Here is a 230,686-nt window from a genome sequence, read left to right as displayed (position 1 = left end):
ATTTTTGAATCTTCAATGCGTTTGTTAACCACCTTTAGCGCGTTAATTAACCCCGCTGCTGTCACAATGGCGGTTCCATGCTGGTCATCATGAAAAACAGGAATATTCATTTCCTTTTTAAGACGTTCTTCAATGATGAAACAGTTTGGTGCTGAAATATCTTCTAAATTAATTCCACCAAATGTTGGTTCCAATGATTTCACAATTTGAACGATCTGCTCGACATCATTTGTGTTTAAACAGATGGGGAAACCATCAATCCCTGCAAATGCCTTAAACAACGCTGCTTTCCCTTCCATAACCGGCATTGACGCCCCTGCGCCGATATTGCCTAAACCCAAAACAGCCGAACCATCAGAAACTACAGCTACCAGGTTTCCTTTAATGGTATACTCATAGATTTTCTGGGGATCCTGGTAAATTTCTTTACACGGCTCTGCTACACCCGGAGAATAGGCTAAACTCAAATCATCCGCATCTTCTATCGAAACCTTGACTTCCACACTTAGTTTTCCTTTAGACCGTTTGTGAAGTTCCAGCGACTCTTCTCTTAAGTTTTGCATATCCTCAACTCCTAAAAATTTGTTAAACAGTAATCTCACTGCGTATGCAATGAGATTACTGTTTCAAATGTGCTCATTTCCGTTTCATGGGTTCCAAGTGGATCGGAGTAATTAGATGCTACTGTTTTACGGAAAATTTTGTCTTTGCCTCTAAACGCCGGTGGTGCAAGATAGGCTCCGTGTAACCATTTGGCTGTTCATGGCCTTTAAAAACAAGATCACAGGCTGCCTGGAATGCTACTGAATTTTCATAGTCCCTTGACATAAAACGGTAAGACGGGTCGTTAGCGTTTTGTTCATCTACTACTTTGGCCATACGCTGTAAAGTCTCCAACACTTGTTCTTTCGTACATATTCCGTGGTGCAGCCAGTTTGCCATATGCTGGCTGGAAATTCTAAGGGTTGCTCTGTCTTCCATCAGGCCTACGTTGTGGTAATCGGGCACTTTGGAACAGCCGACGCCCTGTTCTACCCAGCGGACTACGTAGCCCAATATTCCTTGCGCGTTGTTGTCCAATTCCTGCTGAATTTCATCAGAGCTCCAGTTGTGGTTTTTCACTGCAGGAAATTCTAAAATGTCATCTCGCAAATCGTTGGAATCCTTTACGAGCTCATTTTGTACCTTTGAAACATCAATTTGATGATAATGCAGAGCATGCAATGTAGCTGCCGTAGGTGAAGGAACCCAGGCAGTATTCGCCCCTGCTTTCAAGTGGCCAATCTTCTGCTTCAGCATATCAGCCATCAAATCCGGCATCGCCCACATACCTTTTCCGATCTGGGCACGGCCCTGGAAACCAGCAGTCAACCCTACGAGTACGTTAGATTTTTCATATCCTTGCAGCCATTTTGATGATTTCATGTCATTCTTAGGAATCATAGGGCCGGCTTCCATTGATGTATGGATCTCGTCACCTGTCCGATCGAGAAAGCCTGTATTAATAAAAGCAACTCTATCCTTAACTTCACGAATGCAAGCTTTCAAGTTTAGTGAAGTTCGGCGTTCTTCGTCCATTACACCGATTTTTATCGTATTCCGTTCTAGTCCGAGCATGTTTTCTACGCGGTCAAGGAGCTCATTAGCAAAACCCACCTCTTCTGATCCATGCATTTTCGGCTTAACAATGTATATCGATCCCTTGGAAGAGTTTTGATAAGGGCCATTTTCTAATAGAGAATGCTTAGCGAGAAGGCTCGTGATGACACCGTCAAGAATCCCTTCTTGAATCTCCTGCCCATCCTCAAGCAGGATCGCGTTATTCGTCATCAAGTGGCCAACATTGCGGACAAACATCAGAGATCTTCCTGACAATGTGAATTCCTCTCCAGTCGGAGAAACGTAAATGCGATCCGGATTGAGACTCCGTGTCATTGATTTGCTTCCCTTTTGAAAGGTAGCAGCTAAATCACCCTTCATCAGACCAAGCCAGTTGCGGTAGACTAGCACTTTATCCTCAGCATCTACGGCGGTTACGGAGTCTTCACAATCCATGATCGTTGTGATTGCTGCTTCGATCAGAATGTCTTTAATGCCTGCATCATCTGTTTTACCAATGGGGTGATTGCGGTCAATCTGGATTTCAAAATGAAGCCTGTTGTTTTTGAGCAGAACGGCGGTTGGGTTTTCCAGATCTCCCTGAACGCCCACAAGCTTTGAAGGGACTTTAAGCCTGGTGGTCTTCCCGTTATTAAGCGTAACGGATAATCCCCCATCAACAATCTGATACTGAACCGCGTCTTCATGCGAGGCATCATTTAAAGGTACTGACTGGTCGAGAAATTCTCTGCCAAAGGCGATAACCTTCTCACCTCGCACCGCATTATAACGATCCCCTCGCTTGGCCTCATTTTCTTCACTGATGACATCAGTTCCGTAAAGAGCATCGTAGAGGCTCCCCCAGCGGGCATTAGCCGCGTTAATGGCATAACGGGCATTGTTCACCGGAACGACGAGTTGTGGCCCTGCTTGGACAGCAATTTCATCGTCTACCCCTTGTGTTGTAATTACAAAATCTTCTACTTGTGGTTCGAGATAGCCAATTTCTTGGAGAAAGGATTTATACGCATCAAAATTGAACCGTTCCCTATTTTCCACATGCCATTTATTTACTTGGTCTTGGATCTCATCACGGCGAGCTAATAATTCTTTGTTTTTTGGTGTTAACTCTTTGACCAATACTCCAAAATCAAACCAAAACTTTTCACGATCCACGCCGCTTCCTGGTAGCGCTTCTAAGTTAATAAATTCATAAAGCTTTGGAGCCACTTGAAGATTACCCACTTTTACATAGTTTGTCATTGTCATGTCCTCCTTTGATTAAGATAGGCTAAGTCATTAAACAAAACAAATTAAAATAGTTTTATTATTTTAAATTTTATAATAAAATTAGATATACTCAAAATACATATTTAGAATGTGGTTTATGCATTTTGGTTATAACGTTTTTTGGAAATTAAATAGGAGTGATTATTTTGGAGATTCGGCATTTAGAATATTTCTCAGAAGTTGCTAAACAATTAAGTTTTACCAAAGCTGCTTCTGTTTTGCATGTTTCCCAACCTTCAATTAGTAAAGCAATTAAAAATTTAGAAGAGGAACTAGGGGTGCATCTGTTTGATCGAACCAAGAATTTAGAATTAACCGATGCTGGTAAAGCTGTGTTGTACAATGCCCAAAAGGTGCTTGAAACTTTTTATAACTTAACTTCAGAGCTTAATGATGTCATGGATTTAAAAAAAGGGGAAATTAAAATTGGTATTCCCCCGATTATAGGAGCTGCTTTTTTTTCAAAACTTGTCAGTCAGTATATAGAATTCTATCCCTTAATAAAAATAACTCTTAATGAAGTGGGATCAAAAAAAATAAAAAACGAAGTAGAAGACGGTTCATTAGACATCGGATTAATTTGTAATTTACCAATTAACAAAGGAAATTTAGAAATAATTAAGGTTATTACAGATCCATTAATGTTGATTGTTAACAGGGAAAATCCACTGGCAAAACAAAAAATTATAGACTTATCAAATTTAGAAAATGAGCCATTTATTTTATATAGACAGGACTTTACTCTTTATGATCGTATTCTTGAGGAATGTACAAAAAAAGGCTTCTCTCCAAACGTTGTATGCCAGAGTTCTCAGATGGATTTCATGATTGAAATGGTTGATTCAAAACTGGGTGTAGCGTTATTACCTAGTAAAATTGCAAAGGCAATAAATAATCCGAACATTACGGCACTAAAAGTGTCCAATTCTAATATAAACTTAGAATTAGGAATGGTATGGAAAAAAAACAAATACCTATCTACAGCACTGCGTGAATTTATTTCACTATCAAAACAGTTTGCAGACAACCTAACCAATGATTAACAATGTTATACATACCAATAGGAAAAAGGTATACAGCCTTCTTAACGTAATCCTTTGTGAACATCAGCATGCAAAGTAAACCTGTTCAGTAAGATAATTAAACCCCGCCTTCTTAAGAAAGTGGGGTTTATTCTTTCCACACAGTCAAAGAATTTTTCAAGGCGCTGCCGCTAAAATCTGACACATGGTTGCGATATTTTTCTTCCTACCTATGACTAGAGGTGCTGTCTCTTTGCCAAAAGCGGATAAAGAGGAAATTCATCTCTTTTTGTTCAAGGAGTTTTAGGTAGTTGTGGTAGGGATTCGAACACCACTCAGCCATTTGAATTAACAACCATTGCAAACTTCATGATTTAATAAGTGCCGTGGAATCTCACCCCTTAAAGGACTTTTTTCTAAGAAAAAGTTTAAGCGGTTTCGGCCCTGAAGATTCTCTTCCATATTGGCTTAGCTATGAAGCCTATTCAGAATACTTCCGTTGTTTCAACAACCCAGCTGCTATATCTGCAATGTGCGAAGACTATCGAGCAAGCGCAGGGATTGATCTGATTTTGGACAGGGCTGACCGGGAAACAGGGAAGAAAATAGAATGCGAGGTATTGGTGCTCTGGGGAGAAAAAGGAGTGGTCGAAAAATATTATGATCCTATAATGGAATGGCGGAATGCTGCTAATAGAGTACAAGGAAATAAGCTGCCTTGTGGGCATTTTATTCCTGAAGAAGTCCCGGAATTGCTTCTTCAGGAACTGTTAACCTTTCTAAGATCTTAATCTTATAGGGGGAATCCCATTTAATAAAGGATATATGAAATTTTGATTTTGCTTGATAAATGTTTGGCTTATACATTATTAAACTTAGAAAAAAACTCAAACTACCTGTTTCCAGTAAGAGGAACGGAGACAAGTAGTGAGTTTTGAGAATACTATATGCTCAATCCTTTAAGTTGCATTTTTGTGAATTAGACCGGTTTCAGCAAGCTGGAGGTGCTACTGTCCAAAAGTTTATCCCATTTATCCAATAATACCTTCTGATAACTAGCAGTATCTTAGAAGATAGACTGTGCACATTTGCCTGAAAATGAGTATAATGTCGTCAAATAGTTTAGACAAATTTATGCGTGGTTACAGCATCCTTTGAGGTTCCTAACGGAATATTGTATTTAGATAGCTCCTGTTGGACTTCTTTAACATCAACATCACGTGGCAAAACTCCATTTTTTACTGCCAATGAAGCTGCAACAGCTACCGCCTCTCCTGTTAACGCACATGCAGGTACGTTTCTAGTAGAGCCAAAAGCTATTTCATCTACCGAAATGCACCTTCCAGCAACAAGGAGCCCCTCAACATCTTTTGGAATTAAGCATCTAAAAATATACCTGCTGTTGCGCAGGACTTTGAGGAACATAAAGAAGACATGTGGGAACTAGTTGTACCGGAAAAAAAGGAAGCGACTGTACGCTAAAAAAGATGGTTTTAATTAGATTATACCTAAAAACCATATAACACCTACATTTAAAAGTCTAAAATATGACGTAATGGGTTGTGTAAGTCCATCCTTTTCCCTTCCAAGCATGAATTCTGCCCCGGCCAAACGTATTAACGCCTTGTCGGGCTGCACGTATAGACGCTACAACACCCGTTATTCCCGCACCTACAACAGTTAAATTCATGATAATCCTAGATGGCATTACTTACCACAAGTTACTAGCTAAAAAAACCCATTATCAATTTCATTGTCCCCCAAAAAGCAAGGATAGTAGTTACGACTAAGATTAAGTTTTCAAACCAATTGTTACGATATTTTCCCAGCTCCTTTTTGTTGGAAAGAATTAAAATTCCTATGGAAATAACCGGTATACCTATAACTGATAGAGCACTTACATATAAGGTAACGGTAACAAACCCAGGCATACCTGGAATGGCCCATAATATGGGTGTAATTAGAATAAATAAACTAAACCATTTGAACAGGGGATCATTATCAAGCTTTTCGCCGAATTTCTCTTTTCGTTCATGCTTAATGATCTGAAGAGAATCAATAGCCAGTTTTGGAAGACCATTCGCATTTCCAATATAGCTGCTATATAAGGCACCAAATACGCCAAGATAAAATAGGAAAGACCCGAAATAACCAAAGTGTATAGATAATATATTTGATAAATCATTTAACCCTATAACTTGAATTCCGTTGGGTTTTAATATTTCGGCCCCTACGATCCATATCGACAGAGTTATGAGGATGGTCATTATGATGCCAAACAACAAATCATTTCGTTGAAGTCTTTTGTCTAGGGGGTTTGACCAACCTTTATCTTTGATGAAATACATATAAGAAAAATTATTAATGGATCCAGCAACTGTACCAATAAGTGAGAGAACAAGAAGCAACGCGCCATATGCACCAACATTAGCCGGGATGTCAAATCCAATTGTACCTTTTACAAGATTGCCTACACTTGGAGTTGACCAAATTGCTAAACCGACAATTGAAATAGTCATAACAGCTAGCAATACCTTCATCACGTTTTCAATGGTATTGAAGATGTTCTTTCTAATAATGAATAAGGAGACAATCCCAGTGAAAACCGACCACATAAAAGGAGGGCCAAAGTTGAAAATCCAAGCAAGAACCTCTCCGGTCCCAATGATTACAGAGGCATTGTACAAATGACCCATAATAAGGGCATATAAGCCTAAAAAGTAAGGTAAAGACTTATGCAGCCGACTAAAACCTTGTAGAATTGAAATTCCCTCTGAGTTGCAAAGCTGGTAGCGCGCCATAATATTGACAATAGCAAACCGAATTAGCAAAGACAGAGCAAGGGCCCACATCAGACCATAACCATACGAGGCACCAGCAACGGAAGCACTTACTAAATCTCCCGCACCAAGCCAAGTTAATGCAACAACAATTCCCGGTCCATAATTTCGCATAATTCCTCTTTTAACAGGAGATTCCTTTTCTATATGACTTGTCTTCAGCTCTACGGTCATTCATCCATCCTCCCAAAAAAGTTAGTATCGATCATACCCATTTTGTAACCGAACTTGAGTCGCAGGAAAAACGCAGAGAGAAAAACTAGTTGTTTTTACATGGTGGAGGCCTGCACTGCAATTCTACTTGTATAAAATCCATCCCATTAGTTAACCTCCTTCCTATTGGGAACGCTTTCAAAATAATCTATGTTTACTTAATACTTGTTACTAAAAGGAAAAAGCTAGCATCATCGTGGTGTGGGTTTGTTTGAGGCGTACAGTTCGGGATAGCAGTATTGTTGTAATTTGGCTCATACAAACAGTAGTGGTATTTCTTATTCGCTTTCATTAAATGACTGCTAACGTTTTCACGTCAATCTGATTAAGCTAAACTGTTTTTTTATACATGGTTTTCTTGTCTTTAAGGGGAATATATTATTTATGATTACGCCTTTTTGCAGCACGGAATTGTTTAGCATATTTTGCAGCCAGCTTAATGGCCTCCTCCATACTAACTGAACCCGCAAGTCCATTTCCAGCAATATCGAAGGCTGTTCCTTGATCGACAGACGTGCGAAGGAATGGCAAACCATTGGTAATCGTCCGTGCAATATGCCCTTGATCATGGTAAATAGATAGAACAGCGTCATATTTTCCGTGCCTAATGGAATACGGAATCATCCGGTGAAATCGGCAAAACAACTGCAAGAAGATGGAAAGATAGAAGTACTTGAGTATGGAACCCAAGAAGGATATGATGGCCTGTATTTAAAGACCAATACACTTAATAGATCGTGGCTACCTTGACCTGATTAATGCACCCTGACTAAAAGAGAGTTCGCTGATTATTTTTGACAAAAACGATTCCCTCAGTTGGCATAATTTCAGGAAAAAGCGGCCACATAGCGTTTTGAATGTACACTCGATATTTAAGATGTTTTATTCCTTTGGACTGTTTTCAAAAATTACCGAATGTAATTTACCCTATATTATATTAATTTTCTATCAATCGTTGTAAACTAATAGTATAAAATACTGATTTGGGTTATTTTAGTAATCGAGGGAGAACTGGCATAGTTCTCCCTCGTTTTCCTCTATGTTCTTGGACAAAAAAACCGTCAGGTTTGGGTCAAAAAGAACCGTCAATATTAGGACAAAATCTTATGTCATTAACAATTAAAGATTACGCATTTGTTGTTAGCAGGAAGTTAGCTTACTCATCAGTTCTCTCTTCAGCAACAATGACTTTTTTCATCCAGCTATTGGGTCTTGGCCAGTTGAAAGGATCCTTTTTCATTCCGATAATAGGCATCAAACCCTTACTTTTTAACGCTATATAAGTCAACTTTTAATGGTTTGATACCGGCGTACACGTAAAAGCGCTTGTTCCCTATGACCCATAAAATTTTCTAATTCACACAAACGAGCAGCATATTCTCCAATAAAAACACTTGCTTCTGGTGTACACTTTTGATAGGTACAAGTTTTTATAAATTTACCTACCCATAGTCCTCCTGTATAGCGAGCTGCCCCCTTTGTGGGAAGAGTGTGATTTGTTCCGATCACCTTATCCCCATAGGCAACATTTGTTTCCTTGCCAAGGAATAAGGCACCATAATTTGTCATGTTGTTCAAATAATAATCCGGATTCTCAGTAAGTACCTCTACATGCTCATATGATAACTTATCAGCTTCGAACACTGCTTCTTCTTCATTTTCAACCAAAATTATGATTCCGTTCTCTTCCCACGCAACTCGTGCAACATCTGCCGTTGGGAGAGTTGTTAATTGGCGTTGAATTTCCTCAAGGGTTTCCTCAGCTAATTTTTCAGAAGTGGTGATAAGAGCCCCAGGAGAAGTCGGTCCGTGTTCAGCTTGACCCAATATATCACAAGCAACCATTTCCGCATCTGCTGTATCGTCCCCAATAACTAAGACCTCAGTTGGTCCTGCAAGCAGGTCAATTCCAACTCGACCGAAAAGCTGTCTTTTAGCTTCGGCCACGTATGCATTCCCGGGACCTACAAGCATATCGACAGGAGCTATGGTGTCTGTTCCTAGGGCCATAGCCGCCAGTGCCTGAACTCCTCCAAGAATATATATCTCATCTGCACCCGCTAAATGCATGGCAGTAACAGTAGCAGCAGGAATTTCGCCGTTAATCGGGGGCGTACAGGCAATGATACGTTTAACTCCAGCCACTTTAGCTGTAACTATACTCATATGGGCGGATGCGACCATAGGATACCGTCCCCCTGGGATATAACAACCCACACTGTTGACTGGAATATTCTTATGACCTAATGTAACCCCCGGGAGGGTCTCCACTTCAACATCCTTTATGGAAGACCTTTGTTCCTCGGCAAATCTACGTATTTGAGCTTGAGCAAATTTGATGTCATCTATCGTTTTCTCTGAGACTGTTTTAATTATTTCCTCAATTTCTAATCGGGACAGTCGAAAACTCTCAGGAGACCATTGATCGAACTTATTAGACAGTTCTCGTATAGCCTTATCACCGTTACTTGTTACATTATTAATGATTCCACGTACAGTTTCATATACTTGTGCTTCTGCCCTTTGCTGTTCTTCCATATTCTTGCCCGTTTTTAAGAATCTCGCCAAGGTTAATTCCTCCTCTTATTTATTTGGAATTATTCTGTTATATCTTTAGAACTCCCTTACTCTGTTTAATCCGGTTGTCTTACGTATAATTAGTTCTGGTTGAAGCACAATCTGTCGGGGTTGACTGACTGTTTCTCTTTGTTCAATCATATCAAACAGATTATCAGCAGCAATTTCGCCCATCTTAAATTTAGAGTTTCCAACAGTAGTCAACTGAATCGCATGATGAGAAGCCATGCCTACGTTATCCATCCCTGCCAGACTAATGTCCTCTGGAATTCGAAGCCCCATGGATAGTATTGCATCCATACAGGAAAATGCTATCGCTGTTGAACCGCAAATAATAGCAGTCGGCCGTTCACTCATGTGCATTAACTTTAAGGTTACCTTTTCTATATCGTCTGGTTTTGTATCAACAATATGGAACAATCCCGGATGAATAGGAATTTCCTCCCTGTTCATTACGCTTTCAAAACCAAGTTTTCGTTCGTAATGAGTCGAAACATGGATACCCCCTGAAATGTAGGCAATTCTTTTGTGTCCTAATTCCAAGATATGTTGGGTAATGATTTCTCCAGCTAAAATATTGTCCAAAACAACATAATTACCCCCGCTTTTCGGTCGCCTGTTAAACAGCATATATGGAATGCCTGAGTTCTCAATCTCATGAAAAATAGGGTCTTCCAATTTAATTGATGACATCAGAACGCCCTCTAACTTGTTCCCTCTGATCGTATCAATTACATCACGGAATGGCATCGCCTCTTCGAAGTAAACCATCGTTTTAAAACCACGGCTTGTTGCTAAATTAACAATTGAAGTTGTAGTTTCTACATAAAACCCGTTATAAAGCGTGCCAGTGATTAGAGCTAACGTCCTTGTGCTATTGGTAACAAGGCTGCGAGCTATTAGGTTAGGCTGATAACTAAGATCCTTCATAGCATGTAAAACTACATTGCGTGTTGCTGGTTTGACACTTTCAGGGTTATTTAGTACCCGAGAAACAGTAGATTGAGAAACACCCGCTATCTTTGCAACATCTTTTGATGATACCATAATCCAATACCTACTCCTTGCCAATCATATATGAATACGTAACCAAATTTACTTATTAAGTATAAAATAACAATTCATTGTGTTCAACAAAACCGCCCAAAAAATGAGCGGTTTCCATACAAGAAGTCAATCTTAAATAGGATTATAAGTAGTTTCTGGAGTTCCTAAAGGAATGTTATGTTCGATCAGTCCTCTCTGAACTTCTTTAATTGGAACCTCTCGCGGCAATAAGCTATTTTGAACCGCAATTGCGGCGGTTACAGCAGCAGCTTCACCTGTTAAAGCACATGCAGGAACGTTTCGAGTTGAACCAAAAGCTATTTCGTCTACCGAAATGCACCTTCCGGCAACCAGAAGTCCGTCCACTTCTTTCGGAATTAAACATCTTAAAGGAATGCCATACCCTTTTCCGACGTTATCCATAATTGCTTTTTCTCCGCCAGGTTCATGCACGTCAACAGGGCAATTACTGAGTCCGATTGCATCTTCAAATCGGGCTTCACTTCTCACATCATTTTCGGTCAATATATATTCTCCCACTATTCTACGAGTTTCTCTAATGCCAAGTTTCGGCGCAACTTCAAGAAATATGGAGGTTTCAAAGCCCCGTACGTATTTTTTTAGAAAATCAAATGCACTATAAGCTTGTTTGCGAATTTCGATTTCCGCACGGCTCAATGTGCGCTCGTCTAACCCGTTTCCATGGAACCTTGTGACATTGATATTTAATTCACCCGGAATAAGTCCCGCTTTAAACGTTATATGGTTTTTGGGGATAATCCAGTCGAAACCGTCTTTCTTCGCTTCCTCAATACGCTTCGACAAACCTGTGGCAAAAAAGACGATTGCATAATCTTCGTTTGTTGCTCCCTCTTTATCAGGAACTACAAGCTCCCACATATCTTCTTTATTTTCTTTAAAATCCTGAGCTACGGCAGGTATGTCTACGTTTAATACTCTAAAATAGGAAGTAATAGGTTGCGTTAGTCCGTCCTGTGGCCGGCCGAGCATGAATTCGGCACCCGCTAAGCTGGCTACATCACCATCCCCGGATGAGTCGATTACAACTTTAGCCAATAAAAGCTTGGTTCCTGACTTCGTACGAATCTGAATCCCCTTCAATTGTTTACCTTCACGGACTACATCCGTGACGTGGGCATGCAGCAGTACTTCCACGCCTGCTTCCTCCACCACATCGATAATCACACGTTGCATGACTTCAGCGTCGAAAACTCCAGTATAACTTCCCCAATATGAACGTCTAGTTTGGTTGTCTGCCCCTTTATACTCCGCTGCGCGATTAATCAATTCCTTAAATACTCCACCGTTAACCAAACCGGTTGGCTTTGTCAATCGGCCTCCGGTAACAAGGCCTCCTAAAACTCCACTTCCCTCAACCAGCAAGGTTTTCATGCCTTCACGCGCTGCCCGGATAGAAGCTACAACACCAGTTACCCCTGCACCTACAACAACCACATCATATTCACCGAATAGATCCATTTCTATCACTCCTTATCAAATTTAAACAAATGACTTCAAAGAGGTTTCGCTTTACCTTATGAAAATTGTTTACTTGTAAACCTGTTTGAATGCGTATTCATAAATTCCTGAAATAACTCTAAACGATTTTATATTTCCACATCATGGGCAAGAATTGACCTTTTTTTCTTTATTTCGCTAAATAGACTAATAACGACTATGAGTAATGTGACCGTAATAAGAATGGCGGAAATTGGTCTATCAAAAAAGATCAGAAAGCCGTCTTCTGAGATAGTTAAAGACCTCAATAAAGAAGATTCAATTTGTTTTCCCAGAACGAATGTTAATACAGTAGGTGCAAGTGGAAAGTCCATTTTTTTCATAAAATAACCAAGAACCCCAAATATGATCATAGCACCAACATCCCAAAGGCTGTTTTTCACACTATAAGCTCCTACCATAGAAATAATTAAAATAAGTGGAAACAATAGTTTATAAGGTATCAAAGCGATTTTTGCCCAGACTCCGGCTAATGGAAGATTCATGATAAGGAGAAGTACATTACCAATCAGCATGCTGGCAATCACCGCCCATACAAAATGTGAATTGTTCTGGAATAGGGCTGGGCCCGGTGTTAAACCATGCATAATAAATGCTCCTAATAGCACAGCCACAGTAGGCGAACTGGGTAAACCCAACGTTAACAACGGGATTAGAGCAGCTCCACTGTATGCGTTGTTTGCCGTTTCAGGACCTGCCACACCTTCTATTGCTCCTTTCCCAAAACGGGACGGTTCTTTTGAAAATTTTTTCTCAGCTGAATAAGATACAAGTGACGCGATCACGGCATTAGCTCCAGGTATCAGTCCCAAGAAAAATCCAATGGCAGTCCCTCTGGTAATTGACATCATTGAAATTTTCCATTCATCTTTTTTAGGAAACAATCCCTTAATTTTTGGTACTTTCTCCGATTTTGCTATATTCTCAGCACCAATTAATATTTCAGAAACACCGAACAATCCCATAGCCACTATGACAAAATCAAAACCATTCATTAACTCCATTTGACCAAAGGAAAACCGCGCAACACCTGAAACTGAGTCAGTTCCAACCAAGGATAGAATTAGTCCAATAACGGCAGCTATTAACCCTCGTAGCAATGATTTCCCCATCAGTCCCAACAACATCATTAAACCTAGGGTCATTAGGGCAAAAAACTCAGGAGGACCAAAACTCAAAGCGAATTTGGCAAGAGGCGGTCCTATAAACGTAAGCCCTATAATCGCAATCGTTCCTCCAATAAATGAACCGATTGCCGCAATTCCAAGAGCTGCTCCTGCCCTGCCTTGTTTAGCCATTTGATGTCCATCTATACAAGTGATAACAGACGCAGCCTCCCCTGGTGTATTGATTAAGACAGATGTTATTGTCCCACCATACATTGCACCATAAAATATCCCCGACAACATTATTATTGCAGACACAGGTTCCATTCCAAACGTAATCGGTAGCAATATCGCTGTTCCTGCAGTTGGCCCAAGTCCAGGCATCACACCTACTAGCATTCCAACTATAACTCCGAGTAAGCAATAGAGCAGGTTCCACCAGGTGAGCGCTGTTTCAAATCCTTGTAATAATTGAAGAAGCGAATCCATTCTCCTCCCCCCTTTTATTTTTTAGAAACCAAAATTGTTAACCGGCAGAGGAACACTTAGAAGTCCATGAAACACCCAAAATAACAAAATGGTTACTCCAATAGATATTAATAAATTTATATACCATCTGTATTCACCTGACAGGAGAATAAATAGAAATATAATCCCTGCCATAATAAAACCAATAAACGGTACAATCAGAATAAATCCCACTAACGCTGTAAGTACTTTCAAAAGTTGTTTTGAGTCTTTCCCTTTAGGTAATATCTCTGCAAATGTGATTCTTTCTTTTCTGATTGATCTGATGATATACAAAAAAGAAAAGACAATTAGAATACCACTTAACCACAACGGAAACATTCCTGGACCAGGTCCCAACTTGCTTGAATATTGATAAGAAAGAGACTGAACAAACATTAATCCTCCAAAAATCAAAATAATTAAACCAGCCCATACTCCTGCATTTTGGCTTCTCATTTTCCCCCCTCTTTCATAAGGAAATTTTTTTTAAAAGAAAAAATAATTTACTGCTCTACTGTTTCTCGGATAACCCTGATTTTTTCATTATCTCGGCACTTGTTTTTGTAGATGCTTTTATAATCTTCTTGAATTCTTCGGGGCCAGCGTAAGTCGGTTCTGTACCAATTTTTTTAAATTGAGCCAATACTTCTGGCTGTTGTAATGCTTTTTCGAATGCCTTGTCTAAGGCCTGAACAATATCCTTAGGCGTGTTTTTTGGTGCCAGTATACCAGTCCATGTATCAAACCCTGGATAACCTTTCTCTTTCAAGAACGGTGCATCTTTATAAACATCTGTTTTTGATGAACCCAAGTTAGCTAATACTCTCATTTTGCCTGCATCTGTATGGGGTTTCGCTTCCTGTACCCCTACTATCGCTCCCATGATATGTCCTCCTAGTAGAGCGGTTATAGACTCCGCGGAACCATCAAAACCAACATGCTTGGTTTTAACTTCGTAAGTAACATTTAACGTCTCCATGGCCACATGCTTTGTATCCCCTGTACCTGCAGTTCCATAGGTGAATTTAGACGGATTTTTCTTTACGTAGTCCAACCACTCATCAAATGTCTTCCATGGAGCATCACTTTTTACCACTAACAGATTTGGAGCGGAGTTTAACAGTGATATCGGTGCAAAATCGTTAGACTTATATGGTGTATTTCCCATATTTGGTTGGATAATAAGATTACCCGTTGTCACTGATCCTAGCTTGTACCCGTCCGGCTTTTGTTGAAAGACTTCCGCTAATTGAATGGATCCACTTGCCCCAGTTTTGTTCGATACAACAATGGACTCCTTGTTTGGGAGATATTTACTGGCAGCTTCTGCCACAATGCGCGTAACAATATCCGCTTGCCCTCCCGCCGCAAATCCGACGGTCATTTCAATGGGCTTTTTCGGATAACCGGTATTATTGGTTTCAGAAGCATTTGACGTTTTAGATTGCGAACATCCCACTGACATAGAGCTAATCAATATTAACGCAATGATAACAGTTAATATTTTTTTACTTGCTTTCATCCTGTAAACCCCCTCATCAAATTGGTAGCGCTCTCATAAAAAGAAACTTCAATCTTCCGAATAATAACAAACTTCAATTTAAAATGATCAAGCTTGGTCCTAAAAACTTAAAGATCACCTCTTATTGGTAAAATTTTGTAAAAATTATGCTGACTGGAGTTTTGAATACGTATTCATAAAACAAGTATATATTTCCTGTTTGTAATTTGTCTAGTGTATTCTGAAAATTTTGTAAAATATAAAAACACATTTTTCAGGAAGTACAAAATATGAGGAAGAACTGCCCCCTTAACACTCTGAACAATGAATATGGATAAACCTACCTGTAGTAATACCCTTAATTTGTTTAAATTAGTGTGATAAGGTGAATATAGATGGTTTTTCCAACGAATCCCCATCAACCGTTGTGTCCCTCGTTTAGTCGGATTTCACTAAAAGAGGGATCTTTTTTTATTTTTGATTTCAACCGATGTTAAATATTTGAGTCATTCATAGTGGCCTACTTTTATGTACTTTCATCAGTTCATTGCAAAAATAAACGGCCGTGAAATCGCGTGGTTTATGAGGTTTTTGACAAATAAAAAATGGGGACCAATTGTCAAATCACCCATAGGATAGAAATACGGAGAGAACCGACGAAAATGAAAAGAGGAGGCCCTGACCGAAATCAAGGATAGCTTTAGTACACGATAGATTTCTTTCAATGCTTTTTTCCTTTCCATTGCGTTCTTGATATTATGTAAAGCCAAACTAGACACAACCACATCAAAGTAATGATCAGAAAATGGTAGGTCTCGCGCATCTGCATGGTGTATTTCGATACGTTCAGCGACTTCTTCAGCCTTATCATTGTTATAGGTTGCTTCAGGACTATTTCCAGATTGATCTTGCTGATTCCAAATATTGATACCAATAGCTTTGCCTGTTGTTACCCGTGAAGAAGGATTAGAACGCTAATCACTCAAGAAGTGGGAAGATGACTCATCGTGTAACGTCTGATGAAATTTCAAGAGCCAGGGAGATCCATTTGATCGACTATCTAGTAGCAAAAGGTGAACCTATAAAATCAGAAGGCGTTCGTCAGAGGTTTTATCGCCACCAGGAACATGACCCCAACTGTGGGTTTGCCCTTTATTTCAAATAAAAACGGTTCCGCTTCCATTCAATCCAAATGAGCCTAAAAAGGTCAAGCCCCTGATCATCCAGAGAAATGTTTGTGAAGACAGAAGAACCTTTTGCCTGAAGAGAGTTGTACAAAGCGAGATTCAGTTGTCTTGAATAGTCATAGCGGTAATTTCCTGCATAATTAGCATATTTGCTTCCTTCTGTTGTTCGAGGATTAGGAACAAATTGCGCGGAATGGACATCGTTAAATCTTCATCAGTGCCTTCAATTTTGTAAAATCCCTAGTGGTGCAGATCTAGGAACACATCCACACGACCAAATATTGAATTCGGTAGTTGCCCGCTTTTTTGTACGGTATTTTAGGATTAGACCAAGATCGTCAAAACTAGTACTTTTACGACAAATTAACCCAGTACCTATAAATAAATTATTATGAAATAATAAAATCATCCCAAGTACAGACTGCATTTAAGATCTCCTTAAGGAAAATGTGAAAATGATTTGTTCGTGCTTGAGGTACTGGCTAGCTTTGCAAAACTTGTCAGAGCAGATTTATATTTAAGAACGGGTTTGTGTAAACATACCCAACTTTATAAAATGGTCTCGTTCTTCTTAACAATTCGAGGGTATTTTTGTACTAATTGTGATTTGAAGAACACCATTGATCCCCTTCTTTCTTTTTTGATTCCAAGTTTCTTTTCACTTTCATAACTAACAAGTCCGTCCACTTTGTTGAACTTTAGGAGGATCATCCTGTTAACCATTAAATGGGGGATTAGATAGTATGTATTTTTTATATTCTGTTTTATCGATCATGGGGAATTGATGATGTGAATGTCTATAAAAAGATTAAAGTCATTTAGTTATAACAAAAGCCAATTCATCGTCCCTACATATAACCTACGCTAATACACTATATAAAGTTAAGGATGAATTTTCTGGCCAATTCTACTCTTGGGGGGAAAACAAATGAATCTTAAAATTAAACATGAACATTTAAACGATTCACATTATTTAGTATTGTATGGAGAAATTGATGTCTATACTGCACCAAAGTTAAAAGAAGTACTTATACCACTATCAGAAGAAAAAAAGAAAGACATTATTATCGATCTTCAACAAATTGACTTCATGGACAACACGGGGTTGGGTATTTTCATTAAAGTTCTTAAGTCCTTGAAAAAGAACGACAGTACGCTAAAGCTAAGAGGGTTGACGGATCGTGTCCACCGATTATTTGACGTATCCGGTCTTACAGAAGTGATGGACATAGGGAAGAAAACGGAATTCTTCCCCCAAAAGGTATAATTTATTATCCCCTTCTACCTTATAAACGTCCTTCTTTATATTACATATAGAATATACGACAGCAAAACGCGTAGGGTATACTAAGACGATTCGGTCTTTTCGGAAAGAGGATATACTCTCTTGATTCAAACATAAAATTATGGAGGGATACGTTTGATCCGTTCGCATCCTCTTTAATTTTTTCCTTTTGTGGAATCACAAAGACTATAAGTTCCTTTCTGGCTCTGTTGAGGAATTCACTTGGAAATGGTCTGTTTTATCTTTGGTCAACTTTCACTGGATTTATCGGGAGTGACGCTATATAAACATAATCCGGATCGTGACCTTCCTGAGGTACAGCTAATTCTATTACTTTATGAAAGGTATGCCTTAGTCGTCCGACGAATTCCGGCGATGGAGAAGCACTCCAAAAAGTAATAACACCATTTGAAGCCAATAAGTCTGACAACGCAACAAGACTGTCCTTCTGATATAACCTAGCATTGGCTTCGGTCACTGTCCAATCAGGCCCATTGTCAATATCTAAACAAATAACTTCAAATTGACCCTCTCTCCGGTGAATCCATTCGAGGAGATCAGCGTGAACTACTTCTGTTCGATAATCCTCTAAGCTGTTATTTGAAAAGGGCGCAAGATAGGATTGATTCCATTCGATAACTTTATCAACTATCTCGATAACCTTTACTTGACTTACACGTCGATCATTTAATGCCTCTGCCAACGAAAATCCAACACCTAATCCTCCAATAAGAACACGTTCCGGAGTTAATGCTACATCCAGCGCCGCCTTTACTAGTAATCTTTCGGACTCATCATTGTATGTTGCCATTAAAAACGTTCCATTACTTATAATCTCGTAGTGATTTCCGCGGCGCTGAAGTTGAATTTCACCGCGGGGGGTATTGCAGCGCTCTATTACGTCTGGAGGGATATACAAGAGAACACTACCTTTCTATATAATTTCTAAAGATAATCTTGTTGAATAACTTTATATTTAAATTTCAACATAAATTGTAAGGAACCTTGTTAAAATATTGAAATTGGTCAAGAAAAGTCTATACGAAAACAGCCAAATAAAAGAATACGTTCCAAAAACGATCGTTATTGGTGTTTTAATAACGGACCCAGAACCATGTGATCCCGCAATGGGTGCTCATACACTTGATTTACAATATCCATATTAATGTTGCCTAAAATGAGAAATTATTTTCATGGTTCATACCTCTTTATGTTTATTCTCTTACTTGGCGATTGATTTAATAGATTCCTTATATATGGGTACATTCATTCGAACGACGGTCCCTTCGCTTTCCCTATAAAATAAGTTAATAGGTGGTCATAAAGAATAAAGAGCTTAGCAACAGCAAACTCTTTTGATATCTTGATACATACATATCCTCTTCGTATTGTGCAACCACAATATTCGCTAATATTTGCCAAACTCTCTTATAACTATCAAGCTTTTAATATGTTATGCTTGATAAAAATAAATGGGACCTTTGAGACTTCTCTTAGTCAACCTCCCTTACAGAAGGGAGACTATGACGACATGTCCAAAGACCTCATAGAAACAATCTTAAAATCTCTAAAAAAGTACAGTTTTTCTGTAATAACACTAACTTTCAAAAACAAGCATCAGGTTCCCTTATTGTTAGTATGCTACCTAAACAAGTGTTTTCAACTAACCTATTTGAATAATCAAACTATCGAAACTTATGATGATATTGAACCGACAGTTTTAGCTATTGAAAAAGTTGTGCAATCTGAATTACAAATAGCCTTTAAAAGTTGTGCAATCTAAAATACAAGTTAGCCTCTAAAGTGGTACATGAAAAACCGCATCGACTTTATTTGGATACGATTTTCCTTTTTTATTCTTGGGCTTAAACGCCCTATAAGTATGTAATGTGTTATCTTCAAATAAATCAAGCCCCCAACATGGGTATATTGTTGGAGGCTTAATTACTTAAGGGAAAAGAGAAGTGAATTATTTACCTTTGAATCCAGTAGCTGGCCATTTTACCGAACAAATTGGCCTACCGTACGTCTAAATAATATTGCAGAACCCTTGGGCGGTTCTTGGGATGATACAAGAAGTTCTAGCGATCTAGGGTTTTCTTCAACTAAACTTATTGTACAAACTTTACAAAAAAACAGGAATTCTTAAAAGTCCCGCCTTTGTTTAATTCCTATATTTCACGGTGCAGCAAACTTCAGGTTTTAGATATACAACATCCTTCATTTCGTTCGAAACGAAATCTTCCGCTATTTGATAAAGTTCCCTTCGAGCCCTGTGGAGGTACGAATTCGGTCACACCAAGTGGTCTTGTTACATCGTCCTCCCCTTTACCAAGTATCCAGCCAAATTCTTTCTTAAGATAACCAATAACGAATACATCTTCATATTGATAGTTAATCACTTTCTGCCAAGAATGAGAACGACGGTCTTTTTCATAAATTGAATTTTAACACAATCAGTTACTACACAATCCTGCTACGTTTGTTCAATAAGTTCCATAAAAAAGAGCATTTCTCCTTCTTAAAGAAATGCACCCGATCGTTGAAGAACAATATTAACAATCGTTCTAGAAATTCCGTCATTTTTTTTTCGTTGACCATATATTTAGATGTTACCAACTGGAGTATCTCCATTATGAAAAGAAGATAAACAATTACTATTCACAGACACAGTGGATGTAAGAAATTCTTAATGATAGAGATGAGATTGATTGTTTTTTCTTCTAGAAATAATCACTTAGATATACCTAAAACAATGAAAGCCCTACCTCTCTTCCATCCTTACGGTTCCTTGTCCGTGCCAGTGTGAATCAGTATTACAAATATCAAATGATTATTATATCGAGTTTTTTGATAAAACTTCAATTGTTTGTGAGGAAGTTTAAATAATAAAAATGGATTAGATTGTAGAAATAACAAAAGAGGTTAATGTTCTAAAAGGAAGTGAAGAAGTTGAATGTCTTTGAAATGATAATCATAATATCCGCGAAAAATTTCAGATATTTTTTAGAATGCAATACTTTATCTATAATTAACCTTAACAGAAACTTTTTATTTGATTTTCAGTGATTCCTTTAATTACTTCCAGTTCACTAATCAAAAATTCATATGCATTATCCAACATTTTTTTTTCGCTTCCATTAAGTGCTTTATCTTTTTTCATACGCATTAAATCACGTACAACTTCAGCACCTTCCTGTATTTCACCCGTTTTTAGTTTATCCGTGTTTACTTTATACCTTTGTTTCCACGGTAGTAATCTATCTGATTCTCCATGCTGAAAAATGTGTATAATTTGTTTTAATGCAAGTAGATCAGTAACTGGTCGTATACTTGAACTCAATATTTTACACGTTGGAATCATAACTTGCATATTACTGATTGACATTTTTATAACATAATACTGTTGTTTTTCCTCTGGGAATTCTATTTCTTCTATGGCTTCAATTATACCTACTCCGTGCATTGGATAAACAATGTTATCGCCAATTTGGAACAAATAATCCACCTCCATATATGGTAACCTTCTAAATGATACCATATATGCGTTTTTTTATCAAATATTTAATAATAACATGAGGTTATTTTCAGTGTCAATAACTTTTTTCAATAAATCAGATCAAGCAAAAACAACAACAAAACAATAGGGAACGTGTCGGATTCCCAATATAGAGGGAAGGTCAATTGTTCGGTGAATATCCTGAAACCTCGACTAATTAACATAGATCAGTTTTTTCTTGAAGGTCAAAATTGTGGGTAAACTGTTTAGTTTCATTGAACTCCTTCTTCAATAAAACTGCCCTTTAATTCAATAAGAAAGTGCATTTCTCCTTCTTGAAGAAATGCACCCGTTTATGGAATAAAACAGTTTAGCTCATATTTACCTCCCTAAAAAGATGCATTCTTCAACAATCCTGCCCTTTAGCATTCCTGTAGAGAGTTAATTTTAAGCTTTGATAAAGAAAGATTTACGACGGTTTCTAGATGGACGATATCTGAACTTTACTCATGACTTATTCGGTAGGAAATGACTTAAGCATCAAAGTCACTTAGTTGATAGCTATCTACTAAACATGTTGGATCAGTGTTAACAGAAATACTCACATTAGAGAAAGTTTCATCTTTCTCTACGATTCCTAGACCCTCTTCCTTTATTTTCAAACATGATTATTTGGTCGGTTAAATAGGGTGACATCGAAAGCAGATTGTTTTAGTTTCCCTCCAAATAGACAGCTCATAGTACCTACACCGACTACCAGAACTTTCATATTTTCACCCCTTGTCATTCTTGCCAACACTATTATAGGCTTATAATCTTCCTGAAACCGCTTTCATTAATTGCTTTGACTTATTCTTCATCAGCCCAGTTAGGAATAAACAAGTAAGAGAAATGACACCAATACAAACGATATAAAGTGCAACCGGAACCCAAGAATTGTTATAGGCAGCGAGTAAGGCAGTTGCGATAGGCTTTATGAATTTCGTGGGTTTGTCCTGGTTGTAGCTGCAACATCAGATCTTCCATGTCTAATTGAATATACTCCGACTGTTTTTTCATTCTTCCGTCCTTAAAATATTCTGGATTAGGATTCTTCTGCTAAATTCGGGTGTTTAATTTTAAGCGAGAGATATAACAGGCTCCTTTCTCATTCATTTGATGGAGATCTTCCAGGTCAAAATATCCTAAGTCACGTATACATAAGTCACCTGTTTGCACTGTTTTCAAGCACGTGGAACCATAGGTTCGATCATTTTGTTACCTGGGCCGAGTGCACATGCAGGAATTGGCCGCTGAGAAGATCGTATTCCAATTGGATTTTCACGCCAGCTGTATGACTACTTCCTCCTGATCCTTGGTAAGTTGAAGCAAAAACATCTGGAAGTTGAAACGTCGTAGAATCCAAGATTCGTATACGCTGAAACTGAGATGCATAACGATGAGAAAGAGCCTGATAAGTTTGTATCTTCTGAGTAAAATACGTTTCGTAGGAGCCTGACTGCTGAAGGATTGAATCGTTGATTGAGTCCTTCGGGACTCATTAATACACCAGTTGAAGATTCTAGACAGCAACATAGCTGAGTTAAGGAAGTATTCGCTACCTTTTGGCTTAACCATATGCACAAAGCAACTAAATCTTTCGCTTGATACTTACTGGATCTCTGAACAAAACCTACCTTTTTGGCCAGCTGTTGAAGAGCTTGAGGAGATAAAGAACTTTGTAATTCCTGTGAAAAGAGAGTAAGTTCATCTGATACCTCACGACACATAATAAACACCGTCCTTTCTGTTCGTTTATCATAAAGATTCTACTCTTACAAACACAATTAACACAGTTCGAATAAATCGAACTGTGTTAATTGTGTTTAATATTCTTTTAACCTAGTCCCATTTTGAACAATCAATTACAGCATTTTATATATTTCAATTAAGTTATCATCAGGGTCACGAAAATGTGCAACACGCGCTCGCCATTCCTTACGATCATGAGGTTCATTAACAAATTCAATTTCTTTTTCTCTGAAACGGTTATACGTCTTATCGACATCTTCAACTTGAAATTGAAGTAAGAATCTTGATTGAGACTCAGCTTCTAAAGGCTTATTTTCTTCTCTGACCAATTCGGCCATAACTTTTCGAGATACAAGCTCAATTTTTGTTTCCCCATTATTGAAAAGCGCATATTCCATGTCTTCATCGTACCAACTTACTGGAAATTCCAATAAATCTCTGTAAAACATGGCACTTTTCTTAAAATCTTTGACCAAAAGTCTTATTTGCAACAACTTCAAGTCAATCACCTCCTGAAAAATATTATTGAAGAGCCGACACCATCACCACTCATTGAACATTTCGTTACTGATTCCAATATTCCTTCATGTTTAATGTAACTATCCTGCTCTGTTATCTGCATAAGAAATGAAACAACATTATTATCAGTCAATACTTTCTATCATAATACAGAAAGAATAGTGTTTTTTTCATTTTTGGGGTAATAATTTGCCTTAGCGCATGTGGCGGTACCCCTAAAAGAGAGTTCGGTTCGCTGATTATTTTTGACAAAAACGATTCCCTCAGTTGGCATAATTTCAGGAAAAAGCGGCCACATAGCGTTTTGAATGTACACTCTATATTTAAGATGTTTTATTCCTTTGGACTGTTTTCAAAAATTACCGAATGTAATTTACCCTATATTATATTAATTTTCTATCAATCGTTGTAAACTAATAGTATAAAATACTGATTTGGGTTATTTTTGACTTTACTTAGTCATTTCCCATTTAGATGGGAGGCGCAATGCGCAATGCTACCTATGGATCCGTTGTCTTCCGAACAGATAATCAATATGTTAGTAAAATTTAAGCTTTACGATGAACTAAGTGAAATCACACATACCTTTTCAATTCAACAGGAGAGAAAATTCTCGATATCGTATAGTCATAAAAATAAAGTATATAATCTAATACATTTTGATAAAGATTTTTCAGAGAATTTCAGCACAAACCTTGAAGCCGTTTTCGCTGTAAAAAAACTCCTTGATCTTGAAAATCCGGTGACTTAATCTACTGAATTAGTTTTTTTACAATTGAGGGTTTAAAGTAGTTAGCCCCCATTTTGCACCAATAACAATCTTACTGTCTCTTGATATGATAAACACAAATATAAAAAAGGAGGCAAGCCATTGAGCTTTCCTCCTTTTTATTTACATTGCTTTTATCTCCATAAAGGCTTGATGTAAATTACCCTGTACTTTAATTCTATCAAGGTCTAACCCCAATACAACCATTGTTTGTGCTACCTCTGGACGAATGCCAGTTAAAATTGTTGTAACACCTAACAAGGATAAAGCATCTATTACTTTAAACAACTGGTCAGCTACCATCGTATCGACAATCATGACACCTGATAAGTCGATAATTAAATGCTCCAATTTTAATTTCACAGCTTGTTTCGTCGTTTCGTCCATTAATAACTGAGCTCTTTCCGTATCCATGTTACCAATTAACGGCAGTACACCTGTCCCTTTGATTAGAGGAACGATGGGAACAGACAATTCTAAGAAAGCTGACTTTGCTTGTTCAAGCACTTTTTGATAAGACTGAACATAGTTCAGACTAAAATAATAAACAGCATGATCCAAGAGTGGATCTATGATTTCAATAACATCAAATATGGAAGCGGCCGATAACCCATGAGTAGTTGCCTCTTCTTTAATGGCTTTCCAAATGAAATCCCGATAATAGCTTGTATCTTTTAATGCTTCATCAAGGGGAGCTCCCAACTGAAACAAGTATTGTCCCGTCTCTTTTCCCCACCGCTGTACATTTTCAATGGATTTATGAAAATCAACGTGATCAGTTAACGCTTCCCCAAAAAGGCGGATAAACTCAGCTCTTATTTCCATAAATTTTGGCTCTATTTTCTGGAAGTTCTGCTTTTCCGCTTGCAACATCGCCACCCCTGACATTCGATTGGTATGAACAGATTCAGCGATTTCATGCCTCCGGTTGATAATCATTTCCCCAAGCAACTGCATTTCGTTCTTCATTACTTACCTCCCAGAACTTTATAACCCTATATAAAATCATTATACTTTATAAAAATCAGAACTAATATTTTTAAACTCATGGTAAAAATTACTTTTCAACAATCAGATCTTCAATTAAGCACCCGATAGTTGAAGAATGAAATTAAAGCCTTTCACTAGGTAATTAGTACTGAAATTCAAATTAGGCTGCTGTGCATCCGGTTTCATTGCTCATCTATCATCCTGTCAATAAGTCTCGATCACCATCAAGATTTCAGTTATACCAGATGACAATTCGAGGAATTTCCCATGTTAGTCAATTGATACATTTAGAAAAAACTCATCCAAGATTATTAATTTGTGAGGAAATGACAAATTACTCCCTTAAAAGGATTTGGAAAGAATTTTTTATGAATATGATGGATGATCTCAATTACAAAGCAACGATGTTCATTTTCCCACAATCCGACTCCTTATTTATTTCATATTCATCGTATTAAAATACGGTACGTGAAATTATATTTTAAAGCTATCCGTACGATGTTCGTTCTGTTCCAACAATCTTTACTCCTTTGCTTAAGGTACATTTCTTTCGGGACTGGACCGTCTGAATGAATATGAAGATTAGCAGCATTTTTATACCGTTCGGTGGAGCGTAATCACCACTGAATGTTTAAGGAAATTCAGGAGCGATCCGCTTCTAAATACAATTACTTTTGTATTTGTGTCCATATTCGCTTCCGTAAACGATTGTGTTTGTATGAAAGTAATATCTCGTTCCTATATAATTCATCTCTTTAAAGGGCACATTTTCATTTTAAAAAGGGGAAAAATGGACAAAATTGAAAAAACGCTCCGATTATAAGGGGCACTGAAAACTCTCTGAGCCATTAAGCGCTAGGATCCCCACCTTAGAATAAACCTCCTGCTCTCCCAAAAGAGAAATTTCCTCAAATAAGGGATGCATAACAAAACGGTTTTCGCTTAACGGTAAAGGTTAGCTCTTGAGCATTTGCGATTGTCTTAAATTTTTCGAACTGTTTTAATCGCTCATCTCTCAGTAACGATCCCTTAAAATCAGATAAAACCCCAAAACGTAAAAAACACTATCCTCCCCTGGTTATTAATTCCATCTTCTGTCACTATGACCAAAAGTTGTATACTTACATAACTATTTACACATGTTAGAGAATAAAAAAGGAGGGGATTTGTTGATGTGGATTCTTTGGCTATACATAATAAATACGATCTTTATGTTAATCATAGCGATTCGTGAGGTTCGCCGGCCAGCCAAGGCCTTGAATTGGCTAGCTTTCTGCCTCATTTTGCCTATCATCGGTTTTGCACTTTATCTCAGTACAACGAATCCTGTTCGTATTCGTCGAAAAAGATTGACTTCTCCGCATCATGAATCACGCCAGTTGCCTGATTCATTTAGCCCCTCTGCCTCGGTCATCGCACATGCTTTAGGGAAATTGAGCGTGCAGGGACTTAGGGCCGGCAAAGTCCAAATACTTATAAACGGTATTAAAACCTATGGAAAGCTTCTTGAATCGCTGAAGAGCGCCCAAAAAAAAATTGATCTGGAATATTACATCTACCGAGATGATCAGATTGGCAGACAGATCACGGACCTGCTGCTCGAACAGGCTGCAGCTGGCGTGAAGATCCGCTTTGTGAGAGACGGTTTTGGAAGCCGTCAATTTCCACAGCATAAGATCACTGAGATGATGAATGCAGGGATTGAATGCCGGACCATATTTCCATTGCGTTTCCCTTGGATGTTCTCCAACTGGAATTATCGAGATCATTGTAAGATTGTTCTAATCGACGGAAAGGAAGCATTTACAGGTGGGATCAACATAGGGTATGAGTATACAGGTTTAAAGCCAGAAGTGGGATTCTGGCGTGACACTCATTTGCGAATCACAGGTGAAGCGCCTGTCGATTTGCAGACTATTTTCGACACCCACTGGAACATCGCAGCGCCGGAAAGGATCAAGTCGTATACACAACAAGATCAAGAAAAGCACCAAAACATTCCAAAATCGCAGATACCGGGCAAGACAGGTGTTTCCGCAGGGTCGGCACAATGGCGTACTGAAATGGACACGTTAGAGGGTATAGACAATTTCTCAAGGATGGAACCATTGCAGAAAGCGTACATTCAAACGTTAGAAGGCAATCCTGGCATTCCAACGCCGGTCGTCCGGGAGGCCTACTTTATTCTGGTGACACAAGCTACCAAAACCATTGATATCACTACACCTTATTTTGTGCCCGATGAAGATATTATCCTTGCTATAAAGACAGCTGTGGCCCGTGGTGTCCGAGTAAGACTACTGGTTCCTCGCCACGTAGATCAAAAAATCGTGGGTCTTGCAAGCCCCACCTTTTACGGAGAGCTGTTGGAATCCGGGGTTCAAATCTACCTGTACGACAAAGGGTTGTTACATGCGAAGGTCATGATTGTCGATGAGGAGATTGCTGAAGTTGGCGCTGCAAATTACGATATGAGAAGCTTTCGGCTTAATTACGAGGTGTGTGAAGTCGTTTACAGTATCGATGTAGCACGGGATCTCACAGAGCAATTCGAGCTTGATCTTAGTGATTCGTTGCAGTTGACCATGGAAGATTTACAGCAGCGCTCTCTTTCACATCGGATAATTCAGCAGGGAGCTCGCCTGCTTTCTCCATTGTTATAAGTAAAATGTAAAAGAAAAAGCATGGGACCCATTTAATTTTACTTTATCCGGTATGTAAGAAAACATGATGCTGTCTTCACATACGGTCCCATAGATATTTGAGGATGATCAATAATCTGTCTGTCTATGTTGACCCCTTTTCCCACGGGTTTTATTAAATCCACCCATACCACGGACATCCACAATTAACGGGGTAGCAACCATAGTTTGCAGGATAACCATAGTAATATCCTTTATAATGTCCAGGTGGATGGTGACCAGGGTTAGACCCTGTACTATGATGAGACTGCGTCCCGGAATCAACAAGTTGCTGAATCAGTTGTAATTGCTGTGTTGTAAGTATGTATCCTGTTGGTGGCGCCGTACCCCAATACGGAAATTCCCGTGGAAGAATCATCCCCAGCCCCTGTTGTGGGTTATCAACGTAGTTTGTTATCAAATTATGATTATTCATTGTGTCCTCCTTCAAGGTTTCGCTAATCCTCTTCAGTGTATGTGATTTTTGACAAATTGCATTAGGTAAAGCACCAATTTTGTTAAAGCACTTCCATAGAAACAGGGAGTGTTTTTTTGTTTATTTGACGAATTCTATATAGTGTTAAATAGATTTTTTCGCAATTAAAACTGAACGGGGACTGTATCTCATAAAAAGCCACTATTGATTAAGAAGACTTAACTTTATCCGTAGGTCTCATTGTGCAGCCTTAATTATTTTCCAATATTCTAACCATCGATTTTTCAATGCTAAATTTAATAAACAAAAAGATCTGAAAAATTCACACTGGGTTGTATTTAATATCAGTGCTCACATTCCTTACTCAGGTCTAAAAGGTTGCAATATCTAAATCTTCGTAGGGTGCATCTCCATAATAGAAATACGCTCCCCAAGTCGAGTTACCATTTCGAATGGTCAAAAGAAATTCAACACTTACACCAAGGCTCCTTTTTATAAAATTGAAGAACAATAAATAGAGCCCAATCCTAGCTGATTCCTTTACTTGTAAAAGATAAAAACAAATTATATAATTAGATTAGAGAAGGCATAATATAAAAAGAACCCTGATGCGGGAACATCAGAGTTCTACAGCTACCCGCAAGAAGTGCGGCGGCTCGAATCGAACATGAGAAGAAAAAGTAACCACCCTGTCTGGCCAGACAGGGTGGTTACTTTTTTGTGTTTGAGATGATTATTACGGTTAAGGTTGCGAATGCTATCATGAGTGTTAAAGCTTCGTAAGTAGTCATCATCGGTTACACCCCCCTTCTTTCGGGGATGCCACCGCCACCCTGCTTATGTAACTGCATTTTAATTTTACATACCATATCAGCCTTAAAATCAACTTGAAGACCCCATTTTGGCAGGGTTTTAATTTGATACTTTTACATAACCAGCATTACTGACTTTATTATAGTCTCTATTATTAATAATAAAGAATAATACATGATCCTCTGTAACTATAGTTTCATTTTTCCCTAAATCACTCTTCGCAGTTACTAGCGAGTCATATAAGAACCCTCTAACCTTTTCTCCTTCAATACTTAACATCATAAACACTCCAATTAACGATTTACTATTATTTGAATGATATGCACAAAAAGCGAACATACGCTCTAAGTATACACTATTCTTGTAGGTAAAAGTACAGCTATATATAGCTTTAGCACACACTTTTCTTATTCGAAGAAAATCTCTCCATAATACGATAAACTTCTTCTAGTCTTATGAAACTAATTTAAGCAACGGTCAATAAAAATGATCCGGTCCTCTAGTTTTTGCTGCTACAGGACAAACCTGTAGGAAAAAATATCTCTTCAACTAAACCAAATCTAATGTTCCAATTACTTATAAATACAATTCCTTGTTACGCCACCCAATGGCAGCTAACGGAACGGATCTTTGCCCTTTTGTTGAACACATCCAGTACTCGGTACATATTTAAAATCCTACGAATTCCTCAATATTCAATGATGGAGCATAACTGGGAAGAACAAAGGAGGAAAAAGGCAGCCAATCTCCTTTTTACTAACTTTTATTGGTTTATTCGACAAAATACAAATGTACACATAATCGTATATGCAAGCATAAACGATTGTAAAATATTTGATCATACAACATGGTTATTTGAGTTGTATTAGTTCTCACACATTCAAAAAAACGCCATTTTCCTAGATGAATTTGGTGATATGATATACCATCTCCAGGCTAAGCTGTTGAGGGTTCTGCAGCAAAAAGAGTTAGTCTGAGTCGGCAGAACTGAAGTAATACTTTTGATGTACGTTTGATTGCGGCAACAAATCGAGATTTAGAGACTATAATATAATAATAAAAATGTTCTTTTTGTTGATTTTTACATATGATTTAGGCATTATCATCAGAACAGTTTTTCTATACGTTTATAAACTGATAGAGAAGTCCTTCTAATTCAAATTGAATGAAGGGAGGTTTTTGATTGGTTAATCGACACCAGCAGCCTGGCTCATGGATTCCAGGAGGAGTGATGGTGCAACAACAACATAGTCATCATAGCAGCCAGCATAGTCAGCATCACATGCCACACACCCAGCACGCTCAATGGCCGTATGGACATCATCCCCATCATGTTCATCATCCCCATTATATCCATTGGTCACATGGACACCATGTACCTCATCCTCACACCCATCCGGCACATTGGACACCTGTACAACATGGTTTGCACACTCATCCAGTACATTGGACACCTGGGCACCAGGGACAGCATCAGTCCCATCCTATACATTTTGTGCCTGGACAGCAGGGGCAGCCCCAGTCACAGCCAATTCACTTTATGCCCGGTCAGTACCGGGCATCGGCCACTAACTGATACTCCTAAGCACAGCTATTCTGCAAGAAGTGCAGTGCCTAAGTAAATAAGGCAACAAAAAAGTAACCTATACCTACATTGGCCGTGCAGGGTGGGTTACTTTTTGTGTTGATAACCGCTATTACTACAACGTTCAGTGATGCGAAAGAAATCATGAGCATTAGTTTATCAGTAACAGTAACCATCAGCGACACCCCTTCTAATTAAGGGATTGCCACTTCCCACCCTGCAAATGAAGCTGTACCAGTAAATTAAAAAGTATTTTACCCATAATAAAAACACAACTGTTTACGTATGGGTACAAATAAACAATTTAATTTATGCGGGTTGGAATCGCCAAGTACCAACTTTATTACTTTACTTACCTGTTTTTTGAACTTTTTTACGAGATACCTCGAAAAGGGATTGTATCTCATTATATTTAATGATAGTATACTATTTAAATAAAATAGTATAACACATATACATTTTAATAAGATAAATAGTATAACATAATTTAATCAAAGGATGAAAAAGTGGATCTGTATTTCATTTAGCAATATCACTGGTAGGTAGTTATTACAAGTTTAATGTTTTACCTTCCTTATCTATTGGGACGAGAGCATTGACTGTTTCAAACACAATAGTGAAGCTTATTTCTATAGCAAAAATTCTAATTAATTGTTAAATAGATTCACTATTTGGTGTAAGTGAATGGAGTACATGTAAGATGATCTTCTTATCGATTACCAAACGACGATTACATAAGAATTGCTGAAGTGATGACATTAAAATGCAAGAATAGGAGATTCGGATGTGAATAAAAAAAAGTTTGTCTATGTCGTTTCTGACTCGGTTGGAGAAACAGCTGAGTTGATGGTAAAAGCAGTTGCGTCTCAATTTAATGGGGAAGATATTGAAATCCAAAATTTTTCCTATGTAGAGGATAACAAAGATCTTAATAATGTCATTGCTGTATCGAAGTATAGTAATTGCATCATTGCCTACACGATTGTCATTCCATCTTTAAAGGAATATCTCGATCGAAAGGCGCGTGAAGAAGGGATTGTCGCAGTTGATTTAATGAATCCGCTTATGACAGCATTTAGTCAAAAATTTAATAAAGAACCTAAAGGCGAACCTAGATTAATGAGGAAATTGGATGATAACTATTTCCGAAGAGTTGAAGCGATTGAGTTCGCCGTAAAATATGATGATGGACAAGAGGTACAAGGGATTACAAGGGCAGATATTGTATTAATTGGGGTTTCTAGAACATCAAAGACCCCCCTTTCTATGTATTTAGCTAATAAGAAGTATAAGGTGGCCAATGTACCTTTAGTCCCTGAAATAACACCTCCTGACGAGCTTTTTGATATTCCAAGAAACAAATGCGTGGGTTTAGTCATTACACCAGATAAACTGAATGAAATCAGAAAGGAACGATTAAAGAATTTAGGGTTAGCAACTCAAGCAAATTATGCAAATTTAGATCGGATTCTTGAGGAATTAGATTATGCTGAGAAAATCATGAAACGCATCGGCTGTCCAGTTATTAATGTCTCAAATAAAGCGGTTGAAGAGACCGCTGATTCAATATTAGCCATATTAAAAAAAGAGAGGTATTTGCTGATATGATGACTAAATTTGTATATATGTTTGACGAGGGGAACAGCAAAAAAAAGGACCTATTAGGAGGTAAGGGAGCAAACCTGGCAGAAATGACGAAAATCGGGTTACCTGTCCCTTATGGTTTTACCCTTTCCACTGAGGCCTGTAATTTATATTATGAGGACGGAAAATCGATTTCTACAGAGGTCAAATTTCAGGTATTAGAAGCTCTTGGTAAACTTGAAGAAAAAACAGGTAAAAAACTTGGAGACCCATCGAACCCCCTTCTTGTTTCTGTACGTTCTGGTGCTGTACACTCCATGCCCGGAATGATGGATACCGTATTAAACCTTGGTATGAATGATGACACTGTGGAAGGATTGGCCAAGCTTACAGAAAATCCGCGTTTTGCCTATGACTCCTACCGTAGGTTCATTCAAATGTTTAGTGATGTTGTCCTCGATGTGGACAGTTATTATTTTGAGCAACTTTTAGAGGAAACGAGAGAAAATAAGGGATATACTTCAGATCCCGAAATGACTGAAGAAGATTGGCGAGAAGTGATTAAAGGATATAAAGAAATTGTTATGAAGCATGCGAGAAGAACTTTTCCAGAGGATCCAAAGGAACAATTATTCCTTTCCATCAGTGCCGTTTTTGATTCCTGGAATAATCAACGTGCGATTGTATACCGCCGTCTTCAAAAAATTCCTGGTCACCTTGGTACAGCAGTAAATATTCAAAGTATGGTTTTTGGAAATATGAGTAACGATTCTGGTACTGGCGTTGCCTTTACACGTAACCCGTCTACAGGAGAAGCTAAGCTTTATGGTGAATATTTGATCAATGCACAGGGAGAGGATGTTGTTGCTGGAATTCGTACACCTCAACCCATTGCGACGCTTCAATATGAAATGCCCGAAGTTTATCAGCAGTTTGTTGATACTTGTCAACTGCTTGAAAAGCACTATCAAGACATGCAGGACATTGAGTTCACGGTAGAGCGAGGTGAGCTATTTATTCTTCAGACGCGGACAGGTAAAAGAACAGCTCAAGCGGCCATTCGAATAGCCGTTGAATTAGTAGAAGAACAAATTATTAATAAGAAAGAAGCCATTTTACGTGTAGATCCCGACCAGCTTAATCAGCTACTCCATCGTCGAATTGATGATTCCTATGAAAGAAAACAGATTGCTAAAGGGCTACCTGCCTCTCCTGGGGCAGCAACAGGAGAAGTCGTATTTGATGCGGATGAAGCAGAGAGATTAGCGAAAGATGGCAAAAAAATCATTCTTGTTCGCTCAGAAACTACACCTGATGATATTCATGGAATTGTTGCTGCTCAAGCCGTTATCACAAGCCGTGGAGGAATGACTAGCCATGCAGCCGTTGTTGCAAGGGGTATGGGAAAAGCTTGTATATGTGGCTGTGATTCATTAAAAATTGATTTAAAATCAAAGCTTTTTAAAGTAGGAACTACGACGGTTAACCAAGGCGATATGATTACGATTGATGGTTCAACAGGTGAAATCATGTTAGGTGAGATCCCAATGATCGATCCACAGCTTTCGGACCAGTTCCAAGTGTTGCTTACTTGGGCCGATGAGGAACGAAAACTTGGTGTAAGAGCAAATGCTGACAATCCCGAGGATGCCAAAAAAGCGGCTGAATTTGGAGCAGGTGGAATTGGATTGTGCCGTACAGAACATATGTTTATGGACATCAATCGAATCCCTATTGTTCAGGATATGATTCTGGCTGAAACATACGAGGAGCGTGAAGAGGCTCTTCATAAGCTATTACCAATGCAACAAAATGATTTTGAAGGAATTTTTGAAGCGATGGGAGGGTCCCCTGTAACGATTCGTTTATTAGATCCCCCTCTTCACGAGTTCTTGCCGGATAAGGAAGAACTGCTTGTTGAAGTGACAAAGCTTCAGATGACAGACATAAATTCTAAAGATTTAAAGGAGAAGGAACATCTTCTGAGAAAAGTACGTCAATTAGATGAATTTAATCCTATGTTAGGGCACCGTGGCTGCAGAATGGGCATGATTTACCCCGAAATTTATGTAATGCAGGCAAAAGCAATCTTTTATGCAATCACTGCAGTCATGAAAAAAGGAATCGACGTAAAACCAGAAATAATGATTCCTTTGGTTGGTCATGTTAATGAGTTAAAAGAAATGCGTCGATTGGTCATTAATGCGGGGCTGCAAGTTCAGGAAGAAACAGGACAGGAATACGATTACCTCATAGGTACGATGGTTGAAGTTCCACGAGCGGCCTTAACAGCTGACCAAATTGCTCAGGAGGCAGACTTTTTTTCCTTTGGAACAAATGATTTAACTCAAACTACTTTTGGATATAGTCGCGATGACGCAGAGGGTAAGTTCCTTCAGGCCTATATTGACAACAAAATTCTACCGAAAAACCCATTCGCCTCTCTTGACCAAGAAGGCGTAGGGAAACTTGTAGAAATTGGCGTAAAACTCGGTAGAGAAACAAAGCCAGGGTTAAAAACAGGAATTTGCGGAGAACATGGAGGAGAAAAAAGCTCGATCCAATTCTTCCATGATGCAGGATTAGATTACGTAAGCTGCTCACCATATCGAGTGCCTCTTGCTCGCCTAGCAGCAGCTCAAGCTAATATTAAAAATGAACAAAAACAGCGTGTGAATGAACGTCAAACCATCCTAAATCTTTAAGCAGCCAAACGGCTGCTTTTCTTGCTTTTATCATAATCGGAAGTTATTTATACTTTAATTACCCGTTCACGTTCACACTAGCCCAATGGGAAAACGAGTTTCAGCTTGCCTCAATGGACATACACAAATGCTGATAAAACAGCATGGCCTCATTATACTGAAAAAACAAGAGGCATGTCTTAACATTTCCATGCCTTTGTTAACTCAACAGTACAAGCAACTAGTCTCGTTCACATCATAAAAGGACATCTCCTTCTCTTTGGAAAAATGAACCTTGAAGGAAGGAACGGCGTGGGGAATACGACTTTATTACGGACATTGTCGGCATTCTTGATCCGGATGACGGGGAAGTTACTTTTGATGGGATCTCTATACATACAAAACCGGAAATAAAGCAAAACATTGTATATGTCTCTGACTCGGTAAATCTGCTAAAGCAGTTATTCTTAAAGAGATTATCTTCCGAGCACGCTACGAATATGGAAGATATTTTTTATTGGAGTCGGTCACATATACATCCAATCGAACTTTCCTCTAGTATCGTCCGTGGAGATCGTTCGAAATTTGTAATGGAGAGGTACTATATGAACAAGTAAGATGCACTTTTCACAAAAAAGAAGCTCATTACTACTGAGCTTCTTTTTTTTCATTTTCATTAAATAATGGAGTGTACTCTCTTTTTGTTCCAATGTAGAACTTTTTTAAAATGGAGGTAAGGGTTACTCTCTAGAAGCAACTTCTTTAAGTGAATACCACTTTGAACCTTAGCAAGCTCAGGTTCTACTGCTTCAACCGCACTCGGTGCTATAACCGATAGCTTTTCCACAAGAGAACAAGCAACGCTGTTATTATCAGATCACATTAGTTACTTTCTGGCCAGATTTTCGCCCCTGGTTCAAGAAGCCATTTATGTTCTTCCTCCATAATGCGATCCGTCCAAGGATTTTGCTCTAAGTGACGGATCATCCAGCAAAAATACATGGCATACCCGGGTGCCGTAGCTTGCGGATGGTCAAGCTCCCCGGGAATGGTGATATAGCTGTTATGCTCCACACGGTAAGCTTCGGGACCGACCATGGCACAGCCGAACCCTTGAGGTTTGTTAAACCGGTAATAATAAACTTCCGGCTGATCATGATGATGGGGAGGATAGCTCGACCAGCGGCCGGGATAGGAGATGACTTCCCCGATGACCAGATTGGAGTATGGAGCGTTCGTATAGTCGAAAATGGTACGTATCACGCGCTCAGCGGTTCCGTTCCAGACTCCTTCCCCTGCTACTGTGCTTTGGCAATCCTCCGGTGTATACAGCTTTGGCTCGAATTCTTTCTCATTATCTGTTTTTTGCAGGAGCACTTCACTGGCGGATTGTGCTGTAATCTTCACTTCCATGCCTTTTGGTACATGCAGGCACCATGGGTCTTCTTCAAAAAGGGATTCACGCTGAATCAACCGGGAGTTGCCATTCCATTCCAGCACGATTTTCCCTCCTAGAAGAAGAAGGGCTGCCTCTTTTTCTTCGTCCAAAAGAATCTGTTCACTTCCTTCAGATAAAGTGTAGATCCCAATATCCTGAAGCATATCCGTATGCTTTGTTTTCATGTCGGTGATTGTAGTATAGCCTTCCTTTAATTCTCCAAGTCTCTCATACATGCTGTTACCCTCCTATAGTCGTCCGTCACTTTTGAACATGCGCATATGGCGTTTTACATTTTCTTTAGCAGCAGCTGTTACCTGTTCATGGTAAGAAAAGTAATCCGAAAAAGGCACATTTTCATTCACTATTCTGAGCACTTGGTTAAACGTGGCAGTGGCCACATTTATTTTGCGTATGCCAAGCCCGATGCTTCTTCTGAAACCATCCTCGGAAATTCCGGATCCCCCGTGAAGCACGAGCGGAACATCTACCTCATTATGAATTTCTTCAAGACGGTCAAAACGCAGCTGAGGTTCTCCTTTGTACATTCCGTGTGCATTGCCAATCGCTACAGCTAAAGCATCAATCTCTGTTGCAGCCGTGAATTCTTGAGCCTCTTTTACACCGGTCAGCAGGACTTCAAGATCCACTGAACCATCTTCACTTCCTCCGACCTGTCCCAGTTCCGCCTCAACCGTTGCCCCGTATTCCCTCGCAAGTGCAGCCATTTTTTTGGTTTGAGCAATGTTTTCGTCCAGGGAATGATGAGAACCATCGTACATCACAGAGGAAAAACCGGTTTTAAGCGCCTCATGAATTTTTTCTTCCGATAAGCCATGATCAAAATGAACGGCTACCGGAACCTCTGCTTTTTTTGCCGCCGCCACCATGGACGGCCCGATTAAGTGCAGCGGAGAGTGCTTCAGCCTCACTTCTGCAATCTGCAAAATCAGCGGAGACCGGAGTTCTTCAGCGGCAGAGACCGCACCCATAATCATTTCCATGCTGGCCACACTAAAAGCCCCTACACCGTATCGATGTTCCTCCGCATGAGCCAATATTTCTTTCATTTTTACTAAAGGCATGGTACCCCTCCTTGGCTAACCAGTCTTGTCCGGCTTCTTTTCAGGCAGTCCTCTCACAGACCACTTTGTTCTTTGATATACCGCCGTGCTTTCACTGCATATTCAAAAGGATTGGCCATGGAAGGGTCTTGTTCTGCCTCTACGACAAACCAGCCTTGATAGCCTGCTCCATCCAGCTCTTCAAACACTGGCTTGAAGTCAATTACACCATCTCCAGGTACGGTAAACACACCATTCTTTACAGCCTGAAGAAAGCTCAGCTTTTGTTCCCGGACAGCATTTGCAGTTTCCATGCGCACATCCTTTAAGTGAACATGATGAATCCGGTCCATGTGCTTCTTCAAAACATGGATAGGATCCTCGCCCGAAAACACCAGATGCCCTGTATCGTATAAAAGCGACACTTTTCCAGGATCCGTTTCGGCCATCAGGCGATCGATTTCGTCTGTCGTTTGAACGCCTGTACCCATGTGGTGATGGTAAACAATTTTCATGCCTTTTTCTGCCGCAATATCCCCAAGCCTGTGCAGTCCGGCCACCATTAACTCCCATTCGCTTTCTGTAAAGACCGGCTTTTGTTCAAACAACGGTGTTTCCATCTGCCCTTGTATGCTGTTCCCCTGTTCTGAAACAACGATGACTTTTGCACCCATTTCATGCAGAAAGTCTCGATGTCCCTTGAAGGCGGCGATGTTTTCTTCCAGCGGTCTGGATGTCAGGAACGCGCTGAACCAGGCGCTCGCAATTTCCAGCCCACGCAGGTGGAGCGCTTTTTTCAATACCTCAGGATCTCGCGGATACTTATTGCCCACTTCGCTTCCCGTAAATCCCGAAAGGGCCATTTCACTGATGCATTGCTCAAAGGTAATTTCTCCGCCAAGCTCCGGCAAATCATCATTGGTCCAGCCGATGGGTGCAATCGCCAGCTTTACTCGATTGTTCTCAAACATGATTCCTGCTCCCTTATTTATGTTTTGTTATTTAATACGAGCGTGCTCTGGACAAATTTTCTTCTTTGTTATGAAAGGCAGATTTTATGCTTTCCTTATCCGATACCTCAGCTACCCCTACATGCCACCAAGAATCATAGCCGTGTGTCATCGTTTTCGGAAGCACCTTAATGTCAATCAGCGTACTTATGTTTTGCTCTTTCGAATCAAGGATGGCGGCTTCCAGCTCTTGTGCCGTTCGTACTGTATAGGTTTTAAGGCCATAGCCCTCTGCCACTTTTGCATAATCCACTCCCATTACAGGGCCATCGAGTTTACCTGTTTCTGGATTACGCCGGCGGAATTCCGTTCCAAAGCTCCCCATCCCATTTTCCATCTGCAGATTATTGATGCAGCCGAACCCTGAATTATCAAACAACAGAAGATTTATTTTTTTACCTTCCTGCAGGCTGGTCACAAGTTCACTATGAAGCATTAAAAAGCTGCCATCACCAACCATCGCATAAACTTCTTTTTCCGGCTCCGCCAACTTTACGCCTAAAGCTCCTGCGATCTCGTAACCCATGCAGGAATAGCCGTATTCCATGTTGTAGGTGTTCCGGCTTTTCGCTTTCCACATCCGCTGCAGATCTCCGGGGAGGCTTCCCGCTGCGCCGACAATAATCGCTTGAGAATCAATGAGCTCATTCACTTTTCCAATCACACTCGTTTGAGTTAAAGCCGAATCAAACAGCTCCCTGTATTCCGAAAGCTGATCATCGAGCTGTCCAGCAACCTCTGGTGTAAAACCTTCAGTCCAGGTTATTTCATGAAGGCGGTTCAGCTCTTTTTCCCAGCCTTCTTTTGCTTGAGCAATTTCGTTCTTATAGCCTGAGCTGTAATCCCCAAGTGCTTCATCAATAGCGGTCAGCCCTGCCTGGGCATCGCTGACGACTTGAACCGCGTCCAGTTTTGAAGCATGAAATTCGGAAATATTGATGGTAAGTATTTCTCCTTCTGAGAAAAGCTGCTTGGATGCTGTTGTAAAATCCGTAAACCGGGTTCCCACGCCAATGATCAGATCGGCTTCTTTAGCCAGCGTGTTTGCCGCCGAATTTCCGGTTACACCGACTCCCCCCATGTTTAATGGGTGATCGCTATCGATCCCGCTTTTGCCAGCCTGGGTTTCACCAAATGGGATGTTAAACTTCTCTGCAAACTGGCGGAAGGTTTCTGCCGCTTCTGAATAACGGACTCCTCCTCCAAAAATTAAAAACGGCTTCTTTTTGGATTGAATGAGCGCCGCAGCTTCATGAACACTTTCAACCGACGGCTGGCGGCGGCTGATGCGGTGAATGCGCTTGGCAAAAAAGCTTTCGGGAAAATCCCATGCTTCACTCTGTACATCCTGGGGAAGCGCAATGGTGACCGCCCCTGTATCTGCCGCATTCGTAAGCACCCTCATGGCATTCAGCATGGCGGACATCAGCTGCTCCGGACGGCTGACCCTGTCCCAATATTTGCTTACTGCACGGAAAGCATCATTGGTGGAAATAGACAAATCATGGGTTTGTTCAATCTGCTGCAGCACCGGATCCGGCTGGCGTGTCGCAAACACATCACCAGGCAGCAAAAGAACAGGGATATTATTTGCTGTGGCAGTGGCTGCAGCGGTTACCATGTTGGCTGCCCCCGGTCCGACAGATGAAGTGGCCGCCATGATCTGTTTGCGGTGCTTCTGCTTGGCATACGCCATTGCCGCATGGGCCATTCCTTGTTCATTGCGCCCCTGATATACTTCCAATTCACCCGGATTCTCTTCCAGCGCCTGTCCAAGACCGAGTACATTTCCATGTCCAAAAATCGTAAAAATCCCTTTTACAAACCGCTGCTGCACGCCATCGAATTCAATGTATTGCTGATTTAAAAATTTTATGAGGGCCTGTGCTGTAGTTAAACGGATGGTGTTCACTGAAAAGTCCCCTTTCCATTATGGTTTAAGGTATATGTACAAAAGGGAAGCGGCATGGACCGCTCCGTCCCTCCACTTCCCAATTGGTCATATGCATTACTTCAAGTATCGAGCGGTGACCATTTTCTTCCTTGTATAAAATTCAACACCATCTGTGCCATTGGCGTGCAGGTCTCCATAGAAAGAGTCTTTGTAGCCGGAGAACGGGAAGAAAGCCATCGGAGCCGGAACACCAATGTTGATTCCAAGCATGCCAGCATCAATGGTTTCACGGAACTGCCTCACCGCTGATGCACTGTCAGTGAATAAGCATGCACCGTTGGCAAAAGGAGAAGCGTTGGTAAATTCAACGGCATCCGCTAAGTCTTTCACACGCACAATGGAAAGGACGGGAGCGAAAATTTCGTCCTGCCAGATCTGCATATCCTGTGTTACACCTTCAAAGATAGTTGGCCCGACAAAATATCCTTCTCCGTTTACTGCTTCGTCGTTGCGGCCATCCCGTACTAAAACAGCTCCTTCTTCAACTCCCTTTTCGATGTATCCGATTGTACGCTGTTTATGGTTTTCCCTGATAACCGGGCCAAGGAAGACACCCTCGTCAAGGCCATTACCGATTCTGAGAACATCAGCCTCTTCTTTAAGCTTTACAATTAATTCGTCGGCAACAGCATCTTCCACAACGACTACTGAAGCAGCCATGCACCGCTCACCGGCAGAACCAAAGGCAGCTCCCGTAATTTGTTGTGCTGCATTATTCATATTGGCATCAGCAAGAACAATCGCGTGGTTTTTCGCGCCGGAAAGGGCCTGGACCCGCTTTAAGTTGGCGGATGCTGTTTTGTATACGTATTCTGCAACCGGCTGTGAACCCACGAAGGAAATCGCTTTGACCAGCTTGTGCTCCAAGAGGCCGTTAACGACGTCATGAGCTCCGTTCACGATATTTAACACACCATTTGGAAGGCCTGCTTCCACAAACAGTTCAACTAATCGCTGTGCAAGAAGAGGTGTCCGTTCGGATGGCTTCAGCACAAATGTATTTCCGCACGCGATGGCCAGAGGGAACATCCAGCATGGTACCATCATTGGGAAGTTAAATGGTGTAATACCGCCTACAACACCAATCGGATAGCGGTACATTCCGGACTCCAGGCCAGCCGCAATATCCGGCAGCTGTTTCCCCATCATTAAAGTCGGAATGCCTGCTGCAAACTCCACACATTCAATTCCACGGAGAACTTCGCCGTGTGCTTCAACAAAGCTTTTACCATTTTCAATGGTTACGAGTCTTGCAAGCTCGTCCCAGTGTTCCACCAGTAGCTGCTGGTACTTGAAAAGGATGCGCGCTCTTTTCGGGACAGCAACCTGGGACCAGCTTTCAAATGCTTCCTGTGCCGCCCTGACCGCTTTGTCCACTTCTTCCTTTGTAGAGATCGGAACAATAGCAAGTTCCTCCCCTGTTGCAGGATTGTATACTGCCTCCGTTTTGTCTGAAGCGGATTCTACCCATTCCCCGCCAATAAAGTTTTTCAATGTTTTTACAGTAGTGGTTGCCATTTTAGAAAACTCCTTTACTTTTATAATTTTTTATAAATTACTGAACTGTCTCATATCGTGCCGTTTCAATATAATTCATCAGCTCTTCAGTCGTCGGCATGGCATCGGAACAGCTATGCCTGGAAATCACAATGGAGGCAGAAGCGCTGCCCATTTTCATAGCTTCAGAGACATCTTTTCCATTCATTAATCCATAGATAAAGGCGGATGCATAAGAGTCGCCTGCACCAAACGTTTTAAGCACGGTGGTCGGGAATATACCGCTTCGGTGAGATTCTCCATCCTTGGTATAGGCGATGGATCCTGCGCCCCCATGTTTGATGACAACCAGTTTGGCACGGCGGGAGAACCATCTGGCGGCTGTATCCTCATCATTGGATTCCGCCGTGTTCAGCAGCTTTTCCATCATGTCAAACTCTTCACGCGTCCCCATAATCACATCGCATTTTTCAGCGGCAAGGTTGTAATAAACGGCGGTTTCCGCTTCATCTGTCCATGTGTAGGGACGGTAATCCAGATCAAAAAATACGGTTACATCATTCTTTACGGCATATTCCAATGCGAGGAACGCCGCTTCCCGTGACGGGCTCTTTGCAAGAGCCGTTCCGGAGACCAACAAGGCTTTTGACTGTTTGATATAATCCTCATCTACATCATATGGATGGAGATTCAAATCAGCTGCGTTATCACGGTACATGAGAATACTGCAATCATCAGGACTTTTAATTTCCGTAAATGCAAGTCCTGTAACCGCACCCTTTTGGTCAACCGATACACCGCTCGTATCAATTTTGTTCTTCTTTAAATATTCGGTAATGAACCGTCCCATCTGATCATTGGAAACTTTCCCGATAAAACCTGCCTTCTGGCCCAGCCGTGCCGATCCAATGGCAATATTCGCAGGAGAGCCGCCGACATACTTGGTGAAGGTGAGAGTTTCTTCCATCGGACGGTTAATCTCATTTGCATTTAAATCAATGCATAGCCGGCCAATCGCTATAACATCAAGCGGCCGATCTTGTTTAAAGCTAAGAGGATTCATATGGCTTGACTCCTTCCTGATTTTTATTAAATAGCGGCTTGTCGGCTCACTTGGTCCAGCAATACCGGCACTCCGGTTTCCAGGGATTTCTTAGCTGCTTTGGCAATCCGCTGTGCTTGAAGGCCGTCAAATCCGCTGCAAACGACCGGCTTATCATAAAGAATGGCTTCAGCAAACTCGCTTACTTCATCAATGTAGGCTTGTGTATAGCGTTCCAGGAAAAAATGCAGTGGTTTGTCTTTTGAAACGGATTCAGCGGTGGATACCTCCACGTTTGTCGGCCGGTTGTTCTCGGCTTGGGCGGCCCCATTGCTTCCAAACACCTCCAGGCGCTGATCATATCCATATACCGCTTGGCGGCTGTTGTCGATCACTCCCAGTGCCCCATTTGCAAACTTTAGCGATACAATGGCGGTATCGATGTCACCGGCTTCGCCTATGGACGGATCCACCAAAACAGCTCCATAGGCCGAAACTTCTACAACTTCGCTGCCCATGATATACCGGGCCATATCAAAATCGTGGATCATCATATCCATAAACAGTCCGCCTGATGTTTTTATGTAGTCCACTCCCGGCGGCTGGGGATCACGCGATGTAATACGCAAAACATGAGGCGCACCCACGGCTCCGTCCTGGACAAGCGAGCGTATTTTCCTGAAATTCGGATCAAACCGGCGGTTGAATCCGACTTGAAGTTTTACCTCTGCCTTCTCCGCTGCACTAAGGGCGGCTTCCGTTTCTTTAAGGGAAAAGCTTACTGGTTTTTCACAGAAAATATGTTTTCCTGCGGCAGCCGCTTCCATGATCATTCCGGCATGTGTATTGGTCGGAGAACAAATAAAGACTGCATCGATCTCGGGATCATTCAAAATTTGGCGGTAATCTGAGGTTAATACTTTAATTTGTTTGTCCTTCGCCCATAATTCAAGGTGATCCACTACTATATCTGACACACTCTTCACCAAAATATCAGGTACCAGCCTTAAGTTATCCACATGCAATTTGCCAATTCTTCCAGCACCAATTACTCCTACATTCAAACTCATGTTTCTCCTCCTCCTTAAGCTGTTTCCATTTTTGAGTTAAGCGCTTTCCTTAAACTTTAATCCCGCCTGGTAATTTATACCACGATAAGAAAGTCATTATTTTAGTTAAGCGCTTAACTTAAAGGCCAAATAAAAGTGCCGATTAATGTACCGGCCTTTTTATACATCCCTTACGTCAATAACCGATTCACGCTCAATTAATCTCGGTGTCAATAAAATTCGATGTCCTTGCAAATCCGGCTGTTCTATAGATTTCAGCAGCTGCTGAATGGAATAACGGGCCAGATCCGAAATGGGCTGGGCGATCGTAGTCAACCCAGGGTCTGCAATTTCGGCATGAATGGTATTATCAAAACCGATCACAGAAATATCATATGGAATGGAAACATTCGCTTTGCGCGCTTCATTCATGAATACGGCTGCGATTAGATCGGTTGAAGCAAAAACGGCAGTGGGCTTTTCCTCCATCTGAAGAATTTTGCTGGCCGCTTGTTTTGCATTCTCAATTTTTGATACCGCATCAATAACGGACGAGCCTTCCAATTCAATCCCCTGATCATGAAGTGCCTGTTTAAATCCTTTTAGCCGAAGCAGGCCGCTTGCTCTATTCAGCTCTGTAATGACTGCCATTCTGCGATGCCCTTTAGCCAGCAAGTAGCTTCCTGCAAGGTATCCGCCTCTCATGTCATCCGTGCTTACCACCTGGGCAGACAAAGCCATATGGTCAATCGAAAACATGACATGAGGGACCTTACGGTTCTGCAGCCTTTGAAATGCACTTAAGTCTTTAGGCTCGGTGGCAATAATAATGCCGTCCACCTGTTTTTTTAACAGCAGTTCGAGATATTCTTGTTCCCGTTCCATTTGGTAATCTGTACTGCATAAAATAATTGAATAGCCAATTTCGCGTGCATTATTTTCAAGCGCTCGGGCTACCTCAGCAAAAAATGGATTGGCAATATCAGGGACAAGCACACCAATCGTATATGTTCTTTTTCCGGTAAGCGCAGCAGCCAGGCTGCTAGGCTGATATTCAAGCTGCCGCATGATATCAACCACTTTTTTCTTCGTCTTGTCACTGATATGCCCGGTATTATTTACTACTTTGGAAACCGTAGCTATTGAGACACCCGCCTTTTCGGCTACATCATAAATGGTAGGCTTCATGTTGGTTTAAACTCCTCAAAACTTTCCTTTTCACTATTCTATCATGCCAGAAAAACACGGGTTAGTTTCGGTTTTTATTTTGAAATCTTCTTCAGGAATTCCAGTTTTTCTTCTGCATTTTCTTTTGTAATTATATCAATCCCGCTGTCGATGCGGTTCTTAACTTTTTTCCCTTTAATGGCTTTCAAGGCATTCTCAACCCCTTTGTAGCCCATGTTATACGGGCTTTGGGCAATTGTTCCTGCAAGGCCGCCGTCTAAAATGGATTTTACCGCTTCCTCTGTTCCGTCCGTCCCAATGATTTTTACATCCAGATTCTTGGCTTTTACAGCGCGAAGCGCACCAAGGGCCATATCGTCATTTGCGGAGAACACACCTTTAACATCCTCATTTTTTTCCAGGATATTCTCCATTACAGACATTGCCTTTGTTTTATCGCTGTCAGCAGGCTGTTTGGATACCACTTCCATTCCGGCTTTTTTAAGAGCTTCCTCTGCCCCTTTAATCCGTTCGTCCGTGGCCGGGTTTCCAAGAGCCCCCTGGATCAGCACGACTTTATCCCCTTTTTTGAGCATGGAGGCCAGCAATTTACCGCCTTCTTGTCCCGCGGTAAAGTTTTCTGTTCCGATAAATGTTGTCTTCCCTTTAAAATCTGCATTTGAATCAATCAGTAGAACCGGCACTTTGGATTTAACGGCACTTTCCAGGGACGGCGCAACCGTTTCAGGCTGTGACGGTGCAACAACAATGGCTCCCGGAGACTGGCTTAACTGGTCTTCAATCATGTTCACCTGCTGCATGACTTCCGATTCCGCGTTGGGACCTACTACATTAACATTGACACCATGCTTTTTACCTGCAGCTTTCGCCCCCGCCTCGACGTATTTCCAATATGGGCTGGATAACGTTTTCAAAACAACGGAAACATTTTCATCTCCTCCCCCTGAACCATTTGCTTTATCGCCGCTGCAGCCAGCAGTCAGTGCCATGCAAGAAACAGCTACTGCTGCACCAAACAGTTTAAACTTTTTACTTATCATGATTGAATTCCCCCATTTTTTGATTTTCAAATCTTCAATCCTACTTCTTTTTGTTTTTGCGCTGGCGAAGAACGTCTACATAAACAGCCGCGATAATAACCGCACCAATTATTGTCATCTGGAAATCGGCGGATACGTTCAGCAAGTTAAGCCCGTTTCTCAGCACGGCGATAATGAGAGCACCAATTAATGTACCCCATACAGTACCCACGCCCCCCAGGAAACTAGCTCCACCGATAATGACGGCAGCTATGGCATCAAGTTCGTAGGAAAGTCCTGCAAGCGGGAAGGCAGAGTTAACACGGCCAACCATGACGAGGCCTGCAAGTCCTGCCATCAAACCACTGATCGTATAAACAATAATCAGTACCCGATCCACATTGATCCCAGAAAGGCGGGCCGCTTCAGGATTTCCACCAATCGCATAGATATAGCGCCCGGTTTGTGTTCTTGTTAAAAAAATATGGAAGATGACATACACTGCAATGACGAGTATAAAACTCACAGGGATAGGACCGACAAATTCTCTTCCGATAAATTGAATCATGTACGGAAAGCCAGCAATCGGTGCAGCCGCTGTAATGATCAGCGCGATCCCGCGGGCAATGTTCATCGTTCCCAAAGTTGAAATGAACGGATGCGGAAGACGAAGTTTGGTTAATAATATTCCGTTAAACCAGCCGAACCCCGAACCCACGCCAAGACAGACGAGAATCCCGATAAAAGGATTGCTGCCCATGTTCACTGTGGTAACACCCATCAGCATCACTGAGATAGCCAGTACCGAACCAACAGACAAGTCGATCCCTGCGGTTAAAATCGGAAGCAGCATTCCGATGGCCAGCAGCGAATTGATCGAGGACTGGCGTGCAATGTTCATCACATTGTTTACCGTCAGGAACCTGTCAGACAATACTGTTAAGACGACTACCAATAAGACGAGGCCAATCAGCGGCGCGAACTTGCTTAGTATATTTTTGATCGTTAGGTTCTTTTTTACTGTACCATTTTCCTTTTGAACAACGATTTCACTCATATTTTCACCCTCCTGTAGCCGCTTTCATAATTTTCTCCTGAGAGGCATCTTCAATTTTAAAATTAGCGGTAAATTTCCCCTCACTCATGACAAGCACACGGTCGCACATTCCGAGAATTTCTGGCAGCTCTGACGAAATCATAATGACAATCGCTCCGTTTTCAACAAGTCGGTTCATTAAGCGGTATACCTCCACCTTTGCCCCTACGTCAATTCCTCTTGTCGGTTCATCAAAGATGAAAACTTTTGCTTGGGTGCACAGCCATTTGGCAATGACGATCTTCTGCTGGTTCCCGCCGCTTAAGTTGCGGGCATTCAATTCCAGGTTATTCGGCCGAACCTTCAGTTCTTTAATATAATTTTCCGATTCCTCACGTATGGCATTCAAATCAATCAATCTGGATTTACCAGTAAATTTCTTCATGTTTGCCATAACGATATTGAAGTCCAGCTTTTGATCAAGAAGAAGCCCTTCCCCTTTCCTGTCCTCTGTGATAAAAGCAATCCCGGAATTAATGGCATCCCTTGGAGACTTGATCTTTACTTCTTTCCCATCAATAAAGATCTTGCCATTCTTGCTTGAATCCGCTCCGAAAATGGCTCTTGCAAGCTCCGTACGCCCGGCGCCAACCAGGCCTGAAATACCTATGATCTCGCCATACCGGACAGAAAATCCGACAGGTTCCTGAGTCCCTTCCACTTCAAGGCCCTCGACCCTGAACCCTTCTTTCCCAAGTGTAAAGTTTTGTTTGGGGAATTTCTCATCCAAAGAACGTCCAACCATCAATTCTATCCAGTAATCCGTTTCTGTTGTTCTCACTTGTAATGTATCAATCTTGAAGCCATCTCTTAGAATGGTAATCCGATCGCCCAGCCTTCTGATCTCTTCCAACCGGTGGGAAATGAAAACAATAGCAATCCCTTTCGCCTTCAGAGACTCCACACAGTTATACAGCTGGTCTACTTCCTGGGCACTGAGGCTGGAAGTAGGCTCGTCCATAATAATCAGTTTTGCATCCAAAGCAAGCGCTTTGGCTACTTCAACGAGCTGCTGCTGGCCGATCCCCAGTCTCGAAACCTGCATATCTGCAATATTAGGGTTTTGGCCGAGCATCTTTAAGCAACGCTTCGCTTCCTCATGCATGGCGTTGTGATCAAGCAAAGATCGTTTTCCACTGCGCTTTAATTCCCTGCCAAGAAAAATATTTTCATAAACTTTGAGCTGGGGAATGAGGTTCAGCTCCTGATAGATGGTCGCAATCCCTATATTCATGGCATCAACGGGAGTATTAAGGTCTACCATTCTACCTTCCCAGTAAATCTCCCCTGCATCTTTCTGATAGGCTCCAGTTAATATTTTAATAAGTGTAGATTTTCCGGCCCCATTTTCACCGAGCAGAACATGGACTTCCCCCGCTTTTACATCAAAATCAATCCCTTTGAGCACATGGTTTTGATCGAAACTCTTTTTAATTCCTCTGATCTCGAGAAGACTTTTTGTTTCAACGGCCATATCCAAGCCCCTTTCTTTTTAAACGTCTACCAAACGAAGGAAAGCGCTTACCTTTAATGCCTAAAAATTAACCAACGTTCACCAAAATCGAATTATTCTCCAGTGATTCATAGCTTTTTTCCAGATAGCGAGCCATGTCCACTGAATGAGCTGCATTATAGGCCGGCTGTTTATTCTTGAGGATGCATTCATGAAAATGCTCGACTTGGTTTAAATATTGGTCATCCGAATGACTTTCCAGCAATATTACATGATAATTGCTGTCCCTTACCGTTACCTTCCCAAACCCATCACTGGATTCATCCGGACGGAAGGAGGAATCCACTGTTATGGAGCCCTTAGAACCGATAATTTCATAACGGTTAATGAATGGCATCTCCATTGATGCAAAGATCTCAGCTGTCCGCCCATTTTCATCAGCCATTACACAGGTGGACGTAATATCAACTCCATACTTTGAAGGAATTCGTGCCGTCATGGAGAGGTTTGCCGGTCTAAAGCCAACGATCTGGGTTACAGCATGAATTCCATAACAACCTACATCCCGCATCGCTCCTCCACCAAGTTCCCTGGATAGGCGGATGTCCTCATCGTTATCAAGCATCCAGGAAAAATGGGCTTTTACATGGCGCCATTCACCGATTACTTCTGATACAAGAAGCTCTTTTACTCTTTCATGCTGTTTATGAAACTGATACATGAAAGCTTCCATAAAGACAACATCATTTTTATCGGCCGCCTCTTTAATGGCAACCATCTCAGCCTCTGTCAATGCCGCTGGTTTCTCCAGAAGAACATGCTTTCCATGATTCATCGCCTTCACTGCCCATTCTGCATGGAGAGCATTAGGTAGCGGTATATATACAGCATCTATGTTCGGGGCTTTTAAGAGTGCATCATACCTTTCGTAGATTTCAGGGACTTGAAAACGTTCTGCTTTCCCTTTGTTTTTGGAAGCAACTGCAGTCACAAATCCATGGCCTGATCGTCTGAGGGCTGGAACAAGCTGATCATAAGCAATATTGGCTGCACTCAGAATTCCCCATTTAATCTGCGTCATAAATAATTGATCCTCCTCTCATCAGCGAACCAAAGGAGGGGCTGTAACAGGATACTGGACGGTTTTAAGCTCCCCCGTTTCAAAGGCTTCTTTGCATGCGTAGCCCAAACAAGTAGAAAGAACGCCGTCTTCAACAGTAACTTCAGGCTGCCTGTTTTCCAGAATGCAGGATATAAACTCTTCCGCTTCACTTAAATAGGCCTGTTCAAAACGTTCAAGGAAGCCGTCTGAACATTCATTTACCGCTCCGCTTTCGTCAAAGACCGTAACCCTGTTCTTTTCAGGAACCGTCCCGATTCTCAAACTGCCTTTTGTACCGATAATTTCAGTTTCAATATGGTAACCATGCGCACAATTCCGGCTGGCCACAAAAATGCCCATTTTATTATTTTCAAATTTAACGAGAGCAGCTCCCGTTTCTGCATCATTCAGCTCTTCAAATTCTGTATAGGCATAATTCCCACCGATCGCCCACACCTGCCGGGCCTCCGCATTCAGAAACCAACGTGCCAGATCCAAATCATGAACGGCCATGTCCAGGAATAAACCGCCGCTGTAATTCTTTTTGGCAAACTTCATAAATCCGTCCATCGCCTTTGCGGGATCAAGCCCATAACAGCGGATTAAAACAGGCTCGCCAATCTTGCCTTCCTCTATCTTCTTTTTCGCATAAGCATAGGAATGGTCGTATCTCCTCATAAAACCGAGCATAAACACCTTTTCTTTATTTCTGTTTACCGCTTTCTGAACCCGAATCGCTTCCTCCAAGTATAAACCAAGTGGTTTTTCACTGAACACGTGAAAACCGGCGTGTAGTGCTTTTTCAATTTGCTCACAGTGAAAACCGGACGGAGTTGCAATGAAAATGGCATCCAGTTCTTTATTAGCCAGCATCTCATCGTAATCTGTGTAAGCATATGGAACATTCCACTCTTTTTTCACCTGTTTCACGGCTTCAGAGTCTATGCTGCAAACAGCGGCCAACTCACAAAAAGGAATCCGGAATGCCAAGTTTTCCGCATGCTGCCTGCCCAGCCTGCCCAGTCCGACAATCCCCACTTTAACTATTGTTTTATGCAAGAGCTTCACCTCACTTCAATTAATTAAGCGCTTTCCTAAAATAAAAAAGTATCTATTCCTAAACGGACAATAAAACTATGCAATTAAAAACTATTTTTGCACTAGTTGTAGGAAGTAAAACAGGAAAGCGCTTTCCTTTTTACTTATTATACTTTTCTGACTATTTATGAGTCAATATAAATTTTTGAATTCAGAATGAAATACCTTTGTGCATCACTACTTATGAACGATCCCTCTTGGCAAAAGCCGATAATCTCGCCCTATACTGAGACCCTTCTGAAGGACCACTTTTCCACAGAGCAAGCATAAAATTCAAGCTATCAGACACAAGATATGAGTACAGCAGGTATGAAAAGAATTGTGGGAACTAAACTATAGGGTTGAAATAAGTTCAGGAGAGAAGTGAGGAATAAAACCATTTAGCACAGCTATTAAAAAAGTAACTTTTGTTTCTTTATTGCATTAACAATCTCATCCGCTGTTACCAAATAGGCATATCTTCTCGGGAAAGTGAGGGGGAAGAACGGCGTTTGGGGTTCTTTAAGGAAATCAATATGCGATAAACGCTTCTCATATCCATGGACAATTGAAAATTATAAAAAACAATGAAGAAGAAGTGAGTGCAACTCACTTCTTCTTTAGATTCCTTACATCATACCTTTAACCGGAAAGTAACCTATTTCTCTTTAAGAAACGATCCATTCGATTCAAATTATTTTGGCAGTGTGAAAAACTCTGTACTTACACTATAATTCCCTGCATATCTACCGAGTGCACTTAACTTCTCTAAGTTAACCTTATAATTACCCAAATAGTATTGATCTTGGATGTGATAACGAATCATTTGTCCAATGACTAAATGGTCAGTGCCAAGTGGAATGATTTTCTCTAGCCGGCATTCCATCTGGATCGGTGCTTCCTTTACACGCATTGGCTTCACTAAGTCACTAGGAATGGGAGTTAACTGCGCCTCCTCAAATTCATTAACATGACTGGCGGAATTTTCAGCTGTTTTCTGCATTTGATTTCCTAATTCAGAAGATACCACGTTAATGACAAATTCTTTTTGTGAGCGTATATTCACTAGAGTGTCCTTAACTGTTCCTTCACGCTCGTCTGTTCCCTCTCCTATTGAAATACATAACAGGGGAGGTTGCCTTGATGCCACTGTGAAGAAACTGTATGGAGCGAGATTTAATTCCCCTTCTTCAGAAATCGTCGATACCCATGCGATTGGCCGAGGAACAACTGCACCTGTTAACAATTTGTATACGTCTTTTGCTGCGAGCTGAGATGGGTTAAATTGCACGGGCTTTCTCTCCTTTTCCTTCACTTTTTCATTGTAATAAAACGTTCCACCCCTACTTTTAACGGATGAAAAGATTAGTATTCATTTAGTTGTAACTGGGATAGGCGATAAGTATGATGATCACTAGAACATGGCTGCCCAGTCGAAATCTCAAACGTCTTTTTTGATAGATTCATAACGATCGAAAAAACGGTACAACTGGCTGAAATCCGTCCTAAGTCTACTGGATATAAATCACCATGGCGGCAAATTGAATCTGGGTAGCCGAAGTGATCTGTAAATATATGATTGAGTGTCTGCTCATCGATATCAGATTTATGTGTGGATAATAAATTAAGAGAACGCCAATAACGGACAAAGGTGTCTGGGAATTTTTCTCTGGCAGTATCTAAAAAATCCATCCGCTTACTTACAAAATGATTGGTATGGTTGATTGTCCCTGCAGATGGATACAATACATCAAAATCTGTACATGTTGATTCAATATCGAATGCCACTCCTTCATCATCCGCAACGAGAAAATTAGCAGCGGTTCCGCGTCGTAATCTCGCCACTTGTCCGACTGCTTGAGAGATCGATTTGCTGTTTAAAATCCCCCGAAGGACGATATGAATGGGAACTCCCACGGTATTGTTTTGTGTCCCAAGCAAATTTAAGCAAACACCTAGACCTTCACTATTCATTCCAATCTTCCCGACAATTCCTGCTTCTGTAGCCATTAGTATTTTTGGACGCGGGGCCTGATCAATTTCTAGAATGATGATTCCTGGCTTAATAACATCATTCCAATCCCAATTTTGACCAAGTAATGTTTCATTGTTTTTAGTAACTTCTGGCAGAACAGCAACACTTGTGCAGCCATCTGTATTTAAAATAATTTCACTTCTTGAATTTAATGCTACAATATCCAGCAATGGCTGATTCGATCCTTCGCTTATTCCAATGATCTCATTCATGATTTCCTGGTCATATTTTTCAATCCAAGGAATATAATCGGCAGCACGGTTTGTCGCGGTAGTCCAATCTACACCAGCCATATCCATGAAAATCTTTTTGTAGGTATTTATATTGTGAACGATTTGCTTTTTAGCTTTCATTCCAATTTGCCGGCCGCGTTCAAGCGCAGAGCCACTTACTTTGATCAATTGAAAAGGCTGCAATGTGGTTCCCCCTAATCAAGAATATGGTAACTTCGTAATTTTGGACCTATACTCTTAAATCTCTACTAACTGTTCACTGCGATATAAAATTTCACCATCAATCATGGTGATTTCGACATGTAAATCTTTGATCTTGGTTTGATCAACTTTTAAAATGCTTTCGTTTAAGACAACGATATCTGCCAGTTTGCCGACTTCAAGGCTCCCTTTAACCTTTTCATCAAAACTGGCATATGCCCCGTTCCAAGTGTATGCACGAATCGCCTCGACTACATCTACACATTGATTCTCTCCTACCATTTTTCCTGACTTCGATCTTCTATTAACTGCGGCATGAATACCAAGCAAAGGATCACTGTAGGTCACTGGAGTATCAGAACCAAAAGCAGCGATGATCCCTTTATCAATATAATCACGGGCGGGATACATCACGTTCACACGCTCTCCATAATACTGCCTATATACATCACCGTTGACGTACATAAACACTGGATTTGGAATAATAACGACACCAAGATCTTTCATTCTCTGCTGTAGATCAGGAGAAGCGATCCCAGCATGCTCAATACGGTGTCGATGGTCATCACGGGGATGCTCTTGTAGTGCCGTTTCGATACAGTTTAGAAACATTTCAATGGCGCGATCACCTTGTGCATGTGCTGTTATTTGAAATCCCTTTTTATGGGCATTACCTAAAATACGATTTAACTCTTCTTGACTGTAGTAAATAATACCATGGTCATTTGGATTACTAGTATAAGGTTCTCGTGTAGCGATCGTTGGTCCGGTGCTGCTGCCATCGGTAAAAAGTTTGGCTGGTCCAATTTTAAAATGATCATCTCCAAGACCTGTTATCGGGCCTGCTTCAACCATTTGATTAACGAAATCATGTGAATTAGTTAAGGAGCCAATCAACGCATACACCCTTACTCGTATATCTTTTGACTGAACGGCCTGTTGCATAATACGAATATTTTGAGAGCCTTCACCATATCCACCTGCATCATGAATGCTTGTTATCCCTGCCCGGATGAACTCATCTGAAGCAAGCTTCATTGATTTTTTGAGCTCTTCTTCACTGTATTTAGCTACCTGAAACATTTGCATATGCGCGTTTTCAATCAGTTTCCCCGTTAATTTGCCATTATCATCCCGCTCTATAATGCCACCTCCAGGATCGGGTGTAGTTTCATTCATGTTAGCCAGTTCCAATGCTTTGCTATTAGCTATGCACGTATGATTACACGTACGAATGATTACAATTGGATGATCAGTTGAAATTTCATCTAATTCTTCTCTAGTCGGGAAACGGCTTTCGTCTATCTCTTTTTCATCAAATCCCGAAGCACGCACCCAGTTTCCTTTAGGTGTTTCTTCTGCCTTTTTTCGTAAATCTGCAAATATATCACGAAGAGATGTAATATGAGGATTAATACAGCTTACCCCTAATAGGTTTGTCCCATAAATAGTAAGGTGCAAATGAGAATCTATAAAGCCAGGCAGAAGAGTCTTCCCTTGCAGGTCAATCACTTCTGTTGCTTCTCCGATAAATTCCGTAACCTCCTGATTAGATCCGACAGCCACAATGCGGTTATCCTTTACGGCTATAGCTTCTACTATTGAATTCTTTTCATCTACTGTTATTACTTCCCCATTGACAAACACAACATCGGCTTTCATAAACACATCCCTTTCTACTTTTAAAGTATTCTGAATGTCGTTTTATGCATCCCTGTTCCCAAACCAATATCGTCGTAAAAAGCACATTCCTTTGGGAGATAATTAATTTCATCTTTGACTGTCGAAAGACGAGAAAAAATGAAGTTTAGGAAATACTGCTTTTCTTAATTTCATTTGCATGAAGTGTGCTAACAGCAATATTTTTAGTGAGAAGACTAACTACAATCATAACAATTACATTTATTATTAATGCTACAACTCCTGTACTAATGTCGTTTATTGCGTGTGGTACATTTGGAAAGAATGTGCTTACCTTTACCCCTGTTATCGTCACATAAAGAACTACAATAACTCCTGCAACTATACCTGCGATTGCACCGTATTTATTGGCAACATTGTTTTTCGATAAGCTGAAAAACAACGCTGGCGCCAATTGAGTGATAAGACTATACGCTACGATGTTCAAAATGGCCAAAGCTTCTCCGCCAGTTATAGTTAAAATTAAAGCGATAGAAGACAGTCCGAGAATAAAAACCTTTGATGCAGTCAATTGTTGTTTTTGGGTGGCTGATGGGACAATCACTTTATAAAAGCTTTTTGTTAAACCAACCGATGCAGCCATGAGCATAACAGAAGCAGGAACTAAAGCGGTCAATAGACCAGCTCCTCCGATAATGCCGATTACCCAAGGATTAAATGTGTGAATGGCCAGCCTTAAAAGCGAAAGGTCCCCATCGGCTCCTTGCAATCCTGGAATTTGCAGTACTGCGGCAAAGCCTATAAAAAAGACAAAAAGCAACAATAACGTGTACAAAGGTAAAGTGATCGCATTTTTACGAATGGTTTTTTCCCCATCTGCGGCTATAACAACCATGAATGAATTCGGCAATAAATAAAAGCCAACAGCGTTTAAAAGAACGGTTGAGATAAACCAAGAATTACTAAGACCCAGGTCCGGCAAAGTTAACAATTCAGGTTTAACGGCCTGTACGGACTCAAACATCGGCTGAATCCCGCCAAAATAATGCATGGGAATAAATATACCCATAAACACGACAACCGCCAAAATCATAAAATCCTTCACCACTGCTGTCCAGGCAGAGCCATGGATACCAGATACCATTACATAAGTGGTTACGACTATTGCACCTATAACGCTGGCAGCTACAGGGGAAATCGCTCCGTAAGAAGCCTCCGCAACAATGATTCCTAATCCTTTAAATTGAATGACTATATACGGAACAAGGGCTAAGCATCCCACAATAGCCACAATCACGCCCATTGCACTGCTTTTGTACTTCGATGCAAAAAAGTCAGGCTGCGATATAATATTATTTTCTTTAGAATATCTCCAAATTTTTGGCGCCAACCAATAAGATAGTACATACGCTAAAAAAATATATGTAGGTACATAATAAGCCGCTGCTCCTTTAGAGTAGGCCCATCCGCTTCCTCCTAAAAACGTAAACGTCGTATAAACCTCACCAGCAATCAGCAAAAAAATAAACAAAGTTCCGAAGCCCCTGCCTCCAACGGCAAATTGCTCCATATTCATATCTTTTCCTTTTCTTGCACGTATGCCTAAATAAAGAGCCAGGATCAGGAACAGAAAAATGATACATAATGATAGATTCATTCTACATCGCTCCCTTTATTATCAGGATCAAGCTTATAAACAATCATCAAAATAGCAGCAGACAGCACCATCCAAGATACAATCCAAAATAAGAGAAAAGGCATCCCTAGTACATAAGGCTCGATCCTGTTTGCTAACGGCATGAAACCTAATACTCCGATAAAAGGCAAAAAGAGCAACAGTTTAATGGATTTCAAAACATACCCTCCTTTTAGATACTATTTACTGAATCTATGATTTTGTGTATTTCCAAAATGGATCTTTATTTCACAAAACATCCGATTCATGAACAATCTGATTTTTCACTAACCCTTTACTTTGGTATACTATTTCACCATCAATCATCGTTGTCTCCACGCGTAGATCTTTAATTTTAGTTAGATCCGCATGTAAGATGCTGTCATTTAAAATAACGAGATCAGCTAACTTTCCAACCTCAATGCTTCCTTTTATGTCTTCATCAAAACTCGCATATGCCCCGTTCCGTGTGTATAGTCGAATAGCTTCCATTACGCTGATTGATTGATCCTTCCCTATCTCCATGCCTGATCGGCTTTTTCGATTAACCGCCACATGAATTCCTAGTAAAGGATTATAATCGGTAACTGGTGCATCTGATCCGCCGGCTGTCATGATGCCATTATCAATAAAATCACGTACAGCATACATGTGATTCACACGATCACCATAATGGTGGACATATATGTCTCCAAATTCATATGGAAATGGAGGATTTGGAATGGGTATTACCCCTAGCTTTTTCATTCTCTCCTGTAAATCAGGAGCAGAAATGCCCGCATGTTCGATTCGATGGCGATGGTTTTCCCTAGGAGATTCCTCCAGTGCCCTCTCGACACAATTCAAATACATCTCGATGGCTTTATCCCCTTGTGCATGTACAGTAATTTGATAGCCTTTTTTGTGTGCTTGACCTAAAACTAGATAGATTTCCTCCTCACTATAGTAAAGAATTCCTGAATTATTAGAATCACTGGTATATGGAACACGGGTGGCAATTGTAGGTCCGGTGCTGCTACCATCCATAAACAATTTAGCGGATCCCACTTTGAATCTCGCATTTCCTGTCCCTGTCACGACACCCGCTTTGATCATTTTATCTACAAATTCATGGGAATTATTTAGGGAACAAATCATGGCATATATGCGAACACGGATATCATTATCCATCACAGCTTGCTGGAGCAATCGGTAACTGTCTGGACCATATCCGCCTGCATCATGAATACTTGTAATACCAGCTGCAACGAAATGATCCGAGGAAATTTTCATGGCCTTTCTTAATTCACCATCTGTGTAACTGGCAACTTCATTTATTGCCATGTTTGCCGCTTCAATCAATCGTCCTGTCAGTCCTCCTCCTTGATCACGCTCATAAACTCCTCCTTTAGGGTCCTCTGTATTTTCGCTAATTTGCGCTAGCTCTAATGCCTTGCGATTTACTACACTAATATGTCCGCAAGTTCTCGAAACGATAATAGGATGTTCTACTGAAATGGCATCCAGTTCACCGATCGTTGGATAACGCTTTTCTTCTACAGCCGTCTCATTGAAACCCCAGGCACGTATCCATTCACCTTTAGGAGTTTCCAGAGCTTTTTTTCGCAGGTCATCTAACATAACCGCAACAGAGTCGACGTGCTCAGCTTTACAGCTTACCGCTAACTGGTTTACGCCATATAATATAAGATGAAGATGAGAATCGATGAATCCCGGAAGGAGCGTTTTTCCTTGTAGATCAAATATTTCTGTTTGTGTGCCGATACAATCTTTAACTTCCTCATTTGAACCGACAATTACGATTCGATTTGACTTTACCGCTACAGCCTCAACAACTGTATTTCTTTCATCTACTGTTATAACTTCCCCATTTATAAACACCACATCGGCCTTCATAAAAACATCCCTTCTACCTTTAGATTGAAAGAGTCTTTGGAGGTACCGTTGTTCCCAATGATGAAATTTCGTAAGAATTTGGAACTTCACTTGAGCTTATACAGGTAAATATTTCCATAAAATTAGTTTAAATGTATGATGGAAATTCATTGTTTGGCTGAAGATTCTTGAGGCATGATTTTCTTCATGTATGCGGAGGATTTTTTACATAAAAAGAGAATGCTTAAGGGTCTCCTGCCGATAAGCGGCGATTCTCCAATTACTATATAACGATTATAAAATTCTGAATATTTTAACTATACCTCCTTTACCATAATTTTTCACTATACATTACGTAAAAACATTTGGATGCTAAACTTTACATATTGTCGAAAAACTATGTTAATTAGACAAAAAAATTATCTCAATTCGTTCTTTTCGCGTTATTCTTAGTAGTCATTGCAGTCTCATGTTGAAGATTCGAATTGGGTTTCAAGCATCTGTCTAAAAAAACCGCAAGGCAGGCGTAAGCGCCTGAAATAGTCACAAATCATATACAGTCAATCCACTCATTTACATTAAAAAAACCTTCAGTTAATGAAGGTTTTTTTAATGTAAGCTATATCTTAAACAATGCTTCAATATTAAAAAGCAGTGCGTTTCTTATGAAATCGCACTGCTTTTTTGAGTGTATAAAGGGAGCTTGCCCATCAAAACTACTTTTTGTTCTTCTTCCATCCTCATCGCACCTGAGAAAAGGCCCGATAAAGGGCCTTTTTCGACTAAATACTTATGTTCTTTATTAATGTAATTATATTATGTGGTTAAAATGAATCGGTGTTAAGCCCTTATTCAGTTAATGCATATCAATAAGTCACTGTCATATAAAACAGCCTCTCTGTTCTTACCGCTAAATGAAACATAGCAGACTGTTTTACCTTCCCTGGTTTGCTCCATTTTTATGACTTTTCCTTTGCCTTTTAAAAAATCTTCCTTGTAGCTTCGATCCTCTGTTGTATCAGCTTTGTTTATGATTACCTTTACTTCATCGCCAATTACTACACTTGTAATCTCGCTATAAGGTTCATCTACTGTAGCTTCGTAATCAGCTTCCGTCATTACTTCGAATAGGTCTATTTGTTCCATATGCAAGCTTATCCCCTTGTTTTTCGTCATTACTTCCTTAAGGTAGATCCTCAAAAAATTGATAAAGTAATCCAGTATATTCTCCACGCCTTGATCTTAAACGATGGATATCTCAGGTGACAAGTGAAAGTTTTTGAAAGCGACTGGTTTGAATATGGTTAATGATTAAATTCATTCGTCTTTAAGCTCCAATAACCTGCTTAAAGTGATAAACCCATCGTATTTTTATATGTATTTTTCATTACTTAATTTTTACTCATTTCTCTTCAGCTTCCAGCCCTTTAATTCAAATTAGCACTTGCTGGCCTATGTAAAACAGAACTTACAAATAAGCGTTTAAGTAAGATCTAGGAGTTTAGTAGTATTTTAAAATAATCCTATAACAGTTGTTGACGATTCTTATCTGTTATAATACAATGAATTTAATAAAAAAACAGGAGGTAATGCTGAATGTTGACGTTGGAATTTTATCGTAATTTGCCAAAGAAGCAATGCCGGGAATGCGGAAAAACGATTGAGGAACAGCACGAATCATACGTTTATGAATGTGAGAGATGCATGGGACAACATGAAGCATAGGTGATCGTCAATGAATAATTTATGCAACTCCTAATACCCTGTTTGCCGTGAAAAGGTGAGCAGGGTATTATCTGTTATAAAACAGTTTAGTTTCATAGAGAACAAGATTCTCCAGTAATGAGAAAACCGCCCACCTAAAGGAGACGGTTCTCTTAACCTGTAAAGTGCTATACCCATTAATTGAAAATCAAGAATACTGCAAGGAATGAAATCCCCATTCCTAAGATAAAAAAGAATAACATGTTTTGCCATTTCCGAACAATCGAGTCCACTTTGCACATCAAGTTTATGTTACTTTCGTTCAGACGTATCACTGAGCAAATAAAAAGACAGGTCTTGGTGACCTGCCCTTTCTTGATTAATTTAGTGTCTTTAGTGTCAATAACTTATATAAGCTATTATTCTCAATCCTCTTCGCCCTCGTCTTTGTAACGATTTTTTGTGCCATGCCTGGTTTTCCTGGTTTCAATGACATTGATGATTCCCCTCTCATTTGTTAACTAACTTTTTCATCATAATGTATTAAAATGAAGAAATTGATAGATTTACCCAATATTTAAAAATTATTACAATCTTAATTTGGATTTACAAAGCCGGCAATCGGGAAAACAGCATTATACTACTTGTTTTACATAAACTTTTATCAACTCTTGATTCCCCCTGTTTGCGCTTATAGGCATCTTGTGGGCCTTTTATAGATTCATAGAGTATGTATCTTTCCACAATCAAAAAGCCCTTTAAATTGTAGAATACAAGGCTTTCAAATTTCTTTTCCTTGTTATTACTTAGATACACTAATTCTCCCTTCCGTTTTTATATTGATAACACCCAACTTCTTTGCGTACTCTATCAATACTTCAGCATCCGTTCTAGCATTGGCCGCATCAACGATGAGATCGCTTGGACTAAACATAGTAAACCCATCTCCCCCGTAAAACATATAATTTGGCATAGCTACCTTATATGTTTGCTGAAGATTAAGGGGTTCGTGGTTAACTAGGATATCTCCTACTCGCTCTCTAACAGGTTTATAGGGTTATAGGAATATTGCATGCCTGAAACTTGTAAAAATCCCCCACTCAGATTTTCTACTCTTGAAACCCCATTCTCAAGCGCAGCACGAATGGTTTCTCCTTTTACATTCGCTAGAATGACTTTATTTCGAAAAGGAAGAATCGTGAAGGCATCACGAAGGGTAAAGTCTCCGGCAGGAATACTAGATCGGATCCCACCACCCTGCATGAAACCGATATCGGCATTGTAATAAGAGCGATAACTATCCGATACAAAATTACCGATATTGGTTTCCTGATACCTCGATTCATGGTTATTCCCATAAATAAGAGGAGTCTCTAATTGGGCGATGGTTTTTCCAAGTTCCTCCTCTAACTTGTTTTGATAATAAGTTGCAAGCTCTTTTAATTTGGGATCCTCTGGTACAGTATGATCGACCTCCAATATTTCTGGTTTCAATTGAATGTCTTTTCCGTGTTTTGTGATATCTAACCGAACCACTGACCCAATGTTTCCTTCTGGAGCCAATATGTAACGATTCTCAAATTTATATATAAATGATTGATCTTCCGCATTTTCTTCTGTAAATACGGCATTAATTTCGGGAACAGCGGCTAATAACTGTTTGTCTTTTTCAACCGTTTCTTGTGTTAGAGCAAAAATGATGTCTACTTTTTCCGATTCCTTCATCCCTTTAACCTCCATATTATCTTCCAATGGTACAAGCTTTTAATGAAATCAACGTTAATCTGGCTAACTTCGGACAGCATGATTTTGATTTTGGATCGGATGTAGCGAAGAAACTAGTCGAGCAGTCAAATTTCCAATGGATCTCTTCTAATTTAATAGATTCTTATGGAAAACGTTTTGCCAATGTTCCAACAAAATTATTAAAAGTAAGGGAATCCTTGAAACACACCGTCAAATAGCGTTCGGCCCCCGAGATCTCCGCCGAATGTTACAATTGTCTTTTGGTTCTCTTCTCGAACACGATCAATAACTGTTTTAAGTCTCGCAACACCACCGCGATCTCCGTATTGATTCACAACTGGACTTATTTCATGCGCATCATTAAAATACAGCACCGTTGCTTTTTGCGGGTTTTCTTTTGCTGCCGCTCTAAAATCACTCATTAGAAAAGAGCAAATAGCGATGACAGAACTTAATAGGACAAGAAAAAAGCGATTCATAGACATTCTCCTTTGTATTTATTCTATTAAAGTATACAAGTGGTTTGTAACATGAATGTTAAGGAGTAGTTAAATTTAACAGAATAGTAATAAAAAAACAGAAGAAAAGAGATCGGCTATAAGCCTGTCTGTTCTGAAAACGGAGACGAGTCGCTCTGAATCTGAAAGATAAAAAAAAGACCCTTCATCCGAAAGGTCTAGCTATCGATTTCATGCCGCCTGGATAGTCAAACTGGTGAGTAGAAACAATCTATTATTTTCCTTCATCAAAACAAGTGGTTTTATGACAAAATAACCCTCTACTTGATATAACTGTATTGTGTAACAATGAAATTAAGAGAACCGTGAAGTCTTCAGGAGAAGGGAGAGTAGGAATTATGAACATTTTATCTTTCAAGGTATCCGCTTCTGCATTTACGATCTTGAAAATTGTAGACTTTTATCGACTATCCAAAGCAATTGATAGTGACATTTACCTATATAAAAAAAACGGAGAGTCGTTCAGAGTGGACTGCATTCCAAAAATCGTTTCTTTTATCCTAACCATTAAGGAACGTGATGTTCTTCTTATTATTGTCGATGGAATCAACGCTATCAAGGACGGAGAACGCCTAAAACAAGTTCTTTGCTGAACAACATTAGCTTATTAGCTTACCGCATCTTTTGAAGGCGTGATTAGCGCAGCGTACCTCCGCTTCCATCTACATATGGCGGTTCATGTTGGATCGTAACAACACAAAAACCTTTCCAACGGATGAGAAGGAAAGGTGGTATTGTTATTGAGTTCAAGGATATATCGGAGCCATGCATTCGTAAACTTCCAAGGCTTATCATATAACAATCCATGAAGGTGAGTATTATTGTCTTTTTCATTAATAGTAAAACCGGTATGTTTTTTGATTGTATGTGAATTCACCGCGGTCAATGCGATTTGGCGGAAATAAAATAGGAATACCATATAAATAAGGCTTTGAGATGTATTCCTCTTTTGTGGAGGGAGTTCTTAATAGTTCTAAGTTTCCCTTTTTCCATTTTAGAGAAATAAGGTTACTTCCCCATTTAGGTACCAGAACTACCTCCAGATACTCATTTCCGGCCCTAATCGCCGCTTCATTAAAACATACTATCTCTTCAATGTAGGCTGTCATCGAACTCCCTTAATCTCTACATTTTGTTGCGGCATTGCTGCAGGGCGACTGCATGTACTTTGCATTAAATAATGTTTACCTTCAAGAGATGCATTATGGAAACCTTGCATCGCTTCCAAAACATGATACGCCATATCTCCATGAGCTCTATGATCATCACTTTCTGTAATGGCTCGTGCGAGGTCCGCAACGCTGATTCCTCGGTTATTATCGGTATATCCGTGCGTAAGTGGCAACGCCGGGATATTTCTTTAAATTGGTAATATAGATGCGGCTAATATACCCACAGCCTATAATTCCCACTTTAATTTGTTTCATTTTTTAAAGCCTCCCTTATTATTTAGCAGCCCATAAAAATCCACGGCGCATTAGTTCCTTAACGGGTGGCATTGCCACAATGTCCGAGACTGTTGTAGTACATCCTGCCCTTCCCCCATTTTTCTGTCCAAACAACGGGCATTTTTACGTCACTAAAACTCGTTGTTGCATGAACGTTCACAGCAGGATCGATATGCATGTAATACTGCTCTGACTTCACTTCAAAATCTTCGATCCCTTTGGTGAGAGGATTCTCCGGGTCTTTCATATTCACTTCATACAAAACACCGTCATTGCCAGGATGAGCTACCCACTGTCCACCGACCATGTATTGATAATCAACTTCATTGCGAAATGAATCTCCCATACCACCGTGGCAGCCAGCAATTCCGCACCCGGTTCATCATCCTGAAAAAATACTTCGAGGTTATTCATGTTCTCCATATCCCAGCGGATGGACCCTTTTTCTCCTTTAATTTCGAAACGGTTGCCATTTCGGTTTCCGCCAGCAAAACGAGTCGCTTCAAACGTACCAATCGCACCATTTTCAAACCGGGCCATAAACACGCTTGCATCATCTACATCCACTTCTCCCATTTGATCACTCGATGCTTTTCCGCTTAAACCGGAGCTGTCTTCGACAATAGGCCGCTGTTTAATAAATGTTTCCAGGATCCCGTTTACTTCTTTAAACTCACCGACTAAGAACCTTGCCAGATCGATGCTGTGTGCGGCCAGGTCCCCCAAAAAAAAGATTTAAGAAGAAATTTGAAAACTATAAATGTTTATATTATATATATAAGGAATATAGTAGAAAAAGGGAGTTGGGGCCCTAACCAAAACTCCCAGTATGAAGTGCAGTGGCTAAGTAAAAAAGGCAACAAAAAAGTAATCTATACCTGCATTGGCCATGCAGTGTGGGTTGTTTTTTTGTGTTGGTAACCGCGGATTACTACGACAATCAGTGAAGCGAAGGAAATCATGAGTGATAGTTATCAGTAACACTAACCTTCATTTCACTTTTAACCAATTAAATTTATCCCTTCTGTTCCATTTCTCGTAAACGCAATCTCACTGGAATTTTCGCCTAAAAGGTCTGCTACCTTTTTTCTGATGTCATTGACTGTTTGATAAATGTGTTTTCGAAATGTAGGATGATACGTTCTCAAATTACTCGTCTTTTCTAAATAGTCCACCATTTGTTCCACTACTTGACGAGGCGGTGTGGAGGCGGCAGCCGTATCAAAATATGAATATTGTTGATGTAAAGGGGTGTCTGTTCTGACTTTCTCAAGATTCAACTCTAGAACACTCCCCGTTTAATATGATTAATTCTTTTGTATAAGTCATAAGGTTCGTCACTCCGTGGTTGTTAATTACGATGTTGTCCTCAATACGAACTCCTCCTTTGTGTGGAAGATAAATACCCGGTTCAATGGTAAAAGTCATTCCAGGTTTTAAAACAAGCTGGTTTGTTTGCATAATATATGGCTGTTCATGACCGTTTAAGCCAATACCGTGTCCTGTACGATGAGTGAAAAATTCCCCATAACCTTTATGTCTAATCACCTTTCGGGCGGCCTCGTCCACTTCATGAGAGGTTATACCAGCTTTAGCTGCATTTATAGCTGCCTGCTGCGCTTCCTTCACGATGTCATAAATCTCTTTAAACTCATTTGAAATCTCACCAACAGCCACCGTTCTAGTTATATCAGCTACATAACCTTGGAAAACCGCACCGAAATCAAGAACCACTAATTCTCCGTTTTGAATCTGTTTTTCAGATGCACGTCCATGAGGTAGAGCACCTCGATAACCGGAAGCCACTATTGTCTCAAAAGGAGTCGCTTGGGAACCTCTTTTACGCATTTCATATTCTAATCGAGCAGCTATTTCTGTTTCCTTTACTCCCGGTTTAATAAAAGGTAAAGTGTTATGTAAACTTTCTTCTACTATATTTACGGCCTTTTTACACATATCAATTTCTTGTTCATCTTTATATAACCTAAGTGAGTCAACAAGATCGCTAATATCGTCAATAGTGATAGGATCCAAAGATTCTACTGCTTTTAATTCCTTAACTGTCATCCTGCCATATTCAATTCCTACTTTTTCAAGCGTCCCCGATTTCGATAAAAATTCTGTTAACGCTTTAGTAGCTCCTTGCTCATCGGTATACCAAAAAACAAGTCCACTTCCTTCCATTTCGAACTTACTTTTCTCGACTTGCGGAACAATAAAAAATAAATCCCCATTTGTAGTTATCACGGTTAGAATTAACCGTTCAGTTTGTTTTAAGGATATTCCTGTAAAATAGCTCATATTGGCTCCGGGTACAATTACTACTGCGTCTAAGCCTTTTTCTTTCAGACGTTCTACCAATTTGCCTCTCCTGGTTTCTATCATATGGCATCATTCCTTCTTTTAGGATTTTTACTGTTTTGTATAGAAAACGATCTATAAAACAATTGCCAGTCAGATGACTGGCAACGAGTGGATTACGTATGATTTACCTGCTATTTGCTTATTTTAAAAATGGAACTAAAGAAACTGTATAGAGCATCTCCTGCAATGAATCCAGCGGCCAAAATACTCATTGGAGTTTCGGCCTGTTGCCCCTTTACCTTCAAGACAATTACACGGATAAGAATTCCTGCAATCACTGCCCATCCAGCCATAGGATAAAAAATTAGTAATCCTGTGGCAAACAAAACACCCATTTGTCGTTTGGTTCCTCCGAAAAATTGTAACAATGCTCCTGGAATGGCCCATAGGAATAATTCCCATGCTATATGCTTAGACACACCCGCTTCAATAGTGGCTACGTAAACTTTGTCTACGGGAGCTACTAAGTTTTGAGCAAAATAACTGTTATAGGCAAAGAAAACGACGAGAGTGGCCACGACAAAAGCAATCATCGATGTAATGTATTGTTGTTTTCTCCCTGATAATTCAAATTCTCGATCTTTCCCATTACCCCTTAACATGTAGCCTGTTTTAAGATCATAACCCATATCCGCAAACGCTGGGCCGGTTGCTGCACTAAAGCCTACAAGTAACCCGAGTGCAACCGGAGGGAATCCTATTAACATACCTATAATTAAAGTAATAAGTGCTACGGCGAATGCCGGAAACCATCCAGAATGCATGGCCGCTATCCCTACTATGATTTCATGTACAAAGGCAGCGAACGATGCAAAAAGTAAATAGATAATGAACATACCCAGGGACATATCTGTTAGGATTCCACCCATTATGGCTAGAATGAACGCGACTGCCAAGTACGCTAAGAAACCATATCCGAATGCTTTTGATATATCCTTATCTGTTCTTGTCTCATCCGGAATGGGTGAATCTACGGAAGCAGCAATCTCTTTTTTAGAAACATTTACACTCTTATTCTTCTTAAATATAATAAGTGCTACTTGTATTAAGGCTACTAATCCTGCACCGATCATAAAACCATGAGGAATGTAGGATTTGTTTAAGTCTACACCGAATAAAGGGCCGGAATATGCCCGAAGTAGAAGACCTATGCCGAACATGGTAATAGCCCATATATTACCGATAAATGCTACACCAAAAGCAGACATTGGGACACCTAAAAATGAACCGAATATCCCTCCAGCAGCACCAATACCTAGGAGTCCTGCCCTTTTTCCTCCCTGATCGCCAGCAACAATGGATTCTGCAGTGGCAACACCAGGTGGCCAGGTTTCTGAAGCAGGAAATATCTTTGTATCAAATAGCTTGTATAAAATGGTGGCATCCAGCAGCATTGCAAGTGCGGCCCCAATAAGCATCGGAAGAATTAAGCCGGTTTCCCCCATGATAAATGGAATTCCAATTGGTATCATTAGGCTGTTAGCAGCCCCAAATGTTGCGGATGATATCGAGGTTTGTATAAGGTTTTGACGATGTACCGAACGATATTTATTTAAAACTCGAATAGGAATCCTCGATATAACCATAGCAAGTAAAGCACCAATAATAGCCGTATTAGCTGAAATCCCGAGTGTAACGATAAGTTGTAACCCTATAATTGCCCCAATGACAGCCGTTGCTATCGTTAAAAATAATGTAAATGGATCCGTAGCTTTGGGATGATTCTTTTTTTCCTTTAATTCCTCATTTTGTTTTTTCATTGGTTTTTTCCCCCTTTACAATAATCTTTAGTATTGTTAAAAGCCAAAACACCAGATGCATTGTTTACCAGTTGATGGGCAAATCACCCCCTTGTTAGACGTACATGAAACTATAATTTTTTAAATGGCTTTGAATTTTTTGTGCTTCCATTTGAAGTATTTCTAAAGCATTTGGGACTTTATGTTCCGGCATTCGAAATTCAGGTCCTGCCATGGTTAAAGAAGCAATAATTTCATTCTTACTATTAAATAAGGGTACACCTAATCCAAATACGGATTCTGAGTATTCCCCAATGGAATAACACCACCCTTTTTTCCGTATATCTTGTAAATCCATCAGCAATTTTTCAGTGTCAAGGATAGTTTTATCAGTAAATGGTGCAATCCCTTTATGAACAATCTCCGTTTGTTTTTCTTTTGGTAGAAAAGCCATGATGACTTTACAAGATGCACCAGCATATAGAGGAGTTCTTGTTCCTAAAGACACGGCAAATTTAATTCTTTGATTACTTTCTGCAATCTCAACGGTGATGCCTTCCATTGCATCAAGCCAAGTAAGAAAAATAGATTCCTCCGTTTTCTCCGATAGCCCTTTCATAATAGGGAAAATAACATCTGATAAACGCATTTTGTCTTGAACTATATGACCGTATTCTAAGAAGCGGATACCCAATTCGTATTTTTTCGATTCTTTATTTTGAACCAAGAACCCATGATTTTGAAATGTAGCCAAAATCCTATAAACAATAGAATGGCTAATACCGATTTCTTTTGCTAATTCACGAACGCCCCAAGATGGATGTTGCTTTGTAAAATACTTAAGAAGTTCTAATGAATTGTCTAATGTTTTTAATGCCATTATGCACCTCTGTTGTCTCTATATAAGAACCAACGTTTCCTTTTATTATGATTATTTTAGCTTTCAAAATAAAAATAATCAATATATTTGTTGAATTTTCTGAAATTTAATTGCTAAATAACATAACAAAAGCTCTATCAATCAGAGCTTTTGTTCTCTCGACGTAACTTTATTTTTTTCGGTCACGCATTAACTCCTGTACTTCAAAATTATCCGGGTTAATAATGACACCGAATATTTCTTTTGCCTTTTCCAATGGAATATAGCCATTTTTTACATCGTTAACGACCTTTTCAACCGGCCGGTCATACGGATTACCGTATCCGCCGCCTGTTGCCGTCACTAGTTGGACCAGATCCCCTTCATCTAACGGGAATCTTGCGGAAATCCCAAAAGGGCCTGCCGTTTCGCCGTTTGCTTTTTGTATGACCACGTAGTTTGGAGATCCATTCTCGCCAGAGTTCATTCCCCATGGCGCAAATTGATGACGGCCAAAGTTAACGGACAACTTTTGATTATTGCTTAAAGCACGGTAAGAACGAATTACCCCTGACCCGCCATTATACTTCCCTAACCCAGCTCCATCACAGCGCAATGCGTAGTCCTCAACTAATACACCGTATCTGGTTTCGGCAACTTCGATTGGAACGTTATAAGTCTCACCATTCCCCATACAAAATTGCCCACGCTCGCCATCCTTGCCTTTTCCTGCTCCCCATCCTCCGACAGACGGTTCTACTATTAAAAATGGCTCATTTGAATCCTGATGGTTACCAGTTAATACTACTGAGCAGACTGAGAGCAAGTTACCTGCCGTTAATCGTTCGGGAAGCAACGGTGCTAGAGCTTGCCAAATGACATCTGCTCCTCCCATTCGAGCTTCAAAGTTCATGGATACTGGTGCTGGTCGTTTAGCAGAAACAATGGATCCTTCGTCTGTGATGATTTTTAATGGAAGGAACATTCCCTCATTTACATCTTGGCTCGGTTTAATTACCGCAAGAAACATTACCCGCACACTGGCCAATAAAGCATAGGAAGAACAATTGACGGGTGATATCACTTGTGGGTGGCTACCTCGAAAATCACAAATGAATTCATCTTCAGTAATAGTCACCTTAACTTGAATAGGAAATGGCCCGCCCGTTGCTCCATCATCCTCAATATAGCTTTTTGCCGTATACGTTCCCATCGGCAATTTTTTAAGTTCCTTTATGGCGAATTGTTCTCCTTGTTGCAATAAGTGCTCAATAGAGGAAACCACCATTTCCTTTCCATATTTTTCGCATAGCTCAAGAAATCTTCTTTCTCCTGTGCGTAAGGCAGCGATTTGGGCCCACATATCACCAAGAGAAAGTTGAGGAAACCTTACATTTGTCTCAATAATATCAACCACTGCTTGATTTAAACGGCCTTCATCAAAGAGTTTGATTCCGGGAAGCTGTAGCCCTTCTTGGTAGATTTCTGTAGAGTCACTTGTAAACGATCCGGGGTCTTTTCCTCCCACTTCCGTCCAGTGACCTTTATTTGCTGAAAAAGCCACCAATTCCCCATCATAAAAAATCGGCATAACCAAACCGACATCGGACAAATGGGAGCCACCACCGACATAAGGATCGTTGATGATAATAATATCCCCCTGCTTTAAGGTCTTACCGTCGTGAAACTTTTGTAATACATGCTGAACCATTGGGCTTAACATACCGATAAAACTGGTTACACCATTTCCTTGACTTACTAATTTGCCTTTGGCATCCGTTAAACCACAAGCATAATCGAGCACCTCGTATATAATCGGGCTCATCGATGTGCGAGCGAGTGCATGGAACATTTCATCACCAATGGAAATAAGCGAATCCTTAATGATCTCTATGGTAAACGGATTAATTTTGTTCTTTATGTTAGACGGCATCTTATTCAACTCCTGTTTCAATAATAAGATTTCCATATTGATCAACTTCAAGGGACTGTCCTGGATAAATGACGGTCGAAGCCGAAGATTCTTCTATGATTGCTGGCCCTACTACTTTCAGTAGAGGTTCCAATTTATCACGATTATAGACTTCAGCTTCTAGCCATCCCTCTTCCTCAAAAAACACTGGTCGCTTTTCTTTCAAAGCCTCTTTTAACGATCCGCCCTTTGATTCCAATATTCGCAACTCTGGTTTGTCTACCTTTCCAAAAGCGGTTAAGTGCAAATTGACAATCTCTGTTGGTGATTCAGGCAGTTGAAAAGTGTAATTTTGCTCATGAAGATAATGGAATTTTTCGATCGTGTGTTTTAAATCATCCTCTGTCCATTCGCCATTTGGTACCGGTACCTTAACGGTATGCTCTTGGCCTAAATACCTCATATCGGCAAAACGACTGCAGACAACACGGATCGCTTGTACACCTTCCTCCATGAATTGAGCTATGGCCTCGGACTCTAACTTATTCCATTCCGAGTTTAATGCATGTAAATCTACATTGGTTAATCGTTTGATATGAGTTTGAATATAGTCGTGACGTAAATCGGTCATCAACATACCCCATGAGGAAAAAACGGAGGAAGCCACAGGGACAATGACCTTTTTGACGCCCAATTCTTTGGCCAAGGCAGCTGCATGCATGGAACCTCCTCCTCCAAACGCCATGAGCGAAAAATCTCGTGGATCATAACCTTTTCGGACAGATATTAATTTTAATGCATTAAGCATGTTCGAATTAGCAATCTGTATAATTCCAAGTGCGGCTTCTTCTATCGTGGTCTCATAATGTTTTGCTACTTTGTTATTTATAGCGTCTTTAACCTTTTCTAGGTCTACTTCGTAATCAAAATTTTCTTTGGACAGACGGCCGGTGATAAGGTTAGCATCTGTTGTTGTGGGCTCTGTTCCTCCCTGTCCATATGCAACTGGACCTGGTATCGATCCTGCGGACTGTGGCCCAACCTTAAGCGAGCCGGTTTCATCAATCCAAGCAATGGAGCCGCCACCATTTCCGATTTCTACTATGTCAACAACTGGGACTTTGATTGGATAACCAGCGTTTTTATCTGTCTTTTCTACATAATAATCGGTTGTTATTTTTACTTCCCCTTTATTGATTAACGAACATTTTGCCGTTGTTCCTCCAATGTCGAAGGCAATTATGTTCTCTTCTCCTAAAATTTCACCCAAAACGGCCGCTCCATAAACCCCGGCAACTGGCCCCGATTCCACCATATTAATGGGTGTTTGTTTCGCATAATCAAAGGTTGTGGTGCCCCCATTCGATTGCATTATGTAATTGTTTCCGTTTATATCAACGTCACGAAGTCGGTCATGAAGCCTATCCACGTAGGAAGCAGCAATCGGTTTTACGTAGGAGTTAAAAACAGTGGTGTTTGTTCTTTCGTATTCGCGCCATTCTTTCGTAACCTCATGTGAAGCAGTGACCGCGACTTCAGGCCATAATAGTTGTATCAGTTCAACCGTTTGTTTTTCATGTATTGGATTTACATATGAGTGCAAATAAGTTACTGCAATCGCTTGTACATTTTCTTTTTTAAAGAAAGAAACAATCTCTTTTATTTGTTCTACGTTTAAGGGAGTGATCACTTCCCCTTTGTAATTCAACCGTTCCCCTACTTCCCTGCGCAAATATCGTTCAACAAACGGTTTTGGTTTTTGGTAACGAAAATTATAAAGATCCGGCCTGTTGCCTCTGGCTATTTCTAAAACATCTCTTGTTCCTTTTGTTGTAATTAATCCTGTTTTTACTCCTTTACGTTCCGTAAGAGCATTGATGATGACAGTAGAACCATGAATAAACGTTTGAACCGTTTTCAAATCAATTCCACTTTTCTCAATAACATCGATGACTCCTTTTTCGAAATAAGGTGGAGTAGTATGAGCTTTGGCATGACCAAACACACCCTTGTCATCAACATAAACAAGGTCAGTAAATGTCCCGCCAATATCTGTAGAAATTCGCATATGTATCACCTTTCATTTTTAATTTTGTCTTTTTAAGCGGATGAAATGTAAAAAAACAAGTCCAATTCCAAAAAATAGAACTATTTTGTCTCTATTTGAGAACCGATGGTTCTATTTAATTATACACCAAATATTATAAATAGACAAAATATTATTAATATTATTTTTTCTTTTGTGAGCGAGATATCAGGGAATTCTAATCAACCAAAAAAGGCTGTCGGAAAATAACGACAACCTCTAACTCATTTTTATGATTCGGTAAGATTAAGTATCAAAAACACTCATTAATATCTGAGTGTTTACCAGGCGGCCTCTTCAATTTTAAACGAGTGGGTAATTCAATCCATTATATACAAAAATTTAGTTTACGATTCGTTTAATTGTCCGTTTTTCATAATTAATTGTTCATCGATATAGATATCTGGTTTTATGACGACTCCATCAATGTGAACACCTGCCGAAATCGTTCCTCCAAAGGTATTATTGCTTCCAAAAGCAACATGGATCGTTCCGTATACTTTTTCATCTTCAAGCACTACGCCTGTAATCCTCGCTTTGTCATTGGTGCCTATACCAAACTCTCCAAGAAGCCTTCCGTCGCTGTCTCCTAAGATGTTCATTAATTCTTCTGCTGCTTCTCCTTCTGCTCCTACAATTCGACCCTGTTCAATGTTCAGCAGCAACGGAGATTGTAATCTTCCGATTCCAGCCACAGACCCATCTATTAAAACTTGGCCAGATGCGGTCCCTTCTACTGGAGCAATATACGATTCACCCGAGGGTAGATTACCAGATTCACCCGGATTTAAATACATTCCAGTACTAGGTATCCCTTTTCGATCAGTAATGCAGAACGAAAGGGTATATCCCCCTTTTTGAATCCTCACATTGTTTCCTTTTGTCAAAAATTCGGTAACACGTTCCGTCAATTCTTTTACTTTTGAATAGTCAGCGGAAATAGCACCTTGTAGAAACATATCCTCAGTAATTCCGGGCATCGTGGCCAACCGGGCACCAGCAGCAGCAGCATTCTTGCGGGCATGTGTATGGGTTAAAGAATGTTCAGTTATGCAAACAACTACATTGGCTTGTGTCATGGCAGTGGCAACTGAACTAGGCGGTTCTTGCCCTGATTTTTCTCTTTCCTTCATGACGAGGAGAATAGATTCTGCCCCCAGCGCTTTGCCTGCTTCATATAATGATGACGCAAGATCCTTCTTACTATCATCAGTCACAACAAGAAACGTTTCCTGTTCTTGAAGACCAAGACAGTCTTTTAGAACGGTTTTACTGATTATAGTCATCTGCTCGTTCATTTTTTATCATCCTTTGTTAAATCATTTCTGATACCAATTTTGCCATCATCGAATTAGAAAGTAGAACCGGCAATCCCATAGCATTTGATAACAACTCTCTTGCTTTCTCAGTGTAACCCATACAGTCGAGTAAAATAATGTCCACTTTGCCCTTAAGCTCACTTGCTGCTTCAATAAAGCTAGCTTCATCATTTTCATAGGGGGAAGCGACTGCAAAGACTGGTTCCAGTCCAAATGGGGAATATTTTGGTTTCAGAATGTATTTTTGCTCAACAAGAGGCACAATTACGCCAAAACGGCGCCTAGCAACGAGTGCATTTACTGTTGGCGGAATGATACGATCCGGTTCAATCAAGTAGGAATTGCTAGTTGTAAGTCCCGGGAAAACGCCTGTACAAAGAAGCAACATTTGTTTGATTCCTATTTCTTCAAGGTAGTTAATTTTTGCTTGTAAAATAGGTTTAATTTTCTCTCGAGACATGACGACAGATTCATTTGAGACCAATCTGGATGTTAACACATAGTCATCGGATTCTGGATATAAATGCTGTTCAATCTGCTCTTTTGTCATTCCGTCCAAGACTCCAACCTGAACAAGTTCAGCTCGCCCATCCAAAAATTTTTCAATAATTGGAGCTATATCAGTCCTCGGAGCTTGGCCGATTGTAATCATTCCTAGTCTCTCCATCTCCTGACCCCCATTGTTTAATGAATACAGGGGAAACTCCCCTGATTATCCATGATGAGAAGCTTTTTCGCCCATGGTCTGTAACATTTTCATAGAACCGTAGAGTTGTGTGATTTGGTCAAATTCATTTTTGCTATAAAATTGACATGTGCCATTCGTAGTTTCCTTTGCCACCTCTATGGCGAAACGAGCAGCATCTGCGATGTCATTTTCATGACTAGCCCCCGTACCGCAGCCAGGCACTATAGATTGTGCGGTGATCGCTACTCCCACTACTGGAGAATCGGTGGCTACAGCCGGCTGTAAAATCGAATTCAAGTGATAGAGACCGTTTCCATAGGGTGTAATATCCTGTGTGGTTATTGGGAATGTGACAGCAAATTGCCCTGTTGTCATCTCTATAATCCGGAGCAGATCATCACTGATACGAAGGATATACCCTTCCTTCACCGTTGGCGATATGGCAATTCCCTTATGGTTGATAATACGATTTCCCTTGGTCGTATCAATCGAAAGAATCGCATCCATCTCCGGTAACACTTCATGTTTATTCATAGTCAAGATATCGACTGGGGAATCCATAAAGTCTACTGGTTCATGTGGAAGTGTCGGTGCATTTGGACAAATGTGAGTAGTGACAATAACATCTCCTTCCAAGGTATCTCCTTTGGTTTGCATGTCCGCAAGTTTCAAAGCAGAAGCAATTGTGGCCGCTGCACCATCACCGTCGGAAACCATACCAATGCGACTAGGGCGCGCTCCGACTCCACCAAGACGGCCGATAATTCCAAAGGTAGGCGTGTCCCCGCCTTTGATTTTTCCCCTGGTTCCCGGAATGACAATCTTAATAAAATCAGTGCTCCCCCTTTCGCTAGTAACTGTTTTAACCGTTACAGAAACATCGGGATATTTATTGAACAATTCTTGCACAATTCCCCCATCGACATAAGCACTGTCCAGCGTATCTAGTGCGATCAGAGTTTGTTTCAGTACCATTTTTATCGTCCCCCGTTTTCTTAATAACTATATTGAAGAATGGATTTCTTTATAATGTCTTCAACCGGTTTCATCAACTTTTCATTTCTCATTGTACTGCTAAGAATTAAATTTTCCTTTGGAATTGCAATGACGGCAATTTGCTGTCCCTTTTCGATGGCTGCTGAAACAATAGGTTTTGCGGTTTTTGCGTCAAAGGTCATAATAAGATCAGGGAATGTGCCATAGCGCTCTCCATTTCGTTCCAGCGTCATGTACTCGTTCCAGAAAGTCATTTCGTACGTGTCATTGATCGTGACTGTTCCTACATCAAATCCCCCTGTCGTTTCCAGGGTGTGATCAGTAACTGTTCCTTCAGCAACAACTTTACCGCCTAGTTTTGTCACAACAGCATCAAGGGCAGCTTCGCCTTGATAGCTTAACAGGGCTTTACCAACTTCAATAGCTTGCTGAATGGCTCCAGCCGCACCATGTTGTTTAGCATAACCGATGGTAACAGGGTTTCTCGCAACAGCTAAAAGGCCGCCTGCTTCTATTGATGCTTGACGGATCATTGTAGACGCCTTGTCAAGGGAACCTGAAATGCTCATTTCCAGATAATTAGTACCTTTTCCGCCTGCCGCAGCCTGGTGAGAAACATAGTCGGATTGTTCCGATAAATTCATCGATCCCATTGAACCCGTCGGATGTGCTCGTCCGTTACAAGGAATATCAATTACGGGGATTCCAGTTACTGCCGATTGAAACCATCCATTAACTGTTGTTCCAGCTCCATTTTCATTTGTAATAATGCCTTGGATAGGTTTAGCGATTTTTTCAGTAAGAATTTCCAATGCTCTCGCATAATGAATCGGTTTTACGAATTTATCTTTGGCAGCAGGGGCACCTACTAACGATACCGTTACAACCAAGTCTTTATCTTTAAGCTCATCTACGGTATAAAGTTCTGGCTCGCCAATTTCAGTCGCCAGACGTCCAATTTGAAGACCATCTTCAATCCAGCCGCCTCCACCGCCTCCCAGGATAGCTCCCCCATAAACCGCATACTTAACTAATTCTTCATCTAATTTAATCTTTGCCATAGTTTCCCGCCTCACTTTTTGAATACAGAATTAAAGTTTTTTCACTGACTGTAAAAATTGGCGAACAAGATAATTGGCAGCCCAAATAAAAACACAAACAAAAAGAAGGTAAGATTTCGCCAAAGGTACACCTTCTTTCAGTTCTATCAGAGTAGAACCCGCTTAACTGGATAGCTGAAATTTAACACTGAGAAACAGACCTACTGATATAATGACGCTGCATACAATCCCTCTGCTTCCACAGCATCAATTATATAAACATTTAATGTCTTCCTCAATACATCAGCGAGCCCAATCGTAGAAAAACCGGTACAGGCAAACACAATACCTTTCGCTCCCTGGTCTAATAGTGATCGAGCTGCTTCCAGTCCTTTTTCTCTTCCGGAAGGTGTCATCAAGTCTGTTGTATTTGAAACGCCCTCCGGCCTTGCGTATCCAATCATCAAATCACCTAAGAGATTTTTAATGATCGCTGGGGGAGTGTCTGTGATACCTAAGACACCGACCGGTTGCCCTATAGCTAAAGCAGTGAGAGAAGCAGAGCTGCCTGCCCCAATTACCGGAATTGTTACTTCACTGCGAAGCTCCTCTATCGCGGGATCCGCTGCACAACTAATAACCAAAACCTCACAGCCATCTTGTTGCAATATTTTTCCTAATTCCACTATTTTTGGAACAGCGATTTTTTCAGTCTCGTCATTAAAGATCCCTAATGGCTGATTAGGTATGCATTTATTTATCGTTGGAACTCTATAACGATCTGAAATCACCTTACCATGCTGTTCAAGAACTTCATCATCTTCCGTCGTAAATACACGTATAACACCAATCATAAGATGTATCCCCTTTCTTTAAGTAGTAACTATAAATTTCTGAAAAAAGAGAATATATTGAATACTTACAACAATTGTATAGATTTCTGATATCTCCTACAATGTCCCCATTAACCAAAATAAATAGAGCCCATTGTCCTTCCAGCACAATGGGCGAAAAGATACTTCTATTTTTTTAATAGATGGTAAGTAAGGCAACAATAATACACAAATCGCTCTCTAAAATTTTCTAAATCGATGCCGACAATATCTCGAATTTTGTTCATTCGGTACTTAACAGAATTTCGATGAATGAAAAGATGATTTGCTGTGTGGATTAAGCTACCACCTGATGCTAAATAGTAATAAAATGTTGATACAAGATCTGTTCCATTTTCCTTGTCATGTTGACATAGCATTCCGATTTTTTTCTCCACAAATGTATCCATATTGATATAATCAGCAGCATCCAACAACATTTGGAACATTTCTATCTCTTTAAACATGAACACTTTCCCATGTTTTTCCATCCTCATCCCGATCATTATGGACTTTTTGGCTTCCAAATAACTCCTCTGGACTTCCCATAAAAAACACTTCTCCCCAAAACCGATACAAATCCCGCTCTGTTCTTCAATAAGGGGAGTGAAAATTTGTTTCCAACTTTCAGAGTTCTCATGACTTAAAGTCTGATTTATAGAGGAATCTTCTAACCTTGGGGAAGCAAGCAATAGTACTAACCGTTGTCCTTGTTTGTGGATATGCGCTTTAATCTGCCCTTTTGGTAATTCTTGTTTCAATCGTTCATGTAATTGCATTAAAAAAGGGGAACCCTCATCAAAAAGGCAGTTTTCCGCTTCAATGATAGCGATCTCCCATATCCACCCTGGCATCAAACCGAATTTTGCGCCTTTACTTTCTACTTCTTGTTTTGAAAAAGGCAAACCGGTTAATAGTTCTTCAATAAAATCGCCTCTTAATTTATTTTCCGTGTCCAAAACTGTTTTTCTTCTCATTAATTCTAGAGAAAACACGAGTCGTGCTTGTTCCACACAAACTACCTCTAAATCATCTAATTGTTCCTTATTTAAGATTAATTTACCAACAAATTGTTTATCTACCGTAATATCCCAACAACGTGTATTATCCCGCGTCTGAGGAGAAGCCAGTGTAGAAGGTGATGAAACGATGGTCTCTCCAGATTTATCAATTACCCAGATCGGCGATTTTACTAAGGCTGAAACATTATCCGCCACTGCTTGAATGCCACTATTCTCAAGTACTAAGGTCGTTAAAGTTTTGAAAATTTCATCTGATCTTCTCAGCAGGGATGCTTGCTTGTCTATGATTTGTTCCATAACTGAATGGGTTATATCCATGTAGGGTACCCCGCTAGGAAGTTCGATAATAGGTAAATTGTGATGATTGCTCACCTTTATCATTTCCAACGGCATATCATAAATAAATCTTTCCGGTTTAATAGCTAAAGCTGCGGCACCAGCTTGCACTAGCTGCTCCACTAACTCCGAAAGTAAGGCGGTATCATGGCGGATAGAATAGGCAGTGGTGAGTAGTAATTCGCCCTCCCTAAGCCAACCCTCAACATCAGGGACTTCCATAATGTCCACGAAGCGAACGATACGGCTTAATCCTTTTTCACCACTTATTACTTTGGCATCTTTTAAAACAGGAAGGCGGAGCAATTCTCTTATTGTGACACCAGCTAAATGCATCTCATTCACCTATTTCTTAATAAGATATAGGTCCAGTGTAGCAAATTAATTACTATAGGTAATCGTTTTTCAGTTTTCACACTTTTAATTCGCATGTGCTTCTTATTCTACTTCTCCATGCTAAACTTTATATCTCAAAGGATTTGGAGGAAATCAATAGAGGTTGACTAAAGACCAATACGTAAATAAATTTAGCAACATGCGAGCTTCGGTCACGTCACTATTGGTTTATTCGCAAATTTTCTTATGGTATGGTTCCCTGCCTTTATGCTGTCAACCCCTTCCATTGCTTCGGCAAGCGGGTTTCATCACCCTGAAAATTGGAAACACAATTCTGTTCTTAAGCAAGGCAAGGCGAACAAAGAGGTTAGGAATATGCAGTATGTTCTTAACGTAATGTCTTATTACACTGAAACTGGACTCGTTGATGTTGATGGCATATTTGGACCGAAAACAGCAGCAGGTGTAAAGAAGTATCAAAAAGAAAATGGATTAACTGCCGATGGCATCGTCGGTCCAAAAACCTGGAACAGCTTTTCACAGTATATAAAGAAGAAAAACACTTCCACCTACGGAGCTGGTGGGTTTATGGGTCTAAGATTGGAATGGAAGTATGACAATAAGTCAGATTCCTCTCCTTCAACTGCGACCATCTTCGGTAATGGAACGGATAAAACTGACGGATATCGGCTATACGCCAAGTAAATAACAAAACCCCATTGGTTTAAAAACCCAATGGGTTTTGTTATTTATCAGAAAGAGCGCTTTTTTTTATTTACACTTTTAAACGTTTGTTTAAAAGCTGGCATGTTCTCTCCAAATTTTAATACAGTTTCAGTAACAAAAACCAACAGCAAAACTGTAGTTTTTATGTGAGTATTTCCACCCTTTTTACGGCGAATGATATGGTTTCCCTCTACATTGGTTGACCATTCGTATCTACTCTGTTGCTTCATATTGAGCACGCCAGTGGTCGCTTATTTAAAACGCAAAAAGTCTTGTATATATTTGCTCGTTTCTTCTAAATCAGGGAAATGAGCGTTTGAGACAAAACCGTCAGCCATCCAAATACAGGTTTAATGTGTACTTAATAATTCTTTATAATCTACACATTAATCTTTTATATTTGTGTATTAAACTATAACTGAAAGAACGGTCATGAATGCCTTTTCCCCTTTACGCAATAATCAACGAGCCCTGGTATAAACAGGTGCCCTACAATTGCGATAAAGTTGACTAATCTTTCTCCTGGAGGTTTGCCTTATGACGATGTCAATGGAGATTGTTATGGATCTTAAAATTACACATGAAAAATCGAACGGCACACATTATTTAAAATTAGTGGGAGACGTTCAGAGCTACACGGCACCGAAGTTAAAAAAAATACTTGTCCCATTATCAGAACAAACAAAACAAGTAATAATTATTGATGTTGAGCAAATTGATTTCATAGATAGTGTTGGATTAGGAGTTTTCGCTGGAGTGATTAGTTCAACGATCAGGAACAACAGTACGTTAATGCTAAAAGGCATGACGAATCGCGTCCGTCGACTATTTGAGATAACAGGGCTTATGGAAATGATGGAAGGCAAGAACAATAAGACCATAGATACCTTTGCCTAAACTCCGCCTTGAAAAAAAGAAGTATAGCAAATGAAAGCAATGGTTTATCCAAAATGGAAGGCGGTCACTCAAACTGGATTTATACAAACGATTGTGAAACGTGAAGCCTTATGAACTCCTTACCTATTACAACCAACCATGAATTCAAACGATGCTTCGTTGGAGCACAGTGAATCAGATAGTACCCTATCCTTACAAAGATCCTAAAAGTCAAAAACCCACTCTCAAATGATAATTTGAAAGCGGGTATTGTTCCGTTTGTTAAATTCAAATGTATAAGGTTTAATTCCTAATTCCTGCTCTTCCAAAAGCACCCTACGGCACCAGGGAATTAGTCGTTCAGATGTTCTGCGACATTCATGTGCAGGAGTTTGAAGCTGTCCTTTTCGAGATCAAAGATATTTATACCGGTGTTTTCCTGATAAAGTCGGCGATAATGCTTGAACGGCATCTCGAGGGCACCTGCTATATAAATACGGTTAACGGTACTATGGGCGACGACAAGTACGGTTTCATCCGGATGATTTTTGGAAATTTCATCAAAAAATGATTTCATGCGGCTAAAGATCTTCTCCGCTGTCTCACCGGTCTTCCCAGCCGGATTGCTTTTGGGATCAATCACCCATGCCTCCCAGCTTTGCGGGTCTTCTTGTTCAAATTCTGTTCTTGTTTTTCCTTCCCACAACCCGAAATCGGCTTCCACAATCCGGTCGTCTTTTTGAACAGACAGGTAGTGTTTTTTCGCAATGATTTGAGCTGTATTATACGCACGGCATAAAGTAGAAGAATAGGCAGCATCAAACTTAATATCCTTTAAATAGGCAGCAGCGCACTCTGCCTGTATGCCCCCTTGCTTGGAAAGATCGATATCTGTTAAGCCGCAATAGCGGTCTCCTGCCGCGTTCCACTCGGTAACTCCGTGTCGCAATAAATAGATTTTAGCCAAGAACCTTCCCCCTTTTGGTGATGTAGCCCTTTTGTTCTAAAGATTTGATTAAGATCATAAGATCCGCCTCCCTTTGGATAAACCGCCACGACTTTTTCGGAAAACCCTTCTGCCTTCAAAAGTATAGCACTCGAGGTAAGCCACTTTCCATGTTATCCATAAATGCTTGCACCTTTGATATCCCTTCTAGTTCAACTCTTCTTGACAGTATGTTTCATACCCCAAATTATAAACTTCAATATCCTTATACCAAACCTCTGGATAAGTATAAAAGTTGAATTGATAGGAACCGTATGATAAAGGAGGTTGATCGACTATAAATTGTCGGTATAAACAAATGGGAACGCACATAATCGCCTCCGAAGGCAAGTCTAATAGTAGTTAGAGCGATGTAAAAAATACATTAAGAAAGGAAACCTGTTGCAACATCCCCTTGCAGTAAGTAACAATTTGGACAATAGAAATTATAATTGATTGAAATAGAAAACTAACGTTAATACTGTGGTTGAGAAAGGAGTTGACTCTTTTGGCGGAGGAAAGAAGTGAAAAACCGAATGAAATTACTAACCATATGGATGATGAACAACTATTAATGGTTGTTAAAAAAACCTATGAACATATAGAAGTTATTAAATACCAAGATGATAAATAGTTCCCTATGGATTATTTCAGGAAACTGCTAACTTCCTATAAAAAGAAAAGAAAGGTCGTTATTTTATGATAGATCAAAAAAAATGCAGGGATTCTTTTGTAGTAAAAACGAGCATTGTGTTACCACCTGATACAAACAATCATGGAACGTTGTTTGGTGGAAAACTAATGGCTTATATAGATGATGTAGCTTCAATTGCCGCAATGCGCCATTCCCGTAGAAATACTGTTACAGCTTCGACTGATTCTGTAGACTTCTTGCACCCTATTCATGTCAGTCATGCCGTCTGTCTAGAGGCTTTTGTTACATATGCAGGCAGAACATCAATGGAAGTATTTGTTAAAGTAATAGCAGAGGACTTACTATCAGGAGAACGGAATGTATGCGCACTTTCTTTTTTAACAATGGTCGCAGTTGATCAAGACGGTAAGCCTACCCACGTGCCAAAAGTCATTCCAGAAACGAATGAGGAAAAAGGATTATTCAATTCTGCAGCGGAGAGAGCAGCGAACCGAAAAAAAAGAAGAAAAGAAAGTGGGAACCTGGCAAAGGACTTCGGTACCGGTTTGCCATGGTGAAAAGCCTGATCTTTAATTAGAATGCATATTTGCAGCTTTACTGATCTCGTTAAGTTAATGTAAATAATTCAAGTTGTCAGTAAGAGTGCAGACTTTTCTTCCATGTCCCCACTTCATTTACTCTGTGACAACCTTTGGCAGTAAGGACTTTGGCTTGTATGGCAGCCTCATCCAATGTCACCTAGCCTCGTATGAAGTTCGTGTTCCTGGGGCGGAAGTTTGCCGCCGACTTCCTTCAGCTATGCGAGTCCCTCGCACCATCTTGTCTTAGGCTTCTACTACTACTGCCTTCACAGTTCAGGACTTTCACGCTATAGCCTGCACCCATGCCGGGCACACCACGACAAACCCCTTTTCAAAAAAATTGAAAAGGGGTTTGTCTACGGTCTGACAGGTCCTTTTTAAAGAAGGGACCTGTTTTTTTTATTAAATAATGTATTATGCTGCTTTTTTAACGTTTGCAGCTTGAGCTCCACGGGCACCTTGCTCAACGTCAAAAGTAACTTTTTGACCTTCGTCTAATGATTTGAAACCTTCAGTTTGGATAGCAGAGAAATGAACGAATACGTCGTCTCCATCTTCGCGTTCTATAAATCCGAAACCTTTTTCTGCATTAAACCATTTAACTGTACCTTGTTCCATATTTGTTGCCTCCTAGTGCGTTAAACGCACAATGTGTTACTATCCTTGCCCAAAGTAATCATCAAGATGAAAAGTCGAATACATATATGCTTTTACACCGAACAAAAATAATTCTTTTTTATTATAACAGAACAAAGAAGTCAAAGCAAATTAATAGATAGGTGTTCTAGTTAAAAATTCAGCTGAAATTGAGAGAAATATGGTGGTAATAGTTAAAAAAACACTTTTTAATTCGAAAATTAAACCAAGCAAATAATCTCAACGCATCACAGTTGGCTGTAAGGATTGAGAAAGAAATCCATTCCTTTATTCAAACAGATAAGACAACAAAAGAAGTTCGCCATGATCCTTATAAAATCAAAGTGTTCAACAAGGATAATAAGAAGATAAATTAGGCACTAATCCAAAACATAGACCGACAGATTTAACAGTCTTTTATATTTTACTGCCAATAAACTCCCTTAATTTTTAAAGAGAGTTTATTGTTTCAAAGCAAACTTCGGCTGATACTTTTTGATCAGTATGGAAAACAGAGCTAAATAATAAGGAACTAATAATAGCCTTATACCTGCGAAATCACTCGATAACCCACTCGAAAAATGCTGGATAAATTCATCGAGTGTGTATTATATACATATTAAATAGACAATTCGGAATCTTGTGCCATATAATTAGACTCAAAGGAGGCTGATTATTGATGAGAGAATACGTAAGGTTTGATCAAGTCAGGGATCAGAGCGCACTTCATAAACTTCAGCAACAAGGATGGGAAGTTTTTGATACCGCGAAAGTTAGAGTTGATGGGATCGATGAACAAATTTGGTATCATGTTGGATTGCCGTACAAAACTTACGTTAAACAATTGCAGGAAATAATAACTGCTTATGAAGAAGTTGGCCTAAAAGAGGAATTATTCAAGAAGATCGCAGAAAAGAACGGAGAAGAATACGATGATTTCGAAGAAGGTCATGGTTACTTCCAACAAGGTTCACAATTACCGACAGCTAAATTTATGACAAGTTACGATAGAGTCGTAAAAGGTAGCTCAGCGGTATTCGCTTCAAAGGAAAATAAAGAAGAATATGAATTTTAACAATAGTGACCTCTGCCTCCTTGAACTGCACCCCAAATTTTAGACACATTCTAAAATTTGGAGGTGCTTTTCTTATGGCTAAATTTTCGAAGGAAGAAAAATTGGAAGCTGTAAAACAGTATTTAGAAGGAAGTGAGGGGCTTGGGTCTATTTCCAAAGAGATAGGCGCGAATAAAAGGAGCCTCCAATACTGGGTGAAAAGATACGAATACCATGGAGAACGTGCTTTTATCAAAAGCTATCCAAATTATTCCGTAGACTTTAAACTAGACGTACTTACCTATATGAACGAACATGGGACGTCTTTCTTTGAAACAGCTGCGTTCTTTAATCTGTCTTCTCATACTCCTCTTTTGGACTGGCAAAACAGAGTAAAGACGCTGGGATGGGCTGCCCTACAATTTTTTTAAAAAAAGGGGCGTCCTGAAATGAAGAAATAAAACCAAAAATCCTCCGAGAAATCAACACCGGCTGAAGGATCTGTAGAAGCCCTCCAACAGGAGCTAGAAGCGTTACGTATGGAAAATGCGTATTTAAAAAAGTTGAATTCCTTAGTTCAAAACAAAGAAAAATCACCAAACAAGACAAAGCGCAAGTAGTCTATGAGTTAAGGCATGAATTTCCGGTGAAAGCTCTTATCCAGCTCGCAGAAATCCCACGCAGTTCCTATTATTATTGGTTGAAACATAAAGATCGTCCCGATCCGGATGCGGAGTTAAAGAAACGGATATAGGCGATTTATGATGAACATGAAGGCCGGTTTGGCTATCGCCGGATTCGCGATGAACTTAGACATCAAGGAGACCCAGTGAATCATAAAAAGGTGTGCGTCTCATGGAGGAATTGGGCTTAAAGTGCCTCGTACGCGTGAAAAAATATCGTTCGTACAAAGGAGAAGTTAGCAGGATCGCACCCAATCTTTTAAAGATTGCGCTATTTAGAACTCATTTCGAACAAAGTTTTTTTAGATTCTTTAAGTTCTCCGTTCAAGAATTTTCACTGTCCAATCGTCTCTATTTTTTTCTACGGTGACCTTATTTCCATCTCCTGCTAGATAACCCGCTACAAAACAAGCCTCATCATACTCTTTAAACGTTTTTTCATCGAGATCGGACGACCGCTTCATTGCTTCAATGGCCCTTCTTAAATAGCCCTCCCCTACACTGAAGAACATGTTGATCTTGATTGATTTCATATGTTGATTTCCCCTTTATGTATCTACTAGCCTTAAACCATCGAACAGCATTAGTCTTGGGAAGACTCCGGTTCTTGTGGTTCCTTTATTGAATGCTTCCAATCTTTGTAGTCCGGCTCGTCAAGCTCATAGATATCCATTTTACCATCAAACTTACATTGGTCATACTTCGTTTCATATTCTCGGATGGATTTCTTAATTTCGTTTACAACCTCTGTTTGTTAAGGTTAGGTTATTGCCGTTATTCATTTTAGAACTAACTTCGTCAATCTTACTTTCTATATTATTCTGTTGTTTGTTTCGATTGCTTTGACTTCTAAATAACAATACAACCATAGTAATAAGAAATGCAAAGAATACGACGAACATCAATTGAACTATTATGTCTCCTGTATTCAATCAAATCTCCTCTCTAAAATTATTCTCTTCTTTGTTTTTATGTACATTTTCATATCCCGTCTCAAGTTCTCCCGCTTCCTAACCTCTTTAACTTTTCTGTGCGGGAATATAAAGAGAAACTGATTCAAGTGGTTCCCAATTGTTATCATACAATTGAAAATGAACTAGGCGGCCTTCCTCGTTATAAAAAGAATGGCGGGATCCGACTATATTTCCGTTTACATTATAAAGATATTTAGTAATTGACACGATTTTTTGCTCTTTTCTAAATTCTTCATGTTCTATATCCAGTTCATTTTCTTTGTACTCTTTCCACTTTTCTACTGGCAGTGTTATTTGGTGCAGTCTCCGATTACTAGTATATACTTCTAATACGATGGAATTAGGATTCATAACATTTCTTCCTTCCTTTCATATAAAACTTATTATTTGCACAATTTTCTGTATTTAAGAGTTTCAGTACAAATCAATTATTTTTATCAGAATACCAATAACGCGAATAATCAGTCGTGACAACGTCCATTACCATTTCAGACAAACTCGTTTTGCGTTTCTCTTCCCATGGAATATTAAGAACCCTCAACTTTTCAAAATCCTCTGGCTGGTTTAAAAATTCTTGATACCTCTGAGATAAAATGTAAAACAACCTATCCATTTCTTCAATAGCTTTCCCTTCCCCTGTTTCTTTCTGCTTCCAATGGGCATATCTTTACCAGAAATAATATGAAACCAAAGTTGATCGACGATGTACATGTGAGAAACCACTTTCAATATAGAGGGGAAAACGCTCTGAATTTCTTGATGGTAAACATCATCAGAAAGCTCTTTTAATCTTTTAAATTTAATGCATCCAATAATAATTACTTTATTAACTTCTTCTGTAATAATTCCAGAAAACCTTCTTCAACTAAACGCCAGTTAGTTCAATAAAAAAAAGCTGCCATGCAGCCCTGTTTAGATTTATAGTTTCCTGCTTTATTAGACAGGTTGCTTACATTATTATACGCCCTCTTTCAGGTTTACTTCCTGATGAAACATCTGGAGCACAATTTTTTAGTAATTAGTAGTTTGTCCATACCAACGTCTCTCTATATGCATTTAATAGAGTAGGAGGTGCATTTAAATGGGAGAAAAAAAGAAATCTCGAAAAAAGATTTATTGTGAACCGGAATATATTGTTAAAGACGTATATACCGAAAAAGAAGTAATATTCGTTCACCCTATCATCCGTATTAAAAAAGAGCATATCAAATATGTCCCTCGCCATGTCTATAAAGAAGAATCAATACATGAGATCATAGACCCTGGCTTTCCAAAATGTGATTGCAAGAAGAAAAAGAAGAAAGAATTTGATGAGTCTAGTTCCAGTTCCAGCTCCAGCAAAAAGCACGTTGAGTCGAGCTCCAGCTCCAGCCCCATCAAAAAACACGTTGAGTCGAGCTCCAGCTCCAGCCCCATCAAAAAACACGTTGAGTCGAGCTCCAGCTCCAGCCCCATCAAAAAACACGTTGAATCGAGCTCCAGCTCCAGCTCCAGCTCCAGCAAAAAGAAAAAGAAAAAGAAGAAATTTCAAGATGACATCAAAGACCCTGGCTTTCCAAAATGTAATTGCAAAATTTGCAAAAAGAAAAAGAAGAAAAATCGCTGGTAATTTAATATTTCTAGAGAACGCCTTTAGGCGTTCTTTTATGTATAGGGAGCTGATCATCACGTTTGATATGCAGATAGACACCCACCACATGTAACCTTTTTCCGTTGCTATGACCTCAGTCAAATTTAAAAGAAACCGCCTCTAAAGGCGATCATTCACAGCAATGGTAATGACATTAGAATCTCATTTTCGATACATCGCGCAGCGTACGTCGCAAGCTTCGTTCCCTTCCCTCTCGAATAGCTTTCTATTGCCTTGATCAGCCCAATGGTTCCGATTGAAATCAGATCTTCGGTATCTTCACCTGTATTTTCAAATTTCTTTACAATATGTGCAACCAAACGCAAGTTGTGTTCGATCAGTTTGCTTCTGGCCTCCTGATCTCCCTCGGCCATCAGCTTTAAGTATTCTTTCTCCTCATTTTCGGAGAGGGGTTGCATACAAACGCTCTCTATCTGTTTTCTTTTTAACTATTTTTAAACAATTTTGAGCGTTTGTTTATTAAGGAATCCTCTACAGTATAGCTTACTGAGAGCTACTGCATCATTATTTAATTTCACCAAACTGCCCGTCCAAGCTTAAACAAATAGAAAAATCCACGAGATAAAATGATCGCTAATCTCTGCCTGTATTATTTTTACACCAATTTCCTTGTTTCCCTCTAAGTATGTTCTGAAGAAACGATGGATACCTAATGATACCCCTGCTTAAAAATAATATTAAAAAAAAGAAGCCAGTGTCGATTATAAAATCGGACTGGCATCTCTCTTTTGATGGTTATGCGTGAATAGCCTCAGGAATTTCCATGTGAAGGGGAGGAGGAACCAACCATCCTTTTTCTTTCATCATCCTCAAGAGCCGTACGCCAAACTGTGCTTTATTCATGTGGAACTGTCCAAACATAGCTCCGATATCTTCCCTGATGGATTGGCCCATAATCTGGCTGCAAGCGACTAATCCTGCTGCTCCATCTTTTGCAACGGACGCAGCAATTTCAGGATCGCTAAAGCGAGCTCCTGCAGGAATGCTTTCTAAAGACGCAGCTGGACGTTCAGGAGGTGCTGGCGGTATACCAATTCCATTGGCCTTCAAGACCTTTTCGACCTGTTCAATTTCTTGTTTCATTGCTTGAACAGAGTCTTCCAGGAATTTTTTCAAGTCCCCGTCTCCAGTATGATTTATTAGCGTTTCATAGCCTGCGACATATCCCTTATTTCCAGCAAGATAAGTCCACATACTAAAAACTTCCCCATAATGCATTGGTTCATTTTGCGGATTTCCGCTTAAGATTCCCATAATCGTCCTCCCTATTTGCAGTAAATTCGATTTATTCAATGTGGACCACCTCTCTCTTGATATCAGGCCACAATGTATAGAATTGTCTAGACGACTAAAAGATATCCGTGAAATATTTTACTGCAAAAGGTAAAAATTTGTCCTTGCTTTAAGGAATAAAGCTTTACTTTTAGGAAACATTATAGATGTTTGGAAAGGAGGGATAACTGATGAATAAAATAACTACTTTAATATGTGCCATTGCTATTTCCATTGTTACATTTTCTATGCCAGCTTACGCAGAACGTGGAACGGACATGATGGACCGCAGTGACGATAATTATAATCGCACTCCAGCTACTAGAAATGTCTCAACAGTTAACGATAACAACGATAATGATTCAAACTGGGAATGGATTGGGCTACTTGGATTAGTTGGACTTTTAGGACTAAGACGCCGAGATCGAGAAGAAGCACACAAATAAGTAAAGACTGCTACAAGATTTTTCTTGTAGCTTTTTTATTGAAAAACGTCGGAGATTCTCTTCCCATCATATTAAGTAAGGTGTTTTTCAAGTTCCTTAGGGAATCGGTAAGTATTAACAATTAATTTTATCAAGAAACAAATAGCTAATATACCTGAAAATCATTCTCTCTTTATTATTTTCCTTATTAAGTATTTTCCCCTAAATTAATCTCCCCCTTAATATAGTCCATCTTAGGTTGTTTACTGTCTGTCATAAGAAATTTCCCCAATTCCAATTGAGTAAGTTGGTCCAATTCTTGTTCAAGAAGCGTCCAAACAGAAAGTTACTCCGTGTACTGAACAGTTGTAACGTAGAATTGCTGATTTTTTTGTGTTAAGCTGTTCTTCGTATCTCCATCCTGTTTATTCATATATTGCTTTATTACTCCATAGCTTTTTAATCCTCTTTCACAGCTGGAATCACAGTTAAAATAACAACAAAAAACACCGAATAATGAAAACTATTCGGTGTACACTTTTGCTAATACGAAAGGATAATGTAGAAGGTAAATGACCTCATTACGGTCAGAATCCTTTGAAATAATCACATCTCTTTTGTAATTATAGATATCGTATTTAAGGTTTAATTTTTCACCGCTAATTTTTACAATATTTTTCGAAAGCCATTTTATGTTGTTTTTATCTTCTGGATAATTAAAATAAATGACCTTTTTTGTATTTTGCTATTCTTCATTAATAAAGTTATTTTACCTGAATAGACCTGGCTTTAATTACATAAGGAAGGAGTTGTTCTACAGCATGTTTTTGACTCTCATACACTTCAAGTATTTCAAGTTTTTGCTTTAATATATCCACTTGTAATACTTCTTCTAGCGATAAATCAAACATAAATAAGTTTTCTTTTACTATAGAGTTCATAATTTCAGAAAGAGCTTTATGTTCAGGGTGGCCGTATTCACCTTGTAAATTGTGCGTAACAATTTTGCGATAGGGGCGCTCGTGGATTATCCGTTGTAACTCCTGTTCTAATTTCGGCCGGTTAACGTGTTCTGTCCATGCATCCTTAAAACTCCAGATTTCATATTCGGCTTCTACCTTTTTCATAGCTGCTTTAAATTCTTGTGAACGAGTATCATTATTTCCTTCTGAGATACAAATCACTTTCCAACCTTTTTCCTGTATCAATTCATCCCCGCCAAAAATAATTTCATCATCTGGGTGGGCTACAACCATTAATTTATTAATTTCCGCCATAATTACCTCCACTTAAAAGTGATCGCTTCTCCAAAAAATATAAGGACGATGTATAAAGGTGTCTCTTAATATCGATTTGTCTTTTGTCGTCATTTCTTTTGTGTCTTTTCCCTGTAAAAAAAACGTTAAAAAGTCCGAATGTGACAATCTGGTCCATACTTCATTCTTATAAAAACCATCTATATAATGATCTTTTGTTTTAATATATTCTAATCCGTTATCCTTCTTAATTAGGTCGTTTACTTGGTTGGTGAATGAAGATTTGGATATAATTTTCCACATGGATTCATGATTTTCAAAAGGGTATAACGTTTGATGGCTAAGATGAGTAAACAATTCATGATGCGGAGGGAGAAATAAAATCACTTTATTTTCTTCCTGTGAAAGTGCGGCCTGGTACAAGCGAAACACGGTATTGGAGCAGCTCTGATGACATAATTCAATAATATCAATAGTCGCATCTGCTTTTTGAAAACGGATATACCCTGTCACTTGGTTGTGGTGTTTCGCTACTAAAAAATGATCATGTTCTTTCATACTGTTTAGCTGCTGGGTCCAATATTCCTTTGTCCGTACCATCGGCCCGTTTAGCCGCTGGGAATAGTTTTGATAGATTTCCATTATTTCTGGCAAATCACTATGCTGTACGGGTGTAATTTTCATTCCATCTTCAAGAGTCTGCTCTTCACATTTATCATAAAGGTAGTGATAATTTTCAGGGATTGAGTGCCAGCCCGCTTTTTCATAAAAGGATGGAATACCGGTATATAAAAGCGATAAATCAAACGCCTCCTCTTCCATCCAAGAGAGGGCTTTATCCAATAAGCGGTGGCCTAATTTCTGTCCACGGTTAGCCGGCATAGTAGCAACATTCCCAATACCAGCTACATTAATTGTAAGAGGAGGAACATTGATACAAAAAGGAAAAACTTGAAGTACCGAACTAATCTTTCCATTAACTATGGCAACCCATGTTGTCTTCAGGTGGTAAGCAGGATTACTCTTAATTCGTTCTTCAAAAAAAGCTCTATCTTTATTGAATACCTTTTCCAACAGGACAAATACATCTTCTAGTTCACATTTGTTTTTTATACTACGGAATTCTACAGTCATACTCACCCTCCTTACTGATTTATTCCCAAATTGCAAAAACGAAAACACACCGGAAGACAACATTCTATTGATGACAGAACAGAAAAAGGAGGAAATCCCTCCGCAAATGTGTATGGAGTATAGAAAGACTGGGTCCTCCTATTAATGGGGCAAACGCACATCTTCCTACTGCGATTGCGATATCTCTACCCTCAAAAGGGTCCTGGTGTCTGCTTATGTAGGAGACACAGTATACGGAAATTGTAGTAAACGTACAAGAGTCCTAGATCATCTCTTTTGCATTATGCGGGCATCGATAGGCTTTGGATCATACCAAGATAAAACCAGTGTCCGTTACCGACACTGGTTTTTTAAATATCTTATCAGTTGATCGATTTTGCTCTTAATCGAAGGATATTTTGCTATTCTTGTAAAAACCTATTCAACAATCTGGCCCTAAAATGAAAATAAGCGCTAATCCTTATTTCAGGTAAGCGCCCGTTTCATGAAGATCTTTAGTTAAACTGCGTTCATGGTTAAACCAGTCAAGGTGGCGAACCAATTAACTTTGGTCAGTCGCCAGCGTCTGTGGAGTTCCCCCAGTCCACGTATATGTTTGCTCTTTGTTCATGACATCATCATATTTGCTCATTCAGTAAAGGCTGCGAGATTCTCCAAAGTGGATCATTTTTCATTTTCAGAACGTTTACAGGTTTTTCAAACTCAATCGGCACGCGAGTAAATCTAATATCCCAAATTTACTTAGCAATACAATCCAAAGAGAATTAACGCATCCATATATTAAATGACTAACTATTCAAGTATATAATTATAGTTCTTTTCCACTATATTTACCACAGAGTTTTCTAAAAGTGTGAAGTGTTTATAGGTTTTAAAAAATGTTCAGTATTCCAATAAACAACCCGACCCTTTAAACGACCAGGAATAGATAAACTGGATAGCCCTGTTAATTTGATGGTTCTGTCCATCTTAAGAGAGCTGAGCGAATCCGCGACAAGTACCGCTCCCTGCTTAAAGGTTGTTCTTTAACCTTCTGAACAGATTTGCCTGTAGTCTCCGAACCAATGGTATCTGGAGCTAGATTCTGTGCCCCAACTGAGTTAAGAAATGAAGTAAATTCTGATCGTACAAAAAAACCGGCAGGTGCCGGCTTTTTTGCATCATAACAATATCAGCACTTTTGAGCATTCATTGCTTCCCATTCTTCTTTGCTAGGGCCATATACGCCAGGAACTTTCAAGTCAGCTTGTCTCATTAAGACAGTCAATTGTCCGCGATGATGAGCCTGATGCTGAATGAGCAGACGGAAAACAGCCTGAACAGGCATGTCCATTCCAAATAAATTCACCATTTCGTTCATTTTTTCATCTGAAACCTGTTCAGAAAACTCTTGTGTTAACCGCTCACTTACTGTTTTGTATGTCTCACTGATTTCTGCAGCTGATTTGGGTGTCTCTTTTTGAAGATCAGGAATCTCAAATATTAATCCAACCTGTGAAGGAAAGTAGTAAGCTGCTCCAGTAATGTGCCAAGCCAGGCTTCCAATGCTGTATAATCCTCGAGAAACCTCCTGATTCAACGATTCATCCGTCAGCACATCCAGCACTTTCTGGGTAACAGCTGCTTCTTGTTTCCATTCGTTTAAGAAATCATTTACTGATGTAAACATTCCATTTCCTCCTTAAATTAGTAAATCCTTCATTTTTCAAACAAGCCTTTCAATTTCATTGTATCATGGTCAGTAACCATCCGCTTCTCTCAAAGGCATATTAAGCGAAGGAGATTTTGCTATTCACTTTTCAAGCATCCTTTACTTCTTGAAGCTTTTTCTTTATTTAATTCCTCTGTTCATTTTCCTGTTTGATGGCTATCTTATCAGTAGATCGATTTATCTCTTCAACTCATTGTCTTACGAATTACTTCGCTCTAAACGGAGTCTGTCCAGCCTATAATCCTCGATTAATTCGATATTCCTTTTGTTTTTAATATAGTTCTTAATTTGCTGATTAATATTGGGTATCAGTAAAATCGAGTCTAGTTCTTCTAGAGGGATCCATTTCACCCCAGATTGATGGGGATCTGGAAATTGTGGTAATCGTGGTATTGAGTTATTCTTCAATGTACATTCAAAAATGAGGTGTAGTCCTTGTTTCTCATTGATGTTGAAGATATCCATCAATTTTTTTATCAAGCTGGTATTTCTCCCAAGCTTTCGATAATAACATTTGCTTCACTCTCCCAGTTTATGAACCAAGTAATCTTTTTTAGTCTAGCCTGGAAGTGGAGTCGATGTGGCACATGAAAAAAGGCGCTTACCTAATTAAAGATAAACGCCCGATTGTGGAAGATTGATAATTTAGAAGTTCTGCAAAAATGGCTTCTAAGTTATTTTACTAACGAAATCAGTTCAACCAGAAGCTCATTCTTTAATTTAGCAACCTTTATATCAATAATAATTTGTTAAAAGAACCATTTTTGCCGTGGTACAGGGAAGTATTCGCCGGCGACAAGCTCTGGAGGTACTGCTTCTTCAATTCGTAAAAGATCGTTTGAACTTAAGTTCAGGTTAACTGCACCCAGTGAATCCTGTAGTTGTGATTGCTTTCTTGCCCCAACCAATGGGATAACATCTTCACCACGAGATAGAACCCATGCGATAGCAAGCTGCGCAACGGTTACCTGCTTTTCTTCAGCAATTTCACGCAATGCTTCTACAAGGGCTAAATTCTTTTCAATATTTTCGTTGGCAAACCGAGGACCATTTCTGCGTTTATCATCCAAATCTAACATCCGGTCTTTTGACCATGTACCGCTCAACAAACCTCTTGAGAGAACACCATAAGCCGAAAGAGAAATACCTAATTCCCTTAGTGTCGGCAAAATATTTGATTCAACACTCCGATTAAATAGTGAGTATTCCATTTGTAGCCAACTAATTGGATGTACAGCGTGTGCGCGGCGAATTGTTTCCACTCCTACTTCTGAAAGACCAATGCAACGCACATATCCCTCCTTTACCATATCTGCAATTGCACCAACCGTTTCTTCAATTGGTACGTTTGGATCGAGGCAGGCTGTCCCTGGTTGATAAAGATCAATGTATTCAACACCTAGGCGCATTAGGGTATCCTCAAGGAAATTCTTTATTGTGTGAGGATGGTTTTCACCCTCCCGATGGCTCTTGCCTTGTGAGTGTAGCTTACCATCGAATTTTACTGAAATGAACGCTCTTTCTCGTTGAATTCCTTGAAAGGCTTCACGTAGAAGTAATTCATTGTGTCCATCGCCATAGAAATCACCTGTATCAAAGAGTGTAATGCCTTCCTCAAATGCCGCGTGAATTGTTGCAATGCTTTCCCTTCGGTCAGCATTACCATATAGCCATGACATCCCCATACAACCGAGACCAATCTCTGAAACCAGTGGACCGTTATAACCAATTGCTCGCTTTTTCATTGGTATATTCCCCCTATCATCGTGAATCAAAAATATATGCGAATTTCCCCTATCGTATACCAAGTGAACCAATCTGTAACCAGTTTCGTTCCGAAGCCCTATTCCACCCTTGCATTTTTCTAAATTTATTCTTTCTTTACTAAAATCCAAATTCCTTTATTTTATGATACTAATTGTTAGCTAACCTGCATACGCCGGTTTAAGCAAACCTTCACAATCTGAGACCTATTGTTTTCGAAAGTTTTCCTCATCATTCTGGCCCTAAAATTAAAAAAGCGCTGTTCCTTGTTACAGGAAAGCGCCCGATTGTTGAAGATCAAAGTATTGCATAATTTGATTACTATATTTAACTTGTGATACGGTTCACCGTAACGCTTTAAAGGTAGCAAAAAGTTAAGAATTATAAAGATTACGTATAAAATTTCATGGCGACCAATGTTAGAACCCCTGTAGGTTAAATCCACATGTCTGGAATGCTATCTGTAGATACTTAAAAAAATTAGATGTAGCAGTAGTTCACCCCCTGTTATTTTTTAATTTATTTTGATTTTTAAAGACCGGGTTGTGTCCCTTTTCCGGACTCGGCTATACTACTCAGCTAAAGACTCACGAAGTTGCTTGATATCGCTTAATGGAGGCAGACCAAACATTCGAGCGTATTCACGGCTGAACTGGGAAGGACTTTCATAACCCACTTGGAATCCGGCATTCGCCGCTTCAGGTATATCTAAAAGCAATAGGCGGCGAGCTTCCTGCAATCTTAATTGCTTTTGAAATTGCAAGGGGCTCATTGCGGTAACCTCTTTGAAATGAAAGTGTAATGAAGATGGGCTCATGCTTGCGACTTTTGCCAACTCATCCATACGTAAAGGCTTAGCGAAATTGCGGTTTATGAAACTAATCACTTTTGCAATCCTCTCAGCATGGCTGCCGGCCACGGCGAACTGCCGGATCGAAGCCCCTCCCTGTTCATCTTGCAAAATCCAGTACAGAATTTCACGAATGACCAAAGGAGCAAGAGCAGGAATATGTCGATCCGAATCTAGAAGCCGAACTAATCTCAATACAGCGTCAAGAAGAGACTGGCTCGTTTGGCTCACCAACAGGCCTCGCCCCAAGCCTTCCTTATCACCCCATTCCGAATGAGACGCTTTGATAATATCTACGATCTGATCCGTACTAAAATTCAGTTGAAGGCTTAAGTAAGGATGCTGGTGAGAAGCTTGAATGATTTGTCCGGTAATCGGCAAATTTACGGAGGCAACCAAATAGGACGCTGGATTATAGTCATAGCATTCTTGTCCTAACATCACCATTTTTGCTCCTTGTGCGACAATGCACAACGCAGGATCATAGACCGAATAGATCGGTTGCTTCTCTCCTTGATAGCGAAATAATTTTAAAGAAGAAATAGCTGTATCATGTTTTCCAGAGTTAGGTGTATGGCGATCGATAAGACTTGCCAATTCCTGCTGTTGTCTCGTGATTTCCTCATTCATTGTCATGTAATTATCATACACTCCCTTTCTTTCGCTCCGATAGCTCTTACATATATTTTTATACATTTTGGACGATTGTGCAATAACTCTCTCCGAATCGGCTACCGTATCTACCCCAATATCCTCCATACTGTTTGAGAAGTAACCTTCACAAACCACAGTAAAAGGAGAAATCACAAATGGAAAAAAGAAACAATGAAGAACAAACATCTTATGTAGGCATGTGGGTTACCCGTGACGGATATATCCGACATGAGCTTCTGCCTAACGGACGTTACGACGAGGCGCGTGGCAATCGGAAAAGCGCCTATCAAGGCCGCTATATTATTAATGGGGATCATATCGATTATGTAGACGATACCGGTTTCACAGCTGACGGGGATTTTCGTAATGGCGTTCTCTACCACGCAGGGATGATTTTATATCGAGAAAAATAAGTAAACAAGGGGAAATGAACAACATGTCCAGTACCTTAAAGATCTACACATTAGCGGTTCTTAGTTTTTTAGTTGGAACGTCGGAGTATATCATCGCCGGCATTCTAGATAAGATTGCGGAATCAACGGGAGTCACATTGGTAACAGCCGGCCAGTTAATTACTATTTTTTCACTCTCTTACGCTTTTGGCACTCCAATTGTTATGGCTTTAACAGCACGTATGGAACGACGGAAACTGTTACTTTATGCTCTAACCTTATTTGTCATCAGCAATGTACTCGCCTATATGTTAACGGGATATGAACTTCTTATCGCTTCCCGGATCCTCATGGGTATAAGCGCAGGGGTCACGGTTGTTGCCTCCCTTACGATAGCGACCAAGGTCGCGCTGCCAGGCAAGGAAGGAAGTGCGATTGCGGCCGTCCTTATGGGCTTCACGGCTTCCTTGATTCTTGGTGTCCCAATTGGGAGAGTGATTTCCTCGGCTTACGAATGGAAGGCAATTTTCGGGGGAATTGGTTTAGTCGGACTATTAGCGCTATTCATTATTGCAATAACAATTCCGCGAATGGCTGCAGAAGCTCCTGTACCCTTGCGGAGTCAGCTCGCATTACTGAAGCAACCAAAAATGTTGATTGGATTATCTGTATCTTTCTTCTGGATTGTCGGATACTCCATTTTTTACTCCTACATTTCACCGTTCCTTCTTACAGTAACCGGAATGAGTGATAAAACTTTGAGCATCACTTTATTTGCGGTTGGTATCGCAAGCTTGATCGGGTCTAAGTTTGGAGGTTTCGGCACGGACAAATGGGGCATTCATCGTACCCTAATCGGAGGATTATCACTTAATGTCGCAGCATTACTTCTAATCATGCTTTTTGCCCAATCACCGGTGATTTTGATCTCGGTGTTAGTCATATGGTCATGCTCAACATGGTCTCCGGGTCCTCCGCAGCAATTACACTTAATCAGGCTAGCACCTGAATCTTCAGGCATAATGCTTAGCTTGAATAATTCAACCATTCAGCTTGCCATGGCAGCTGGAGCTGGAATCGGTGGTGCTGCCGTAGAGCAAATATCACTCTCTTCTGTTACCTGGGTCGCGGCGGTGGGTACCGCTTTTGCGGTGGGAGCAGTGTTCTTATCACGTAGATATGACAGATCTACTTCCAGCCAAGCGCTAGGTGGACAATCCATTATCAACTCATAGGTTCGTAAATTGAAATTTCGTTGAGCCAAGCAACCAAAACCGGTAACAACCCCTTTCGGCCAACTGAACGGGACGGGTTTCTTAATGGTTGTTAAAGTATGTAAAGAAATCGAGAAAAAGTGAGAAAATCTAAGGGGGAAAAAACATGTCTAACATTGCAGGGAAAGTTGTAGTAATTACGGGGGCAAGCAGCGGTATCGGTAAAGCTACTGCACGTCTTCTTGCTCAAAACGGTGCACATGTTGTATTAGGAGCAAGACGCACGGAAAAACTAGAGGCTATTACATCCGCAATTCGTTCAGAAGGTGGCTTAGCGGATTATAGGTTACTGGATGTCACCAAAAGGGATCAAATGGAAGAACTCATCAACTATGTGAAAAACAGATTTGGAAAAGTTGATGTGATCGTGAATAACGCAGGAGTGATGCCCCTCTCAAAACTTGAAGCTCTGAAGGTTGACGAATGGGATCGTATGATCGACGTTAATGTTCGCGGCGTACTTCATGGCATTGCAGCAGGGCTTCCAATTATGAAGGAACAAGGTTTTGGTCAATTCATTAATATCTCTTCAATTGGGGGACACACCGTTTCACCGACTGCGGCTGTGTATTGTGCAACTAAATTTGCAGTCCGGGCTATATCTGAAGGGCTTCGTATGGAGGTTTGCGATGATATCCGCGTAACCATCGTTTCACCGGGGGTAACCGAATCTGAACTGGCTGATAGTATTACGGATGACGAAGCAAGTCAGGTGATGAAAGAGTATCGGAAGATTGCTATTTCACCAGATGCTATTGCTCGCACAATCTTATTTGCGATTGAGCAACCTGCAGACGTTGATGTAAACGAGATAATTGTAAGACCAACTGCAGCTAATTAAAACTTAAATATACGGTATAAAGGGAAATGAGATATAACAAAAATTATCAATCTTAATTGAAGTCATTTCTATTAATTAATGTGATTAAGAGCCTGTTTTTTTCAATCTTTTTCGAAAAACAGGCTCTTTCTATTTGTTTTTTATCAAGGTCTATACTCAAAATGTCCACTATTCAGGTTATGGAAAAATAAATGAAGTTTTTGTCTTTATGAAAAAGTAAGTCACTCCAAAATTGAACACTAATAATATTAAAGCCTATGCAAGGTGAATTACCTTTTGCATAGGCTCTATTCTCATTTTATCAGATAAACTCATTTACTTATGATACGGTTCACCTCTATTAATCTTAAACTAATTTACCTTCTGTAAATTCGGCAACTCCTTTTCAACAATCTGGCCCAATTCTTTAATAAGGAAAATTGGATAACTTTAAATAGGTAGTAACATTAAATTTAAAAATTCTATTAAAAGATAAAGTAAAATATTTTAGATTGGGAGATAATCCAGTACATAAAACAAGTCACATAAAAAATGTGAATCGGCAAGAAATAGGCACACGGTTCATTTAGACATAAAAAAGCCTTAGTATATTCCTTATATACCAAGTTTTTTCAGACGTTATCCGATAGAACCTTCCATCTCGAACTTGATAAATTAACACTTTTATCATGTTTTGTATAGATGTAAAAACATTGATAAATCAACATTTTGAAAATGCAACTTTTCAAAAAATTCCATAGTTTATTAAACTCAGTCGGCACAAAATTACGAAAAACTGGAACCACAAAAGAGGACGGGTTCCGTATTCGCAAAAATCGAAATTGTAATCAAAATTGAATCTGAATTTGTAATGTGTTTTGTATCAATATTTTTACTAAAAAAGCAAACGGCTCAGTCCTTTCCAATACGTTAGCTTAATACTAAAAAAACATTTGGTCTTACATTTCCTCTAACACTTTTTTAAGTTCTTCGCCCATTTTCGCCATACCATATTTCGCACCATTGAACGCTTGATCTTCTCTTTCGAATCCTGTTTGTTCAAGATGTAAGTAGGTTGTTCCATCCTCTTGCTTCAATCTCCATGTGACTATAGTGTTCATCGGACCACCTACCCATGTGTAAGATAACTCATAAGATTCCACTACTAATACTTCACAATCTACAATAAATTCCATTGGTCATTTCATTCTCTATCATTAAATATATAAGTGCCCTCTAATCATTTAATCCCTTTCCATTGAGAATTTGCTGCATACATTTTTCAACCCTTGACTCTCGAGTTTTAGATTGTTTGGGTGCAGAAAAATAAAGAATATATGCTCTTTGCCGTCCCGGAGTCAATGCATCAAAAGCAGTTTTCAAGGTAGGGATTTCATCTAATTTATTTTGAAATTCTTCAGGAATTATGAATTCTGTATTCTTTTTAAAATTCACTTCCAAACCGGCTTTTTCAACTTCAATGGCTTCAAAAATATAGGCTTTCAAGATGGTTTCCATTTCAACTATTTCTTGAACATTTGTGAACCGAATCTGGCGCGCCGCCTGTACATTCTCCGTTTGTTGGATTAGAATCCCATGGGCATCCTTTAACAAGGCACCTTTGTGAAACAGAAGAGCACAATATTCTTTAAATCCATGTATTAAAACGATGTTTTTTTTCTCAAACGTGTAACAAGGATGCATCCACTTAAATTCTTCGGTCAGCTCACAGTCAAGAACGATATTTCTCAACTTCTCATATTCTCCCTTCCACTTTTTAGCTTTACTTAAAAATTCATCAACCTTAGGATTCATTCTCCTATTTGTCATCAAGGAACACTCCTCTTTTGCTTTGATTGGCATGCTTAAATAAAAGGTAGATTTTCTACCTTTTTTTATCTATCTAGATTGACACTTTTAATCTTTTAAACCAACAAGCTCCTCTTCAGAATAGCATAAATACTCATTTGCAATTTATTATTGCAAATGAGTTTTCTTCACTGACTGACATCTAGCTCTGTATTAAAATAATTCTAATTTAATTATTTTGCTCAAGGAATTGGTAAATCGCCATCATATCTCGTTTATTCAACTCACGAATACGCTTGAAAATTGGAATATCTGCAACAGCCTCAAGATTTAAGCTTTCAGCAACAACATCACTTACTTTGCCAGTTAGCCATGTTTGCACGTCTATGCCATCGACGTTTTCCTTACGCCCTTCATAATTGATGCCACTTGCATAACAACTAACACATGGTACCGATAATTTTTGCACGCCATCATGGAGTCCATCTTCCGAAATTACTTTCTTCCCTTTACAGAATGGACATGGATGACTTGCTTTAATCTTATTAATTAGGGTGACAATTTTTTTGTAACCAAACGCTTCATAGACATAGGTAAGTATTTTGTATTTTCCATTGGTGAAATACTTATCAATGATGGTTTCTCTCGTTACGGTAATATTGGCAAAATCACAGATGGTGATCCGATTATTAATGCTGATGGATTCGATATTGCCGCTAATACTGCCCCAGAATTGCAGGACATTTTGTAAAACCATTTCATAGGGGGCAAAGCTTGCCTGCTCCAGTTCAAAACATTTTCAGAGCGACTTGTGTTTCCCTAGGCAACAGGGAGACATCTTCCGTTAAAGTCATATCGCCGCCAACTATGGCTTTCATTTTTTCCAGTTCCTGTAACTTCCCAACAGTTTTCATGACTTGATCAAGAGTCTGGTGAATAATCTCACGAATATCAACGAGAGGGGTTGGAAAGATACCGTCCGTGCCAATCCCGGGCAGGTTACCCGTATCATTGCACGTTTTGGGCCATTTACAGAAATCTACCCGTTGCACTGCCACATCCTTGAACATGAAGACCATGAAATGATGAGACCATACGAAGTTCGCGATAATCACAAGTTTAACCCATGTAAACCGATCCCTAAGCAGTGTCCTGATGATTCGTTCGCTCCAATGTTTTGACTGTGGTCAAATTCCAAAACGGAAATAAAACCAAAAATACATGAAAAAGATGAAAAGCGTCCGGTACTACAAAAATTGAAAGTTTGCTACTCCACAATCTGGCCCGAAATTGTTGAACAGCCTTTTAGGATAATTTTGTATTAGCTTTCTTCTGTTAAAATTTTATATAAAACTTTTGATTCTTGTTCGTTTAACTCAACATATTTTCCACTGTCTGTAACAATCTCGATTTTCTTTCCATTCGAGTTTACCCAAAGTGAATAAGAAGCTATTTTATCTTCACTTCCGTTTCTACTCTTAAACGGGAATTGGAACTTATAATCAGGGTAACGGGACAGTTCTACTTTTATAGATGTCCAACCTGCATTTTTTACTATTTTAATTGCCTTTTGAACCTTGTTTTCATAAGTGATTTCGTTAAAATCTTCATAATTTTCACTCTCAGTGATTTGTTTTTGTACAGTTATCTTTTGGTCTGTTGATTTAACCAAATTATTTAAATCACTATTGGAGCAACCTGTCATTAATAAAAAAAGCTATAATTGCTGTAAATAAGAATTTTTTTAATGTCAATAGTATGCCCCCCTTTTCTGATAAGACGTTTAATTCCCATCGGTGTTTCATTACTCTTATTCAACAATCCTGCTACGTTTGTCCAATAAGCTCAATAAAAAAGTGCAAATCTCCTTCATCGAGAAATGCACCCATTCGTAATATAAGGTTAGCCAGAATTTCTGGTTGACCTTTTTATGGAATAAGATTAACAGTAATAATCAATGTTTGTACTATATAAATCTCCATATAAAAAACCTTGGCATATTCCTACACCAAGGCTTTTCGTTATTTAACCGATTGAACCTTCCATCTCGAACTTGATTAGTTCGAGAAAGTCGAGAACCCGCTTGATCACAAGTTTCGTCGCGTCAGCATCGTAAGATGGTAAACTGCTGTCGGTGAAGAGATGTTCCTTGCCTTCGTACAGAAAAAGTTCAGCGTGATTGGCCGACGCCACAAGCTCACGGGCCGCGTTGATGTCGCCGTCTTCAACGAAAAAAGGATCTGCACTCATGGCGTGAATTTGCACAGGCAAGTCGGCCGGCCACTGAGATTCGAACGCCGAGGTCGGGAGGCAGGCATGAAAAAACAGTGCGCCTCTGGCGCCTTCACGAGTTTGAGCGAGCTGCTGTGCTGCCGGGACACCGAGTGAAAAACCAGCATAGACGACATCGCGTGAAAGCTCGCTGGCTGCCCGAACGCCGCGCGCCGTCACTTCTTCAAATCCGATTTCCTTAACAAATACCAAGCCTTCCTCCAGCGAGGAAAACATGCGGCCGTCAAATAAATCTGGCACGTGCACAGTATGCCCCGCATCTCTCAGTTGATCGGCGATTGCTTCAATCCCCTTTGTTCGGCCTAAAACATGGTGTAACAACAAAACTTCTGCCATAGTTTTTTCCTCCAATTTAATAAATTTCATATGTCTAAGTTTCTACAAGAAAGCCTGTTTGACCTGCCAGAACTTTACGATTTAGAAATATCTACCTTAATAAAACCCACCCATTGCTTATTCAATAATCCTGCTCGTTTGTTCAATAAGTTCAATAAAAAAAGTACAGATCTCCTTCTTAGAGAAATGCACCCGTTTGTGGAAGATCCAATCTTAACGACACGATCACCCGACAAACTGAATTAGACTGACTCGTAAAAAAAGCAGTGACGGACTAGGAACTCGAAAGACCTAGACTGCCGCTGCTTTTATTGTGCAAACGTAATCCGGTTAGCGTAATCTACTTTAGGAGACAAGTTCATCTAACCGTCTGGTAAACGAGGCCTATGGCTCCAGAATCAAATGTCTTGTTTTCGATAAGTTTAAGATTGATCTTCTCCTTGAGATCTTGGAATAACGGCAACCCGCTGCCAATCAGGACGGGTGAAACCGTAATTTTATACTCATCTATTAAATCAAGCTGCATAAGGTAGTGTGCGAACCTAGGACTTCCGAGGATGACCATATCCTTGCCTGGCTGCTCTTTGAGGTTCTTGATCTCTTTCTCGACATCTTCTTTCACCAGTCTGGAATTGTTCCATTCGACTTTCTCCAGAGTCGTGGAAAAAACGATTTTGGATGTCTTTTCGATCCACTCGGCATGATCCCGTTCATGCTGCGAAGCTGATGGGTTCGAAGGCACAGATGGCCAGTAATTGTGCATCATCTGATAAGTCCCACGTCCCCAAATAACAGTGTCGGCAGTACTCAGAATTTCTTTCGCGTGTTTCTCCAATTCAGCATCGTAGGAAACCCAGCCAATGTCCATTTCGCCGTTCGGCCCTTCTACAAAACCATCAAGCGATGCGTGCAGAAATAGAACGAGCTTTCTCATTTTCAGTTCTCCTTTGTTCATAATATTTTTGAATTAGATATGTAGAGGGTGCATATGACGTTGTTTATGATTTGGGTTGCTTTCAACATATTGCTCCTCACCGTAGAATGAACTACATAGGTCTAATCAAGAAAGCTTTAAAACCGAATGGCTTCTTTGCAATCACCTGTTTTCTACAAGGTGGAGACTTAGGCGTAGCAGACATATACGATTGGAAAGTCTTGCAACAAAGAATCCAACATTGTTAAAACATCTTCATACCCATAAATTGTCTCGTCCAAAAATACCCCTTCCATCATACCCACACCCCACTGATCCTAATGTCTTAATATTAGATCTATTCTAACTTAAATTTCCTTTAATTAACAGAGATATCCAGTGTCCGTTATTCCATAATCCTGCTCGTTTGTTGAATAAGAACATAATATTTTATCCTAAATTGTATTCTAGAAAGATACCGCTCAATCCTTCAGAGTAAATAAGAATACAAGTAAGATTACATCAAAAAACCTCGTCATTTATAAACGAGGTTTCGTACTTTATTGTGCTATTACTTTTAAAAATATTTACTATATAAATCATGTCTTAACTTGCCACTAAATTGTGCATACACCTTTGTTGTTTCGCTTTTCTCATGGCCAAGTAAACTCTGAATTACCTCAAGTGGCGCTCCGTTATTCATCATATGAGTGGCATAGCTGTGACGCAACTGGTGTGGATGAATTCTCTTCTTAATTCCGGTACGATCTGATGTACGGGTTATAATATATCTCATTAGATCAATACTCATTCTTCTTTTGGGTCTTCTTTCTGTAATAAATAAGCAAGGGTAAAGATCATCACGTGAACCTTGGTATCTCTTTAACCATAAAGAACAGCGAGTATTAAAGTATACCTCACGTTCTTTATCACCTTTTCCATGAACAATTACAGAATTTGTTGTGAAATTAATATCATCACGATTAAGTTTTACTACTTCCCCAATGCGACAACCTGTGGAGTAAAAGAACTCAAACAATGCATTTTCCATAGCGTTTTCACAAGATTCCCTGAGATGTTCGATTTCAAGTTCAGTAAGGAATTTGGGAATCCTCTTCCCAAGTTTGGGTTCCTTTAATTTAGCTGCAGGATTATTCTTAATAAACCCTTCGTCAAAAGCCCACTTGAACAAAGAACGAATGAATCGAACACGGTGGCCTAAGCTTAAGGGCTTTAAGTGTTCTCCTTCCTCAATTAAATAGGTCTTTAGCTGATCTGTTGTAACACTATTAAAATCAATATCTCCAAAATATCGAAGCAACATATTGAACTGAAAGGAATAGGTTTTTAATGTTAATGCTGATATTTGTCCCATCCAATTGATAATAACATCTTACTCACTCTCCAATTAAAGAACCAATTACACTATATTCTAGTATTGGCGTGATGAACAATTATCATACTATAGTTGTTCAACAATCTATTAAATGCGGTTTCTCATAATCATTACGAAACAAAGAAAACAGGTGCCTCTTTTAATCAAGAATTTCACCCGTTTGTGGAATAACTAATGCTTATAATAAAGAGACAACCTTTTGGTCTAAAAACTCTTGTACTGTCATATTAAACTTTTCTGGTTCCTCTAAATCGGGGAAATGAGCACTATTGTTAAACAATACAATGTCACTGTTCCTTAATCCTTTATGGATTATCTTTGAAATAGATATTCCAGTATTACGATCATATACACCAGTAATGATTAAGGATTGTTGTTGAATTTCCTTCAATCGATCTAATAGAGGAATTTTTACAGGATTTTTTTGTAATGCCTTAAACATTAGTCCTGTGTTAACTAGGTTACTTTCCTCCCACAGTCCTATTCTTTTTTCCTATTTCTTGATTTTCGAACAATAATAAATCAACAGATTTACTATCCACCAGCTCCCAAAACGTGTTATATGTTTCATCAATAGTTAATCCCTCTTTAAGAACATTTTGCATCTGTTTATACATTTGGTTATCAACTACCGAACAAAAGCCTGTAATCTGAACCATCTTGTTTATCTCTGAATTTATTAAACTTGGTCCGGATAGAACAATTTTATTTATCACTTTTGGATCAGCATGAGCAACCTCTAGAGCTAACTCTCCCCCAAATGAATACCCCAGTAGATCTAATTTCTTAACTTCTAACCATTTCCGTAAAGATTTAAAATCCTCAATCAACAAATCTATAGAGTACTTAGTATCATCAGAAGGTTTTTCAGTCCTACCACATCCACGCTGCTCATAATAAATAACTGTCCTACTATTTGAGAGTAAAAGTCCAATAGTTCGTTCAAATACATACTGATTGCCACCTGGACCGCCGTGTAAAATAACTAAAGGAGTGGTGTTATTTTTACTCCCTGCAACCCTTATCCAATGGGTAATTCCATTTAATTTTACTTTATATTCTCCATCCATAAGACTCTTCAATTAAAGACACCTCGTATATGTGTAAAGTTGCTAGCTTTTATTAGTTCAATAAAAAAGAGCACATTCCTTTCTTAAAGAAACACACCCGTTTGTGGATTAATCGATAGTTATAAAGAATAGTAATGATTGACTATTTCCATCAGAAGTTCAGATTTTTCTGATGATACGTTTTCAGACAATCTTGCCCCTGCTATAATTGGAGCCCATTGGAAAACTTCATCTTTTGTCAAACCACATTTCTCACAATAAATTCGCATACATATCAGCTTATACTGTTTGTATGCCAAGAATTTTTCAACTTTCAAATGCAATGCTCTATATGACTAAAAATACTTATGGTAATTTGACAATTGGTAATGAAATACAGTAAAAAGCCGATTGCCAGTGAAGTACCGGCCATCAGCTCAATGTGTTGTCATGATTTATAATATCCTCTATTGCCATCCAAAACCGCTTCGATCTCGTCATAACTTTTCAGATGGGACTTTATACAGCAGAATAATATTCCTTAAGCTCCTTGATCAAGGCGTCCCAAGTTTCAGCCTGATCATCAGATATTTCCTTTCCTTTTAACGAAGCAATCTGGTTTTGTAAACTGTTAAGACCCTGAATGGCCCTGTCATTTTGCTCTTCAAAGTGGTAGTTCATAATATCAGCTGCCTTTTTAAGGAGGCTGCTTTTTGTCGCAGCTTCAACATTTGAAGTGTAAATGGAAGAATACAATTCATATGTCGCGTAGGAAACCTTTATATGATTATAAGCACGCTCACGTCTCTGCTCATCATATTGCAAAATTTCTCCGATGATTCCGGAATAATTAGATGAGAAATTCCAGCTGCCGTTATCGGCAAAGTTTGCGTTATTCACGGTAAAACCAACAGGCTGCAGTGCATCAAAACCTGCGTACGTCCAGAAGTTATTTACTCCCTTATTCTCATAAAAACGGAACGATACATCAGCCCAGGATTTGCCGGCAAGATAGGGTTTAAGGTCTACAGTAATGGGTTTCCAAAGGAGGTCGGGAACAATTTCAGCCGTATCCTGTTCCCAGACCAACTTTCCATCAATCAGCAACTGTTTTTTATGGTAACCAGATACGTCTGCTCCAAGGTTCATCGTCTGGAACGTTAACGAATAGTTGTCGGCTTTATTCACACGTACTCTTTGAGTAGCTTGTGCGTAATTGCCAGCTGAGCTTGGGACGCCACTGCCGATAAAAAAGTTTAAATAGCCTGTGTCGTCATATGCCTTATCGTCGGTTGGTTCTGGTTCAAAGTTCTTTTTGAGGACGTAGGAGATAGTCCCTTCGATTTTTCCCTTCTTCATGTTCTCCAAGGCGATTTGGGCCACTTTTCTTACATAGTCTGCCGAAGGATTGGCAGGAGTTTTGGATAATTGAGAGGCATAAATCATCCAATACAACGGTAAGTTATATTTGCTAAGTAAACTATAAGCGCTGTCAATTTGTTCCTGTTCGGACGCATATACCTGGGTATTCCGGTAGATTCCATCCCTGAAAGCAAGGATGACGCCATCGATATATGCTCCCCGTGTCTGAAGAAAAGATTCATTTAATGAATCGGTATACATGAGAGGAGAAAAAAACAGATCAGGATTAATTGCTTCGGACGTTTTCTTCATTTGGTCCATATATTCTGGGGTGAATTTATTAAGGTTATGATTAAAATCATCGATTGCCCAGCCGATTACATTTGGATATTGAACAGACAGTTTTGCTATTTCTCTGGACCAGGCAAGGTAATCTGTCGTATAAGGATAGGATTTCCGTTCACCGGTTGATTCAGTTGGGGGGACAACATAGACGACCACATCAATCCCGGCTTTTTTGGCAGCAGGCAAAAATTCGTTTCTCAGATCATCCCAATCTGTTTTCTCGTCCCAAATCAGATAATAATAAGTGTTAATATGTAATTCCTTCATCTTTTCGATGGAACGGGGTGTATCAATATGATAGATTCCATCGGAGCGGGGAGTGGTTTCGCGTACTACTCCGGCATAATCTCCAAGGATTTTTCCTGGTTTAGCCGTTTCTGCTGCGTCCGCTGATTTAGGTGCGGAAAACCCTGTGAAAAGGCTGAGAACAAATGATGATAGTAGAAAATAAAACCCCAATCGTTTCATAAATGTTTCCTCCTCTAAATTTTATTAAATAAACACAATGGAAATTGCTTATATGCCACGGAGCATACGGTGAACATTATAACATGCCCTCAATAGACAATTTTTATATAGAACACGTCAAATTTCCCACACATCGTTGATATCAGTATGCATAAACGAATGATTTATATAGAATGTAAACTTTATTTAAGGATTTTTAACGGACGGTTAAAATGCCAATATGAAAACATCTTTTATGGTACGGAAAAGGTCAAGCCATATATTTTTATTTAAGACGAAATACAATTCTTTTTTGAGTCTAGTTTTTCTCTTAATTACGGTTTCTTCATAATGAATCGTCTGTCAATACAGAAAGTTACCAACAAAGCTAGTAAGCCGATTAGAAGTACATTGCCGTAAGTTTCAAGTGGAAATGGTTTGCCCTCAAAATGGATACCATTCGCACGATATTCAAATCGTTTTACAGCATGCTTGGCAGTTAAAAGGTCTTCTTGGCTACTTCCTGATAATGTTTTTCAATGGCTAACGAGAAAATAATAACAGCTGGTATAACAATCAATACAATCCAAGCTCCGCCTGTAAACTTTGTATATGCAACAACAATCGTAACAACAGCTGTAACGATAGCACCAATTGTATTTATCGCTAGTTTCATATGCCAATGAGATCCTATTACACGTTTCCAACGCCTCATCAGTCCAAACTGAGCAATGGTAAAGGATAGGAAGACCCCAATCGCGTATAAAGGAATTAAGGCATTAGTGTGTGCCTGGAATGCGATGATCAGTAAGCTGGCACATGCGGCCAAATAATAGCATTTCTTTGTAATGAGAAATGCTTATTATTTTTGTCAAAATTAAAGGATATTTAAATAACAATAATAATATAATAAAAAAACAATATGAATTTATTGTAAAACGATAAATCATATGATAAAATCATGTTGTCATTAAATAAGTGAGGTGTTTTAAATGAATGTTAAACGAGGTTCAACCACTTTCTTAAAGGTAATTATTTTTCTGGCTGGAATTGCAGTGCTTGCTTTATGTATATTTTTAGTGCCCTATATGGCGAATTTCGCGGCAAAATTGTATCCAAATATTGTCCCAATGAAATATCTCGTTTTCATCGTGATGTATGGAGCGGCTGTGCCTTTTTACTTTGCTCTCTATCAGGCTTTCAAGCTTTTATGGTACATTGACGAGAACACAGCGTTCTCGGAATTATCTGTAAAGGCATTAAAGAACATAAAGTGCTGTGCGAATACAATCAGTGGTTTGTATGTATTAGGTTTGCCACTCTTTCGTTTTATAGCGAAGAAAGTTGACCCTCCTATTGGATTAATGGGACTCATCATCATTTTCGCTTCGTTGGTTATCGCTGTTTTTGCCGCTATCCTCCAACGGCTTCTACAAGAAGCGATTAACATAAAATCAGAAAATGATTTGACGGTCTGAGGTGGATGATATGGCAATTATTATTAATATTGATGTGATGTTAGCAAAACGAAAAATGAGCGTAACGGAGCTTTCGGAGAGGGTTGGAATTACTATGGCGAATCTTTCCATTCTGAAAAATGGGAAAGCAAAAGCGGTTCGTTTTTCAACATTAGAAGCGATATGTAAGACTTTGGATTGTCAGCCAGGTGATATTTTGGAGTACAAAAGTGACGAAGACACTTAATAAAAACAGACAACAACTTTCTTCAACCAACGGGATTAGATAGTGAAATAAAAATGAAGGGATAGCGATTAAGCTATCCCTTCTCTGCGTTTATTATTGTTATTTAATTAGAGAATTCCATTGATATCAGTGACAAAAAATGTGATGTGCTTTGCAATGTTTGCACCTCAAAAGGGAACCCGTTAGTTTTCACCTACTGTCTTTTTGTACTTTAATCTACCTTATGACTGCTCTTCCCCCGAAATACAACACTACAATTACAACCGTTCCCTCAACAGCACCAACAGGATTAATCATTTTGTTAGCCTCCTATATACAGAAAGATCATCCAAATGGATAATTTGTCAAAGGTTCATCTGATTCAATCTCTTCTCTAAAACGTAACCATTTCATCTTCAGTTCACCCTCTACCGTTCTCCAGTCATTACGTTGGTGCCAAACGTTGTAATAGAGCAACCGAAGATAACATAGTAATTTCGGCATAGCTTTTAGCCACCAATTATCCAAGGTGTGTACCTCTTGATAGCCTTTTAGAAACCCGTCGAGGAACCAGGCAACGTGGTCATCGAGAGTATCACCCTTTTTATCTTGTCGGTTGTATTTTATGATGACCGAGTAAAGAATTATGGCGATGTCAAAAGCGAACCAATGATAGCAACAATCATCAAAGTCAAATGCCGTAATCGCACCGTCATTAGTTACGAAAAAGTTGTGTGCATGAAGGTCACAGTGGACAAGACCATAGTTTTTCATATCTTCTTTTGGAAGAGTCTCTAACCAATTTAACAACTCCATAGCTTTTTGCCGAACAATCGGCTCTTCATATGGTAGGTGTCGCATCATATCCATCCAGGGTTCCTGTTTCCAATCACGGCGTTTAGCATCTTGTAGAGGGACATAGGATTGGGTAAGTAAGTGCATCTGTCCCACTATGCGTCCCCAATTTACAAACATTCTCTGGTTCCAGTCTTCTTCAGTAGGGATTCGACCAGGAGCTTTGGTGAACATAGAGGCGTGATAACCACCCGTTACATTTTCAACCCATTTTCCTGCTTTTGATGGGAGTATCTCAGGAACAGAAACGCCGTTATCAAACAAATAGTCCATGAAATGCAGCTCGGCATATGCCTCTTTTTCTTTCATTACGCCACTTCTGATTTGTCAAACGTAATATCCGTGAAGGATGCCCATTTTGTGCTGGGTATTGATATACATCATTAACCATGCCGCCAACATGTGTAAGCAGACTCAAATTAAGTCCAAATGCATTTGTTGCTGTTTGTAACACAATTTCCTCCAGCATTCCATTCCCTCTTTCAGATTCTTAATCCATAATTTTCATTACTACCGCAATCCATTATTGCGTATTATCACCAGGTTGGGTCTCAAGAGTAGAAGAGGTTCCTTTAGATCTCTTTTGGAGTTGTGTCTCGTTTACCATATCGTCAATTGGACAATCTTCGACCAAATTTGAAATGGCCGCTTGATCTTTAAGTAAGGCTCTTTTCGTAAAGAGTGTTGCTATTCAAACAAAAACATGCTGTTGAACTAATATCTGATTGGAAGTCTTTGGGAGATTTCACATCAAAAGTTGAAAAGAGTACTTGGTTTTATTCTTTTTTCGTAACTCTTATCTATATGCCGTTTTAGGCTTGTTAGGCGTCTGTACCATGTATAAACATTACCACTAAAAACTGAAGTACTTTAGTGTGCTTTTACGAACAGGACTTAAAAATCCATTTATGATACCTCCGTCTGATTGTTGATTTATTGCATCGTTACTTTTACCGAATCCCTTAAACAAATAAACCATTCCAAAGATGGAATGGCCCAATTTTGACATTCAGTTACCAGCGGTCTGTTCTTACCCTAACGAGTGATTAAAGTTGAATCCCTAATTCTTTTGCAGCCTTCTGGAGGCTGTCACGATTAATTTTTACATTGGTTAGGATCTGAGATTTGTCCTTGCTGTTAATCGCTTCTTCTAATGCATCAAACTTCCCGTGCATATCCTCTCCCATTTTTTTATTTTTTGCTTCGATCGGAGGAAGGACGGCAGAATGATATTCTTCATGCATCGACTCAAATTGGTCAGCAGCACTTTTAAAATCCTTTTTATTAACATTTTTTTCGATGACATCCAGTCCATTAAGTTCTTCTTTGATGGCCTTGCCGGTTTGGCTGTTATTTGGCTTGCTGGTATTGGTGTCTTTATGCTCGTGTTTCGAGTGATCATGGCCAGCATCCTGGGAAGTGCCGCATCCTGCAAGACCAAGGCTTATTGCGAAAGTAAGCGGAATTAGTAGAAATCCTTTTGTTTTCATGTTTTAATTCATTCTCCTTTTTATACGGTCTATTCATTTCCTTTTGGCCATTCGGCTTCCTTTAAACCATAACCAAATGCCCGTCAAACTAAATACAATCATACAAACGGCACCAAGATCTGTTAACCATACAATGGAAGTATGGCCAAAAAAGCCCGAGTGAAGTCCGAATACCCATTTCTGCAGTTTCAATTCGTTAGTAGAACCATACCCAATCCAGGAACGGTGGTTCAATAATAAGCCTGTTATCGCCATTAATAGGACAAGCAAAGATCCGATGATGCCAAATGTTCTATGAATGGTTTTCATTAATCGATACATACAAGACTCCTAACTTCATACCATTATTCACCTTGATTATGAACGCTGGAGCGAGATTCTCCCTCTTTCACTATGCCGCGATATTTTGAAAAAAGAACTAATAAGAGTATAGAGGTTACTTAGAAGGGCTGTCATCACCCCAACGAGTGATTTTCTCACTTCTTATGACAAAAAAGACCACTTATTTTTTAATCATATGAGCCATTATTGGACCAACCTTAAGAAAATGGAGTAAGGTGGACAGTATCAATGTTTCCATATCATTCTTATAAAATTCTTGCCTTTTCATTTAAAAGGGCTTCCAACTGTTTTCTATTTTATTGAATACCGCACCATAAAGGTGTTCAGCCAACATTTTTTCTATATCTGTGTTATCGCGTTATTGTTAACCTAAAACGGAATTGCTGTCCCCTCTACATTTACTGCTTTACTCGTACACCAGCCTTAAAATTCTCACAAGTCCCTCCAATTATTATTACTCAGGTTCTGCTAGCCGTTTTAAAACCTCGTTAATATATTCCTTTAAGGTCCTATTTTAAGGATCTGTGATTATTGGATAGCCAATTTTCTACATACTTAGCTGAAAATGCAGGATTCCGTATAATATGCCCACTTTGATTTCGTTTCCAAATTCTGGTATAAGAAGGCAAACCCAAGATAATCTTTTTAGTTGGTATTCCAGTTTCTATAAACTCTACTATAGAGTCTTTCAGCCAAGGTCTGGAGGTAACAGGCCCTGGAATGGGATCGGTAGACCAATGCTCGTCATACCCCATAAATACAACAAAGTCACAATATTTTCCAAGAATGGTGTGATTGAATGGAGCATTATTATTATTCTTATAATTATTAGAATCTGGTGGAATATCGATAGAAAGCTCTTTAATCCAGCCGGCCGACTGAAGTGGCTTCCCATGTATACAATTCTTTCTATTATTCTTTCAGCCTGTTCTGAACAAAACAAAACCAGTTCAGCAGATGTTTCAGCTGATCAAAAGAATAAGAAATTACATATCACTACTACTATTTTTCCTCTCAAAGACTTTGCGGCAAAAATCGGTGGTAAGTATGTAGATGTTCAAAATGTAGTACCTGCAGGCGTTGAACCCCACGATTACGAACCTACAATCCAAACGATGTCGAAACTGTCAGACGCAGATATTTTCATCTACAATGGAGCTGGGATGGAAGGCTTTGCCGATAAAGCTATCGACACGTTGGATAAAGATAAAACGAATGTAGTTAAAGCTTCAGAAGGGATTCAGCTTGCTGCTCCTGAGGAGGAACATCATAATGGCCATGAGGAAAAACATGCCCATGAACATGGGGACGTTGATCCCATGTGTTTATTGATCCCATAAATTCTATAAAGATGGCAGAAAACATTAAAAATGCGATGGTGAAAAAAGATTCCTCACATAAAAAATACTACGAGAAAAACTTTGAAGAGTTAAAATCTCAGCTCACAGCTCTTGATCAAGACTTCAAAACCCTTATGAATAAAAGCGATAAGAAAGAAATCCTTGTGTCTCACGCTGCTTATGGTTATTGGGAGAAACGATATGGATTAATACAGATTCCAATTTCCGGATTATCGCCGTCCAATGAACCAACCCAGAAACAGCTCCAGCAAATTATTGATCTTTCCAAGAAACATCATATTCGTTATGTTTTGTTTGAAGATAACGTGAAACCTCGGGTGGCTGATCCTGTAAAATCTGAAGTGGGTGCCGAAGCCCTCTCCTTCCATAACATGGAGTCCCCCGCCCAAAAAGATATTGAGAGTAAAGAGGATTATATTAGCCTAATGGAAAAAAACCTCACCATTCCAAAGAAAGTTCTTCAATAAATCTAACAAATCAAAGGTTGCTATGGAGATGTTCCAAATATTAAAACAGCAAAGGAAAACCCAGACACGATGTGTAATGTCTGGGTTTTTTATTACGCACTTAAGTACTTTTTCATGAATCGGACTTTCTTAATAACAAACCAATCTAAGATTAGTACGATGAGTAATGATACTCCGACTAACGGGAAAAACAAGCCAAATGCAACAATGATGAGGGCCACACCTTTCATTAACTTAAAACTTTTAGGAATTGAAGGCGCTCCTAGTTTACCCTGCGGCTTTCTCTTCCACCACATGATGAGTCCGGTAACCGCTACACCGGTTAATCCTAGACAGACCAATGCGCCAAGAATCTGGTTCGGCAATCCAAAATAATGTCCCTCGTGCAATGCAATCCCAACTTCAATAAACTTCGCCATCACTCCATAATCCTTATAACGAAGATCCGCGAGAATCTTCCCGCTGTATTGATCGATATGCAGAGTTGCTTGGTCTTTTGGTAATGGAGGGAAAACCGAGACGGTATAGACTCCTTTTTTCCCTTGTGGCAAATTAATGCTGTAGCCCGAATGCACTTTTTGTTTATTGGCCATACTTATCACTTGATCTACCGAAAGCGATTGAATGTTTTTGCCGGCTTTTGATTTGGGCATCGACATATTTTCAGCTGACCATGGAACTTTTATGGATACATTCTTTGTAGGTACAGTAGATTCTGGCACACTGTCCCATAGGCCTGTTGGATAACCTGATTGAGTAGAAGTTGCTAATTTGTTTACATTATTTCCCCAGAATCCCGCCCATGGGAGACCTGTCATAATGAGAATGGCAGCAAACAACGAGAGCCAGAAAGCAGGTACAGCATGCAAATCACGCCAGAAGATACGCTTCCCTTTTGTAAATCTTGGGAGTAATGTACCAAATAGTTTTGCTTGTCCTTCACGCGGCCACCATAGGTAAACTCCTGTGACTAATAAGATCATGACCCAGCATGCAGACAGTTCTACAATTCGATCCCCAATTGTACCAACCATAATCTCCCCATGCAGCTTTTTCATAACCTCCATGAGCTTTCCTTCGTTATCCAGTGTACCAACGATTTTATTTGTGTATGGATTCACAAAAACTGTCATTTCATTTTTTTGATTTACAATTCCTACTTCAGAGGTGCGCCTTCGTTCATCTGATGGGCGGAAACTTAATATCGTTGCTCTAGGATACGTTTCCTTCACTTGTTTTATTTGCTGATCGGCTGAGACCTCTTGCTTTCCTTGATGAACATAATATAAATCCTTATAGAGGATAGGTTCAATTTGAGGTTTAAATAAATATACCCCGCCTGTTACAGCCAGCATGATCAAAATTGGAGCAAATAATATACCTGCATAAAAGTGCCAACGCCATATAGCCTGGTACAAACTTTTCCCTCTTTGTGATTGCTTGTTCGCCGTATCCTCGGGAACTTCTTTTCTTACTACGTTTGTAGAATACATTTTTCCAACTACCTCCCCGTTAAGCTATGCTGAGTATAGTGTAAAATTATTTTCCTCGTCATCACTCTAAAGGGGGATAATTAGCAAAAGGTGAGCGGATTGTTAGACTAAATAGTGAACGCTTCCAATCTTATTGACTATTAAATTTCAAATCACCGTATTCACTCTTAAGAGGGATATTCTCATGTGCAAAGATATGACATGATAAAAAAAGCTATGTTTTTTCCAGGATGAAGATAATGAAAACGTTTGAAAGAAGGTATCTTTAGTGAAAAAATTCAATTTCTTAGTCTTAATTATTTCTTTATTGTTTTTATTGTCGGCTTGTATCAACACCACCAGTGAACATCCAAATAAAAATGCTTCAAATGATTCCCTGAACTGGAAAGTCCAATCGTTTTCTTATACGGATCAGAATGAGAAAACATTTTCAATTGACAAATTAAAGGGTAAGGTTTGGCTGGCTAATTTTATTTTTACAAATTGTGAAACTGTTTGTCCTCCCATGACAGCCCACATGGCAAAACTGCAAAAAATGTTAGCAGATCAAAAAGTTGATACACAAATCGTATCCTTTAGTGTTGATCCAAAAAGGGATACGCCGGAAAATTTATTCGCTTTTGGAAAAAAATTCGGTGCAGACTTTTCACACTGGCACTTCTTGACCGGCTACGAACAGAAGGAAATTGAGACGTTCGCCAAAAATTCTTTCAAGACTGCTGTTTCCGCTGATCCTACCTCCGACCAATTTGTTCATGGAACCTCGTTTTACCTGGTGAACCAAGAAAAAAAAGTCGTAAAAAGATATGATGGTGTTCAAAATGTGCCCTTTGATCAAATTGTTAAAGATGCCAAAAAAGTCTTAAATCAACCGAGGTGAAATTGACATGCAACTCAAATCTAAACTTGTACTTTTTCTAAGTTCAATCCTTGTATTAACGGCCTGTGGAAATCCTAAACATCAAACCCACCAGCAATCTACAAGTGAAAGTGAAAATTCACTAATGCCTGTTCAGGTTAAAATTAATATTGATCCCAATCAGCCAAAGACAAATAAACCTTTCAGAATCCAGGCCAAGGTCACACAAAACGGTCATGCTGTAAATGATGCAGATGATGTTCAATTTGAAATTTGGAAAGACGGGAATCGAAAACATAAAAAGGTTAAGGTGGAGAAAGCAAAAAAGGGAGTCTATTCTATTCAAAGTACATATAGTAAGGCTGGCAACTATCATGTGATTTCTCATGTTACAGCCAGAGATATGCACACGATGCCGCAAAAACAGTTTACGATTAAATAAAAAAATCAGACACTTGTCTGATTTTTTTACTATTATTTATGTTCATGATGATTTTCATGTTTTGTATGAAGTGAACATGCACTTAACAGCATGTAGGTAGTAAATCCACTGATCCATATTTTTCTTCATTAGTTAAGCGACTTTTTTTCAGACTTTTTTTCCAGGAATTTTCAGCATTCAATATGACTTTATTAATCATTTTTATGTTATTCAATCCACCCTTTGCTGTAAGCATAACTAGTCAATTGAACACGGTTATCCAGATGAAGCTTGCTTAGAATGTTCTTTAGATGGCTTTTCACCGTATGCTCTGAAATAAAGATAGTTTCAGCGATGTCACGGTTTGATTTACCCTGGGCAACCAGTTGTAAAACTTCTTTTTCACGCTCGGATAAAGGAGTTTGTTCTATTTGTTTTTTGCTCTGTGTGAATTCTTCCAGAATTCGAAATGCCATATTTTGTGACATGGGTGCTTCATCTACAGCAAAAGCACGCAAGTAACTGTACCATTCATTTGAATTTAAGTTTTTTAATAAATAACCTTGCGCGCCTCGTTTGACCGCTTCAAATAAATCGGTAATATCATCTGAAACTGTCATAATAACGATTTTTATCGTTGGGTATTTAAATTTTATGATTTTAGTAGCTTCCAGACCATCCAATACTGGCATCCGAATGTCCATCAAGATTAAGTCCGGTTGCAGTTCAGCAGCTAATTCAATCGCTTCTGAGCCATTTGTTGCTTCACCGATAATTTGAAACTCTTCATATTCCTCTAGAAGTTCTTGGATTCCTTCTCTTGCATGTTGGTGATCGTCCACCAACAAAAGACGAATGGGTTCTTGCATAATCTATATCTCCTTTACAAAAGCAATGAGCATTTCTCCATCCTGGACATGAATACTTAGATCGCTTCCCATCGCCTTGGCTCTGTCTTTTAATATTTGCAACCCATAACCCTTATGGCTGTTAACTAAGGATTGTTGGTCTGTTTTATTCTTTATGATGCAGGTCCACCCCGTTTTTGTTTCATGGGCATCAATCCAAACTTGATTAGTCCTTGCATGTTTAACAACGTTTATCAGTGCTTCTTTTATGCAAGCATATAACTCAACCTTATCTTTCGTTGAAAACAAAGATTCTCCAATCTCCCAAGTCATTTGAACTTTGAATTGATGTTCTTTTTCCATACTTTGGATATGATTTAATAACGTATCTGTCCAATTAAAGTTTGATTCTACAGGTGGCACACGTAAATTGTTAATAGCTTGTCTAGTATCCTCATGGATATGTTGAAGTGTTTTTTTCATTTTGATGAAATGAGGATTGTTATCCAGATTAGCCTGTTTGCCTATTTTATTTATCTTAATAGATAATAGAAATAGTGATTGTGCGATTCCATCATGAAGTTCTCTTGAAATCTTAGCCCTCTCCTGCAAAGCTCCTTTTTGAGATCGCTCTTCATTTAATTCCGCTTGAATCTTTTCCAGCATATTAAAAAGTTTCAATAGGAAAATTATGGTGACCCCAAAAACAATCAATGGAGATAAAAAATTACCTGTTTCCATCGATATATAAGGCATTAGCAAGGTATGTCTTAAATACTCCCATATTCCTATAGATACAGTAGGCAGCATTAAAATTAACCATTTAATTTGTTTATAAGTCATCTTTTTCACCACTCAGCATATATTTCATATTCCTTCCCTATCTTGACATATTTCTAAAAAAAATCTATCACTATTTCGAGGGAGATATATTAAAGTTCAATCATTGCTAATTTATTATTTTTCATTTTTCTTCTGTAGTAAGCACAAAAATCTCCTTAAGCATCACTTGATCTGCTTAAACAAACCTCTCTTCCAAGTCAGGGGTACATAACCACATAACCTTGTCCTCTTTTTCCACAAATATATCAAGGTAATGTTCATTTTCCAAATCTATTTTTGCAGTGATTTCAAGTACATATTGATTTTTACTAAAACTACTCTTGTAGAAATAATGAATAATTAGGTAATTCATATTGGTGAACAACCTATACTTTTAAAATAAAAATGAATAGTATGAATGGATTGAAGCAGGAAATCAGGATGGCCAAATCATCAGATAGGGACATCGAGAAAGTAGGATTTCTATCTAGTAACATGATAAATAAAAAAGGTGATAAGATGGCAAAAAGAAACAAGTCCAATAATAAAAAAAAGTGTTTAATCGGACCTTTAAATGGACAAAAGCGCAGTGAGAAAGCATTTCGTATTCGTCATAAGGCAGCATGTTCACAAATGGAGCTTCCCCTTACTGAACATCCATGTAATGGTGACGAACAATTGTATCCAACTAAAATTGCCAGCTTTTCTAAGGGGCTGCCACATAATTCCCTTGGCGAGGTTGACCTTCAGGCCTATAACCAACTAATTAAGGCTCTAAAAACCGGTAACAAAGACCATTTAGAATCCATTCCTCTCGGCGGTGACGTCAAGATTGCAAATCCTCAAGCCGCATATGTATTTGATCTTGCGGGAACGGATTGCCACAACTTGGATATTGCTGTTCCTCCTTCCTTCAAAAGTGCTTGGGCGGCTGGTGAGATGGCTGAACTATATTGGCAGGCGCTGACCCGCGATGTGTCTTTTCATGAGTACCGCACCAATCCACTGACCATTGAGGCAGCTTCAGAGTTATCGTCATTCACTGATTTTCGCGGGCCAAAAACCGGCGGCAAAGTCACAACGAGTACGCTATTTCGCGGGATTACACCTGGTGACCTAACAGGTCCCTATATTTCGCAATTTCTTTTGAAAAACGTCCCCTATGGCGGGACAACAATCGTTCAGCGTTATCGTACAACCTTGGCGGGGTCTGATCATATGACATCCTATGATCAATGGCTGAAGATCCAGAACGGCTCAACTCCTGCTGCACCGTTATTCGACCCCACACCCCGCTATATCCGCAATGGAAGGGATCTGGGTGAATATGTTCATCAGGACTTTTCCTTCCAGGGTCCGCTTTCCGCTTGTTTAGTTCTGCTCAGTTTCGGCAGGGAAGCATTGGATATATACAATCCCTACCTTAAATCAGAAACCCAGGATGGTTTTATTACCTTCGGCGCCCCGCATATTCTGGATTTAGTTACTAAAGTGGCGCGGGCAGCACTTGAGGCCGCTTGGTTCCAAAAGTATCTTGTCCACCGCAGACTCCGTCCCGAGGAGTTCGGAGGACGCGTCCACAACCATTTGATGGGTGCCGCAAGCTACCCGATAAACTCAGAACTCCTCCATTCCCAGGTCATTTCAAAAGTGTTCAGCCAGTTCCGCAGCTACTTGCTTCCTATGGCCTATCCGGAAGGCTGCCCCATTCATCCGGCTTATCCAGCAGGCCACGCAGCCATCGTTGGGGCCGGAGCCACCGTTCTCAAAGCATTCTTTAAAGAATCATTTAAAATTCCAAATCCAGTCACCGCCAGTTGGGATGGCCTCTCATTGCTTCCTTATTCAGGAAAACCATTGACCATAGGCGGGGAATTGAATAAACTTGCCGCCAATATCTCTCTAGGCCGCAACACAGCCGGCGTCCATTGGCGTTCAGATGGGATCGAGGGGATAAAGCTTGGGGAAGCTGTCGCAATCAGCATTCTTAGGGACTATAGCGCGACCTACCATGAGAAATTCACTGGTTTCTCATTTACTAAGTTTGATGGGACTCGGATCACAATCAAGTAGGTTAGCAACAAACTTTACGAAAACAGCCTAATTTTAAATTCGATTTCCACAAAAGAAAAACCCTCATCTTCCTTTGTGTTCAAGAATGTTTCCCAGTCGGTTTTATCTTCCTTGTAACTTTCTTCGGTATATACTTATACTTCAGGTTACTCGTATAAAGAGCCTTCCATACTGCGACATGTCCCTCGTTATCTGTAATCTGAGCATATTTCACATACCCTTGTTCAGTATAAATCACATAATTTTTCATCAATTCTCTTTGCTCTTCCTTTTGTTTTTTTGTAGCAAGATTTGCTTCTTCTCATAAATTATGTCACCAAATTGACAAATGACATTAGATAATGGGAGAAAACCTAAATAAAATGGAAAACCGCCCTTTCGACTTTCATTCCTTGTGTATTTCAGAAACCCTGAATTTGACCTTATTTGGTCAATTTCAGGGTTTTGCTTGTTCACTTAGTAACTACCGAAATTAAAAGAGAGACAAAAAGGAAAGGCTGTGCTGGCTCAGTGACTCCCTATTAATGTTTCTCTGTGAATTTTTACGGTAATTACTCATATCTTGTTAGTGACAGGTTACCTAGGAGGCGAAACAATTGCATATAAATGAAAAAACGTATCGAGAGTCATTATTGAAATGGTGTGAAGATATCAAAATAACTTGGGAATCAGTTCGAGAACAGTTAATAAATATCGAAAATCCTATTCTTCAACAATGGGAAGACACCTTCTTATTATTAAAAAATGAGATAGAAATGGAAAACCGCATACATGATCATCATGAATTAAGTAAGAAAGCAGCCTCCTTATATGATAACCTTAATGGCTTCTTAAACCGAGCTGAACCGTTATCCGGTCATAACGAAGATGAAAGAATTCAAGTCGTCCCAATTGGGGGACATCGATTACCTCCTCTTCCTTATCCATATAATGGTTTAGAGCCTGTCATTTCAGAAGAAATCATGAGATTACATCATGATAAACATCATCAAAGCTATGTAGATGGACTTAATAAAGCAGAATTAGAAATGCAAAAAGCACGTGAAAATGGAGACTTTCATTTGATTAAGCATTGGGAAAGAGAAGCAGCGTTTCACGGTTCCGGTCACTATTTACACACAATTTTCTGGAGTATTATGAGCCCGCATGGCGGGGGTATACCATCAGAACATCTAAGTAGAGCTATATATAACACATTTGGAAGCTTTGAAAAATTTAAAAAGCAATTCTCCGAAGCAGCAAAAAATGTTGAAGCTGTTGGTTGGGCGATTCTCGTTTGGGCCCCCCGATCCCATCGTTTAGAGATTTTAACTGCTGAAAAGCATCAGAATCTGACTCAATGGGATGTTATTCCGTTGCTTGTTCTAGATGTTTGGGAACATGCCTACTACCTGCAATATAAAAATGAACGAGCTAAATATATTGATAATTGGTGGAAAATCGTGGATTGGAGAGAAGTGGAGCAACGATACAATCAAGCAAAAACAATTGTATGGCAGCCATTTTAAAAGGTCAATATTTCGATGTAGAAAGCGTTATTAATCTTTTGACAATCAATCTTCTGAAGTGATTATTACTTTTTTCAAAAAGAGCAAAAATTTACAGCGGTTTAGGTCATACTGATGACAGGAAAAAATTAATAATTTAGAGATACCAGAAGAGTTTGTAGCCAAAAGGATAACAGCACAAAAAGAAGCCTTAAAATAGGCTTTTTTTTTTAGATATTTGTTTTTTTTGTGAGTTCTCAATTTATAGCTTTATTTTTTCAATGTTTGGAGGTATTGCTATACACGGAGGATTGATCGGAGGATTTACAATTATTTTTATCTATGCTTGAACCAAAGGGATTTCTCAGTAGAGATTGCAGATATTAATTAGGACAGTCTATAGGGCGCTGGGAATCAATAAAATTATCTTTCCTTCATGTTTTAAAATTACCTGAAATATTTATAGATGGTTTTTATCGTCACCCCACTATCTTCTTTCTAATCATCTACCCCTGTACTCATTAAGTATGATTTCTTTATGGATAGCTAAAAATAAAGAAATACTCAAGTCGTTACTGATGATGGAGGAAAACATGATTTATATTTATAATGACTATGGTGGAACGCATACTACTTCTTTAGCTGCTGCCTATCACTTAAAAGAATTACAAAGTAACAAACCTCTTACAACCGAAGATATCTTAAGCGTCAGATATTTTAATAAACTTAATACATCAGATATGGGTAAAATTATATTTCATGGTATTGATGAAGACGGAGATTCAGTTTATACAATTGGTCGAGGAAATTCAAAAGTTTTAGTTCCAAGCCTCAAAAATTTAAGTTTATTGTTACAGGAAAAATTTAATAGTAATGAAAAGATTATTTTTTCGAATACATCACCAACGGTACCATTATCCATGACAATTGGAGGCTTATTATCTAGAAGGCTAAAAATCGATTCATTGGGTGTTCCCTTATTAGTAAAGGGTGCCAAGCAGGCTCAGGGTGAAATTATAAGATTAGTTCATCATACAAAAGAAAAGGCTCATTCTACCCAAGAAAAGGTACTAGTGTTAGAAAACACCCATATTCAGTAATAGTTTCTGTTTTTTGTTTAATAAAGTGAAATGTCTTTTAGGCAATCCAAATGAAAAAAAAGAGAAAGACATGGAGTTCTCCCTCTTTCTCTACTTCTTATTCACTTACATATTTTTTTAATGGTTTCCAGTAATTTTCTTCCCATCCTTGCTTCAAGTGCTCCCCTTGTCCTTCAGGAAAACCGATATGATTGAAGTATAATAAAGTATTTTCTCCTTCTGAAAACAATTCGAAATTCACTATTGAATAAACTCCTGAATCCCAGTTTCCTGCACGCCATGCTTGAACAATTCGTTTATTAGGAATGAGCTCAATCATTCTTCCCGCAATCATTCCACCGAAACAGGAAAAAGATCCTCCTTCTTCAGAATGAATTTCTGCAGGTGCACCAGTTAAATCGCTGAACTTCTTGGAATCCGTTAGCGCTTGATATAGTCTTTCTGGAGTGGTGTTAAATTTGATTTTTTCTTGAATAGTTGTAGACATAATTTTCCCTCCCTTTATTTACCTTGTACTGACCAAGGATCTGCTCCGAGATCATTTCCTTCTCCTAAATGTTTGATACGGTCAATATAATGAGTCCATCCTTTTTGATTAGTGGGTACTTTTTCAACAGGGATGTCATAATGATTTAATATTAAAAGAGTACCCTGATATTGTGGTTTCAACAAAAATTCAACCGTCGTTGATCCGGGGGGCATTACCTCAGAATCTTTCCATCCCCAAGTAAGTACAACCTTTTCATTTGGAATGAGCTCTTTGTACTCACCAGTAGCGACGTTTTCACCGTTTATGTCAATCCAGTACTTCCCTCCGATTTTTGGCTCCAGCAATACATGTCTTCCCATCCACCGGTTCATTTTGTCGGGATCTGTAAAAAAAGTGAATAACGTACTAGGACTACAATCAATCCAAATTTCTTTTCTAAGATTTTCGGTAGGCTTACTCATGTTTTCTCCTTTCTTCCTCTTCAGCTGCTACCTTCAAGGCGAACAGGCTATTGTCCCAGAACTGATCTACGAATTCTTTTAAATCTGCGAAACCTTCCCTTCTGATTCGATAATAACGTTTAGTTCCTGATTTGCGGACAACCACCATGCCTGAGTCATGCAGCACTTTCAAATGCTGAGATATTGCAGGCGCTGATAACTCAAAGTGTGAAGCAATGTCACTAGAAGCCAACTCTCGACCTCTCAATACATCTAATATGGCACGACGTGTAGGTACGGATAATGAATGAATCGCTTTTTCAATCATACATATAATTTAGCATTGACTTAATTAAGTGTCAACTTAAATATCCTATTTAAAAAAGGGGCTGTCCAAGAAGTCTGTAAGCTGTTGATTTCCGTTCCAGGCTGCTCGCTTTCCGCGGGGCGTGCGGTGAGCCTTACCGGCGTGAACGCCTACTTTTTGGTGCAAGNAGTCTCACCTGTCACGCTAGTCCCGCAGGACAAGGAAGGCTCCGGCAGCTTTTTATCGCACGAAGAAAATGTGAAGTTCATTTTCGAGGAGTCTCGCATCTTCCACTTCAATTAACTTTTCATTGAAGATTTTTCAAGCCAAAAAGGGACTGCCTGAAGGTCAATTTTCGACTTTCTGGACAGCCCCTTTTTCTATAAAATAAATGTACCCAAAAGCTATTTGTTTGTACCGTGCTGCTTATTTGGCAGCTTGGTCCCTGGATTACCTTTGCCTTGATGCTTTTTATTTTTTTCGGCTTTTTCCTGGTTTTCGTGCAATTTTTCTACAAAATCACTTGTGTTTTCCACTGATACACAGCCCCCTCTCATTATTTCCTTTGTTACTTTTTCCATTTGGAAGTAAAATTACTCATACTTCTTTAAATTCGTTTTCGACACTGAAAAAATTCCAACAAATATCAAGAATTTTTTAACTTTAAAACTGTTAATTTAATCACCACTTAACTGTGCAAATATAAGCTCATCTGTCTAATATGATTGGTTAGTCCTGATCTTTTCAAATTCGGCAATTTTAGATTTTGATGAATAATTCAACAAGCTTAGCAGACGTTATGAATAGTATTTCAAGCTGAGGTGAATGATTTTCATGCCACTACTGGATGTTGGGGACGTTAAACTGTACTATACTGTTCAAGGAGAAGGGATTCCCATTGTTTTTATTCATCCTCCCGTACTTACTTCCTTAAATTTTACATATCAGGCAGAGGGGCTATCCACAAAGTATAAGATTATCACTTTTGATATTAGAGGTCATGGACGAAGCCAGTATTCAAAACAGCCACTGACCTATCCACTCATTGTTGATGATATTATCAGCCTGTTGGATCATCTTGAAATTAAAAAAGCATTTATTTGCGGATACTCGACGGGCGGCTCTATCGTTTTGGAGTATTTGCAAAGTAATTCGAGCCGGGCGCTTGGGGGAATAATTATTGGAGGGATTTCTGAAGTAAAGGACAGAAAGCTTAAGGATAAGATTTCTGCAGGAGTCAAGCTCGCGGAAATAGGTGCTGTCCCCGTTTTGGCTTTGTCCACTTCTTGGACCAATTCGATTACAAAAGAGCTGTTTATACAGATGTTTCAAGTTGGCCGGAGAGGATCTTCTCATAATATCAAGGAGTATTACACTTCTAGTTTGCACTATAATTGCACCAAGCAGCTGGCAAACATTAATCTTCCCATCCTGCTGGTCTATGGTAAAAAAGATAAGCCCTTTCACATTTATGCTAAGCTCCTTCATGAAAATTTGCCTTATAATGAACTAAAGTTCATTCCCAAAGTCAAACACCAGATCCCTACAAAAGCAGCGGATGAACTAAATCGGCTGATTGTACAGTTTGTTGAGAACTATACAGAATGAATAAAACTATTCAAATAAGGTCTTATTGCCAGCCATAAAAAAATGAGGAAAGAGTGATTTTCTCTTTTTCCTCATTTTTTAGTCCGAAATTTTTATCTTTGTGTTGGGAATAATCTGCGAACCATCTCGCTGAATTGTTCAAAGAAACCTTTGACAGGTTTTCCGGCCTGAACATCGTTCACGTACTTTTGAACACGATCCACAAAGTCAGGGTTAGTGGACACAAATACGTCTTTGATATCAGGATCTGTGCTTTTTACTCTGTCTGCTATTTTTTTCTCGGTTTCCTTTGTCAGCTTTCCGTTTGTTCCATCTTCCAAAACAGCTGCCACATAGGCATTATTACCCGTAACGATGACGTTCGCCTGACGTACTTCCGGAAGCTGGACAACTTGATCAGCAGCCTCATCTGCAACATCCAGTCGGTTGTCTTGGTTATTATTGTCACCTGTATTTTCATCAGTACTGATATTCCTCATATTTCTGTTCTGATTATCCATTCCCTGCTTATTATCTCGGTTATTCATACAGGCTGTTAAAACAGCTACCATGAAAACGATCACCAAAAATTGAATAAGATTTCGTTTTTTATTCATATGTTCTCTCCTTTCTTTTATCGTTATCTTTTGGAATTCCCCCCGGATTATGCATCAAAGGAGAATTTCTCCGATTATTATTCATTGGTAATAATCGACTTAATTTATTCAGTTTGTTTTAGACAAAATAATATGGTTCAGCAATGGACAAAAATCTAAAATGGGATGATGTAGATGAAAACAAATATAAATACGATTTTACCAATTATCGCTTCGGTAGGAGTGGGTATTGCTGTGTATCAAATGCTGAGTGGCAATGGAGGAAAAATGAAAAACATGATGCCGCTTGCTTCAAATATGATGGGATTGGGAACTGATATGCAGGGACAGAATCAACAACAGTCCAATAATCAGTAATGCTTTATAAAGCGGAAAATTAGGAGGGGATAAATGATGAACTCTAAACATGATACTCATGGTCGGATAAGAATTCTTGCCTCTGATCAGAAGCAAGAGGAACCAGAGAAAATAACCAGTAATGATACTTCAACTACTGGTTTAGTGAAAGATGGGACGATATCCAGTCTGAACGAAGATTAGTCGGATATAAATATAAACGGACGAAAAATCAGGTTTAAGACATTTTTTGCCTGTTCTGATTTCAAAATCTATATAGGACAGCAAAACAGTGTTTCATTAAACACTGATTTGCTGTCCCTCTTTATAAACAAAACGATGAGGCATAATTCAAAAAAAAGAGCCACTTTTTATGGCTCGTGTGAAACATGGGCCCTTATGCCCCATTGCTCCATCGGCAATCAAAATCCGATGACCTTCTATTTTGCAAGTGCCTGGATCGTGCTTTGAGCTAATGCGAACTCGAAATCAGCAATCAGGTCTTCAGGGTCTTCAAGCCCTGCTGAAAAACGGAAAAGCGTATTGGTAATTCCTCTCTTCCTTCGTTCATGCTCTGGCATTGCAGCATGTGACATTTTTGCCGGATAAGACAATATGGACTCTACTGCTCCAAGGCTTACCGCTAATACCGGAATCTGAAGGTGCGAAGTGAACGGCCTTACCAGCTGTTCGCTTTCAAGCTCGAAGGAAAAGACAGCTCCAGGCCCTTCTGCTTGCCGGCGCTGCAATTGATAACCGGAATGCTCTTTCAGCCCCGGGTAATGTATCTTTTTAACAAGAGGATGATGATTTAGGTAATCAGCGAGTTTACCAGCTGCCTCTGAGGAATGGCGAAGCCGGACATACAACGTTTTCAAACCGCGCATGAGAAGCCAGGCATCCTGTACCCCTAACACGGCTCCGAAGGAATTTTGCAGAAAATAAAGGCGTTCTGCCAGCTCTCCATCCCTTACAACCGCAAGTCCTGCAACGACATCACTATGGCCGGCAAGAAACTTCGTAGCACTGTGAAGAACGATATCTGCACCAAGCTGCAAAGGCTGCTGAAGAGCCGGTGTTAAGAACGTATTATCCACAAACGTCAGTGCTCCTTGTTCTTTTGCAAGCTCGCTTACCGCCTGTATATCCGTTACTTTCAACAGTGGATTGGATGGTGTCTCGATGTAAAAAGCTTTTGTATTCGGACGAATGGCTCTCTCAACTGCATCCAGATCAGTCATGTCTACAAAAGTATGGGTAATCCCCAGTCTTGTGAGCACTTCCGTTACCATTCGGAAAGTACCGCCATAAACATCTTCTGAAATCACAACATGATCACCCTGAGAAAGGAGCAGAAAAGCTGTCGATATAGCGGCCATTCCTGAAGAGAAAGCGAATCCCCGGCAGCCTCCCTCCAAGAGAGCGATCTGCTCCTCCAACGCTTCTCTTGTCGGGTTGGCTGACCGGCTGTAGTCATATTTTCCGAAACTGTCGAGATCCTCCTGATGAAACGTTGAAGAAAGGTGCATCGGTACACTGACCGCACCAGTTGTCGGATCGGTCTTATGCTTATGATGCAGCAATTTGGTTTGAAAATGATAACAGGAATAGTCACTCATGGGGGATTGCCTCCTTCTGAACAATTTGAAGTGCTTGCGATAAGTCATCTATAAGGTCATTTTCATCTTCAATTCCAACAGACAGCCGAAGGAGCCGGTTGCACACCCCTCGCTTGATGCGAATGTCATCCGGAATATCGGCATGGGTCTGAGTGGCCGGATAGGTGACGAAGCTTTCGACTCCGCCCAAGCTTTCCGCAAATGTGATCAGTGAAACAGCCTTCAGAAAGCCAGGCACCCACTCTTCTTTACGAAGGCGAAAGGAGATCATTCCTCCTCTTCCCGGGTAAAGCACATCCGCAACGGCTTCATGTTCTTGGAGAAAACCGACGACCGCCTTTGCGTTTTCTTCATGCTTTTTCATCCTTAATGCCAAGGTTTTCATGCCTCTCATCAACAGCCAGGCGTCAAAAGGGCTTAAAACGGCACCCGTAGCATTATGATGATAGGACAATTCTTCACATAATTTTTCTCCTTTTGCAGCAACGAGTCCTGCGAGTACATCGTTGTGTCCACCAAGATATTTTGTCGCACTATGGATGACGATATCTGCCCCAAGTTCAATCGGCTTTTGAAGCAAAGGCGTGTAGAATGTATTGTCTACAATCACGAGGAGACCATGTTCCTTTCCAATAGAAGCAATCGCCTGGATATCACAAGTTTCCATTAAAGGATTTGTCGGGGTCTCCAGAAAAATCGCTTTGGTATTCTCAGTAATCGCCTGTTTAATTTCAAGAGGATTCGCCGTGTCTGCGTATTTACAGGACAGCCCCCATTTTTTATAGCCTTCTTCCAATAACCGATAAGTACCGCCGTATAAATCGCTGGATACGATCCATTCATCCCCTGATTGAAAAAGGGAGAGGATGGTGGCGATCGCGGCCATTCCCGAACTGCAAGCAAAGCCTTGGTCCGCTCCCTCCAGGTCCGCGATCGCCTGTTCAAGCAGCTGGCGTGTCGGATTGCCGGTGCGTATGTAATCATACCCGCTTGATTCTCCTATCCCGGTATGGCGATAAGCGGTTGAAAAATAAACGGGCGGATTAACTGATCCTGTCCGGTCTTCACTTCGGTTGCCAATCTGAGCAAGCTTTGTTTCCGTTTTATACATGGAGATCCTCCTAATAAATAAAATAAAAAAAGCCTTCTAAGAAGAAGACTTTTGAGAAATATCAATTGTCGTTCTTCTTATCTTTCAAGTTCATTAACGAACTTGATGGATTTAGCACCTTTTCAGCCATCCGCGGCTGAAGGTTGCTGAGGTATCATCGGGCCATTCCCTCTACCTCTCTTGATAAGAAAACAAATCACGTATCAAATTGTAATTTATACTCTACAATAATATTCTGAATGTTTCAATAGATATTTCAAAAAATATTGCTTTTTTAAAATTCCAATTAACCTTTATTACATTGGCGGCTGTATTGGTAAGGTACTCGAAAGTTAAAACACGGGACGTACTTTAGTAAAAGGGCTAACTCTTCTGATAAACGATGAGATACTTTTTTCTTTTTTTGTTTTTCTCAATCAGCACCTACCTTTATTACATTTTCACCTGATGATTTTAGTCCTGTATTTAAAGAGGTTTTCTGAAAACACTGGTTCCATTTACCATATTCGCAGGTAAATAGTCGGTTTACGCACAGAAATTAAGCAAATAAAAGCTTTTAACCTAAATCTTCTGAGTAAAATTGAAACGTTTTTATCAGTTTGAAAAAATGTTAGGAATGGTAATATTTATTAAAAACTACTAATTAAGGGAGTCTGACAGTTGATAGTTGAGACAGATAAATACTATATGCCTGGTAAAAATCGTGTCATCTTGCTGCCTGCCATTTGGAGAGAGGAATTTAATATAACAGAAAATGACCTCCTCACTGTATGTAAAAAAGACGACTCGATCATCATTCAAGCCAATACCATAAACGAAGTAAAGGGAGCCAAATATATAAAGATTAATAAAAAAGGAGTGATAACCATTCCGAAATCTATAGATGAACAGCTGGATATTCGATTACATCAACTGTTCATTAATTCAAAATACTGTTCCTTTTTTATTGCACCTGTAAAATAGAAATGTGCCCTTCGTTTTGAATGAAAGGATGAAACATGCTATCTCCAAAGTCATAAATTTGGTGATGGCATGTTGGCCTCTTATCTGCTTTATATGGTGCTGCCTTGGTTGGCAGGTGTATTACTTTTAAATAAGAAATGTAAACTCGTGTTATTGGTCACCCCCTTCACTTCGGTCCTTGCATTCATTATTGATGGCTGGGGAACCCTTTATCATTACTGGAAAGCAGCTCCCTCGTCAATAAACCTGTTACGTTCCAATAAAAATAGAGATACGCGTATCTCCATTTGCATTTTAATAGTTAATGAATCTGATCTATTCCGGCATTAACCTTGTGGAAACTCCAATGCGGTTCCATGCATTGATGGTTACGATTTGCATGATGATTTCCGCTATTTGTTTTTCCTCAAAATGTTCAGCTACTTCCCTATATACTTCATCTGGAACATGGGAGTCAGCTACGAGTGTGATCGATTCAGTCAGCGCTGGCACTGCTCGTTCTTCAGGAGAAAAGAACGCAGGTTCAACATTGCCTCATAACCTCCTGGATTGACCTTTCCCATTAAAAATCTTGTTTCCATACTCAATTCCTCCTTAATTTGCAATCACTAATAAGACAATTAACTCCCTCTTTTTGTGACAAAAATTAAAGGGTAATTAAAATTTATTTATTCACCAAGCAGGGATTAGTGGAAATGGCTGTGCAAAACAATATTGCCAGTTTCGTGACTTGGTTCCGTCAACATTGGGATATTTAATCAAAAAACTAGGCCAGTCCCTTTCGGAGCTGGCCTTGTTTCACTTTTACTTAATCTCTTTTATTATCAAATAAGCTGTTTACTGTATCTGTTGCTTTTTCTTTGGCATCGCCATAACCTTCACGGATGTTTCCTTTTGCTTTGTCTTTGTTGCCTTCTGCTTCTGTTCTCTCATCTCCAGTGAGCTTGCCTAGCTCTCTTTTTGCTTCACCTTTGGCCTGATCCATTTTCCCTTTTGTTTGATCTTCATTCATCGTCTATTCCTCCTTCATTTTATATCCGTCTACATAGAGTGTTTACCCTCTATTAAGCCATTTTAATCTTGTTAAGCCTAAGCCATATTTTCTGTTTTTAAATCATAAGATAGGGGAAAACTAAAAATTAATGGAAATTTGCTGAAGGAGTGTACATATGAAAAAAAGCTGGATATGGCCTGTAGTCATCATAGGTGTTATCATTATTTGGTTTGTAGCAAGCTACAACGGTTTTGTCAACAAGGAAGAGGATGTTGATCAGTCCTACTCGCAGATTGAGACTCAGCTGCAAAGACGTGTAGATTTGGTGCCTAACCTTGTAAATACCGTCAAAGGCTATGCTTCACATGAAAAGAAGGTCATAAAGGATATTTCCGATGCGCGTGCCCGCCTGGCCGGTGCACAATCAACTCAGGAAAAGGCACAAGCCAATGACCAATTAACCGGCGCTTTAAGCAGGCTTCTTGTCATTCAGGAGCGGTACCCGAACCTTAAAGCTGATAAACAGTTTACTCAACTTATGGATGAACTTGCAGGTACCGAAAACCGGATCGCCGTAGCCAGAAGGGATTACAACCAGGAAGTCGCTTCCTATAATAAAAAAGTAAAACGATTTCCTGGAGCGTTAATTGCTGGGATAGGAGGATTTGATAAAAAAGAATACTTTAAGGCCAATGCCAACGCAAAAGAGCCCCCTAAAGTAGACTTTGGAGGAAACGGATAATGCTTTCCAAAAGATTCTCCCTCCTTTTGATGGTGTTTCTCTTTTTCACCATACTAACAGCCAGAGAACCGGTATCAGCAGCAAAGATACCTGCTCCAACGGGAGATATTTATGTTCAGGACTTCGCGAACATCTTAAATCAACAGCAAGAAGCAGAGTTGCTGTCATTGGGAAGACAGCTGGAAGATCAGACGACAGCACAGCTTGCTGTTCTGACCGTTAAGTCTATTGGAAGTGAACCCATTGAGAACTATGCGAATAAAGCCTATAGGACGTACGGGCTTGGCACGAAAAAAGCGGACAACGGCGTACTGCTCGTCGTTGCCATGTCACAGAAGAAAATCAGGATTGAAGTTGGATATGGTCTTGAGGGTGCTATTCCAGACGGAAAAGCTGGAAGGATTCTGGACGAAAATGCGATTCCCTATATGAAACAAGGGAAGCCTGACTCGGCTGTCACACAAACGTATCAGGCTCTTGCTAAAGAGATCACACAAGAATACAAGGGACAGGATAACCCTCCTCCTAACGAAAAGAAAAAAGATCCTTTCTCGTGGTTTTACATTCTTATCATCGTAGTGGTTATCTTTTTGGATGTAAAATTTTTTAATGGGTTTCTGACTTACATGATCCTCTCCATGATATCCAGAGGCGGTGGCGGTGGACGGCGCGGTGGTGGTGGCGGGTCTTCCGGCGGTGGCGGGGCAGGAAGAGGCTGGTAAAGTTATTCTTCTTCCAGCCACTTTTTGATGTGATCCTTTGGTTCCCAGCAGTTGAATTTATAGGAAGGCTGGGTTTCATATCCAAGCCTTGTACACTCATATTTCATCCCCTGCTCCGTTCTTGAAACCTTAAAATTGATGCAGGTGGCACAGCAATGAATATCTTTTTTCATGAACGTTCAACCCTTTTAACCCTTCTTTATGATTTATATCTTCATCATACAGCAAAAGCCCTGCCTCGCACTATAATTTGCGCAAGCCAGGGCTTTTTTCTATCTATTAACGAATGTAATTCGCGTCGATTGCTTTTGCATGAGCAGCATCGAACAAGTCATTTACATTTTGCTGGTGCACATATTCTTTGTACGTCATTTCATTCTTGTTTAATGAAATGGTAATCGTAGCAAAGAAAAGGTTTAGTGTAAACATACAGGTTCCTCCTTTCCTTCCTGGTTATCCTTTCAGGTCGTATCTTTCTCCGTTATGATCCAATTTAGAAACGCCAGGTATCTTTTTACCATCATATTTATCCCTCCATTAATTTTTATTGTCAAACTTTACTAAAAGGTTAGGACCGTATTCACGACTTTATCGCGGCTGGCTTCGAACCTCTCATTCACCTCTTGCTGATGTACAACTTCTTGATGCGTTCTGATTTTTCGTTTGAAAGAAACAGTAATTGTGCCAAAAAATAATTGTCGTGTAAACATAGTAAATCCTCCTTTAATTTTAAAATCAACAGGTCATATCCTTCTCCAAAGAGAACCAAGTCAACAAAGCAATACTAATCATCATTTTTCTCTCCTCCCTCAAGTTGATATTTATAAAAAAAGGCCGCAGTACAAGATCCCCTGCGGCCAACCCAAAAATGGGCACAAAAAAGCCACAGGCATCGTTCAGCCTGCGGCGCTTTTTTATCCAAATGAATTGTTAAAAAAGACTACTGTCCAACGGCCGAACATCTATTTGATTTATTCAGTTGCTTCAGAGTTGAAATTGTTTTACTTTGCATCATGGTGTTCGACCTCCTTCAATAAATTCTGATTTTTCTTACATGGTAATTATAACCACATCATGGTAACTTGTAAACCTCTTTTACCAAACAATTTATTTATATGCATCCTCCTTATGAAAGATACCCGTTGTTTTGCGGAATTTCATAGAAAGAAAAACATTCCATACTTACCATCACAAATTTCATTTTTTGTATAAAACACAAGCATTATGTGTACTTTTTCACAAACATTTGTTTTATAATGGATATGCCTAATAATTTGTATTTCGTAAGATAGGGGGAACGATTATGATAAGCCCTAAGACTATATTGGCCTCTACCCGGCCATTTTCATTGACGGCTTCTATCATACCTGTGCTTTTCGGTACCATTCTCGCCATGAAATGGACGGAGATCAACTGGGGAATCTTTTTATTAACACTCGCAGGCGCTATATTCATGCAGTGCGGGACCAACTTGGTGAACGACTACTTTGATTATAAAAAAGGTGCTGACCAGCCTGGCTCGCTCAGCCCGTCCGGAGTGATTGACCGTAAGGAAATGACACCTGTGCAAGTCCATATTACAGGACTCATCTTCTTTGCTTTAGGAAGTATTATCGGATTAATTTTGGCCAGTCTGACAGGCAGCTTTATTTTATATATCGGAATTCCTTCTCTCCTGATTGGGTACTTTTATACAGCTACCCGCTATGCGCTAGCATACAATGGCTTTGGGGAATTTGCTTCAGGAACGACACTTGGAGTTTTGGCTGTTATTGGCTCCTACTACGTCCAGACGCTAACGGTTCACTGGGAAACGGTACTTATTTCACTTCCAAATGCATTCTTGATCATGGCCATATTGCACGCCAATAACCTGAGGGACATCGATACGGATAAATTGATCAATAAGATTACGATTGCAGGATTAATCGGCAAAAAAGGAGCTCGAATCGAGTATTATATTTTAATGCTTGGTACGTATATTATCCTGTTGCTGCTCGTAATTGCTTCACTGCTTCCTGCATGGAGTTTGATCGCCATCGTTTCTTTGCCGATTGCATTAAAAGCAGTAGGAATAGCAGCCCGCACCTGGGAGCCTAAAGAACTGAACAAAGCACTCGGACTCACAGCAATGCTTCATTTAGGCTTTGGTCTTCTGCTATGCATCGGTACATTCATCGGTATTTCAATATAAGACTTATAAGCTTTAGTGCCTTGTTCTGGCGCTAAATCCAGATAAAAAAATCCGGCGGCCCATCATGGCTGCCGGATTTTTTTATTTATTGTATCTCTTGTAAACGTTTCTTTAATCTCTTCGCTTGATAATACATAAGAGCAGTAAAACCAAGCCCTGTCATGGAAGTTGCTCCGCAGACAATCGCATCTGCTGTATCTTTCCCTGCAAAAGGAATCACAGTTCCTAAATAAAGAAACGAGCTTAATGATAAAAGGATAATCCCGTAGTGCTGATAATCCTGAATTTTAACTTTAATATCTTGAATAACTTTTGAATCCATTACTTAATCAGCCTCCTAACCTCTTATTTTACAATAACATATATCAGGTGGCTGCCGACTACGTAATATTTGACAAATATATAAAAAAACTCCCGGTTCTATCTGCCGGGAGTTTTTTCTCTTATTGAAGCGCCTGCTTCAAATCTTCAATTAAGTCATCTGCATCTTCAATTCCGACTGAGATGCGGATTAATCCATCAGTGATTCCCAGTTCTGCTCTGCGGTCAGAAGGAATTGACGCATGCGTCATCTGAGCAGGAACAGAAATCAGGCTTTCTACTGCACCAAGGCTTTCTGCTAAGGTAAAGTAATGTACCTTTTTCAAGACTTGGGCAGCTTTCTCGCCACTACCTACATCGAATGATACCATCCCGCCAAAGCCACCTGCCTGCGCTTTTGCGATGCTATGCTGAGGATGGCTTTCAAGTCCAGGGTAATAAATTTTTTCAACGCTTGGATGATTGGACAGAAACTCTACAATTTTCTTCGTATTGGCCTCGTGGGCTTCCATACGAAGACCGAGCGTCTTAATACCTCTGATAAGGAGCCAAGAGTCCTGCGGCCCTAAGATCCCGCCTGTAGAATTCTGAACAAAGTGAAGATCCTCAGCCAGCTTATCATCGTTTACAACGACGATACCTGCCACGACATCACTATGCCCTCCAATATATTTAGTAGCCGAATGAAGAACAATATCAGCTCCTAATGTAATTGGTGTTTGCCAATACGGAGTGCTGAACGTATTGTCCACGATAAATAACAGGTTGTTTTCTTTCGCCAATTGGGAAGCTGCTTTTAAATCGGTTACTTTTAACAATGGGTTTGTCGGTGTTTCAACATATAATGCTTTTGTATTCGGTTTGATCGCTTCTTTTACTGCATTTAAATCGGTTGTATCAACAAAAGTGGCTTCAATACCAATTCGGTTGAGGACTTTAGATACAACGCGGTATGTCCCGCCATATACATCATCCGTCAGGATCACATGGTCACCTGAACTGAACAGCATCATAACAGCTGTAATGGCTGCCATACCAGAACCGAAAGCGAAACCTCTTTTTCCTTCTTCAAGGTCTTTAACAAGCTCTTCTAGTGCAAAACGGGTCGGATTTCCTGTTCGGGAATATTCATATCCTTTATGAACACCCACTTCTTCTTGTTTGTAGGTGCTTACTTGGTAAATCGGAAACGACACGGCACCTGTAGCTGGATCACCCGGAATTCCGCCGTGTATCAATTTTGTTTTCCTTTTCATGTTAAATGCCTCCTTCGTATATCTTTTTGCTTAAATATCGGTCACTTCCATCGGGGAAGATTGTTACGATTGACGAACCTGCAGGAGCTGTTTCTGCTTCCAGCAATGCAGCATGAAGAGCAGCACCTGAAGAACTGGCAGCAAGAATGCCTTCTTTTTGTGCCAATTCTTTCACCCTGTTAAATGCGTCAACATCGCTAACTGTATGGATCGCTTGAAAATAAGAAGAATCCATGTAGCCTGGCAAGAATTCCATACCGATTCCTTCTGTTTTATGAGGTCCTGACTGGCCGCCGTTCAAAATCGACCCTTCTGGCTCTACAATGACCGTTTTAATTTCCGATTTCTTTTCTTTTAGGAACTGTGCGGTACCCATGAATGTACCGCCAGTGCCGGCTCCTGCAACAAAGATGTCAACCTCGCCGTTTAAGTCCTGCCAAATTTCTGGTCCAAGTGTTTTATAGTACGTAGCAGGATTGGCCGGATTGGAAAACTGAGCTGGAGTAAAGGAGTTAGGAATCTCAGTAAGAAGCTGTTCAGTCTTCTTTATCGCTCCCTTTATACCTTCCTCTGTTGGCGTATTAATAATGGTTGCGCCTAGAGCTCTCATGATGTCCTGCTTTTCCATACTGAACTTTTCAGGGATAACAAACGTAACGTTAATACCTCTGTTAATAGCTGCCAATGCCAGACCAATTCCTGTATTGCCGGCTGTCGGTTCAATGATGGTACCGCCCTCCACCAGTTTTCCTGTACGGAACGCTTCATCCAGTAATTCTTTCCCCAGCCGGTCTTTCACGCTTCCTCCAGGATTGAAATATTCAAGTTTGGCAAATAGCCGCACCCCATTTGGCAACTGGAACTGAGTCAGTTGGACCATCGGTGTATTACCGATTAACTCATGTATATTTTTATAAACCGTCATCACACAAACTCCTCTTATTCAGCAAACACCTTGTTCCACTCATCTTTTTTCGCTAACATTTTTTCTGCAATCTCTTTTGCGCCTTCCAAGCTGTGATTGGCAGCCCATCCGCATTGAACTTCGTTGCAGGCAGGTACTTCCTCCGCTTTTAGAACATCATGCAATGTTTTTTCTAGGACCTCAAGGATTTCATCATAGTTGTCATGGTTAATGACTGAAAGATAGAATCCGGTTTGGCAGCCCATTGGACTGATATCCACCACTGAATCATGATGGTTACGGATATTTTCCGCCATTAAATGTTCGATTGAATGAAGCCCCGCCATATCCATATGATCTTTGTTCGGCTGGCAAAAGCGAATATCATATTTATGGATAACATCTCCATTTTTACCTTGGGTTGTACCAGCAAGACGTACATAAGGTGCTGCAACTTTAGTATGATCAAGATTGAAGCTTTCTACATTCATTTTTTTAACCATTATGTTTCAACTCCTCTATCATTAATAAAATCAATTCTGCCGAGTGCTTGGAGGCAGTATCTAAAAATTGGTCATAAGATACGCGGGCATCTTTACCGGCTATATCTGAAAGAGATCGGATAATGACAAACGGCACCTTGAACTGATAGGCAACCTGAGCAATCGCCGCCGCTTCCATTTCTGCTGCATACAATCCCGTAAGCTTTGTCCGGATAAATTCCACTCGTTCATGATCGCTCATGAACGAGTCACCTGAAGCGATCAGACCTTTTGCTACTTGTATTCCGCTTACCTTCTCTGCACTTTTTACAGCGATGGAAACAAGATCGGCATCCGGTACATAGTAGGCCGGCATCTGTGGAACCTGCCCATATTCATAGCCAAAGATGGTTGCATCCACATCATGATGGCGAACTTCCGTTGAGATGACGACATCTCCAACATTCAGGTCTTTGTGGAACCCTCCAGCCGATCCTGTATTGATAATGCAGTCTGGTTGAAACATCTCAATCATCAACGTTGTTCCAATAGCGGCATTTACTTTACCGATACCCGATTTCAGGAGAATGATATCAAGTCCATCAATCTTCCCAGTATAAAATTCACAGCCGGCGAGCGTTTTGTCCTGCCTGTGTGATAGTTTATCCCGAAGAATGATGACCTCTTCTTCCATAGCACCGATTATTCCAATTTTCATAGCGACAACTCCAATATATTCTGTTAAATTTTTTTCGTTTTAACAGCTTCCATCAGCCAGACATAGGTATTTAATTTTTCAAAAGAAACTTCAAAACCATGTTTCTGAAAAATTTCATTCAGCACTTCAAGCGTCGTATAATATTCCGTCTGAAGATCCTGCAGCAGGTTTAAATAACCTTGTTCTTTTACGATGCGGTACCTTTCCTGCCGGTCCGCCTCATTAATGAAAGCTGTATCCGCAAATACAATTTTACCATTTTCCTTTAAAATCTGGCTATATAATTGGATAGCAGAGTCTTTTTCTTTATCTGTAAGGTGATGGAAAGCATAGGTGCTTACGATAGCATCAATCTCTCCAGGAAGTTCTGGAAATGCCAAAAAGTCTCCATCAAAAAGCTGGAGGTCTGTAAAACGGGCTTTTGTCTTTTCCCGCATGCCTTTTGAAGGTTCAATACCATAAACCGTTCTCCCGGCATCCAGCAGTTTTTCGGTCAGGTTTCCAGTACCCACTCCAAATTCTGCGACAGTTCCTGTCGTCCTTGAGGCAACCGCTTCAAGAATTTCTCCATATCGTTCAAATACTTCCTTATATTCTTCATCTTGGCCTGACACTGATTGATCGTATGATTCTGCCCACTCATCAAATAACGAAATAAATTCTCTGCCCATTTATCCCACTCCGTCTATTTAAAATATATAATTCCTATCACTATACTATGAATTAAAACTTTACAGGTTCCAAGATATCACAGAAATCAGGAATAATCAATCAAACGGCACTCTCATTTTGGGGCTTAAATTAACGAAAAAGCCGTCTGAACAAATGTTCAGACGGCTTATGCTTTTATTAATTTTTTGTAACGCTTGTGGGTTTCCAGCCTTTGCCGTCTTCCCATTGAAGCTGAACTTCATAGCGGCTTCCATCTTCCTTTGAAAGGACACGTCCTACCGATTTGTCCGGTGCCCCTCCATTACCCAGCCACAATAATGTCATTTGATCCTCGGGTATTCCTGTTGCATAGGATAAAGCCTTTGTTTGTTCGTTCCAGTCCGGAGTTCCTTTATCGTACGATTTGGTGTGTGCGCCTGTTTGTGAAGTTCCCACAGGATCCCATGGACCATCTGGGCCTCCCCCTTCAGGTTTATCGGTCTCTTTTTTAGCCGAATCATCTTTATTTTTATCTTCGCTGTCATCTTTCTGCGAAGAAGAATTCTGATCCGTACCAGAGGAATCTTTGTTCTTATCTTCATCTACGACGATCGAGTCGTCTTTCTTTGTTGTATCGGTTTTAGAGGAAGAGGAATGGTTTTTCTTATCCTGATTACCGTGAGCAGGAGAAGAAGACGTCTGGCTGCTGCCTCCGTTCATGAATATGTTAGCTCCGACAATTATAATCAAGAGGATAACTACTCCGATTGCAATGTTTAACGTTCGATTTTGTTTTCGCTTTTCAAAGCGAGAACGGTATTGTTTTCTGCTCATACAAACCTCCTAAAAAAGTTTTGCTATATCAATTTTACCACGATAAACGAATTCGACAAGTTTGAGATTTTGAGTATGTAGCAGAACTTATTATTTTTCTTTATCGTTATTGTAAATCCTTTTCACAATGTCGGCATAAGTCGAAATAACAGTTGTACGTGCACCTGTATAATCTAAATCAATAACAACGAGCGCATATTTTGGATGGTCGGCAGGAAAATAACCGGCAAACCATTTATTTGAAGTATTAGCTTTCCCTTTTTCTGCCGTTCCGGACTTGCCCGCGACTGCATATGGCAGACCCTGTAACGCCCTCCCTGTTCCCTTTGGATCGGTTACAACGCCACGAAGCAGCATCTGAAGCTTTTGTGCAGTATAAGGCTGTATTTCTGCTTTTTTCTTATGGTCTTGAAAAGTAAGCAAGGTATTCCCGTTTTTATACAGGATTTTTGTCGCACCTTTCACTTCCTCCACTTTTCCTCCACGAGCGATGCCAGCTATCATATTTGCAACGGATAAAGGTGTAACCTGGACATCTTTTTGGCCGATTGCCGTTTGAGAGATGGCTAATGGCTGATTTTTGTCGTAGCGGTCAGCCCAGATCGTTGCATACTCTTCTTCCGGAAACTGTTTGAAGTCTTGATAATGATAAACTTGCCCGTTCCAGCCTGATCTGCCGGTCAAGCCAAGCTTCTTGGCATAGTCATCCAACATGCTATGATCTTTTTTCATCATATCATTAGCCAGCAGGCCGAATGTCCGATTGCAGCTTTGTGAGAAACTGCTGTTAAAGTCCAAATTTCCTAGTGGATGCTTGGCCTTCTTCCCATCAATCCCGAGGTCACAGTCAAACGTCCTCTCTTTTTGAAGATCTTTATGATCAATGGCAGCGGCCGCCGTCACGATTTTAAAAACAGAACCCGGAGCATGCCGAGTCAGCATCTGGTTTTTGCTTAAGCCTGTTTTGTATGGCCGGCTTACCATACCAAGCAGTTCATTGCTCGAAACATCCAGCATTACAGCTCCGCCATTTTTTATGCCGCTTACGTCAACAGCACGCTCAAGAATGGCCTGCAGCTTGCTGTCTACCGTGGTTTTCACACTAACTGGATAAAAGGGATTGGATGGAGCAAGGTATTTAACGTCCAGACCGAAAAGGGGAGACCCTGACCGGTCAACATGATAGATCAGCTTCGTCTCTCCTTCAGAGATCAAGAACGGATCAAACGCCTGCTGAAATCCCGTTTTTCCAATTTTTGTATTAACATTGATCATCCCTTTATCAAGTTTATCTTTATAATTTTTCTTGATCACTTCCGGGGCTTGTCCCGTTACGCCGAGCAAGGAACTGGCAAACTCCGAGTGCTTATTTCTTGCAATATAATGAGCATAAACTCCTGGAAGCTTTAATTTATTGATTCTTTCCATTGTCTGGGTCGTAATATCATCTTTCTCATCAGCGATAACGAAGGGTTCTTCGTGCTCTTCAACCGTTCTCCGAATTACAGAAGGACTTTTTCCCAGCACATCCGCCACTTTATCGATGGCCTTCGCTTCACCCTGCAAAAAAGGGAATAAAATAACAGCTGGCTTTAATTCCGCGGAGATCATCTCGCCATTTCGGTCAAGCAGCAGCCCTCTTCCTTCATTGATTGTAAAGGAATGTGTGCGTTGTCTTACACTCTCGTCAATTAGATTGACCTTATGTTTTGAAAAGGATTCTGTAGATACTAGCTGTATCTGAATCAGGCGCCCGGCAAGGAGAAACAAACCCAAAAGAAATAGCGAGCCGGAAATCACTATGCGTTTATGAATGATTTTCATAAAGACCACCTCATTTTCATTGTGGTCTCTCCCGGCTTTAAATAAACTTGCTGCCTGCCTAAAACAAAAAACAGCGTCATCTAAGACGCTGTTTTCCTTATTTTACTTCTAAAATTCGTACACTTATTTCTCCGCCTGGAGTTTGTACTGAAACCTGCTCTCCGACTTTCTTGCCTAAAAGGCTTTTTGCCATCGGAGAATCATTTGAGATTTTCCCTTCAAACGGATCGGCTTCCGCGCTTCCGACAATCATATAAGTTTCTTCGTCACCATCTGGAAGCTCAAGAAACTTTACAGATTTTCCGATGGATACGCTGTCTCCTGCCGCTTTATTTTCTTCAATGATCACGGCATCGCGTACCATTTTCTCCAATTGAACGATTCTGGCTTCAACAAAAGCCTGTTCGTCTTTTGCAGCATCATACTCCGAGTTTTCGGAAAGATCACCGAAGCTGCGAGCGATTTTTATACGTTCTACTACTTCTTTTCTTTTTTCAGTCTTTAAATGTTCTAATTCGTTCTCTAATTTTTGCTTGCCTTCAAGCGTCATATAATGTTTTTTCTCTTCTGACATTCTGAATTCACTCCTTCAATTAATCAGTACCCTTGATAACTATATATGTCGTCAAACAGATCTGATATGTATATCGGATTTCTTACACCTTACTAAAAAATAAAGCGCTTGCCAAATTTATTGGTGGTATTAAACCGAACCATGCGGAAAAAATGAGGACTCAGCCTCATTTTTTTAGGATTGCTTTTTCTTCAAGGATAGTTTGAATTTTGGTGACCATCAAATCGATCGCTACCCGGTTTTGTCCGCCTTCCGGGATAATGATATCCGCATACCGTTTTGTAGGTTCAATGAACTGGTTATGCATCGGACGGACTACTGATGTATACTGATCGATCACTGATTCGAGCGTACGTCCTCTGTCACGGGTGTCCCTGACCATACGCCGGATAATCCGGACATCGGCATCCGTGTCGACAAATAGTTTGATATCCATTAGGTCCCTTAGACGCTCATCTTCCAAAATTAAAATACCTTCAAGAATGATTACATCTTTCGGTTCGACTGGGATAATTTTATCACTTCTTGTATGTGCTGTATAGTCATAAACCGGCTTTTCTATGGATTTATATTCCAAAAGGTCGTTTATTTGGCGAATAAGCAATTCATTGTCAAAAGCCAGAGGATGATCATAATTTGTTTTGAGACGCTCGTCCATCGTCTTGTCGGATTGATCTCTGTAATATGAATCCTGCTCTATAATCAGAATCGACTGATCGGCAAACTGGCGGTAGATTTCCTTGGCAACTGTAGTTTTTCCAGAGCCTGAACCCCCGGCTACCCCTATGACAATCGGTTTTTGTACCATGTTCTTTCTCCTTCCAAACTCTCTAACGCTGCTCTTTATCCTTTTTCATGCTGATGGCTAAGCCGTCGCCGACAGGCAGAATGGCAGTTGTATACTCTTCGTTGTTCATGAGAAACTCATTGTAAGAACGAATCTTTCTTACTAAGGATGCCAGCCGTCTCGTTCCAACCTCGCTGTCATCGGCAACATAGCCTTTAAAGAGAATATTATCTGAGATCATGATGCCTTTCGGCCGAAGTTGTCTTCCATAGTTCTCAAAAAAACGCTGGTATTGTCCTTTTGCGGCATCTATAAATACAACATCGAAGGGTGCATGTTTTTCTGCCTCTGCTGCTAATTCATTGGCGTCACCCAGCAATACAGTTATTCTGTCCGTAAATCCTAGTTCCTTAATATTGGCCACAGCCAGCTCGTATCGTTCCGGATCTTTCTCAATGGTAACGATCGAAGCATCCGGTACAGCTTCTGCCATACGAATCGCAGAATACCCTATGGCTGTCCCTACCTCCAAGATTTTTTTCGGCTGGATAATTCGGAGGTGCTGAAGCAAGGCTTCAATGCCGACGAGCTCCATGATCGGAACACTATGCTCTTTTGCATACTCCTCAATTTCCACTATTCTCGGATCTCGATCAGGAATTAATTCTTCGATATAGTCCTGTACTTCTTTTGTGATCAAGGCGATGCCTCCTTACTTAACCCGGAACATTATATCATAAAAGCATAATGTTATGTTTTCTTTTTAGCTTTTCCTTGCGTGCGCCTGCCATTCATCCCGGTATTTTTGAACGACCTTTGTATGTTCCTTGTATGTTTTTGTATAAATCACTTGACCGTTTGGGCGGGCATAGAAAAAGTAATATCCCGACGGTTCTGGCTTCAGTGCAGCTTTAATCGATTCTTCTCCTGGAGATGCCACCGGGCCAATGGGCAGCCCTGGATATTTATACGTATTATAAGGTGAGTCATACTTTAGTTCTTTGTAGAGAACTTGTACTTTAAAGTTTTTACGTGCATATTTAACGGTTGGGTCGGAATCAAGCGTCATTTTCCTTTTTAACCGGTTGTAAAAAACACCTGATATTTTAGGCCGATCTTCTGGCCTTTGAGCTTCCTCTTCAATCATTGATGCTAAAGTCAGAACTTCATAAGGCTTTTTCTTGCTTTTATTAATTTCAGCCTGGTAGTTATCCATTATCCTTTGCGTTTTTTCCACCATTTTCTTTATAACCGCTTTTACATCAGGTTTTTTCTCATCGAACTCATATTTTGCAGGGAACAAATATCCTTCAAGAGGATAATAGACCTTTTTGTCATAAACTTTATTATCAATAATAGGAAACTGTGCCTGCAGCTCTTTCACAAATCTTCTGTCGTTCATAATCTTCATTACTTGTTCTTTGCTTTGGCCGGTGTTTTTCGCCACTACTTCGGCTACTTGCGGAATGATAAACCCTTCAGGTATGGTGAAGGAGGTTTCAGGATGGCGAAATACTTTACCGTTCTTTAAAGCGGCGATCAGCTGATCGACATTCATTGAAGGCTTAAGGTCATAGACGCCAGCCTGCAAATTTCCAGACTCTTTAGATTTGGCATACACCTGAAAGACCATGCTGCTGGTGATCAGCCCTTTGTCTTCTAAAATTTTTCCGATAGTGGAAACTGAAGAACCAATCGGTATATCTACCGTAATCTTTTTATCGTTATGTTTGTTTACAGGTCCAAGCGCATCTTTTATGTATGTATATCCATATAAAGCAGCTGCGGCAATGATCACAAAGATCAGAAATAGAACGACTGCTGTATTTCTTTTTCGGTTTTTCCCGCCGGAATCAAGAGGGCCTCCCGAAACCGTATTTAATATTAACACCCTTTTTCTCTCCCTTCATCTGCTTAATTATACTGATAAGTAAAAATCATGTCTAGCTTCCATAATTAAGAAAAGCGCAAGCGTCTCTGTTAAAGTCCGATATAGAATAAGTTCATCATTAATCGATGCCGGACTTATGCCCTGCGGATACTATCGCTGCAGCCAGACAAAACTCCCAGATAAAGGGATTTAAAGTGATAAGACCTTTAGTATGCTCCAATGTCATAAAAAAAAGCAGCTAAAGTTAGACTTTAGCTGCCAATCGATTATTCTTCTTCATCTTGAAAAGCGTTTAGTGTTTCTTCGATCATTTGCCATTCTTCATCTGTTTCAAGAGGGAAAAGCTCGATATCGTCTTCCTCTTCACCCTTGTCTACAAAACGGAAAGGAAAAACTTCCTGCTCTTCGCTCTCCTCATCTTCTTGATCGTCACCAGCTGGTACGAGCAGAATGTAAGAATGGCCTGTCGGAGTGGTGCTTCCGTCAATCGTCATTAGTACTTCAAACAGATTTTCTTCTCCATCTTCTCCTGGAATGATAATGTGCTCTTTTTCTTCATTTGCCATTTGAATCACCTCAATCTTTTAATTGGCGGCTGTCTAAATAACCTTGCAGAATCAAAACCGCTGCCATCTTATCAATCACTTGTTTCCTCTTCTTGCGGCTGACATCTGCTGAAATCAGCATTTTTTCTGCAGCCATCGTCGTTAACCGCTCGTCCCATAACACGACGGGAAGTTCAAACCGCTTTTCAGCCTCTCGGGCAAATTCCTGGCATGCTTCACCGCTCGGACCAATGGATCCGTTCATGTTTTTGGGTAAGCCTACTACAATTTCTTCAACTTCGTACTGTTTGACCCACTCGCCAATACGTTCAAAGACTTCGTCGGGCTGATGCGGTTTTCTCCTGACCGTCTCAATTCCCTGAGCAGTCCAGCCCATGGCATCGCTGACAGCCACTCCAACCGTGTGGGAACCCACATCAAGTCCTAGAATTCTGGTCATTAGAGAGAATCCTTTTCCTTCGTATCAAGATAGGATTTAACCAGTTCTTCAATAAGTTCATCCCGTTCAATTTTACGAATCATCGTTCTGGCATCCTTATGGCGTGGAATATAGGCTGGGTCTCCTGATAACAGATACCCGACAATTTGATTAATCGGGTTATAGCCTTTTTCCTGCAGTGCTTCATAAACGGAGAATAGCACTTTTTGTACATTTGGATCCATTGAATCGTCATGAAAATTAAACTTCATTGTTTTATCCATAGAACTCACGGCCAACACCTCTTTCTCTAACTTCTCCCTTTTGACTGAATGTATTTTCCCTTTATACAGTCATTGTACCCTTAATGCTGTGATTAGCAAACAGATTTAACTGCTTCAATCACCGATTCCAATGCAGATTCCAATTTTTCGGGATCTTTTCCTCCAGCTTGCGCCATGTCAGGACGGCCTCCGCCGCCTCCGCCGCAGCGTGAAGCTACTTCTTTTACAAGATTGCCGGCATTGTAGCCTTTTGAAATCAAATCTTTTGTAACTCCGGCTACAATGTTTACTTTATCATTATTTACTGCTCCGAGTACTACAATTCCGCTCGAAAGTTTATTTTTTAAATCATCAACAATGGACCGCAGGCCATTCATATCTGCAGCATTTACTTTTTTAACGATCAGAGAAACACCATTGACCTCTACTTTTTCGTTGATTAAGCTTCCTGCTTCCAAGTTGCCTAATTTAGAAGACAAAGCTTCCTTCTCACGAAGAAGTTCGCGAACTTGGCTTTGAAGTGTTTCGATGCGGTGCGGCACTTCTTTTGTATTGGTTTTCAGTATAGCAGCAGCGTCACGAAGAACCTGAACCTGTTCCTTCATCGCCTGGTATGCTTCTTGTCCTGTTACAGCTTCAATCCTTCTTGTTCCAGCACCGATTCCTGTCTCAGAAAGGATCTTAAACAATCCGATCTCAGATGTATTATGAACATGGCATCCACCGCAAAGCTCAAGGCTGTAATCCCCAATCTGAACGACACGGACCACTTTTCCGTACTTTTCACCGAATAAAGCCATTGCACCCATAGATTTTGCTTCATCGATTGGTTTCAGCATCTTATCCACTGCGATCGTCTTCCAGATTTTCTGATTGACGATTTCCTCGATGCGCTCCAGTTCCTCAGGAGAAATACTTCCGAAGTGAGAGAAGTCAAATCTAAGTCTTCCTGGGGCGACGAGAGAACCAGCCTGATTAACATGGGTTCCCAGAACATCTTTCAGCGCCTGATGCAGAAGGTGGGTAGCCGTATGATTTTTTACAATGGCAGCACGCTTTTCAGCATCTACTTGTGCCACGACTTCAATCCCTTTGCGCAAGCTTCCTTTCACTACCGTTACAGTATGAAGGTTCTGACCGTTCGGCGCCTTCTGTACATCCTTCACGTACAGTTCTACACCTTCTCCAATAATAGTTCCCTGATCGGCTACCTGACCGCCGCTTTCAGCGTAAAACGGAGTGAGATCCAAGATGACCTGCCCCTCTTCTCCTTCGCCTAGCAGGTCTACCCGCTCACCGTTTTGAAGAGTCTCCAGCACTTTTGAAGTACTTCTTTCTTTATCATAACCGACAAATTCACTGTTGGTTTTGATATCGCTGAGTACGCCTCCCTGCACTTGCATGGAATCTACATCCTGGCGCGCAGAACGAGCACGTTCACGCTGTGCTTCCATCTCTTTTTCAAAACCGGCACGGTCGACTTCCATATTGTGTTCAGCAGCGTACTCTTCGGTCAGTTCAAAAGGAAAACCGAATGTATCATAGAGTTTAAACGCATCTTTTCCTGCAATCGTGCTGCTGCCTGATGCTTTTTCTTTTTGGATGACATCCTCAAGAATCGCCAATCCTTCATTGATGGTTTCATGGAAACGTTCCTCTTCGTTCTTGATGACGCGCTGAATAAAAGGAACTTTTTCTTTCACTTCAGGATAAAAATCAACCATTATGTCAGCAACAGTCGGTACAAGTTCAAACATGAACGGACGATCTAAGCCTATCTGTTTAGCGAAGCGTGTCGCTCTTCTGATCAGGCGGCGAAGAATATAACCGCGTCCTTCATTTGAAGGCAGAGCATTATCTGAAACCGCAAAAGCAACCGTTCGAATATGGTCAGCAATTACCTTAAACGCCGTATCCGTTTCCTTGCTTACTCCATACTTGCTGCCTGAAAGCTGTTCAGTCAGCCGAATCACAGGAATGAAGAGATCTGTGTCATAGTTGGTTGGAACGTTCTGGATGACGGAAACCATGCGCTCAAGGCCCATTCCTGTATCAATATTCTTCTTTGGAAGTGGAGTATACGTTCCATCAGGATTATGGTTGAACTCGGAAAAAACAAGGTTCCATACTTCAAGATAACGGTCATTTTCTCCACCCGGGTAAAGTTCCGGATCTTCTGGGTCATTACCGTACTTTTCTCCTCGGTCATAGAAGATCTCTGTGTTTGGCCCACTCGGCCCTTCTCCGATATCCCAGAAGTTTCCTTCCAGACGGATGATTCGTTCTGCAGGCACCCCTACTGTCTTGTTCCAGATATCGAATGCTTCATCATCTTCCGGATGAATGGTTACAGAAAGCATTTCAGGATCAAAACCAATCCATTTTGGATCTGTTAGAAACTCCCAAGCCCAAATGATGGCTTCTTCTTTAAAATAGTCCCCGATAGAAAAGTTCCCAAGCATCTCAAAGAATGTGTGGTGTCTTGCTGTGATTCCTACATTTTCAATATCATTTGTACGGATTGATTTCTGCGCATTCACGATTCTTGGATTTTCAGGGATGACCCTGCCGTCAAAGTATTTTTTCAGCGTTGCTACTCCACTATTAATCCATAGCAAAGACGGATCTTCGTGGGGGACGAGTGATGCACTTGGCTCGACACTGTGGCCCTTCTCCTGGAAAAAATCCAGAAACATTTGTCTTACTTGAGCAGACGTTAAAGTTTTCATCTTTCCTATCTCCTTTCTGGTGTAAAAACGACAGGCAAATAAAAAAACTCCCGTTCCTGATCTGCATCAGGGACGAGAGTTGTTATTCACGCGGTACCACCCTGGTTATGAACCCGCTTTCAATGGGGATCATCACCTTAAATAAACGTTAACGGGGTTTAACCGGCAGGTATTAATTGCACTCGGGAGTAGCTTTCCGTTCCTCTTACTTTTAGAAACCTTTCAGCCGAGGGTTTCCTCTCTATAAAGGGTAGAAACGTACTTATCTCCATCATCGTTTTGCTTTATCTTGCAGTAAGTATAATTCCTTCTAGGGCATTTTGTCAATCTTTGCCGTAAGTCTGTGATCACGTATGTGAACAACGATCACTTTAAGTATAGAAAACACAGGAACAGCTAGGATCAAGCCAAGAATTCCACCAATTTCTCCGCCTGCAAGGAGGGCGAGGATAATCAGAGCTGGATGGATATGAAGGCTTTTGCCAACGATCAGAGGCCCTAAAATATTTCCTTCTATAAATTGAAGCACAAGCATAATTCCTGCAACAATCAGCACCATTTTTACAGAGATCGTGAATGCGATGAATATAACCGGAACAGCACCAAGAATTGGTCCAAAATAAGGGATCACATCGGTTATGGCAATAATAATCCCAAGAATAATCGGATAAGGCATGCCTGCCAGCCAGAGAGCGAGCACAGCAGCTGCACCGAGAAGACTCCCGACAAACAGCTGCCCGCGTATATAGCCGCCAAGTGACCGGTCAATATCTTTCAATAAGTGAATGCCTTCTTTCCGCCATTTTCTCGGGGTTATATACCAGCATGCTCGTTTAATTGCATCAATATCCTTTAAAAAATAAAAGACAAGGAACGGAATGATAATCAAGATAAAAAAATAATCGACAATTTTTTTTATGGATCCGATCACATTGGCCGCACTTTTTTCCAAGTATTGTTCAGCCGATTGGATATAATCTTCAATGCGGAGATGGATGGAACGAGGCAGCCGGGAGGTATGGTGGTCCACTTCCAGCAGCCAGTTACGGTACGTTTTTGATATGGCAGGTATATTTGAGACGAGTTCCCGTATCTGAAGCACCATGTATGGGATGCCTTTGTATACTCCGTAGCCGATACCGCCAAAAAACAAAACGTAGATAAACAGAATCGCCAGCGTCCGCGGAACGCCCCAATGATGCAGTTTTTCTACGAGGGGATGAAGCAAGTAGGTGATGAACACCGCAATAAAAAAAGGGATAAACACCGCTTTGACCGTTGTCAGCACAGGTGTCCAGAAAGGGGCAAGTTTAAGCAGCAGCCAGCCGCACAGAAACAAAAGTACCAACAGAGACAGGCGGATGATCCACTTCATATACTTTTCTCGATGTATAGTAATCACCTCCATTTATATTGTTGCCCCAACCTCTCATTTCATGAAAAAAAGTCCATGCTTTTTTTAGCATGGACTTTCATTTCTTTAATAAATGGCTTTTGCCAGTCTCTTACGCATTTTTCTTACTCTTTTAGAAGATAACAGGTCGTCCATCCTCATAAAATTCATCCCGTTTTTTCTGGATGATTTCATTCCTTTGAAAGCTGCCCAGATGCCTAGGGCAAGTAATGGTTTTAAAATGTTATTCATGTTGTCACCCACCCATTCATTAAGATCACTTAACGTTATTGTGCATCGGCATTAAAGGATAAATCTTGATCTTCAAAAAGATCATCAAGCGAAGTCAGACTGCCGTCTTCTTCCACTTGGTGAAGGGACAGCATGCCATTTACAATGGACAGTTCGATAAAACAATTCCAGCAATAATACTGATTGACACCGATCTTGCCTATATCCTTGCAGCTGCAGTTCGGGCATTTCAAATTGAGGGCCCTCCTTTATAGCACTTATCGTACAAAAAGTGACTGCTTCCCAATGGTTAACGGCTCGTGGGAATAGATGAGAGATCTTCCATCCGTCCAATCGGAAAACAAACCTTTTGTCACTTCAATTGCTACAATCCTGCCCCAATCATCAGAAAAATATACATCCTCTACTACGGCATTCGTTTCTCCGTCTTTTGAAAGGAGAGCCTGCTTTAAAATACAGCGAGGATGTTTTGCCATCGTAAAAGTCCCCTTAGCTTGGAAGGGTATCTTGTACGGCCTGCAGCTGCACAGCAATACAGAATCCTGGCCAGCCATCGACACAGAAGTGTAAGGCACATACTTCTTTCGAAAGGAAAAGGAAAGCCTTTTTTCACAAATTATGAAACCAAGCACGTTTCCTTTAGAATCTGCCACCACATCTTCTACTCGTCCGATGATTTTTTGGCTATCGGCATGCATTGCTCTTTGTCCTTTTAAAAAAGAAAATGTCCGCAAAGTAACCCCCACCCTTCCGAACATTCTTATCATTCCACGACTTCTAAGGGTTCATGCTTGAAACGTTTTCCATGTTAAACTGAGTCAGCCGCTCCTTCAGTCTCGAATACCTGGCAGATTCATCATTACGCTGAACAGCAAGTTCAAAGGCGGATTCTTCTCCGCACAGAATTAAAAATTCTCGGCTTCTTGTAATTCCGGTATAGATCAAGTTTCTTCGCAGCATACGGAAATAACTTTTCACCACTGGCATGATCACGATCGGAAATTCACTTCCCTGAGACTTATGGATCGAACAGCAGTAGGCATGTGTTATATGATGAAAATCTGATCGTGTATACACGACTTCCACATCATCAAACGCAACCACGAGCTGATCTTCCTTATCCGTCGTTTCTTTTGCATAAATAATGGATACAATCTCTCCCATATCGCCGTTGTACACGTTATCTTCCGGTTGATTAACGAGCTGCAGAACCTTATCCCCAACCCTGAAAGCCACCTGCTGAATATTCAACTCGCGTTTTTGCGGCCCTGAAGGATTAAAGAGTTCCTGCAGCGTCTGATTCAGAATATCGATACCTGCATTGCCCTTGTACATGGGAGCCAGGACTTGAATATCCCTGGGCGTATACCCTTTTTGCCTCGCGTTTAGGCACACCTGTTTCACCACTTCCAGAACTTGCTGCGGCTGGCAAGAAAAGAAGCTTCGGTCCGCTTTTCTTTTTCTCAGATCATTCGGAAGTACGCCGTTCTTCATGTTATGAGCCAATTCAATGATGGAAGAGCCTTCTGCCTGCCTGTAAATGTCTTTAAGTTCAACCGTGGGAATCACTTTTGATGCAATCAGATCCCGCAGCACTTGGCCAGGACCAACAGAAGGCAGCTGATCTTCGTCCCCGACAATAATGATTTGAATATTGCCTGGAACTGCTTTAAAGAGGGCATGTGCAAGCCAAATGTCAACCATTGACATCTCATCTACTATAAGGAGTTTTCCTTCCAGCGGGTTCTCATCACTATGTTCAAAGCCCGCTCCGCCTTTCCACCCTAACAGACGATGGATCGTAAATGCTGGAATACCCGTGGATTCTGACATCCGTTTTGCGGCCCTGCCGGTTGGAGCAACAAGCAGCACAGGGAACGGTTCATCCTTCTTATAGGATGTAGGGTCCAATGAAACACCGTGCAGTTCTGCATATACTTCGACAATCCCTTTAATAACGGTAGTCTTACCCGTACCTGGACCGCCTGTAAGCACCATGACCGGTGAATAAACAGCCGTCTCGATCGCCTGCTTTTGTGATGGCGCATACTCGATTCCCAGTCTTTCTTCCAGTTCACCCAGTGCTTTTAGGAATTCGGAATGAGGAAAAGCTTCCTGATACTCCTCCTGGCTGGCAATGCCTGTTACCGATTCTGCAAGCCCTTTTTCAGAAAAATACAGTGAGGGCAGATAGAGCCTGTCATCCTCCATGACGATTTTTTGATCCTCTCTTAGGGCCTCAATCTCACGGAAAATATCTGAATCGTTGATCGGAGCTTCTCCATTGGTGAGCAGTTTTTTCACTTCTTCCATCACAAGTTCAGAAGGAAGATAAACGTGGCCGGCGTCCGTTCCCCTCTCCTGAAGGATATATAAACAGCCTGCTCTGATCCGTTCCGGATGGTTGTAAGACAGCCCAATCCCTTTACCAAGCTCGTCAGCACGCTGAAAACCAATTCCTTCAATGTCATAGATGAGCTGGTATGGATTATTTTGAATGATATGAAGAGCTTCTTCCTTATACGTTTGATAAATTTTCATGGAGAGCTGAGGACCGATACCAAATGGATTCAGCGTCACCATAACCTGCTCAAGCCCTTGGTGCTCAATAAGAACGTCATACAAATTCTTTGCTTTTTCTTCATTCAGCTGCGGGATGCCATTCAACACATCCGGATTTTCCAATATCGCAGAAATGGCGTTTTTCCCCAGATGATTGACGATTGCTTCGGCTGTTTTCTTGCCGATTCCATGGAAGAGGTCACCAGAAAGATATTGAACCATTCCTTCTTTGGTCTGCGGCATATCTTTGCGGAACTGTGCCACATGATATTGTTTTCCGTATTTCGGATGTTCTTTGAAATGGCCAAAGAAAATATAGCGTTCATCCTGATACAGCGGAGGAAGAGTACCTGTGATTATTGCCTCCTTCTCATCGTACGATTCATTCGTCTCATGCACGCGGATGCGTGCGACAGTGTACAAGTTTTCCTGATTAAAGAAAATGGTGGTAAGCAGCGTGCCTTTTAAATATTTTGCTTGTTCATCGAATAAATCGAAAGAAGACTGTTTATCCATCTTTGGTCTCCTGACTTTAAAATAATTCAGACTGCACAGCTTTTTTCTCCACAGCCATTATTGCATTTTATTTTCCACGTTCTTTTTTCCGTTTGCAGCGAGATAATGATCGGGCTGTATACTGAGCGCCTTGCTGAAAGCATGATTGGCAGCGTCCAGTTCATCGAAGTAAACACAGGCCACACCAAGGTTATAAAATGCATCTGCATGACCCGGATCTTTTTCAGTTACCGTTAAAAAAACGTTTTTTGCCTGTTTTACCTGCTCGAGCTGAGCGAGACAGAGCCCATATTGAAAAAGAGACTCTGTGTCGTTTTCGTTCATTTCTGATGCACGCAGAAAATGCGGCAGAGCCCTGATTTGTTCCCCTTTTTGGACAAAGCACATACCGAGCATAAAATGAACGTCGCCCTCATTCACCCCTTTTTCCATCGCCTTGAGAAAGAATTCTCTTGCTTCTTGAAACCTTTCAAGCTGATAGAATGCGATGCCCGTACTATAAAGAGCAGCTCCTGCTTCCGAATCAAGCTCAAGAGCTTTTTCGAAAAAAACGAGGGCTTTCTCGTGCTCGTGGACAGCCGATAACAAATTCCCATAGTTAATATAAGGTACCGGGTTGCCCGGTTCTTTTTCAATCTGCTGTTCAAGTGCTTTTGCCGTTTCCTCTAATTTACCCTTTTTAAAATAATCCTGTTCCACTGCCATCCTCCTGAAATCTGTTCTGATTAAAGTATAACAAAGAATGGAGCACCTTAATAAAAAAACCAGTCCTTCATATACAAAAGGACTGGTCGGCTTATAAATAAGAAATAGGTTCTCCGTTTTTGATAACCTCATCAATGGTAGCACCGCCAAGGCAGACATCTCCGTCATAGAAGACAACGGCCTGGCCCGGCGTAATCGCACGCTGTGGTTCATCAAATACCACCTCAAGGGTCCCATTATCCAGTTGAGTGACGGTAACACCTTTATCAGGCTGACGGTATCTGAATTTTGCTGTACAATGAAATGTTTTTTCTTTTGGCTGCGGACTTACCCAGCTTGGTTTAACTGCAACCAGACTTTCACTGTAGAGCGCTTCATGATCAAAGCCCTGTTCCACGAAAAGAACGTTCTCCTTCAAGTCTTTGCCAACAACAAACCACGGATCTCCGCTTCCTCCGATGCCAAGGCCATGGCGCTGTCCGATGGTATAATACATCAACCCGTCATGCTTGCCTTTTACATCTCCATTGAGCGTACGCATCTCACCTGGTTTTGCTGGAAGATAATTGCTGAGGAACTCTTTAAAATCCCGTTCTCCAATAAAACAGATGCCTGTGGAATCCTTTTTCTTCGCTGTGGCCAGCCCGGCTTCAGCAGCAATTTTGCGAATCTCCGGCTTGTTCAATTCACCGATCGGGAACATCGTTTTCTCAATCTGCTCCTGTGACAGCTGATTCAGGAAGTAGGTCTGATCTTTGTTCTCATCAACACCTCGAAGCATCTTTGCTTCTCCTTCTTCTTCCACAACACGGGCATAGTGGCCTGTTGCAACGAAATCAGCTCCTAGGTTCATGGCATGATCAAGAAATGCCTTAAACTTAATTTCTTTATTGCAGATAACATCCGGGTTCGGAGTTCTTCCCGCTTTATATTCTTCAAGGAAATAGGTAAAAACCTTGTCCCAATATTCTTTTTCAAAATTAACGGCGTAATAAGGAATTCCAATCTGATTCGCAACCGCGATTACATCATTGTAATCCTCTGTTGCCGTACAGACACCGAATTCATCTGTATCATCCCAGTTTTTCATAAAAATCCCGATGACGTCATAGCCTTGCTGTTTAAGCAAGAGTGCTGCAACAGAAGAATCCACACCGCCCGACATCCCAATGACGACGCGTGTTTCTGCAGGTGATTTTGATTGTCGTGCTGACATTCTCTTTCACCCCCCTTTCATTTTCAATGGCTCGTAAAATCTATTGAGAGCATGTCTTATGCTTTTTTGAAAAAATGCATATTTTAGAGTTTACCTTATTTTTGCAGACGTTTCACTATTTTTGCTGTCTCACGTGCCGTTTTCTCGATTTGTTCCTCTGTATTATGCAATCCAAAACTGAATCGGATCGCATTCTTTGTTCGATCTGTCTTTCCGAACATTGCCGTGAGTACATGGGAAGGCTCAATCGATCCTGCTGTGCAGGCTGATCCGCTAGAAGCCGCAATTCCTGCCAGATCAAGGTTTACGAGCAGCACTTCTGTTTTCACACCCGGAAAGCTGACATTTAAGATATGAGGCAGCCCATGTTCAGCAGAACCATTTACCATGTGTTCAATGCCTTCTTCCTTAAATATGGACAACATGGTCTTTTTAAAACCTTCATATGTTTCTGCTTTTTGAGGACCTTCTTCAGCCATTATGGAAATGGCCTTCGCGAAACCCGCAATTCCAGCAACATTTTCTGTTCCTGCCCGGCGTTTCCGCTCTTGTTCTCCGCCAAAAAAGGATGGTGCAATGGAGACCCCATCACCAATATAAAGATATCCCGTTCCCTTTGGTCCGTTAATCTTGTGGCCAGATACACTCAGCAGATCGACCTGCAATTCTTGAACGTTTAGTGAGAGAACTCCGTATGCCTGCACGGCATCTGTATGGAAATAGGCGTGGTGATCTTTTAAAATCTCCCCGATCGCCTGTATATCCTGGATTGTTCCTACCTCATTGTTTCCATACATGACCGTGACAAGAATCGTATCTTCTCTCAACGCTTTTTTTAGAGCTTGAATAGAAATTCTCCCTGTTTCATCTACAGGCAGGTATGTTACCTCAAACCCTTGACGTTCAAGCTCCTCGCAAGCATGAAGTACGGCATGATGCTCGATCTGCGTGGTGATGATGTGCTTGCCATGTTCGCTATTGGCATAAACTGTGCCAAAAATTGCGGCATTATCCGCTTCCGTTCCCCCGCTCGTAAACATGATCTGGTTGGGATGGGCGCCGATGCTTTTTGCTGCTGTAATTCTCGCTTCATCGAGCAGCTGGCGTGTTTTTCTGCCAAATTGATGAATGCTGGAAGGATTTCCGAAGTGTTCTGTAAAATAAGGCAGCATTTCCTGCACAACGTCCGGATGAATCGGGGACGTTGCTGCATGGTCTACATAGATGCGATCCATAGGATCACCCGCTTTCTTTTCATTCATTAAATGTAAAACATGTAAGAGTCTTGTTCTCCTTCGCCTTGATAGTTCGCAAGATCATCCAATGTTGTGTTATCGAGTACATCTTTTACTGCATCACGGATCTTTATCCAAAGATCACGCTTTGCCGGCTCTTCGTCTTCCATAACCTCTACAGGGCTGATCGGCCCCTCGAGAACCCGAATGATGTCCCCGGCAGTGATGGTTTTCGCGTCTTGAGCAAGAACATAGCCTCCATAGGCACCCCTGATGCTTTTTACAAGCCCGGCATTCCTTAGCGGAGAGATCAGCTGCTCCAGGTAGTGCTCAGACAAACTGTGTTCTTTCGCAATCAATTTTAAAGCGACAGGCCCTTCACCGAACTTTTTTGCCAAGGCCATCATGATGGTCAAGCCATATCGTCCTTTTGTTGAGATCTTCATCATACACGCTCCGTTCTATCCAATAGTTAACGATTTTTTTACAAAAAAACAAGGTATATCCCACAATACTGCCAATGGATACACAAAACAGGATGGTACCGAGGGAAACGGGTCCCTTTAGCAGCCACCCTCCTGCCAAAACAAAAAGTTCCATGAACAGCCTGATGTGGGCAACCTTTTTGCCGGTTTTCTCTGTCAATGCCAGCATTAAGCTGTCCCGCGGACCGGCGCCGCAGTCACTTGCAATGTATAGCCCGATTCCAAAACCGTTAATGACTAGCTCGGCTGCTAACATAATAATTGCCGCAGCAGTTGAATCAGGTGTTTTAAAAAACGGCAGCATCAAGTAACCATCTATAAATATCCCTACAAACAGCATGTTCAGAAAGGCTACGGCCTGCGGCCGTTTTTTAGTAAGCCAAGAGGTCGCACCAATGATAAGAAATCCAATAATAATTGACCAAGTACCGATTGATAAACCAAACTGATAATACAAACCGATATGTAAAACATCCCACGGGGCACTGCCTAAATTGGCTTTAATCATGAGAGAGATTCCAAATGACATGATCAGCAGACCCATAAATAAAACAAGCAATTTGACAAAGAAGGGCCTTGCGAAGCGGTTTACTATTTTCATTAGTATTTCCTTCCCTGTGCCTGTTTTTGCATATAAACCCAAACTATTATAGCATGAAACAGCTTATTCTTGCATTCAAATGAACGGTATAGTACCTTTTGATTACAAAAGAATGAGATGCAGGAATGTCTAGCTTCAGCGCTTGCAGGGCCTTATCAGGGCGCTTGCGCTTTTCTTATTAGGAGGATTCAAATGGATTTGTTCAGTGATCACCAATCTCATGAAAAAAAAGCGATGGGACCGCTCGCAAGCCGAATGAGGCCCCGGTCAATAAAAGAATTTATCGGCCAATCCCATATTGTAGGTGAAGGAAAGCTTTTAAGGAGAGCTATCGAAGCGGATCAGCTCACACCGATGATTTTTTTTGGGCCGCCCGGAACAGGAAAAACGACGCTTGCGAAAATCATCGCCAATTCCACATCTGCCTACTTTGAGCAATTAAACGCCGTCACTTCCGGAGTTGCTGACATCAAAAGGGTGACGAGTGAAGCGAAAGAACGGCTGTTGATGGATGAAAAGAAAACGGTTCTTTTTATAGATGAAATACACCGCTTCAATAAAAGCCAGCAGGACGCCCTCCTGCCTTTCGTTGAAGATGGAACGGTAATTTTAATCGGTGCAACTACGGAAAGTCCAATGTTTGAAATCAACCCCGCCTTGCTTTCTCGATCACGCTTGTTCCGTTTTGAACATTTAACAGATGAACACACACGCTCTGTAATCCTTCATACACTTGAAGATAAAGAGAGAGGCTACGGAAAATACAATATTACAATGGATGATGATGCACTCAGCCACCTCGTGTCTGTAGCCAACGGAGATGCCAGGACTGCATTGAACGCTTTGGAGCTCGCTGTTCTGACGACAAAACCAGATGCTTCTGGGCAGATTCGCATAAACCTGGAAATTGCAGAAGAAAGCATTCAGCAGCGGGTGCTGCAGTACGACAAAAAAGGGGACAACCATTATGATACGATCTCTGCTTTTATAAAAAGCATTAGAGGCTCTGATCCAGATGCCGCCCTATATTGGCTGGCTAAGATGATCTATGCCGGTGAAGATCCAAGGTTCATCGCCCGGAGGATTTATGTCCACGCAGCTGAGGACATCGGCCTCGCTGATCCGAACGCCCTTCTCGTTGCGCAAGCTGCAGCTTACGCGGTGGATTTCGTCGGAATGCCTGAAGCTAGGATTCCTCTGGCCGAAGCGGTAGTTTATCTCGCTACCGCTCCAAAGAGCAATGCAGTTATCATGGGCATCGATAATGCACTTCAGGCTGTAAAGAAAGAAAAAAGCGGACAGGTTCCCATCCATTTACGTGATGCGCATTATAAAGGGGCTAGCCAGCTAGAGCATGGCAAAGATTATCAATATCCTCATAACTTCCAGGATGGGTATGTCGTTCAGCAATACTTGCCAGACCACTTGAAGAACAAAACCTTTTACGAGCCGACTGGCAGAGGTTTTGAAAAAAGCATACAGAAAAGGCTTGAGTACTTTAACGAAAGAAAACGAAGTGAAACGTAATCTAGCACTCTGCTAATAAAAAACTATCAATTTTTGCTGAGCACGTATAGAATCCTCTCCTTTTGCTCAAAATGAGAACATAAACTCGTACATTATGAATCAAGGAGAGGATATATATGATAAAAGTAAGACAGGATGCCTGGTCTGAAGAAGATGATCTGCTTCTTGCGGAAACTGTATTGCGTCATGTGCGCGAAGGCAGTACGCAGCTCCATGCCTTTGAGGAAGTCGGCGATAAACTGGAGCGCACGAGCGCAGCTGTAGGCTTCCGGTGGAATGCGATCGTAAGGAAGAAATACGAACAAGCATTGAAGATTGCCAAAAAACAGCGAAAAGAACGGCAGCGGGCGATCGCTAAAGGCCAGCAGCAAAGCAAACCAGTAAAACCTCCGGTTAAACAGGCGGTACCAGCAGATGATGAAGTATATCATCCTGAAGAATTTTTCAGAACACCGTTCACCTCTACTGCCCCTCTGCAGGAGCTGGCTGAACCTGCCTATACAGCAGCAGTGCCTGTTCCAAGCATTCAGCCTGCTCAGGCATCCTACCAGACCTATCAGACAGAGAATATATGCCTTAATGACGTGATTGATTACTTATCGGAAATCAATAGAAACGGTCTCGCAAATGGGCGAATAGAAGGCGAGAATGCCTCACTAAAACGGCAAAATGAAGAACTTTTCCATCAAAACCAGAAGCTTACTGAGCAGCTGAACAAGGTGGAAAAAGACTTTGCGGCCATGAAAGAAGATTACCAGGCACTGCTGCAGATTATGGACCGTGCAAGAAGAATGGTGCTGCTGCAGGATGATGCCGCAGATAACCAAAGTTTCAGAATGGACAAAAATGGAAACCTCGAAAAACTTGCAAAATAAAGGGGCTGTCCAAGAAGTCTGTAAGCTGTTGATTTCCGTTCCAGGGTGCTCGCTTTCCGCGGGGCGTGCGGTGAGCCTTACCGGCGTGAACGCCTACTTTTTGGCGCTAGCGCCTGCGGGAGTCTCACCTGTCACGCTAGTCCCGCAGGAGTCTCGCACCTTCCACTTCAATCAACTTTTCATTGAAGATTTTCAAGCCAAAAAGGAGCTGCTGAAGGTCAATTTTCGACTTTCAGGACAGCCCCTTTTTTGCATGAATCAATTCATTCTATTAATGGTAATGTTATGAATTTCAAGCAGTTTGTTTACCACGTGGCCAGCCATAAACAGTCCCGAAACGGATGGAACAAAAGAATTGGAGGACGGCGGCATTTTAGCTTTTCTGATTCCTGGAGCATTTTCAGGAACAATTTTCTCCCGGATGTCTTCTCTGATCTGAACGGGTTTTTCATCGGAGAAAACTACTGTTACTCCTTTATGGATGCCTTCCTTCCGAAGACGCTGCCTCATTACCCTGGCAATCGGATCATACGACGTTTTTGAAATATCCGCAATGCGAAGTCTAGTCGGATCCAGCTTATTCGCCACTCCCATGCTGGCAATGATCGGAATCTTTCTTGTCAGGCACTCCTTTGCAAGATGCACTTTATAGGTGATCGTATCCGATGCATCCACAACAAAATCAAGGCCGTACGCAAAAAACTGTTCATACGTCTCTTCTGTATAAAACATCTGTAATGCTATCACTTCGCATTCGGGATTAATATCCGCAATGCGCTGTTTCATAAGTTCTACTTTGGACTGGCCTACCGTGGACAATAAAGCATGGATCTGCCGGTTGACATTCGTGATATCCACAACATCCTTATCCACAAGGATAAGTTTGCCGATTCCAGCTCGAGCAAGCGCTTCAGCTGAAAAAGAACCGACTCCTCCAATACCAAGAATTCCGACAGTGCTTCCTTTTAAAGCGGCTAATCCATCTTCGCCAATGGCGAGCTCATTTCTTGAAAACTGATGTAACATGAACCTTCTCCTTTCAAGTCTAGAAAAGCGCAAGCGACTTGCTAAGGTCCGACAAGTGCTGGAACTCTTACTCAGCAACACTGAAAACTGAAATTCATTTTCATCCCTAGGCGCTGAAGCTAGACATTACTTCATAGTACCTTCTTAGCTTACTTCCTAAAAAGAATATACTATTTCCCTGTCATGTACAACCTTTACTCAAATCCTGCAGCAAAAAACAACAAAAACCCGGACAAACCGTCCGGGTTTCCTCTATATTCTTGTATTAGATTAAGTGTTGGATGAGAGTCCCAACTGTGCCGTCAGTTCCTAAGTTTTGAACCTGCTCTCGCAGGTGGGTGCCCTGTTCCGCAATTTATGCGTCCTCTTCGCGGAGGCATGCACGCCTTGCAGAAACACTGACTCCCGAATAAAAAGTGTTGGCTCAAAACATTCGGTATTAACGAACACATCAGGACTCTTATTGGTATAAATCATACCACATCGTTTTATTGAAAACAAGCGAATCGGAGCGTATTATTTAAATTTTCTAACAGTTCAAACTTCTTACCTATGCCTTTTGTCCGTTCTCTTTTTCCACTTTTACGGCGAGGTGAAGTTCATTGAGCTGTTTTTCACTAACATGTGATGGAGCATTCGTTAACAGACAGCTTGCGCTGGCTGTTTTCGGGAATGCGATCGTATCTCTCAAGTTGTTTCTGCCGGCAAGAATCATCACGAGTCTGTCTAGGCCTAAAGCAATACCGCCATGCGGTGGCGTACCATATTCAAAAGCATCCATTAAGAAACCGAACTCTTCCTTTGCTGCCTCTTCAGTAAATCCGAGCGTCTTGAACATTTTTTCCTGAAGATCACGCTGATAAATACGCTGAGATCCTCCGCCAAGTTCATACCCATTTAATACAAGGTCGTACGCTTTTGCACGAACAGCTCCGGGATTGCTCTCAAGCTGATCAAGATCTTCTTCTTTCGGCATCGTGAACGGATGGTGAAGAGCAACGTAACGGTTTGCATCTTCATCATATTCAACAAGCGGGAAATCAACGACCCAAAGGAAGTTCAACACACTTTCGTCGATAAGATCAAGGTCTTTACCCAGCTTTAGGCGAAGTGCTCCAAGAGCATCGGCAACTACTTTTTTGCTGTCAGCGACGAACAGGAATAAATCTCCCTCTTCACCTTCTAAAGCAGCAAGAAGGCCTTGTTTTTCTTCATCAGTAAAGAATTTCGCGATCGGCCCTTTTAATTCATTCTCTTCAAACTTGAGCCATGCCAATCCTTTTGCGCCATACCGTTTCACGAATTCAGTAAGCAGATCAATGTCTTTTCGAGAGTAATTGCCCGCTTGCCCTTTTACGTTGATGGCTTTGACTTCTCCACCATCCAAAACGGTAGAAGCAAATACCTTAAACCCTGATTCTTTTACAATTTCAGAAACGTTAATCAGTTCCATCCCAAAACGTGTATCCGGTTTGTCAGATCCGTAGCGCTCCATTGCTTCTGCATAAGTAAGGCGAGGCAGAGGAGTCTGTACGGAGAATCCGCGGACTTCACTTGCCATTTGAACCATAAGGTCTTCCATCATGCTCATCAAGCCTTCTTGACCAAGGAATGAAGTCTCGATATCGATCTGTGTAAACTCAGGCTGGCGGTCCGCCCGTAAGTCTTCATCACGGAAGCAGCGGACGACTTGGAAATAGCGTTCAAATCCAGATACCATCAAGAGCTGCTTAAAGAGCTGAGGAGACTGCGGCAGGGCATAGAATTGTCCTGGGTGCACCCGGCTTGGCACCAAATAGTCTCTGGCTCCTTCTGGAGTACTTTTTGTCAGCATTGGTGTTTCAATTTCCATAAACTCCTGCTTATCTAGAAAATCACGAATCATTTTTGTCACACGGTAACGCAGTTTCATCGTCTCCTGCATGACCGGCCTTCTCAAATCCAGATAACGATATTTTAAACGGACATCTTCGTTAATTTCATTATCATCCGAAATGGAAAAAGGAGGTGTTTTTGAACTGTTGATGATTTCAAGTTCTTTACCTTGAATCTCAATTCGGCCGGTCGGTACATTTTCATTAATAGTACCTTCCTCACGTGCAATTACAGTTCCTTTAACAGAGAGAACAAATTCACTTCTTACTTTTTCAGCAATATCTAATGCTTCACTGGATACTTCGGGGTTAAAAACAACCTGAACCTGTCCTGAACGGTCGCGAAGGTCGATGAATATCAATCCTCCAAGATCTCTTCGCTTCTGTACCCAGCCGGTAAGCTTTACTTCTTCTCCGACATGCTTCTCAGTTAATGTTCCGCATTGATGCGTTCTTTCCGACATGATGTTATTCCTCCTCAAATTTGCTTCAGTATATATTCTGTGACTTGGTCGAGTGCGACTTCCGTTTGTTCACCAGACTCCATATCCTTAACAGAGATGACGCCATTCGCAAGTTCATCATCGCCAAGGACCGCAACAAATTTGGCATTTGTCCTGTCTGCAGCTTTGAACTGAGCTTTCATCTTTTTATCCAGATAATCTTTATCTGCTTTTAATCCGGCTTTACGGAATCGATAGAGAAGAGACGGTGCTTGCTCTTTCGCCTGATCGCCCATGGTAATGAGGTAACAGTCAAGAGAATCTTCGATCGGCAGCTTAACACCCTCTGCATCTAAAGCGAGTAATAATCGTTCAAGGCTCATTGCAAATCCAATCCCTGGTGTGGCTGGGCCGCCAACTTCTTCTGCAAGGCCGTTGTATCTGCCGCCTCCGCTTAACGTTGTGATAGCTCCAAAGCCTTCCGCATCGCTCATGATTTCAAAAGCGGTATGGTTGTAGTAATCCAAGCCCCGTACGAGTTTAGGATCGATCACATATTCGATTCCCATTGCCGTCAATGTCGACTTGACTGTTTCGAAATATTCCCGTGACTCTTCGTTCAAATAATCATGAATCGATGGAGCTGTTTTCATCAGTTCATGATCCCGGTCCTTTTTACAATCCAAGATTCTGAGCGGATTGGTTTGAAGACGGTTCTGGCAGTCATGGCAGAACTCTCCGATCCGCGGTTCAAAGTGCGCCACAAGCGCTTCTCTATGCGCTTTTCGGCTTTCTTTGTCTCCTAAAGTATTTAAGACGAGACGAAGACTTTTTAATCCAAGTTCCTTGTAGACGTCCATCGCCAGTGCCATGACTTCCGCATCGATGGATGGGTCATCGCTGCCCATGGCTTCAATGCCAAACTGTACAAACTGACGGTATCTTCCAGCCTGTGGCCTTTCATAACGGAACATTGGGCCGATGTAATATAATTTAGTAGGCTGCTGAGCCAGGCCAAATAATTTGTTCTCGACGTAAGCCCTGACTGTGCTTGCCGTTCCTTCCGGACGCAGTGTCAGGCTCCTATCGCCGCGGTCCGTGAACGTGTACATTTCCTTTTGAACGATGTCAGTTGTATCACCGACACTTCTTAAAAACAGTTCTGTATGTTCAAAAATCGGTGTTCTGATTTCCTTGTAATTGTATCTGCTGCAGATTTCTCGTGCTTTCTCTTCTATAAACTGCCATTTTTCAACTGTACCCGGTAAAATATCCTGGGTTCCTCTCGGGATTTGATAACCCATCCTTCATCCTCCTTGCATCCTGGTTAACCAATAATCTTTCGTGAAAAATAAAAAACTCCCGTCCCTATTATTATCTGAATAATAATAGGGACGGGAGTTATATACCCGCGGTGCCACCCTGGTTGAAGCTCATGCTTCCGCTCATAATTGCACGTAACGCCTGCATGCGTCCAACTCTACTGGGCATTGTCCATTTTCCGTTCGAATTGAAACCTCGGGAGTGTCTTTCACTAAATCATCATGCAGAAATGCTTGCAGCCTCTGGCATTTCCTCTCTTGGCATGTGGAGTTTACCTACTTTTCTCCGTCACTGGTGATTTCATTGAATTGTTATTTATCTTACTCATCAAAAAGAGCTATGTCAATCCCTTTTGCAAAAAAGTTGCAGTCAGCGTTTCATTTTTTTGCGAAGGCTGATCACACTGCGTAGAGGGACTCCAAATTCCTCAGCGAGTTCCATCGTGCTCGAAGACGCCTCTTTCTGTATAAAGTCATGAAAGTCAATCCCCATCAGCTGGTTTATATGCGAATTGACATGTTCACTCTTTTCTCCGTGCCGCATCATCATCTTCCTTTCACCTTTTGCTATAGTTTTTCCAAAAGGTAAAGGTTTTAACAGGACTTATTCCCTGCTGTCGAGAATGAGCGTTACTGGACCGTTATTGGTGAATGCAACATCCATCATCGCTCCAAAGATTCCGGTTTTGACCTCAATGCCCTTTTCACGGAGCATATCGTTGAATTTATCATACAAATCAAAAGCATGATCAGGTTTGGCAGCACCCATGAAATTTGGGCGGCGGCCTTTTCTGCAGTCACCATATAGCGTAAACTGTGAAACCGATAATATGGAACCTCCCACGTCTATGAGTGACAGGTTCATTTTTTGCTGATCATCTTCAAAGATGCGGAGATTTACTGCTTTTTCAGCAAGAAAAGCCGCATCTTTTTCTGTATCTTCATGCGTCACTCCGACAAGGAGCATCAAGCCGTGGCCGATCTGGCCGACCACTTTTCCCTCTACCGTAACGGCAGCATCTGTGACGCGCTGCAATACTATTCGCATGTTGCACTCCTTTAATTGTATCTTTATTGCATCACTCGGCGGACCGCATAAATGTCCGGTATCTGTTTAATCCGTTCCACCACTTTTTGCAGGTGGTTTACATTGTGAATGGAAATGGACATACTAATCGTCGCCATCTTGTTGCGGTCTGAACGGCCTGATACGGCTGTAATGTTCGTCTTGGTTTCGCCTACAGCATGAAGAACCTCATTGAGCAGGCCTCTTCGATCAAAGCCGCTGATTTCAATATCCACATTGTAGCTCTTCGGTTTTTCGATGCTGCCCTCCCATTCTACCGGCAGTAGCCTAACCTGTGCATCATCTGTGTTGACGTTAACACAGTCTTTGCGGTGTACCGAAACTCCGCGCCCTTTAGTAATATAACCGACGATGTCATCCCCAGGTACAGGATTGCAGCATTTGGAAAGACGGATCAGAAGGTTGTCTATCCCTTTCACAACGATTCCTGAATCAGTTTTTTTGGTTGATGGCAAGCTCTTCGATTCTGAAATGGCATCAAGGATTTCTTTGTTGTCCTGTTCCTGATCTTTTTTGCGGCGGAGTTTGTCCGTCAGGCGTGTCGCGATCTGTGCACCGGTAATTCCGTTATAACCGACAGCAGCATACATATCTTCTTCGTTCGCAAAATTATATTTTCTAATAACCGTCTGAAGATTTTCCTGTGTGAAGACATCCTTCAGTTCGAAGCCCCGTCCGGTAACTTCTTTTTCGATCATTTCTTTCCCTTTGGCGACGTTCTCTTCACGGCGTTCCCGCTTGAAGAACTGGCGGATTTTATTTTTGGCATGAGAGCTTTGCGTGATCTTCAGCCAGTCCTGGCTCGGCCCGTAGGAATGCTTGCTCGTCATGATCTCAATAATGTCACCGGTCTTCAGCGTATAATCAAGGGTTACCATCTTGCCATTCACTTTGGCACCGATGCAGCGGTTGCCGATCTCTGTATGGATGCGATAAGCAAAATCAAGAGGAACCGAACCGGCAGGAAGTTCGATTACATCACCTTTTGGCGTGAACACGAACACCATGTCTGAAAACAAATCCACTTTTAGAGATTCCATGAATTCTTCGGCATCTGCCACATCGTTCTGCCACTCAAGGATCTCCCTGAACCACGTTAACTTATTTTCAAACGTGTTGACCGGAGCCTTCTTGGAACCATCTTTATACGCCCAGTGAGCCGCGATCCCGTACTCGGCTACTCTGTGCATCTCGCTTGTACGGATCTGCACTTCGAGAGGATCTCCTTTAGGGCCGATTACTGTCGTATGAAGAGACTGATACATATTGGCTTTCGGCATAGCGATATAATCTTTGAACCGTCCCGGCATCGGCTTCCATGCAGTATGAATGATGCCTAACGCGGCATAGCAGTCTTTAATGTTATGAACGATAACCCTCACTGCAAGCAGATCATAGATTTCATTAAACTGTTTGTTCTGCTTCACCATTTTTCGGTAGATGCTGTAAATATGCTTCGGACGTCCGGAGATATCCGCCTTGATCTGAACCTCGGAAAGCCGGCTGCTGATCTCTCCCATTACTTCCTGGACGTATTGCTCACGCTCTGCGCGCTTTTGCTTCATTAAATTTACAATTCGATAGTATTGCTGTGGATTAAGATACCTTAAAGAAACATCCTCTAGTTCCCATTTAATAGTAGAAATTCCGAGCCTGTGTGCCAATGGAGCGAATATTTCAAGTGTTTCATTAGCTTTCTGAATCTGTTTTTCTTTTGGCATATGCTTAAGTGTCCGCATATTATGAAGACGGTCTGCGAGTTTAATCAAAATACAGCGGATATCCTGGGCCATTGCTACGAACATTTTACGGTGATTTTCGGCTTGCTGCTCTTCTTTTGACTTAAACTTGATCTTCTTCAGCTTCGTGACGCCATCAACAAGCATGGCCACTTCTTCATTGAACCGGTCGCTGATATCTTTCAGCGTAATCGGCGTGTCTTCCACTACATCATGAAGAAACCCGGCTGCAACAGTTACCGGATCCATTTGAAGATCGACCAAAATACCAGCTACTTCAACCGGATGCTGAATGTATGGTTCACCCGATTTTCGAAACTGGCCTTCATGCGCTTCTTTAGCGTATTCATACGCTTTTCGTAAAAGCTGTATATCGTCATGGGAAAGATAGCTTTCCGCGTTTTGTAACACTTCATCTATGGTCATTGAAAATCACCTAACGTCAAAAATTGTATATTGCTTCTATTATCATGAAAAAAAGTGAAGCTGTAAAGTAAAAAACGAAAAATGTCGAATTTCCTTTATTTACAATTCCATATGAAAAAGAAAGAGTACTCTGTTTTCAGAGAGCACCCTTTCGATCTTTTAATATTGCGTTAACGTAAAAATATCATATCCGGATAACTTTTTTCGTCCGTCCAAATACGTAAGTTCAATCATGAAAGCTATCCCTGCGACAACTCCACCAAGTTCTTCTACAAGTTGAATGGTCGCACCGATTGTTCCACCTGTCGCCAGCAGGTCATCCGTAATCAGGACTCTTTGTCCCGGTTTAATAGAATCCTTGTGCATTGTCAGCACGTCTTTGCCGTATTCAAGGCCGTAGCTTACTTTTACCACTTCACGAGGAAGTTTTCCATCTTTTCGAACCGGCACAAAACCATGCCCCAATTTATAAGCAACCGGGCAGCCAACAATAAAGCCCCTCGCTTCGGGACCTACGATTACATCTATGTTTAGATCCTTTGCATAGTCTGCAATATCATCTACAGCTTTAGCGTAAGCTTCGCCATCTTGCATAAGTGTGGTAATATCTTTAAACCGAATACCCTTAAGCGGAAAATCTTCCACTACAGATATATATTTTTTGTAATCCATCTTCTATTTTCCTCCTGTATCAACGCCTGATTATTTCCCTTTATACTGATCAAAGCAGTTCTTCAAATCCTGATAGGAAGAATAGACAAGTTGATTTTCAATCTCCGCTTGTTCTAATTTACTCCTATATGTATATGAATGCTTCAGGTCTTTTTTGTCAGGACGATCATTAATCGAAATAACACCATCTTCTATTGTAACAAAATCCAGCTCAAAAAACACTTTTGACATAAATGGCACTGCTTCACGCGACCAGCCCTTAAGTCTAGCCAGTTCCTCCCCGTGCTTGCTGGCATCAAATGTTTTACGTTTGGTTAAGAACGCATAAAACCATCTGAACTGCTCTCTTGTCGGAACAGTGGAAAAGAACTGATCATTTTCCTGGTGGAAGATGACATATGTTCTTTCCGGTTCTGGATTGCTTTCCAGCAGATAAAAGAATTCTTCCCTTGTTTTTGGAACATCGAGAAAAACAACATACTTTTCTTCAAAATTCAGGCTTTCTTTTTCCTGCGGATAAAGCCGGATCTGCTCTTTCAAGTCTGAAAACGCAGGATGTTCCTTCGTATCTGCCTCAAAAGCGATGAGAAGAACCTTGTCCTTAGGGAGGCCGGACAGTTTTTTCTGAGCGTCCCTTATCCCTCTCAGATCAAATAATTGCCATTCTTTTACGGCCAGATCACTAAGCATAAGCTGCGGTTTCCGGAACCCGTTCCATTCATTGATTGATAGCTCTCCTACCGCTGAGAGCGGGGAATGATAGCTTAGCTCATCCATTAGCGGGCCTTTATGAAAACCAATCGCATCCAGCTTGGATTTGCCATCTGAGAATTGTATTTTCAAATGGTTGGACTGGCTGCCGATCTTCTTGATCTCGCTGATTCTAACATCAGGTATCAGTACGCGCGGAGTAGGGTTACTGACACCAAAAGGAGCCAATTTGTTCATTTGTTCAATGGTTTCAATGGATACTTCATCAAGTGAGCATTCCAAATCAATAGAAGTCACGGGTTTAAAATCTTCTTCTGTTAATTGTTCACCAGCCTGGCGGTTAAGCCGGCTTCTCAGTTCATCCAGATCACTTACGGCCAAAGTCATGCCTGCCGCCATAGGATGCCCTCCAAAGTGTGGAAGTATATCACGGCTCAGCGATAAGTTCTCAAACATATCAAAGCCCTCAATGCTCCTTGCCGATCCTTTGGCAAGGCCCTTCTCTTCATCGATGCTTAAAACGATTGTCGGACGGTAAAATTGTTCGACTAGCCGGGAAGCTACGATACCGATGACTCCTGCGTTCCATCCTTCCTTTGCGACAACAAGAACATTGTTTTTATCAGGTGGATACTTTTGTTCCACCAATTCAATGGCTTCCTTTGTGATCTCAGATACAATGGTTTGACGTGTTTTGTTCAATTGATCAATTTCAGCGGCAAGCATGGCAGCTTCTTCCTTGTCATCAGTCGTAAAAAGCTCAACCGCAGGAACTGCAGAATCCAGTCTTCCAACCGCATTAACACGGGGGCCAATCGCAAACCCTACATGCTCTGCATTCAGCACCGTATCTTTTAAACCAGCAACTTCGAGAAGTGCTTTTAATCCTGTCTTAGTGGTTCTCTCTAGTGCCTTTATTCCTTCTTTTGCAATGATGCGGTTTTCATCCACAAGAGGAACCAGATCAGCAATCGTGCCAATGGAGGCAATATCCAATAAGTGAAGCGGAGCTTTGCCAAGCAGAGCATGCGCAACTTTGAACGCGACACCTACTCCCGCCAGCCCTTTAAAAGGATATGGGCATCCAGGTTTTTTGGGATTGATAATACTATAAGCATCAGGCAGAACAGGCGGAGGCTCATGATGGTCAGTGATGATAAAATCCAGTCCCATCTCTTTCGCCGCACGTGCTTCATTCACAGCTGAAATCCCCGTATCGACTGTAATAACAAGACTGAAACCTTGTTCCTTCGCCCATCTTAACGCGGGTTCATTTGGTCCATAGCCTTCTGTAAAACGATTTGGTATGTAAAAACCAAAATTGGCGTCTAACGCCTTTAATGTATATACCATAACAGATGTACTGCTTACTCCATCTGCATCATAATCACCAAAAATAAGAATCTTTTCTTGGCTGGCAACAGCCTGTTGGATCCGATCAACAGCTTCTCTCATCCCATCCATTAAGAAGGGATCATAAAAAGCCTCCGTTCCACTGGACAAAAACTGTTCAGCACTAGTTTTTGTTTCCATTCCCCTTGCAACTAATAGGTTGGCTACTAACTTTGGGATTTTTAAAGAAGAGGCTAATTCCTTTACTTTATCTTCATCTAAAGTTCGGACATTCCACCTCGTTCGTGCTTTCAACATAAAAAAATCACCTCATAACCTATTTATTATACAAAATGGGTTACGAGGTGACAATGAATTCCTATGCCTGATTATTGGCAGAACTGAATTTAAGTTTTTTCAACTGTCTGGATTTAAGTACAAACCAGAGCTGAGAAGCAATACAAATAGATGCATACGTTCCAAAAACCAGTCCGATCAACAGGGCGATCGAGAAGTTCATGATGGACGCGTTTCCGAAGATCAGCAATGCAACTACCGTGAGCACTACGGCAAATACCGTATTAATGGAACGGGTAAGAGTCTGCATAATACTGTCGTTGATCACCTTGTAGAGGGTCTCAACATTTTTCACCTTCGTAAACTTCATGTTTTCGCGGATTCGGTCAAACGTGATGATCGTATCATGTACCGAGTAACCTACGATGGTTAATACGGCTGCTATAAACGTAAGATCCACTTCAAGCCGCAGAATGCTGAACACGGCTACAATCAAAAATGCGTTGTGCAATAATCCAACAACCGCTGCCAATGACATAAGCCATTCAAAACGCAGGCTGATGTAGATGATGATTCCGATGGAGGCAATCAGTACAGAAATGATCGCATTCCTGGCCATTTCCCGGCCAACCGTTGGTGATACTGTATTGATGTTCGGCTCATCTCCGTATTTCTGTTTAATGGCCGTATTCACTTTTGCCACTTCTTCACGTGAGAGCATACCAACAAAGGATACTGTCGCTCTGTCACTATTTTTACCAGAGATCAGCGGCTGGCCATCCGGTTTAAGACCTAAGTCTTCAAAATCTTTCTTGAGCTCAGCAGCTTTTAAATGGTTCCCGCTGATTTCAACCCTCGTTCCGCTTTCAAAATCGATACTTAATTTCAAACCTATGGTTAAAAGGCAAATGAGCCCTACGATGGTTAAAAGAGAGGAGAAAATAAAAAATTTCTTCCGCTGTTTTACAACATCAAAATGAAAATTCGGGTTTCTAAAGCTCATGTATATCACTCTCTTTCACTCCGAAGTAACCCGGTTTTTTGTTCAAGAACTTGCTGTTTACCCAGAGGCCCAGCAAAATTCGGGAGACGTACACATTGGTAAAGAAGCTGGTTACAACACTCACAATTAGTACGAGAGCGAATCCCTTAACTGAACTTGTACCATATGCAAATAGAACTGCTGCTGTGATGATGGAGGTTAAATTCGCATCAAAGATCGGAGCAAACGAGCGCTTTGACCCCGACTTATAAGCGGAAGCGATTGATTTTCCGGAACGAATTTCTTCTTTAATTCTTTCAGAGGTTATAATATTTGCATCTACAGCCATACCTACTCCAAGGATAAAGGCAGCGATTCCCGGAAGTGTCAGTACCGCATCCATCCAATCAAAAATGAGAAGGTTTAAATAAATATAAAAACTGAGTGTGACAATAGCGATAAGGCCTGGGAACCGGTAGTAAAACGCCATAAAAAGGAAGACGAGAGCAATACCGATAATTCCGGCAGTGACCGTTTCATCCAAAGCCTGTTTCCCGAATTTAGCACCAACAGAATTCGAATAGTTTTCATCCAATTTCACAGGAAGTGCCCCGGCATTCAGGATAGAAGACAGGTTATTCGCTTCTTCCTGGGAAAAATGTCCAGTAATAACAACAGTTTTCTGATCCAATTCTTTAGTGACAGATGGCGCAGAGATAAATTTAGGTTTTTTCTTTGTCGCCTCTTCTTTATATGAATCGCCTTTTTTATAATCAAGCCAGATGACGAGCTGATTTTGTCCAGGCCCCATGTTCATGACTTTTCTCGTTACTTTAGCAAACTTATTCGGATCTTTCAGAGTCAGCTGAACGATCGGCTGGTTCGGATTGTTCTGGTCAAAGGTTACTTTTGAACCGCCGCCTTTAAGGTCCGATCCATCAAGCAATACCTTGTCATTGACATCTCTGAAGGTCAACTGAGCCTGTGTAGAAAGGAGTTTTCTTGCTTTGTTCTGATCCTTGATTCCTGCAAGCTGAACCCGGATCCGATTTTTCCCTTCGATTGTGATGTTCGGCTCCGAAACACCAAGTACGTTTACCCGTCGATCGAGTGCTTCTACCGCACTTTTTAGAACATCGTTTGTAATCTTTTGGCCTTCTTTGGCTGGTTTTACATCGTAAAGTACTTCAAATCCCCCTTGTAAATCCAGACCGAGCTTAATATTATTTACAATCCCCTTTGTTGTCATGCCGATCAGACCAACAATTACGGCAAGGATTATAAAAAATGTAAGGATCTTGCTCTTCTTCACCATTCCTTCTTTCCTCCTTCATGCTGCCGACACACTTTTAAGCACGATAATGAATATGTATAGAAAAGTGCAATCTTCCCCATTATAGCGACAGTTGTTTTTTTCTGTCAATTTCATTCCGAAAACTTTGTAAAACTTTACATAATCCTATCTTTTGCGTTTCTTTGATAAACAGCAAAGAAGGGTACCCCGCCGGGGATGGCCCTTTTATTCCACATCCCTCTTAAACGCTTCGAGTGTCAGCCAGTTCATAAAATCGGTCAATGATAAACCAAGTATCAGACCAACAAGAACATGCAATTTTGCTTCCTCTTTTTTCTTTTGAGCCTTACGCATCACACAATTCCATACTTCTTCATTCGAAACACTCTCGTACCCAAGAAAATGAAACTCCTCGGCTTTGCATTGCAGAGCTGGTTCAACCTCTGTTTTCATGTCTTCAAAACTCATCACATCCAATGATTCGTTCACCTCTCCTGCGTTTTGCGGATAAAAAACAACTTGTCATGCTTTGTCCATTTTCTCCATATAAATGGGTTACACGGAAAACCGATGTTACACGGAAAACCGATGGCAAACTCATTTCTGATAAGAAAGTAGGGCCCGATATGTCAAAACAAACCCTTATCCAGGGAACACTGCTGCTCATTCTCGCCGGATTGATCACACGGATCCTTGGGTTTATCAATCGCATCGTTGTCGCCCGGGTGATGGGACAGGAAGGCGTCGGCCTTTATATGATGGCTGTGCCGACGATGCTATTAGCCATCACCTTGACACGAATGGGGCTTCCCATCGCCATCTCTAAACTAGTGGCCGAGGCCGATGCGAAAGGCGACCGCCAAAAGATCAAAAAGATACTGATCGTCTCCCTGGCCGTAACTGGTGTGCTCAGCATCATTTTTACAACTGCCATGATCGCGGCTGCTCCTATATTGTCTCATTATTTCTTTACAGACAAAAGAACCTTTTACCCTTTAATCGCAATTGCACCGGTAGTGCCCGTCATCGCTGCATCTTCTGTGCTGAGAGGATACTTTCAAGGACTTCAGAATATGCGTCCTTCCGCCTATTCCCAGGTCATTGAGCAGATTGTGCGGATTACTCTTGTAGCACTTCTTACCGGACTCTTTCTTCCTTATGGTGTCGAGTATGCAGCGGCCGGAGCGATGATCTCAGTTATCATCGGAGAGCTCGCTTCCCTTTTATATATGTTCTCCATGTTTAAGTTAAAAAAAAACATGAAGGTCCGAAAAGGATTTTTCGGACAGCTAAAAGGCGGTCGCTCCACATTAAACGAACTGCTCGGAATCGCTCTTCCGACCACCGGAAGCCAGCTGATTGGTTCTGTTTCTTACTTTTTTGAACCGATTGTGGTTGTTCGGAGTCTGGCGATTGCCGGGGTGAGCACCATTGCCGCAACAAGACAGTACGGGGAACTGGCAGGTTATGTCATTCCCTTGCTTTACTTGCCTACATTTATTACCTATTCGTTATCTGTTTCACTCGTCCCTGCCATCAGTGAAGCAAACGCCAATAAAAAGTATTCCTTGATTGAACACCGGCTGAATCAGTCTTTGCGGCTTTCCATGCTGTCTGGAGGCATCGCCGCGGTAATTACCTACGTGTATGCCGTTCCAATCATGGACCTTATGTATAACTCTCCTGCTTCTGCTTCTTATTTAAAGGTCATGACACCGCTGTTTTTCTTTTTATATTTTCAGGGGCCTCTTCAGGCAGTGTTACAGGCCATGAATCTTGCCAGAGCGGCTATGATGAACAGCCTGATCGGATCAGCCGTCAAACTTGCTGCTGTCTTTGCTCTTGCTACAAGGCCTGAATTCGGCATCATGGGCGTGGCTATGGCCATCGTTCTAGGCATCGTCGTAGTCACTCTCCTTCATTTTGCAAGTGTGGCCAAAGCGATCAGCTATACGATCAAAGCCAAGGATTTCATCTACGGTTTCTTTTCCATCATGATCACCGGATTTGTTTCACAGCTCATCTATACGTATATCTTCCCTCAGTTCTCAAGGGTGGCAGGAATGTGCCTCTGCCTCGTCTTAACTAGTATCGTTTATCTTCTTGCTCTGTTGTTTTTCCGCTTGGTGAAGAGAGAAGACCTCGCTCACCTTCCGCTTATTAAAAGATGGATCGCATAAAACAAGGGGCTGGCTAGAAAGTCGAAAATTGACCTTCAGGCAGCCCCTTTTTGGCTTGAAAAATCTTCAATGAAAAGTGAATTGAAGTGGAAGATGCGAGACTCCTCGAAAATGAACTTCACATTTTCTTCGTGCGATAAAAAGCTGCCGGAGCCTTCCTTGTCCTGCGGGACTAGCGTGACAGGTGAGACTCCCGTCGGTGNCTAGCACCAAAAAGTAGGCGTTCACGCCGGTAAGGCTCACCGCACGCCCCGCGGAAAGCGAGCAGCCTGGAACGGAAATCAACAGCTTACAGACTTCTTGGACAGCCCCTTAATCATCTTTTTTGTCTACATACAGCGAGTCATTATTATTTATCGTACAGATAGAGATATTTTTTGTATCTCTGATTCCCATCTTGCGCAGTTCCTGGCGTAGCCATAAAGAGGTTTTATCCAGTTTTTTTAGATGGTCTTCCTGAATTTTCCCATCCAATATCACCGGGAACACCAGAGGGAGCGGGCTTACTGCTGAATTTGTTTTCCTGTCACACTCAACTTCTCTTGTAATGACGGAAAGTTTCCCTGTTGATTCCAGAATTCCAAATTCTACATCCGCCACATTCTTTATGTTGTTCTCCCTTAATTGAGTCAGCAGGTCATCAAAATTATAGCGCTGTTTTTTCATTTCAGATTCATTAATTTGTCCGTTCTCAATGATAATGGAAGGCTTGCCGTCAACGATCTCTCGAACCTTTTTGCTTTTTAATGAAAGGAACGCAAGGAAAATTTGAATGAGAAACAGTACAAAAATTCCAACCAGATGCTTAAGCATCGGTACTTTCGGATCTTCAATCGAGATGACCGCCAGTTCGGCGATCATAATGGAAACAACAAAGTCCAGTACAGATAATTTTCCAATTTCCCGTTTTCCCATCAGCCGAAATACGCCAATCAAAATAAAATAAACAAAGATGGTCCTCAAAATAATTGTATAATATTCCATTGCTTTCCCTCCTTTCATTTTCATCATAATTAGTTTGACCATCGTGATGAATGAACATGAGGCGAATGTTTTGGTAATTGAATTAAATAATGGGCATTTTCCAGGGGAGAAGGACAAAAAATGTTCGTCTATTTTTCGGGACGGTGAATATGGATATAAGGAAGGCTTGTATGTAAAGGAGGACGAATCCAAGTGGCTGTTCGACATATGTTTTCTTCAATGATAAAAGGTGTTGCCACAATTTTAGTTGCCATTATCATAAGCAGTCTTATTCTTTCTCTTCTATTGCGGTTCACTTCTCTGACAGAATCATCTTTAAAATGGGTGACGACTGGTCTTTCCTTTCTTTCTCTCTTTATTGGAGGATTTCTTTCAGGTAAAAAGGGAAAAGAAAAAGGCATTATGCTTGGTTCCGGTACAGCCCTGCTTTTCTCCTTGCTCGTGTTTTTAGTGCAATATTTAGGATACCAAACCACATTTACATCCATGCAGTACATGTATCACGGAATCTTTTTACTCCTTTGTATGCTGGGAGCCATCATGGGCGTCAATTTCAGCAGCCATAAATAGCTCAATAAAAAATGGCAGGAAGCAACGGGGCTTCTGCCATTTTTTATTTTTATTGTACTTCTCTTGATTCACGGATCGCGTTACGGTCAAACGTAAGCGCTGAACCGTCCTTCGATTTGATAACCACCGTGTTTTCTTCCAGCACTTCAATCGTGCCGTGAAGACCGCCGATCGTTACGACGTAATCACCTTTTTTCAAGCCGCTCTGCATGGTTTTAACAGACTTTTGTCTCTTCTGCTGAGGTCTGATCAGCAAAAAGTAAAAAATGACAAACATCAGTAAAATTGGTAAAAGAGAACCTAAAGAACCCATTATTTTCACCCCTTTCTATTAGTTAAAGCCAGTTAAAAGTTTTTGGCGTCAGGTTTATTAAAGCCGTATTGTTCAAAAAATTCCTCACGGAAATCAAGCAGCCTGTCTTCGCGGATGGCCTGCTTCACCTGTTCCATTAAGTTTACCAAAAAATAAAGGTTATGGTAACTTGTGAGGCGGAAACCAAATGTTTCGTTGCTCTTCACCAGATGGCGGATATAAGCACGTGAATAGTTTCGGCACGTATAGCAATCACAATTTTCATCAAGAGGCCTGAAATCACGTGCATATTTCGCATTCCGGACGACGAGGCGGCCTTCACTTGTCATAAGCGTTCCGTTTCTTGCAATACGTGTAGGCAGTACGCAGTCAAACATATCAATACCGCGGATCGCTCCATCAATCAGCGAGTCAGGCGATCCGACACCCATTAAATACCTTGGTTTGTTGTCAGGCAGGTACGGCGTCGTAAACTCTAGCACTCGGTTCATAACATCCTTAGGTTCACCGACAGAAAGCCCGCCGACCGCGTAACCCGGAAAATCAAGAGAAACAAGGTCCTCTGCGCTTTGACGGCGTAGATCTTCGTATTCACCACCCTGAACGATTCCGAAAAGCCCCTGGTCATTCGGACGTTCATGGGAAGCCAGACACCTTTCAGCCCAGCGGCTCGTCCTTTCTACAGAGGATTTCATGTATTCATACTCAGCTGGATACGGCGGGCATTCATCGAATGCCATCATGATGTCCGAGCCTAAGGCATTCTGAATCTCCATGGCTCCTTCAGGACTCAGGAACAGCTTTTCTCCGTTCAGATGGTTCCTGAAATGCACGCCTTCTTCTGTGATCTTTCTCAAATCACTTAAGCTGAATACCTGAAAACCGCCGGAATCCGTTAAGATGGAACGGTCCCAGTTCATGAATTTATGAAGGCCGCCAGCTTCACGGATGATCTCATGTCCCGGACGAAGCCAGAGATGATACGTGTTGCTCAAAATAATATTGGCGCCAAGGTCTTTTAACTCCTCAGGGCTCATTGTTTTAACGGTAGCGAGTGTTCCTACCGGCATGAATACCGGAGTCTCAAATACGCCATGGGGCGTGTGGACTTTTCCGAGCCTAGCTCCTGACTGCTTACAAGTTTTGATTAATTCATACCGGACGGCTGCTGTCATGTTTGTACTCCCCTTCTAAAATCAGCATGGCATCTCCAAAGCTAAAGAAGCGGTACCGTTGACGCACAGCTTCATTATAGGCTTTCAGGACATTCTCGCGGCCCGCAAGCGCGCTGATCAGCATAATCAGTGTAGACTTAGGCAAATGGAAATTAGTAATCATTCCGTCAATCGCCTTAAAGCGATATCCTGGATAAATAAAGATATCCGTCCATCCGGAATCTTCTCGGAATTCTCCGTGTTTTCCAGCGACTGTCTCTAAGGTGCGGGTAGAGGTCGTTCCAACCGAGATAACCCGTCCTCCATTGTTTCTGACTTCATTTAGAAGTGCAGCCGTGCCTTTCGTCAACTGGTAGTACTCGGCATGCATGTCGTGCTCTTGAATATTTTCAACAGAAACAGGGCGGAATGTTCCCAGCCCTACATGAAGAGTAATAAAAGCAACATGTATACCCTTTTTCTTAATCTCTTCAAGCAGTGTTTCAGTAAAGTGCAGACCTGCTGTTGGTGCAGCTGCCGAGCCTTGGTGTTTGGCAAACACAGTCTGATACCGCTCCCGCTCTTCCAGCTGCTCTTTTATATAAGGAGGCAATGGCATCTCGCCAAGAGCGTCCAGAATTTCATAAAAAATACCCTCATATTCAAATTTAAAGGTACGCCCGCCCTGATCAGTTTCCTCCAGACAAACAGCTTTAAGCAAACCGTTTCCAAAAGAAACGACGGTGCCTGGCTTTACTCTTTTTGCCGGTTTCACGAGGGTTTCCCAAGTATCGCTGCCTGTTTCCTTCAACAGCAAAATCTCAATCTTAGCCTTAGTGTCTACTTTCTCACCAAGAAGCCTTGCCGGCAGAACTCTTGTATCATTCAGGATTAAGCAATCACCTGGATTTAGATAATCAATCACATTTTTAAACGTATTGTGTTGAATCTGTCCGGATACCGGGTCAAGCACCATCAGCCTTGAAGCAGTACGGTCTTTCAGCGGTGTCTGAGCAATCAGCTCTTCCGGCAGATCAAAATCAAACATATTGATGTCCATTTTCTTCTCCTGTTTCTCTCACCTATTTAAATCGCCCGATCACATAAAATATCAATGACAAAATGACACTGATAATAATCGATGTGACAATGGGAAAATAAAATGTAGTGTTCTCTTTTTTAAAAACGATGTCGCCGGGAATCTTGCCGACGAACGTCCATAAACCACCGATAATGATCAAGATGACTCCCATCAGTATTAACAGCCGGGGTATTCCCATTAAGGATTCGGCACCTCCATATTAAAATGCTCATAAGCAAGGGCAGTCACCACTCTCCCCCTAGGGGTGCGCTGTATAAAGCCAATCTGCAGCAGGTAGGGTTCATAAACATCTTCAATCGTATGGGATTCCTCACCGATCGTAGCTGAAATGGTTTCAAGACCTACCGGGCCGCCTTTATATTTATGGATGATCCCTTGTAATAATTTATGGTCAATATGATCCAATCCTAAACGGTCAACTTGAAGCATTTCCAGCGCCCTGTCTGCGAGGCTGATACTCACCGTATCCGTCCCATCAACCTGAGCAAAGTCCCGTACTCTTTTGAAGAGACGATTGGCGATTCTCGGCGTCCCTCTTGAACGGCGGGCTATCTCTTGGGCAGAAGGCTTGTCAATCTTCATGCCAAATACTTCACTGGTCCGTGTAACAATTTCGGTTAAATCTTCATTATTGTAGTATTCCAGACGTGCCAGCACACCAAATCGGTCACGGAGCGGTGAAGACAGAGACCCGGCACGGGTAGTCGCCCCTACTAACGTAAATGGAGGCAGATCCAGCCGGACAGATCGAGCTGTTTCGCCCTTTCCGATTACAATATCCAGACAGAAGTCTTCCATCGCGGAATAGAGCACTTCCTCGATCGCTCTTGATAGCCTGTGAATTTCATCAATAAACAGCACATCCCCAGGTTCAAGTGCTGTGAGGATAGCTGCCAGATCACCCGGCCGCTCAATTGCGGGACCGCTTGTTGTTCTGAAATTGACGTTCATTTCTTTCGCAATGATAGATGCGAGCGTCGTTTTCCCAAGACCTGGCGGCCCGTATAGCAAAACATGGTCAAGGGCTTCATTTCTAAGCTTAGCCGCCTGAATAAAGATATTTAGATTTTCTTTTACTTTTTCTTGGCCTATGTATTGTTGCAAATATTCCGGACGCAAACTCAATTCAAAAAAATCGTCCCTTGAGCTTTCACCCGATACTATTCTGTCGTCCAAAGCGATCACGCCCCTAATGGTTCACTAGCTTCTGCAGCGCTTTCCTTATGTACTGATCTGTTGTCAGATCTTCCTTTTTAAGGGAAGGCAGCACTTTATTAATTTCTTTCTTGGCATACCCTAAAGCCGTTAACGCTTCAACCGCTTCATCAAGCTGTTCTGAACTGTCGGAAGCCGGGCCGGCAAATAATCCTTCCATTGGCTCTTCAGTGAAGATCGAAAGCTTTCCTTTAAGGTCCAATATCATCTGGCGGGCCGTCTTCTTCCCTACTCCCGGAAATTTCACAAGAAACCCTTCATCCTCAGCTTCAATGGCCCGAATCACTTGTTCTGGCTGTCCGAATGCCATGATGGCTAAGGCTCCTTTTGGGCCTATTCCTGATACGTTTAATAATTTTAAGAATAAATCTCGCTCTTTGCGTGTTTTAAACCCATACAGCGCAATCAAATCTTCCCTCACATAATGATATGTGTAGATCGTCTCAGCTTGACCGGGACGATAGATGAATGGATTCGGACAAAAAATTTGGTATCCAATCCCATTGGCTTCAAGAACTGCATATTCAGCAGACACGTGTTCAATCTTTCCATTTATATGTTCAATCAATCATGTTCTCTCCTTAAAAAAGCGACCATACGTTTCTGTCAGTATTGTATCACAGAGTCAGCCCGAACGGGGAGTTTAACACAAAAATCGCAATGCTCCTGTTCAAAGAAATAAAAAAAGAGAACAGAAAAAATCCTGTTCTCTATCGATTATTTTCGAAAGGACGTTTTACTGCATCTCCTAAGTTGGTGCCTGCTTTTCCGATATCCGACATAATTCCTTTGATGTCAGAGCTGACTTCATTGGTTGTTTTGCCGTCACGGAGATTATTATCTACGTTTTTGATTCGATTCACGATCGAGTCATCAGTTGTCACGCGAACATCCCGGTTGGGAACCAGCTTTTTCACTTCTCTATACACTCTCTGATTGACAGCGCTTTTATCGTTTTCACTGGTATCTATTCCGACAATGACGTTGTTATCATTCAAAATAACGTGAGCATCGTCTACATTGTTCATACTGTTAACCCGGTTCCTGATCTTCTCGGCAAGCGCACCATCATAGTCCTCATGATACGTTACATTATGATCGGTACGGTTATTATCCATCATGTCAGTAACAGGGCCTTTACTGCGGTCCAAATCCCCGCGGTTATCACCCTCGTTGGAATAATATCCGATCGGCCTTACATCATTATCGTTGCGGTCGAGCGCACCTTTGTTGTTGTTACAGCCCATCAGACCTGCTGTTAATGCAAGAACCGTTATACCGCTTAGTATAATCTTCAATGCAAAAACCTCCTTTCACCACTAGAATGGCATTCGGAGGTTCTTTTTACTCTGTCACATACCGGTAAGACATATAATTTCTGGATATTACGTGGGATTCTTGACCAATTCCTGTATTGTTTTTATAAACTTTCTCCGGAACGGAAGATCTTCTTCTGTAAAGGTCGTCATTTCTTTGATCTGATCTTTACCCGCTTCGAATGCACGATTCCATTCTCTGTAAAGATCCGTCGGAAAAACAAGGGCGATTAAAAACCATTTTTTACGAAGAAGCGATTCCAGCTCAGGGTCTTGGCATTTTCGCAATATGGATGGGGACCAATCCCAATATGGCAAGATCCGGTTTACATATTGAAGAATGTCATAATCATGCGGAACGACGGAAAACAGGTCGTAATCGATTAAGATAACGGTGTCTCCGCTTAAGCGCATAAAATTATGAGGAGCAACATCTCCGTGGCATACTTCACCCTTTTGTCTTGCGTTCTGTTCCATTTTTTCCAGTTCTCTTCGGTTCAAATGGCTCAATGACCATTTCCCCCACGCAATCATTTCCTGAAAAGCTTCACTCATCTCATGAGAAATATGATGTTTTTTGCTGTTTCTTTTAAAAGCATTAAATCGTTTGGTCCACTTTTCGATAAGTGAATAGCTCGATAGAAGCGAGAGATAGGAGTCAGACTGAAAGATACTCTGGCGGTGGAACTTTCGAATCGCATGGATTCCGTCTCTTATGTCCTTTTCGTCATTCAGATCAAGTTCATCACCTTTATAAAAAGGCATGATGCCCCAATACATGTTCTCATAGTAATGTATTTTCTTTCCGGTCGGAAAAGCCGTATATATTCCCATCATCGGACTTGATTGCTGAGAATACCACCGGGACAGCTTCAATTGCTCCTGACATTCTTCCTTTCTGGAGAACCCTTTAAGCACATAAGTTCCTGCTTTGGTTTCAATAATACAAACATTGTGTTTCACAAAATAATGGTTTTTAATATCCAGCCCTTTCTCAGTAAGGCTATTTAAGAAGAGACGCTTTCTTTTGAAACCGTCTCCGTATGAATTACTCTTCATCTTGATCTTGGCTGTCTAACGAGCCATCACGGTATTGCGCCTGTGAGTATGGATTTGGCATTCCTTGCATCTGACCCATTTGTCCTTGCTGCGCTGGGGGATTAACGCCGTAAGATCCTTGCCCTCCGGACATATCACCATAACCTTGAGAAACTTGGCCTGGCGGATATTCACCATACATTTGCTGACCTTGCATTCCTTGGCCCATCTGCTGGCCGCCATATGGCTGACCTTGCATTCCCTGGCCCATCTGCTGGCCGCCATATGGCTGACCCTGTATTCCCTGGCTCATCGGCTGGCTGCCATATGGCTGACCTTGCATTCCCTGGCTCATCGGCTGGCCGCCATATGGCTGACCTTGCATTCCCTGGCTCATCGGCTGGCTGCCATATGGCTGACCTTGCATTCCCTGGCTCATCGGCTGGCCGCCATATGGCTGACCCTGCATTCCCTGGCTCATCGGCTGGCTGCCATATGGCTGACCTTGCATTCCCTGGCCCATCTGCTGGCCGCCGTATGGCTGACCTTGCATTCCTTGGCCCATCGGCTGACCTTGCATCGGCATAAACGTAGCATATGGATTTTGCTGCTGATCCTGCGATAGCATCATTCCGTGCTGGGATGCCATATTAGGCTGCTGTTGCATTCCAGTCTGAGGCATGCTGCTGTATCCCATCTGGCCTGAACCTGGCGCCCCCATACCCATTTGTAAACCGCCTGGGGGACCTTGAGGATAAGATCCTGCCTGCTGTCCCTGGCCTTGATAAGGCATGGCACTGAATGGCGGCATTCCTGCCCCTGCACCTCCATATACTGGAGCAGTGTACCCCTGAGGCTGTTCAAACATCGGCGGAACACCTGAATACATCTGGTTCATTACAGAAGATGACTCTTCACCCAAGAATGGATGTTTATGCTGTTTCCCCATTCCAAACTGGTCTTTTCCATGGACGAGCCCCGGGGAAAGATAGGCAGGCGGCACATAGTTCATTTGAGGTTCTTTATAGTGAATCGGCTCGTGGTGATGTCCCCATTTCATATGTGAAGATGAGGATGATTCCATAAACGCCGCAAAATCTTTATGAGACATAGGGGCAAGCGGTTTTGGTGATTTCATGGACGATTCTTTGTAATCTTTTTTCGGAAGCAATGGATTAAATGGCATATCCTTTTTTGCCGGTGCCGGCTTTAACGGCATGATGGGTTCTGCTTTCATCGGCATTTTATGCTCGGCCTTTGGCGCCATTTTAGGTTCAGCTTTTAGGATTATCGGTGCTGCTTTTGCGATTATCGGTGCTGCTTTTGCGATTATTGGTGCTGCTTTTGGGATAATCGGTGCTGCTTTAGGCGGAGCTGGAATAGGTGCAGGTTTTGGCGGCGGTGGCGGCGGGGCTGGAACCGGAATTTCCTGAACTGGAGCTGCTGGCATTTCTTTTTTGGGCATTTCTTTTTTCTTCGGCTGCTCTTTTTTAGAACCTGGCATCTTAAACGGCATCTTTGCTTTCTCTCCGCGTCCGATCGGCACTTGTTCAGAAGGAATCTTTACTTTTGATCCTCTTTCAAGAGCGCCTGAAAATAAACCGAAATTCACTCTTCTTAAGTCTTCTGAAGTTACATTATACTTATCGGCGATTTTTTCGAGAGTATCACCTTTTTGAACGATATGAATTCTCACGTAAACAAAACTCCCTCCTGCCAAATTTCTATACAGTATATGAGAATCTGGGCATTGTGCTACTACCTATTTCAGTAGTCGGTCTTTTACCAATTTATGCCCTGAAAATCAGCTGTATGACTTTGACAGGAAGGAGTTATCTACGCTCTTGCTAACATTCTCTCAAGGGCTTTTACTGCGTATTCAGTTGTTTCGCTGTCCACTGTTATGATGTTTTGAGGATCTTCCTGTGCGATTTTTTCAAGCGCATATGTCAGATGAGGAAGATCAATGCGGTTCATCGTCAGACAGGGGCACATATTGGGATTTAAAGAAATTATCCGTTTATCCGGATGATTTTTTTTCAGGCGGTTGACGAGATTCATCTCTGTCCCAATCGCCCAAGCGCTGTTTGGCTCAGCGTTTTGTATCGTCTGAATAATATAATGAGTGGAGCCCGCCATATCCGATTGCTGAACGACTTCATGGCTGCACTCTGGATGGACGATGATCTTCATCTTTGGATCGTTCACACGCAAGGATCGGATATTATCAACTGTGAATTTTTCATGGACCGAACAGTGTCCTTTCCAGAGAATCACTTTAACTGCATCCAGTTCTCCGTCATATTCTAATTTATTAGCAATTGGATCCCATACAGCCATTTGCTCTAATGGAACGCCCAGCGTATAGGCAGTGTTCCGGCCCAAGTGCTGATCGGGAAGAAAAAGGATTCTTTCTTTTTGTGCAAACGCCCATTCCAGCATTCGCTCTGCATTTGATGAGGTTACGGTTGCTCCGCCATTCTTACCGCAGAATGCTTTGATGGCTGCCGTAGAATTGACATACGTGAGCGGCAGGAGCGTATCACCGAACAAGGACTGTAATCGGTCCCAGGCTTTCTCTGTCTGATGGATATCCGCCATGTCCGCCATGGAACATCCGGCTCTCATATCCGGAAGGATCACTTTTTGATGAGATTCCGTCAGCATATCTGCTGTTTCCGCCATGAAGTGCACACCGCAAAATACGATGAATTCCGCATCATGGTTATTGGCCGACTGCTGGGCGAGCTGGAGCGAATCTCCCGACGTATCAGCAAATTGAATCACTTCATCTTTTTGATAGTGATGTCCTGGAATATACAAACGGTCTCCGAGTTTCTTCTTAACTGCTCTGACCCGTTCGATCATATCTTCTTCCGTCATCGTGAAATAGGTTTCAGGAATTCCGGATTTCAGCTTGAAGGCTTCCAGTAAGCTCATCTTTTAACCCCCCTGTAATGTTTAAACTGATGTCGAGTGATACCGCTGAGTGAGTGAGCAATCCAAGCGAAATAAAATTCACTCCTGTTTTCCCATAATGACGAAGTTCATCAAGGGATATGCCTCCGGAAGCTTCCGTAATGATATGACCAGGAACATGATGTTTCCATGCTCCAATCTCTTCTGGTGTGCGGTTATCGAACATAATCACATCAGCACCTGCGCTTACAGCTTCTTTCACCTGTTCAAGATTCTCTGTTTCTACTTCCACTTTCACCATGTGTCCCAGACTGGACTTCACAGTATTTACGGCTTCAGTTATACCGCCAGCCCGGGCGATATGATTGTCTTTGACCATCACCCCGTCATAAAGGCCGAAACGGTGGTTATACCCTCCGCCGCAGCGGACAGCGTATTTCTCGAACATCCTGAGCCCTGGTGTGGTTTTACGCGTGTCGCAAATTTTCGTTGTTTCACTGTTTAGAACGGTTACTGCTTCATTCGTTAGCGTCGCTATCCCTGACATCCTCTGCACGAGATTCAGAATGACTCGTTCTCCGCCAAAAATAGCAGATGCAGGACCTTTCACCTCCGCAAGAATCTGTCCAGGTTTAATAACATCGCCGTCTTTCACATTAGGAACAACTGTACAATTTTCGCTTAGCAGCCGGTACCCTTCGGAAATCACATCCATTCCCGAAAATACACCGGATTTTTTAGCGATAAAGCGCGCTTCTGTCTCCTCATCCTCCGGAAACAGCAATCCGCATGTGATGTCCCCTTCTCCAAGATCTTCAAGAAAAAATTCCTGCAGCTGCTTTTTTAGCTTCAGCTTGTTCATTTTGTTCCTTCTTTCTGTATACTTGTTTTTTCAGCCAGCAGTTATCATCGTTGGACGGAAAATCACTTCTGTAATGGCCGCCCCTGCTCTCTGTCCGCAAGCGAGCAGATGTAACGATCAGCCAGCCGGTTTGCAGCATGTTAATCCTTTCAATTTCATCGGGTTTACAGTGATAATCCGGCTTTTCTATGGAGAAATTTTCAAACCAGCGGATCGCTTCACCCAGGCCTTCCCTTGTCCGGACAATCCCTGCATACTGTGTCATTTGTCTTTGAATCTCATGTTTCTCCGGCCATCTTCTCTTCTGTTGTTCTGTATATTCCCATTTAACCGGGTACAGGGAGGCTTCATGCTCTTTCAAAGCCATAATCCTTGCAGCTGTCCGTTTGGCGAAGACTACACCTTCAAGCAGTGAGTTGCTCGCAAGCCTGTTGGCGCCATGCACGCCGGTTCGGGAAGCTTCCCCAACAGCATACAGATGAGGAACTGTCGTTTCCCCCCATTGGTTTGTGACCGCTCCTCCCATTGTAAAATGAGCACCCGGGGCAACAGGAATTCTGCCTTCGTTAAGTACAATTCCAGCGTTTCGGCAATTTGCTGTTATGGCAGGAAACCGGTTTGTGAAGCTTTTCACTTTTGAAACATCAAGAAAAATTTCATATCCCTTTTGAATGAATTCAAAAATAGTCCTCGAAACGATATCTCGAGGTGCCAAGTCACCCATCTCATGGACACCAGACATCAAGGGTGTTCCTTCGGAAGTAACCAATGAGCCCCCTTCTCCTCTTACCGCTTCCGATACTAAACCGAAAGATGCCCCATTCGTAAATAGCATCGTTGGATGAAACTGTATAAATTCCAGGTCAGAGAGTACCGCACCTGCTCGAAATGCAAGGGCGATGCTGTCTCCTGTAATGCTTTTGTCGTTGGAATTGACGGTATAAAGACCAGCTGCGCCTCCGGAAGCAAGAATGACAGAATCTGCGAAATAAACAGTAATCTTACCGTCCGCATTCTTTGTCCAGGCACCAACGCATTTTCCTTGCTTAATGATAAGGTCCCCAGCTATTTCAAATTCTTTGACCGTAATATGATGTGAGATTCTTTGATAAAGGGCATCAACTATTTTTGAACCTGTTCTATCACCGCCAGCATGGACGATCCGTGCCCGCCGATGTCCTCCTTCCCTGCCGAGCGTGAGACTGCCATCTTTGTTGCGGTCAAAGGGAACCTTCCAATCCTCCATCGTTCGGATCATGTCCGGACCTTCTTTGACCAGAATCTCGGTGAGAGTTTCTTCATTGTGAAAACTTCCTGCTTTTACGGTATCTATAAAGTGTTCAGCCCAGTGGTCTTCTTTTTCAGTGACCGCTGCAATCCCTCCTTGGGCATGATAAGAATTGCTGTTCTGGAAGGAAGACTTTGTGATGATTGTCACATTCTTATGCGAGCGTAAACATTCGGCTGTCATTAATCCAGCAATGCCGGAGCCGATAATGAGAACGTCTGTAGACTCTACGTTCATGACGAAACCCCCGTTCATTTTCTTTACAGGTGTCTTGACACTTATATTTACATAGAATTACACTTATGACAAGAGTTTTTTACGAGAGGCGGTTTAAGAATGATTTATCTTGATTACGCAGCAACGACTCCTATGTCAGAAGAAGCACTGTATGCTTTTACAGAAACAGCAAAAATGTACTTTGGAAATACCTCGAGCCTGCATGACCAAGGATCACAGGCTGCAGATCTGGTCAATCTGGCACGTGCTGAACTGGCCGGGATGATTGGCTGCAATAGTGAAGGGATCTACTTTACAGGAGGAGGGTCCGACGGTAATTTTCTTGCGCTCACAAGCCTTGCTTTTGGAAACAAGGAAAAAGGAAACCACATCATCACTTCACCGCTAGAGCATGGATCCGTGCAGCAGGCCCTTGCTTTTCTAGAAAATGAAGGCTTTGAAATCACCGTACTTCCTGTTGATCAGAACGGGAGGATCGCTTTAAACGATCTTCGCAGCGCCATTCGAAAAGAGACCATTCTCGCTACGATTACTCATGGAAACAGTGAGATAGGCGTTATCCAGCCATTAGGTGAAATCGGAGCTTTGCTGAAAGAAGAGAATGTCATTTTCCATAGTGACTGTGTCCAGACGTTCGGAAAGATCCCTCTTCATGCGGTGGAAATGAATATTGGTGCTCTTACTGTTTCTTCTCATAAAATTCATGGCCCTAAAGGTGTAGGTGCTGTATATATTTCCCCCACTCTCACCTGGCAGCCGCTGCTCAAGAACGGTACACATGAAAAAGGGTTTCGCCCTGGAACAATCAACACTCCGGGAATCGTTTCTTTTATTACAGCGGCAAGCAATCACGTGAATCGTATGGTAGAATGGAAGACAAATGTAGAAGAATTAAAAAACTACTTTCTTTCCCTGACAGAAGAAGATGAATGTTTAATCATTGAAGGAGACAGCCATACGACGCTGCCACATTTTCTGGCCATTCGTCTGAAAGGGATTGAAGGGCAGTATGTCATGCTAGAATTAAACCGCCAGAAGATCGCTGTTTCAACCGGTTCAGCTTGTAAAGCAGGACAGCAGGAACCTTCCAAAACGCTCCTTGCGATGGGGCGATCAGCGGATGAAGCACATGAACTCGTGCGGATTACACTCGGAAAAGAAACAACAAAAGAGGAAATTAAGGCTTTGGCTGCAGCCATCCATGATCTTACACAACGCTTTTATTATCAAACAGGGAGTTGAAAATGTGTAATGGAGACTCCAAAAAAACCAGGAGACGAAAGAAGAGACCTCATACTAAAGTGGTTAAAAGAGAGCAAGAGCCCAATCAAAGGCGGTGAACTCGCACTTAAAACAAATGTCAGCCGCCAGGTTATTGTTGGCGACATCTCGCTGTTAAAAGCAAAAAATGAACCGATTATTGCCACTTCCCAAGGATACCTCTATTTAAAAACGGAAGAAAAAGATGTTCCACATAGACATTTGATTGTTTCCAACCATTCTCCTGAGCAAACGAAAGATGAACTTTTTACAATTGTCGATCATGGAGTGACTGTTAAGAATGTAATTGTCGAACACCCGATTTACGGAGACCTGACTGCATCTCTTCTTCTCAGTACCCGAAGGGATGTAGAGGATTTTCTCGGCAAATTGTCATCAACAAACGCTGCATTGCTCAGTACATTAACAGAGGGCATCCACCTTCATATGCTCGAGGCACCAACGAAAGAGCAGCTGGATAACGTATGCAGGGAGCTTAAACAAAAAGGATATTTGCATTCATAAAAAAAGGGGCTGTCCAAGAAGTCTGTAAGCTGTTGATTTCCGTTCCAGTCTGCTCGCTTTCCGCGGGGCGTGCGGTGAGCCTCTTGGTGCAAGCACCGGCGGGAGTCTCACCTGTCACGCTAGTCCCGCAGGAGTCTTGCATCTTCCACTTCAATTAACTTTTCATTGAAGATTTTTCAAGCCAAAAAGGGGCTGCCTGAAGGTCAATTTTCGACTTTCTGGACAGCCCCCTTTTTTGTTGTTATGCCCCGGTTCCAATCACTTCGACTCGCTCTACAGCTTCCATACGATTCAATGTGGTCAGCAGTTCATTGATTTCACCACGAAGGCCGTTGGTTTCAATCGTCAGCATCACATTGGCTCTCCCTTGCAGCGGTATGGTCTGGTTAATGGTGAGCACATTGCAGCCAACAGAGGCAACAATGGTGAGAAGGCTTGACAACGCACCTGAACGGTCTTCGAGATTGATGGAAAGGGTGATGATCTTTTCTTTGATCATCGTATGAAAAGGAAAAATTCCATCCCTGTACTTATAGAACGCACTCCTGCTGAGGCCCACTTTTTCAGCAGCCTCCGCGACAGTTTTTACCTTGCCACGGTCTAACAAGGATTTTGCTTCAAGCGTTTTTTGCATGGATTCTGAAAGAACATCTTCCCTGACCATGTAAAATTGCCTTTCTTTCATATGTAACCTCCAAAACGAGCTTTTTCATAAGTATATCCAATGAGATAACCATATGTCTATCCCATATAGACAAAAAATAGACTGCCCTCAAGCGCAGCCTATTCGATAAATTCAAATTCATATTTCAAGATTCGGATGGTATCCCCGTGTTCCGCACCTTTTTCACGAAGCGCTTCGTCCACACCCATGGAACGCATCTGGCGTGCAAACCGTTTTACTGACTCGTCTCTTGTAAAGTCTGTCATTTTGAATAGTTTTTCGATCTTTGGTCCGTTGATGATAAATGTACCATCAGAATCCCGTGTAATATAAAAACCGGACTCTTCCTTTTCGTGGCGGTACAGCACCCGGCTCTCTTCTTTTTCCTCATGGATCAGCGGGAACTCAGGTGTGTTTTCCAGAAGATCAGCTGTTGTGTAAAGGACCTCTTTTAATCCTTGTCTTGTAACTGCTGATATCGGATAAACAGGAATATCCTCAGATAGCCTCTGTTTAAATTCTTCCAGGTTTTCTTCCGCACCCGGAATATCCATTTTGTTGGCTACAACAATCTGCGGACGTTCTGTAAGCCTTAAATTGTATTGCTTTAGTTCTTCATTAATTTTAATGAAGTCCTCGTATGGATCTCTTCCTTCCATGCCGGACATGTCGATCACATGAAGGATAACCCTTGTCCGTTCAATATGGCGAAGGAACTGATGTCCGAGGCCAACGCCTTCATGCGCGCCTTCAATCAACCCTGGCAGGTCAGCCATCACAAAGCTTCTGCCGTCATCTACTGCCACTACGCCTAAATTAGGAGTGATGGTCGTAAAGTGGTATTCTGCAATCTTTGGCCTAGCCGCGGATACAACAGAAAGAAGCGTGGACTTCCCTACGCTCGGGAATCCAACAAGCCCAACATCCGCTAGTACTTTTAATTCTAAAACAACTTCTCTTTCTTCACCTGGTTCCCCGTTTTCCGAAAGCTCAGGAGCAGGGTTTGCCGGTGTAGCAAAACGGGTATTTCCCCGTCCTCCTCGTCCGCCTTTGGCAATAACAGCACGCTGTTCATGATGAACAAGGTCTGCTAGTACTTGTCCTGTTTCAGCATCTGTTACGACAGTGCCAGGTGGTACTTTTACGATCATATCTTCTGAATTTTTGCCATGCATGCCTTTGGACATGCCATGTTCACCGCGCTTGGCTTTAAAATGCTTGTTAAAGCGAAAGTCCATTAACGTACGCAGACCCTCTTCTACCTCAAAAATAACATTAGCGCCTTTACCGCCGTCTCCGCCGGCAGGTCCGCCGTTAGGTACGTATTTTTCACGGCGAAACGCAACCATTCCGTTTCCACCGTCTCCGGCTTTCACAAAAATTTTGACCTGATCCACGAACATGTTTGCTCGCCTCCTTCTATAATTTCTTTACTGTTTCATCTGTAAAACAAGAAATACTTCATGGGGTTGAATATAGCTTTCGATTACGTCTAATAATTTATGTGCTGAAATGACATCCTTCAGCTCCGACTCAAATTCCTCTGTATTATGTATACTGCCCGTTAAGAGAAACATAAAAGCGGAAGGATGCTGTTGGTTTGAGATCGTGAAAACAAGCCGATTTTCAGCCAGCGGATTAACCGAGCGGTTCATGACGGCAAAAAGAGACTGGCAAGCCTCAAGGATGACCTTCCCAACCTTTGAGAGGTCTCTCGCCTCACCGGCAACTTCCGTTTCAAGTACAATGGGGTGTTTCAGCCAGTTGAAGGTTATGAGGTACTCTGCCAATTCAGGAACTTTCAAATTCATGAGGTTTGATTCGTGCCTGGAAATAAGAATGATTTCCTCGATAATCTCCTTTGCCCGTTCGGTCCGACCCATAGAGAGGTTTGCCTTAATAAGCTGGAGCTGATTGAGCCAGTCATGGCGGGCATGCCTTAATAATTCTATCGTTGACCAATCTTTACCCATATTTGCACTCCTGTTTGAATAGTTAAATTGCCATTTCCTCTGCTTCAATGGTATTAGATCCAAAAGCCTGTTAATAAATACCCATTTACAAAAGAAAAAGCTCTAACCAACCCGGTTAGAGCTATCTTCTTACGCTTCGTTTGCGATTGGGTATACACTTACTTGTTTGCGGTCACGTCCAAGACGCTCAAAACGAACAACTCCGTCCACTTTCGCAAAAAGAGTGTCATCTCCGCCACGGCCAACATTCATACCAGGATAGATTTTTGTACCGCGCTGACGGTAAAGAATAGATCCGCCTGATACCATTTGACCATCCGCTCTCTTAGCACCAAGGCGCTTTGATTGGGAATCACGACCGTTCTTTGTGCTACCTACTCCCTTTTTGGAAGCAAAGTATTGAAGGTTTAATTTTAGCATTCGTCCCACCTCCTCATTCGGTGATTTGCAGCAAACCAAGACTATGCTTGTTTTTCCTGCAATGAAATAAATCGACCATAGTCGTTTTCGATTGTTTTTAAGGAAACAACCATACCTTCCAGAAGAAGCTGCACTTTTTCATGGATATGGTCTTCAAGATGATTCGGAGCACGGAAAACCAGGTAGCCTCCATCCTGTTGTGTTTCCACATCAGGTGTAATGCTGCACAGGACTTCCATCGCATTGATCGCTCCAAAAGAGACGGCTGATGCACCGGCACAGACAAGATCTTGTCCATAAGGGCCGGAATCGGCATGTCCACTCATTGAAAACGAACGAATGTGATGCTGTTCATCTCTGTAGATGGTTACCTTAATCATTGGAATTAACCGTTGATTTTGTCGATAACTACTTTAGTGTAAGGCTGACGGTGACCTTGTTTACGACGGTAGTTCTTTTTCGCTTTGAACTTGTAAACGACCACTTTTTGGCCTCGGCCATGTTTTTCAACTTTACCTGTTACAGTTACTCCATCAAGCAAAGGAGCTCCTACTTTCAGGCTGTCTCCACCAACCATAAGAACATCCTCGAATGTTACAGTATCGCCAGCTTCCACATCAAGCTTTTCAACATAGATCACTTGACCTTCTTCAACTCTTACTTGTTTGCCACCAGTTTGAATAATTGCGTACATCACGTGCACCTCCTTGTAAACTCAGACTCGCCATCACAGGTGCTTATGTAAGCTTGAAAACCTGTTCCTGAGCGGTTGGAGCGGGTGCTCCAATAAACTAACAGAAGAATCATACCATGTTGTGTTCTGCCATGTCAATTTATCTTTTCATTCTTTCTTCAATTTCATTAATCGGCCCGATATGGCGGATAGCATAGGATGGGATGGAATCGTGGCCGCTTTCACTTATATAAATCCGATACGAGAGAAGCGACTCAAGATTTTGAAGATGTTCACTGTTTATCCCTCTTAGATGGCGGGCTACTTCAGGAGTAGCTTCGATCCACAGAGCTTCATCATCCATGTGGCGGTATTCCCGCAGCGCCAGTTCTGCCTGATTGGCGACTGTTCTTGCAGACTGCACCCTGCCTGTGCCCTTACAGACAGAACAAGGCTCGGTCAGTACATGGAACAGTGGCTTTTTCTCTTTTTTGCGAGTCATTTCAAATACGCCCATTCGGGTAAATCCGTGAACCACGGTAGTTGTTCCATCGAGAGCAAGTGCAGCTTTTAAAGCTTCCTCTACACGCTGCTGATCCTCTGGCTCGTTCATCGTAATGAAATCAATGACAATCATGCCGGAAATGTTTCTAAGCCGAAGCTGTTTCGCAATCTCCTCAGCCGCTTGAAGGTTCGTTTGAAGAACAGTTTCCCTCCGGCTTGATTTCCCTGTGAATTTATCCGTGTTAACATCAATAACAGACATGGCTTCGGTGTGATCAATCCGCAAAGAACCTCCGTTTTTGAGCCAGACATGCGGTCGGAGTGCTTTTTCCCATTGTGCGTCAACTCCGTAATAGGAGAAGATATTCTCCTTCCCGCTGTACAAAACGATATTCTTTTGAAGCAGCGGAAAAGGCTTGGCCAGCCAGATCAGTTTCCTGAATTCCGCTCCGTCATCAATGATGATCTCCGTTTCGTCTTCATACGCATGGTCACGGATAATCTTATTCAGATAATCACCTTCATCATGCAAAAGAGCAGGAGCTGCCGCTTGTTCCGCCCGTGCCGCCAGATGGCGGTGCCTCTCTACAAGTCCGTCGAACTCCGCTTGTATATCATCTTCCGATTGTCCCGTGCATGCGGTACGAAAAATCACGCCATCTTCGCCCTTCACAAGAGAATGGCCAAATAGACGCCATTTTTCCTTCTCATTCCTGCTCATTTTCTTGGATACACCGATATGAGAAGCGTTCGGAAGGAAAACAAGCCGTGAGCCCGGGATTGCCAGCATCCCGGTCAGCCTCGCTCCCTTTGAATCTGTTTCTTCCTTTATTACCTGGACGATCAGTTCTTCCCCCTCTTTCACGAAAGAACTGATGGATGTCCCTTTCTTATCTTCTGGTGCCATATACGTCTGCTGATAGGAAAGCAGGTCATCACGATGAATGAATCCGTTCTTCTCAGCTCCAATGTCCACAAAGGCCGCCTGCATGCCAGGCAGCACTTTCTTTACCCTGCCTTTATAGATGCTTCCAGGTACAGTCTGATCGGATGAATCATCAACTTGAAGTTCTATCGCTTCATCGAAATCCATGACTGCTGTTCTTTTGATTTGGGTTAAAGCATTAATAATAATTTTTTTCACATCTACTTACCTCGCTTACGTCACTCATCCTTTTATTTTAACGAAAAAGATGTCCGATTGCACATCTGACCTGATTGGATGAAAAAAACATGTTAAGCACCTGCTTCTCTTCCACGATCCTGTTTGTTTCCGAAGCCTGGATGACGATAAAATGACGGACCCCTTTTCGAAACAGACTGATGACGTCATAAAGCGCTGCATCCGAGGGAACATGTATGGGCTTTGTCAGCCAGCCCGATCTCCTGTCATCCACAATCCTCGACATCAAGAAGCGAAGGAAGACAAACTGCCGCCTTTTCCACTCGATATAATGAGAGACACCAAGGAAGATCGTCACGAACCATAGATTTAAATGCAGGGGATCCCGGGGTAAAAATGAAAAGAACAGGATCAGCATGATGGAGAAAGAGGTTAATAAAAATACAGTATGTGCTTTTTTAAATGGAAAAATGCTGGCTGCAGCGGCAAACATCAGTTTTCCTCCATCAAGGGGCCATACCGGCAGCAGATTAAAAACCAGAAGAGTTACGTTCATTTTAATAAACCACTCAAAGTCCTGAGGATTCCACCAGCCAAGCTGAAATAAGAAAAAAGCGGCCAGCATAAGCCAGAGATGCTGCACAGGGCCCAGCAGTGTAACGATCACTTCTTCACGGAACGGCCGGTTTCCATGTTCCTCTACTTCCGCAACTCCGCCAAACGGAAAAAGTTCGATTTTCTTTACACGCCATTGAAAAAGATGGGCCCCCGCATAATGACCCATCTCATGTATAAAAACTGCCAGAAACAGCAATATGATTTCACGAAAATGTCCGGTGATGATTGAGAGCCCAATGATTAACCAAAAAAGGGGGTTAATCTTTACTTTGCTGAAAAATTGAAAAACAGGATTATTCAAAAGGGATCACCTTGCTCGGATCAACAAATGTGTTGCCTTTTTTCAGGGCAAAGTAAAATTTACCTGTTTTTCCGTCCTTATTCGGTGTCACTTTACCAAGGTGTTTTTTGCTTTCCATATAGCTGTAGAGCTTTACATCGGGATCAATGCTGTCCAACTCGCCATACCAAGATTCTTCCCCATTGCTGTGCTGGATGACGACGGTATTTCCAAGGTCTTTCTTTTTGCCGATAAAAATGACATATCCTTCTTTTACGGTATCCACGTTCGATGTTTTTCCCGTCTCCATCATAATGCCTTTTCCGTTCGTCTCAAAGGATTCATACACTCTTCCAGATGCAGGCTGGGCATAATCTTCGTTTTTATTTGCAGCTGTTGCATTCTTGCCTGGTTCAATTTGTTTTTCAGGCAATAACGCCAGTGGTTTCCCAAATTGATTCTCGTACCATTTTTTCGCGGCTGCAAACTGAAACTCACTGTGGTACATTTTCTTAATCAAACTCTGCCCTTTTGCCGAAAGCTCACTGTCATTTTTAAATAGAATTCCCGCCCCAAGAAAAAGGCACACGGACATCATGATCTGAAATAAAAAGAACGACCCGTTAAATCGGGGCCCTTTCTTCTTTTCCTCCATTGAAGCTGTACTCCCTGTATACAAGCTGGTTCTGAACGTTTCATTCTCTCCTTGAGCAAGCCTGTCTGCATACCGCCGTCTTATATCATCCGCACTGTTTCTCATCATCCATTCCTCCGCATCATGTTATACCACATCTTATGACTTGTCCGCGGGCCTTATGACAGAGGAAGAAAGGGTCTTTGCCTGAAGAATAAAAAATCCTCCAAGTCCGGGGAAGGGCAGATGGACTGCCTCCCTTTCAATGAAGGAAATTCGGGAATGAATTATCTCATTCCCAGCAACGTTTTAATTTTTGAGAAGAATCCTTTTTCCTCATCAATCGTAGTCAGAGGGACAGATTCTCCAAGAATTCGTCTTGCGATATTCCGATAGGCGATGGACGCTTTGCTATCGGGGTTCATCGCGATCGGTTCACCTTTATTTGCCGCTTTGATGACATTCTCATCATCAACGACCACGCCGATCAGCTCAATGGCAAGGATGGATACAATCTCATCCACATCAAGCATGTCACCGCTTTTAGCCAGGTGGTTTCGTACTCTGTTAACGATCAGTTTAGGAGCTTCCACTTCTTCTTGTTCAAGCAGCCCGATAATACGGTCAGCATCACGAACCGAAGAAATTTCAGGATTCGTCACCACGATGGACTTGTCCGCACCTGCAACTGCATTCTTGAATCCTTGTTCGATACCAGCAGGACAGTCGATGATGACGTAATCATAATCCTGTTTTAATTCTGTAATGATTTTCTTTATCTGTTCCGGTTGAACGGAGCTTTTATCCTTGGTCTGCGCGGCAGGAAGAAGGAATAAACATTCAAACCGTTTATCTTTAATCAGCGCCTGGTGAAGCTTGCAGCGCTCTTCGACGACGTCAACCAGATCATAAATGATTCGATTTTCCAGACCCATTAACACATCCAGATTGCGAAGGCCGATGTCAGTATCAACAAGACATACTTTTTTACCAGAAAGGGCAAGGGACGTACCGATATTCGCAGAAGTCGTAGTTTTACCGACTCCCCCTTTCCCAGAAGTAATGACTATTGCCTCTCCCATGATTCATTCCCCTTTCTTACTATAAACGATTCAAATTGGGCCTGATTCTATGTACTGTACTGATTCGGTCAATCAAAATTTGATTTTCTTCATCAGAAATATAGGCGCATTCCATTTCATGCCCAATTTCCGGATAATGGTCAGGCGCCCGGCTGATCAGATCCGCAATTCTTAGCTGAGTGGGTTTCATGACAGAAGCGGCAATAACCGCTTCACGGTTACCGGATGATCCTCCGTGGGCGATGCCTTTTAACGAACCCATCACAAAAATATTGCCGGTTGCCATTATCGTGCCGCCTGGATTTACATCTCCGATCAGCAAAAGATCCCCCTGAACACTTAACACCTGGCCGGAACGGATGACTTTTGAAACTCTCATGATCTGAGCTTCTTTCTTCATTTCCTCCGCTTCAGCCACCGTAATGACATTGGATTCAAACCGCTTGATGTCCAGGTTCTGCTTTTGTCCGATAATTCCACGCACCAGCTCCGACTGCTGGTCTGATAAATACCGGTTGCCGGTTTTGACAATGACTGAAATAAGCGGTCCATTCAGCAACTGTCCATGGTCGTCGGATAATTTATCATGTAGCTCCTCGACCAGCTGCTCAAATGAGCATAGGTCGTCCAACAGCAGGACAAGACCGTCTTTCGTGCCTTTTATTGTAACATTATGTTGGAGTTTTTGTGCCATTGCCATCGTTCACCTCAACATACTTTCATTCGACAACTTTATAAATAATCCTCTTTTTATGTCCATTAGTTTTCATGGATGGTTTTCTTCACCTTTTTCAGCAGCTTAACAAACGGATAATAAACGAGAATCGTAAACACAGCGTTCAAGATCAGCGTGGGAAGCAGCCTGTCATAAAAGAAGGAGTCTATACTTGTATCGGCAATACCAATTAAAGAGTTTAATCCATAAACCATAAATTCAAGTCCTGCCACCCCGGCTGCACTTAAAAGTATAGCAACAAAAAAGTTGCTGAAAAGATAGCGGGATAAAACAGAAATAAAGTAAGCCACCAATGCGGTAGAAAACATGTACACACCGATCAGATCTGTATAGATAAGATCGGTAAGAAGCCCAAAGATCATCCCGTACACGATGCCAAACGAAGGTTTAAGATAGCATGACATCAGAATAATCAGGACAAGAGAAAAATGCGGAATCAACAGGAAGCCCCATCCATAATGTTCGGGTGCCAGCACCTGCATGAACGTACTCTCAGCCACAAACGCAATATAGGTAATAAAAGGAAGAAGAATCCTATTCATTATTCTTCCTCCTTTGCTTTAAATTCGTTTTCATCGACTTGAGGCATCGACCGGTCAAGAATCATCACATGATCAAGATCATAAAGATTAGCAGACGGCTTTAAATATGCGGTTTTTGTCAGCCCATATTCATCCGGCTTTACTTTCTTGACTGTTCCGATCAGCAGCCCTCGCGGAAAGACCTCGCCAAGACCCGATGTAATCACCTTCTGGCCTTTTTCCAGCTTGGCATTTACCGGTATCTTTTTAAACAGCAATGCCTGTTTCTTAGAATCATAGCCTTCAATCATTCCGAAAATACGCTTATTGCTTTCAGCGATAGCGGAAATACGGTTCGTCCTGTCGTTGTCGCTGATCAGCTGTATCGTGGAATGGAAAGCAGATACCTTCGCCACTTTGCCGATGAATCCTTCAGGTGAAACTACAGCCATCTTGGATTTGACACCGTCTCTGTATCCTTTATTCACAAAGATGAATTTGTTCCATCGATCAGGAGAGCGTCCGATGACAGAAGCCTCCTTCACCTTATACTCCGTAAGATCAGCCTCTTTTTCGAGCTGGCTCTTTAATGTTTTGTTTTCCTTTTTCAGTTCCTGCACATCCACAGACAGCTGTGCATATTCATCCAGCTTGGATTTCAGCAGTTTGTTCTCATGATACATATGCTTCATTTCTGTCAGGTTCTCAAAGAAACCCGCTATAGAGTTAGCGGGTTTATAAAACAGCGACTGGCTTACACCAACCGTATCTTTTAAAAATTGTTCCGGCCAGCTTAATTCTTCACGATCTTTCATAGAAAAACCGATCATTGCCACCAAGACTATGATACTCGCAAGAAGAATAATTAGCCGCTTGTTTGAGAAAAATTGTGGCACGATCTAAACACCTACTTAAGCCTTTGTTTTCGAACGAGAAGTAATCCCGGCCTTTGAACGGAAAAGATGCAAGTTTTCAAGTGCGCGTCCTGTTCCGACAGCGACACAGTCCAATGCGTTCTCAGCAACGATGACAGGCATCTTGGTTTCTTCACTGATCACCTTATCCAGGTTACGAAGCAAAGCTCCTCCTCCAGTAAGTACAATTCCGCGGTCCATGATGTCAGCTGCAAGTTCAGGAGGTGTTTTTTCAAGCGTCACTTTTACTGCCTCCATGATGCTGTTAACCGTATCTCTAAGAGCGCTGGAAACTTCTTCAGCCGAAATCGTAATGGTTTTCGGCAGGCCTGTCAATAAATCACGGCCGCGGATGTCCATGTTCTCAATTCCGTCTGCAGAACCGGCAGAACCGATCTCAAGTTTAAGCGTTTCAGCTGTACGCTCACCAATCATCAAGTTGTAGGTTTTCTTAATATACTGAATAATTGCATCGTCCATCTCATCTCCAGCAATACGGATCGATTGGCTCGTTACAATTCCTCCAAGGGAAATGATCGCCACTTCTGTAGTACCGCCGCCGATGTCAACGACCATGCTTCCTGTAGGCTCCCATACCGGAAGATCTGCACCGATTGCTGCTGCAAAAGGCTCTTCGATCGTATACGCTTCACGGGCTCCAGCTTGTTTTGTTGCATCTTCTACTGCACGTTTTTCAACCGCTGTAATTCCAGAAGGAACACAGACCATAACATTTGGTTTTCTAGCAAATACAGAACGGTTCTTCTGTGCCTGCTGAATAAAATACTTCATCATTGTTGCTGTTGTTTCAAAATCCGCAATGACTCCGTCTTTCATTGGACGAACCGCTACAATGTTTCCTGGTGTACGGCCAATCATATTTTTTGCGTCGTTCCCTACTGCTTCAATTGATCCTGTATCAGTTCGTAATGCCACCACGGAAGGTTCACGCACAACAACACCCTTACCCTTCACGTAAACAAGAGTGTTAGCAGTCCCTAAATCAATCCCTAAATCTCTTGAAAATCCACCAAACATTTATGTAACTCCTTTCATCAAGCAAAACTCATAAATATGATTATACGCTAACAAAAGCGCAAATGACAATGTTAAACATAACCTTTTTCTTTTAAACTTACATATTTTAAATCGCCGATAATAATATGGTCCAAAAGCTCAATTCCGAGCATTTTTCCGCATTCTACTAATCTTTTTGTAACGTCGATGTCTTCCCTGCTCGGAGCGGGGTCACCGCTTGGGTGATTGTGGAAACAAATAATGGAAGCCGCAGACCTTCTGAATCCTTCCTTGAAAACTTCCCTAGGATGGACGATCGATGAATTCAGGCTTCCAATGAAAATCGTTTTCTTGTGGATGATTTGATTTTTCGTATTTAAATAGAGACAGACAAAATGCTCCTGCTGAAGGAAGCGCAGTTCATCCATCATGTATTGAGCCCCATCGTCAGGTGAGCGGATCGCAAACCGTTCGTCAAACGGCAATCGGCTGATGCGCCTTCCCAATTCAATGGCCGCGAGAAGCTCAACGGCTTTCGCATCCCCAATTCCGTGAATTTCTTTCAATTCACCAATCGTTGCGTCTTTCAAAAAACGAAGCCCTTCAAAATGCTGAATGATTCGGTTCGCAAGCTGAATGACAGATTCGTTCTTTGATCCTGTTCTCAATAATATAGCCAGGAGTTCATGGTTCGCCAGGGTTTCCGGTCCGCTGTTGAGCATTCGCTCACGCGGCCGTTCTTGTACAGGATAATCTCGAATCATAAGCGGTGTTTCGCCCACTTACGTATTCCTCCTTAAATGTCATCTTCCTGACTGACTGCGCTGATTCCAAAGCTTTCAAGCTCCCTTACTACTCTGGATACTGGCAATCCCACCACGCTGTAAAAATCTCCGGCGATCGACTGGACGAGCCTTGCGCCCAATCCCTGGATCCCATAACTGCCGGCTTTATCAAACGGTTCTCCGCTGTTCACATAATATTCGATCTCTGCTTCTGTTAGCTCCCAAAACGTTACGTCTGTAGAAACTGAAAACAAACGTTCTACGCCTTCGGACAGAATGCAGACACCTGTATACACGGTATGAGTCCGGCCTGAGAGCGAACGGAGAGCAGCGACGGCTTCTTCCCTTCCAGCCGGTTTTCCCAATACGGTACCATTGTTCACAACAATCGTATCTGCACCAAGCACCACATGTTCCGAGTGCAGCCCAAATACATCTTCCGCTTTTTGCCTGGCAAGCGAACAAACAAGCTCTTCAGGTGACAATGAGGGATCCATGACCTCTTGAATTGTACTTGGAATAACTTCGTACGAGAGAAGGTTCATTGAAAGAAGTTCTTTTCTTCGAGGTGAAGAAGAGGCTAGTATGAGGCGTTTCATATAATCACCCTTTTAATTAGCGGTTCACTAAAACTGTCTAACTTCAAGAGAGATTGAATTAAGCATATCAAAATCTCCAAAGTTAGACAATAAGTAATCCGTTTATCATGATTGTTCTATTAATTTTTCGCCAAACCTTGTCTGTTTATGTCTTGATTTAACATTTTATTTTAAAATTTGTCGGATTTCTTTTATATGGAAAACATAAATGAAGCAAGGCAGGTTCACCCCGCTTTGCTTCATTATAGGCTATTTTAAGGTTTCAAGGAGCTTTGTATAGGACACAAAGCTGTCGAGCACAGATTGCTGCAGCGGCCAGTCAGCCTCGTCAGACCGGTTTGCCGTCAGCTTGGTTAACGCCCGGGAAATATCCTCCTCATAGTTTTTAACAGCCTTTTCCTGTTTGGCTGGCCATTGTTCATGCTGCTTATCACCGTATGCTTTCCATCCTTCATAATCTTTCATGATCGAATCCTTCGCTTTCTTGCTGAGCGACGGCACCTGGGAAAGGGTAATCACATTCTGCAGGAGAATCTTGCCGTTCACGATAAATGGTTCATCCATCTTGTGCGGAATTTTCAAGTTCGTATAGGAAGCATCGAGCTGTTTTGGCCACACTTCCATTCCTTTAAGCTTATAAACATCCGCCAGTGATTGGGCTTCTTCTTTTTTATTGCCTAGCCCGATGAGGACAGAATAGTTTGCCCCTTGTTTGTAAACAGCCGCTGCATATCCTTGATCTTTAATGCTCTCGCTTATTTCCTTCGCTTTTTTCTCTGTGGAAAAGAGTCCATTCTGAGCGGCATGAAAGTCCATGGAGATATTTGAAATTGTTGCCGGAGCCTGTGCTCTGGAGCTCGCATTGCCAGGTTGGGCAGCCACTGTCTGGCTCTGGGTCGATGCCGTTTCACCGGTAAAAAGCATAAGGATAATGGCTCCAAACGTGCAGCCTGTTACAATCGCAGCAAGGACTGCAGTCATAAATTTTTTTGAGAACAGACTGGTGTTCCTTTTATGATCCATGAGTATCATTCTGCGTTTGGACCACTTTTTCCGTAAGGTCGACGGGCGAAGAACGGGGGAAATTACTTTTTTGAAATCAAGCACTTTGCCGGCGCCTTCCGAATCAATAATCTCCCACCCTGCTGCTTCTTCTGTATAAACAGCCGCCGCGATTTCCTTCGTCGAAGTCTCCTGCTCTTTCTGCACTTCTTTATAGGCAGTGGCTTTGCCGTTGATCAATACCGTGATCGGCTTTTGGTCCTTCATAACATCCGCTCCTTTGTTCTATCATCTAGTAAACATGGTATGCAGATCACCCATTTCATAGAACTAAAAGAATGTTATTTACTAGAATAGAAAAGAAAAAGACAAAACACTCCAAAGAGCGCTTTGTCCTTATTTTTTCTTTTCATTTGGAAGCTCAGCATTTGTGAGCGGATCCTTTTTTTCTACTGGCTGATCAAACTTCAATTTCGGCAGATCTTTCATATATTGCGTCAGCTCCGGCAAATAGTAGGCGCTGATTAAAATTTTAAAAGATAGTCCTTCAGGCTGATCCTCTGCCATTAAAGGCGTATCTTCTGTCGATGGAAGTTCTTCCTCCGGACCAGTAAAAGCGACTCCCTCAATAATCGAGATCCGCTTCAGTTTTTCAACCTCTTTTACAAACCGGGCTAGCCCATTATAGTCCTTTGAAGTAACAGTAAGCTCCACACTGGTTTTTTTTACGCCTTCAGGAAGAGGCGCTCCAGCAAGAGGAACAGCTGCTGTTTCTTTATCGGAACCCGTCTTTGGATCTTCCGTTTTTTCAGTTTGTGAAGCTGTTGTTGAATTCGTTTCTGAAGTGTTAGATGAGTTCTGGGAAGAAGAACCAGTACTAGCTGACTGGGAAGTTTGCTGTCCCAGAGGAGGAGCCGCCGATCCATCCTCTCCTTTAAATTCCATTCCTTCAATAATACTGTCAGAAAGGACCTCCGCTTTTTCCAGCTGAAGCATGAATTGGTCAACGAGAGGTTTGACCGGCACCTCTTGCTGAAGAGCATACGTATTTTCAATCATGGATGGAGCTGAAGCTTCATGGACGACTGGCATCTCGTTCTGCTTCTTCAGCAGCTTGGTCTCCGTTTCATTATGGTTGGCTTCTTCATGCAAAGGAGTAATAACCCCAACATAAAACAAGGCGCCAGCAAACAGGACGATAACAGCTGAAAACGGAAGAATGTATTTTTTTAGTGATTCGGTCATTGTTTTCCGCCATCCTTTAAGTCTTTAAATGCCGCTTCGTTTAACGTCAGCTTATAGGTCGCCAAGTATCTTGGAAGTATATTTTTTTCACCTTTAAGATCATCAGTTTCCAATTTTTTCGATTCCACTTTTTCAAGCTCCGCATCCGTAAAATTCGGTGATGTTGACAGCTCATGCAAGTACTGTGCAGAATCAGGCAATGTATCAAACTGAACAGCTATGGAAATATCTTTACCGCCATCATATTTGTACGTTATAAAATAGCCGCGCTCCGGCAGGAAAGAGACAAGATGCTGAAGCAGTTCAGCTGCAGGTATGTCCATACCTTTAATATAGTCGATCTTTTCCTGAAGCGGCGCGCTCGCTACGGCAGGATTTGTGCTTTTCGCATTCTGCTTTTGAATATCAGCCATTTGCTTTTCTTGTTTAAGGTCATTCCTCGTCTGATTAACCTCTTGCTTTGCAAGAAAATAATCCACCCCAAGCCAGATGCTTCCCAAAAGCAGAAGGGCTAGGACACCAATAGACAGCAGCTTGGACGAAAAGTCGGTCCGCTCTTTTCGCGGCAGCAGATTGATATCAACTAACATGCTGCACCTCTTTCAAACCAAGGCCAAGCACGACATCAAACCTGGATGGAAGATCTGCTGAAATTCTCTGGTTGGATTCAGAAGAAATAATTACAATTGGAACGGAAAACCGGGCAGAAAGCTTCTCTTTCACATAAACCAGTTCTGGGTGTTCACCGGTCAGCAGAATTTTCGTCACACTTTCTTGTCCCGAGCTTAAATTGTTTCGATAGTGTCCGGCAATCCGGTCAATTTCCAGCATCATATCATCAATTTCACCATGCAAATATCCAGGTTCTCCGTCCCAAAAGGCCGCTTGGCTGTTATGTGCATGGTTAAATGTAACTTTTGACAGATCCACATCCATTTTCAAATGATTGAAGAAGTATGGTTTATGCTGATGAAAGATACTAAGCTGAATCGACTGGATATCAAACTGAAGGCAAAGGACGTGTTCCTCTTGATCCGCCAAACTGCGATGAAAAATATAACGGTATAGCGCCAAGAAGGAAGCATCCGCAACAACGGGCTTCAATTTCGCCTGTTCAAGCATCGAGGTGTAATCCAACACAATTTCTTCTGCCGCCGCAAACAGCAATATTTCAAGAGAAGACTCCGATCGTTTAAGGATCACATAATCAAATACAGGGTTATCAAACGGCACATGGATGGAGGAACCCAATTCCAAATAAAGGTATCCCTTGAGCTCCTCCTCTTTCAATTCAGCGGGCAGGTTTTGTTTGCGCATCACGAGTTTTGCATCGGGCACATTAAATTGCACTTCTCTTCCTTTAATCCCCCAGTCACTAACACACTCGTCCAAAATAAGAGACAGTGTTTCATGATCCTGAATTTTACCATCTTTAATAAGCCCTTCAGGCAGATACTTTTCCCCAAATTGACGAATATCGAGCGTTTCCGGCTGCTTAAATTCCACGAAACGAATGACATGATCCTGTATGAATAAGTTTGCTTTCCTGCGGTTAAATGAAGCCAATCCCCATGCCATTTCTCTACACCTCTGTCTATGTTCCATTCAGTTCATTAATTGAAAGTACCAGTTGATGATCTCGTGATAAAAAAAGTAGGATACGAGAGTGCCAAGTACAATATAGGGGCCAAATGGAATCGGCTGCCCTCTTTTCACAAGCTTTAACGCCAAACCCGCAACCCCGAGCACTGATCCAAACAGCGTGGCCAGCATAAACGCTAGCAACGTTGCCTTCCAGCCAAGGACGATGCCAAGAACTCCCATCAGCTTGATGTCTCCGCCGCCCATTCCTCCTTTTGATACAACAGCAATGAGGAACAGCAGCCCGAAGCCGAGAGCAAAGCCAGCAACAGGATCCCACCAAGGATCAAGCGGAATAAAAACGCGCAAAACAATAAAAACGGGAGTAAAGAATAATATCACCTTATCTGGAATGATCATGTATTTGATATCTGAAACCGTGATAATAACAAGGAGCGAGATCAGACACCAGGAAATCAGCAGTTCCTTTGACCATCCCACCAATAATGGCGAAATCGTAAAAAGAATTGCGGTGGATAATTCGATTACTGGGTAGAGAGCTGATATTTTCGTTTGGCAGCCTCGGCATTTTCCCTTTTGGAAAACCCATGAAAAAACTGGGATGAGTTCGTACCAGTTAAGGTTACGGTCGCAGGTTGTGCAGTGGGAGCCTGGATGTACGATCGATTCGTTGTTTGGGATGCGCAGGCCGACTACGTTGAAGAAGGAGCCTAAGTTAAATGCAATAATCAATATGATTACTAAATAAATTACAATCATTTAAGACCTCGTAGTTTAATTAAAGGGGCTGTCCTGAAAGTCGAAAATTGACCTTCAGCAGCTCCTTTTTGGCTTGAAAATCTTCAATGAAAAGTTGATTGAAGTGGAAGGTGCGAGACTCCTGCGGGACTAGCGTGACAGGTGAGACTCCCGCAGGCGCTAGCGCCAAGAGGCTCACCGCACGCCCCGCGGAAAGCGAGCACCCTGGAACGGAAATCAACAGCTTACAGACTTCTTGGACAGCCCCTTTAATTAATTATTTTAATGCAACAATTCCTCTTCCGTCAGCATCTAATTCATCCTGTGTCTTATTATCAATATAAGCCGTTCCAGAAGCAGGACTTAAAGTAACTTTAAATTCAAAAGCACTTGTTTCAGTAGTTGTAGTTCCTGTGGTTTTAGCTTTATTAGTAACTATAACTTTACTTTTTGCTGTATCATAATCCCCTTTTTTCCCTGGAGATTTTGGCACAGTTTCTAAATATCCACCGTCCACTAATTCTTGTAAAGTATAAGTTTTTGGTCCAGCATCTTCTGTAACTGCCATTCTTGCCGCACTAATCATCTGTTTCGCATTTGCAAGGTGTGCATCTTTCTTGGAATTATCTAATAACCCACCAATACTAACAACAGCAATCGCCGCAATAATCCCCAAAATAACTACGACAACCAAAAGCTCGATCAGCGTTAAACCTTTTTCATTCTTTAAATACTTTTGCATTAACTTACGCATCCGTATTCCTCCTTTTTTCTTATATATCGGTTTGCTCCAGGAAATTTTTATAACTTTCCGACTACTTTCCGACGGAATCATAGATTTTAAACATAGGCACAATGATGGATATAACTATTGTCCCGACCACTGAGGCGAGAAAGATGATCATAAGCGGTTCAATTAAGGATTTGAGCCGATCGGTCGCGGTTTCAACCTCTTTTTCATAGAAATCAGCTACTTTTCCAAGCATCGCATCGAGCGATCCTGTTTCCTCACCGATCGCGATCATCTGTGTAACAAGCGGTGGAAAGATCCAGTGTTCTTTCATCGGTTCAGCTAAACGCTGCCCTCTCTCAAGTGCGCCTCTTGATTGTCTCAGTACTCGGGCAACCACCTCGTTTTCTACTACCTTTTCCACTATTGATAGAGCCTGCAGCACAGGCACGGAACTGGAGAACAGTGAACTTAAGGTACGAGCCATCCGTGCCAATGAGGACTTTTGTAACATTTTACCGAATAATGGTAATTTCAATATAGCATAATCTAGGTAATATTTACCATATGGTTTTTTTCTGATGAGATAGATTGATAGAGAAAATAGAAAAACAAGCACCAAGATAATCCACCAATATCCCTGAACAAAATGACTGGCTGAGAGAACGAACTTTGTAATACCCGGAAGCTCTCCTCCAGCCTCTTCAAGCATGGAAGCAAACGTCGGCACAACCTTTGCCAGCAAGAATATAACTACCCCAACGGCGACGACTCCGACGATGGCCGGATACGTCATCGCTGAAATGATCTTCTGCCTCGTGTAGTGCTGCTTCTCAAAAAAATCAGCAAGTCTGGATAACGTTTCCTCCAAACTGCCCCCAAGTTCTCCAGCTGCAATCATATTGATGACGATGGAAGGAAAGATGGAAGGGTGTTTCCCCATCGCTGCCGAGAGTGGATTCCCCTGTCTCAGCTCTTCTTCCAAATCAATCAGTACCTTTTTCAATGCCTTGCTTTCGGTCTGGCCGGCAAGGATTGAAGTTGAGTCAACCACTGAGACACCGGCTTTCAGCAAGGTGGAAAACTGCCGAAGAAAAATAACAAACTGCTGGGACTTTACCCGCGGCCCGATGGAAATCTCCTTGTTCAGGAGAGTCTGCTTTGCTTCATTCAGCTCCATGACCGCGATGCCTTTCTTACGGAGCTTGAGCACCACTTCCCGTTTAGAAATTCCGATAATGGTCCCGGTTTTCTTTTTGCCGGTCCTGTCCCTGCCGGTATATTGAAATTGCGGCATGCTAGTAACTCCTCTCCTGAAGGTAAGGCTCAGCCGACTCTTTTAATATTTCCTGCCGTTCCAACGCTTCCTTCAGCGACATCTCAAAGGTATGCATGCCCGATGCCTTGCTCGTCTGCATGACATTATGGATCTGGTGAATTTTCTCATTGCGGATCAAGTTGGCAACTGCAGAGTTGTTTAAAAGAATTTCTGTTACGGCTTTTCTTCCATTCTTATCAGGAGTTGGGAACAAACGCTGTGAAAGAATACCGACAAGCACGGAAGCCAGCTGAATGCGGATCTGTCCCTGCTGATTCGGCGGAAACACGTCTATGATCCGGTCGATCGTGGACGGTGCACTGCTTGTATGAAGCGTTCCTAACACCAAATGTCCCGTTTCCGCAGCTGTTATGGCTGTTGAGATCGTCTCCAAATCTCTCATTTCCCCCAGCAGAATGACATCAGGATCCTGTCTGAGCGATGAACGAAGCCCGTTAGCAAAGTTAGCCGTATCAAACCCGACTTCACGCTGGTCGATGATGCACGTATTGTGCCGGTGCAAGTACTCAATCGGGTCTTCAAGTGTGATGATATGGCGTCGCATTGTGCGGTTCATATAATCAATGATAGAAGCTTGAGTGGTTGATTTCCCGCTTCCCGTCGGCCCTGTTACCAGGATCAGCCCTTGCGGCTTTGCTGCCATCTTTTTTAACGTATCCGGAAGGGCAAGATCCTCCAGAGTCGGGATGCTTGTAGGAATAACCCGGATTGCCAGACTTACACACGACCGCTGATGGTATGTATTGATCCTGAAACGGGATACTCCTTTTATGCCGTAGGAAAAATCAAGTTCTCCCTTTTCTTTGAATGTTTCATAGCTTTCAGAAGGAATAATCGACCGGGCAATCCCGTACGTGTCTTCCGGCAGCAGCGGCTCGGTTCCGTATTTTTTTAAATCACCATTGATTCGGAAAACCGGCGGCATGCCAACGGTTAAGTGAACATCCGATGCTCTCAGCTGAAAAGCTGCCCTCAGCCATAATTCCAATTTTTCTTTCATCATTTACACCTACTCACTCGTGGCTACCCGCAGGATCTCTTCAGTAGTTGTTAGTCCTTTTTTCACTTTAAGCAGCCCGTCATCGATCAAAAAGATAGTGCCGCTCTTTAAGGCATATTCACGGACTTCAAGCATCGGACGGTTATTCATGATAAGCTGCCGGATATGCTCGTCCACGACTAAGATCTCGTGAATAGCAAGGCGCCCTTTGTAGCCTGTCATGTTGCATGTTCCGCATCCTTTGCCGCGAGTTACAACCTCGATTTTCATGCCCCTCTTGGAAAAGATTTCTTTTTCACGTTCTGTCGCTTTATATTGCTTCTGGCAGTCCCGGCAGACTCTGCGGACGAGGCGCTGTGCGACGATTCCGGAAAGAGAAGCGGCCACGAGGAACGGCTCAACGCCCATATCCGTTAATCGGGCAATAGTGCCGATCGAATCGTTCGTATGAATCGTACTTAATACAAGGTGTCCTGTTAAGGAAGCCCGCACGGCGATTTCTGCTGTTTCCGTATCCCGGATCTCACCGACCATGACAACATCGGGATCCTGCCTCAGAATCGCTCTCAGACCGTTGGCAAATGTCAGTCCGACATTGCTGTTTACTTGAATCTGGTTGATGCCCTCGAGCTGGTATTCTACCGGGTCTTCAACCGTAACAATGTTAGACTCTTCATCGTTCAGACGATTAAGCGCGGCATACAGCGTGGATGACTTTCCGGAACCCGTCGGACCTGTGATCAATACGATGCCGTTTGGCTGCTCGATCAGCTGCGTAAACCTTTGATAGTTCAGCTTGTTGAAGCCGAGGTTATCCAAATTGTTCAGAGAGCTTCCCAGATCCAGGATACGAAGAACGATTTTTTCTCCATATATGGTCGGAAGCGTGGAGACACGCAGATCTACCGGATGCATATCCGCGTTCATTTTTATCCTGCCGTCCTGAGGCAGCCGGCTTTCGGTAATGTTCAAGTTAGCCATGATTTTAATTCTGGCAGTCAGCATGTTCTGCATGTGTTTCGGCAGATTCCGGTCTGTTTTCAGCATACCGTCGATCCTGTAGCGCACAGCTAATTTCGTTTCCTGCGGATCAAAATGGATGTCTGACGCCTTTTGAAGCACCGCCTGCAGGATGATCTGGTTAACGAGCTTTACGATCGGCGAATCTTCTTCCATGATGCGGCTCTCATCGCTCAAAACTGAACCTTGCGGAAGCAGGTCCATTAGCTCGCTCATCGATTCATCCATGTTATAAAACTTGTTATGCGCCTTTAAGATATCGTCTTTCGTTGCAATGGCACGCTCAATCTGAAATCCCGTCGACAGACGCAGGTCATCGATCGCTGTAAAATCCATCGGATCAGCCATCGCGACGAGCAGTTTGTCTCCTTCTTTTTTTAGAGGAATGAGCTGGTACCTCTTGGCCACGTCGCCTGGCACAATCGATACGATCGGTTCCTCGATGGGGTAGCGGAAAAGGCTGATATGCGGTATGCCGAGCTGAAATTCAAGCACTTCGATCAGCTGCTGCTCTGTGATGTAACCTCTCTCGATAAGCGCATCGCCGAGCTTTTGTGATTTTATTTTCTCCTTTAACGTCTGCATCAACTGCTCTTCCGAAAGGAGTCCGGCTTCAACCAAAATGTCACCAAGTCTTTTTCGCTGGCTTATCATTCCGCTCACTCCTGTTTATCTCCTTTATCCGACTGAACGTTATTCTGGCCAGCCGCAGACTGTGTGTTTGAATCATTCAATCTTTTTCTCCCGATATCACCTGAGGGTATTTCGGGTAACGGCGGATACGTTACGGTTCCGGAAGTTCCTGGAACAGCAGGTGTTGAAGGCCCCGGGTCCGTTGATGATCCGGGATCTGTTGATGTTCCGGGATCTGTTGAACTGCCATGATCCGTCGTTCCCGGATCGGCAGGAGATGTACCGTCAGTTGCCGTTTCTATCGGAAACCCACGTTTTTCCATCCGAGGAACCGGAGGATAGAAGTCCTCTGAAAGCTTTGTTTTTTCAACGACTTTGCCTGCCCCATCATAAGATACTCTGAAAACCGCAGCCAAAATCCCCTTCTCTCCCGCCTGTAAAAGCTCGATAGCGCCAGGGTCCATATCTTTGTTATATTGAACGATTGTCCTTGGATCATATACTGTTTTCTTAACCGCTGTTTTATATGTAAACGGAAATGGAGCTCCGACAAGAGAGACTTTAACCGTTTTCTTTTTATAGCTCATGCCAAGGATATAAGAACCCGGATTCGGATTTTGGAATACGAGATCCTGCTCATCCGGATCAACTGCTGCTTCAAAGCCCAGTTTAATAAAACCAGGAAGCTCCCTAGAAGTATTCCTTTCAATCATTCCAAAATTGGACTTAGCTACCACCGAATAAATTGAGCTTGCAAGAAGAGCCAGATCATCAGAATCTTTCGGCTGAAGGCCCTTTTTCTCCATGACTTCACGCAAAGAAAAGATAGCACCCGGTTCAATTTGATAGCCGTTAAGTGCTTTGACCCAGTCCTCCAATAAAAAATATTCATATTCCAATGGCACTTTAGCTGTGCTTACTTTAACTGGTTCAAGATTTTGTTCAGCATAAAAGTCTCCAAGTTTAAGTACGGTCTGGCCGGAAGCAAGGATGGATGCCGTCTCTCTTATTTGGTGGAGAAGCAAATCCATATTCAATGATTTTTCCAGACCTTTATCTTTAAACTTTTTTAAAGAGGCTGTCACTTTTTCCTGCTTTACATCAACGAGAAGAGGATTGTCACCTTCTTTCGCCTGGTTCAGGCTTTCGGAGATCCGAAAAGCCACGGCTCCAGCAGGGAGAATAACTTGTTTTTCGTTATAAGCCAAAAGGATGCTTGAACTCTTTTTCCAATCAGCAACCTTCTGATCAAGTAACCCTAGTGCATCTGCGTTTGTTTTATTTTCTAAAGAAACCGGCCCTACTTGGACCCCCTTATTTTTTATTTCTTCTCCGAATGATTTATTGTATAATTTTGAGCCGTAGAGAGAAACGCCAAAAATAAAAAAGGAGGAAAGGAAAAGAATACCAAAAATCATTAGGAACCGTGTGTTCTTAAATTCTGGTTGCGCCAAATTCCCTCCCCCTTTTTTAGTCAGCCACGTTCATGGATAGCTCAACCATGACAGAAGGGCCTTCCTCACGAGCTTTTACAATATCTTCTCTGCTGAGCAGTGTTCCGCTTGGGATAATTAAATTACCTGTTTTTGAATAAATGTCTTTGGAAGCACGCTTACCATTTAACAGTTCTAACTGTTTTTCTTTTAGCGGATCTTCGTTCGCGAATCGATCGAGTGTCAATTCTTCTAAAGTCTGTTCAGGCTCGATTAGCTGTTCTGGTTCATTTAAAAAATGCAACTGGCTTTCTTCCTTCACCACGATTAAATCACGTCCAAAGGTCACCACAAATTCCGATTTCAAGACTGCCTCTTTATCATTCATACCGATCGTCAGACCAAGGATCGATCCGTTATCTTCGTTAATATAAAATTCACCGACTTCACCAAGCAGCTGCCCTTTGCGGTCAATGACTCTAGCTCCCGAAATACTGATTTTTTTCTGTACGAGTTCGTTGGCAATCGGTATCTCTGTTAAATCGAAAATAGAATTGCGGTCTTCGATGGTTACAGCAAATTCACCGACACCCACGATTTTTTTAAACGGAACCGCCCTTACACTGATCTGCCAGTCCTCATGTTCTACAGTTAAAAAGTCAACGCTCCCCTGCTGTGCGTTGATCACCAGGGACTTCACTGTTCCGATTTCTGCTCCTTCATTGATGCTGATAATCGGCAAGCCGACAAATTGGTTGCTCTTCTTCACACTCATCACTCAATTCTATCTAAAATGGTAATATTATCATTAAACACCAAATTATTGTACTATATCTTCAAGAATTAGGTAAGTAGTAAAATAGTACTCTATTTCATTTTTTATCACACCATATTCCGAATAGCGTTCTTTCAACTCTGATAACAATGATGCAAGCTTGAGATTTTCCTTTTCCTGAATATAAAAATCCCTCAGTAAACCGGAAAAGATATAATAATCTTTAGGTGAAAGCTGCTGCTGCAAAACCGTTTTCAGCACGCTTTCGAATTCTGCTCTCTCGCCATGTTCCCTCACCCAGCTCACCTGTTCGATCATAAATTCAAGAATGTCTGGTGACAGATCTGCCTTTTTTTCTTCCATAACATCTGGCAATACGGCCTCTGCCTCATTCTCCTCAGAATCCTCTGAATCTTGTTCAGTCAACACATCAAGTTGGATCAAGTCTTCCAAATCTTCAAGCTTATCTTCAAGCTCACTTGCAGCTTGAACTTCAGTCTCTTCCAAATCCTCTGGCTGAGCGATGTCTGTTGTTTTTTCCTCAGCAGATGCCTGGTCTTCAATTTCTGATACCTGTACTTCAGACAACTCTCCTAGCTCTTCCAATTCTCCCAGCAGCTGCTCGCGTCCGTGAGCAATCTCAGCAGAATGTTCCTCAGGCTGCGTCTCTTCCTCCATAACCGGCTCTGTCTTTCGTCCTTTTACGAGGAAATCAAATTCATCCGTATTTTCTGCTTCTTCCAGAATGGTTTCAGGTTCAACAGGAACAGCTATTTCCTCACGTTCCGGAATTTCCACGTTCTCAAGTTGGTTCGGCAAGTCCTGAAATACTTCAAGCTCTTGTTCAACTTCACTCTCCACTGGTAATGGAGACTGTTGTTGAGCAGTGTCCACATGGTGAACCACTTGAATACTGCGGCTCTCGGGCCCTAGTAAACTATCGTTTTGTGTTAATCCGGCCGGCTCCGCTGTTAACGGAATTGCTTCCCATCCAGCCTGATAGGCAGGGATGGCTCCCAGTTTTTTCTCCGTGATGTAGGCGGCAATAAATGAGAGTCCCGCCATGAGAACTGCTGTAAGCCAAAACGGCAGGTAACCTGCAGCAACCAATCCAATGAACGAGAGTACGATTGCGGTCCCAGCCAGCAACAATTTATTTTTCTTCGGTATGAAGCCCGGTCCAAAATAAAGCAAGGCTGTAACAAGTATCGCGCCTACTATTGCTATAAAATAATGAGCCAATTGCCTCCATCCCCATCTGTAAAATTCAACCATTTGATAAAATTCTTTCTTTTATTACAAAATATATCAAATTTCTGTAAACAAATTGTATAATAAAAACTATTAATTGGAAAGAACCTTTGCGGGGGGATTTTTTTTGAAGAAGACAGCCGAATCCGGTTTTACATTAGTAGAAGTACTTATTTCCTTTACAATTCTTATCATTCTAACGGCTGCTGTTTCCCGTTTATTCTTGCAGGCCAACGCCTATTCCGAACAAAACAACAAGAAATTGGTGGCAGTCAACCTTGCCAGACAAATTGTTGAGGCCGTCGAAGCGTCTCCGCCTAAGGATGTGACAGCACTTACACCTGCCGTTCAACAAGCGGCTAACATGAACTATGATACTTGTGTTCAAACGAGTCTTTTAACTCAGGATCAATGCTCTGGTTTCTATAAGCACTTGATCAATAACACAAACTATACCGTAAAGCTTTTGATTACAAACGGACAGACGGACGAATGGAATGAAAAACTCGTTCCGTTTACAGCAAGAGTTGACTATAACGACGGCAGGGACCGATTTGTTACTGTTGAGGGCAATTATTTGAATACCAAATGGAAAGGGACTTCAACTCCATGATAAAAAGAATAAAAAATGAAGGCGGTTTAACCCTTGTGGAGCTATTGCTTAGCCTGTCGATCATGCTCATCATATCAGCCGTCGCTTATTTTGTTTTTTTAAACGGCATGAACAGCTACAAAAAAACATATACAGAAACCCTGATTCGTGATGAAGCCGATGTCATCATGACCCAATTTATGAACGCCGTCTACCCAGCTAAAGACGCTTTACTTTCAACCGATAAAAATAATGTCATCATTCTGGACAAAGGGAAACAGACCGAACAAAAATTTGGCTTCGACGGCTCGAACGCTGTCCTTAATTCCACTGCGCTCAACAATTCAGATTTTGATCTCAGCGGTTCGGTGCTTGAGCTGGATACGACGGCTAATACGATAAAGATCAAGATGAAAATAAAAAGCACAAAATCAGATAAAGCGAAGCCATTGGCATTGAACAGTCAGATCAGCCTGCTGGGGGGAGGCGGAAACTAGTGAGGTTCCGTTTAGATGAAAAAGGATCAACATTAACTCTTGTACTATTAATCTCTGCAGTGTTCGCCATAATAGGATTGACGTTAATCAGCACGACGATAAACGGGGAAAAAAAAACGAATACGAGGGAAGCTGAAGTTCAAGCCACCTATCTTGCCGAAAAAGGCATGGATTATACCTCAGCCAAGATTAACAATAAACTCAAAACAGATATAGGAAATGGAATTCTGGTCAGCCAGTTCCCAGCCACCTTCACAAACGTAATTAATTTTGTCAAAGGAAAAGTTATCGGGAAAACCATCAATCCAAGCGGAAATGGAACGTATACAGTAAAAGATATACAGTTTACAGATACGAGCAGCACAACTCCTAACCGGAAAAGTGTCACGATTCAAGTGGAAGCTAACGTCAAGAACCAGACAAAGCTATTGAAACGAACCATATTTTTTGGAACTGGTAATGCTCCTGAGATATTGAAGTATGCATTGGGTTCGTTTTGTTTATCAAAGAATTGTCTTCCAGGAGAAGGAAATATGTACCTTCAAGGAGCTTCTCAAATAAAAGGTGATCTCTATGTAGCGAATAATTTATTTGTAAAAGACAGCGGCCCTACAGTTTACAATTATAATTATCGTTATGGAACTTATACTGTTCCTTACTGGAACGATACGCTTTCACCACAGCTTATTCCTAATGATTCTTCAACAAAATCAAAAATAGCATTAGGAGGTAACCTTTTTACTTTTACAGACGCAGCTCCTTTTTTTAATTTTAACTTTTCAGGATTAAAATATGAGAGTGAGTATAAAAGTATCAGCAACTATTATCAAGCCCATTTAAACACGCCGGATGTTACAAATAGTTTTTACCAGAATGTAACCAATTCCCCCGCTAATTATTTTACCTCTTCCGTTCCGTCGATTGTTAAAAGTAATTTCCGGCCTCCTATTATAGAAATTGCAGGTAAAAGAAACAGTTATAAATATAATTGGAATGATTCAGGTGTTTCCCCCATTCCTTTACCAAACAACAGAATGAATGATTCAAATACTTTATATAAGAGTTTGAAGATTTATCCCTACGATAAAAATGGAACGAACTTTGATTCATTTATACTTGAGGGAAACAACACGATCAATCAGTTTTCTTTTCCAGGCAATACCGAGATCACTGGACAAAGCAATAAAATCTCCAGATTAGAGTTTACAAATGGAGCTTATATTGGAGGGGATTTAGAGATTGGGTCAAAAAGTGCTTCAAATAATCCTAATACTTATCCAACTATTCAAATCAGAGGTCCTATTTTTGTTGACGGTGACTTAACCATTAATAATGTAAATGGACAGTTTGCATCACTCATCTATGTAACCGGAAAAACAACCATTGAGTATTCAACATTAAATGGTTTAAATGGTTTAAATGAATCTTTAAAACCTCCTGGTTCCTTGATTGTTTTCAGCAAAGGAGATATTAATATTCAAAACAACAGTCTATACGATGATAACCCAAGCTACTTAAAAGGATTTTTTTATTCCGAGAGAGATATTGAAATGTATGGGGTAGGATCAAACATTTCTATAGATGGAGGCTTGTCGGCAAGGAAAATCATTTTGAATGCACTGGCTGGAAAGTACGCTAACCAGGGCCAAGAAGCTCTCATAAAATCCAGTGATATTAACTTATCACGGTTAAAAATCAATTACGATCCGGATATCATTGAAACATACGCCAACCTTAAAGAATCCGAACCGATGATTACAGATCTTGATGAGCCTGCAATCGCTGAACCTCATATGAAATAAAAAAAGGGGCTGTCCTGAAAGTCGAAAATTGACCTTCAGCAGCTCCTTTTTGGCTTGAAAATCTTCAATGAAAAGTTGATTGAAGTGGAAGGTGCGAGACTCCTGCGGGACTAGCGTGACAGGTGAGACTCCCGCAGGCGCTAGCGCCAAGAGGCTCACCGCACGCCCCGCGGAAAGCGAGCACCCTGGAACGGAAATCAACAGCTTACAGACTTCTTGGACAGCCCCTTTTTGCTACCCTACATACCTTGCTACCTTGTTCCTGCCCTGCTGTTTGGCGCCGGTGTACATGGCGCGGTCTGCATTGCGCAGGAGAGTGAGCGGATCCTCGCCCTGAAGTGGAGCAGTAGAAATACCGATGCTGGCGGTAATGTAGATTTGATGATGGCGTTTGTCTTTTAGATCATCTTTAATGAGAAACGGATGCAGGGATATAATGCTCCGCAGCTCTTCTGCCACGCGATAGCAAGTCATCTCATTCGTATGAGGAAGCAAGATGACGAATTCTTCCCCCCCATATCTTGCCACTTTACCGTTTTCCCCAATGTATTGTTCAAGACGGCGTGCCAATTGAATTAACACTTCGTTACCGCTTTGATGTCCATAGGTATCGTTAACTTTTTTAAAATGGTCAATGTCCATCAGGATGACTGAAAACTCCCGTTGAAAATAATTAAACTCATCATACATTTGAGAGAGGAGATTCTCAAAATATCGGTAATTAAAGAGTCCCGTCAAAGGGCATTGCTCGCTTTTGAGCTTTGTTGTTTCATAATTTTTTGCATTATCAATAGCTACCGCTAAATAGTTGGCCAGAATTTCCATAATCATCAGATGGTGTTTTTGAAACGTTTTTTTCTTCTGGTTCATAAACGTAATGACACCAACAATCTTCTGGCTTCGAATCATCGGAACGGAAATAATAGATTCTCCGTGCCCGTTAAAATGGCTCTCAGAAGTATCTCTCCATTGTTTTTTTGATGAGTAGAGTATACTCTTCCCAGTTGCCCAAACTTTTCCGCTCACCCCTTCTGTACGGAGGAGTTTAATATTATGTTTGATCATGCCCTCATTTTTCTCGTATTTCCGGATGAGTTTAAAATATTCTCCTGACTCTGCATCAAAGATATAAGCCCCATCGACCAAAATAAACGAAGTCAGCTTATCAATGAACACATCCAGTATGTCATTTACTTGCAGATGCTCAGACAGCTGCTGGCCGATCTCACTGGATTTTTGCAGGAGATCATTGACCTGCTGGCTCGCATGGTACAAGTTGATGATGATGGACAGGCTTAAAAATGGAAAACCCACGTAAAAAATGGCCGGTGTACCAATCTGCGAATAGAGAACATAAAGGAGTACGCCGACAGGAATGACCAGCATCTCAAAAATAATATCGACCCAAAGATCTTTTTCAATAAAACGAACTTTTTGTGCAAACGCATATGTTCTTACCACATATAAAAAGAGATGGTTCAATAAGAAATGTGCCAATATGTATCCGGCAATCGGTATTAAGTAAAATCCTTTGTTAAGGTCGTATGGGCCGGTATGCCCCCCGAGCAGCTCAAATATGATGCCGGATCCAACCGATATCCAGGCAAACATCAATGTATTGGTTAAATACCGATAATGCTCATTCGTACTGAAATACACCTTAAGAGTTAATGAGAATACCGCAATCTGAGTAATGATCAGGGAGAGAAATAATCCATAGTAAAGGAAAATCGCTAGCGAGATGCCGGTAATGAGCGAAATATTGGAGTTTAATACTCTGATCGGGAAAAGTGAAACGACCACGGTGAGTACCGTTAATACCGAAATATCAAAAAAAGAAATGGATGCAGGAAAATCATTCAGGGAGTAGCCTGTCCAAATTGCTGCTGGATAGAATATAACCCATACTATCCACATAACAAGCCGCCTTTTTTTATCCATGTTCCCTCGGTCCCCCTTCATGAGCCAAAAGTTCTATACCCTGCAAACAGCTAGGTAAATACTATTATCTACTTATTGTAACAAAAGTTTGGAAAATTTCAATTACTTACCAATTATTTTCTTTAAAAAATTCTTACACGCCCCAATAAAGTAGAGGGAGCCTGTGATTAGCAGGATATCTTGCTCATTACCTGTTTCAAGAAAATTAATAAGAACGGTCTCAAAATCCTCATCGTATTGCTTTTTTTTCATAGTACTTTTTTCATATAAGGATTGTGCACTGTCCGCTCGATGATGCTCAAACGAAGTAAACATCATGGATGAACTGATCTCCTCCAACGGTTTGAGCATGCTTCCAGTGTCTTTATCCCTTAATGCAGCAAACAGCACATGAATGGCTTTTCCGGGAAAATGGCTTTTTAACGTTTCCGTTAAGGCCAGGATGCCCTCGGGATTGTGGGCTCCATCCAAAATTATTTTTGGGCGGTCGTTTACAACCTCAAATCGGCCAGCCCACTTCGCCTTTTTTATTCCACTGGTGATAGATTCCTCATCGATCACCCACCCTATCTCATATTTCAGGAGATCCATTGCCATTAAAGCTAATCCCGCATTGCTGACTTGGTGCTTTCCTGGCATGGTAATTTCCATAAGTGTTCGGTTTGAATAAGGTGATCTATAGGAAAATATCTCATTCCCTTCTGACGCCTTTATACGCTCCGTGTACATTTCTTTACCCAGTCTGTAGCATTTCGAGTGATTGTCCTTGGCTGTTTTTTCAATTACAGACAGAGCCTCAGTCTGATCAGCACCTGTAATGACAGGAACAGAAGGCTTGATGATCCCCGCTTTATGATGGGCGATCTCTGAAAGGCTTGAGCCAAGAAGATTCATATGGTCGTAGCCAATGCTGGTAATGATAGAAAGCAAAGGCACGATCACGTTCGTTGAATCGGTCCGTCCTCCAAGTCCGGATTCTACTAGGCAAAAATCCGGTGCACGTTGGCTGAAAAAAACATAAGCGGCAACTGTCACCGCCTCAAACTCGGACAGGCTGCCTAATCCTTCGTTTTCCACGTCCCTGACAAGAGGCTTCATCTTCTCTATGATTCTTTCCAATTCCTTATCTGTAATCCATTTACCATCAAGCTGAATATGTTCTCTGACGTTAACTAGAAAAGGAGACGTAAATGTGCCTACAGAATATCCTTGTTCACGGAGAATGGCTTGAATCATCTGGATGGTAGAACCCTTCCCATTCGTTCCTGCCACATGGATGCAGCGCAAGGTTTTCTCCGGATTACCGAGTTTCTGAAGGATTGCCTTCATGCGTTCGAGGCCCATCTTCATCTCTCCTGCATCTGTCAGTTCCAGTTCATGGTTGATGTCTTCATAAGATGTAAACATCCACGCTTCCCCTTTCGTATTGTGATATATTCTTGGGAACGATAAAATAACGGTATAGTATTTGTAACACGGACGGAGGACAACAATGGCACAACCATCCTGCTGGATCATCTATAACGGAAACCTGCACCAAAAAAAATTCATGGACTTTGCCGAGTGGACGGCCAAAGCGGCTGAAAAAAAAGGCATTAAGCCCACCATCATTAAAAACAATGACCTGCTCGTTACATTTAAGAACGGAAAATCTATGATTTCTGGAAGCTATAAAAATAGCTCTCCTGATTTTGTGATCTTTGGAGACAAGGATATCTTCCTTGCCAAACAACTCGAAAAATTAGGTATTCCACTATATAATTCTGCCGATTCCATTGAAATCTGCGATAACAAGTCGAGAATGTACCAAACCCTCGCAGACCGCGGAATCCTTTTTCCAAAAACCATTATAGCACCAAAAGTATTTGGAGACCTTCATGATGAAAGCCATTATTCTGCTATTGCAAAGGAAATCGGCTTTCCGATGGTTATTAAAGAAGCCTACGGATCGTTTGGTATGCAGGTTCACCTAGTAGAAAATGAACCGGAACTGCTTGACCTGATGAAATCTCTAAAAAACACCGAATATGTATTCCAGGAATTGATCAAGTCCAGCTACGGACGGGATGTACGCATCAATATCGTAGGCGGCAAGGCTGTTGCTTCCATGCTGAGAAAATCCGAGACAGATTTCCGGGCAAATGTCAGTTTCGGCGGAAAAACAAAGCCTTATACACCGACCAAAGAACAAATCGATCTGGCGGCAGTCTGTGCGGAAGTTACAGGGACATCATTTGCTGGAGTCGACCTGCTGTTTGGCAATGATGGCTCTCCCCTCGTCTGTGAGATCAACTCCAACGCTCATATCCGCAGCATTTATGAATGTACAGGAATTGATGTAGCTCTGCATATGATGGATTTCATCCTCAATGATCTAAAAGAAAGAGGACTCTCACATGAATAAAAAGGGATGGTTGATTTACAGTGTACAAGATGCTGAAAAGAATGCCTCCTTTATAAGCTGGATGACTGAGGAGGCTGCAGCAGCCGGGTTAGACCTTGAACTTCGATACACTGAAAGATTTGCATTTGGTATAACGAAAAATCAGCTTTCAATTTATTACGAAAAGCGTCAGGACCCTTTGCCAGCGTTTGCTGTGGTCCGTACGATTCACCATCTCTTCTCTCAGCAGCTTGAACAGTTGGGTGTAAAAGTCTTTAACTCTTCTTTTGTTTCCATGGTAGCCAATGATAAGGCAAGAACACACCAGCTTCTGGCGGAGGCTGGTATTCCGATGATGGACACCCTTTTCATCTCTCCTTCTTTATATCGTCCTGATTCTTTGCCTTTTGACTTTCCTTTAATTGCAAAGTTATCTTCAGGAAGGGGCGGATCACAGGTCCACCTTGTAACAGACGAACAAGAATTGCGTGAGGCCCTTTCCACCTATCCCCATCAAGAATGGGTGATTCAAAAACCTGCGGCTCATCCTGGCAGAGATGTCCGGGTATTTGTCGTCGGAGATCAGATCGTCGGCGCAGTCCTTCGAAGTTCTGACGAAGATTTCAGAGCGAACTTTTCACTCGGCGGAAAAGCTCAGTTCTACGATTTAAATGAGGAACAAAAAGTATTGGCCCAAAAAGTAATGTCCCATTTTGAGATGGGAATGGCCGGAATCGACTTCTTACTGGATAAAGACGATTCTTTTATTTTTAACGAAGTGGAGGACGTGGTGGGCAGCCGCACGTTAAGTGCTACATCAGACATCAACATCGTTAGGACCTATATGGCCCACATCGCCGGACAAATAAAAGAGCCTGAAAGTGACTGATCACTTTCAGGCTTTCTTTTTATGCTTTCAGTTCTTGAATGCGCTGGCGGACTTTATCGCGTTTTTCGCTATAGTCCTTTTCTTTTGCACGCTCTTCTTCGATTACTTTTTCAGGCGCTTTCTTCATGAAGCCTTCGTTGCTTAGTTTCTTCTGTACACGCTCGACTTCTTTGTTGTATTTTTCAACTTCTTTTTCAAGACGCTGAATTTCTTCGTCTAAATTAATCAATCCTTCAAGCGGCAGATACATTTCAACCCCGGTAAGTACAGCACTCATTGATTTATTCGGTGCAGATAGATCTGTTCCGAGTGTCAATGTGCTTGGGTTACAGAACTTTTCAAGATAGCTGCGGTTTGCCTCAAGCGCGTTCAGCACTTCCTCACTCTTGGCATTGATCTGAAGCTCGATCGGTTTGCTCGGTGCAACGTTCATCTCAGAACGGATGTTACGTACTGTACGGATGATTTCCGTTACGAGATTCATATCTCTGGCGGCTTCCGGGAAATGGAGATCTTCACGCTTCGCTGGCCACTGAGCCACTGTGATGGATTCACCCTCATGAGGAAGATGCTGCCAGATTTCCTCGGTAATAAATGGCATGATCGGGTGAAGCAGTCTCAATGTGTGATCCAGGACATAAGCCAATACAGATCGAGTCGTTTTCTTTGCTGCTTCATCTTCTCCATAAAGCGGCAGTTTCGCCATCTCGATATACCAGTCACACAAGTCATCCCAGATAAAGTTATAAAGGAGACGGCCAACTTCTCCAAATTCATACGTATCGATCAGCCTTGTTACATTTTCAGCGGTTTCGTTGAAACGGGTTAAAATCCATTTATCCGCCAGGTTCAGCTCTCCAGTAAGATCAATTTCCTCAACTTTCATTCCGTCCATGTTCATAAGGGCAAATCGGGAAGCATTCCAAATCTTATTGGCAAAGTTCCAAGTAGATTCTACCTTTTCCCAGTAAAAACGAAGATCGTTTCCTGGTGAGCTGCCTGTGGATAGGAAGAAACGAAGAGCATCCGCTCCGTATTTTTCAATAACATCCATCGGGTCAACACCATTGCCAAGAGATTTACTCATCTTACGGCCTTCGGAATCACGTACAAGTCCGTGGATCAATACATCATTGAACGGCCTTTTTTCTGTAAACTCCATGCCTTGGAAGATCATGCGTGCTACCCAGAAATAAATGATGTCATAGCCGGTAACCAATGCATTGGTCGGGTAATAACGCTTGTAATCAATCGCTTCTTCATCCGGCCACCCCATTGTGGAGAACGGCCATAATGCGGATGAGAACCATGTATCCAATACATCTGTATCCTGCTCCCAGTTTTCTTCATCTTTCGGCGCCTCGTGGCCTACGTATACTTCGCCTGTTTCTTTATGGTACCAGGCAGGAATTCGGTGCCCCCACCACAGCTGTCTTGAAATACACCAGTCACGGATGTTTTCAATCCAGTGAAGATACGTTTTCTCAAAACGCTCCGGTACAAAGTTTACTTTGTCCTCTGTTTTTTGAAGCTCGATCGCCTTTTCTGCCAAAGGCTTCATCTTAACAAACCATTGTGTGGAAAGATAAGGCTCAACTATTGCTCCACTTCTCTCAGAGTGCCCTACGGAATGCATGTGGTCTTCGATCTTGAAAAGAACTCCTGCATCTTCCAGGTCTTGAACAATTTGTTTACGGCATTCGAAGCGATCCATGCCTTGGTACTTTCCGGCATTTTCATTCATTTTTCCGCCTTCATCCATAACAAGGACACGCTCAAGGTTGTGGCGGTTTCCAATTTCAAAATCATTCGGGTCATGAGCAGGTGTGATTTTTACAGCACCTGATCCAAATTCCATATCTACATAGTCGTCCCCGACAATCTCAATCTCGCGCCCGACAATTGGGAGAATTGCTTTTTTGCCAATCAAATGCTTGTAGCGCTCATCTTCCGGATGAACGGCAATGGCGGTATCACCAAGCATCGTTTCCGGCCTTGTTGTTGCGATTTCAATATGGCCGGATCCGTCAGCAAGAGGGTATCTCATATGGTAGAACGCACCCTGTACATCCTGATGGATAACTTCAATATCAGAAAGAGCTGTTTTTGTCTGCGGATCCCAGTTGATGATGTATTCGCCTCGGTAAATCAGTCCTTTGTTGTAAAGCGTTACAAACACTTCACGAACAGCATCAGACAAACCTTCATCAAGGGTAAAGCGCTCACGCGAGTAATCGAGGCCAAGTCCAAGCTTTGACCATTGATTGCGGATAAAGTCAGCATACTCTTCCTTCCACTCCCAGGCTTTCTCAAGGAACTTTTCTCTGCCAAGATCGTAGCGGGAAGTGCCTTGTTCACGGAGTCTCGCTTCAACTTTAGCTTGTGTGGCGATTCCGGCATGGTCCATTCCAGGAAGCCAGAGTACATCATAGCCCTGCATTCTTTTTGCTCGGCTCAGGATATCTTGCAGTGTTGTATCCCATGCATGGCCAAGATGCAGTTTGCCGGTAACGTTCGGCGGCGGAATGACAATGGTATATGGCGTTTTGGATTCATCACCCGTTGCCTCAAAAAATTTGCCGTCCACCCAATATTTATACCAGGATTCTTCGGTTGCCTTTGGATCATATTTCGTTGGCATTGTAAGTTCTTGCTTTTCAGTAGACATGAACGTCTCCTCCTTCTCAATACAAATAAAAAAGCCCCCTCCGTCTCAAAGGACGAAAGAAGCATTGTTCGCGGTACCACCTTTGTTTGCAGAAAGCAGAAATAAACGCCTTTTGCACACTCATTGCCGGATAACGGTTCTTCGCCGTCTTCTTCTAGAAAGGCCGTCTGCCTTTGTTCAAAGAAGCTGCTCCAGGGCGACCTTCCATCGCTGTTTCCTTAGGAAATCTCTCAGCCATCTGATTTCCCTCTCTTTAAGGACAGTCGTTGTACTCTTCCCTTTCAAAGCAAGTTATATGATTTCATTGGTTCTATTTTAACTAGTAAAACAGGAAAACGTCAATAGTTTTCCCATTTGTTGTAACAATTATTCTATTCTTATACAAGAAATATGTGCATTCCGGCAATATTCACGAATAGGCAGGCTGGTGAATACCATGATATCAACCTAGATGTACGAAAGAAGGATAGTTATGGCCAGACGTTATTTTAAAAGAAACCGCACGCCGTTTAAATTTCAGGTTCCCGATTGGCTTCGGACAGCAAGGGATATCGTAAGCCAATTTACAATACCTCTGATCGTGTTCCAGATCATCCGTACCATTCTGTTCCCATCCGGCATTGATTTTGTAATCATGCTTATTTTAATCATTCTTCACTTTTGCTTTTCCTATGAGGTGTTATAAAGAAAAGCGGAAAATAAAAAAAGATCACATATAGGCTACTATATGTGATCAGTATTTTCATTCATATCGAGCGGTTCCGGCGGCGGCGGGGTCAGGATCAGATCACAGAAATCCCTGATGTGCCTCATCGCTGAAATTCGTTTTTCCAAACGGTGGACAAACTCGATTTGGCTGTATCGTTCCCTTTGATGACGATATAAATCAACGGAGTTAAAGATCGGTTCGGGATAGCTCATATAGCTGACCAAGAGGCTTTTTTCCTCCTCGAGGAGTGGAATGTGCCTTTGATACAGCGAGAGCAGCCTCCCGCCCTCTTCTCTCGTCCAGTTCGAAAGGTGTACTGCTTTTCTGAAGAAGATCGCCAAATCTCTTACAGGCGTATCAAGCACTGCTTTTTCAAAATTGAGGAGATGTGGTTCCCCATGATGAGAGAATAACAGATGATTTCGTGATAGTTTGCCGTGGCAAAGTGCACTGCGATACCTTTTTTCCGCATGGCAGGCATCATACCAGTCTTTCAAACGGCGTTTTGCTTCCTCCGCCATTTTCATCATGTGGTGAAAATGGCTTAAATACGTCAGCTCAAAAGGAGACATGTACGGCATGCGTTCGGATTCTTCAGCAAACCTCTCCATTTCAAGCTGGCGTGTTTCCCATCTCTGCATTAAATACTGAAAAGAATGGTCTACCACTTCTGG

224 protein-coding genes, 1 other RNA gene, 13 pseudogenes, 1 riboswitch and 4 other annotated features (2 of these 243 running past the window's edge) are annotated in these 230,686 nt (G+C 41.3%); of the genes and pseudogenes, 54 read left to right on the top strand and 184 right to left on the bottom strand.

Translation table 11 applies throughout. From position 1 onward, the window contains the following. Both AR335_RS09255 and AR335_RS09250 read right to left on the bottom strand, forming a co-directional pair. On the bottom strand, positions 1-563 hold the 5' end (the start) of the coding sequence (locus tag AR335_RS09255; protein ID WP_062234646.1) for an NAD(P)-dependent malic enzyme. It extends 643 nt beyond the left edge of the window; the window shows 563 of its 1,206 coding nt (coding positions 1-563); it begins with the start codon at positions 561-563; the stop codon falls past the left edge of the window. A gap of 118 nt (positions 564-681) precedes the next feature. Then, complete coding sequence (locus tag AR335_RS09250; RefSeq protein ID WP_062234644.1) at positions 682-2,862, bottom strand: malate synthase G; 2,181 nt, start codon at positions 2,860-2,862, stop codon at positions 682-684. Positions 2,863-3,035: 173 nt separating this feature from the next. Here AR335_RS09250 and AR335_RS09245 point away from each other — a divergent pair, with 173 nt between their 5' ends. Continuing rightward, positions 3,036-3,932, top strand: a complete 897-nt coding sequence (locus AR335_RS09245; RefSeq protein ID WP_062234641.1) for a LysR family transcriptional regulator — start codon at positions 3,036-3,038, stop codon at positions 3,930-3,932. A 509-nt stretch (positions 3,933-4,441) separates the two neighbouring features. Beyond that, positions 4,442-4,702: a hypothetical protein gene (locus AR335_RS23900; RefSeq protein WP_156418915.1), complete on the top strand. Its 261-nt coding sequence runs from the start codon at positions 4,442-4,444 to the stop codon at positions 4,700-4,702. Between the two features lie 331 nt (positions 4,703-5,033). Here AR335_RS23900 and AR335_RS25485 read toward each other — a convergent pair whose 3' ends face one another. The 10 genes and pseudogenes from AR335_RS25485 to AR335_RS23085 form a co-directional block, all read right to left on the bottom strand. Then, positions 5,034-5,336 carry an FAD-dependent oxidoreductase gene (locus AR335_RS25485; protein WP_082683416.1) on the bottom strand — a complete coding sequence of 101 codons (303 nt, stop codon included), beginning with the start codon at positions 5,334-5,336 and terminating at the stop codon, positions 5,034-5,036. 299 nt (positions 5,337-5,635) lie between these two features. Further along, on the bottom strand, positions 5,636-6,925 hold the full coding sequence (locus tag AR335_RS09235) for an Nramp family divalent metal transporter (RefSeq protein WP_062234636.1): 1,290 nt from the start codon (positions 6,923-6,925) through the stop codon (positions 5,636-5,638). A gap of 417 nt (positions 6,926-7,342) precedes the next feature. Beyond that, positions 7,343-7,567, bottom strand: a pseudogene (locus AR335_RS09230) (4-hydroxythreonine-4-phosphate dehydrogenase PdxA); the annotation flags it as partial. Positions 7,568-8,248: 681 nt separating this feature from the next. After that, positions 8,249-9,532 (bottom strand): histidinol dehydrogenase, encoded by a 1,284-nt coding sequence (gene hisD, locus AR335_RS09225; RefSeq protein ID WP_062234630.1) that lies wholly within the window; start codon positions 9,530-9,532, stop codon positions 8,249-8,251. Positions 9,533-9,577: 45 nt separating this feature from the next. Continuing rightward, a complete protein-coding gene (locus AR335_RS09220) occupies positions 9,578-10,588 on the bottom strand; it encodes a LacI family DNA-binding transcriptional regulator (protein ID WP_062234627.1) in 1,011 nt (336 codons plus the stop codon). Between the two features lie 132 nt (positions 10,589-10,720). Next, on the bottom strand, positions 10,721-12,088 hold the full coding sequence (locus tag AR335_RS09215) for an FAD-dependent oxidoreductase (protein ID WP_062234624.1): 1,368 nt from the start codon (positions 12,086-12,088) through the stop codon (positions 10,721-10,723). Positions 12,089-12,216: 128 nt separating this feature from the next. Further along, a complete protein-coding gene (locus AR335_RS09210; protein WP_062234620.1) occupies positions 12,217-13,722 on the bottom strand; it encodes a tripartite tricarboxylate transporter permease in 1,506 nt (501 codons plus the stop codon). A gap of 21 nt (positions 13,723-13,743) precedes the next feature. Further along, on the bottom strand, positions 13,744-14,199 hold the full coding sequence (locus tag AR335_RS09205; RefSeq protein ID WP_062234616.1) for a tripartite tricarboxylate transporter TctB family protein: 456 nt from the start codon (positions 14,197-14,199) through the stop codon (positions 13,744-13,746). Positions 14,200-14,254: 55 nt separating this feature from the next. Next, positions 14,255-15,265, bottom strand: coding sequence for a Bug family tripartite tricarboxylate transporter substrate binding protein (locus AR335_RS09200; protein WP_062234614.1), 1,011 nt, complete (start codon positions 15,263-15,265; stop codon positions 14,255-14,257). A 518-nt stretch (positions 15,266-15,783) separates the two neighbouring features. Further along, the gene (locus AR335_RS23085) at positions 15,784-16,167 is read right to left on the bottom strand and encodes a class I SAM-dependent methyltransferase (protein ID WP_234293279.1); all 384 of its coding nucleotides are present in this window, start codon (positions 16,165-16,167) and stop codon (positions 15,784-15,786) included. A 74-nt stretch (positions 16,168-16,241) separates the two neighbouring features. Between AR335_RS23085 and AR335_RS23895 the strand changes: the two genes are divergently transcribed. Both AR335_RS23895 and AR335_RS09190 read left to right on the top strand, forming a co-directional pair. Next, complete coding sequence (locus AR335_RS23895; RefSeq protein ID WP_156418914.1) at positions 16,242-16,409, top strand: hypothetical protein; 168 nt, start codon at positions 16,242-16,244, stop codon at positions 16,407-16,409. A 950-nt stretch (positions 16,410-17,359) separates the two neighbouring features. Then, positions 17,360-17,698 (top strand): STAS domain-containing protein, encoded by a 339-nt coding sequence (locus AR335_RS09190; protein ID WP_062234612.1) that lies wholly within the window; start codon positions 17,360-17,362, stop codon positions 17,696-17,698. A 256-nt stretch (positions 17,699-17,954) separates the two neighbouring features. Here the strand turns inward: AR335_RS09190 and AR335_RS09185 are convergent, their stop codons facing one another. The 6 genes and pseudogenes from AR335_RS09185 to AR335_RS09160 all read right to left on the bottom strand — a co-directional run bounded on the left by AR335_RS09185 (position 17,955) and on the right by AR335_RS09160 (position 25,263). Further along, positions 17,955-18,635: a spermine/spermidine synthase gene (locus AR335_RS09185; protein WP_234293237.1), complete on the bottom strand. Its 681-nt coding sequence runs from the start codon at positions 18,633-18,635 to the stop codon at positions 17,955-17,957. A gap of 2,118 nt (positions 18,636-20,753) precedes the next feature. Then, positions 20,754-21,215 (bottom strand): CarD family transcriptional regulator, encoded by a 462-nt coding sequence (locus tag AR335_RS09175; RefSeq protein ID WP_091005252.1) that lies wholly within the window; start codon positions 21,213-21,215, stop codon positions 20,754-20,756. A 658-nt stretch (positions 21,216-21,873) separates the two neighbouring features. After that, positions 21,874-21,984: a 2-dehydropantoate 2-reductase N-terminal domain-containing protein gene (locus AR335_RS25480; RefSeq protein ID WP_199805073.1), complete on the bottom strand. Its 111-nt coding sequence runs from the start codon at positions 21,982-21,984 to the stop codon at positions 21,874-21,876. A gap of 197 nt (positions 21,985-22,181) precedes the next feature. Next, positions 22,182-22,984 (bottom strand): annotated as a pseudogene (locus AR335_RS24905) (IS4 family transposase); the annotation flags it as partial. A 135-nt stretch (positions 22,985-23,119) separates the two neighbouring features. Then, positions 23,120-23,506 carry a VOC family protein gene (locus tag AR335_RS09170; protein WP_053354405.1) on the bottom strand — a complete coding sequence of 129 codons (387 nt, stop codon included), beginning with the start codon at positions 23,504-23,506 and terminating at the stop codon, positions 23,120-23,122. A 911-nt stretch (positions 23,507-24,417) separates the two neighbouring features. Continuing rightward, positions 24,418-25,263, bottom strand: a complete 846-nt coding sequence (locus AR335_RS09160; RefSeq protein WP_062234602.1) for an STAS domain-containing protein — start codon at positions 25,261-25,263, stop codon at positions 24,418-24,420. A 1,190-nt stretch (positions 25,264-26,453) separates the two neighbouring features. Here AR335_RS09160 and AR335_RS09155 point away from each other — a divergent pair. Further along, positions 26,454-27,947 (top strand): phospholipase D-like domain-containing protein, encoded by a 1,494-nt coding sequence (locus tag AR335_RS09155; RefSeq protein ID WP_062234599.1) that lies wholly within the window; start codon positions 26,454-26,456, stop codon positions 27,945-27,947. 1,164 nt (positions 27,948-29,111) lie between these two features. On the opposite strand, the gene AR335_RS25475 is transcribed toward AR335_RS09155, so the two are convergent. Further along, positions 29,112-29,192, bottom strand: coding sequence for a putative holin-like toxin (locus tag AR335_RS25475; protein WP_369795829.1), 81 nt, complete (start codon positions 29,190-29,192; stop codon positions 29,112-29,114). A 121-nt stretch (positions 29,193-29,313) separates the two neighbouring features. After that, positions 29,314-29,493 (bottom strand): hypothetical protein, encoded by a 180-nt coding sequence (locus AR335_RS09145; protein WP_062234592.1) that lies wholly within the window; start codon positions 29,491-29,493, stop codon positions 29,314-29,316. Between the two features lie 638 nt (positions 29,494-30,131). Here AR335_RS09145 and AR335_RS25370 point away from each other — a divergent pair. Next, on the top strand, positions 30,132-30,191 hold the full coding sequence (locus tag AR335_RS25370) for a hypothetical protein (RefSeq protein ID WP_156418989.1): 60 nt from the start codon (positions 30,132-30,134) through the stop codon (positions 30,189-30,191). 210 nt (positions 30,192-30,401) lie between these two features. On the opposite strand, the gene AR335_RS09140 is transcribed toward AR335_RS25370, so the two are convergent. Continuing rightward, a complete protein-coding gene (locus AR335_RS09140; protein WP_156418912.1) occupies positions 30,402-30,668 on the bottom strand; it encodes a hypothetical protein in 267 nt (88 codons plus the stop codon). 917 nt (positions 30,669-31,585) lie between these two features. Between AR335_RS09140 and AR335_RS09135 the strand changes: the two genes are divergently transcribed. Then, positions 31,586-32,407: a pyruvate, water dikinase regulatory protein gene (locus tag AR335_RS09135; RefSeq protein ID WP_062234587.1), complete on the top strand. Its 822-nt coding sequence runs from the start codon at positions 31,586-31,588 to the stop codon at positions 32,405-32,407. Beyond that, entirely contained in the window at positions 32,407-35,088 is a 2,682-nt protein-coding gene (gene ppdK / locus AR335_RS09130) for a pyruvate, phosphate dikinase (protein ID WP_062236986.1), read from the top strand. The genes AR335_RS09135 and ppdK overlap by 1 nt, the downstream gene beginning before the upstream one ends. 861 nt (positions 35,089-35,949) lie before the next feature. On the opposite strand, the gene AR335_RS09125 is transcribed toward ppdK, so the two are convergent. From AR335_RS09125 to AR335_RS09030, 20 genes are all read right to left on the bottom strand, one after another. Then, a complete protein-coding gene (locus AR335_RS09125; protein WP_062234585.1) occupies positions 35,950-36,741 on the bottom strand; it encodes a 5-deoxy-glucuronate isomerase in 792 nt (263 codons plus the stop codon). Between the two features lie 12 nt (positions 36,742-36,753). After that, a complete protein-coding gene (locus tag AR335_RS09120; RefSeq protein ID WP_062234582.1) occupies positions 36,754-37,590 on the bottom strand; it encodes a class II fructose-bisphosphate aldolase in 837 nt (278 codons plus the stop codon). A 53-nt stretch (positions 37,591-37,643) separates the two neighbouring features. Beyond that, positions 37,644-38,540, bottom strand: a complete 897-nt coding sequence (gene iolE, locus AR335_RS09115; protein WP_062234579.1) for a myo-inosose-2 dehydratase — start codon at positions 38,538-38,540, stop codon at positions 37,644-37,646. A gap of 31 nt (positions 38,541-38,571) precedes the next feature. Then, the gene (gene iolD, locus AR335_RS09110) at positions 38,572-40,491 is read right to left on the bottom strand and encodes a 3D-(3,5/4)-trihydroxycyclohexane-1,2-dione acylhydrolase (decyclizing) (RefSeq protein ID WP_062234576.1); all 1,920 of its coding nucleotides are present in this window, start codon (positions 40,489-40,491) and stop codon (positions 38,572-38,574) included. 96 nt (positions 40,492-40,587) lie between these two features. Next, the gene (locus AR335_RS09105; protein ID WP_062234572.1) at positions 40,588-42,051 is read right to left on the bottom strand and encodes a CoA-acylating methylmalonate-semialdehyde dehydrogenase; all 1,464 of its coding nucleotides are present in this window, start codon (positions 42,049-42,051) and stop codon (positions 40,588-40,590) included. 37 nt (positions 42,052-42,088) lie between these two features. Further along, on the bottom strand, positions 42,089-43,093 hold the full coding sequence (gene iolC / locus AR335_RS09100) for a 5-dehydro-2-deoxygluconokinase (protein ID WP_062234570.1): 1,005 nt from the start codon (positions 43,091-43,093) through the stop codon (positions 42,089-42,091). A gap of 26 nt (positions 43,094-43,119) precedes the next feature. Further along, positions 43,120-44,142 (bottom strand): inositol 2-dehydrogenase, encoded by a 1,023-nt coding sequence (iolG, locus tag AR335_RS09095; protein ID WP_062234568.1) that lies wholly within the window; start codon positions 44,140-44,142, stop codon positions 43,120-43,122. A 159-nt stretch (positions 44,143-44,301) separates the two neighbouring features. Then, positions 44,302-45,309 carry a LacI family DNA-binding transcriptional regulator gene (locus AR335_RS09090; protein ID WP_062234565.1) on the bottom strand — a complete coding sequence of 336 codons (1,008 nt, stop codon included), beginning with the start codon at positions 45,307-45,309 and terminating at the stop codon, positions 44,302-44,304. 74 nt (positions 45,310-45,383) lie between these two features. Beyond that, a complete protein-coding gene (locus tag AR335_RS09085; RefSeq protein ID WP_062234562.1) occupies positions 45,384-46,349 on the bottom strand; it encodes a sugar ABC transporter substrate-binding protein in 966 nt (321 codons plus the stop codon). A gap of 40 nt (positions 46,350-46,389) precedes the next feature. Continuing rightward, entirely contained in the window at positions 46,390-47,385 is a 996-nt protein-coding gene (locus AR335_RS09080) for an ABC transporter permease (RefSeq protein ID WP_062234559.1), read from the bottom strand. Between the two features lie 4 nt (positions 47,386-47,389). Next, entirely contained in the window at positions 47,390-48,898 is a 1,509-nt protein-coding gene (locus tag AR335_RS09075) for a sugar ABC transporter ATP-binding protein (RefSeq protein WP_062234556.1), read from the bottom strand. Positions 48,899-48,965: 67 nt separating this feature from the next. Then, positions 48,966-49,958: a Gfo/Idh/MocA family protein gene (locus AR335_RS09070; protein WP_062234553.1), complete on the bottom strand. Its 993-nt coding sequence runs from the start codon at positions 49,956-49,958 to the stop codon at positions 48,966-48,968. 21 nt (positions 49,959-49,979) lie between these two features. Continuing rightward, the gene (locus tag AR335_RS09065) at positions 49,980-51,038 is read right to left on the bottom strand and encodes a Gfo/Idh/MocA family oxidoreductase (RefSeq protein ID WP_234293234.1); all 1,059 of its coding nucleotides are present in this window, start codon (positions 51,036-51,038) and stop codon (positions 49,980-49,982) included. A gap of 712 nt (positions 51,039-51,750) precedes the next feature. Further along, complete coding sequence (locus tag AR335_RS09060) at positions 51,751-52,347, bottom strand: flavin reductase family protein (protein ID WP_062234540.1); 597 nt, start codon at positions 52,345-52,347, stop codon at positions 51,751-51,753. 74 nt (positions 52,348-52,421) lie between these two features. Next, positions 52,422-53,507 carry a C45 family autoproteolytic acyltransferase/hydolase gene (locus AR335_RS09055; RefSeq protein ID WP_062234538.1) on the bottom strand — a complete coding sequence of 362 codons (1,086 nt, stop codon included), beginning with the start codon at positions 53,505-53,507 and terminating at the stop codon, positions 52,422-52,424. A 54-nt stretch (positions 53,508-53,561) separates the two neighbouring features. Continuing rightward, complete coding sequence (locus AR335_RS09050) at positions 53,562-55,187, bottom strand: amidohydrolase (protein ID WP_062234535.1); 1,626 nt, start codon at positions 55,185-55,187, stop codon at positions 53,562-53,564. A 145-nt stretch (positions 55,188-55,332) separates the two neighbouring features. Beyond that, positions 55,333-56,823 carry a sodium:solute symporter family protein gene (locus AR335_RS09045; RefSeq protein WP_062234532.1) on the bottom strand — a complete coding sequence of 497 codons (1,491 nt, stop codon included), beginning with the start codon at positions 56,821-56,823 and terminating at the stop codon, positions 55,333-55,335. After that, the gene (locus AR335_RS09040; RefSeq protein ID WP_062234529.1) at positions 56,820-57,020 is read right to left on the bottom strand and encodes a DUF3311 domain-containing protein; all 201 of its coding nucleotides are present in this window, start codon (positions 57,018-57,020) and stop codon (positions 56,820-56,822) included. Before AR335_RS09040 ends, AR335_RS09045 begins: the two co-directional genes overlap by 4 nt. A 70-nt stretch (positions 57,021-57,090) precedes the next feature. Then, entirely contained in the window at positions 57,091-58,737 is a 1,647-nt protein-coding gene (locus tag AR335_RS09035; protein WP_062234526.1) for an amidohydrolase, read from the bottom strand. An 831-nt stretch (positions 58,738-59,568) separates the two neighbouring features. Beyond that, positions 59,569-59,862: a hypothetical protein gene (locus AR335_RS09030; RefSeq protein ID WP_062234523.1), complete on the bottom strand. Its 294-nt coding sequence runs from the start codon at positions 59,860-59,862 to the stop codon at positions 59,569-59,571. A gap of 450 nt (positions 59,863-60,312) precedes the next feature. Between AR335_RS09030 and yhfH the strand changes: the two genes are divergently transcribed. Beyond that, positions 60,313-60,441, top strand: coding sequence for a protein YhfH (gene yhfH / locus AR335_RS23065; RefSeq protein ID WP_074440588.1), 129 nt, complete (start codon positions 60,313-60,315; stop codon positions 60,439-60,441). 781 nt (positions 60,442-61,222) lie between these two features. Here yhfH and AR335_RS09020 read toward each other — a convergent pair. Next, positions 61,223-62,145: pseudogene (locus tag AR335_RS09020) on the bottom strand (bifunctional metallophosphatase/5'-nucleotidase). A gap of 200 nt (positions 62,146-62,345) precedes the next feature. Then, complete coding sequence (locus AR335_RS09015) at positions 62,346-62,645, bottom strand: hypothetical protein (RefSeq protein ID WP_062234510.1); 300 nt, start codon at positions 62,643-62,645, stop codon at positions 62,346-62,348. 377 nt (positions 62,646-63,022) lie between these two features. Here AR335_RS09015 and AR335_RS09010 point away from each other — a divergent pair, with 377 nt between their 5' ends. Further along, the gene (locus AR335_RS09010) at positions 63,023-63,277 is read left to right on the top strand and encodes a hypothetical protein (protein ID WP_062234507.1); all 255 of its coding nucleotides are present in this window, start codon (positions 63,023-63,025) and stop codon (positions 63,275-63,277) included. A gap of 240 nt (positions 63,278-63,517) precedes the next feature. Here AR335_RS09010 and AR335_RS09005 read toward each other — a convergent pair whose 3' ends face one another. From AR335_RS09005 to AR335_RS08930, 15 genes and pseudogenes are all read right to left on the bottom strand, one after another. Further along, a complete protein-coding gene (locus AR335_RS09005) occupies positions 63,518-63,793 on the bottom strand; it encodes an aldose 1-epimerase (protein ID WP_062234504.1) in 276 nt (91 codons plus the stop codon). 336 nt (positions 63,794-64,129) lie between these two features. Then, a pseudogene (locus tag AR335_RS08995) lies at positions 64,130-64,508 on the bottom strand (ThuA domain-containing protein); the annotation flags it as partial. Between the two features lie 2 nt (positions 64,509-64,510). After that, a pseudogene (locus AR335_RS08990) lies at positions 64,511-64,855 on the bottom strand (Gfo/Idh/MocA family protein); the annotation flags it as partial. A 278-nt stretch (positions 64,856-65,133) separates the two neighbouring features. Beyond that, entirely contained in the window at positions 65,134-65,412 is a 279-nt protein-coding gene (locus AR335_RS08985; RefSeq protein WP_062234495.1) for an aminotransferase class V-fold PLP-dependent enzyme, read from the bottom strand. Further along, positions 65,402-66,493, bottom strand: a complete 1,092-nt coding sequence (locus tag AR335_RS08980; RefSeq protein ID WP_234293233.1) for a M24 family metallopeptidase — start codon at positions 66,491-66,493, stop codon at positions 65,402-65,404. The genes AR335_RS08985 and AR335_RS08980 overlap by 11 nt, the downstream gene beginning before the upstream one ends. Positions 66,494-66,627: 134 nt before the next feature. Further along, on the bottom strand, positions 66,628-68,256 hold the full coding sequence (locus tag AR335_RS08975) for an OPT/YSL family transporter (RefSeq protein ID WP_062234489.1): 1,629 nt from the start codon (positions 68,254-68,256) through the stop codon (positions 66,628-66,630). 94 nt (positions 68,257-68,350) lie between these two features. After that, the gene (locus AR335_RS08970; RefSeq protein ID WP_062234486.1) at positions 68,351-69,115 is read right to left on the bottom strand and encodes an IclR family transcriptional regulator; all 765 of its coding nucleotides are present in this window, start codon (positions 69,113-69,115) and stop codon (positions 68,351-68,353) included. Between the two features lie 169 nt (positions 69,116-69,284). Next, entirely contained in the window at positions 69,285-71,063 is a 1,779-nt protein-coding gene (locus AR335_RS08965; RefSeq protein WP_369795805.1) for a hydantoinase B/oxoprolinase family protein, read from the bottom strand. Next, a complete protein-coding gene (locus AR335_RS08960; RefSeq protein WP_062234480.1) occupies positions 71,029-73,074 on the bottom strand; it encodes a hydantoinase/oxoprolinase family protein in 2,046 nt (681 codons plus the stop codon). The genes AR335_RS08965 and AR335_RS08960 overlap by 35 nt, the downstream gene beginning before the upstream one ends. Before the next feature lie 365 nt (positions 73,075-73,439). Further along, entirely contained in the window at positions 73,440-74,390 is a 951-nt protein-coding gene (locus AR335_RS08955) for an aminopeptidase (RefSeq protein WP_062234477.1), read from the bottom strand. 16 nt (positions 74,391-74,406) lie between these two features. Next, on the bottom strand, positions 74,407-75,078 hold the full coding sequence (locus AR335_RS08950) for an AroM family protein (protein ID WP_062234474.1): 672 nt from the start codon (positions 75,076-75,078) through the stop codon (positions 74,407-74,409). A 45-nt stretch (positions 75,079-75,123) separates the two neighbouring features. After that, positions 75,124-76,074: a DUF1177 domain-containing protein gene (locus AR335_RS08945; RefSeq protein WP_062234469.1), complete on the bottom strand. Its 951-nt coding sequence runs from the start codon at positions 76,072-76,074 to the stop codon at positions 75,124-75,126. Positions 76,075-76,094: 20 nt separating this feature from the next. Further along, positions 76,095-77,156 carry a DUF917 domain-containing protein gene (locus AR335_RS08940; RefSeq protein ID WP_062234467.1) on the bottom strand — a complete coding sequence of 354 codons (1,062 nt, stop codon included), beginning with the start codon at positions 77,154-77,156 and terminating at the stop codon, positions 76,095-76,097. Positions 77,157-77,356: 200 nt separating this feature from the next. Continuing rightward, a complete protein-coding gene (locus AR335_RS08935; protein ID WP_062234464.1) occupies positions 77,357-77,989 on the bottom strand; it encodes an aspartate/glutamate racemase family protein in 633 nt (210 codons plus the stop codon). A 167-nt stretch (positions 77,990-78,156) separates the two neighbouring features. Next, entirely contained in the window at positions 78,157-79,701 is a 1,545-nt protein-coding gene (locus AR335_RS08930; protein WP_062234458.1) for a PucR family transcriptional regulator, read from the bottom strand. Positions 79,702-79,947: 246 nt separating this feature from the next. Between AR335_RS08930 and AR335_RS08925 the strand changes: the two genes are divergently transcribed. Together AR335_RS08925 and AR335_RS08915 are read left to right on the top strand one after the other, a co-directional pair. Next, positions 79,948-80,406 carry a peptidoglycan-binding domain-containing protein gene (locus AR335_RS08925; RefSeq protein ID WP_082683410.1) on the top strand — a complete coding sequence of 153 codons (459 nt, stop codon included), beginning with the start codon at positions 79,948-79,950 and terminating at the stop codon, positions 80,404-80,406. Between the two features lie 558 nt (positions 80,407-80,964). Then, complete coding sequence (locus tag AR335_RS08915; RefSeq protein WP_234293231.1) at positions 80,965-81,324, top strand: STAS domain-containing protein; 360 nt, start codon at positions 80,965-80,967, stop codon at positions 81,322-81,324. A gap of 331 nt (positions 81,325-81,655) precedes the next feature. On the opposite strand, the gene AR335_RS08910 is transcribed toward AR335_RS08915, so the two are convergent. Then, a complete protein-coding gene (locus AR335_RS08910; RefSeq protein ID WP_062234440.1) occupies positions 81,656-82,270 on the bottom strand; it encodes a histidine phosphatase family protein in 615 nt (204 codons plus the stop codon). 526 nt (positions 82,271-82,796) lie between these two features. On the opposite strand from AR335_RS08910, the gene AR335_RS25150 reads away from it, so the two are divergent. Together AR335_RS25150 and AR335_RS08905 are read left to right on the top strand one after the other, a co-directional pair. Beyond that, positions 82,797-82,922, top strand: a complete 126-nt coding sequence (locus AR335_RS25150; RefSeq protein WP_255357561.1) for a hypothetical protein — start codon at positions 82,797-82,799, stop codon at positions 82,920-82,922. 65 nt (positions 82,923-82,987) lie between these two features. Continuing rightward, complete coding sequence (locus tag AR335_RS08905) at positions 82,988-83,500, top strand: acyl-CoA thioesterase (RefSeq protein WP_053357799.1); 513 nt, start codon at positions 82,988-82,990, stop codon at positions 83,498-83,500. Positions 83,501-83,938: 438 nt separating this feature from the next. Here AR335_RS08905 and AR335_RS08900 read toward each other — a convergent pair whose 3' ends face one another. Then, positions 83,939-84,142, bottom strand: coding sequence for a cold-shock protein (locus AR335_RS08900; RefSeq protein WP_062234435.1), 204 nt, complete (start codon positions 84,140-84,142; stop codon positions 83,939-83,941). Between the two features lie 230 nt (positions 84,143-84,372). Here AR335_RS08900 and AR335_RS25470 point away from each other — a divergent pair, with 230 nt between their 5' ends. The 3 genes and pseudogenes from AR335_RS25470 to AR335_RS24890 form a co-directional block, all read left to right on the top strand. Further along, a complete protein-coding gene (locus tag AR335_RS25470) occupies positions 84,373-84,537 on the top strand; it encodes a DUF4030 domain-containing protein (protein WP_156418988.1) in 165 nt (54 codons plus the stop codon). 302 nt (positions 84,538-84,839) lie between these two features. After that, positions 84,840-85,235, top strand: coding sequence for a hypothetical protein (locus AR335_RS08895; protein ID WP_062234423.1), 396 nt, complete (start codon positions 84,840-84,842; stop codon positions 85,233-85,235). A gap of 74 nt (positions 85,236-85,309) precedes the next feature. Continuing rightward, positions 85,310-86,159, top strand: a pseudogene (locus AR335_RS24890) (IS3 family transposase); the annotation flags it as partial. Positions 86,160-86,208: 49 nt separating this feature from the next. Here the strand turns inward: AR335_RS24890 and AR335_RS08885 are convergent. From AR335_RS08885 to AR335_RS25465, 3 genes are all read right to left on the bottom strand, one after another. Beyond that, positions 86,209-86,430, bottom strand: a complete 222-nt coding sequence (locus AR335_RS08885; RefSeq protein ID WP_062234420.1) for a hypothetical protein — start codon at positions 86,428-86,430, stop codon at positions 86,209-86,211. Between the two features lie 486 nt (positions 86,431-86,916). Then, positions 86,917-87,222 carry a hypothetical protein gene (locus AR335_RS08875; protein ID WP_062234413.1) on the bottom strand — a complete coding sequence of 102 codons (306 nt, stop codon included), beginning with the start codon at positions 87,220-87,222 and terminating at the stop codon, positions 86,917-86,919. A gap of 213 nt (positions 87,223-87,435) precedes the next feature. Continuing rightward, a complete protein-coding gene (locus AR335_RS25465) occupies positions 87,436-87,675 on the bottom strand; it encodes a DinB family protein (RefSeq protein WP_369795828.1) in 240 nt (79 codons plus the stop codon). A gap of 506 nt (positions 87,676-88,181) precedes the next feature. Here AR335_RS25465 and AR335_RS24885 point away from each other — a divergent pair. Further along, complete coding sequence (locus AR335_RS24885; protein WP_156418910.1) at positions 88,182-88,574, top strand: hypothetical protein; 393 nt, start codon at positions 88,182-88,184, stop codon at positions 88,572-88,574. A 64-nt stretch (positions 88,575-88,638) separates the two neighbouring features. On the opposite strand, the pseudogene AR335_RS08865 reads toward AR335_RS24885, so the two are convergent. Beyond that, positions 88,639-88,917 (bottom strand): annotated as a pseudogene (locus AR335_RS08865) (sigma-70 family RNA polymerase sigma factor); the annotation flags it as partial. A 340-nt stretch (positions 88,918-89,257) separates the two neighbouring features. Beyond that, positions 89,258-89,776, bottom strand: a complete 519-nt coding sequence (locus AR335_RS08860) for a DUF3231 family protein (RefSeq protein WP_053357798.1) — start codon at positions 89,774-89,776, stop codon at positions 89,258-89,260. A gap of 206 nt (positions 89,777-89,982) precedes the next feature. Here AR335_RS08860 and AR335_RS25365 point away from each other — a divergent pair, with 206 nt between their 5' ends. Next, complete coding sequence (locus tag AR335_RS25365; protein WP_156418909.1) at positions 89,983-90,240, top strand: WGxxGxxG family protein; 258 nt, start codon at positions 89,983-89,985, stop codon at positions 90,238-90,240. Positions 90,241-90,742: 502 nt separating this feature from the next. Here AR335_RS25365 and AR335_RS25460 read toward each other — a convergent pair. The 6 genes and pseudogenes from AR335_RS25460 to AR335_RS08825 all read right to left on the bottom strand — a co-directional run. After that, a pseudogene (locus AR335_RS25460) lies at positions 90,743-90,949 on the bottom strand (DUF5412 family protein); the annotation flags it as partial. A 34-nt stretch (positions 90,950-90,983) separates the two neighbouring features. Then, positions 90,984-91,496: a PIG-L family deacetylase gene (locus AR335_RS08850; protein WP_062234407.1), complete on the bottom strand. Its 513-nt coding sequence runs from the start codon at positions 91,494-91,496 to the stop codon at positions 90,984-90,986. A gap of 12 nt (positions 91,497-91,508) precedes the next feature. Beyond that, on the bottom strand, positions 91,509-92,609 hold the full coding sequence (locus AR335_RS08845; RefSeq protein WP_062234404.1) for a GNAT family N-acetyltransferase: 1,101 nt from the start codon (positions 92,607-92,609) through the stop codon (positions 91,509-91,511). Between the two features lie 1,171 nt (positions 92,610-93,780). Next, positions 93,781-94,278, bottom strand: a complete 498-nt coding sequence (locus AR335_RS08840) for a DinB family protein (RefSeq protein WP_062234402.1) — start codon at positions 94,276-94,278, stop codon at positions 93,781-93,783. 791 nt (positions 94,279-95,069) lie between these two features. Continuing rightward, a complete protein-coding gene (locus AR335_RS08830; protein WP_062234399.1) occupies positions 95,070-96,065 on the bottom strand; it encodes an aldo/keto reductase in 996 nt (331 codons plus the stop codon). Between the two features lie 590 nt (positions 96,066-96,655). Next, the gene (locus tag AR335_RS08825; RefSeq protein ID WP_062236981.1) at positions 96,656-97,564 is read right to left on the bottom strand and encodes an AraC family transcriptional regulator; all 909 of its coding nucleotides are present in this window, start codon (positions 97,562-97,564) and stop codon (positions 96,656-96,658) included. A gap of 179 nt (positions 97,565-97,743) precedes the next feature. Between AR335_RS08825 and AR335_RS08820 the strand changes: the two genes are divergently transcribed. The 3 genes from AR335_RS08820 to AR335_RS08810 all read left to right on the top strand — a co-directional run bounded on the left by AR335_RS08820 (position 97,744) and on the right by AR335_RS08810 (position 100,095). Next, the gene (locus tag AR335_RS08820) at positions 97,744-98,001 is read left to right on the top strand and encodes an Atu4866 domain-containing protein (RefSeq protein ID WP_062234395.1); all 258 of its coding nucleotides are present in this window, start codon (positions 97,744-97,746) and stop codon (positions 97,999-98,001) included. A 23-nt stretch (positions 98,002-98,024) separates the two neighbouring features. After that, positions 98,025-99,215, top strand: coding sequence for an MFS transporter (locus tag AR335_RS08815; RefSeq protein ID WP_062234393.1), 1,191 nt, complete (start codon positions 98,025-98,027; stop codon positions 99,213-99,215). A gap of 145 nt (positions 99,216-99,360) precedes the next feature. Beyond that, on the top strand, positions 99,361-100,095 hold the full coding sequence (locus AR335_RS08810; protein ID WP_062234390.1) for an SDR family oxidoreductase: 735 nt from the start codon (positions 99,361-99,363) through the stop codon (positions 100,093-100,095). Positions 100,096-101,033: 938 nt separating this feature from the next. Here AR335_RS08810 and AR335_RS08805 read toward each other — a convergent pair. The 3 genes and pseudogenes from AR335_RS08805 to AR335_RS08795 all read right to left on the bottom strand — a co-directional run. Beyond that, positions 101,034-101,195: an SRPBCC domain-containing protein gene (locus AR335_RS08805; RefSeq protein WP_234293230.1), complete on the bottom strand. Its 162-nt coding sequence runs from the start codon at positions 101,193-101,195 to the stop codon at positions 101,034-101,036. 115 nt (positions 101,196-101,310) lie between these two features. Then, positions 101,311-101,904 (bottom strand): YdeI/OmpD-associated family protein, encoded by a 594-nt coding sequence (locus tag AR335_RS08800; RefSeq protein ID WP_062234387.1) that lies wholly within the window; start codon positions 101,902-101,904, stop codon positions 101,311-101,313. A 208-nt stretch (positions 101,905-102,112) separates the two neighbouring features. Then, positions 102,113-102,839 (bottom strand): annotated as a pseudogene (locus AR335_RS08795) (hypothetical protein); the annotation flags it as partial. Between AR335_RS08795 and AR335_RS23045 the strand changes: the two are divergent. Next, a pseudogene (locus tag AR335_RS23045) lies at positions 102,837-103,064 on the top strand (multicopper oxidase domain-containing protein); the annotation flags it as partial. The pseudogenes AR335_RS08795 and AR335_RS23045 overlap by 3 nt on opposite strands. Positions 103,065-103,204: 140 nt before the next feature. Here the strand turns inward: AR335_RS23045 and AR335_RS08785 are convergent. The 3 genes from AR335_RS08785 to AR335_RS08775 all read right to left on the bottom strand — a co-directional run bounded on the left by AR335_RS08785 (position 103,205) and on the right by AR335_RS08775 (position 105,445). Beyond that, positions 103,205-103,555: a hypothetical protein gene (locus AR335_RS08785; RefSeq protein WP_062234378.1), complete on the bottom strand. Its 351-nt coding sequence runs from the start codon at positions 103,553-103,555 to the stop codon at positions 103,205-103,207. Positions 103,556-103,908: 353 nt separating this feature from the next. After that, complete coding sequence (locus AR335_RS08780) at positions 103,909-104,511, bottom strand: dienelactone hydrolase family protein (RefSeq protein ID WP_062234375.1); 603 nt, start codon at positions 104,509-104,511, stop codon at positions 103,909-103,911. Between the two features lie 358 nt (positions 104,512-104,869). Next, positions 104,870-105,445, bottom strand: a complete 576-nt coding sequence (locus AR335_RS08775) for a dihydrofolate reductase family protein (RefSeq protein ID WP_062234372.1) — start codon at positions 105,443-105,445, stop codon at positions 104,870-104,872. A gap of 18 nt (positions 105,446-105,463) precedes the next feature. Between AR335_RS08775 and AR335_RS24875 the strand changes: the two are divergent. Further along, positions 105,464-105,666 (top strand): annotated as a pseudogene (locus AR335_RS24875) (SAM-dependent methyltransferase); the annotation flags it as partial. 335 nt (positions 105,667-106,001) lie between these two features. Here the strand turns inward: AR335_RS24875 and AR335_RS08770 are convergent. The 4 genes from AR335_RS08770 to AR335_RS23860 form a co-directional block, all read right to left on the bottom strand. Further along, positions 106,002-106,799 (bottom strand): tyrosine-type recombinase/integrase, encoded by a 798-nt coding sequence (locus AR335_RS08770; RefSeq protein ID WP_156418908.1) that lies wholly within the window; start codon positions 106,797-106,799, stop codon positions 106,002-106,004. A gap of 482 nt (positions 106,800-107,281) precedes the next feature. Next, entirely contained in the window at positions 107,282-107,902 is a 621-nt protein-coding gene (locus AR335_RS08760) for an alpha/beta fold hydrolase (RefSeq protein ID WP_062234364.1), read from the bottom strand. Positions 107,903-108,388: 486 nt separating this feature from the next. After that, a complete protein-coding gene (locus tag AR335_RS08755) occupies positions 108,389-110,044 on the bottom strand; it encodes a hypothetical protein (protein ID WP_062234361.1) in 1,656 nt (551 codons plus the stop codon). Positions 110,045-110,522: 478 nt separating this feature from the next. Then, positions 110,523-110,699, bottom strand: a complete 177-nt coding sequence (locus AR335_RS23860; protein WP_156418907.1) for a hypothetical protein — start codon at positions 110,697-110,699, stop codon at positions 110,523-110,525. A 316-nt stretch (positions 110,700-111,015) separates the two neighbouring features. Between AR335_RS23860 and AR335_RS08745 the strand changes: the two genes are divergently transcribed. Next, the gene (locus tag AR335_RS08745; RefSeq protein ID WP_062234356.1) at positions 111,016-111,501 is read left to right on the top strand and encodes a DUF2975 domain-containing protein; all 486 of its coding nucleotides are present in this window, start codon (positions 111,016-111,018) and stop codon (positions 111,499-111,501) included. Between the two features lie 10 nt (positions 111,502-111,511). Further along, positions 111,512-111,727 (top strand): helix-turn-helix domain-containing protein, encoded by a 216-nt coding sequence (locus AR335_RS08740; RefSeq protein WP_016114251.1) that lies wholly within the window; start codon positions 111,512-111,514, stop codon positions 111,725-111,727. 324 nt (positions 111,728-112,051) lie between these two features. On the opposite strand, the gene AR335_RS08735 is transcribed toward AR335_RS08740, so the two are convergent. The 4 genes from AR335_RS08735 to AR335_RS25455 all read right to left on the bottom strand — a co-directional run bounded on the left by AR335_RS08735 (position 112,052) and on the right by AR335_RS25455 (position 115,244). Next, on the bottom strand, positions 112,052-112,870 hold the full coding sequence (locus AR335_RS08735; protein WP_082683406.1) for a phosphotransferase enzyme family protein: 819 nt from the start codon (positions 112,868-112,870) through the stop codon (positions 112,052-112,054). Positions 112,871-113,607: 737 nt separating this feature from the next. Further along, positions 113,608-114,051 (bottom strand): hypothetical protein, encoded by a 444-nt coding sequence (locus AR335_RS08725; protein WP_062234345.1) that lies wholly within the window; start codon positions 114,049-114,051, stop codon positions 113,608-113,610. A 33-nt stretch (positions 114,052-114,084) separates the two neighbouring features. Next, positions 114,085-114,372 carry a PepSY domain-containing protein gene (locus AR335_RS08720; protein ID WP_062234341.1) on the bottom strand — a complete coding sequence of 96 codons (288 nt, stop codon included), beginning with the start codon at positions 114,370-114,372 and terminating at the stop codon, positions 114,085-114,087. Positions 114,373-114,902: 530 nt separating this feature from the next. Beyond that, positions 114,903-115,244 (bottom strand): glycosyl hydrolase family 18 protein, encoded by a 342-nt coding sequence (locus AR335_RS25455; RefSeq protein WP_369795827.1) that lies wholly within the window; start codon positions 115,242-115,244, stop codon positions 114,903-114,905. A 42-nt stretch (positions 115,245-115,286) separates the two neighbouring features. Here AR335_RS25455 and AR335_RS23855 point away from each other — a divergent pair, with 42 nt between their 5' ends. Then, the gene (locus AR335_RS23855; protein WP_156418906.1) at positions 115,287-115,733 is read left to right on the top strand and encodes a metal ABC transporter substrate-binding protein; all 447 of its coding nucleotides are present in this window, start codon (positions 115,287-115,289) and stop codon (positions 115,731-115,733) included. Beyond that, positions 115,715-116,221: a metal ABC transporter solute-binding protein, Zn/Mn family gene (locus AR335_RS23850; protein WP_062234335.1), complete on the top strand. Its 507-nt coding sequence runs from the start codon at positions 115,715-115,717 to the stop codon at positions 116,219-116,221. Before AR335_RS23855 ends, AR335_RS23850 begins: the two co-directional genes overlap by 19 nt. Before the next feature lie 92 nt (positions 116,222-116,313). Here the strand turns inward: AR335_RS23850 and AR335_RS08705 are convergent, their stop codons facing one another. Further along, on the bottom strand, positions 116,314-117,714 hold the full coding sequence (locus AR335_RS08705) for a PepSY-associated TM helix domain-containing protein (protein ID WP_062234331.1): 1,401 nt from the start codon (positions 117,712-117,714) through the stop codon (positions 116,314-116,316). A 268-nt stretch (positions 117,715-117,982) separates the two neighbouring features. On the opposite strand from AR335_RS08705, the gene AR335_RS08700 reads away from it, so the two are divergent. Then, positions 117,983-118,594, top strand: a complete 612-nt coding sequence (locus AR335_RS08700) for an SCO family protein (RefSeq protein ID WP_062234328.1) — start codon at positions 117,983-117,985, stop codon at positions 118,592-118,594. Positions 118,595-118,601: 7 nt separating this feature from the next. Further along, on the top strand, positions 118,602-119,015 hold the full coding sequence (locus tag AR335_RS08695) for a FixH family protein (RefSeq protein WP_062234325.1): 414 nt from the start codon (positions 118,602-118,604) through the stop codon (positions 119,013-119,015). A 206-nt stretch (positions 119,016-119,221) separates the two neighbouring features. Here the strand turns inward: AR335_RS08695 and AR335_RS08690 are convergent, their stop codons facing one another. Together AR335_RS08690 and AR335_RS08685 are read right to left on the bottom strand one after the other, a co-directional pair. Then, positions 119,222-119,863, bottom strand: a complete 642-nt coding sequence (locus AR335_RS08690) for a response regulator (RefSeq protein WP_062234323.1) — start codon at positions 119,861-119,863, stop codon at positions 119,222-119,224. A gap of 3 nt (positions 119,864-119,866) precedes the next feature. Next, complete coding sequence (locus tag AR335_RS08685) at positions 119,867-120,685, bottom strand: sensor histidine kinase (protein WP_062234320.1); 819 nt, start codon at positions 120,683-120,685, stop codon at positions 119,867-119,869. Positions 120,686-121,183: 498 nt separating this feature from the next. Here AR335_RS08685 and AR335_RS08680 point away from each other — a divergent pair, with 498 nt between their 5' ends. From AR335_RS08680 to AR335_RS08665, 3 genes are all read left to right on the top strand, one after another. Beyond that, complete coding sequence (locus tag AR335_RS08680; RefSeq protein ID WP_199805089.1) at positions 121,184-122,737, top strand: vanadium-dependent haloperoxidase; 1,554 nt, start codon at positions 121,184-121,186, stop codon at positions 122,735-122,737. A gap of 602 nt (positions 122,738-123,339) precedes the next feature. After that, positions 123,340-124,245, top strand: a complete 906-nt coding sequence (locus tag AR335_RS08670) for a superoxide dismutase (protein WP_062236974.1) — start codon at positions 123,340-123,342, stop codon at positions 124,243-124,245. Between the two features lie 572 nt (positions 124,246-124,817). Beyond that, on the top strand, positions 124,818-125,324 hold the full coding sequence (locus AR335_RS08665; protein ID WP_062234314.1) for a DUF3189 family protein: 507 nt from the start codon (positions 124,818-124,820) through the stop codon (positions 125,322-125,324). A 97-nt stretch (positions 125,325-125,421) separates the two neighbouring features. On the opposite strand, the gene AR335_RS08660 is transcribed toward AR335_RS08665, so the two are convergent. The 4 genes from AR335_RS08660 to AR335_RS23025 all read right to left on the bottom strand — a co-directional run bounded on the left by AR335_RS08660 (position 125,422) and on the right by AR335_RS23025 (position 127,097). Next, positions 125,422-125,811, bottom strand: a complete 390-nt coding sequence (locus AR335_RS08660; RefSeq protein WP_062234311.1) for an SRPBCC family protein — start codon at positions 125,809-125,811, stop codon at positions 125,422-125,424. A 14-nt stretch (positions 125,812-125,825) separates the two neighbouring features. Next, positions 125,826-126,275, bottom strand: a complete 450-nt coding sequence (locus AR335_RS08655) for an SRPBCC family protein (RefSeq protein ID WP_062234308.1) — start codon at positions 126,273-126,275, stop codon at positions 125,826-125,828. Beyond that, entirely contained in the window at positions 126,268-126,582 is a 315-nt protein-coding gene (locus AR335_RS08650; RefSeq protein WP_062234305.1) for an ArsR/SmtB family transcription factor, read from the bottom strand. The genes AR335_RS08655 and AR335_RS08650 overlap by 8 nt, the downstream gene beginning before the upstream one ends. 383 nt (positions 126,583-126,965) lie before the next feature. Further along, positions 126,966-127,097, bottom strand: a complete 132-nt coding sequence (locus AR335_RS23025) for a DUF4023 domain-containing protein (RefSeq protein WP_082316190.1) — start codon at positions 127,095-127,097, stop codon at positions 126,966-126,968. A 298-nt stretch (positions 127,098-127,395) separates the two neighbouring features. On the opposite strand from AR335_RS23025, the gene AR335_RS08645 reads away from it, so the two are divergent. Then, complete coding sequence (locus AR335_RS08645) at positions 127,396-128,169, top strand: alpha/beta fold hydrolase (RefSeq protein WP_062234302.1); 774 nt, start codon at positions 127,396-127,398, stop codon at positions 128,167-128,169. Positions 128,170-128,261: 92 nt separating this feature from the next. Here AR335_RS08645 and AR335_RS08640 read toward each other — a convergent pair whose 3' ends face one another. Next, positions 128,262-128,765 carry a YhcN/YlaJ family sporulation lipoprotein gene (locus tag AR335_RS08640; protein WP_062234299.1) on the bottom strand — a complete coding sequence of 168 codons (504 nt, stop codon included), beginning with the start codon at positions 128,763-128,765 and terminating at the stop codon, positions 128,262-128,264. Positions 128,766-128,939: 174 nt separating this feature from the next. Between AR335_RS08640 and AR335_RS08635 the strand changes: the two genes are divergently transcribed. Continuing rightward, positions 128,940-129,122 carry a hypothetical protein gene (locus AR335_RS08635; RefSeq protein WP_062234296.1) on the top strand — a complete coding sequence of 61 codons (183 nt, stop codon included), beginning with the start codon at positions 128,940-128,942 and terminating at the stop codon, positions 129,120-129,122. A gap of 33 nt (positions 129,123-129,155) precedes the next feature. Next, the gene (locus AR335_RS23840) at positions 129,156-129,305 is read left to right on the top strand and encodes a hypothetical protein (protein WP_156418904.1); all 150 of its coding nucleotides are present in this window, start codon (positions 129,156-129,158) and stop codon (positions 129,303-129,305) included. Between the two features lie 236 nt (positions 129,306-129,541). On the opposite strand, the gene metC is transcribed toward AR335_RS23840, so the two are convergent. Then, entirely contained in the window at positions 129,542-130,720 is a 1,179-nt protein-coding gene (gene metC / locus AR335_RS08630; RefSeq protein WP_062234293.1) for a cystathionine beta-lyase, read from the bottom strand. After that, a complete protein-coding gene (locus tag AR335_RS08625) occupies positions 130,713-131,831 on the bottom strand; it encodes a methionine biosynthesis PLP-dependent protein (protein WP_062234289.1) in 1,119 nt (372 codons plus the stop codon). The genes metC and AR335_RS08625 overlap by 8 nt, the downstream gene beginning before the upstream one ends. A 74-nt stretch (positions 131,832-131,905) precedes the next feature. Next, a riboswitch (SAM riboswitch) is annotated at positions 131,906-132,021 on the bottom strand. Positions 132,022-132,491: 470 nt separating this feature from the next. On the opposite strand from AR335_RS08625, the gene AR335_RS08620 reads away from it, so the two are divergent. Next, positions 132,492-132,794: a hypothetical protein gene (locus AR335_RS08620; RefSeq protein ID WP_062234285.1), complete on the top strand. Its 303-nt coding sequence runs from the start codon at positions 132,492-132,494 to the stop codon at positions 132,792-132,794. 315 nt (positions 132,795-133,109) lie between these two features. On the opposite strand, the pseudogene AR335_RS08615 reads toward AR335_RS08620, so the two are convergent. Both AR335_RS08615 and AR335_RS08610 read right to left on the bottom strand, forming a co-directional pair. Next, positions 133,110-133,319 (bottom strand): annotated as a pseudogene (locus tag AR335_RS08615) (carboxymuconolactone decarboxylase family protein); the annotation flags it as partial. 283 nt (positions 133,320-133,602) lie between these two features. Beyond that, positions 133,603-133,806 (bottom strand): CsbD family protein, encoded by a 204-nt coding sequence (locus tag AR335_RS08610; protein ID WP_062234282.1) that lies wholly within the window; start codon positions 133,804-133,806, stop codon positions 133,603-133,605. A gap of 157 nt (positions 133,807-133,963) precedes the next feature. Between AR335_RS08610 and AR335_RS08605 the strand changes: the two genes are divergently transcribed. Further along, positions 133,964-134,530, top strand: a complete 567-nt coding sequence (locus AR335_RS08605; RefSeq protein ID WP_062234279.1) for a LemA family protein — start codon at positions 133,964-133,966, stop codon at positions 134,528-134,530. Beyond that, complete coding sequence (locus AR335_RS08600; protein ID WP_062234276.1) at positions 134,530-135,252, top strand: TPM domain-containing protein; 723 nt, start codon at positions 134,530-134,532, stop codon at positions 135,250-135,252. Before AR335_RS08605 ends, AR335_RS08600 begins: the two co-directional genes overlap by 1 nt. Positions 135,253-135,254: 2 nt before the next feature. Here the strand turns inward: AR335_RS08600 and AR335_RS24680 are convergent, their stop codons facing one another. The 3 genes from AR335_RS24680 to AR335_RS23835 form a co-directional block, all read right to left on the bottom strand. Next, complete coding sequence (locus AR335_RS24680) at positions 135,255-135,425, bottom strand: hypothetical protein (RefSeq protein ID WP_199805070.1); 171 nt, start codon at positions 135,423-135,425, stop codon at positions 135,255-135,257. Between the two features lie 106 nt (positions 135,426-135,531). Then, positions 135,532-135,681 carry a YrzI family small protein gene (locus AR335_RS23020; protein ID WP_082316189.1) on the bottom strand — a complete coding sequence of 50 codons (150 nt, stop codon included), beginning with the start codon at positions 135,679-135,681 and terminating at the stop codon, positions 135,532-135,534. A 131-nt stretch (positions 135,682-135,812) separates the two neighbouring features. Then, on the bottom strand, positions 135,813-135,962 hold the full coding sequence (locus tag AR335_RS23835; protein WP_156418903.1) for a hypothetical protein: 150 nt from the start codon (positions 135,960-135,962) through the stop codon (positions 135,813-135,815). A gap of 593 nt (positions 135,963-136,555) precedes the next feature. On the opposite strand from AR335_RS23835, the gene menA reads away from it, so the two are divergent. Beyond that, positions 136,556-137,446, top strand: a complete 891-nt coding sequence (menA, locus tag AR335_RS08595; RefSeq protein ID WP_062234273.1) for a 1,4-dihydroxy-2-naphthoate octaprenyltransferase — start codon at positions 136,556-136,558, stop codon at positions 137,444-137,446. A gap of 85 nt (positions 137,447-137,531) precedes the next feature. Here menA and AR335_RS08590 read toward each other — a convergent pair whose 3' ends face one another. From AR335_RS08590 to AR335_RS08470, 26 genes are all read right to left on the bottom strand, one after another. Then, a complete protein-coding gene (locus tag AR335_RS08590) occupies positions 137,532-137,768 on the bottom strand; it encodes a YrhC family protein (protein ID WP_053357755.1) in 237 nt (78 codons plus the stop codon). Positions 137,769-137,889: 121 nt separating this feature from the next. Beyond that, positions 137,890-139,023 carry a bifunctional cystathionine gamma-lyase/homocysteine desulfhydrase gene (locus AR335_RS08585; protein ID WP_062234270.1) on the bottom strand — a complete coding sequence of 378 codons (1,134 nt, stop codon included), beginning with the start codon at positions 139,021-139,023 and terminating at the stop codon, positions 137,890-137,892. A 1-nt stretch (position 139,024) separates the two neighbouring features. Beyond that, positions 139,025-139,948 (bottom strand): PLP-dependent cysteine synthase family protein, encoded by a 924-nt coding sequence (locus AR335_RS08580; protein ID WP_062234267.1) that lies wholly within the window; start codon positions 139,946-139,948, stop codon positions 139,025-139,027. A 14-nt stretch (positions 139,949-139,962) separates the two neighbouring features. Next, positions 139,963-140,430 (bottom strand): S-ribosylhomocysteine lyase, encoded by a 468-nt coding sequence (locus AR335_RS08575; protein WP_053357752.1) that lies wholly within the window; start codon positions 140,428-140,430, stop codon positions 139,963-139,965. Next, a complete protein-coding gene (mtnN, locus tag AR335_RS08570) occupies positions 140,423-141,127 on the bottom strand; it encodes a 5'-methylthioadenosine/S-adenosylhomocysteine nucleosidase (protein ID WP_062234264.1) in 705 nt (234 codons plus the stop codon). The genes AR335_RS08575 and mtnN overlap by 8 nt, the downstream gene beginning before the upstream one ends. A 23-nt stretch (positions 141,128-141,150) precedes the next feature. After that, complete coding sequence (locus AR335_RS08565) at positions 141,151-141,798, bottom strand: class I SAM-dependent DNA methyltransferase (protein ID WP_062234261.1); 648 nt, start codon at positions 141,796-141,798, stop codon at positions 141,151-141,153. Positions 141,799-141,976: 178 nt separating this feature from the next. Beyond that, a complete protein-coding gene (locus AR335_RS08560; RefSeq protein ID WP_062234259.1) occupies positions 141,977-142,612 on the bottom strand; it encodes a YrrS family protein in 636 nt (211 codons plus the stop codon). Between the two features lie 90 nt (positions 142,613-142,702). Then, the gene (locus AR335_RS08555; protein ID WP_062234256.1) at positions 142,703-144,436 is read right to left on the bottom strand and encodes a peptidoglycan D,D-transpeptidase FtsI family protein; all 1,734 of its coding nucleotides are present in this window, start codon (positions 144,434-144,436) and stop codon (positions 142,703-142,705) included. A gap of 97 nt (positions 144,437-144,533) precedes the next feature. Beyond that, complete coding sequence (gene greA, locus AR335_RS08550) at positions 144,534-145,010, bottom strand: transcription elongation factor GreA (protein WP_053357747.1); 477 nt, start codon at positions 145,008-145,010, stop codon at positions 144,534-144,536. A 166-nt stretch (positions 145,011-145,176) separates the two neighbouring features. Next, positions 145,177-145,818, bottom strand: a complete 642-nt coding sequence (gene udk / locus AR335_RS08545; RefSeq protein ID WP_062234254.1) for a uridine kinase — start codon at positions 145,816-145,818, stop codon at positions 145,177-145,179. 22 nt (positions 145,819-145,840) lie between these two features. Continuing rightward, positions 145,841-146,497, bottom strand: coding sequence for an O-methyltransferase (locus AR335_RS08540; protein WP_062234252.1), 657 nt, complete (start codon positions 146,495-146,497; stop codon positions 145,841-145,843). A 63-nt stretch (positions 146,498-146,560) separates the two neighbouring features. Then, on the bottom strand, positions 146,561-147,688 hold the full coding sequence (mltG, locus tag AR335_RS08535) for an endolytic transglycosylase MltG (protein WP_062234249.1): 1,128 nt from the start codon (positions 147,686-147,688) through the stop codon (positions 146,561-146,563). 266 nt (positions 147,689-147,954) lie between these two features. Next, positions 147,955-148,254 carry a DUF1292 domain-containing protein gene (locus AR335_RS08530; RefSeq protein ID WP_062234246.1) on the bottom strand — a complete coding sequence of 100 codons (300 nt, stop codon included), beginning with the start codon at positions 148,252-148,254 and terminating at the stop codon, positions 147,955-147,957. Between the two features lie 10 nt (positions 148,255-148,264). Continuing rightward, positions 148,265-148,693 (bottom strand): Holliday junction resolvase RuvX, encoded by a 429-nt coding sequence (ruvX, locus tag AR335_RS08525; protein ID WP_062234244.1) that lies wholly within the window; start codon positions 148,691-148,693, stop codon positions 148,265-148,267. Then, a complete protein-coding gene (locus AR335_RS08520; RefSeq protein ID WP_053357741.1) occupies positions 148,693-148,965 on the bottom strand; it encodes an IreB family regulatory phosphoprotein in 273 nt (90 codons plus the stop codon). Before AR335_RS08520 ends, ruvX begins: the two co-directional genes overlap by 1 nt. 83 nt (positions 148,966-149,048) lie before the next feature. Beyond that, positions 149,049-151,685, bottom strand: a complete 2,637-nt coding sequence (gene alaS, locus AR335_RS08515) for an alanine--tRNA ligase (protein ID WP_062234242.1) — start codon at positions 151,683-151,685, stop codon at positions 149,049-149,051. A gap of 65 nt (positions 151,686-151,750) precedes the next feature. Next, positions 151,751-151,969: a binding site (T-box leader), on the bottom strand. Between the two features lie 26 nt (positions 151,970-151,995). After that, on the bottom strand, positions 151,996-153,093 hold the full coding sequence (locus AR335_RS08510; protein WP_234293224.1) for an AI-2E family transporter: 1,098 nt from the start codon (positions 153,091-153,093) through the stop codon (positions 151,996-151,998). A 72-nt stretch (positions 153,094-153,165) separates the two neighbouring features. Then, positions 153,166-153,330: a hypothetical protein gene (locus AR335_RS23830; protein ID WP_156316357.1), complete on the bottom strand. Its 165-nt coding sequence runs from the start codon at positions 153,328-153,330 to the stop codon at positions 153,166-153,168. A gap of 35 nt (positions 153,331-153,365) precedes the next feature. After that, positions 153,366-153,563 (bottom strand): hypothetical protein, encoded by a 198-nt coding sequence (locus AR335_RS08505; RefSeq protein ID WP_053357738.1) that lies wholly within the window; start codon positions 153,561-153,563, stop codon positions 153,366-153,368. Between the two features lie 24 nt (positions 153,564-153,587). Then, positions 153,588-154,088, bottom strand: coding sequence for a PRC-barrel domain-containing protein (locus tag AR335_RS08500; protein WP_255357582.1), 501 nt, complete (start codon positions 154,086-154,088; stop codon positions 153,588-153,590). Positions 154,089-154,107: 19 nt separating this feature from the next. Then, entirely contained in the window at positions 154,108-156,408 is a 2,301-nt protein-coding gene (recD2, locus tag AR335_RS08495; RefSeq protein ID WP_062234233.1) for an SF1B family DNA helicase RecD2, read from the bottom strand. 57 nt (positions 156,409-156,465) lie between these two features. Further along, a complete protein-coding gene (locus AR335_RS08490) occupies positions 156,466-157,113 on the bottom strand; it encodes a tetratricopeptide repeat protein (RefSeq protein WP_053357735.1) in 648 nt (215 codons plus the stop codon). 91 nt (positions 157,114-157,204) lie between these two features. After that, the gene (gene mnmA, locus AR335_RS08485) at positions 157,205-158,329 is read right to left on the bottom strand and encodes a tRNA 2-thiouridine(34) synthase MnmA (RefSeq protein ID WP_053357734.1); all 1,125 of its coding nucleotides are present in this window, start codon (positions 158,327-158,329) and stop codon (positions 157,205-157,207) included. Positions 158,330-158,424: 95 nt separating this feature from the next. Further along, positions 158,425-159,564 carry a cysteine desulfurase family protein gene (locus tag AR335_RS08480; protein WP_062236971.1) on the bottom strand — a complete coding sequence of 380 codons (1,140 nt, stop codon included), beginning with the start codon at positions 159,562-159,564 and terminating at the stop codon, positions 158,425-158,427. A gap of 26 nt (positions 159,565-159,590) precedes the next feature. Beyond that, a complete protein-coding gene (cymR, locus tag AR335_RS08475; RefSeq protein ID WP_053357733.1) occupies positions 159,591-160,010 on the bottom strand; it encodes a cysteine metabolism transcriptional regulator CymR in 420 nt (139 codons plus the stop codon). Continuing rightward, the gene (locus AR335_RS08470; protein ID WP_062234230.1) at positions 159,943-160,650 is read right to left on the bottom strand and encodes a YczE/YyaS/YitT family protein; all 708 of its coding nucleotides are present in this window, start codon (positions 160,648-160,650) and stop codon (positions 159,943-159,945) included. Before AR335_RS08470 ends, cymR begins: the two co-directional genes overlap by 68 nt. 192 nt (positions 160,651-160,842) lie before the next feature. On the opposite strand from AR335_RS08470, the gene AR335_RS08465 reads away from it, so the two are divergent. The 3 genes from AR335_RS08465 (at position 160,843) to AR335_RS08455 (ending at position 163,341) form a co-directional block, all read left to right on the top strand. Then, positions 160,843-162,177, top strand: coding sequence for an AAA family ATPase (locus AR335_RS08465; protein ID WP_062234228.1), 1,335 nt, complete (start codon positions 160,843-160,845; stop codon positions 162,175-162,177). Positions 162,178-162,293: 116 nt separating this feature from the next. Next, the gene (locus AR335_RS25360; protein ID WP_062234226.1) at positions 162,294-163,052 is read left to right on the top strand and encodes an RsfA family transcriptional regulator; all 759 of its coding nucleotides are present in this window, start codon (positions 162,294-162,296) and stop codon (positions 163,050-163,052) included. A 28-nt stretch (positions 163,053-163,080) separates the two neighbouring features. Beyond that, on the top strand, positions 163,081-163,341 hold the full coding sequence (locus AR335_RS08455) for a hypothetical protein (RefSeq protein ID WP_156418901.1): 261 nt from the start codon (positions 163,081-163,083) through the stop codon (positions 163,339-163,341). Here the strand turns inward: AR335_RS08455 and AR335_RS08450 are convergent. From AR335_RS08450 to AR335_RS08400, 11 genes and pseudogenes are all read right to left on the bottom strand, one after another. After that, the gene (locus tag AR335_RS08450) at positions 163,311-164,078 is read right to left on the bottom strand and encodes a tRNA threonylcarbamoyladenosine dehydratase (RefSeq protein WP_053357729.1); all 768 of its coding nucleotides are present in this window, start codon (positions 164,076-164,078) and stop codon (positions 163,311-163,313) included. The genes AR335_RS08455 and AR335_RS08450 overlap by 31 nt on opposite strands. A 283-nt stretch (positions 164,079-164,361) precedes the next feature. After that, positions 164,362-164,539: non-coding RNA, 6S RNA (gene ssrS / locus AR335_RS08445), on the bottom strand. An 89-nt stretch (positions 164,540-164,628) separates the two neighbouring features. Next, a complete protein-coding gene (aspS, locus tag AR335_RS08440) occupies positions 164,629-166,416 on the bottom strand; it encodes an aspartate--tRNA ligase (RefSeq protein ID WP_062234221.1) in 1,788 nt (595 codons plus the stop codon). Between the two features lie 14 nt (positions 166,417-166,430). Then, positions 166,431-167,699: a histidine--tRNA ligase gene (hisS, locus tag AR335_RS08435; protein ID WP_062234218.1), complete on the bottom strand. Its 1,269-nt coding sequence runs from the start codon at positions 167,697-167,699 to the stop codon at positions 166,431-166,433. 83 nt (positions 167,700-167,782) lie between these two features. Further along, positions 167,783-168,019: a binding site (T-box leader), on the bottom strand. Between the two features lie 68 nt (positions 168,020-168,087). Next, complete coding sequence (locus AR335_RS08430) at positions 168,088-168,267, bottom strand: RNA polymerase subunit sigma-70 (RefSeq protein WP_369795804.1); 180 nt, start codon at positions 168,265-168,267, stop codon at positions 168,088-168,090. Positions 168,268-168,321: 54 nt separating this feature from the next. After that, positions 168,322-168,765, bottom strand: a complete 444-nt coding sequence (gene dtd / locus AR335_RS08425; RefSeq protein WP_062234215.1) for a D-aminoacyl-tRNA deacylase — start codon at positions 168,763-168,765, stop codon at positions 168,322-168,324. 23 nt (positions 168,766-168,788) lie between these two features. Further along, positions 168,789-170,969, bottom strand: coding sequence for a RelA/SpoT family protein (locus AR335_RS08420; RefSeq protein WP_062234214.1), 2,181 nt, complete (start codon positions 170,967-170,969; stop codon positions 168,789-168,791). 159 nt (positions 170,970-171,128) lie between these two features. After that, complete coding sequence (locus AR335_RS08415; RefSeq protein WP_062234210.1) at positions 171,129-171,641, bottom strand: adenine phosphoribosyltransferase; 513 nt, start codon at positions 171,639-171,641, stop codon at positions 171,129-171,131. A 30-nt stretch (positions 171,642-171,671) separates the two neighbouring features. After that, positions 171,672-174,002 (bottom strand): single-stranded-DNA-specific exonuclease RecJ, encoded by a 2,331-nt coding sequence (recJ, locus tag AR335_RS08410; protein ID WP_062234208.1) that lies wholly within the window; start codon positions 174,000-174,002, stop codon positions 171,672-171,674. A 61-nt stretch (positions 174,003-174,063) separates the two neighbouring features. Next, a pseudogene (secDF, locus tag AR335_RS08405) lies at positions 174,064-176,278 on the bottom strand (protein translocase subunit SecDF). Positions 176,279-176,482: 204 nt separating this feature from the next. Beyond that, a complete protein-coding gene (locus AR335_RS08400; protein WP_053358517.1) occupies positions 176,483-176,725 on the bottom strand; it encodes a post-transcriptional regulator in 243 nt (80 codons plus the stop codon). 158 nt (positions 176,726-176,883) lie between these two features. On the opposite strand from AR335_RS08400, the gene spoVB reads away from it, so the two are divergent. Beyond that, positions 176,884-178,437 (top strand): stage V sporulation protein B, encoded by a 1,554-nt coding sequence (gene spoVB, locus AR335_RS08395; protein WP_062234205.1) that lies wholly within the window; start codon positions 176,884-176,886, stop codon positions 178,435-178,437. A 312-nt stretch (positions 178,438-178,749) separates the two neighbouring features. Here spoVB and AR335_RS08390 read toward each other — a convergent pair whose 3' ends face one another. Further along, a complete protein-coding gene (locus tag AR335_RS08390) occupies positions 178,750-179,421 on the bottom strand; it encodes a DUF421 domain-containing protein (protein WP_053357721.1) in 672 nt (223 codons plus the stop codon). A gap of 207 nt (positions 179,422-179,628) precedes the next feature. Between AR335_RS08390 and AR335_RS08385 the strand changes: the two genes are divergently transcribed. Next, a complete protein-coding gene (locus tag AR335_RS08385; RefSeq protein ID WP_053358516.1) occupies positions 179,629-179,991 on the top strand; it encodes a TIGR04086 family membrane protein in 363 nt (120 codons plus the stop codon). Positions 179,992-180,040: 49 nt separating this feature from the next. Here the strand turns inward: AR335_RS08385 and yajC are convergent, their stop codons facing one another. From yajC to nadB, 12 genes are all read right to left on the bottom strand, one after another. Then, complete coding sequence (gene yajC / locus AR335_RS08380; protein ID WP_053357720.1) at positions 180,041-180,304, bottom strand: preprotein translocase subunit YajC; 264 nt, start codon at positions 180,302-180,304, stop codon at positions 180,041-180,043. A gap of 32 nt (positions 180,305-180,336) precedes the next feature. Then, the gene (gene tgt, locus AR335_RS08375; RefSeq protein ID WP_053357719.1) at positions 180,337-181,479 is read right to left on the bottom strand and encodes a tRNA guanosine(34) transglycosylase Tgt; all 1,143 of its coding nucleotides are present in this window, start codon (positions 181,477-181,479) and stop codon (positions 180,337-180,339) included. After that, complete coding sequence (gene queA / locus AR335_RS08370) at positions 181,457-182,518, bottom strand: tRNA preQ1(34) S-adenosylmethionine ribosyltransferase-isomerase QueA (RefSeq protein WP_062234202.1); 1,062 nt, start codon at positions 182,516-182,518, stop codon at positions 181,457-181,459. Before queA ends, tgt begins: the two co-directional genes overlap by 23 nt. A 22-nt stretch (positions 182,519-182,540) precedes the next feature. Beyond that, the gene (locus AR335_RS08365; protein ID WP_062234199.1) at positions 182,541-182,738 is read right to left on the bottom strand and encodes a DUF2905 domain-containing protein; all 198 of its coding nucleotides are present in this window, start codon (positions 182,736-182,738) and stop codon (positions 182,541-182,543) included. After that, on the bottom strand, positions 182,738-183,736 hold the full coding sequence (gene ruvB, locus AR335_RS08360) for a Holliday junction branch migration DNA helicase RuvB (RefSeq protein WP_062234196.1): 999 nt from the start codon (positions 183,734-183,736) through the stop codon (positions 182,738-182,740). The genes AR335_RS08365 and ruvB overlap by 1 nt, the downstream gene beginning before the upstream one ends. Before the next feature lie 13 nt (positions 183,737-183,749). After that, the gene (gene ruvA, locus AR335_RS08355; protein WP_062234193.1) at positions 183,750-184,343 is read right to left on the bottom strand and encodes a Holliday junction branch migration protein RuvA; all 594 of its coding nucleotides are present in this window, start codon (positions 184,341-184,343) and stop codon (positions 183,750-183,752) included. Between the two features lie 142 nt (positions 184,344-184,485). Continuing rightward, the gene (locus tag AR335_RS08350; protein WP_062234190.1) at positions 184,486-185,073 is read right to left on the bottom strand and encodes a YhcN/YlaJ family sporulation lipoprotein; all 588 of its coding nucleotides are present in this window, start codon (positions 185,071-185,073) and stop codon (positions 184,486-184,488) included. Positions 185,074-185,160: 87 nt separating this feature from the next. Beyond that, on the bottom strand, positions 185,161-186,150 hold the full coding sequence (locus AR335_RS08345) for a phosphotransferase (protein WP_062234187.1): 990 nt from the start codon (positions 186,148-186,150) through the stop codon (positions 185,161-185,163). Then, entirely contained in the window at positions 186,140-187,825 is a 1,686-nt protein-coding gene (locus tag AR335_RS08340; protein ID WP_062234184.1) for a LysM peptidoglycan-binding domain-containing protein, read from the bottom strand. The genes AR335_RS08345 and AR335_RS08340 overlap by 11 nt, the downstream gene beginning before the upstream one ends. A 140-nt stretch (positions 187,826-187,965) precedes the next feature. Next, complete coding sequence (gene nadA, locus AR335_RS08335) at positions 187,966-189,069, bottom strand: quinolinate synthase NadA (RefSeq protein ID WP_062234181.1); 1,104 nt, start codon at positions 189,067-189,069, stop codon at positions 187,966-187,968. Beyond that, positions 189,026-189,910, bottom strand: a complete 885-nt coding sequence (nadC, locus tag AR335_RS08330; protein WP_062234178.1) for a carboxylating nicotinate-nucleotide diphosphorylase — start codon at positions 189,908-189,910, stop codon at positions 189,026-189,028. The genes nadA and nadC overlap by 44 nt, the downstream gene beginning before the upstream one ends. Continuing rightward, positions 189,864-191,435, bottom strand: coding sequence for an L-aspartate oxidase (gene nadB / locus AR335_RS08325; RefSeq protein WP_062234176.1), 1,572 nt, complete (start codon positions 191,433-191,435; stop codon positions 189,864-189,866). The genes nadC and nadB overlap by 47 nt, the downstream gene beginning before the upstream one ends. 99 nt (positions 191,436-191,534) lie before the next feature. On the opposite strand from nadB, the gene AR335_RS08320 reads away from it, so the two are divergent. Genes AR335_RS08320 through AR335_RS25145 form a run of 3 tightly spaced genes read left to right on the top strand, consistent with a single transcriptional unit; the run spans position 191,535 to position 193,378 of the window. Continuing rightward, on the top strand, positions 191,535-192,677 hold the full coding sequence (locus AR335_RS08320; protein ID WP_062234173.1) for an IscS subfamily cysteine desulfurase: 1,143 nt from the start codon (positions 191,535-191,537) through the stop codon (positions 192,675-192,677). 9 nt (positions 192,678-192,686) lie between these two features. Then, entirely contained in the window at positions 192,687-193,220 is a 534-nt protein-coding gene (locus AR335_RS08315; RefSeq protein ID WP_062234170.1) for a transcription repressor NadR, read from the top strand. Between the two features lie 32 nt (positions 193,221-193,252). Next, positions 193,253-193,378 carry a hypothetical protein gene (locus AR335_RS25145; RefSeq protein ID WP_255357559.1) on the top strand — a complete coding sequence of 42 codons (126 nt, stop codon included), beginning with the start codon at positions 193,253-193,255 and terminating at the stop codon, positions 193,376-193,378. A gap of 83 nt (positions 193,379-193,461) precedes the next feature. On the opposite strand, the gene AR335_RS08310 is transcribed toward AR335_RS25145, so the two are convergent. From AR335_RS08310 to AR335_RS08175, 29 genes are all read right to left on the bottom strand, one after another. Further along, on the bottom strand, positions 193,462-193,905 hold the full coding sequence (locus tag AR335_RS08310) for an ACT domain-containing protein (protein ID WP_053357706.1): 444 nt from the start codon (positions 193,903-193,905) through the stop codon (positions 193,462-193,464). Positions 193,906-194,003: 98 nt separating this feature from the next. Continuing rightward, positions 194,004-195,287 carry a GTPase ObgE gene (gene obgE / locus AR335_RS08305; RefSeq protein WP_062234167.1) on the bottom strand — a complete coding sequence of 428 codons (1,284 nt, stop codon included), beginning with the start codon at positions 195,285-195,287 and terminating at the stop codon, positions 194,004-194,006. 27 nt (positions 195,288-195,314) lie between these two features. Further along, positions 195,315-195,857, bottom strand: coding sequence for a Spo0B C-terminal domain-containing protein (locus AR335_RS08300; RefSeq protein WP_062234164.1), 543 nt, complete (start codon positions 195,855-195,857; stop codon positions 195,315-195,317). Positions 195,858-195,986: 129 nt separating this feature from the next. Then, positions 195,987-196,277: a 50S ribosomal protein L27 gene (gene rpmA / locus AR335_RS08295; RefSeq protein WP_053357703.1), complete on the bottom strand. Its 291-nt coding sequence runs from the start codon at positions 196,275-196,277 to the stop codon at positions 195,987-195,989. Positions 196,278-196,318: 41 nt separating this feature from the next. Continuing rightward, positions 196,319-196,657, bottom strand: coding sequence for a ribosomal-processing cysteine protease Prp (locus AR335_RS08290; RefSeq protein ID WP_062234161.1), 339 nt, complete (start codon positions 196,655-196,657; stop codon positions 196,319-196,321). 5 nt (positions 196,658-196,662) lie between these two features. Further along, entirely contained in the window at positions 196,663-196,971 is a 309-nt protein-coding gene (gene rplU / locus AR335_RS08285; RefSeq protein ID WP_053357701.1) for a 50S ribosomal protein L21, read from the bottom strand. Between the two features lie 13 nt (positions 196,972-196,984). Further along, positions 196,985-197,058 (bottom strand) — a sequence feature (ribosomal protein L21 leader region). A gap of 52 nt (positions 197,059-197,110) precedes the next feature. After that, a complete protein-coding gene (locus tag AR335_RS08280) occupies positions 197,111-198,598 on the bottom strand; it encodes an Rne/Rng family ribonuclease (RefSeq protein ID WP_062234158.1) in 1,488 nt (495 codons plus the stop codon). 37 nt (positions 198,599-198,635) lie between these two features. Beyond that, entirely contained in the window at positions 198,636-199,496 is an 861-nt protein-coding gene (locus AR335_RS08275; RefSeq protein ID WP_062234155.1) for a M50 family metallopeptidase, read from the bottom strand. Then, complete coding sequence (locus tag AR335_RS08270; RefSeq protein WP_082316188.1) at positions 199,489-200,238, bottom strand: M23 family metallopeptidase; 750 nt, start codon at positions 200,236-200,238, stop codon at positions 199,489-199,491. Before AR335_RS08270 ends, AR335_RS08275 begins: the two co-directional genes overlap by 8 nt. A gap of 158 nt (positions 200,239-200,396) precedes the next feature. Then, on the bottom strand, positions 200,397-201,191 hold the full coding sequence (gene minD / locus AR335_RS08265; protein WP_053357697.1) for a septum site-determining protein MinD: 795 nt from the start codon (positions 201,189-201,191) through the stop codon (positions 200,397-200,399). A gap of 19 nt (positions 201,192-201,210) precedes the next feature. Beyond that, positions 201,211-201,885, bottom strand: coding sequence for a septum site-determining protein MinC (gene minC / locus AR335_RS08260; protein ID WP_053357696.1), 675 nt, complete (start codon positions 201,883-201,885; stop codon positions 201,211-201,213). A gap of 65 nt (positions 201,886-201,950) precedes the next feature. Next, a complete protein-coding gene (gene mreD, locus AR335_RS08255) occupies positions 201,951-202,469 on the bottom strand; it encodes a rod shape-determining protein MreD (RefSeq protein ID WP_062234140.1) in 519 nt (172 codons plus the stop codon). After that, positions 202,469-203,344 (bottom strand): rod shape-determining protein MreC, encoded by an 876-nt coding sequence (gene mreC / locus AR335_RS08250; protein ID WP_062234137.1) that lies wholly within the window; start codon positions 203,342-203,344, stop codon positions 202,469-202,471. Before mreC ends, mreD begins: the two co-directional genes overlap by 1 nt. Positions 203,345-203,359: 15 nt before the next feature. Next, positions 203,360-204,400 (bottom strand): rod shape-determining protein, encoded by a 1,041-nt coding sequence (locus AR335_RS08245; RefSeq protein ID WP_053357693.1) that lies wholly within the window; start codon positions 204,398-204,400, stop codon positions 203,360-203,362. Between the two features lie 71 nt (positions 204,401-204,471). Beyond that, positions 204,472-205,143 carry a RadC family protein gene (gene radC / locus AR335_RS08240; protein ID WP_053358515.1) on the bottom strand — a complete coding sequence of 224 codons (672 nt, stop codon included), beginning with the start codon at positions 205,141-205,143 and terminating at the stop codon, positions 204,472-204,474. Between the two features lie 32 nt (positions 205,144-205,175). Beyond that, positions 205,176-205,763, bottom strand: a complete 588-nt coding sequence (locus AR335_RS08235; RefSeq protein WP_062234134.1) for a Maf family protein — start codon at positions 205,761-205,763, stop codon at positions 205,176-205,178. A 249-nt stretch (positions 205,764-206,012) separates the two neighbouring features. Then, positions 206,013-207,032, bottom strand: a complete 1,020-nt coding sequence (locus tag AR335_RS08230; protein WP_062234131.1) for an SPOR domain-containing protein — start codon at positions 207,030-207,032, stop codon at positions 206,013-206,015. Between the two features lie 129 nt (positions 207,033-207,161). Then, a complete protein-coding gene (locus tag AR335_RS08225) occupies positions 207,162-208,010 on the bottom strand; it encodes a hypothetical protein (protein WP_062234129.1) in 849 nt (282 codons plus the stop codon). Next, positions 208,007-208,600: a PilN domain-containing protein gene (locus AR335_RS08220; RefSeq protein ID WP_062234126.1), complete on the bottom strand. Its 594-nt coding sequence runs from the start codon at positions 208,598-208,600 to the stop codon at positions 208,007-208,009. Before AR335_RS08220 ends, AR335_RS08225 begins: the two co-directional genes overlap by 4 nt. Continuing rightward, positions 208,590-209,588 (bottom strand): type IV pilus biogenesis protein PilM, encoded by a 999-nt coding sequence (gene pilM, locus AR335_RS08215; RefSeq protein ID WP_062234123.1) that lies wholly within the window; start codon positions 209,586-209,588, stop codon positions 208,590-208,592. Before pilM ends, AR335_RS08220 begins: the two co-directional genes overlap by 11 nt. A 27-nt stretch (positions 209,589-209,615) precedes the next feature. Continuing rightward, a complete protein-coding gene (locus AR335_RS08210; protein ID WP_062234120.1) occupies positions 209,616-210,371 on the bottom strand; it encodes a prepilin peptidase in 756 nt (251 codons plus the stop codon). A 19-nt stretch (positions 210,372-210,390) separates the two neighbouring features. Continuing rightward, positions 210,391-210,591, bottom strand: coding sequence for a hypothetical protein (locus AR335_RS23820; protein WP_156418899.1), 201 nt, complete (start codon positions 210,589-210,591; stop codon positions 210,391-210,393). A gap of 36 nt (positions 210,592-210,627) precedes the next feature. After that, a complete protein-coding gene (locus tag AR335_RS08205) occupies positions 210,628-211,104 on the bottom strand; it encodes a competence type IV pilus major pilin ComGC (protein ID WP_062234115.1) in 477 nt (158 codons plus the stop codon). A gap of 61 nt (positions 211,105-211,165) precedes the next feature. Next, positions 211,166-212,377, bottom strand: coding sequence for a type II secretion system F family protein (locus AR335_RS08200; RefSeq protein ID WP_062234112.1), 1,212 nt, complete (start codon positions 212,375-212,377; stop codon positions 211,166-211,168). A gap of 1 nt (position 212,378) precedes the next feature. Next, the gene (locus AR335_RS08195) at positions 212,379-213,419 is read right to left on the bottom strand and encodes a type IV pilus twitching motility protein PilT (protein WP_062234109.1); all 1,041 of its coding nucleotides are present in this window, start codon (positions 213,417-213,419) and stop codon (positions 212,379-212,381) included. Positions 213,420-213,428: 9 nt separating this feature from the next. Continuing rightward, entirely contained in the window at positions 213,429-215,093 is a 1,665-nt protein-coding gene (locus tag AR335_RS08190) for a GspE/PulE family protein (protein WP_062236965.1), read from the bottom strand. A gap of 5 nt (positions 215,094-215,098) precedes the next feature. Further along, positions 215,099-216,526 (bottom strand): G5 domain-containing protein, encoded by a 1,428-nt coding sequence (locus tag AR335_RS08185; RefSeq protein ID WP_062234106.1) that lies wholly within the window; start codon positions 216,524-216,526, stop codon positions 215,099-215,101. 16 nt (positions 216,527-216,542) lie between these two features. Next, a complete protein-coding gene (locus tag AR335_RS08180) occupies positions 216,543-217,274 on the bottom strand; it encodes a PRC-barrel domain-containing protein (protein WP_062236962.1) in 732 nt (243 codons plus the stop codon). 51 nt (positions 217,275-217,325) lie between these two features. Continuing rightward, the gene (locus tag AR335_RS08175; protein ID WP_062234103.1) at positions 217,326-218,522 is read right to left on the bottom strand and encodes a hypothetical protein; all 1,197 of its coding nucleotides are present in this window, start codon (positions 218,520-218,522) and stop codon (positions 217,326-217,328) included. Between the two features lie 136 nt (positions 218,523-218,658). On the opposite strand from AR335_RS08175, the gene AR335_RS08170 reads away from it, so the two are divergent. The 3 genes from AR335_RS08170 to AR335_RS08160 are packed head-to-tail and all read left to right on the top strand — an operon-like array spanning position 218,659 to position 221,422. Then, positions 218,659-219,144 (top strand): type IV pilus modification PilV family protein, encoded by a 486-nt coding sequence (locus AR335_RS08170; protein ID WP_062234100.1) that lies wholly within the window; start codon positions 218,659-218,661, stop codon positions 219,142-219,144. Continuing rightward, on the top strand, positions 219,141-219,620 hold the full coding sequence (locus AR335_RS08165) for a prepilin-type N-terminal cleavage/methylation domain-containing protein (RefSeq protein WP_062234097.1): 480 nt from the start codon (positions 219,141-219,143) through the stop codon (positions 219,618-219,620). Before AR335_RS08170 ends, AR335_RS08165 begins: the two co-directional genes overlap by 4 nt. After that, positions 219,620-221,422, top strand: coding sequence for a hypothetical protein (locus tag AR335_RS08160; protein ID WP_062234094.1), 1,803 nt, complete (start codon positions 219,620-219,622; stop codon positions 221,420-221,422). Before AR335_RS08165 ends, AR335_RS08160 begins: the two co-directional genes overlap by 1 nt. On the opposite strand, the gene AR335_RS23815 is transcribed toward AR335_RS08160, so the two are convergent. From AR335_RS23815 to AR335_RS08150, 3 genes are all read right to left on the bottom strand, one after another. Continuing rightward, positions 221,309-221,623, bottom strand: a complete 315-nt coding sequence (locus AR335_RS23815) for a hypothetical protein (RefSeq protein ID WP_156418898.1) — start codon at positions 221,621-221,623, stop codon at positions 221,309-221,311. The genes AR335_RS08160 and AR335_RS23815 overlap by 114 nt on opposite strands. 33 nt (positions 221,624-221,656) lie before the next feature. Continuing rightward, entirely contained in the window at positions 221,657-223,339 is a 1,683-nt protein-coding gene (locus AR335_RS08155) for a sensor domain-containing diguanylate cyclase (RefSeq protein WP_199805068.1), read from the bottom strand. A gap of 126 nt (positions 223,340-223,465) precedes the next feature. After that, positions 223,466-224,770 (bottom strand): bifunctional folylpolyglutamate synthase/dihydrofolate synthase, encoded by a 1,305-nt coding sequence (locus AR335_RS08150; RefSeq protein WP_062234088.1) that lies wholly within the window; start codon positions 224,768-224,770, stop codon positions 223,466-223,468. An 85-nt stretch (positions 224,771-224,855) separates the two neighbouring features. Between AR335_RS08150 and AR335_RS08145 the strand changes: the two genes are divergently transcribed. Further along, positions 224,856-225,767, top strand: a complete 912-nt coding sequence (locus AR335_RS08145; protein WP_062234085.1) for an ATP-grasp domain-containing protein — start codon at positions 224,856-224,858, stop codon at positions 225,765-225,767. Next, complete coding sequence (locus tag AR335_RS08140) at positions 225,760-226,635, top strand: ATP-grasp domain-containing protein (RefSeq protein ID WP_062234082.1); 876 nt, start codon at positions 225,760-225,762, stop codon at positions 226,633-226,635. Before AR335_RS08145 ends, AR335_RS08140 begins: the two co-directional genes overlap by 8 nt. Positions 226,636-226,654: 19 nt before the next feature. Here AR335_RS08140 and AR335_RS08135 read toward each other — a convergent pair whose 3' ends face one another. Continuing rightward, positions 226,655-229,303, bottom strand: coding sequence for a valine--tRNA ligase (locus AR335_RS08135; RefSeq protein WP_062234079.1), 2,649 nt, complete (start codon positions 229,301-229,303; stop codon positions 226,655-226,657). Positions 229,304-229,348: 45 nt separating this feature from the next. Continuing rightward, positions 229,349-229,597 (bottom strand) — a binding site (T-box leader). Between the two features lie 178 nt (positions 229,598-229,775). Between AR335_RS08135 and AR335_RS08130 the strand changes: the two genes are divergently transcribed. Continuing rightward, positions 229,776-229,988 carry a hypothetical protein gene (locus AR335_RS08130; protein WP_062234076.1) on the top strand — a complete coding sequence of 71 codons (213 nt, stop codon included), beginning with the start codon at positions 229,776-229,778 and terminating at the stop codon, positions 229,986-229,988. Between the two features lie 38 nt (positions 229,989-230,026). On the opposite strand, the gene ysxE is transcribed toward AR335_RS08130, so the two are convergent. Continuing rightward, positions 230,027-230,686, bottom strand: the 3' portion of a protein-coding gene (ysxE, locus tag AR335_RS08125; protein ID WP_062234073.1) for a spore coat protein YsxE. The gene runs 384 nt beyond the window's last position; the window shows 660 of its 1,044 coding nt (coding positions 385-1,044); the start codon falls outside the window, past its right edge; the stop codon is at positions 230,027-230,029.

This window comes from Fictibacillus sp. FJAT-27399 (assembly GCF_001510655.1).
Classification (GTDB): domain Bacteria; phylum Bacillota; class Bacilli; order Bacillales; family Fictibacillaceae; genus Fictibacillus_C; species Fictibacillus_C marinisediminis.
This window is presented reverse-complemented; position numbering and strand designations above follow the sequence as displayed.

What these genes read in the sequence shown, in the direction of transcription:
- AR335_RS09250 (WP_062234644.1), bottom strand. Translation starts at nt 2,862, where the DNA reads ATGACAAACTATGTAAAAGTGGGTAATCTTCAAGTGGCTCCAAAGCTT.
- AR335_RS23900 (WP_156418915.1), top strand. Translation starts at nt 4,442, where the DNA reads ATGTGCGAAGACTATCGAGCAAGCGCAGGGATTGATCTGATTTTGGAC.
- AR335_RS25485 (WP_082683416.1), bottom strand. Translation starts at nt 5,336, where the DNA reads ATGTTCCTCAAAGTCCTGCGCAACAGCAGGTATATTTTTAGATGCTTA.
- AR335_RS09235 (WP_062234636.1), bottom strand. Translation starts at nt 6,925, where the DNA reads ATGACCGTAGAGCTGAAGACAAGTCATATAGAAAAGGAATCTCCTGTT.
- AR335_RS09220 (WP_062234627.1), bottom strand. Translation starts at nt 10,588, where the DNA reads ATGGTATCATCAAAAGATGTTGCAAAGATAGCGGGTGTTTCTCAATCT.
- AR335_RS09215 (WP_062234624.1), bottom strand. Translation starts at nt 12,088, where the DNA reads ATGGATCTATTCGGTGAATATGATGTGGTTGTTGTAGGTGCAGGGGTA.
- AR335_RS09210 (WP_062234620.1), bottom strand. Translation starts at nt 13,722, where the DNA reads ATGGATTCGCTTCTTCAATTATTACAAGGATTTGAAACAGCGCTCACC.
- AR335_RS09205 (WP_062234616.1), bottom strand. Translation starts at nt 14,199, where the DNA reads ATGAGAAGCCAAAATGCAGGAGTATGGGCTGGTTTAATTATTTTGATT.
- AR335_RS09200 (WP_062234614.1), bottom strand. Translation starts at nt 15,265, where the DNA reads ATGAAAGCAAGTAAAAAAATATTAACTGTTATCATTGCGTTAATATTG.
- AR335_RS23895 (WP_156418914.1), top strand. Translation starts at nt 16,242, where the DNA reads ATGACTCATCGTGTAACGTCTGATGAAATTTCAAGAGCCAGGGAGATC.
- AR335_RS09190 (WP_062234612.1), top strand. Translation starts at nt 17,360, where the DNA reads ATGAATCTTAAAATTAAACATGAACATTTAAACGATTCACATTATTTA.
- AR335_RS25480 (WP_199805073.1), bottom strand. Translation starts at nt 21,984, where the DNA reads ATGAAAGTTCTGGTAGTCGGTGTAGGTACTATGAGCTGTCTATTTGGA.
- AR335_RS09160 (WP_062234602.1), bottom strand. Translation starts at nt 25,263, where the DNA reads ATGAAGAACGAAATGCAGTTGCTTGGGGAAATGATTATCAACCGGAGG.
- AR335_RS25475 (WP_369795829.1), bottom strand. Translation starts at nt 29,192, where the DNA reads ATGACTACTTACGAAGCTTTAACACTCATGATAGCATTCGCAACCTTA.
- AR335_RS09145 (WP_062234592.1), bottom strand. Translation starts at nt 29,493, where the DNA reads ATGTTAAGTATTGAAGGAGAAAAGGTTAGAGGGTTCTTATATGACTCG.
- ppdK (WP_062236986.1), top strand. Translation starts at nt 32,407, where the DNA reads ATGACTAAATTTGTATATATGTTTGACGAGGGGAACAGCAAAAAAAAG.
- AR335_RS09125 (WP_062234585.1), bottom strand. Translation starts at nt 36,741, where the DNA reads ATGTATGAGAGACTTGGAGAATTAAAGGAAGGCTATACTACAATCACC.
- AR335_RS09120 (WP_062234582.1), bottom strand. Translation starts at nt 37,590, where the DNA reads ATGCCTTTAGTAAAAATGAAAGAAATATTGGCTCATGCGGAGGAACAT.
- iolE (WP_062234579.1), bottom strand. Translation starts at nt 38,540, where the DNA reads ATGTTTGAGAACAATCGAGTAAAGCTGGCGATTGCACCCATCGGCTGG.
- AR335_RS09105 (WP_062234572.1), bottom strand. Translation starts at nt 42,051, where the DNA reads ATGGCAACCACTACTGTAAAAACATTGAAAAACTTTATTGGCGGGGAA.
- iolC (WP_062234570.1), bottom strand. Translation starts at nt 43,093, where the DNA reads ATGAATCCTCTTAGCTTTAAACAAGATCGGCCGCTTGATGTTATAGCG.
- iolG (WP_062234568.1), bottom strand. Translation starts at nt 44,142, where the DNA reads ATGAGTTTGAATGTAGGAGTAATTGGTGCTGGAAGAATTGGCAAATTG.
- AR335_RS09090 (WP_062234565.1), bottom strand. Translation starts at nt 45,309, where the DNA reads ATGAAGCCTACCATTTATGATGTAGCCGAAAAGGCGGGTGTCTCAATA.
- AR335_RS09085 (WP_062234562.1), bottom strand. Translation starts at nt 46,349, where the DNA reads ATGATAAGTAAAAAGTTTAAACTGTTTGGTGCAGCAGTAGCTGTTTCT.
- AR335_RS09080 (WP_062234559.1), bottom strand. Translation starts at nt 47,385, where the DNA reads ATGAGTGAAATCGTTGTTCAAAAGGAAAATGGTACAGTAAAAAAGAAC.
- AR335_RS09075 (WP_062234556.1), bottom strand. Translation starts at nt 48,898, where the DNA reads ATGGCCGTTGAAACAAAAAGTCTTCTCGAGATCAGAGGAATTAAAAAG.
- AR335_RS09070 (WP_062234553.1), bottom strand. Translation starts at nt 49,958, where the DNA reads ATGACGCAGATTAAATGGGGAATTCTGAGTGCAGCCAATATTGCTTAT.
- AR335_RS09050 (WP_062234535.1), bottom strand. Translation starts at nt 55,187, where the DNA reads ATGAAAGCCGATGTTGTGTTTGTCAATGGGGAAGTAATAACAGTAGAT.
- AR335_RS09045 (WP_062234532.1), bottom strand. Translation starts at nt 56,823, where the DNA reads ATGAATCTATCATTATGTATCATTTTTCTGTTCCTGATCCTGGCTCTT.
- AR335_RS09035 (WP_062234526.1), bottom strand. Translation starts at nt 58,737, where the DNA reads ATGAAGGCCGATGTGGTGTTTATAAATGGGGAAGTTATAACAGTAGAT.
- AR335_RS09030 (WP_062234523.1), bottom strand. Translation starts at nt 59,862, where the DNA reads ATGGAACAAATAGACCTATTCGAAGTAATGACGGAAGCTGATTACGAA.
- yhfH (WP_074440588.1), top strand. Translation starts at nt 60,313, where the DNA reads ATGTTGACGTTGGAATTTTATCGTAATTTGCCAAAGAAGCAATGCCGG.
- AR335_RS09015 (WP_062234510.1), bottom strand. Translation starts at nt 62,645, where the DNA reads ATGAATCGCTTTTTTCTTGTCCTATTAAGTTCTGTCATCGCTATTTGC.
- AR335_RS09010 (WP_062234507.1), top strand. Translation starts at nt 63,023, where the DNA reads ATGAACATTTTATCTTTCAAGGTATCCGCTTCTGCATTTACGATCTTG.
- AR335_RS09005 (WP_062234504.1), bottom strand. Translation starts at nt 63,793, where the DNA reads ATGACAGCCTACATTGAAGAGATAGTATGTTTTAATGAAGCGGCGATT.
- AR335_RS08975 (WP_062234489.1), bottom strand. Translation starts at nt 68,256, where the DNA reads ATGAAAAAACAAAATGAGGAATTAAAGGAAAAAAAGAATCATCCCAAA.
- AR335_RS08970 (WP_062234486.1), bottom strand. Translation starts at nt 69,115, where the DNA reads ATGGCATTAAAAACATTAGACAATTCATTAGAACTTCTTAAGTATTTT.
- AR335_RS08965 (WP_369795805.1), bottom strand. Translation starts at nt 71,063, where the DNA reads ATGGAAATCTTATTATTGAAACAGGAGTTGAATAAGATGCCGTCTAAC.
- AR335_RS08960 (WP_062234480.1), bottom strand. Translation starts at nt 73,074, where the DNA reads ATGCGAATTTCTACAGATATTGGCGGGACATTTACTGACCTTGTTTAT.
- AR335_RS08955 (WP_062234477.1), bottom strand. Translation starts at nt 74,390, where the DNA reads ATGAACGAGCAGATGACTATAATCAGTAAAACCGTTCTAAAAGACTGT.
- AR335_RS08950 (WP_062234474.1), bottom strand. Translation starts at nt 75,078, where the DNA reads ATGGAGAGACTAGGAATGATTACAATCGGCCAAGCTCCGAGGACTGAT.
- AR335_RS08945 (WP_062234469.1), bottom strand. Translation starts at nt 76,074, where the DNA reads ATGGTACTGAAACAAACTCTGATCGCACTAGATACGCTGGACAGTGCT.
- AR335_RS08940 (WP_062234467.1), bottom strand. Translation starts at nt 77,156, where the DNA reads ATGGCAAAGATTAAATTAGATGAAGAATTAGTTAAGTATGCGGTTTAT.
- AR335_RS08935 (WP_062234464.1), bottom strand. Translation starts at nt 77,989, where the DNA reads ATGATTGGTGTTATACGTGTATTTACGACGGAAGATGATGAAGTTCTT.
- AR335_RS08930 (WP_062234458.1), bottom strand. Translation starts at nt 79,701, where the DNA reads ATGCATTTAGCTGGTGTCACAATAAGAGAATTGCTCCGCCTTCCTGTT.
- AR335_RS08925 (WP_082683410.1), top strand. Translation starts at nt 79,948, where the DNA reads ATGGTATGGTTCCCTGCCTTTATGCTGTCAACCCCTTCCATTGCTTCG.
- AR335_RS08915 (WP_234293231.1), top strand. Translation starts at nt 80,965, where the DNA reads ATGACGATGTCAATGGAGATTGTTATGGATCTTAAAATTACACATGAA.
- AR335_RS08905 (WP_053357799.1), top strand. Translation starts at nt 82,988, where the DNA reads ATGATAGATCAAAAAAAATGCAGGGATTCTTTTGTAGTAAAAACGAGC.
- AR335_RS08900 (WP_062234435.1), bottom strand. Translation starts at nt 84,142, where the DNA reads ATGGAACAAGGTACAGTTAAATGGTTTAATGCAGAAAAAGGTTTCGGA.
- AR335_RS08895 (WP_062234423.1), top strand. Translation starts at nt 84,840, where the DNA reads ATGAGAGAATACGTAAGGTTTGATCAAGTCAGGGATCAGAGCGCACTT.
- AR335_RS08885 (WP_062234420.1), bottom strand. Translation starts at nt 86,430, where the DNA reads ATGAAATCAATCAAGATCAACATGTTCTTCAGTGTAGGGGAGGGCTAT.
- AR335_RS08875 (WP_062234413.1), bottom strand. Translation starts at nt 87,222, where the DNA reads ATGAATCCTAATTCCATCGTATTAGAAGTATATACTAGTAATCGGAGA.
- AR335_RS24885 (WP_156418910.1), top strand. Translation starts at nt 88,182, where the DNA reads ATGAGTCTAGTTCCAGTTCCAGCTCCAGCAAAAAGCACGTTGAGTCGA.
- AR335_RS08860 (WP_053357798.1), bottom strand. Translation starts at nt 89,776, where the DNA reads ATGGGAATCTTAAGCGGAAATCCGCAAAATGAACCAATGCATTATGGG.
- AR335_RS08850 (WP_062234407.1), bottom strand. Translation starts at nt 91,496, where the DNA reads ATGGCGGAAATTAATAAATTAATGGTTGTAGCCCACCCAGATGATGAA.
- AR335_RS08845 (WP_062234404.1), bottom strand. Translation starts at nt 92,609, where the DNA reads ATGACTGTAGAATTCCGTAGTATAAAAAACAAATGTGAACTAGAAGAT.
- AR335_RS08840 (WP_062234402.1), bottom strand. Translation starts at nt 94,278, where the DNA reads ATGTTTACATCAGTAAATGATTTCTTAAACGAATGGAAACAAGAAGCA.
- AR335_RS08830 (WP_062234399.1), bottom strand. Translation starts at nt 96,065, where the DNA reads ATGAAAAAGCGAGCAATTGGTTATAACGGTCCACTGGTTTCAGAGATT.
- AR335_RS08825 (WP_062236981.1), bottom strand. Translation starts at nt 97,564, where the DNA reads ATGAATGAGGAAATCACGAGACAACAGCAGGAATTGGCAAGTCTTATC.
- AR335_RS08820 (WP_062234395.1), top strand. Translation starts at nt 97,744, where the DNA reads ATGGAAAAAAGAAACAATGAAGAACAAACATCTTATGTAGGCATGTGG.
- AR335_RS08815 (WP_062234393.1), top strand. Translation starts at nt 98,025, where the DNA reads ATGTCCAGTACCTTAAAGATCTACACATTAGCGGTTCTTAGTTTTTTA.
- AR335_RS08810 (WP_062234390.1), top strand. Translation starts at nt 99,361, where the DNA reads ATGTCTAACATTGCAGGGAAAGTTGTAGTAATTACGGGGGCAAGCAGC.
- AR335_RS08805 (WP_234293230.1), bottom strand. Translation starts at nt 101,195, where the DNA reads ATGAACACTATAGTCACATGGAGATTGAAGCAAGAGGATGGAACAACC.
- AR335_RS08800 (WP_062234387.1), bottom strand. Translation starts at nt 101,904, where the DNA reads ATGACAAATAGGAGAATGAATCCTAAGGTTGATGAATTTTTAAGTAAA.
- AR335_RS08780 (WP_062234375.1), bottom strand. Translation starts at nt 104,511, where the DNA reads ATGGCAGAAGTTTTGTTGTTACACCATGTTTTAGGCCGAACAAAGGGG.
- AR335_RS08775 (WP_062234372.1), bottom strand. Translation starts at nt 105,445, where the DNA reads ATGAGAAAGCTCGTTCTATTTCTGCACGCATCGCTTGATGGTTTTGTA.
- AR335_RS08770 (WP_156418908.1), bottom strand. Translation starts at nt 106,799, where the DNA reads ATGGGACAAATATCAGCATTAACATTAAAAACCTATTCCTTTCAGTTC.
- AR335_RS08755 (WP_062234361.1), bottom strand. Translation starts at nt 110,044, where the DNA reads ATGAAACGATTGGGGTTTTATTTTCTACTATCATCATTTGTTCTCAGC.
- AR335_RS23860 (WP_156418907.1), bottom strand. Translation starts at nt 110,699, where the DNA reads ATGAAACTAGCGATAAATACAATTGGTGCTATCGTTACAGCTGTTGTT.
- AR335_RS08745 (WP_062234356.1), top strand. Translation starts at nt 111,016, where the DNA reads ATGAATGTTAAACGAGGTTCAACCACTTTCTTAAAGGTAATTATTTTT.
- AR335_RS08740 (WP_016114251.1), top strand. Translation starts at nt 111,512, where the DNA reads ATGGCAATTATTATTAATATTGATGTGATGTTAGCAAAACGAAAAATG.
- AR335_RS08735 (WP_082683406.1), bottom strand. Translation starts at nt 112,870, where the DNA reads ATGAAAGAAAAAGAGGCATATGCCGAGCTGCATTTCATGGACTATTTG.
- AR335_RS08725 (WP_062234345.1), bottom strand. Translation starts at nt 114,051, where the DNA reads ATGAAAACAAAAGGATTTCTACTAATTCCGCTTACTTTCGCAATAAGC.
- AR335_RS08720 (WP_062234341.1), bottom strand. Translation starts at nt 114,372, where the DNA reads ATGTATCGATTAATGAAAACCATTCATAGAACATTTGGCATCATCGGA.
- AR335_RS23855 (WP_156418906.1), top strand. Translation starts at nt 115,287, where the DNA reads ATGTATACAATTCTTTCTATTATTCTTTCAGCCTGTTCTGAACAAAAC.
- AR335_RS08705 (WP_062234331.1), bottom strand. Translation starts at nt 117,714, where the DNA reads ATGTATTCTACAAACGTAGTAAGAAAAGAAGTTCCCGAGGATACGGCG.
- AR335_RS08695 (WP_062234325.1), top strand. Translation starts at nt 118,602, where the DNA reads ATGCAACTCAAATCTAAACTTGTACTTTTTCTAAGTTCAATCCTTGTA.
- AR335_RS08690 (WP_062234323.1), bottom strand. Translation starts at nt 119,863, where the DNA reads ATGCAAGAACCCATTCGTCTTTTGTTGGTGGACGATCACCAACATGCA.
- AR335_RS08685 (WP_062234320.1), bottom strand. Translation starts at nt 120,685, where the DNA reads ATGACTTATAAACAAATTAAATGGTTAATTTTAATGCTGCCTACTGTA.
- AR335_RS08680 (WP_199805089.1), top strand. Translation starts at nt 121,184, where the DNA reads ATGGCAAAAAGAAACAAGTCCAATAATAAAAAAAAGTGTTTAATCGGA.
- AR335_RS08665 (WP_062234314.1), top strand. Translation starts at nt 124,818, where the DNA reads ATGATTTATATTTATAATGACTATGGTGGAACGCATACTACTTCTTTA.
- AR335_RS08660 (WP_062234311.1), bottom strand. Translation starts at nt 125,811, where the DNA reads ATGTCTACAACTATTCAAGAAAAAATCAAATTTAACACCACTCCAGAA.
- AR335_RS08655 (WP_062234308.1), bottom strand. Translation starts at nt 126,275, where the DNA reads ATGAGTAAGCCTACCGAAAATCTTAGAAAAGAAATTTGGATTGATTGT.
- AR335_RS08650 (WP_062234305.1), bottom strand. Translation starts at nt 126,582, where the DNA reads ATGATTGAAAAAGCGATTCATTCATTATCCGTACCTACACGTCGTGCC.
- AR335_RS08645 (WP_062234302.1), top strand. Translation starts at nt 127,396, where the DNA reads ATGCCACTACTGGATGTTGGGGACGTTAAACTGTACTATACTGTTCAA.
- AR335_RS08640 (WP_062234299.1), bottom strand. Translation starts at nt 128,765, where the DNA reads ATGAATAAAAAACGAAATCTTATTCAATTTTTGGTGATCGTTTTCATG.
- AR335_RS08635 (WP_062234296.1), top strand. Translation starts at nt 128,940, where the DNA reads ATGAAAACAAATATAAATACGATTTTACCAATTATCGCTTCGGTAGGA.
- AR335_RS23840 (WP_156418904.1), top strand. Translation starts at nt 129,156, where the DNA reads ATGATGAACTCTAAACATGATACTCATGGTCGGATAAGAATTCTTGCC.
- metC (WP_062234293.1), bottom strand. Translation starts at nt 130,720, where the DNA reads ATGAGTGACTATTCCTGTTATCATTTTCAAACCAAATTGCTGCATCAT.
- AR335_RS08625 (WP_062234289.1), bottom strand. Translation starts at nt 131,831, where the DNA reads ATGTATAAAACGGAAACAAAGCTTGCTCAGATTGGCAACCGAAGTGAA.
- AR335_RS08610 (WP_062234282.1), bottom strand. Translation starts at nt 133,806, where the DNA reads ATGAATGAAGATCAAACAAAAGGGAAAATGGATCAGGCCAAAGGTGAA.
- AR335_RS08605 (WP_062234279.1), top strand. Translation starts at nt 133,964, where the DNA reads ATGAAAAAAAGCTGGATATGGCCTGTAGTCATCATAGGTGTTATCATT.
- AR335_RS08600 (WP_062234276.1), top strand. Translation starts at nt 134,530, where the DNA reads ATGCTTTCCAAAAGATTCTCCCTCCTTTTGATGGTGTTTCTCTTTTTC.
- AR335_RS24680 (WP_199805070.1), bottom strand. Translation starts at nt 135,425, where the DNA reads ATGAAAAAAGATATTCATTGCTGTGCCACCTGCATCAATTTTAAGGTT.
- AR335_RS23020 (WP_082316189.1), bottom strand. Translation starts at nt 135,681, where the DNA reads ATGTTTACACTAAACCTTTTCTTTGCTACGATTACCATTTCATTAAAC.
- AR335_RS23835 (WP_156418903.1), bottom strand. Translation starts at nt 135,962, where the DNA reads ATGTTTACACGACAATTATTTTTTGGCACAATTACTGTTTCTTTCAAA.
- menA (WP_062234273.1), top strand. Translation starts at nt 136,556, where the DNA reads ATGATAAGCCCTAAGACTATATTGGCCTCTACCCGGCCATTTTCATTG.
- AR335_RS08590 (WP_053357755.1), bottom strand. Translation starts at nt 137,768, where the DNA reads ATGGATTCAAAAGTTATTCAAGATATTAAAGTTAAAATTCAGGATTAT.
- AR335_RS08585 (WP_062234270.1), bottom strand. Translation starts at nt 139,023, where the DNA reads ATGAAAAGGAAAACAAAATTGATACACGGCGGAATTCCGGGTGATCCA.
- AR335_RS08580 (WP_062234267.1), bottom strand. Translation starts at nt 139,948, where the DNA reads ATGACGGTTTATAAAAATATACATGAGTTAATCGGTAATACACCGATG.
- AR335_RS08575 (WP_053357752.1), bottom strand. Translation starts at nt 140,430, where the DNA reads ATGGTTAAAAAAATGAATGTAGAAAGCTTCAATCTTGATCATACTAAA.
- mtnN (WP_062234264.1), bottom strand. Translation starts at nt 141,127, where the DNA reads ATGAAAATTGGAATAATCGGTGCTATGGAAGAAGAGGTCATCATTCTT.
- AR335_RS08565 (WP_062234261.1), bottom strand. Translation starts at nt 141,798, where the DNA reads ATGGGCAGAGAATTTATTTCGTTATTTGATGAGTGGGCAGAATCATAC.
- AR335_RS08560 (WP_062234259.1), bottom strand. Translation starts at nt 142,612, where the DNA reads ATGAGCAGAAAACAATACCGTTCTCGCTTTGAAAAGCGAAAACAAAAT.
- AR335_RS08555 (WP_062234256.1), bottom strand. Translation starts at nt 144,436, where the DNA reads ATGAAAATCATTCATAAACGCATAGTGATTTCCGGCTCGCTATTTCTT.
- greA (WP_053357747.1), bottom strand. Translation starts at nt 145,010, where the DNA reads ATGTCAGAAGAGAAAAAACATTATATGACGCTTGAAGGCAAGCAAAAA.
- udk (WP_062234254.1), bottom strand. Translation starts at nt 145,818, where the DNA reads ATGGTACAAAAACCGATTGTCATAGGGGTAGCCGGGGGTTCAGGCTCT.
- AR335_RS08530 (WP_062234246.1), bottom strand. Translation starts at nt 148,254, where the DNA reads ATGGCAAATGAAGAAAAAGAGCACATTATCATTCCAGGAGAAGATGGA.
- ruvX (WP_062234244.1), bottom strand. Translation starts at nt 148,693, where the DNA reads ATGACCAGAATTCTAGGACTTGATGTGGGTTCCCACACGGTTGGAGTG.
- alaS (WP_062234242.1), bottom strand. Translation starts at nt 151,685, where the DNA reads ATGAAAACTTTAACGTCTGCTCAAGTAAGACAAATGTTTCTGGATTTT.
- AR335_RS08510 (WP_234293224.1), bottom strand. Translation starts at nt 153,093, where the DNA reads ATGGAGGTGATTACTATACATCGAGAAAAGTATATGAAGTGGATCATC.
- AR335_RS23830 (WP_156316357.1), bottom strand. Translation starts at nt 153,330, where the DNA reads ATGAATAACATTTTAAAACCATTACTTGCCCTAGGCATCTGGGCAGCT.
- AR335_RS08500 (WP_255357582.1), bottom strand. Translation starts at nt 154,088, where the DNA reads ATGTTCGGAAGGGTGGGGGTTACTTTGCGGACATTTTCTTTTTTAAAA.
- recD2 (WP_062234233.1), bottom strand. Translation starts at nt 156,408, where the DNA reads ATGGATAAACAGTCTTCTTTCGATTTATTCGATGAACAAGCAAAATAT.
- AR335_RS08490 (WP_053357735.1), bottom strand. Translation starts at nt 157,113, where the DNA reads ATGGCAGTGGAACAGGATTATTTTAAAAAGGGTAAATTAGAGGAAACG.
- mnmA (WP_053357734.1), bottom strand. Translation starts at nt 158,329, where the DNA reads ATGTCAGCACGACAATCAAAATCACCTGCAGAAACACGCGTCGTCATT.
- AR335_RS08480 (WP_062236971.1), bottom strand. Translation starts at nt 159,564, where the DNA reads ATGGATCGCATCTATGTAGACCATGCAGCAACGTCCCCGATTCATCCG.
- cymR (WP_053357733.1), bottom strand. Translation starts at nt 160,010, where the DNA reads ATGAAGATCTCAACAAAAGGACGATATGGCTTGACCATCATGATGGCC.
- AR335_RS08470 (WP_062234230.1), bottom strand. Translation starts at nt 160,650, where the DNA reads ATGAAAATAGTAAACCGCTTCGCAAGGCCCTTCTTTGTCAAATTGCTT.
- AR335_RS08465 (WP_062234228.1), top strand. Translation starts at nt 160,843, where the DNA reads ATGGATTTGTTCAGTGATCACCAATCTCATGAAAAAAAAGCGATGGGA.
- AR335_RS25360 (WP_062234226.1), top strand. Translation starts at nt 162,294, where the DNA reads ATGATAAAAGTAAGACAGGATGCCTGGTCTGAAGAAGATGATCTGCTT.
- AR335_RS08450 (WP_053357729.1), bottom strand. Translation starts at nt 164,078, where the DNA reads ATGTTACATCAGTTTTCAAGAAATGAGCTCGCCATTGGCGAAGATGGA.
- aspS (WP_062234221.1), bottom strand. Translation starts at nt 166,416, where the DNA reads ATGTCGGAAAGAACGCATCAATGCGGAACATTAACTGAGAAGCATGTC.
- hisS (WP_062234218.1), bottom strand. Translation starts at nt 167,699, where the DNA reads ATGGGTTATCAAATCCCGAGAGGAACCCAGGATATTTTACCGGGTACA.
- AR335_RS08430 (WP_369795804.1), bottom strand. Translation starts at nt 168,267, where the DNA reads ATGATGATGCGGCACGGAGAAAAGAGTGAACATGTCAATTCGCATATA.
- dtd (WP_062234215.1), bottom strand. Translation starts at nt 168,765, where the DNA reads ATGCGAATAGTATTGCAGCGCGTCACAGATGCTGCCGTTACGGTAGAG.
- AR335_RS08420 (WP_062234214.1), bottom strand. Translation starts at nt 170,969, where the DNA reads ATGACCATAGATGAAGTGTTACAAAACGCGGAAAGCTATCTTTCCCAT.
- AR335_RS08415 (WP_062234210.1), bottom strand. Translation starts at nt 171,641, where the DNA reads ATGGATTACAAAAAATATATATCTGTAGTGGAAGATTTTCCGCTTAAG.
- recJ (WP_062234208.1), bottom strand. Translation starts at nt 174,002, where the DNA reads ATGTTGAAAGCACGAACGAGGTGGAATGTCCGAACTTTAGATGAAGAT.
- AR335_RS08400 (WP_053358517.1), bottom strand. Translation starts at nt 176,725, where the DNA reads ATGAGTTTTGAAGACATGAAAACAGAGGTTGAACCAGCTCTGCAATGC.
- spoVB (WP_062234205.1), top strand. Translation starts at nt 176,884, where the DNA reads ATGTCAAAACAAACCCTTATCCAGGGAACACTGCTGCTCATTCTCGCC.
- AR335_RS08390 (WP_053357721.1), bottom strand. Translation starts at nt 179,421, where the DNA reads ATGGAATATTATACAATTATTTTGAGGACCATCTTTGTTTATTTTATT.
- AR335_RS08385 (WP_053358516.1), top strand. Translation starts at nt 179,629, where the DNA reads ATGTTTTCTTCAATGATAAAAGGTGTTGCCACAATTTTAGTTGCCATT.
- yajC (WP_053357720.1), bottom strand. Translation starts at nt 180,304, where the DNA reads ATGGGTTCTTTAGGTTCTCTTTTACCAATTTTACTGATGTTTGTCATT.
- tgt (WP_053357719.1), bottom strand. Translation starts at nt 181,479, where the DNA reads ATGACAGCAGCCGTCCGGTATGAATTAATCAAAACTTGTAAGCAGTCA.
- queA (WP_062234202.1), bottom strand. Translation starts at nt 182,518, where the DNA reads ATGGACATCAATATGTTTGATTTTGATCTGCCGGAAGAGCTGATTGCT.
- AR335_RS08365 (WP_062234199.1), bottom strand. Translation starts at nt 182,738, where the DNA reads ATGGGAATACCCCGGCTGTTAATACTGATGGGAGTCATCTTGATCATT.
- AR335_RS08345 (WP_062234187.1), bottom strand. Translation starts at nt 186,150, where the DNA reads ATGAAGAGTAATTCATACGGAGACGGTTTCAAAAGAAAGCGTCTCTTC.
- nadA (WP_062234181.1), bottom strand. Translation starts at nt 189,069, where the DNA reads ATGAGCTTACTGGAAGCCTTCAAGCTGAAATCCGGAATTCCTGAAACC.
- nadC (WP_062234178.1), bottom strand. Translation starts at nt 189,910, where the DNA reads ATGAACAAGCTGAAGCTAAAAAAGCAGCTGCAGGAATTTTTTCTTGAA.
- nadB (WP_062234176.1), bottom strand. Translation starts at nt 191,435, where the DNA reads ATGAACGTAGAGTCTACAGACGTTCTCATTATCGGCTCCGGCATTGCT.
- AR335_RS08320 (WP_062234173.1), top strand. Translation starts at nt 191,535, where the DNA reads ATGATTTATCTTGATTACGCAGCAACGACTCCTATGTCAGAAGAAGCA.
- AR335_RS08315 (WP_062234170.1), top strand. Translation starts at nt 192,687, where the DNA reads ATGGAGACTCCAAAAAAACCAGGAGACGAAAGAAGAGACCTCATACTA.
- AR335_RS08310 (WP_053357706.1), bottom strand. Translation starts at nt 193,905, where the DNA reads ATGAAAGAAAGGCAATTTTACATGGTCAGGGAAGATGTTCTTTCAGAA.
- obgE (WP_062234167.1), bottom strand. Translation starts at nt 195,287, where the DNA reads ATGTTCGTGGATCAGGTCAAAATTTTTGTGAAAGCCGGAGACGGTGGA.
- AR335_RS08300 (WP_062234164.1), bottom strand. Translation starts at nt 195,857, where the DNA reads ATGGGTAAAGATTGGTCAACGATAGAATTATTAAGGCATGCCCGCCAT.
- rpmA (WP_053357703.1), bottom strand. Translation starts at nt 196,277, where the DNA reads ATGCTAAAATTAAACCTTCAATACTTTGCTTCCAAAAAGGGAGTAGGT.
- AR335_RS08290 (WP_062234161.1), bottom strand. Translation starts at nt 196,657, where the DNA reads ATGATTAAGGTAACCATCTACAGAGATGAACAGCATCACATTCGTTCG.
- rplU (WP_053357701.1), bottom strand. Translation starts at nt 196,971, where the DNA reads ATGTACGCAATTATTCAAACTGGTGGCAAACAAGTAAGAGTTGAAGAA.
- AR335_RS08270 (WP_082316188.1), bottom strand. Translation starts at nt 200,238, where the DNA reads ATGATGAGAAACAGTGCGGATGATATAAGACGGCGGTATGCAGACAGG.
- minD (WP_053357697.1), bottom strand. Translation starts at nt 201,191, where the DNA reads ATGGGAGAGGCAATAGTCATTACTTCTGGGAAAGGGGGAGTCGGTAAA.
- minC (WP_053357696.1), bottom strand. Translation starts at nt 201,885, where the DNA reads ATGGCACAAAAACTCCAACATAATGTTACAATAAAAGGCACGAAAGAC.
- mreD (WP_062234140.1), bottom strand. Translation starts at nt 202,469, where the DNA reads ATGAATAGGATTCTTCTTCCTTTTATTACCTATATTGCGTTTGTGGCT.
- AR335_RS08245 (WP_053357693.1), bottom strand. Translation starts at nt 204,400, where the DNA reads ATGTTTGGTGGATTTTCAAGAGATTTAGGGATTGATTTAGGGACTGCT.
- radC (WP_053358515.1), bottom strand. Translation starts at nt 205,143, where the DNA reads ATGATTCGAGATTATCCTGTACAAGAACGGCCGCGTGAGCGAATGCTC.
- AR335_RS08235 (WP_062234134.1), bottom strand. Translation starts at nt 205,763, where the DNA reads ATGAAACGCCTCATACTAGCCTCTTCTTCACCTCGAAGAAAAGAACTT.
- AR335_RS08230 (WP_062234131.1), bottom strand. Translation starts at nt 207,032, where the DNA reads ATGAAGGACCAAAAGCCGATCACGGTATTGATCAACGGCAAAGCCACT.
- AR335_RS08225 (WP_062234129.1), bottom strand. Translation starts at nt 208,010, where the DNA reads ATGACCGAATCACTAAAAAAATACATTCTTCCGTTTTCAGCTGTTATC.
- AR335_RS08220 (WP_062234126.1), bottom strand. Translation starts at nt 208,600, where the DNA reads ATGTTAGTTGATATCAATCTGCTGCCGCGAAAAGAGCGGACCGACTTT.
- pilM (WP_062234123.1), bottom strand. Translation starts at nt 209,588, where the DNA reads ATGGCATGGGGATTGGCTTCATTTAACCGCAGGAAAGCAAACTTATTC.
- AR335_RS08210 (WP_062234120.1), bottom strand. Translation starts at nt 210,371, where the DNA reads ATGATTGTAATTTATTTAGTAATCATATTGATTATTGCATTTAACTTA.
- AR335_RS08205 (WP_062234115.1), bottom strand. Translation starts at nt 211,104, where the DNA reads ATGCGTAAGTTAATGCAAAAGTATTTAAAGAATGAAAAAGGTTTAACG.
- AR335_RS08200 (WP_062234112.1), bottom strand. Translation starts at nt 212,377, where the DNA reads ATGCCGCAATTTCAATATACCGGCAGGGACAGGACCGGCAAAAAGAAA.
- AR335_RS08195 (WP_062234109.1), bottom strand. Translation starts at nt 213,419, where the DNA reads ATGAAAGAAAAATTGGAATTATGGCTGAGGGCAGCTTTTCAGCTGAGA.
- AR335_RS08190 (WP_062236965.1), bottom strand. Translation starts at nt 215,093, where the DNA reads ATGATAAGCCAGCGAAAAAGACTTGGTGACATTTTGGTTGAAGCCGGA.
- AR335_RS08165 (WP_062234097.1), top strand. Translation starts at nt 219,141, where the DNA reads ATGATAAAAAGAATAAAAAATGAAGGCGGTTTAACCCTTGTGGAGCTA.
- AR335_RS08155 (WP_199805068.1), bottom strand. Translation starts at nt 223,339, where the DNA reads ATGTGGATAGTATGGGTTATATTCTATCCAGCAGCAATTTGGACAGGC.
- AR335_RS08150 (WP_062234088.1), bottom strand. Translation starts at nt 224,770, where the DNA reads ATGTTTACATCTTATGAAGACATCAACCATGAACTGGAACTGACAGAT.
- AR335_RS08145 (WP_062234085.1), top strand. Translation starts at nt 224,856, where the DNA reads ATGGCACAACCATCCTGCTGGATCATCTATAACGGAAACCTGCACCAA.
- AR335_RS08140 (WP_062234082.1), top strand. Translation starts at nt 225,760, where the DNA reads ATGAATAAAAAGGGATGGTTGATTTACAGTGTACAAGATGCTGAAAAG.
- AR335_RS08135 (WP_062234079.1), bottom strand. Translation starts at nt 229,303, where the DNA reads ATGTCTACTGAAAAGCAAGAACTTACAATGCCAACGAAATATGATCCA.
- AR335_RS08130 (WP_062234076.1), top strand. Translation starts at nt 229,776, where the DNA reads ATGGCCAGACGTTATTTTAAAAGAAACCGCACGCCGTTTAAATTTCAG.